This is a genomic window from Thiosocius teredinicola, assembly GCF_002009425.1.
GTDB lineage: Bacteria > Pseudomonadota > Gammaproteobacteria > Chromatiales > Chromatiaceae > Thiosocius > Thiosocius teredinicola.
Genome location: NZ_CP019936.1, coordinates 1,803,725 through 2,034,410, shown reverse-complemented (window position 1 = coordinate 2,034,410; position 230,686 = coordinate 1,803,725). Strand labels below are relative to the sequence as shown.

The window sequence follows — 230,686 nt, the reverse complement described above, 5'->3', positions numbered from 1 at the left end:
GATCGTCGCGTTCGGCACCTCGCTGCCCGAACTCGCGGCATCCGTCATTGCCGCCCGCAAGGGAGAACACGACATTGCGATCGGCAACGTCGTCGGTTCGAACATGTTCAACCTGCTGGCCGTCGTCGGCATCGCCGGCGCCATTGAACCGATGCCTCACATCGCGCCCGAGGTGCTGACACGCGACTGGTTGAGCATGTTCTTGCTCACGGTGGTCCTGCTGGTGATGGCGTACGGGTTTCGCGGCCAGGGCCGGATCAATCGATTCGAAGGTGTGTCGTTGTTGGTCGCATACGTCGCCTACACGGCCTACCTTGTGATACAGACGACCACGCCGGCAGCCTAGTCAGGCACGACTACGCACGAATCAGCGACCAGACGAAGAGAGAAGTTTCATGCGATACAACAGTGAACGAGTGTTCTTCTCGAGATGCTCGTAGGCGCCGCGGGCTGGAGGTCGCTCACCCAAAACACTCCCATCGGCCTTGCACCAACGGTCGACAAACACCCTTCACGTGGCTGGAAATATAATTCGGTCCACACCAAATGCCGTCGGCCAGCTACGGACATAACAAACCCCGCCGAAGCGGGGTCTGTTGCGTCGTACAGCGATGGAAACGTTACGCCATTCTGACCGGCTTGCGTCTATAGCCGATACCGGCAAGACCGAGACCGAAAAGTGCCAGCGTGGCAGGTGCCGGTACTTCCTGACCAAACCGCGAATCGTTATCCGTATCCTGGGTCATCAGGAAAGATGACCCTGTACCGCCGGCTACCAGGCCGGTGAAGTCAACACTCAATACATGGAAGAGGTCACCCACCGGAGCGGCACCGCCGACACTGATCACATTGGAATAGGTCGCGACAACCGCGGCGTCTGCAATAAGGTCAGTGGCGAAATCTTTACCTGCGTCGGAGCCAGGCGTTCCCAATGCTCCACCGAACGTCGTATCGAAGACCGTCAAGCCCGGTGTTCCATCCAGCACGAGCCCGGTAAGCAACCCGGCACCGGAATTGGTGAACGACCAGCTGAGGTCGCCAAAAGTGGTACCGCTCTGGGTCAGGCTCCAACCTGAGCCCGTGACGCCACCGCTACCCAGACCCGTATCAGCCCAGGCCAAAGTCTCGCTAATGCCGCCGGCAAAGGTCGCAGTGACCGACATTCCATCCATCATGTCACCGGTAGTCGAGAAACCCGTGAGACCGGGGACAGACACCGTGGTCGAAGCATCTTTGACTATCGTGGCAGCGTTAGCCTGAGCGACGCCAAATAGCAGTACGGCAGCGCCGGTGGCGAAACCCAGGTTTCTCGCGAAAGTCGTTTGGTCTTTCATAATCAATCAAGCCCTTCCTGCAGATTATCCATTTCAATCTAGATGCCGTTTAAGCAATTTGTACACCAGAATTTTATTCTTAAACTATTACAACACCTTAGAATTCTTGCACTTCGAGATCGAAACTGGTTTGTTAAAATTACTGACAGTGAATGGCACAACACTGTGCTACTCGAAGATCACGGACTCAATATTTATCGATGATTTATTGTGAAGCGGTTCACATTTATAACCGGTTCGCAAACGGGGTGGATGTCTGATAGATACACAGGGTGTGAAACGCTAAACCCGTGAGCCAACCTCGCGGTGATCTAGGTCGCTCTCTCTACTTCACTCTTTTCCCGCAAGCTCTACTTCCAAGCGCTGCTGTATCTGCTTCGGCGAACCCGTACGACGTGCAAACAGCTCGTAAGCCGTCGGCACGACGAACAAGGTGAACAAGGTCGCAGCCAGAACGCCGTAGAGAATCACGGTTCCGATCACGGTGCGTGTTTCCACCCCTGCCCCGCTCGACAACAACAACGGCAGTGAACCCGCCGCGGTGGTGATGCCCGTCATGACGATCGGCCGGAAACGGACACGCGTCGCTTCGATCAAGGCATCGTGCAGTTGCTCTCCCTGGTCGCGCAACTGGTTGGCAAACTCGACGATCAGGATACCGTTCTTGGCGGCCAAGCCGACCAGCATGATCAGGCCGATCTGACTGTAGACGTTCATTGTCAGGTCGGACAGCCACAAACCGAGCAAGGCACCCGCCATCGCCAATGGCACGGTCAACATGATCACGAAGGGATGTATCCAGCTTTCGAATTGAGCCGCCAGCACCAGGTAGACAACGACCACACCGAGTATCAACACGAATACGATCGATTGCGCGGTGGCCTTGAAGTCTTGCGACTGGCCCTTGTAGTCGACGATTACCTTACCCGGCAGGTTTTCCTTTACGAGGTTATCGAGGTAGCTGAGTGCCTCGCCGAGCGACACGCCATCCTTCAAGTTGGCTTCGAGCGTAATGCTGCGAACACGATTGTAGCGGTTCAGCTTGATCGAATCGGCGACCTCTTCCAGACGCACGACGTTGGCCAGCGGGATCAACTGACCGCTGCGCTGTGAACGCACATACAGGTTGTTCAGATCGGTCGGCGTGCGCTGATCGCTACTCTCGCCTTCGAGGATCACGTCGTACTCCTCGCCCTCTTCGATATAGGTCGTCACCCGCCGCGAACCGAGCATGGTCTCGAGCGTGCGACCTATCTCACCGACGGTTACACCGAGATCGGCGGCGCGATCGTAGTCAATCGCGACCTGCAACTGCGGCTTGGTCTCCTTGTAGTCCCAATCGACGCCTTCGAGGCCGGGGTTGGATTCCTCGATCTTGGCGAGCAGGATATCCCGCCACTCGACCAGTTCGGCATAGGTTCCACCGCCGATCACGAACTGCACCGGTTTCTGGATGCGTGCGCCGAAGCCCTGGCGCATCACCGGGAAGGCGCGCACCCCGGACAGATCACCAAGCCTGCCGCGTACGTCGTCCATGATCTCCCATGCGGAGCGGCGTGAGTTCCAGTCGCTGAGCACGTTGATGACGATACCGCTGTTGAAGATCTCGAAGTTGCTGAAGGTGCGCGGTGCGCGCACCAACAGGCGTGTGACCTCGCCGTTCTCCACCAACGGCATCAGGCGCCGCTCGATCTCGTCCATGTATTCCTTCATGTATTCGTACGATGCACCTTCGGGCCCGTTGACCAGCACGAAGAACGCGCCGCGGTCCTCCTTCGGTGCGTATTCACCCGGTATCTGCTCGATCAGCCATTGGGTGGCGAACAACATCGCAACGAACACCAGGCCGACAACCCACTTGGCACGCAATGCGCCTTTGAGTACGGCGAGATAGCCGTCGCGCAACTTGCCGAACACCTTGTCGACGCCGCGGGCGAGACTGGCCTTGCCGGCATCCTGCGGCAGAATCTGCGACGCCAACATCGGCGACAAAGACAGTGCAACGAAACTGGAAAAGCCCACTGCCGCCGCCATGGTCAGCGCGAACTCGGAGAACAGACGGCCGACATCGCCTTGCAGGAACGCGATCGGCACGAAGACGGCCACCAGCACAATCGTCGTCGCAATGACCGCAAACGCGACCTGGCGGGAACCGCGATACGCCGCCACCAAACGCGTCTCGCCATACTGTTCCATGCGGCGGTGGATGTTCTCGAGCACCACGATCGCATCGTCGACGACCAGGCCGATCGCCAGTACCAGCGCCAGCAGCGTCAGGATGTTGATTGAAAAGCCCAGCATCCACAGCACCAGGAAGGTCGCAATCAACGACACCGGTACCGTGACGGCAGGCACCAAGGTCGCGCGCACGCTGCCGAGGAAGATAAAGATCACCAACACCACGAGACCAATCGCGATCGCCAGCGTCTTGTACACCTCGTCGATCGCACCCTTGATGAACACCGAGGTATCGTAGCTCTGCTTGATCTGCATGCCTTGCGGCAGTGAGGGGTTGATGCGCGCCATCTCCGCCTTGGCTGCCTCGGCAACCTCGATGGTGTTGGCCGTCGATTGCTTGATGATGCCGATGCCCACCATCGGCACACCGTTGCCGCGGAAGAAGGTGCGGGTTTCCTCGGCGCCCTTTTCGACCCTGGCGACGTCACCCAGTCTCACCAGGTAGCCGCCGTCGCCGCGCGCGAGCACCAGCTTGGCGAAGTCATCGGCGTCGCGGAACGAGCGCGCGACACGCACCGTAAACTGACGGTCGACCGAATCGAGGCTGCCTGCCGGTAGCTCGAGGTTCTCGGCACGCAGGGCACTCTCCACGTCGCTGACCGACAGCCCACGCGCTGCCAAGGCCTTGCGGTCGATCCAGATACGCATGGCGAAGGTTTGGTCGCCACCGACACGCACCCGGGCAACGCCGTCGAGCACAGAGAAACGATCGACCAGATAACGTCGTGCATAGTCGGAAAGCTCGGGCACACTCATGCGATCGCTGACCAGGTTCAGCCACATGATCACGTCTTCGTTGCTGTCGACTTTCTGTATCTCCGGCGGATCGGCCTCGTCCGGCAGGTCGTCGAGCACGGTCGACACCCGGTCGCGCACATCGTTGGCCGCGCCGTCGATATCGCGAGATACATCGAATTCGATCGTGATTGCCGAACGGCCATCCTCGCTGGTCGACTCGATGAACTGGATGCCCTCGACGCCGGCGATGCGATCTTCGATCACCTGGGTGATGCGACTCTCGACCACGTTGGCAGCGGCGCCCGGATACACCGTTTCGACCGATACCACCGGCGGATCGATATCCGGGTACTCACGCAATGGCAGGCGATCGAAGGCAACCAGGCCGAAAGCGATCAACAGTAACGACATGACCGATGCGAACACCGGCCGGGTGACCGACACATCGGACAGGATCATGGCGTTTGCTCCGCCACTCCTACCTTGGGTTTCGCCCCCAGCATGTCGCCGAGCGACTTCGAGCCATCGTCGACCGCTTTCACTTCAACCAGCTGTCCTGGACGCACACGGATAGTCCCGTGGGTGATCACCAGATCGCCGTCCGCGATGCCGGACAACACCTCGACCTCACCCGGGCGTCGCGAGCCGATCTGGATCTGGCGTCGCTCGACCTTGTGCGTGTCGTCCTGCTGCGTGGCCACGAATACGTACTGCTCACGCCCCACCGGCATCAGAGCGGCCTCGGGAATCACGATGGCCTGGCGGGCGTCTTTGCGCAAATCGACCTGCATCAGCATGCCCGGTTTGAGCAACCGCTGATCGTTCGTCAGCAGCACCCTGACCTGCACCGCACGAGTCACCGGGTCGACGCGGGTGTCGACGCTGTGTACCTCACCGGAAAACTCGCGATCACCGTAGGCCCTGGTCGTGGCGGTAACCGGCAGGCCCGGTTTGAGTGTCGACAGATACACGCTCGGCACCGACAGGTCGAGCTTCATGACACTGTCATCGTCGAGCGTGGTAATGACATCGCCCGGCTCCACCAGCGCACCGACACTGATGTTGCGTAGGCCGACCACACCGGCGAATGGGGCCTTGATCAAACGATCGGTCAGGCGGGATTCGATAGCGACAAGACGCGCCCGCGCCGTCTCCAATTCGCGTGCACGCTCATCGAGCAACGATTTCGCCGCCGTGCCCTGCACCGCCAGCGACTGTACCCGACGGTATTGGCGCGACGCTTCCTGCACCAAGGCCTGGGTCTCCTTGAGCTGCGCATGCTCCTCGGCGCTGGTCATCTCGACCAGTACCTTGCCGGCCACCACGCGATCGCCGTCGTCGAAATGCAGTGCGCTGATCTTTTCAGTGACCGAGGCCGTCAGAGCGACGGATTCGTTGGCACGCAGGGTGCCGAGTGCTTCGATCCGGTCCGCGAAGGGCACGCTGCGTGCCGCGGCGACAATCACCGGCGCCGGCGGCGGCGCACCATCGGCGGCACGACCTGGCCCGACCAAGACACACAGAGCCAGAGCCCCACCCCAAAAACCTGACCTTGATTTCACGTGGCGCCTCGACCAGCTCGTTATTGGTATTGACCAGGCACGGACTATAGCGCACCGGCGGCATTAGAAGATGGGACCGGCAGGGGCTGCGATGGTTCGCCGGCGTCGGAGACAAATGAATCGATCGGGCGCCTTTATGGCCGCACGGTTTGCAAGGTAAAGAGAAGACGAGTGACCCGGATTCGCGGCTTCCCTGCCGCCAGACATATCGTTCAGATGATGACTCAGCTCGGACGACCCGCGGCCGTCGCCTCTGCGACCTCGTTCAACTTGCCGGTCTTGCAGTCGTAAACGTACCCGTAGATTGGAATCTCTTGCGGCACCATCGGACTGTTGCGGATGCGTTTCACGTCGTCGACCACGCTCTGCGCGAGATTGCTGATCGTCAGCCATTGGATAAACTTGCCGTCGGTCGTGCCCTCACCGTTGCCGCTATCGTGCCAGCCGCTGGCGTCGACCGTCGATGTCTTCAGGCTGCTGGCCAGCAGATCGCCCATCACGTCGTTGGTGAAAGTCTCCATGCCACAATCGGTGTGGTGAACCACAAACCACTCCTTGGTACCGAGCAGCTTGTACGAGATCACCAGCGAGCGGATGGCGTCATCGCTGGCGCGTCCCCCGGCATTGCGGATGACGTGCGCATCGCCCTCGGCCAGGCCCGCGTACTTGGCTGGGTCGAGTCGCGCATCCATACAGGTGAGAATGGCGAAATGTCGGGCAGGCGGCATCGCCAGGTTGCCCTTGTCGCCGAAACTCGACACGTATTCGGCATTGGCGGTCATTACTTCGTCTACGATCTTACTCATTACTCTCCTCCGATAATCCACCGCCTGTCGGTTCGATAGAGAAATGGCGGTGGTTATTGAAAGCTAGCAGAGATCGCCGATTGTGCGAGAGCGCGCCGGCGCAACGCCGCCGGGCCGGACGCCGAGTCTACTCGTTGCCGAAACAGTCGAGGCGGCGGAAGAAGTTTTCACTGTCGATGTAATGGCTGCCGTCACACGAGAAGGTCATGCCGATCATGCCATTGATGCGATTGATCGACGCGCTGCGCAGGTAGATCTGTTCGTCCGTCAGGCGCAGGCGCTTGAACTCAGCGAGAACGCGGTCGAGGTCGGCGATTGCGATGCGCGGTTTACGGCCCTCGTACGACAGGCTTGGCAACGAAGGGAGGAAGTGGTCGTCGAACACCTCCTCACGCACATAGACCCGGTAGCTGTAGGGGTCGTCGTAGAACCAGCAGGTCAATTGCGACGACGAGAAGTGCGCCTTGACGTGATAGGCACCCTTGTCGACGAACAACTGGTGCATGATGCCAAACACACTGTCGAGCTGCTCATCGAACAGGCTCTGAGCGCGCGTCTGCTCAAACAGAAACGCCCTGACCGACGGGTCGCCTTTGACTTGTAACCACCGCTCCGGCATGGCCTGCTCTCCGCGTTGTGTGTTGACCGCGACTCTCGCGCGGCCAACCTTATTCTGGCAGAACGAAAGGCAAGCATACCCCGAAAACACCGTCGTAATTGCCGACGTTTAGATACGTGGTCGGCGCGGTACCCGGCCGGCCGGCTAACGACGGTCGCTCGCCGAACGCTCACGCTCGATCAGCAAGCGATGCGAAGGCAGTAACAGCAGGCGGTAGTCGCGAAAATCTTTGTTCAGCACCGACTTCACCGCCCAGATCCCGGCCGGCACGCTGAACAGAAGCATCAGGGTGTTGATGATCGCGCTGATCGGCCATTCACCGCCCACGTAATTCAAATAGGTTGCCGCCATCGATCCGACGGCCAATACCGACAACAGGGTAACCACCACCGTGCGCCAGGCGATGCTCCACCAGATACGCAGGCCGACCGCCCAGCCGATTTCGAGGCCGCCATGCAGTAGCAGGTATTCTAGATCGACGCGGTTTTCGAGTTGGGGCAAACGATCGGCGTGTGCATGCGGGGATTGCCCCCGGCGATCTCGGTAATCCACTGGAACTCCTTTCCGTTTTGCGCGCCAATCCTTTTGGCGCAGACCATCTCGACGGGTCGAAGGATATCGCAGCGCAACCGGGATAGCGACAAGCACAGGCCATGCTAAGGAACGACGCTCCCAAGGTAAAAACATGACATTCAGGGTGGCAATGCAAGAAAGCGTTAAGGTTTGCGCTAGCGTGCGTTATCCATCAAGCCGTAAAGGCGTTGCCACTCGGCCTGCAACGAATTCTCCGGCATCTCCTCGCCGGCGCGCTGGTACCAATATGAGGCGTTTCCCATATCGCCCTCGGCGCGATGCAGGTAGCCGTGCACGAGACATGACGACCGGTCTGACGCCTGTTGCACCAAGCGATGGGCTTCATCCCACTTGCCCACGCGTGCCAGTTCAAGTGCGTGTTTATGATCTATGGACATCCGCTACCCCTGGACCATCAACCGTTGTCGTCCTGCGCCGGCCAATCGGCGCAGCCGGGTTGTTCAACCCGGCCGGTTTGCCAGCGTGTCAATTGTAGCTTCGATTGCGCTCAGTGTGAGGCAGCGAGTTCCGCCAGGTTTTCTTCCAACATCTTGCGGTATTGATCGCAAAGAAAATTCACCGCGCGACTGCGCGTGTCGTTGTCGTCGGTGCCATCCACGGCATTGAAAGCGTTGTAGCGGGCGGCGGCATACATAAAGGCTGCACTAAGCATCGGCACCGCCCAATCCTCGCTGAGTTGATTGGCGAGATTGATGAATTCATCGGCGACTTCGTGAAAGACTTCTTCTTGCATTTGGAACAACCTCAGGCATTGGCACGAACCGGTGTGACATCACCGGCGAAAAGCTCATCGACGATCTGGTCGAGCCAGGTATCGATACGTTCGTCGGTCTTCAGATGCTGCAGGTGCTGATCCAGCACCAGCCCGACAAAGCGCCCGTCGATCACGGCGCGCGATGTTTCGAATTCGTAGTCGCCCGCATCCCATGCACCGATGACGTCGGCGCCGCTCGCGGTAACGACATCGTAAAGATCACGCAGTCCATCGACGAAGTGTTCCGGGTAACTCTCCTGGTCACCCAGGCCGTAGAGCGCCACCGTTCTACCCGACAGGTCGGCGGCGGTCAGTTGCGGCAGGAATTCAAACCAGCTTTCTTCGGTGTTGCGATTCGGCTTGCCCGGCAACACACCTTTGCCGTAGGTCGGCGTGCCCAGGATCAGGCTATCGCAGCCGAGCAGGTCGTCGATACCGACGCGGTTGATGTTGATCGGCTTGGCGACCGCATCGTCACCGAGACGCTTCTTGAGATTCTTGGCGATTTTCTTGGCGATCAGCCGAGTCGTACCCGAGTCCGTTCCGAAAAAGATCCCGACCTGCTTCATGAAGTGCTCCGAGTTGCTTGGTACGAGGAGCCATATGCTCCCTAAGCACGTCGTTGCAATTACCGAACCAGCTCAGAAGCGAGCTGCCAAGCTGTTGATTTCAAATGCTTGCGCGGGTCAGCGATCGGGCACGTGCGGCGACAAAGCAGGCCGACGCCCGGCGATTGTCGCAATCCTTACAATCCCCGTGCGCAGTCAGGCCGGTGTGATATGGCAGCGTCCGTGTTTCTCGATCAGAAAGATGGTGCCGTCGCGCTCGTCGATCTTCAGCGCAGTCAACGACTCGCCGGCGCAGATATCGCTGCGGCACATCCCGGTGTCCGGTTCGTAGATCAGGCCATGCATCGTGCAGCGGATGTACCTGCCCGACTCGTCGAATACATTGCACTGCTCGCAATCGAGTGTTCTGGGCATGTGCACGCACTGATTCAAGTAGGCGTAGGCGACCCCCTGATGGCGGACGACGATCGCTTTGCGTGCCTCACCGCGATACACCACGTCAAAGCCGACGTAGCTGTTATTGGCCAGCGCGCTCGATGCGCACACCGGTTGCGGTTCGCCGCGCATCAGGTGGTCCGCTCCGGCAGTTGGTCGAACAAGCCCTGCTGACGGATCGAGGCCTTGAAACCTTTCATGACCGGTCGTGACAACACGGTCTCGGCCAGCACGCGCTTTTCATAGATCCGGTTGCGCATCTCGTCGTTGAGATTGCCGCGTGCCTCTGCGATCAGCCGATGCATACCATCGTCGAACAATTCGCCGCACAACCCTTTGACCTGGTCGTAGAGCAAGGTCATGACGATCTTCTCTTCGGGATACATCTTGCACTTGCCGTCGAGAATCTTGAGCATCACGGTGGTTGCACAGTCGACATGGATCGGGGTCAAGGGGTGTTCGGCCACCCACCGGCCAACAGTGTCTGGGTTCATCACATTTCCTAGTGCGGCGCACGTTCGGCCCGAACGCGCACCGCAGGCAGCACGGGATTCAATGCCTGAGCACGAAGCAAGCGCTATGCCGATCTCCAAGGTGTTGATTTGGCGGGGATTCGCGTCCGCTCGTCACGCAATAACTGCGACAAGACCCGAGGCCTTGTCGTGAATCGCACAAGTGCTGCCGACGGCTACCAGTTCAGGTGATGCTCGTCGGTATCGTCCAGACGTTCACCAGGATCTTCTACCGGCTCATCGGACAAGGCCGCCTCGACCAGCGCCTGCTGCTGCATACGGTGCAGGGCTGCATTACCGCAGGCCGGCGATGCAGAAGGCGCACGACCGGCATAACCCAGGGTCTGGTCGTCGCGCGTAAGCACACGCAGGTGATGCTGAATCTGATACCAGGCGCCCTGGTTACGTGGCTCTTCCTGGCACCAGACGATCTCCTGCGCCTTGGCGTACTTCGACAGCAACTCGCCGAGACGACGGCGCGGAAACGGGTACAACTGCTCAACCCGCATGATCGCGATGTCGTCCGCGCCGCGTTCGCGCCGTTCGACCAGCAGATCGAAATACACCTTGCCGCTGCACAGCACCACCCGTCGCACCCTGCCCGATTCGAGATCATCGATCTCGGGCTGCACGACGGCCAGCGCTCCATTGCTCAGGGCATCCAGCGACGACTTGGACAGCGGATGACGCAACAGGCTCTTCGGCGTCATAACAACCAACGGTCGGCGAAAACGCCGCTTGATCTGGTCACGCAGCAGATGGAAGAACTGCGCCGGCGTGGTCGGTACCCAGACGCGCATATTGAGTTCGGCGCACAACTGCAGGAAACGTTCGAGGCGCGCCGAAGAATGCTCCGGCCCCTGACCTTCGAAGCCGTGCGGCAGGAACAAGGTCAACTGACACAGGCGCTCCCATTTCAGGTAACCGCTGGCGATGAACTGGTCGATGACCATCTGCGCACCGTTGGCAAAGTCGCCGAACTGCGCCTCCCAGATCACCAGGGTGTTGGGCATCGAGGTCGCGTAGCCGTACTCGAAACCCAGTACCGCAAGTTCAGACAGAATCGAGTTGATGACCTCGAAACGTGGCTGTCCTTCGAACAGCTCGGTTAACGGAATATGCGTCTCGAAGTTGTTTTGATCGTGATAGGCGGCATGGCGGTGGGCGAAGGTTCCGCGGATCGAGTCCTGCCCCGACAGCCGCACCGCATGTCCTTCCTTGAGCAGGGTCGCATAGGCCAGTATCTCGGCCATACCCCAGTCGAGCGGCTGCTCGCCCGCGAGCATGCGATGCCGCTCTTCGACGACCTTCGCCACGCCGCGCTGCAACTCAAATCCATCCGGCACGCGGATGGCACGCTCGCCGAGTTCGCGCAGGCGGTCGATCGGTACCTGGGTATTGACCATGTCGCCCGGTCGGGCGTTGAGGTACTGCTCCCAGTGCGCCTCGTAGCCGGTCCGCGAGCCATGCAGAAACTCCCGCACCACCACCTTGCCGTGCTCCAACGACTGGCGGTACGCCTCGGCCATCTTGTCCGGCTCGGTAGCGGCGATCAGCCCTTCTTCGACCAGGCGCTTGGCGTACAGGGTGCGCGTCGTATCCATGTTGCGGATACGATGGTACATCTGCGGCTGCGTCATCATCGGTTCGTCGGCTTCGTTGTGCCCCTGGCGTCGGTAGCAGACCAGGTCGATGACCACGTCGTTGTGAAAAGTCCGGCGGTAGTCGAGCGCAAGCCGGGTGACGAACAGTACCGCGTCCGGGTCATCGGCGTTGACGTGAAAGATCGGGGCCTGAATCAGCTTGGCGACCTCAGTGCAGTACAGCGTCGAACGCGCCTCCTGCGGATGACTGGTGGTGAAGCCGATTTGGTTGTTGACCACGATGTGCAGCGTACCGCCGGTCCCGTAAGCCGGCGTCTTCGACAGGTTCAGCGTTTCGGTGACCACTCCCTGGCCGATGAACGCCGCATCGCCATGCACGATGACCGGCAGGACCAGATCGGTCGCATCCTCTTCGTGACGGTCCTGGCGCGCACGACAACCGCCCTCGATCACCGGGCCGACGATCTCGAGATGCGAAGGATTGAATGCCAACGACAGGTGCACCGGGCCGCCGGGCGTTTGGATGTTGGAATAGAAACCCTGGTGATACTTCACGTCGCCCGAGCCGCTGCGCTGGTCGCTGCCGTGACTCCCCTCGAACTCGGAGAACAACTCGCTGGGCGCCTTGCCCAGCAGGTTGACCAGCACGTTCAGGCGACCGCGGTGCGCCATGCCGATCACGATATCCGTGATCCCACGTTGACCGCCGCCCTGCACGATCTCGTCGAGCAACGGGATCAGTGAATCGCCGCCTTCGAGCGAGAACCTTTTCTGGCCGACGTAACGACGGTGCAGGAAGCGTTCGAGCCCTTCGGCGGCAGTCAGATCGCGCAACGTATCGATACGCACCGCCGCGCTGTGTTGGTCGGCCCAGTAGCCGCGCGTCGATTCGAGGCGGCGCTCGATCCAGCGGCGTTCATCCGATGCCGAGATATGCATGTGCTCGCTGGCGACGGTACTGCAATAGACACGCTCCAGCGCATCGATCACCTCGGTGACCGGCAATGGCCGCTCGGCATCGATCGAGACGACATCGATCTCCTGCGCCAGGGCCTGCTCGTCGAGGCCGTAGTATTCGGGTGTCAGCTCTTTTGGCCGCGGTCGTTCCGTCAGGCCGAGCGGATCGATATCGGCATGCAGGTGGCCGAGCATGCGATAGGCCATGATCAGGCGTTCGACACCGGTCAGCGGGTCGGCGATGACGCCCGGCTGGGTCGGGACCGTGCCCGGCGCCCCGTTGCTGCCTGCCCCTTGTTCGAAACCGTAGAAAAAGCTGCGCCACTCAGGCGCGACACTCTCCGGTGAATCACGGAAGGCTTCATAGAGTTGATCGATATACTCGGCGTTCGCGCCACTGAACCCGGCATCGCGGCGCAGATTATCCAAGGACTTATTCATGTTCTGGTCGACCGAAATGCAAGCTGGCTACCATGCCGTTGCGGCGGAAGCGGGACGCATGCCCTCGCTGAAAGGATAAAACAAGCGTAGCGGAACTACCGGGCTGCGTACATTGACGCACGTCCGTTTTGCCGCGATTGCCCCTGCAAAGAAAGACCGCCGGGGTTGGCGGTCAAATATCCTCGGAGGTCGCAATGGAGAGGAGAAGATCAGTTCAACCGGCCTTCACCGGCATGCTCTGCGTGGTCGTACGTTTCTGCCAGGGATACAGGGTTTCATCTTCGACCTGTAGGCAGGCGCGGATCATGCCGTACCAGCGGTCGATCACCACGGTCATCTGTGCATAGTACGATTGCGGCTCCGTGCCGTTGCCCGGGTTCTCGATGATTGCGCGCGCATGCAGCAGGGCGTCGCGGGTCAGCGACAATGCCGATGGGTCGGGTACCGTGTCGGCGACGTCTTTCATGATCTGGCCCGCTGCACTACGCGACACCTGCATCGTCTTGATGACGCGCTCTTCGGCTTCGCCGTTGCGTGCCAACAGGTGCAGGCCCCAGGCACGAAGAATGCCCAGGTGCTCCATCAGGCGCGGCCATTCCTTGAGGATCTCGGCCTTCTCAGCGCCGAGCAACTTGGCATTGTCTGTTGCCAGCACCTTGAGGATGCCCACCATGCCGATGATGACGTCGCCATGCACTTCGAGATTGGTGTAGAAATCAAGGTCACGCCAATTGTTGCGCAGCGACTCCCAACGACCGAGCACGATGCGCCACTGCGGGCTGCGAAACACCGGGTGTTTCTCGCCGTAGTGACTGGCCAGGGCATACAGCGAGCGCTGCAACTTGTGTTCAGTGGCATCGAGTTCGCTGTTGAACGCCGATTCGCCGTCGAGCACGGCACCGCTCAGGCCGCGATGCAGTTGCAGATCCTGCATCAGGTTGAGCGCTACGAGACAGATCTCCACGGCACGCTGGCGACGCGTTGCCGATGGATGCGTCCATTCGAAAACCCGCTGCCCCACTTCACTGGCCAGGGCCTTGGTCCGCTCTTTGAAAAACACTTTCGCCATACCCCTTCCTGCATGGGTGACTATTGGGTCGTTGTGCGGCGGGCGACTGTCGCCGCACGCATCAGCACAAGCCCGACCATCGATACCGCTTCGGCTATGCATCAGACATACCACCAGAAAACTTCTCGAAAAAACCGCTACTTGTAGCTCGCGAGGGCGCCCAGCCTGCACCAACTTGGCGGGATATCGATGGTCGACGCACCAGCACTGGGACCGCGACCTGTGCGCCAAGTCGCATCGCCGATTGCCGCTAAGAAACCCTTAATTTGCACTGCCTAGCATCGGCGCGCTTACAACACTCAAGGGAGACAAGGAGAATGACCTACGATTTCAACGCTATCCGCATCGGCGCGATTCTGGCCATGCTGACGCTGATCTTCGGCATCGGTATGGGGGTCGTGTTCGGCGCCAACGAAGATGCGGTCAAGGACTACATCAAAGAAGGCGTGGCACAACATGCAGGCATGCATGACGACCAGAGCGAGTCGAAGATCTGGCGCTACGCCCAGCGGGCGCACTTCCATGCCACCGGTGTCGGCGCCTTCGCGCTCGGCATGATCGTGCTGGCCGGGCTGAGCAACATGTCGCGCACGTTGAAGATGACGACGTCGGTGCTGATCGGCATCGGTAGCTTCTATGCCTTGGCGTGGCTCAGCATGTTTATGTTGTCGCCGTCGATGGGGCGCGGTGCCGCGCACGAGGCGCTGCTGACCAAGGCGGTAACCAGCGTCACGGTCGGAGCCATGTTGCTCGGCGTCGCCCTGTTGTCGCTGCACATGATCTTCGGTTTCGGCAAATCCCGCGACTGAGCGATAGCCCCGGCCCCGCGCAGACGGGGCCGGTGGCATTTCAGTATCTGCCGAAATACCCCGGAAATCGCAACGTGGCAACTCTATGTGGGGTGCTACGCTTTCGCCAACGAGTCCTGGATTCCCTTCCCGGGTTTGCCTCTATGATGGGCGCAATGCGATGCCGAAAACCTTGAAAGACGACCAATCCGGCGAATTGATGGAACGCCTCAGCGCGATGTCGCGTGGCAAGAAGATCGTGTTGGTCGTGTTTATTATCTGGGCGATTCAGGCGATTCCGAAATGGACCGCGGCAATCGTCGCCGACGGCGAGACATCCGCCGACATCATGCGGTTCTTCATTACACCGCGTTAGGTCCCCCCGTTGCCATTCAGGTAGTCGCGGCCAGCGGCTCATCCACCGCCTGGCGCCCGATCGACACCTGGTTTCGTCCCTTCGATTTGGCATGGTACAGATTCTCATCGGCGCGCTTTGTCCAGGCACGCCAATTTTCATCCGGCTGCAGCGTGGCGACACCGATACTCACGGTCACCCGGTGTTCGTCCAAGAACGAGTGGGTCGACACGGCATCGCACAACTCCTTGGCCACCCGACGACCATTCTGCTCATCCGCGCCGTACAACAGCGCCAGAAACTCTTCGCCCCCCAGGCGGAACACGCGGTCGACGCGACGCAGGCGATGCGACAGCAGCTTGCCGACCCCACGCAGCACGGTATCGCCGCCATCGTGTCCGAAGTCATCATTGATTTGCTTGAAATGATCCAGGTCGAGGGCGATCAGCGTCATCGGCGTTTGGGTGCGCCGGCTCTGCAGCACGGCCTGCTCGAGCGTTGAACGCAACAAGGTGCGATTGAACACCCCGGTCAACGGATCGGTGACCGCCAGCATCTGCAGTTTTTCCTGCTGACTGGTGATCACTCGCATGAAGATAATCGAGAAGGTACTGACGACCAGCAGCGTAGCCGCGACACGCGCCGCCAGTGCGTGATCCAACACCATCCAGGCGATCGGCAACATCAACGCCAGCAGCAACAGATTGGCGATCCACGCCTTCTTCTCCGACAGGATGAAGTAGAAGGAGATGACCGCCGGATAACTCCAGAGTGCGCCGACGATGCCGTGTTCATAAAACACCGCCGCCAACAATGCCAGGATGATCGGCACCAGAGCAAAGAACGTCAGGCCGGGATAGTAACGTCCACGCCCGATACTCCAGGCCTTGAACGCCAGGATGGCGACAATCGCCAGTGAGCCGACACCCAACACGATCCTGCCCTCGGCAAAGTTGTGGATCGAAAAAGGGGTCAGCAATATGAGCGTGGTTATCGCGACCCCCTGGGTCGACTTGATCCGGAAATCGGACAACTGCTCAGTGCCATGAGTGGGTAATTCCACGGCGCACGCCTTTTATGATTCTTGATTGTTACGTCAGCACGCGCGTGCTGCCGCACGCTCTTTCCGGTCGTCAGCCGGTTCGCTGAACGGATAATTCTGCCACGAAATATGCGCCGATGTGGGCCCGTGGTGAACGTGTCGACAATTTCCTACACACTCGTCAGGCAACCTCCGAGGCAGAAACTTCCCGCAATGCATCCGCCGACACCGGCGGGCGTTTGTCGATCCAAGGACAGGCATTCTCCATCTGTGCCGCCAGCGCGAACAGCAGGGCGTCGTTGCCGTGCGCGGCGATGAATTGGACGCCATGAGGCAAGCGCGCGTCGTCCCAGAACAACGGTACCGACATCGCCGGCTGCCCAGTCATGTTCGCTATCGGGGTGAACGGCGTTTGGTAAATCGAACTGTCGATCATCGAATCGAGCAAGGCATCATTGACCGACCATCGGGCCAGGCGGGTACTCGACATAAAGCGCATCAACATCCGCTCGAGCGGCTTGGGATCGAGCGCCCCGTGTTTCAACGGCGGCGTCGCCACCGTGGGCGTCAACAGCACATCGAACTGCTCATGCAAGCGCGACATGGCCTGCGCCGCTTCGCGCCATTCACGCAACGCCGCGTCGACCTGCTCTTGGGTCACACCGCGACCGGCCGTGGCCATGAAACGGTTCGCCAGCTCGATATCGAGGCCAGCCGCCGGCACACCGAGTAGTTGCGCCATGGCGTCGAGGTCTTGCGCCGTCGAATGCACAACAACCCGCAGAAAGGCGCGCATCAGCGCCCTGCCGTTGAACGGCCATTCCAATTCTTCGACCTCGTGGCCCAGCGACTCGCAGATCGCCGAGGTCTGTACGGCGGCGGCTGCCGCCTGTGGGGCCACCGGCCTCCCAACCGGCGACTGGATGAGCAGGCCGACCCGCAATTCGCGGTGCAGGCCACGCTCGACGGCATGCAGGTATCCACCTTCGAACGATTGCAATTGGGACCGTCGCACACGCATTGGATTGTCAACAATCAAATCGAGATAGGCGGCACTGTCGCGCACCGAACGCGTCAGCACATGGCTGACCACCGCATCTCCCCATGCGGCCTTGGCATCGGCATAGGCATTGATTCCGCGCGATGGCTTGAAGCCGAACACGCCGCAGTAAGAGGCAGGCAGCCGAATCGATCCACCACCGTCGCTGCCCCAGGCCATCGGCACGATCCCGGCCGCCACAGCCGCGGCGCTGCCGCCGCTCGAACCACCGGCGTTGAGATCGGTATTCCACGGATTGTTGGTTGGACCGAATGCCACCGGCGCGGTCAGCGAGGCGTTGCCGAATTCGGCGGTGTTTGTCTTGCCGAAGGTCACCAGACCGATCCCGCGAAACCGCTGCGCCAGCGGGCAATCGTGTTCCGGTACATAGTGACGCATGGCGCGGCTGCCGTTCGACATCGGTTCACCGGCCATCGGCAGGAAGAGGTCTTTGACGAGAAAGGGCACGCCGGCAAAAGGCGCCTGCCTGTCGACGCCGGCGAGCACGCACTCGGCGTAGTTATCCATCGACGCGATCACGGCATTCAGCGCCGGGTTGACCGCTGCAACCCGTTGTCGTGCTTCATCCACGAGCTCGCCGGGCGCCACGTCGCCGCGACGCACATGTTCGGCCATCGCTACCGCATCCCAGCGGCCATAGTCCTGCATATCTGCCTCCTTGCCTTTTCGGTCGGATATCCCAATCCATCCTCGTGTCCACCACGTGCTACGGCGTCAGCACACGGCAATCAGCACTTGCGATTCTCTCCGCGCCGCGCAGCTTCGAATGCGCGCGCAGCCCAGATCGCCGCCTCTTCCGCATCATCATAGATCAGTGCGGGCGCTTCATAATACGACATCTTGATCGCTCGCCCGGCCTTTACATAGCTGAATGGCGCAAGATCTAGCTGTTCGTAATCGGGACGGTTTACGTCGTCGGTCTTGAGATAAAGCACGTCATCCGCCACCAGACCGAACATCAAGCCGTCGAGGAACACGCCATGTCCGCCGAACATGCGTCGCAGACGAACCTGGCCCATCGATTCGAACAACTCCGGCAGGTATTCGGCGAACTCACTCATACGCCGATTTGCAGGCACCTAGCCATGCGCCTTCTCCATGTGGGCGCCGATAAATGCTGACCAGACCTCGTTCGGCTCCCACACCGAACGCAGCGCGGCAAACGCCTGCTCTTCCGGCATCCTTTGGCGACTAAGCAGATACAGACCGACGAACGCCGTCGCGCGCATATTGGCCGCACAGTGCACAAACACCTTCTGCCCTTCGGCAGAGCGCATCGCTGCGTAGAATTGCTCGAGGTGAGACGCATGCGGCGCGTCGAAAGGCACCGGGATATGCACATAGCGCATGCCCAGGCCGCTCACCAGGCCGGTCTCGTCGGGCAGCGAGTAGCGGGGATCGTCGTGCAGGGCAAGATTGATCACCACGTCGAAGTCGAGCGCTGCGACCTCGCGCAATTGCGCTTCAGTCGGCTGACCGGCAGTCACCAACTGCTCGCTGACGCGGAAGAAGTTGTAGATGTCGTTCAACACAGCGGCTATCCCGATTGGTCTGCACGGTGATGAGACCCGAAGCTAGCACGTCACGCCACTGGGAGCAGTGGTTTTGTCGCCGACACCGCAGCGTCGCAACGCGGGTGAGCTGGCAGGTTAAACGGAGATTGGGGCGGAGAAGAAAGCGCGGCGACCAGTGTGCGGCCACCTGATGGCAAGAAAAGCCGGAAATCGAACGACAAGCGGCCCCGCGCAGGGGCCGCTAATCAAACATCATCAGGATACGCCACAGCGCATATCGCGCATCGATGACGGCGGATGCATACCCAGCATACGCATGACCTTCGCAACGGTGCGCGAGGCGGCCGCGATCAGGGGGCATCCTGCTACGGAGCAGGTTCGCCACATGGGACGGACGATGGAGTGCTTGCCCATGGCCAGATCCAGTCCGACCGACAGGGCCAGACCTAGGATCAGCGAAACGACGGTATGGTCGGTGAGATGACCGATAACCCCGGCATAGATGACGGGTACGGCCCGAATGATGACCCTACCGGTCGCTTCCTTCGTGTCTTCCGGCATTTCGTGGGAATAATGAGAATACTGGTCGTGGTGTTTGCGTGCGTGACGCCCTACTCCCGAAGTACGCTCGGTGCGATGTCGATCTGTTTCATTCTCGGATAGCATGTTGATACTGCCTTCTGCATAACTCTTGATGTGATCTATATCGACCTGTCATTAGAAAGATGAATACCCTTAAGGGAATTCGCGTAATTAATTGTGCTCTGCAGCAAACGTGCCCAATCGCGCCTGATTACCGCATCCTACTGATTACAAATCCATTTTCTTCAGCACAGGACCTTTACTTCCGGTGTCGATCTACCTTGATCGCACCAACTTTGTACAGGTTCCAACAACGTTGGTTGGTGAAACGAGCAACAAATTTCGAGAAACGAAGCCGTCGATCACGCCAAAACCGGCTCAGTTCTCAACTTAGTCGGGTTTCGGTTAAGGGAGTTCCCGGAACATTTGTAAATTCACGTTAGGGATTTCCCTTACCCTTTAGCCCTCAAAGTGGACGCTACACCGGACTGAGGTCATAGCGCAATAACAAAAATCTATGAGGCCAGTGTGGAAATATGCCAGGGGCTACGTCAAGACTCTTGAAGATTTCGCAATTTCAGCGCAAAAAAAACCGCCCCCGATAGGGGGCGGTTCGTTAGCGTAGCTGAGGTTGCGAGGCGGCTTACAGCTTCACGCCCAGCGCATCCAAGGTCTCGATCGTGAGTTGCCCGGACGCCAGGTTTTTCGACTTCTGGAAATTGCGCACGGCGCGCATCGTCATCGGGCCGAGAGAGCCATCGATCGTTCCACCGTAGACGCCTTGCTCTTTCAGAGCCGCCTGGATTTGACCGACCACGTCGCGCGTCATGTTGGTTTCACACAGGATCTGGCGCCACTCCAGGCCACCGTCCTGCACCTTCATGATCTTCTCGACCTCGACCAACTCGGCCGGTACCGGCGCACGCTCGGGCTTGGCCTTCTCGACCAGCTCCTGCACCTTGACGGTGACATACTCGGCCGGGATCTTGGTCACTTTGGTCTCGGCGGCTTTGTCGATAACCCGCTTTTTGACGACCTTGTACTTGGCCGGCTCAACGACGGTTTCGGTGGTCGCCGGCGTGATCAGCTTGCGGCGCTGAATGGTTTTGTACTCTGCCGGCACCTCGACCAGACACATGATCTCGCCGGTACTGGCGTCGATCTTCTCGACCGGGCCACGGCCGGTTTTCCAGGTGGTATAGCCTTCGCGTACCAACACCTTCTCTTCGACTTCATCGAACTGTGCCGGAACGATCTTCAGAACCTCGGTAGCCGGCTTGATTTCGACTTTCTCTTCGACGGTCTTAAAGCTTGCGGGGATCACCTCGATCTTTTCGCTTTCTTCTTTGACCAGCACCTGCTTCTCGACCCACTTGAACTGGGCCGGCATGATCTCGACATGCTCGGTACCGTCCGTAACCACGATCTCTTCGACTTTCGTTTCGTACTGCGGCGGCACGTAGATCCGGGTATAGCACTCACCAGGCTTCGCCCCGGGCGGCAGCAAAGGCACCTCTTGAGCAGACACCTGGCCTGCGGCAAGGAACACAGCTACCGCTGAACTAGTAACAAACGGCACAAAATGGCGAACCAGCATTGAACTCCCTCCAAGGTCACAAAGGCGGTCATGATCATTTAGAGCGACCGCTCGGGCATGCAGGCTAAAGTCGCCCGCCCAGGAACACAAATCCGATCGATCAAACTGAGAAATGGACATCAATTTTGTGATTGAAACCGCATTTTGGCGCGAAACCCAGGCGCCACAAACCGCTGTGGCGATCTACGTCGCCGGTCGCTCAAGTACGGCGAGCTGGTTGCACATCAGCTGAAAATAGCGGTGCGATTTGAGCTTGAGGCCCACCTCGTCGACCAGGATACGGAAACGGTGGCGGTTGTAGAGCACGATGTGATCGTCGACCGCCATCTTCGAAAACAAGCCGACCGACGCGCCCAGGCGGTGTACAAAATCGTTGCCGATCGGCGTCGGCGTGGTGATCACAATCACGCCGCCGGGTTTGAGCAGCTTGGCGACCTGGTCCATCACGAACTGCTGATTGAACAGATGTTCGATCAAGGCGATCATCAGGATGCAGTCGAACTGACGATCGATGTTCAGCTGGTCCTTGTCGAGATCGCGCTGATAGAAGGTTGAGTCGGGGTACAGACCCTTGAGTTTCTCGATCTGCTTGGGCGAGCGCTCAACACCGGAGTAGCTGGTGAGCTTGTCGGCATGCTCGGCCAGCACCTGGGCGTTGCCGCACCCCAGCTCGAGCACGTCACCCCGGATGTGCGGTGCGATCATCGCATAGCGTTGGTTGGCGATGAACTTCGTCAGCAGCGGCATACCTACCTCTTTATTCTGATTCGCCCGGCCTCTGGCATCTGCCGATGCTAACAAAGTTTGCGCTCAGGTGTTCAGCCGGCGCGGACACAAAAAACCCCGGCCAATGGCCGGGGTCTGACAGAGCATGCGAATTACGCCAGAAATCAAATCGCGAGTTTCAGCACGACCTCCTGGCCGCGTTTGGCTGACTCGACGAACTCCGGCATCTGGTCGAAGTTCATGTAGCGGTAGATCTCCGGCGCCATGCTGTCGATCTTGCCCGCGTATTCCATGTATTCGGCCGGCGTCGGCAGCTTGCCGAGTACCGCCGCGATCGCCGCCAGCTCGGCCGAGGCCAGGTACACGTTCGCACCCTGGCCCAAACGGTTCGGGAAGTTACGCGTCGAGGTCGACACCGCCGTCGAGTTGGCCGCGATGCGCGCCTGGTTGCCCATACACAGCGAACAGCCCGGCATCTCGGTGCGCGCGCCGGAGGTGGCGAAGATGTTGTAGTAACCCTCTTCCATCAGCACGTGCTCGTCCATCTTGGTCGGCGGTGCGATCCACAGACGGGTCGGGATCACCTCGCCGGCTGCCTGCAGCAGCTTGCCGGCCGCGCGGAAGTGACCGATGTTGGTCATGCACGAACCGATGAACACCTCGTCGATCTTGTCGCCGGCCACGTCAGACAAGGTCTTGACGTCGTCCGGATCGTTCGGGCAAGCCAACAGCGGCTCTTTGATCTCGGACATGTTGATCTCGATGACCTCGGCGTACTCCGCGTCTTCGTCGGCACGCATCAGCGACGGGTTGGCCAGCCACTCTTCCATCGCACGCGCACGACGCTCGAGAGTACGCTTGTCGTCGTAGCCATTGTCGATCATCCAACGCAGCATGACGATGTTCGAACGCAGGTACTCGGCGACCGAGTCTTCCGAAAGCTCAATCGTACAACCGCCGGCGGAGCGCTCGGCCGAGGCATCCGACAGCTCAAACGCCTGCTCGACGGTCAAATTCGGCAAGCCCTGGATCTCGAGGATACGACCGTTGTAGACGTTCTTCTTGCCCTGCTTCTCAACCGTCAGCAGGCCACGCTTGATCGCCTCGTAAGGAATCGCGTTGACCAGGTCGCGCAGCGTGATACCCGGCTGCATCTCACCGGTGAACTTGACCAGTACCGATTCGGGCATATCCAGCGGCATTACGCCCAAGGCCGCGGCAAACGCCACCAGGCCGGAACCGGCCGGGAACGAGATACCGAGCGGGAAGCGGGTGTGCGAATCGCCGCCGGTGCCGACCTGGTCGGGCAGCAGCATGCGGTTCAGCCAGCTGTGGATGATGCCGTCGCCCGGACGCAGCGATACACCGCCACGCGTCTGGATAAAGTCCGGCAGCGTGTGCTGGGTATTGATGTCGACCGGCTTCGGATAGGCCGCGGTGTGGCAGAACGACTGCATGACCAGATCGGCCGAGAAGCCGAGGCACGCGAGTTCTTTAAGCTCGTCGCGGGTCATTGGGCCGGTGGTGTCCTGGCTGCCGACCGTGCTCATGCGCGGCTCGCAGTAGGTGCCCGGGCGAATACCGTCGACGCCGCAGGCCTGGCCGACCATCTTCTGCGCGAGCGTAAAGCCCTTGCCGCTATCTTCCGGATCGACCGGCGTACGGAATGCATCGCTATGGCCCAGGCCGAGCGAGTCGCGTGCACGGGCTGTCAGGCTGCGGCCGATGATCAGCGGTATGCGGCCACCGGCCTGCACCTCGTCGAGGATCACGTCGGTCTTGAGCGAGAACTCCGAAATCACCTCGCCCGCTTCGTTTTCGATCGTGCCGGCATACGGCTTGATCACGATCACGTCGCCGGTGTTCATCTTCTCGACCGGACATTCGATCGGCAGTGCACCCGAATCTTCAACCGTATTGAAGAAGATCGGCGCGATCTTGCCGCCGAGCACCACGCCACCGGCACGCTTGTTCGGCACAAACGGAATGTCGTGACCCATGTGCCACAGCACCGAGTTGGTGGCCGACTTGCGCGAAGATCCGGTACCCACCACGTCGCCGACATAGGCCAGCGGCAGGCCTTTGGCTTCGAGTTCATCGATGGCCTTGATCGGGCCGACCTTGCCCGGATCATCCGGGACGATGCCTTCGCGCGCGTTCTTCAGCATGGCCAGCGCGTGCAACGGAATGTCGGGACGCGACCAGGCATCCTGTGCCGGCGAAAGGTCGTCGGTATTGGTTTCGCCCGGCACCTTGAACACGGTCAGTTTGATCTCGTCGGCGACCTTGTCTTTACGGGTGAACCACTCGGCATCGGCCCACGATTGGATGACCGCCTTGGCATTGGCATTGCCGGCCTTCGACTTTTCTTCAACATCGTGGAACGCATCGAACATCAGCAGGGTGTACTTCAGCTGTTCGCCGGCGAGCTCGCCCAAGTCGGCATCGTCGAGCAGGTCGATCAGCGGCTGGATGTTGTAGCCACCGAGCATGGTGCCCAGCAGTTCGACCGCCTTGCGCTTGTCGATCAGCGGCGATTCGGCCTCGCCCTTGGCAACGGCAGACAGGAAGCCGGCTTTGACGTAAGCCGCATCATCGACGCCCGGCGGCACACGATTGATCAGCAGATCGAGCAGGGTTTCTTCTTCGCCGGCCGGCGGCGCCTTGAGCATGGTGACCAGTTCGTTCACCTGCTCTGCGTTCAACGGCAGCGGCGGGATACCCTGTTCGGCGCGTTCTTCAACGTGTTTGCGATAGGCTTCGAGCATTGTTCACCTCATGAGCTGTATGGCGGGCAATGTTCCGAGTCTAGTCGGCGCGTGCCCCGCTGGTGGTTAAACCCTGGTTTCTACCGGGCCACGGCGCATTGAGCGCTCAGCCCGGCTAACTGGGCGGGCAAATTAGCAAAGGCAAAAACATACGTAAAATGGATACTTTGCATAAATAACATGATATTTTTGCATGCATGGATCTGGTCTTGCTGCGCTCATTCCTGGCGGTGGCTGAAATCGGCGCAATAACCGAGGCCGCCGAACAGATCGGCATTACCCAACCGGCACTGTCACGCCGTCTGCAACAGCTCGAACAACACCTGGGCGTGGAACTGCTCGTGCGGGGCCGAAAAGGGGCAACGCTGACCGAGATGGGCCGGCTGGTGCAGTCCGAGGCGCTCGGCATCGTGGCGCGCTACGAGCAGATGCGCGAGTTGGTGTCGAGTCATCAGCGACTTGAAGGCGGCACCGTGCGCATCGGTGGCGGTGCGACGGCAGTATCGTTCATCCTGCCTGAAGCGATTGCCGAGTTTCAGGCGGCCTACCCGCAGGTGCGCTTCCAGATGCGCGAGGCCGGTAGTAGCGAGATTGCTGACGACGTGGTGGCCGGCCACCTCGAACTCGGCGTGGTCACCCTGCCCGTGCGTGACCGTGAGCTGGATATCACCATGCTCACTGACGACCGCATCGTGCTGGTTGCACGCCACGATCATCCGCTGGCACAACGCCGACGCGTGCGTATCGTCGATCTTGCCGACCAGGCATTCGTTGCGTTCGAGGCCGGCAGTGCCTTGCGCCAGATCATCGATGCCAAGCTGCGCGATGCCGGCGTCGAGGTGAACGTTGTGATGGAGCTGCGATCGATCCCGGCGATCCTGCGCATGGTGGCCACCACCGGCAACCTCGCCTTCGTCAGCCAGCTGGGCGTCGAACCGCATGGCGATGTGGTGGTGATCCCGGTACAGGGGCTGCGCATCGAGCGTCGCCTCGCAGTGATCGCACGGCGCGGCGTGGCATTGTCACCAGCCGCATCAGCATTTACTGAACGACTGAAATCGCTGCATCATTAATACGCGCAGCGTTGCACGATCACTTTGAACAATTCGATTGTCGACAATAGAAAATATCTTTGCTGCGAGTGCAAAAAGAAGGTCGACAATGCGTGTCGCCCCCCTTATCTTTGCCACTCGGATGAATTGCGCCGCGACGCCAAGAACGTCAAAAATCTGAGAATGTCGCAACGCAAGCAACGATCGCAGAATGCTCATCATCAAGCGAATTAATACAGTGCGACGTTGACAGTCCATTCGCCGAATTCAAAGAATGTCCGACTAACTTCTATAAATCCTACCCGGAGGAGCCATGTCAGAGGTCAAGACCTACCCCGTACCCGCCGAATTCGCAGCACAGGCCAACGTCACCGCAGAACAATACGAGGAGATGTACAAGCGCTCAGTCGAAGACCCGGCAGGATTCTGGGGTGAGCAGGCAGAAAATTACCTGACGTGGTTTAAGAAGTGGGACACCGTACTCGACTGGTCGTATGGCAAGGACGACCTGCATATCAATTGGTTCAAAGGCGGCAAACTCAATGTCGCTTACAACTGCCTTGACCGTCATCTCGAGACCCGCGGCGACCAGGTCGCCATCATCTGGGAAGGTGACGATCCGAACGAAGATCGCAAGATAACCTACAAGGAGTTGCACGAAGAGGTCTGCAAACTGGCCAACGTGCTGAAAGACCGTGGTGTGAAGAAAGGCGACCGCGTATCGCTGTACCTGCCGATGGTCCCTGAAGCCGCTGTCGCCATGCTGGCCTGTACCCGCATCGGCGCCGTGCACTCGATCGTGTTCGGCGGCTTTTCGCCCGACGCGTTGAAAGACCGCATCAACGATTCAGACTGTAAAGTGGTCATCACCTCCGACCAGTCGATGCGTGGTGGCAAGAAGGTTCCGCTGAAGGCCAACGCCGATCGCGCCATCGCCAACTGCCCGCAGGTCGATACCTGCATCGTCGTGAAGCGCGGCGGCGAACCGGTTGAATGGGCCGAAGGTCGCGACGTTTGGTATCACGAAGCGGTTGGCGCCGCGTCGGCCGATTGCCCGGCCGAAGAGATGGACGCAGACGATCCGCTGTTCATCCTGTACACCTCGGGTTCGACCGGCAAGCCGAAAGGCGTACTGCACACCACTGGCGGCTACCTGCTGCAGGCCGCAATGACGCACAAGACCGTGTTCGATTACAAAGACGGCGAAGTCTATTGGTGTACTGCCGACGTGGGCTGGGTCACCGGCCACAGCTATATCGTGTACGGCCCGCTGGCCAATGGCGCGATCACGTTGATGTTCGAAGGTATCCCGACCTACCCGGATATCTCACGCTTCTGGCAGGTGTGCGACAAGCACAACGTCGCCACCTTCTACACCGCGCCGACCGCCATCCGCTCGCTGATGGGCGCCGGCGAAGAGCCGGTCAAGAAAACCAAGCGCACTTCACTGCGCCTGCTCGGCACCGTCGGCGAACCGATCAACCCGGAAGCCTGGGAGTGGTATCACCGTGTGGTCGGCGACGAGCGTTGCCCGATCGTCGACACCTGGTGGCAGACCGAAACCGGCGCACACATGCTTACCCCACTGCCCGGCGCCACCCCGCTCAAGCCCGGCTCGGCCACCAAGCCGTTCTTCGGCGTGCAGCCGGTGCTGCTCGACGATCAGGGCAACGAAATCGACGGCAACCCGGCCGAAGGCAACCTCGCCATCAAGCATCCGTGGCCTTCGCAGATGCGCACCGTATACGGCGACCACAAGCGTTTCTTCGAAACCTACTTTGCGATGTTCCCCGGTTACTACTTCACCGGTGACGGCGCACGTCGCGACGAAGATGGCTACTACTGGATCACCGGCCGTGTCGACGACGTGTTGAACGTATCCGGTCACCGCCTGGGTACTGCCGAGATCGAATCGGCACTGGTGCTGCACGACAAGGTCGCCGAGGCTGCTGTTGTCGGTTACCCGCACGACCTCACCGGTCAGGGCATCTACGCCTACGTCACCCTGATGGCCGGCGAACAAGGCACCGACGAACTCAAAGGCGAACTGGTGAAACTGGTGCGCAACGAGATCGGTCCGATCGCCAAGATCAACCTGATCCAGTGGGCACCGGGCCTGCCAAAAACCCGCTCGGGCAAGATCATGCGCCGCATTCTGCGTAAGATCGCCGCTAACGAGTTGGAGAACCTCGGTGATACCTCTACCCTCGCCGATCCGGGCGTTGTCGATAACCTGATCGACAATCGCGAGAATAAGTGATTCGATAGATCGCGCTGCGGCGACGCGGCAATTGCCAATTGGAAAGCCCGGCCTTGTGCCGGGCTTTTTTATTGCGTGCACGCCTCACTAACTTGCATTGAATAGCATTTGACGCGAATATAATTCTGGTCCGACAGAAAAATCGACCTCGGAAAGGAAACTCAGTGACAGGCGATGGAACCGCAACCTCCTCTTGAACTTCCCGTCACATCGCCTGCCCACTCGCACCCGCAGGCCCGTCTGTCAGCAATTCCCGATTATTTCATTGCTGCAAAAACGCGCTTTCCTTTTCTGGGAATCTGCCTTTCCGGCCTCAAACTGAATAGGGAGAAAAATAGTGAACTTCGCTCCAACCATGCTTCGCGCCATATTTATAGCTATCTGTCTATCGATCGGGTCCATTGGCACCGTTTCGGCTGCATTGATAACTTCCGATTTTGCATTCGGGTCGGGAACTCCGTTCAGCGGTACCACAACGCTTGGCGATGTCGAGGTAACCTTAACGACAAGCAACACCCAACCTTTTGGCGCAACCTCGTTTCGTGACTTGCTAAATACCGACCCCGCATTCGTCGCCTTCTCTTTCGATAAACCAATTAGCGAGTTTTTTCTGAGCATCAGTTTTGTTTTGCCACCAGATGAATTTCTGACCGACTTCAATATCGGAGACCCCACAACGCTTACCGGTGACTTGGTAAACATCGGCGGCCAGATTACTTCTTCCGTACCGGGTGATCGTGGCGACGGCACCCTCAGCTGGACCGGTCTTGACACAATGATCGTAAGCTTTACGATCGGCAATATACCGACCAGCACACGGGCGCCTGCGTTGGCCGTAGACGAGTTTGGTATTGACGCAGCCCCGGAGGTCGAGGTTTCAGTACCCACTGCGCCGACCTCCGCCATGCTCTTGGCCGGTCTCCTATTCGGAATCCCGGCGATACGAAAGCGCATTTGATAGAGGGACAGGATGGCAGACGCAATGAGCTCGACGCAGACCAATGTCCTGACGGTACCAAACCTAATCATGAATCCCGCTTAGCCACAGGCTTTTTCGACAACTTCATTGATTGTCGCCGGCTCGGCAATTGACGCGCCAGGTACCACGACCAAACCCGTAGAAGATGACAGCCCGGCCTTGTGCCGGGCTTTTTGCTGCGTGTCCGACGAAACTTGATCGAATCGACTATCCGAGTGAACATCGCAGGGAACCGCCGTTCTAGCCATCTAACTCGCAAAGGAAGCGGCAACGCCAATGACGGAAACTCCATGTGCCCAGCCGGCTGGGTATCACAACTCAGAATACTGCGTATACGGTAGAACGAACTGCCTGATCGGGTTTGCCATGCAGCCGTACACGTCTCTTCGACGTTACGCGAGCTAATTCGCTGTTATGCCTATGAAGGATTCAATCGCAGCGCCCAACGAATTGGTAGATCGTCTTATTGCGCTATTCCCGAGGTTTTTCGAAGAATGGAATGGCGGAGAGGAGTATGGCTACGAAGATGGGGACTTTTCCTATCATTCGGTGATTAGCACGTTCGCCCCTCTGAGTGCAGAGTATCTGAACGAAAGTCAGCCGAAGAAAACCAAAGCATTTTCGGAGCTTTTGAATTATGCGGTCGAAAACGGTGGTGCGTTAGAAAACGCTGTTTCAACTTGCCTGCTCGAACATGCTTCACAGCTGGGAATACGAGGTACGCTCTTGCCTTATCTCTGTCCCAAGGCGCGTCAAGAGCTTCGATAAGTTATGAGCAAAAAGCACAGCAAGTCGTTCACTAGGTTCTCGCAGGCATCTCGCCCTCCACACCTGCATGTGCCTGCCCTAGTCATTGTGGCGCAACAAGTGCTCCACACTAGCCGTCAATTCGCTGGGCGTTAGGCGGAGACCTATCAACACAAAGTCTACTCAGGATCCCCAGTGCGGGTCGAACAATGCATGAATTACCAATACCACCTGAAAACGATGGCGATGATCAAGCAACTGAAATGGCCAGAGTTTGGCTTGGAAACGGAACCTGTAATATTTCTTTATTGTTAGGAATGTACGAGGATGCCGATGATTGCGATGTCGATGAACTATGGGCGTGGGGAAACATACTAAGCGACATTGCGCAACATATCGCAAATGGCTTAAAGCAAAGTCATGGGTGAGATGAAACAGAGACAGTAGCAAAATTACGTCGGCATTTTAATGACGCCATAAAGCAAAGGACTCCAAATCTACGAGGGCAGTACTTTGACGATTGAACACCTAACAAAGCGTTCAATCCACGCAGCACACCGCACCATTTGCCACGCTGGCGCAAACGGCGTTCCGCACCGTCCACCGCTTACCAAGGAGTGAGGCAAGAAGCAAAATGGAAGTTGTAGTTTATATCGTAATATTTCTGGTTTTCGTGGCGATCTTTACGCGCGAAGTAGTTGCACCGGCTTCGAAGGCAACGTGCGACAACCGATGGCTTATCTTGGCTGCATCGATCAACATTCTCCAGATGTCTGCGGCAATTGGGGCAGGCTACGTTTTCGCGGATGTTTTCGCAGGGAACTCGATCTGGCACCTTGAATCGTCGTTTCACCCCACAATCGCCGGTGCGCTCACATTCCTGGTGGCGAGTCTTGTTGCCTACTGGTGGCACCGTGCCATGCACGCATCAGATCGCCTTTGGCGAATCTTCCATCAACTACATCACAGCCCATCTCGGATTGAAGCGCTGACCGCTTTTTTTGCCCATCCGTTCGATTCCATCGCTGCAACTCTTATTACTAGCTGCGTGGCATACCTGATCTTCGGCTTTTCTGGCTCCGCCGTGGCTTGGGCCATTCTCTATGTAAGCTTGTTTAATCTGTATATTCATTCGGACACGAAATCGCCGCCATGGGTGGGCTATGTCGTTCAACGGCCCGAGATGCACCGGGTACACCATCAATTGAACCATCACGCAAACAACTATGGCCTACCGCTATGGGATTTGGTCTTTGGTACATGGGCGAATCCGGCAACCTACATTGACAGATGCGGTTTCGAGGAAGGTCGGTCAGAACGTGTTTACGAAATGCTGATGGGAAAAGATGTCAACACATGAAAGTTCGGTCAGACCGTTCCGCATGCCGATCCGGGCGTCACGCACTCCGCATCGAGCTTCGCTTGAAACCCGCGGAGGTGAAAACCTTTCTTCCGACAGCGAGGGAGCTTGAACAATAGATTATGTGGCAATAGGCCGCGATACTTTGTTGTGAGATTTCGACGCATCGAGGCTTTCTCAGTGGTGAGCCGCTCAACGAGGTCTTGCTGGTTGAACGGATGGCGCAGACCCTGTGACACACTGCAACACGTTCCAAAATACGCGGGTCGGAATGAGGGCCATGAACCCGGATTCACTGTGCGGAATGGGAGCACTGGTTCGAATGACATGGTGCTGGGATTGTCGGTAGATCGCACGACGTGATAAAAGCCTGGGTCTCAAAACCACGTAACAACCAAAATTTGACATTGCCGCTGGTTTGGGACCAGTTCTAATACAGCGGCGATATCGTGGATGGAAGAGCCGAAACTATCGCAAATCGTGCTGGCAGCATTCTCAGCGCCGAACCTTCGTACTACCGTGGGATTGGACTCAAACAATTCTCTTACTAAGAACACTTAGATATCGCGCAAAAGGACTTGTCATGATTAACGCAGCGATATTGGCGGGCTACTTAGCGGCCCATGCAGTATGGTCAGTTTCTGATGGTGAAACACTCATCCCGATCTATGGCTATCTCTCCGGCAAAGGCGAAAGAGTGGTGGAACGTCTTGCATACCATCGATTAGAACAAGGCGTCGCAGCGCGCCAGGAAAGGTTAAACATCAATCTGAACGGCTATTCGGCGGCAGTATTGGTGTTTGACGGTCGAATCAATTTGGATGCCGGCAAGAAGGACGCACTGATCGTTGAGTTTAGGAGCTACGGCGATACCCCGGGGTTCGTGGTCGTGGCTGTGCCATATACTCCATTGTCCGACCACACAGATTTCGCCGTACACCGACCCAAGGTACTGGATATGTCGGAGCATCTACGATCCGATATTCACAACTTGCTAGACTCATTCTTTACGGGCGTAGATCAACACGCAAAGGCAGCAAAGATTTGGAGTGCGCATCTGGATGAATCGATGTAGAGGATAAACGGTCGGCGCCGTGTTGCCGACAAATTACCTCATGTGAGGCGAATCGTTGATGAGACAAAAATAGCTATTTGCGATCGACTTGGTGAACTGCGGCCTCCACTAGCTCAGCATTAGGCAACTCATGACCCCACGCCCTTCCGCCATCATCGTTCCGCTCAGCAAGCAGAAGATCTTCCTGCTGACGCTCGCAGCGGGCATCTTTGTTGCCGCGGGTGTATGGCTGTATTTGAGTGCGTCATCAGATGTGGGTTGGGAAAACCCCTTGTTTGTGCAAATTGTTGCAGTGATCGGTGTCTTATTCTTTGGATTGTGTACTGCCTACGGTCTTCGCAAAATGTTCGACACCACGCCAGGAATGGTCATCGATGACAAAGGCATCGTCGACAACTCCAGCGGTGTTTCAGCAGGCTTCATCCCGTGGTCCGATGTCATCGGGTTCAAGGTCACTACGATGCACAATCAGAGATTCCTCAGCATCGAGGTTCAAAATCCGGAAAAGTACATTGAGCAAGCATCGGGGTTAAAGCGACGGGTGGTGGCGATGAACGCCAAGTTCTTTGGTGGCCCTATACATATCAGCTCCAACACGTTGAAAATCCGATTCGACGACCTTGTGGAGCGTGTTCTCGAAGCGCATGCCACATACGCTCGGATTGACTTGTCGCATAGCTCCGCCAACCGGTCCAGCAGACCGCTTTGTCGATTGTTCTAGAGAAACGAACCGGTGCGAACAAAAGGCAAAATCGTCGCTTGGCACGACGAAAAAGGGTATGGCTTCGTCACCCCGTTCGCTGGTGGCGATCGCGTATTCATCCATATCAAAGCGTTCGCGAATCGGGCGCGTCGCCCGGCCATCGGGGATATCGTCACTTATTCCCTGTCTACCGATTCGCGCGGCAGACGATGCGCCGAGGCTGCAGCGATTTCGGGCGCACGCAAATCCACAAAAACCCAAAAGCCCTCAGGGGCGCTGTTACCCGTTTTTTTGGCGACAGGTTTTCTAGCGGCGGTCGGCACTGCCGTTGCTTTGGCGGTCGTGCCGGGGTCGGTTTTCGTTGTCTACCTGATGTTCAGCTTGATTACGTTCATCGCTTACGCGCTCGACAAAATGGCGGCACGGCAACGCAGTTGGCGCACCAGCGAAACGACGTTGCACCTGATGGCTCTCGTTGGAGGTTGGCCGGGTGCTTTGCTTGCGCAAAACCGCTTGCGGCACAAGACACGAAAGCAACCATTCCGCGCTGTGTTCTGGACCACAGTGATACTCAACTGCGCGGCGTTTGCCTGGCTACTCAGCCCTGCGGGCACCCGAGCATGGCGCTCGGTCGCCTCCGTGATCACGGGATGATGGGGACAGGCCGCTTAGTCCCTGTGTAGCTCGCCGACGGCGATTCAGCGCGACGGACAGAGCTTAGAGTGATCGATATCGGTTGCGAAATGGGAGTTTTCGCCTGCGAAAGCTAGCAATCCGATCATGCCATTGGATATGCTCATCGACAGGCTCTCAGACGCTGCGGTTTGCGATGACCGAGGAAAAGAGAAATATCTGTTGGCGCTGCGGCTACACACTGAGCACAGCAGGCTATGAGTACGATTCGATCTGCCCTGGCTGCCGCACACCGACCCGCGTCTGCCGGAATTGCCGTTACTTCAGCAGCGGCGCGCCCAAGCAGTGCACCCAGCCTGCCGCCGACAAGATTGCCGACAAGCAGCGAGCCAACAGCTGCCACTATTTCGAGGGCTTGTGAACGTGCAACTGCCCAAGCTCTTACTGTCCCACCTCCTTATCGACCATGCCGCACATACCGGCTGTTCTTTACCCTGCTTACCCAATTGATCGCCCCACCGTGAAAGCGCCCATACAAACACGCGAGCATCTCGAACGCGAAGTTCGCACCGCGTTTGCCGGGGTGACACTCGGCGGAGGCCTCAGCCTGCGGCAGGCTGAGGCGCTTGACGACTACTGCAACAACATCAGCGAGCAGGCATATCGAGAGCTGCCGCTGTCGGAGGTCACGGATGCCTGGAACGCAGTGCCCTGGGCCGAGCTTGAGCGCAACAACATCGCCCACCTCGACCCCGAAGGCTGGCGCTATTACATACCTGCATTGATGCTGTCGGTGCTGCAACAGTATGAGCCGGCATCCATGCGGGTGATCGGCACACTCAGCTCTCTGTATCCCAAACATGAACCGGACTCATACGACCTACTCCGCTACGACCTGCTGAGCGAGCAACAGAAGCAGGTCATTGCCCGCTACCTTCACGCGCTGCCCACCCTCTTGCCGCTAAACTGGCAGGACAGCAAGATCGTCGAACGGGCTTTGAGAAACCACTGGAAGCAGTTCCTGCCTTGAGTCAAGATTGCGGTCAGCCGCTGGTAACACCGAGCGGCGTGCCCAGGGGAGTTCGCGGCCAGTTGCGGTAGGCTGTGACACATCACGGGATGTGCGTTTGGGAGGATAAGAACAATGAACGAGTTGGACGTTTTCGTCAGTGTCGGTGGGACAGCAACCGATAAACAGGAGGCCTTCGTTCGCGCCGTCGAAGACCGGCTTCGCAGCGAAGGGCTGGTACCGCACACCGTCGGACGCAATACCTTCAGCTCCGATGCCCCACTGAAGACCGTCACCGAGCTGATGGATAAGTGCTCCGGCACAGTAGTCATCGCGCTCGAACGCATGTACTTCGCCGAAGGATTCGACAAACGCGGTGGCGAAAAACAAAAAGCGCTCTCCGACGTAAAACTGGCAACCCCTTGGAATCAGATCGAGGCCGCCATGGCCTATTCGCATGATCATCCGCTGCTGATGGTCGTCGAAGAGGGGCTTAAAAGCGAGGGCCTGCTCGAGCGTGGTTACGACTGGTACGTCCAGTGGGTTCAGCTCGATACCGCATCGCTGAACTCGGTCGAGTTCAACGGCGTGCTGGCAAGTTGGAAGTCAAAGATCTCCGAGTCGCACAAGCAGAAACAAGAACGCAAAAGCCCGTCAGCTGAGATCGACCCCACACAGCTCACGATAGGCCAACTCATCAGCGGCCTGAAACCGGCCCAGTTGTGGAGCATCCTGGTAATACTTGGTGGGCTGATCGCAGGATCTTTTGCACTGGGTGCGAAGCTGATTGGGGGGACGTGACCCACAATCGGGTTCCAGTATGGTAGTAGGGTCTTCATCGCCAAAGACCAAATGGCTTCGCGGTCGGGCACTCGTGCACTGCGCTCCAGGCTTCACTACTACCCCCGCCCTCCCGGCTCAAACCGTTCTCTGCCGACAATTAGCCAGTGCTCGAGACTTAGGCGAAAACGCAAGGTTGTAGCACCTTCGCCGACCGATACCCAACGACTCGGCAACTTGACACTCGGGCGAACCGAGTAGAGACTCCCGTCCATTCTCCGTATTACCGCGGCTGCACGCTGGTACAAGTATGGAGAATGAAATGTTCAATAATCGTACGCGGGCATGGCGTAGGCACCAGAATGCGCGATTCGCCCAGAAGAGATCAAAAGCGGTTGGTTGCGGCGACGGCCCCAAGGGCAAGTACGTAAAAACCCGGCCGTTTCCGGTCTACCGACCGATGTGGGCGCAGCATCTACCGAAAAAATGGAAGCACCTTGCCGGCCGCTCAAGCAAGGTTAGACGTGCGTCGCATCTGGGCACGGCCTATCCGAAAAAATACATGGAAGAATATCAATATTCTGTTTGTATGCAGCCGGAATCAATGGCGTAGTCCGACGGCAGAAAAGATTTGGAGAAACCGACCTGGCATTTCTGTCAGGTCGGCCGGCACCAGCCCGTCTGCGCATCGTCGAATCACGTCTGCCGACATTGCATGGGCGGATCTGATCTGCGTAATGGAAGAGAAGCACCGCCAGCGGCTGGTAAGTGCGTTCCCTGATCGCTGCCGTTTTGCACGGATCGTCGTTTTGGATATTCCAGACGACTACCGATTTATGGATCCCGAGCTGGTGGAAATTCTCAACGACGCGGTGGCACCGCTTGTTGAAAGTAGTCGTTGACTAGTCGGTTGCGGCACCGTGCCGGCTCGCGTAGCACCGCAACCGAAGGAATCAGTAGCGATGCCTGCGGGCACTTCTTGCAGGTGTCACCAACATTCCTATACCCAAGCTCAATAGCACGAGGGTTCCCGGCAATGGAACTTCGGACGGCGCCAAAGCTACGAAATAGTTCCAGCGGCCCGACGCAACCTGAGTAGCAGCGTTCAAGTCGGTTGTACTCAACCAAGCGCCTTCCGACCGCGAGCCAATCGCCAGCACCCCGTTCGCCGACAGGTCGATATCCGTAAGGCTGTCGTTCAGCTGCAAGCTATCGATCAATGTACCGTCAGACGCCAAATGAGCCACCAAACCGTCCCAGGTCGCGACGAAAAAATCGCCGAGGCCGTCTACTGCGAGTGCACGGACGTCCCCACCTGCCGCTGCCAACGACACCGAACCCAACAGGTTCAGACCCGTCGGGTCATACGCATAAGCGATACCACCTTCCAGCAGCCACAGGTTTCCATCGAGCCCCAAGTTCAGGTCAATTGCCTGAATACCGGAAGCGAATCCAACACTGGTCCCGAGAGCGGTATCGAAAACAACGCCGCCAGAAGCAGATTTGCCGGCAGTTGACATATTGGTCACGAAAACCCTGTCACCTAACGTCGCGATGCCGCCGTAGCTGATGTTGTTGATCGTACTCCAACCGGTATGAGTTACATGTGTCCAGGTGTCCGCCGCAGAATCGTAAGTAGACAGGTACGGATCGAATGTTCCGTTGAACACATGGACGTTACCGTTGTCCGCGATCACCAGGTCTCTTGGATGCCACAGATCCGACGACGCGGGCGCCGCTACGGGAACAAACGTTTGAAGTGCGCTACCGTCAGCGAGATATTCTGTGACTTCGTAGCTAATTGCTCCGGGTGTCTGGCTTTGAACCAGTAAGTCTCCGGTGATTGGCGCCGCTAACGGAGCGGACGTCATTGCCAAAATCATTAAAGGAAGGGAGATCACCCAACTGATCCGTTGTCGAGTAAAGAGTTTCATCTTTTTCTAGGGTCCACACAGAAAACATTGGCGCATATTGAAACATATTGAATACTCATTATTCCAACAGAATTTCACCGACACCGCCTTCGGAGCAAGCGATTTAACTTCCTGATGAACCACAGCGCATTGCCGATAAGACGAACAGCCATCTATGTGCGTCAATACAACTGAGAAATACTCCCTTTCCGCAAATCTTCGTATCCATGACACAATCTAGCTCTATTGCATTTCAATCGACGAACCCGCACTGCATCCAACGGCGAAACAATGGGAAGCGATACACTGCTCGAAGTTGAGCTTTTCCCGACAATTCTGTATTGCATGAGCCTCAAGTTGGACGAACCCATATGAATTTCTTCTGCACCATCGCTGCGTTGCTGGTTCTTGTTGCCGTCTCAGAAATCCGAGCGCACTTCCGGCTGAAACGGATTGCATCAAATCGGCAGACATCGAACATTTGTTCTTACGCACGGTCGTTTGACTATCGAAACGTCGACACTAGGGTTATGCGAGCGGTGTATCGCAAGATGCAGGCATGGATAGGACCGGTGGATAACAGGCCATTTCCAGTCGAATCGAACGACGGTTTCGACACACTCTACAGCATGGATCCGGGCGACCTTGAGGATATCTATTTTGAAATCGCAGATGAACTTGGCATTAGCACTGACCGGCCTGAAGAGAATCCCTACTTCGATCGAGTTTCAACCGTGAAAGAACTGGTTCTCTTCCTTCATCACCAGCCTAGACTCATCGTTGCCGATTCGCTGCATGCACGATAGTGACATGACAGGTCCATCACGCAAGCACCAGCGTTGCTGCACCATTCGCGCTACTGCGCACGTACCACCCGCTGATTCTGAACACCCGAAAACTTTCTGGGCAGCGCCCATGAGAGCTCTTCTGATTCTCATATTGACTATGGCATCAACTACAACAACTGCATCACCATCTTATCTCGGCAAATGGAAGTCGTCGTCGGCGCTCAGCAGCGAATTTAACGATCCCAATGAGAAAGGAATGAACGAGCAGGAAAAGGCATTTCTCCGGGAGTTCTTCGGGCATTTAATCATTGAATACCGCGAAAAAAGTTACTCGCTGGAACTCGAGGAACACTTCGCAACCGTCAACGGAAAACCAGAGAAAATCGAGCATTCTATAACGGAGTATCAGTACGAGTTCGTCGCCGCCGACGACTCGAAAGTTGTCTTGAGGTCTCAAGACGAAGACGGAAACTGGCGATTGGAGATGCTGCATTTTGAGGACGATGACACGTTTTGGATATACGTCGGATCTCATCCGCAGTTTTGGTACCTGAATATTCGTGAGTATTTCGTCCGCATCGAGTAATTCGCTGCCAAGTTGTTTTCAATTGGCTCCTCAGCAGAGGCTGGCGGAAATCGGTCAGCGCCTTTCTCCTGAAGAGAATCGATAATGAAGAACGGTCAATTGTTTGTTCATATAACGATTCAATGAGTAAATGTCGAAACCTTTCAATCTGGCCACATATGTTTGTCTAGACATCTTTCACGTCACGGAGACGAAGTCCATGGATAGTAACCCGTTCTTCAAATGGGTCTGGCGACTAAATGGCATATTGCTGCTGATTGCGGTATTGGTCGTCACCGCATCGATCGGTTATGAGGCAATTCGCGCTTTCACACAAAACCCGCAGGAATCTGCCGTTGTCACCAATGTGGCAGACGACCCTTCCGGCACAGAAAAATGGGTACTAGGAGGCATGCAGGATCTGCCCGGCACCGAGTTGGCAATGATTTCGCTGGTATCGGAGAACGACCAAGTAGCCATGAAGAGATCGGGCTACCTGGGATCTGGCGGCCGATATTGGGACCCGAGGTCGGGACCAGCAAAAAACATCCTGTTCCTCGACAAGGTATCCAATCGTTCGTATTGGTTATTCCCTGACAATCAGCAAATAATTTATTCCTCGGCCCCGTTCCCCCCCGTCCGCTATGGGGAACAAAAGGAAAGGGCAACCAAAGCCATTTTCTACGAGTTCATCACAGTGGATTCCAACACCGATGGCGTGATGAATGAAGCAGACAAGGTGTCGTTGGCGATCTCTCATCCGGACGGAACGGGATTGTCGGTGATTGCACCACAGTTCGACCATGTCATCGGCAAGAATCTAACCGGAGACAATCAAGCCATCGTGGTGTACCAAATCGACGGGATTGCTCACTCTACACTCGTGGATCTGGCGTCGTTGAAGATCACCCATACAACCGAGCTGCCAAGAGTCAAAGACCCTGATTAATCACCACCCCCCTGGCAGGTTTACAATGCCCGCAACACTGATAACTAAAGAACGGAACTGCTCGTGAACGGCTTTCATCTATTCCTTTTGCTAGCTTCCCTTACAGGCATCATGCTGTTCCTCGCTAAACTGCACCGCGACAAGCAGCTTGCTTACATCGAAGACTACAAGTTTCACCGCTCGCTGCGTGACAAGCTCACCGAAAAGCACCCCACCCTCGATGACGAACAGATCGATCTGGTATTTCGCGCGCTCAGGGACTATTTCTGGATGTGTAACAAAGGCAAGCGACGGATGGTCGCGATGCCCTCGCAGGTAGTCGACGATGCGTGGCACGAGTTCATCCTGTTTACGCGCAGTTACAAATTGTTTTGCAGCAAGGCGCTCGGCCGGTTTCTACATCACACGCCAACCGAGGCGATGAGTTCGCCGACCGTTGCACAGGAAGGCATAAGACGCGCATGGCGGCTGGCCTGCGCAAAAGCCAATATCAATCCACGCACACCCGACCGTCTGCCACTGATCTTCGGCATCGACGCTCTGCTGAACATCCCCAACGGATTCACCTATGTGCTCGATTGCCAAGATCGAAACTCGCCCGCCTATGGCACCGGCTATTGCGCCGGCCACATCGGGTGCACCGGGGGATGTGCCGGCGATTCCGGCGGATCTTCTTGTGGCGGAGATGGTGGGTCGGGTTGCGGCGGTGGTGGCTGCGGCGGCGGAGATTAACGGCACCTGCTGCCGCCACCTTCCGCTATGGCGATTGCCTAGTGCGAACGTAGCGCGAGAGTACGACGTTGAGCGCGAGCAGACCCACCATGGAGATCGACATTATTTGAAAACCGTACGAAGAGGTCATCTGGCCGGCCACGAGCTGGCCGAGCCCGGCACCGACATTCAGAAAGATCATAAAGATGGCAAACATCGAAGCAGCAATCCCGGGATTGCTCAGCGTCATTGCCATCGCCGCGTACAAAGCCATAAAGAAGCCGTACGCAACGCCAATTAAGGCAGCCATGACGTAAACCCAGGCCTCGGCATCGACCACCGCCAGACCGAGGCACCCACTCGCTGCGATGAAGCTAACCACGACAAGGCCATTGCGATAGCCGAGTTTGTTTGCAAAGACGCCGAACAAGGTCGCACCAACCAATCTACCCAGCATGGCGGCGATCAGCACCCAACTCAGCTTGTACAACTCAAATCCCTTGGCGGACGCGAGATTCAAGCTCAGAAAGGTCAAGATGCCATCGAGCGCCAACGCAAACAGCACCCCAATCAGCGCAAGCAGCCAAATCTGGCTATTGTCGAATGACGAGAACGCATGCCAACTAAAGGTCGTCGAATGCGAAGCGGTCGTAAGCTTGCGCAAGCTTATAATCAACAGCATGCCAGGCAGGCAGAATACGGCCACCATTACGAACAACGCAGACCATCCCCACTGTTCGACCAGCAAGGGTCCCATCAGCATCGCGTACAATATGCCAGCTGCGCGGGCACCAACCATCATGCCCTGTACCTGTGAGCGATCATCTTCGGGCGTGATTTCTACCGCGAGCCCATCAGTGCAGGTGTCGTACAAAGCCATACCGACTGCGCCGACCAGAGCAGCGATGAAGAACAGCTGCCAATCCCTGGCATCGGCAATGGACGGCATGAGCAGGAACGCACCGGCCTGGATCAATAGCCCCAGCAAGATATAGGGATGCCGATGGCCAAGTCCGAACAGGCTGAAGCGATCGCTGATCGCCCCGAGAACAATTTTGAGCACGAACGGTAGAATCAGCACCGCTTGAAAGGCGCCGATGTCCTCCGCGTCGTATCCCATTCCTTTCAGAAACACGATGTTGTACGAAAGGAAGTAACTCAGCGCTCCACCCTGCGCGAAATACAGGCTGCCGAACAAAAGCAATCGATACTGCTGAGCAAGTGTCATAAAAAGATTGGCCGACGAGCCGATTCCATAAAGAGCTGAACCTCAGATGCTACATCCACGCCCCGCGCAACTCAGCAACTCTCGCAGCGTTAATCAGACCGCGCCACATTGTCGTCATGCCGTTTTGCCCAGCCAAAGCCGGGTGCGTAGTCGAGCGACGGATCGTGACGCACAATTCGTCTGCTGACAGGCAGCGCTAACTTGAAGCCAAACAGCGTGACGACCGGCGGGAACAGTAACCAAAAGGTCTCAAACTGTTCTTCATCGGTGAAACCGTTATGCGCAGCGTCCGCAATACCGAAGGCCACTCCGATCACGAGCAACACGAAATTGATACTGAGAACGAATCGTCTGAAATACCTGGCAGGCCCTGCAGCCGAATAACACAGGATCAATGCCACAAGATTAAACGCCGGATAGATCGCCGGCACGAGATACGCAAACTCCCTCTCAGGCACCTCGCGAAACAGCGGCAGAGGATTAAATACCAGCCAAATGAAAAATGCCAAGAGCGCCACGTTGAGAAGCACGGCGACGGTTCTTCTGAACATCTGCAGTTTGTGCACGCGCTGGCTCTCCGTTTCCGACTCGCCGACGCACTATAACGCGCCAGCCAGGTCGACGCAGCTGTGGGCGATCGCGCACTTGGTAACGCCGTGGTATTGCGTACAGCAATCGGTGACCTGCTAGCGTTTCAACAAGAAAGCGATCGGCACCTTGATCGGCCAGCTGTCGCGTTGGACATTCGGCGGAAACGGCTTGAACGGTGTCGTACGCCGTAGCGTTTTCAACGCGGCCTCATCGAGTCGTTCGTACCCGGATGATTCAACGATCGCGAGATCGCTCAGTTCGCCGTTGCGTTGGATCACGAAGCTGACGACGACCTGCCCCTGTTCTGCTCGACGGCGCGACGCACGCGGGTAAAACTTGTTGCGGTTGATCGCGGCGACCAATGCGGCAAGATAGTGCTGCCGTTCGGTTGTCGATACCGTCGGGGCAGGCGGGCGTGACTCGGCTGCATCGGCGAGTCTGACCGGTGCCGGATCGACGGAAACAGGCGAGACACGGGCGAGCTGGTTGACGGGTGGTTTGGCCACCTTCGGTGGTCGCGGTGGTTTGTTCACCGGTCGTGGTCTGCGTACCGGCTTTTGCGACACACGGTTCTCGGTCTTAGCCTGCGTTTTCGGCTGGGCTTGGACGACCGGTTCCGGTGGCTCTGCCTTGGGCGGCGGCGGATTCACGACGGCAGGCGGTTCCGGCATCGTATCTGAGACCGGCATGGTTTCAGGTGCAGACACGGGAGGGACCGGCGGCGCAGGCTTCAACATGGTAACGGCCACGGTCACGCGCTCGACCGGCGCCGGCACTGCTTTTTCTTCGATTAGCTTTTCAGGCCACCAAGCGGCGAACAATGCCGTGTGAAATATGCCGGAAACGATGAACGCCAGACGGATCGACACGACGCCTACGCCCTGCTCTTTCGACTCGCAAGGTCCGGCATGCATGCTGAACCTCGACCTGCTGCCGATAGCCTGAAGCATGCGGCACCGGGTTCGTCATTCACGATATCGCTGCGGCAGATCGATCGCACGAAAGACATCACGCTTGTAAACACGCCGCCTTTGCGCCACCGGCCAGGCGTTGCATACGCCGCGCCAGACAAACAGAAACTCATAACCACCCTCTTGATCGAGGAACTATTTAGAACGGTTGGATATAGGTTTCAGGCGATTGGCGGGGCGCGCGTGGCGTAGGCAGAGAAGCGCACCGAGCGGTGTAGTCGGTCGCTGGTATGGTCGATCGCATGCGCTGCAAATAGAACCCGGGAAGGCGGCACAACGGGCTGCGCAAGCTGTACGGCACCCGCCATTTGGAACAGTTTCAGTGCCGGGCAATGATCGTGGTTGTCGAATGCCGGAACAGCATCGGACGCCAGATCGATAGTGACGATCTTGCTGCCGTTCAACGTGCAGACAACCACCTGCTGTCCGCCAAGATCATGGCTGACGACCGGGGTGACAAGATAGGTCAACACCGGCTGCAGCAAAAACCCGGCGATCAGAACCCAGGCGAACGCACGGCTGAGCGACCGGGGAAACCGGCCGTTTCGCAATACCCTTGTGTGTCTGCTGCGCTCCAAACTCGTTTCCATTACCACCGATGCAGATCGGATTGATTGGCGCACGCACTAACGCACCAAACACTCGCAGACGATATTCATCGCTGACAGCGGACAATGCAAGTATCGCAGGCCGCAACGCTCCCCACCGACGCTTGCAATTTAACCTCGATCAGTTTTGGTACAGCGAAACCACCTTTTTGAACTGCTCCGGGCTCAGGATGCGAATCATATTGTCGCGGCAGTCGGCCTTGGTCGAGACCAGATCGGTACGCTCATTCATGATTCTTGATGCCATGACCATGAGTTCTGCCTTGGGCTTGCCGGCAACTGCTGCGTCGAAGAGCGCCTGTTCCAGCTCGTGGATGTGCGCCACCTGATCGTGCATCGGCTTCTGATGAGCATTGCGCCACTCGGCCAGTGCGCTGGCCTGCTCTTCGCTCAGGTCGAGTTGGCCGCCATGCTTGACGACCACCTGCATCAGGTTCGGCATCGGGTTGGCATGCGCCATCATCGCGCCGAAGTTGTGCTGCACACGCCCCTCGGCCAACACGACGCCCGCGATCACTGCCATCACTACCGCAAGTAATTTGAAGATCTTCATCTGCCGATCCCTCCATCAATGGATTTTCGTCGTTCCATTCTGCGCCTGCCCAACTCAGCGACGGTTGCGCCCGGTCAAGCCTTGCTCGTTGGCCAAAAAGGCCATGCACGCAGCAACAAAAAAACCCCGCCGAGGCGGGGTTCTTACGACTGCTGACTTCAATCAGTTGAAGCTGAAGTTGTCGCGCATGATATAGGGTGCGCGACGGGCGTTCTTCTCGAACTCATCACCGACATCGATCGGGTTCGGTATTGAGATCGACGGGGCCTTCCAGCCCGGCGGTACCCGACCCATACGATGCGGTGCATTCATCATGTCGTCCCATGCGCGCGACATGCCTTCTTTCGGATCACCCGGATCGACCCAGGAGGGAGGACCACCACCCCATACGCCCTGGCGCATCGGATTGAAGCTATCCGGACGCGACATGTCGAAACTCTGCATGAAAGGCATGCCACGGAACGGGCTGCCGCCGTTGAAAGGACCACCGCCATACGGTGCGCCACCATAGGGGCCACCAGCATAAGGGCCGCCACGGTACGGACCGCCGCCGTAAGGCACGCCGGCATATGGCGCGGCGCCATAAGGTCCGGCCGCGTAAGGCGCCGCCACCGGGCCGCCGTAGGGCGCCTGCGCAGGCGCTGGAGAATAGCCGTAACCCTGGGGCACGAAAGGCGCTGCACCAGCCTGCGGCGCGGCCTCGTCGGCTGTTGCGGCCTGACCGGCGAACAGCATCAGCGACGCTGCGAAAATTCGGAAACTTGCCATCAAACTCTCCTAAGTTTATATGCATCTCGCGATGCGACGCTTCGCACGCCTGCACCGAAGTATAGAGAACGCGTTTGGCTCAGAGGAAATTCGCGGCATCCAGCGTGCTGTATGAGACCCGCCCGGTCTCACCCTTAGAGCTCCGTTTAAGTTGTATTAGTCTATGCTAATGTACTTAAAGACACAAGACGGACTTTGCGCTCGCAACCTGCGTCAGATCAAGCCGCGCTGCAAATCATCGCGAATATCGCCGACGTCTTCGAGCCCGACGGCCACGCGAATCAGGCCGTCACTGATGCCGGCCGCCGCCCGCTGATCTACCGACAAGCGCCCGTGCGTCGTGGTTGCCGGATGGGTGATCGTGGTTTTCACATCGCCGAGATTGGCGGTGATCGATAGCATACGCGTCGCGTCGATCACCTGCCATGCGGCTTCGCGACCGCCGTCGACCTCGAACGCCACAATGCCGCCCGGCGCCTTCTGCTGCAACTTCGCCAACGCATGCTGCGGATGCTCGCTTAAACCCGGGTAATGCACCTTGCTGACGCGCGGCTGCTGCACCAGCCAATCGGCCAGTTGCTGCGCATTCGCCGAGTGTGCCTGCATGCGCAACGACAGGGTCTCCAATCCCTTGAGAAAGATCCAGGCGGCAAACGGGCTCAACGTAGGTCCGGCCGTGCGCAACACGCCGAACACCTCTTCGCCGACCCGTTTGGCATCGCCGACAACTGCACCGCCGATCGCCCTGCCCTGGCCGTCGAGGTATTTGGTAGCCGAGTGGATGACAATGTCCGCACCCAGCGCCAGCGGTTGTTGCAGCGCCGGCGTACAAAAACAGTTGTCGACGACCAACACGCAATCGTTGGCGTGGGCCAGGTCGGCCAGCGCCCGGATGTCGCCGAGTTCGGTCAGGGGATTCGACGGCGTTTCAACGAACAACAGGCGCGTGTTCGGTTTGATCAGGCGCTCCCAGTCGGCAATGTCGCTGAGCGCTGCGTAGTCGGTCGAGATACCGAAGCGCGCCAGGTACTTGTCGAACAGCACCGTGGTGCTGCCGAAGATGCTGCGCGAGCTGACGATATGGTCGCCGTGCTGCAGCATCGCCATGCAGGTCGCCAGAATCGCCGACATGCCCGATGCAGTCGCCACGCAGGCCTCACCGCCTTCGAGCGCCGCCAGGCGCTGTTCGAACGCGCGCACGGTCGGGTTGGTGAACCGCGAATAGATGTTGCCTTCGCTGTCACCGGAGAAACGTGCTGCGGCTTCCGCCGCACTACCGAACACGAAGCTCGACGTGGCGAAGATCGGTTCGCTATGTTCACCTTCTGCGGTTCGCGCGTGACCGACACGGATACCCAGGGTATCGAATCCCCAATCGAATTCGTCGTTGTTCAAATCCTGATCCTCCACCCCTCCGGGAAAGGGGCACAAAAAAACCCGCCCGGGCTCAGCCGAAAGCAGGTGTCACCTCGCTTTAGCGGTATTTTTAGAGCGCCCGCAATCTGAGCCAAATCGGCGCTTGGGAATAGAGACTAGTCGGCGACGGCCGCAGGGTCAACGTCGTCGGGCAGCTTATGACCCGCTACGCCCCCCGTCACTGGGGGGGACGAGCGGTGGCAGACACTCAACGATCGTTGTGCAGACCGATGACGGTGACCGGCTTGGTTTCGTCGCGCGTGGTCTTGGCGTCGTCGTTGCGGCAGGCTTCGAGGTGCTCGAGGTAGGCGTCGGTAATGTCGCCGGTGACGTACTGGCCGTCGAAAACCGACGTATCGAAACGCTGAACCTGCGTCTTGCCTTTCTTGCCGACGGCATCGATCAGGTCTTCGAGATCCTGGTAGATCAGGCCGTCGGCGCCGATCCAGTCGCACACTTCCTGTTCGGTGCGCCCATGCGCCACCAATTCGCTGGCGGCAGGCATATCGATACCGTAGACATTCGGATAACGCACCGGTGGCGCCGCCGAGGCGAAATACACCTTGTTGGCGCCGGCATCGCGCGCCATCTGCACGATCTGACGCGAGGTGGTGCCACGCACGATCGAGTCGTCGACCAACAATACGTTCTTGCCCTTGAACTCGACATCGATCGGGTTGAGCTTTTGGCGCACCGATTTCTTGCGGACCGTCTGGCCGGGCATGATGAAGGTGCGGCCGATGTAGCGGTTCTTGATGAACCCCTCCGTGTAACGCACGTCGAGTTCATGCGCCAGACTCATCGCCGAGGTGCGACTGGTGTCGGGAATCGGAATCACGACATCGATCTTGCCCTTGCTCATCACGCGCTGAATCTTCTTGGCCAGCTTGCGCCCCATGCGCAAGCGCGCCTTGTGGACGAAGATCTCGTCGATGATCGAGTCGGGTCGTGCAAAGTATACGAACTCGAAGATGCACGGACTGCGTTGCCAGGTCTCAGCGCATTGGCGGGTATGCAATTGGCCGTCTTCGGTGAAGATAATCGCCTCACCGGGGTCGACATCACGCACACGATCGAAGTCGAGCGTGTCGAGTGCCACGCTTTCCGAAGCGACCATCATCTCAGGGCCATTCTCGGTATCGCGCACACCGAACACCAAGGGGCGAATGCCGTTGGGATCGCGAAACGCAATGACACCGAAACCGGGAATCATCGCCACGGCGGCATAGCCACCGCGACAGCGCTGATGTACGCCCGACACCGCGCGAAACACATCATTTTCATCGAACGACAAGTTCTGCGTCTGCGCGGTCAGCTCGTGGGCGAAGACGTTCAACAGAATCTCGGAATCGGAATCGGTATTGATGTGACGACGATCCTCGCGGAACAGGTCGCGCTTGAGATCATCGGCGTTGGTCAGATTGCCGTTGTGTGCCAGGCAGATGCCGTACGGCGAGTTGACATAGAACGGTTGTGCTTCGGCTGACGACGAGCACCCGGCCGTCGGATAGCGCACATGCGCCACACCCATTCGGCCCGGCAGGTTGATCATGTGCTGGTTATCAAAGACATCGCGCGCCAGGCCGTTGTCTTTGCGCAAGTGCAGTCGTCCATGATCGCAGGTCATGATCCCGGCCGCATCCTGGCCGCGATGCTGCAGTACGAGCAAGGCATCGTACAGGGACTGGTTGACCGGCCCCGACCCCACCATTCCGACAACTCCGCACATCTTGAATTTGCCCTCTAGCCGACCAACGGGCTAAGCAGTGTAACGAAAACGATCCGCCAGTTCCGGCGGCAACAGATCGAGTAGCCAGAATGCCAGCTCTTGGAAATAGCCGACCAGACTCGACTGTACCCACCAGCTTTCACCGGGCATCGGTGTCAGGCCGGCGAGAAACACCAGCACGCTGACCAGCAGCACCCCGCGCGCCGCGCCGAACACCATGCCGACCAGCCGATCGGTGCCACTCAATCCGGTCTTTTCGATCAGTTGAACGATGAGGAAGTTTACCAGCCCGCCGACCATCAGGGTGACGATCATCAGGATCGCGAACGCGATGCCCAATCGGGCCGTCGGCGATTCGATCCATGCGCGCAGCGGCACTTCCAGATCGCGGAAAAAACTCCAGCTCACCCAGAAAGCGAGCACCCAGACCGCCAGCGAAAAAGCCTCGCGGACAAAGCCGCGCAGCAGACTGATCATCGCCGAGACCACGATGATCACAATGATGGCGATATCGAGCCATGCCATCAGCCAAGCACCCCAAGCAATGGCACGGCGACCCAAAGCGTCACCGGCCGGTACAACCTAACCAAGCACATCACGGATACTGCTGAACCTTCGGATTGGTTCCGGACAACGCCTTCACTTTGTCCAGCATCCCCTCGGCTTCGCTCTTCTCGATGACCGGACCGACCCGCACCCGGTAGTAGCGCTTGCCACGGATATCGACGAACTCCGGATCCGGAGTCGGCATGCCGGCTTCACGCAGCTTGGAGACCAGTCGCTCGGCATTCTCCTGGCTGGAGAAGCTGCCGACCTGGACCACCCAGGCGGTCAGGCCGGCACGGATCTTCGGTGCCGGCGGCGCCACAGGTCTGGCGACAGGCTCCGGCGGCGTCTGCGCGGTGGCGGTCGGCGTCGGTTCAGCCGGTTCGGGATCGGGCAATGCCAGGTTGCCGCTATCGGCATCGACGACATCGTCGGGCACTTGCGGCTCCGGCGCCGGCTGTAGTGGTGTCACGGCCGGGATCTCGTCGCGCAGCATGTCGGAGGCAAAATCATTGGCCGGAGGTTTCGATGGCAGCGGCGGCAGGGCCGGCGGTTCCGAGGGTGGCTCCTCGAACAACATCGGGACAAATATCACCGCCAGCGACGCCAATACGGCAGCGCCGATCAATCGCTTCTTTAGCCCTTCTTCCATTGCATCTCTGCCGTCGTGAAATAGTGAATTATACCGGGCGAATCACGCGCCAACCTCCCCGTCGGCACGCGTATCCAACCATGCCATGGCGGCACCGACCGTGAGAAACGAGCCGAACACCACCACCATATCGTGTTCGCCGCTGTCAGCAACGATAGCGGACAAGGTCGCGTCGATATCCGCCATTGCGGTCACCGGGGTATCGCCCAGTTCCGGCTGCATCAGCGTGGCCAGTGCCTGCGCCGACAGGCCTCGCGGCTGGGACGACAAATCGAGCAGATACCAGGCATCGAAACGCTTGGCCAATACCCGAGCCACCCCGGCGGCATCCTTGTCGGCCAGCATGCCGCAGACCGCGATCACCTTGCCCTGCGTAAAGTGATCTCCCAGCATGTCGCTCAATACGCCGGCCGCTTCCGGATTGTGGGCCACATCCAGCACCCAGGTCGGTCGACCAGGCCGCACTTCGAAACGACCGGGAATGCGTGCCGCCAACACCCCGGCGCGCGCCGCGCGCTGATCCAGCGGCAGACGATCGGCGACGCAGTTGAGCGCGACCAGCACGCCGGCGGCATTGTCGATCTGAATCCGACCGCGCATACCGGGTATCGGCAACGCGCGTCGCCCGAGGTCCGGTGCTTCGATGTCCCAGCTCTCGCCGCGCCTGACTACCCGGTAGTCTTCCCCGGCAACGATAAGTTTCGCACCGATCCTGTCGGCCTCGCGCCTGATACTCGCCGGCATCGCGTTGGACGAGAACACGCACGGCCTGCCTTGGCGCATGATTCCCGCCTTTTCGCGACCGATCGCGTCGAGATCGTTACCCAACCAATCCTGGTGGTCGAGACTGATGCTGGTGATCACGGCGACGTCGGCGTCGATCATGTTAACCGCGTCCAGGCGCCCGCCAAGCCCGACCTCGAGAATGACGGCGTCCAGGCCGGCCTCGGCAAACAGCCACAGCGCGGCCAGGGTACCGAACTCGAAATAGGTCAACGGCGTGTCACCGCGCGCCTCATCGATCGCCGCGAACGCGCGACACAGGCCGACATCGTCGACCGCTGTCTGATCGATGCAAACTCGTTCGTTGTAGTGAATGAGATGGGGCGAGGTATACACGCCGGTGCGGTAGCCGCCGGCGACCAGGATGGCCTCGGCAAACGCCACGCTGGAACCCTTGCCGTTGGTGCCGGCAACCGAGATGACCGTGGCGTTGAGTGATGGAGCACCGAGCGCGCTCCATACCTTGCGCACCCGGTCCAGGCCCAGATCAATGGCCTTCGGGCTGAGACCGGTCTGCCAATCCAGCCATTCGGCCAGCGATGAGAATCTCATCGGTCAGGTACGCGTTTCACCGCTGAGCATACTGACGACATTGGCGATGCGGTCGCGCATCTCGCGCCGGTCGACGATCATGTCGATCGCGCCATGATCGAGCAGAAACTCGCTGCGCTGAAAGCCTTCGGGAAGCGTCTCGCGCACGGTCTGTTCGATAACGCGTGGTCCGGCAAAACCGATCAACGCACCCGGCTCACCGATGTTGATGTCGCCGAGCATGGCGAAACTCGCCGATACACCGCCCATGGTCGGATCGGTCATCACCGAGATGAACGGCAGGCCGCGACGCGACATGCGCTGCAATGCCGCCGAGGTCTTCGCCATCTGCATCAATGAAAACAGCGACTCCTGCATACGTGCACCGCCACTGGCGGAAAAACACACCATCGGACAACGCCGCTCGATCGCCGCATTCACGCCCTGCACGAAGCGCTCACCGACCACCGAGCCCATCGAGCCGCCCATGAAATCGAATTCGAACGCCGCGGCGATGATGTCGCGCGACTTGAGCTGACCGCGCATCACGACCAGCGCGTCTTTCTCGCCGGTCTTCTTCTGCGCCGCGGTCAGGCGTTCTTTGTATTTCTTGCTGTCTTTGAATTTGAGCGGATCGCCGGATTCGAGATCGCCGGCGATCTCTTCGCGCGGTTCGGCGTCCAGAAACAGATCGAGGCGACGGCGCGCGCCGATGCGATTGTGGTGATCACACTTCGGGCACACCTCCATGTTGCGCTCCATCTCGGCGCGGTACAGCACCGCGTTGCAGCTGGGACACTTAGCCCAAAGACCCTCCGGCACGACCTTTTTGGTGCCGCCTTCCGTCCGGATGCGGCTGGGCATCAGTTTTTCAAACCAGCTCATGCAAATCCCCGTTTGAACGATCGCGCAATTCTACCAGAGTACGCGGCTCAACCCGCATCCATTGCCGATCGCATACCAGCCAACAGAGCCTTGATCTCTTCAATAGCCTGGGACGGATTCTGCAGGTTGGCTTCGATGCGCGACACCAGCGCGCTGCCGACCACGACGGCATCGGCGAACTGCGACATGGCGGCCGCCATCTCGGCGTCCTTGATGCCGAAGCCGACACCGACCGGCAGATCGGTACATGAACGGATCTCGGCGAGCTTTTCGCGCACACTGTCGAGCGACAGATTGGCTGCGCCGGTCACACCCTTGAGGGAGACGTAGTACACGAACCCACTGGCCGCCGAGGTGATGCGCTCGATGCGCGCGCGATGGCTGGTCGGTGCGAGCAGAAAGATCGGGTCGATGCCCTTGGCCTTCATCGTCGGCACAAAGCGCTCGCCCTCTTCCGGCGGAATATCGACCGTCAGCACGCCATCTACCCCTGCAGCCGAGGCCTCCTCGGCGAAGGCCTCATAGCCCATGACTTCGAGCGGATTGAGGTAGCCCATCAACACGACCGGGGTCGCCTCATTAGTCTTGCGGAACTCGCGCACGATATCGAGTACGCCGTGCAACGACATATGGTGCTCAAGGGCGCGCTCGCTGGCGCGTTGAATCACCGGACCATCGGCCATCGGGTCGGAGAACGGCACACCGAGTTCGATGATGTCGGCGCCGGCCTCGACCAGGGCATGCATCATCGGCAGGGTGAAATCGGGCGTGGGATCGCCCGCGGTGACGAACGGAATCAATGCCTGCCGACCCTGTTCCTTCAGCGCGGCAAAAACACCGGCAATACGACTCATATCTTCAAACCCTCCCGGGCTGCCACGGTGTGCATGTCCTTGTCGCCCCGGCCGGACAGATTCACCAACAGGGTCTGATCCTTGCTCATCATCGGTGCGAGCTTCATCGCCTGTGCGATGGCGTGACTGGATTCGAGGGCCGGGATGATGCCTTCAGTGCGCGTCAGGCGATGGAACGCTTCGAGTGCCTCGTCGTCGGTCACGGCGACATAGTTGGCGCGCTGGGTGTCTTTCAGCCAGGCGTGCTCCGGCCCGACACCCGGATAATCCAGGCCGGCCGAGATCGAATGCGTTTCAATGATCTGCCCGTCGCGATCCTCCATCAGGTAGGTGCGGTTGCCGTGCAATACCCCCGGGGTGCCGGCACACAGCGGCGCGGCGTGGTGACCGGTATCCAGGCCGTCGCCGGCCGCCTCGACACCGTAGATGGCGACATCGCTATCGTCGAGGAACGGGTAGAACAGTCCGATGGCGTTGGAGCCGCCGCCGACGCAGGCGACCAGGGCATCGGGCAGACGTCCGGTCATCGTCATCATCTGCTCGCGCGCCTCGCGCCCGATCACCGCCTGGAAGTCGCGCACCATCGCCGGGTACGGATGTGGGCCGGCCACAGTACCGATGATGTAGAAGGTGTCATCGACATTGGTGACCCAGTCGCGCATCGCCTCGTTAAGTGCATCTTTGAGCGTCTTCGAGCCGGACGACACCGAGCGCACCTCGGCGCCGAGCAGGCGCATGCGGTAGACGTTCGCTTCCTGGCGGGCGACATCGACCTCACCCATGTACACCACGCACTCCAGCCCGAGGCGCGCAGCCACGGTAGCCGAAGCCACGCCGTGCTGGCCTGCACCGGTCTCGGCGATGATCCGCGTCTTGCCCATGCGTTTGGCCAGCAGCGCCTGGCCGATGGTGTTGTTGATCTTGTGCGCGCCGGTGTGATTGAGGTCTTCACGCTTGAGATAGACTTGGGCACCGCCGAGCTCGCGGCTGAGCCGCTCGGCATGGTAGATCGGCGAAGGTCGGCCGACATAGTGCTGCAGGTCTGCATCGAGTTCGGCGAGGAACTCGGGATCTTTCAGGTATTTCTCATAGGCGACGCGCAACTCGTTGAGCGGTTCCATCAGGGTTTCCGCGACGAAGATGCCGCCGTAGGGGCCGAAATGGCCGCCGGCATCCGGCAGGTCGGCCCAACGGGTTTCAGATTTGTGCACGTCTTACCTCTTCGATAAAGGCTTTAATCTTTTGCGGGTCTTTGATGCCCTTTTCCGCCTCTACGCCGCCGCTGACATCGACCGCATAGGGCCGCACGCGACGGATGGCATCACCCACGTTGTTCGCATCAAGACCGCCGGCCAGTACGATTTCGCCGGCCAGCTCGGGGGGAATCAGATCCCAGTTGAACGTCTCGCCGGTGCCTCCCGGCACACCCGGCATATAGGCATCGAGCAGCAGGCCGCGGCCTTCACCGTAAGCCTGCCGCTGGGCCACCAGGTCGGTGCCCGGTTTCATTCGGATGGCCCGCATCCACGGGCGGGCGTAGCGCTGGCAGACCTCGGGCGGTTCATCACCGTGAAACTGCAACAGGTCGATCCCAACGGTCTCGACGACCCGGCGGACCAGATCGTCTTCGGCATTGACGAACAAACCGACGGTAGTCAGGTACGGTGGCAGCCGGCGTACGATCTCGGCAGCCCGCTCGATGGCAACGTTGCGCGGGCTGCGCTCGTAGAACACGAAGCCGATCGCATCGGCGCCGTGCTCGACCACCGCCGCGGCATCATCGAATCGCGTTATGCCGCATATCTTAACTCGGGTTCGCATAACGGCACATTATGACGCAAAAAGGCGTCCATTTGCCGTTGCTTCAGTCATTGATTGTCTGCGTCAAACATCGCCCGTCATGCCGACAAACGGCACCGGTGGCGGCAACGGAAGGTCGAACTCCGGCGGGTACCAGACACGCTCGAAGTACAGTCCATCGGGCGGCGCGGTGACCCCGCCCAGGGTGCGATCACGCAGTTCGAGGACCTCGTCCGCCCAGCTCTCGGCCTGTTTGCCGCTGCCGATCGCGATCAGCACCCCGGCGATGTTGCGGATCATGTGGTGCAGAAAGGCATTGGCATGCACGCGCAGCTCGATCAGCTCACCGGCGCGGCGCACGCTCAGCGAATGCAGTGTGCGCACCGGGCTCTTGGCCTGACAGCCGATCGCGCGGTAGCTGGAGAAATCATGCGTACCCACCAGGGCCTGACCGGCGCGGTGCATCAGATCGGCGTCCAGTTCCCCGTGTACCCAGGTGGTACGGCCGCCCAGCAGCGCGCTGCGCGTGGGCCGGTTCAGGATCAGGTAGCGGTAGCTGCGTGCCTGTGCCGAGAATCTCGCATGAAAGTTGTCGTCGACCGGCTGGGCCCAGGTGATGGCGACATCGTCCGGCAGGTTGACGTTGCCACCCAATACCCAGTTGCGCGGCGCGCGCTCGGCCTGGGTGTCGAAGTGCACCACCTGGCCCACCGCATGCACGCCGGTGTCGGTCCGTCCGGCACACACCACGCGCACCGGGTGCGCCGCCACGGTCGACAATGCGGCCTCGAGCTCACCCTGCACGGTGCGCACGGCATGGCGCTGTAGTTGCCAGCCTTTGAAGCGCGAGCCGTCGTATTCGATACCCAGTGCAATTCGCATAAAAAAATACGGGCGCCATCAGGCGCCCGCATACTTCATCACATTTAGGCGATCAGATCAGCCGAGTTCAGCCAACAGCTTCTCCGCATCGTCGCGTTGGTTATCGTTGCCCTCGGCAACGACCTCTTCGAGGATGCTGCGCGCGCCGTCCTGGTCGCCCATGTCGACATAGGCGCGTGCCAGATCGAGCTTGGTGGTGACTTCGTCTTCACCTTCCAGTTCGCCCGGGCCGCTGATCTCGTCGAGTTCGAGCGTGTCGGTCTCCTGATCGGCCGAACTTTCATCGGCATCGAATGCGGTATCCAGGCTGATCGGCTCGTCCAGACCCTGCGGTTTCTCACCCTTGTCTTCCTCGACCAGACCGAGGCCCGCCGGCGGCGGCTCGTCCAGGCCGGAATCCAGCACCGACAGATCGCTGAGCTCGTCGAGTTGTGCCTGCAGTTCGTCTGCACTGAAGTCACTGTCGGCGTTCATCATGCTTTCTTCGCTGTCGATCGCCGCTTCCGCGTCAGCCATCATGCTGTCGAGGTCGAGCGAATCGGTGATGTTGTCTTCGCCGCTTTCCAGCGCAGCGACCGACTCGACACCCTTGTCCGGAGAGAACTTGAGGTCGTCGTCCAACTCATCCAGCGAGATGCTCTCGGGAATCTCGGACGTCGGTGCCTCCATGACCGCCGTAGTGTCGTCCTCGTCGTCGAGGTCGAGCATGATCGAGACTTCGGACGGCGGCTCGAAGGTATCGGTGATATCCGGATCCTGATCGGCGTCGGACGACATGTTCAGATCGAGATCACCCAGCGACAGGGTATCGTCGTCGACACTCTCCGAACGGTGGACAGCGGCGATCGATGCGCTCGCAGCGGCACCCGCCGCAGCGGCGGCCGGAGCGGCGGAGTCGCCACCCTTGTTCGCGAACAAGGGGTTGTTCGGGTCGAGTTCACGCCCCATGTCCTGTGCGCGCATCCAGGCGTGCTCGTCGACGGCATCCTGACCGGCCGCAACCATCTCTTCGGCGAGGGCGCCGAAGGCTGCGGTATTACGCGTCGCATAGTGCACTTCAAGCAGTTTGTGCTTCAGCGCGAGACGCTCCGGTTCGCGGTTCATGGCCTGCTTGAGCAGCTCTTCGGCTTGCTGATAGCGACCATAGGCGATGTACACGTCTGCCTCGGAGACCGGGTCCACTTCACCGGTTTCGTCCTGCAAGGCGTTCATTTCGCTCGGAGAGAACTCGTCGAGGAAGGAGCTGTCGGGCAGTTCGTCCTCGGCATCCTCTTCTTCGAGACCGGTGATATCGGCGTCGGCAACCGGTGCTGCCGCGGTGGCGGCACCTGCCGCAGCGCCCGCTGCCAGCAGTTCCTTGCCGTCGTCTTTCTTGCGACCACGAGCGACCATCCATCCCAGCAGGCCGAGCAGTACGACACCGCCACCGGCGATCGGGATCATGTTGTCCTGCACCATCGCCATGATCGAATCGGAGTCGCCAGCGGCGGCATCCGGCGCGGGGGTCGGTTCAACCGGCACGTCCGCTACCACGACTTCACCCGGGGTCTCGCTGGCGGCAGCCGTCTCTTCGGCCGGCGCCGGCTCACTGCCGGTGTCGATGACCAGTTCTTCGGATGCCGTGGCCGGCGGTTCGTCGCCGATCACGATCTCCTGGCCCATCTCGGTTTCGGCAGGTGCAGCCTCGCCTTCGCCGGCAGCTGCAACAACCGCATCCGGATCAACCTGAGGCGGTACATCCTGGATCGGCGCAGACAGGTCGACTTCCGATGCTACCGGTGCCTCTGCAGGCGCCTCGTCACTGGTGGATTCGACGATCGTGTCCGGATCGACCTGCGGTGCGATGTCTTCAATCTTGACCTCGCTCGGCATGCCATCGGCGACGGTGTCGGCCACGCCTTCGACGGCATCCTTGGCGTCGGCCATGACAGCATCGAGTGCATCACCGGCCTCAGCAGCGGTTTCTTCACCCGGTGCCGCCTCGCCTTCGGCCATGGCCTCGGTAGCCGGCGTCTCTTCGGTTGCCGGCGCAGCACCATCGCCGGTGGTGATCTGATCCTGCAGCTGCGCCAGTTGCTCGTCCTTCAGGCTGAGCAGCTTCTGCATGTCGGACAGACGGTCTTTGAGATCGTCGACCTGACCACGCAGGGACTCGGCCTCTTGGCGCGAGGTCTCGGCGTTTTCACGTGCCGCCAACAGACGTGCGCTCAGCTCGTCGGAGGTGGTCGCCGTAGCGTCGTCATCGCCGGCACCGGCTTCACCTTCGCCTTGCGGGCGGGCGGTGGCGATGCGCAGTTGGTCGCTGGCATCGCTCTCGGATTCGGCTGCTGCCGCTTTGGCATCAGCACCCTCTTCGGTCGCTGCCTCTTTCGCATCGGCTTCGGCCTGCTCTTCAGCCGCGGCTTCCTGCAGTTTTTCGTTGCGTCGCGCCAGCCATTGATCCTGCTGCTCGCGATAGGCGTCGCGCGCCTCCTGGCGGCTCATTTCCTTGATTTCGGCGACCGACGGTACCCGCAGTATGCGACCTTTGCGCAACAGGTTGATGTCGTTGCGCACGAAGGCCTGCGGGTTGGCCTTGTACAAGGCCATCATCATCTGCTCCATGCTGACACCGGCGGGCAAAGTCTTGCGAGCAATGCCCCACACGGTGTCATTCTCCTGCACCGGGCCGTATTCAAAGCCTTCGGTGCTCGCCGGGGACGGGGTTGGAGCCTGACTGGTAGTTGCTGCTGCACTTGGCTTCGCCGGCTTGGCTGCCGGTTTCGGCGCCGGTGCAGCGGCCTTGGACTTGGTGGTCTGGGCAATCGCCGGCGGACGACGCTTGGTCGTGGTCGGCGGATCGAGCAGTACCGTGTACTCGCGCATCAAACGGCCCTTCGGCCAGTTGACCTCGACGAGGAAGTTCAGAAACGGCTCACGAATCGGGAAATCCGAGGTGACCTTGACCACGGCCTTGCCGCGTTTGGTCATCGTCGGCTCGAATCGGAGCAGCGTCAGATAAAACGGACGTTCGATGCCGGCGCGGGCGAAGGCATCTTCGTCCGCTAATCGAACACGGACACCGTCCAACTCTTCGGGGTTGACCGAAAGCAGGCTGATGTCGCCATTGAAATTCTGGTTCAGCGTGGACTTGGAGCTCAGCTCTCCCAATCCAAGAGCATGTACCGGAACACTCAGAGTCCCTAATGCCAGTGAAACCGCTAATGCCAACTTGCGGACCATGAATCCTCCCTCAGGTGCTTCTCCGCCCCGATTTCATCGTTGCGTAACCCACAGATTATGTAGGTGCAATTCAGAACCGATGTAATGATTTTGGCCTAACTATAGCCGAGTCAATATGTTCTACCAACGATAGTAACGGCAGCAGACCTCAAGACTGAAACGACTAATGAGGATTTTTTTGCACGACCGCGATTGCGGCCGTGCTTGGAGTCATCGCGCCAAAAGGATACGCAGCATACGACGCAGCGGCTCGGCCGCGCCCCACAACAGCTGGTCGCCGACAGTGAACGCGTTGAGGTATTCGCTGCCGAGATTCATCTTGCGCAGCCGGCCGACCGGGATGGTCAGCGTGCCGGTGACCTTGGCAGGCGTCAGTTCGCGGATCGTCTGCTCGCGATCGTTGGGGATGACCTTCGACCAGGGGTTGGCCTCATCCAGGATCTGCTCGATCTCGTCGATCGGCACATCGCGCTTGAGTTTGATCGTCAAGCCCTGGCTATGGCAGCGCATAGCACCGATCCGCACGCAGGTGCCGTCAATCGGGATCGGGTTGTCCATCCGGCCGAGGATCTTGTTGGTTTCGGAGATCGCCTTCCATTCTTCCTTGCTCTGCCCGTTGTCGAGCGGCACGTCGATCCACGGGATCAGGCTGCCAGCCAGGGGCACGCCGAAGTTGTCGGTCGGATAGGCCTCGCTGCGCAGGGTTTCGGTGACCGCGCGATCGATATCCAGGATCGCCGACGCAGGGTTGGCCAGCAGATCGGCCACGCTGTCGCGCAACACCCCCATCTGGCTCAACAGCTCACGCATGTTCTTGGCGCCGGCGCCGGACGCGGCCTGGTAGGTCATCGACGTGGCCCACTCGACTAAGTCGGCATTGAACAGGCCGCCCAGGCCCATCAGCATCAGGCTGACCGTGCAATTGCCGCCGATGAAATCCTTCTTGCCGTCGGCCAATGCCTGCTCGACCACCTTCAGGTTGACCGGATCGAGCACGATCACGGTGTCGTCGTTCATGCGCAACGCCGACGCCGCATCGATCCAATAGCCATCCCAGCCGGACTTGCGCAGCTCGGCGAATACCTGCTTGGTGTAGTCGCCACCCTGGCAGGTGACGATCGCGTCCATCTGCTTGAGTTCGTCGATGTTGGTGGCATCTTTGAGCGCCGGCACCGGTTTACCGATATCCGGGCCCGGCTGACCGGCCTGCGAGGTGGTGAAGAATACCGGCTCATCGATCTCGGCGAAGTCGTTCTCTTCGCGCATACGGTCCATCAGGACCGAACCGACCATGCCGCGCCAACCTACAAAACCCACTCTTTTCATGTCACACACCCGACTCGACAGAACTCATACCGATCGACCTGGCCGACCGGCTTGCTCGTTTTAATTCACAATGCGGCGACAACCGCGTCGCCCATTCCTTCACAGTTCACCTCGGTCATGCCCTCGGACATGATGTCCGGCGTGCGCAGGCCCTGATCGAGCACCTGCTCGACGGCCTTCTCGATACGCTCGGCCATCGCCGACTCGCCGAGGCTGTAGCGCAGCATCATCGCCACCGACAGGATGGTCGCCAAGGGGTTGGCAACGCCCTTGCCGGCGATATCCGGCGCCGAGCCGTGGATCGGCTCATACATGCCCTGCCCCTTTTCGTTGAGCGAGGCGGACGGCAGCATGCCGATTGAACCGGTCAGCATGGCCGCCGCGTCCGACAGGATGTCGCCGAACATATTGGTGGTGACCATGACGTCGAACTGCTTCGGCCATTTCACCAGCTGCATGGCGGCATTGTCGACATACATGTGCGACAGCTCGATCTCGGGGTATTCGTTCTTGACGACCCGCTCGGCCACTTCGCGCCACAGCTCGGTGCATTCGAGTACGTTGGCCTTGTCGACCGAGCACAGCCGTTTGCCGCGCTTCATGGCAATGTCGCACGCCGAGCGCACGATGCGTTCGATCTCGTGCTCGGCATACACCAGCGTGTTGAAACCCTGGCGTTCGCCGTTCTCCAGCGTGCGGATGCCGCGCGGCTGGCCGAAATAGATGCCGCCGGTCAGCTCGCGCACGATCATGATGTCCAGGCCGGCGACAATCTCGGCGCGCAGGCTCGAGGCATCGGCGAGCTGCGGATACAGGATCGCCGGACGCAGGTTCGAGAACAGCCCGAGTTCGGCACGCAGGCCCAGCAGGCCCTTTTCCGGGCGCACCGAGATGTCCAGCGGCTCCCACTTCGGACCACCGACCGCGCCGAGCAGAATGGCGTCCGCCTCCCTGGCCATGTCCAGTGTGGCGCTGGGCAAGGGGGTCTCGGCGGCATCGTAGGCCGCGCCGCCGATCAGGCCCTCGTCGAGTTCGACGTCCAGCCCCTCGCCGACCAGCGCATCGAGTACCTTGACCGCCTCGGCCGTAATCTCGGGACCGATACCGTCACCCGGCAATACCAGAATTCTTTTGCTCATAACTCCCCACTCACTCGAGGTGCTGCGCCCCGCGTCGAAACGTCGCTGCGCAGCGCCAGACTCATCAATTTTTTATCGCACCGCCGACAATCAGGCGAACAGCCAGGGCGCCTCGTCGCGCCGACGTGCCTCGTAGGCTTTGATGTCGTCGACGTGCTGCAAGGTCAGGCCGATATCGTCCAGCCCGTTGATCAAACAATGCTTGCGGAACGGATCGACATCGAATCCGATCGCCTCGTCGCCGATGCCATGCAGCTGCTGGTGTTCGAGATCGACGGTCAGCTGCAATGCCGTGTCGCCCATCGCCTGATCGAACAGCCGGTCGACCGTGTCCGGATGCAGATGGATCGGCAACAGGCCGTTCTTGAAGCTGTTGTTGAAGAAGATGTCCGCGAAGCTCGGCGCGATAATCACCTTGAAGCCGTAATCGGCCAGCGCCCAGGGCGCGTGCTCGCGTGACGAACCGCAACCGAAGTTCTCGCGCGCCAACAGGATGCTGGCGCCGGCGTAGCGCGGATCGTTGAGCACGAAGTCCGGATTGACCGGACGCGTGCTGTTGTCCATGCCCGGCTCGCCGTGGTCGAGATAGCGCCAGTCGTCGAACAAGTTCGGACCAAAACCGGTGCGCTTGATCGACTTCAGGAACTGCTTCGGGATGATCGCGTCCGTATCGACATTGGATCGGTCCAACGGACAGACCACACCGGTAAAGGTCTCAAACTTTTGCATGGCTACCTCGTGGCGTCGTCCATCGCTTCACCCGCATTGGTGATATCGCGACCGACACCTTTGACTGTTTCACACCCGGTCGCCATCGACAGCACGGCGAACACGATACATACCCACAGAACCCGTTTCATTCTTGCCCCTCCAGACCTTCGGCCGCAGCGGCGTCAAAGGTCTCTGATATCAACGAAATGCCCGGCAACCGCGGCGGCTGCCGCCATGGCCGGACTGACCAGATGTGTCCGCCCGCCCTGGCCTTGCCGGCCTTCGAAATTGCGGTTGGACGTGGACGCACAGCGCTCCCCCGGCTGCAGACGGTCGGCGTTCATCGCCAGACACATCGAGCACCCCGGCTCGCGCCATTCAAAGCCTGCCTCGATGAAGATCTTGTCCAGGCCTTCGCGCTCCGCCTGCGACTTCACCAGACCGGAACCGGGCACCACCAGCGCCTGCTTCACGTTATCAGCAACCTTGCGTCCTTTGGCTACGCCGGCCGCGGCGCGCAGGTCTTCAATTCGAGAATTGGTGCACGAACCGATAAAAACCTTGTCGACCGCGATCGCGCTGATCGGCGTATCCGCCTCCAGCCCCATGTACTTGAGGGCGCGCCGCATGCCCTCGGCCCTGACCGGATCGCTCTCGTTGGCCGGGTTCGGCACCTTGCCGTCGACGCTCACCACCATCTCGGGCGAGGTGCCCCAGGTGACCTGCGGACGGATCTCGGCGGCCGGGATCACGACCACGTGGTCGAACTCGGCGCCGTCATCGCTGTGCAGCGTGTGCCAGTAGGCAGCAGCCTGGTCCCAATGCTCGGCCGACGGGGCGAACGGCCGGTTGCGGACATACTCGATGGTCTTGTCGTCGACCGCGACGAAACCTGCGCGCGCGCCGGCCTCGATCGCCATATTGCACACCGTCATGCGGCCTTCCATCGACAGATCGCGGATCGCCTGCCCGCTGAACTCGATCGCGTAGCCGGTGCCACCGGCCGTGCCGATGCGGCCGATGATCGCCAGCACGATGTCCTTGGCGGTGACGCCGGCGGGCGCCTCGCCCTCGACGACGACCAGCATCGACTTCGACTTTTTCTGGATCAGACATTGGGTAGCGAGCACGTGTTCGACCTCGGACGTGCCGATGCCGTGCGCCAGCGCGCCGAACGCGCCGTGGGTCGAGGTATGCGAATCGCCGCACACCACCGTCATACCCGGCAGGGTCGCACCCTGCTCCGGGCCGATCACGTGCACGATGCCCTGACGCTGGTCGTTCATACCGAACTCGACGATGTTGAAGTCGGCACAGTTCTGGTCGAGTGTCTCGACCTGCAGCCGCGATACCGGGTCTTCGATACCCTTGCTGCGATCGGTGGTCGGGACGTTATGGTCGGCGGTCGCCAGGTTGGCCGAGGTGCGCCACAGCGGACGACCGGCCAGACGCAGCCCCTCAAACGCTTGCGGCGAGGTCACCTCGTGCACCAGGTGCCGGTCGATGTACAGCAACGCCGTACCGTCGGCCTCTTCGCGGACCACATGCGATTCCCACAACTTGTCGTAGAGCGTTTTCGGTTTCATGGCGACATTCCATTAACTGACGGGAATAACGATAGCGGCTAATATGAATAACACAAATTCATGTTTTTCATTGTTTGAATTCTTTTGAGGAATAATGGAAATCGCCGCACTGCAGGCCTTCGTCGAGGTCGCCGATCACCAGTCGTTCTCCGAGGCTGCCGAGGCCCTGTTCCTGACTCAGCCCGCGGTCAGCAAGCGCGTGGCCCAGCTCGAGAGTGAACTGAACACCAAGCTGTTCGACCGTATCGGGCGACGCGTGTCGCTGACCGCGACCGGTAGCGCCCTGCTGCCACGGGCGCGCCGCCTGATCAACGACGCGCGTGAACTCAAGCGCCTGGTCAGCGACCTGTCCGGTGAGGTGCGCGGTCGGTTGACCATGGGCACCAGTCACCACATCGGGCTGCATCGCCTGCCGACGCCGCTCAAGCGTTTCACCGAGGCGTTCCCCGCGGTTGAACTGGACATCCGCTTCATGGATTCCGAGGCCGCCTGCCGCGCCGTCGAGACCGGCGACCTCGAGCTGGCAATCGTCACCCTGCCGCCGGAACGCCCGCCCAACCTGAACTTGGCGACGATCTGGGACGATCCCCTGGCCTTCATGGTGGCCCCGGATCACCCGCTGGCCGGCAGAACGAAGGTCTCGTTGACGGAGTTGCTCGAATACCCGGCGGTGCTGCCGGGTACGACGACCTATACGCGCGGCGTGCTGGAGCAAGCCGTGCGCAAGGCCGGTGTCGAACTGAAGGTGGGTATGGCGACCAACTACCTGGAAACGCTGCATATGCTGGTCGCCACCGGCCTGGGCTGGAGCCTTCTACCGGCGACCGTGCTCGACGACAAGGTGGTTCCACTGGAAATCGACGGTATGCGACTCACCCGCCAGCTCGGCGCGGTCACCCACCAGAAACGCAGCCTGTCGAACGCCGCCAGCGCGATGATCGAGGTGTGTAACGCTGCCCGTTGAATAGGCACCTGACTGACAACGAAAACCCGCCGGTCACGACCGGCAGAGGCTCGTCATTTGTCGGCGGTTTCCTCGGCCACCGGCGACGCGGCGCGGCCGGCGGTCCACGCGACGATGCGTTGCCGGGTAGTTTCCAGCCCAGCCAATAGCGTCGGCACCAGCAGCAGCACCAGGAACGTCGCGAAGGCCAGACCGAACGAGATCGACACCGCCATCGGGATCAGGAACTGCGCCTGCAACGAGGTCTCGAACAACAGCGGCAGCAGGCCGGCGATCGTGGTCAGCGAGGTCAGCAGCACCGCCCGCAGGCGCTGGCAGGCCGCCTCGATGATGGCCTCCTTGATCTCCATGCCCTTTTCGCGCAGGTGTTTGTAGAACACGACCAAGATGATCGAGTCGTTGACCACGATGCCCGACAGGGCGAACAGGCCGAACATCGACAGGATCGTCGGCGTGATATCCATCACGTAGTGACCGTACAGGGCACCCACGATGCCGAACGGGATGATCGCCATCACCACCAGCGGCCAGCCGTATGAGCCGAACACCCAGGCCAACACGATGTAGATCATCGCCAGCGCGAACAAGGCGCCGCGCTGCATATCGCCGGCGGTTTCCTGCTGGTCTTCGGCGCGGCCGGTGAACGCCCAGTGCAGATCGTAACGAAGCGACAGCTGCGGCAACAGCTCCTCGCGCAGCTGGCTGCGGACCTCGTTCGCATTGGCGATCTTCTTGTCGACGTCGGCATACACGGTCGCCGCCAGCTGGCCCTCGGCATGCCGCAGCGCCTTGAAGCCACGCCGTTCCTCCAGGTCGATCACCGATAACAGCGGCACCGTCTGGCCGTTGGACAGGAACACGCTGAAGTCGTCGAGCGCGGTCAGGCGGTAGCGCTCGGCATCGGGCAGCATCACCCGCACCTCGACCTCTTCGTCGCCCTCGTTATAGATCTGCGCCAGCTGGCCATCGAACGCGGCGCGCAACTGCCGCCCGACATCCTCGACGCTCAGGCCCAGCGACTCGCCGAAGGGATTGAGCTTGTAAACCAGCTGCTGCTGTCCGTAGGGCATGTCGTCCTCGACGCCCTGCACGCCCGGGATCGCGGCGATCGCATCCGACAGCTCGAGCGCCGCGGCCTTGGTGCGATCGGCATCCGGCCCGGTCAGGCGAATCTCCAGGTCGCGCCCCGGGTGGCCGCCCTGGCGGGAGGTGATGGTCAGGTACTCGAGCCCGGGCGGCTTGACCAGGCGGTTTTCCCAGGCCTTGATGAACTCTTCGTTACGCACCTCGCGGTGGTCGGACGGGATCAACTCGACCGTGACCGTGGCGAACTGTTCGCCCTGCTGTTGTTGGCGCCCGTTGGAGAAGAAACCCAGGCCTTCGGCGACATTGGCCAGCCTGACCAGCCCGCCGCCGAGTTCTTTGTCCGTCTGGTATACCGCGGTTTCGACGTCCTTGATGAAACCCACGACCCGCTCTGGCGGCGTGCCGGCAACAAACGTCGCGCTGGCAACGACCACGTTGCCTTCGACATTGGGGAAGAAGCTGAAACCCATGCGCCCACCGCGCAGCACACCAACCAACACGATGACAAAGGCCAGTGCGATCGCCACGATCGCGAAGCGGTTGTTGACCGCCCAGGTGACCATCGCGCGGAAATGCGTATCGCGGATGTGATTGAAGCGCTTGTCCCAGCGTTCGCGGAATGAGCCCGGCTGCGCCGGCTTGATGCCCTTGAAACTGTGGCGCAGGTGGCCAGGCAGGATCAGGAAACTCTCGACCAGCGAGGCGATGATCACGCACACGATCACGAACGGGATGTCGCCGAGAAACTTGCCGATGATACCGGTGATCGCAAATAGTGGGATGAAGGCCGCGATCGTCGTTAGCGACGATGACATGACCGGCGCGAGCATCCGGCGCGCGCCGCCTTCGGCGGCTTCGAGCGAACTCTCGCCGGTCTGATAGTGGGTCAGCGCATCCTCGCCGACCACGATGGCATCGTCGACGATGATCCCGAGCGCCATGATCAGGGCGAACATCGAGATCATGTTGATGCTGCCGCCGGCGACGTAGACGATCGCCAGCGTCGCCATGAACGACACCGGGATACCGACCGTGACCCAGAAAGCGACCCGCCCGTTGAGAAACAGGAACAGGATGATAACGACCAGCACCAGCCCGCTGGCGCCGTTTTTCAGCAGCAGGTTGATGCGGTCCTTGATCAGCGTCCAGCTCTCGTCGTAGGCGGTGATCTCGACCCCCGGCGGAAACCGCTTGGGCGCCTCGGCGAGCCACTCCTGCATGATGCGCGCGGACTCAAGCGAATCGGCGTTGGCCGAGCGCATCAGCTGCAGTTCGACCGCCGGCTCGCCCTGGTAGGTCATCTCGACCTGGTTGGGGCGTGCGCGCCGCTCGACCTCGGCGACATCTCCGATGCGAATCAACCGACCTTCGCGGTCGGCGACCAGGGCCAGTTCCTCGAAACCGGCCTCGCTGCGCCGTTGATTGAGGGTGCGGATCTCGCGCCCGACATCGTCGCGCCCCACCGTACCGGCCGGCAGATCGCGTGACTCCGCCGCCACCCGGTCGGCCACCTGCCGCAGCGACAGCTTGAGGTCTTCGAGCGTCGCCTGCGGAATCTGGATGGCTAGTTCGTCTTCGGGCAGGCCGGTGATGTTGACCTTGGCAATGCCGCGATCGAGCAGCTCGCGTTCGATGCGTCGCGCCAACGGACGCAGCTCGCGGATATCGGCCGGGCCGTGGATCAGCAGGCGCGCGATAGGTTCGTAACGCACCACGTGGCTGACCTCGGTCTCTTCGGCATCCGTGGGTATGTTGCGCACCCCATTGACCAGTTCTTCGACCCGATCGGTCGCCGCGCCCATATCGGTGCCTTCCGGAAACTCGAGCAGGATCGAACTGACGCCCTGGCTCGAGGTCGAGGTCATCTTGTCGAGACCGTCGGTAGAACGCAGCGCCTGTTCCAATGGGATGGTGATCGAGGTTTCGATGTCCTCGGCCGATGCCCCGGTCCACACGGTGCGTACCGAGACCACCTCGACCTCGAAGTTCGGAAAGAACTGCACATTGAGATTGGCGACGCCCCAGACGCCGATCATCAGCATCACGACCATCAGGAGATTGGCCGCCACCTTGTGTTGGGCAAAGATGCCGACGATGTCGCTGCGGTGCTGAAACGGCATGTCAGCGCTCTTCGGCGACGCGCACCAACAGGCCATCGAGGGCGTTGGGAAGTTGCGTGGTCACGACAGTGGTTCCCGGTTCGAGCTGCGGGGCATGGATCAGGACGCGCGCCACCTTGCCTTGCCGGCGGGCCTCGCCGATGCGCTCGACTCGTTTCGGCCGCATGCGACTTTCGCTATCGATAACGTAGATGCGGTCGGTACCGTACACGGCCTCGGGCGGCAGCGCGATCAGGTCATTGCGTGCCGGCAGGTTCAGCTCGACGCGCAAAAAACGCCCCTGGCTTATCTGCGTCGCGCCGCGCGTTACCGTAAACAGGCCGTCAACACCACCAGTACTGCTCGACGCCTCACCGGCCAGGCTGCGCAGCTTACCTTCAACGGCAATGCCGTCGATCGTGCCATGCACCGTCAGTGGCCGACCGGCATCGATCGCCGCGCGCACCTGCGGCAGGTGTCGGCTGGGAATCTGCGCACGGATAACCAACTCATCGGTGTCGTACAGCTGAATCAACGGGTCGCCAACCCTGGCGCGTCGCCCGGGCGACACCTGTACCCGGGCGATCCGGCCGTTGAACGGCGATGCAATCGCGCTGCGTTCCAATTCGAGCTGCGCCTGATCGCGCAACGCCTCGGCGCGCGCTCGCGCCGCTTCGACTTCCGCCAGGCGCGCCTCGTGTTCGTCCACGGCCTGCTCACGCGCCGCCAACGTGATTGCCTGTTTCTCAGACGCCTGGCGCGCGGTGTCCAGTTGCGACTGCGCACCGACCTTCTTCGCGACCAGGTCCTGCAGGCGTTTAACCTCACTGCGCGCCAGGCCGAGCAGCCGGCGTTCACGCGGCAACGATTCGAGATTGGCCTCCTGGCGACGCTTCTCCGAGACGATCCGCGCATCCGCCTGCTTGAGCTCGGCCTCACGCTGCGCCAGTTGCAGACGCGCGTCGCGGTCGTCGAGCCTGATCAGCACCTGACCCTTTTCGACCCGGTCGCCCTCGACGACCAGCACCTCGTTGACGTCGGCGGTGATGCCGGCCGTCAACTGGCTCGACCACAGCGATTCGACCTTGCCGTACAACGTGACGGTGGGGCTGTGGCGCGCCCGCTCGACCTGCTCGACACTGACCAGCCAGGCGCGCTCGCTAACCTGCACGGGGGTGGGCTTTGGCTTGGTGGCGATCAGGGCGGCTGCCGCGCCGGCGGCCACCAATAGAATGACCAGCGGTAACCAGCGTTTTCTGGGCGTACTCTTCCCTGTGTTGGTGTCGGACGTCATTGTTGGCTGGCGGTGTTCTTGTCGTTACGTAAAAGGGGCTATTTTGCCGGTTTGTCTTCTAGGGCTGCGATGCGATCACGCAATGCATCCAGATCACGCTGTTGCTGGCGAAAACTGCGCAGCAGTTCCGGTAGCTTGCCGACGGCAGCGATCTCACGCATCTCGCGCGCCATCGGCTTGGCGGGTGATCCCCAGACCTTTTCTCCAGGCTCGATATCCGTGTTGACGCCGCCCTGGCCGCCGATCTGCACGCCATCGCCGATCGTTACGTGATCGGCGATGCCGACCTGCCCGGCCGCCACCACGCCCTTGCCCAGCTTGCTGCTGCCCGCGATGCCGACCTGCGACACCAGGATCACGTGTTCGCCGATCTGGTTGTTGTGCCCGACCTGGACGAGATTGTCGAATTTACTGCCCCGACCGATGCGCGTTTCGCCCAGCGTAGCCCGGTCGATGCAGGTGTTGGCGCCGATTTCGACATCGTCTTCGACCACAACGTTCCCCAGCTGGGGAATCTTGTGGTGGTGGTCGCTATCCCAGTAATAGCCGTAGCCATCGGCACCGATGACCACGCCCGGGTGCAGGATACAGCGATCGCCGACCCGTGTGTCGTCCATCAGCGACACGTTCGGCCCGATGTCGCACGCCTCGCCGACCGACACGTTCGGCCCGATATAGGCCCCGGCACGAATTCGGCTACCCGCACCGATCGCGGCACCGCTGTCGACCACCACCAACGGGCCGATACCGACACCCTCGCCGATCTGCGCATCGTCGGCGATGACCGCGGTGGGGTGGATGCCGATCACGGCACGTGCCGGCCTGAACAGCTCCATGGCGGCGACAAAAGCCGGCTTGGGGCGCTCGACGCGCAGCAGGCTCTTGCCTGCCGTGGCGGGAAAGTCGGCACCGACAATGATCGCCGCCGCGCCGCTCGATTCGACCTGCTCGCGGTACTTGTCGGATTCGGCATAGGTCAGCATCCCCTCGCCGGCCGCTTCGAGCGCCGCGACTCCGACGATAACCGTAGCGGCATCGCCTTCGAGCGTCGCACCGAGTTTTTGCGCAAGTTCACCAAGTGTGTAGTCGGTCATCGGCCGTTACCTACTGATCAAGCTTGTGTTTAGTAATCATGCTGGGCATCGATCCAGTACCAGGCGGCCAGTGCGCCCAGCACCGCCAGGACGCCGGCACCCGCGAAGGTCATCGCCGGCCCAATCCCGTCCCAGGCATATCCGCTGAGCAGGCTGCCGACGGCACCTCCCGCGCCGAAACTGACGCTACTGTACAGCGCCTGGCCCCGGCCTTGATGACGCCCCTGAAAATAGTGGTGCACTAGGTGGATGCTGGCGGCATGAAAGGTGCCGAACGTAGCGGCATGCATCAATTGCGCGAGCAGCAGTACCCACAGCGAGTCGGCGAGATTGCCGATCAACACCCAGCGAAGCGCGGCGATGACCAGGCTGGCGATCAGCACGCGACGCGCACCGAACCGCCCGAGCAGGTGATGCATGATCAGGAACAGGCCGACCTCGGCCAGCACGCCCAGCGCCCACAGCTGCCCGATCAGCGACTCGCTGTAGCCGTGGTCTTTCATGAAGATCGAGTAGAAGGCGTAGTAAGGCCCGTGGCTGGCCTGCATCAGAAAGACAGCGAGAAAAAAGCCGATGATCGCCGGTTTTTTAAGTACATCAGCAAGCGGCGGCTGGGCCTTCGGATGGGGCTCAGGGTCCGGATCCTTGACCGTCAACGAACTCAGCCATATTGCGACGAACAGCAACAGCAACGTTGGCAGCACGACCTCGGCACTGTGCAGGTCGACCAGCCAACCAAGCACAATCACCGTGACGATGAAACCGATCGACCCCCAAACCCTGATCTGTGCATAGCGTGCCACGCGCTCTTTCAGGTAGATAAAGGTGATCACCTCGAACTGTGGCAACGAGGCGTTCCAGAAGAAGCTGTACAGTGTCATGACCAGCGCGATCGGCCAGAACCCCTGCGCCCAGAACATGCCGGCGAACACCAGGATCGAAACCATCGACGCCAGCCGCACGATCCGCATGCGATGGCCCAGGTGGTCGCCCAACCAACCCCACAGGTTTGGCGCGACGATCTTGGTGGCCATCAAGATTGCCATCAGCTCACCGATGGCTACCGCATCGAATCCGCGCTCACGCAGGAACAGTCCCCAGTAAGGCACCAGGGCGCCCAATACCGAGAAATAGAACAGGTAAAAGGACGACAGTCGCCAGTAAGGCATCAGACTTCGGCGTGATATCGCGCGCGCATCCCTCGCCGGCGCCGCCTCAAGGCTTGCTGCTGCCGGCCGGGATCACCGGGGTATCCGGCGCCACATCTGCATTCTGGCCACGCTGGCGCAGGGCATGATCGAGCAACACGATCGCCAGCATGGCCTCGGCGATCGGGGTCGCGCGGATGCCCACACACGGATCGTGACGCCCCTTGGTAATCACCTCGGTGGAGTGGCCGGCAACATCGACCGTTTGCCCGCCGAGGCGGATGCTCGAGGTCGGTTTGAACGCCACGCGAGCCACGACGTCCTGCCCGCTGGAGATCCCGCCGAGCACGCCGCCGGCGTTGTTCGACAGAAAGCCTTCGGGCGTCATCTGATCGCGGTGTTCGGTGCCTTTCTGCGCGACGCACGCGAAACCGGCGCCGATCTCTACGCCCTTGGCGGCATTGATGCTCATCAGCGCATGCGCGATATCCGCGTCCAGCCGGTCAAAGATGGGTTCTCCCCAACCGGGAGGAACGCCGGTAGCGACAACAGAGACTTCAGCGCCGACCGAATCGCCGGATTTGCGCAACTCGTCCATGTAGTCTTCGAGCTCGCTGACCTGCGCCGCGTCCGGCCAGAAGAACGGATTAGACTCAACCGGGTCCCACGCAAAGCCGTTCGGCCGAATCGGTCCGAGCGCTGAAAGGTAGCCACGCACCTCGATGCCATAGCGTTCGCGCAGGTACTTTTTGGCGATCGCGCCGGCCGCCACCCGCATCGCAGTCTCGCGGGCGGACGAGCGACCACCGCCGCGATGGTCGCGGATGCCGTACTTCTGGATATAGGTGTAATCGGCGTGTCCCGGCCTAAATTTCTGTGCGATGTCGCCGTAATCCTTAGAACGTTGGTCCTGATTGAAGATCACGAGTCCGATCGGTGTGCCGGTGGTTTTGCCCTCGAACACCCCGGAGAGAATCTGGACCTGATCCGGCTCGCGCCGCTGCGTGGTATGGCGTGACGTACCGGGGCGACGGCGGTCGAGGTCGGGCTGGATGTCCGCTTCGCTGAGCGCCATACCCGGCGGACAACCGTCGACGATGCAACCGATTGCGATACCGTGGCTTTCGCCGAAAGACGTCAACGTAAAGAGTTTTCCGATAGTATTGCCGGACATTTTTTGGAAACGGATGTTGGATAAGCAGTTGAATTATTCGGCCAATGATAATGGCTTAGGCACCCTCGTGTCGCCCGCCGTGCCATTCAACGCAAATTGCGCCATGACTGGTCGAAAATGACCCAACGTTCCGCTGCTTCATCTGTTTCGTGCCCTGAACGGATAACCATGGTCGGCACACTCCCGCCGCTGCGCGCCATAAGCAGTTACTGTGAAGGGGTCGCGCTGGCGCTGGCAGAACATACCGAAGTCGAGTTCTTCAGCTTTTCGGCGCTCTATCCAAAGGCACTCTATCCCGGCGCGATCCAAGTCGATGACCAGAGCGAGCCTCCGCGTCATCCGAACCTGTTGATCCATCGCCGACTGGCTTGGTACAACCCCTTGAGCTGGGTTTCTGCCGGCTTGCGGGCGAAGGGCGACGTACTCAACCTGCAATGGTGGTCGTTACCCCTGGCGCCGATCCTTATCGTCATCGCGCTCACGGCGAAGGCCCGCGGCGTACCCGTTGTCGTTACCGTCCACAACGTAACGCCACACAATGGCAACCGCGTGTTGCACCGGATTGCCAGTAGCATTCTCTACGCCCTGGCAAATGCGATTCTGCTGCACTCGCGGCGCAACGAAGAAGTATTTCACCAGGTTTTCCCAGCATTCGAAGATCGCACGGCGGTATTCCCGATGGGTGCCGCAGACTTCAAACACGATCGAGTCGTGGACAAACGGGCCTCCAGACAACATCTGGGAATCGCTCAGCACAAGCGAGTGCTGCTTCTGTTCGGCGCAGTTCGCGAATACAAGGGGTGGGATACTGCATTGAAGGCAGTCGATACGCTACGCAACAACGAGCCAAACACGTTGCTGATCATCGCCGGTCAGGCATGGGATAGCGCAGACGCAATCAACAACACGGTGCGAACGTTGAAACTGGAACCCAACGTGCGTCTAGACCTCGCGTTCGTACAAGAAACCGATATTCACCACTACCTTTCGGCAGCAGACGTTCTGCTCATGCCCTACAAGCACTTCGATGCCCAAAGCGGTGTCGGCACTTCAGCGCTGACCTACGGACTGCCCGTCGTTGTGTCTGACTGTGGTGGACTGCAGGATCTGGTGATCGACGATGAATCCGTCGTCCCACGCGACAATGCGTTGCGGCTGGCCGAGCGTCTCCGCGAGATACTTTCGAACGCAGACCTCTACGCGACACTGTGTTCTCATTCGGAATTTCTCGCACAGCGATTCTCTTGGGCTTCGATTTCACAAAAGATCTGCGCTTTCTTTCAAACTACGATCGAACCACAGCGATAAGAACAGTCCCTCAAGCCCCGAACAATGACCAAAACATCCAGAACGATTTATATCGATTGCACCGCGACCTACTACCTGGGCATCAATACGGGGATTCAACGCGTCGTGCGCAATATCGTAAAACGCGCGGTTGCATTGTCGGATACTGAAGGGCAGAAATTCGTCCCGGTCGTGTCGAACTTTGGACATTTTTGGCGCTCTCCCCGCTTCAACGCCTTGCAGCTCGCCTCGCAGAACATGAGCACGGTGATGCACGGTGGCACCAAGGCCTCGGTGTGGCTGTCGGCACATGAGAAAAAGGCTATTCAAAAGAGCAAAAAATTCTCGCCCTGGCTGGCTTATGCCTATTTCATCTCCGCTATCCGGCGACTGATTCGATACGGCGGTTATGCCTTGTTGCAAACGCCCTTCGTTGTCGGACTGTTGACTGGAAGCATACGTCGAATAAAGCCGAAATCAGGCGATTTCCTGTTGATGCCCGACGCTTTCTGGGCCTATGACGTCGTAACGCCCTTGAACAAGAGACGTAACCAGAAACTGATCGTGGCGCCGATGATCCACGACCTTATTCCCGTGACCCATCCACAATATTGCGACAAGCATTTTGTAAAGACATTTAAACGTCTGCTACCACAGATATGCGCTCATTCCTCAGCATTTGTCTGCATCTCGCATTCAACCCTCAACAGCCTACTCGCTTTTTTCAAAGACCATGACATGCAACGGGAAGCAGCCCTGCCAACGGCAATCTGGTATTCCGGCGCCGACATCGCCAACGAGCCGGATTCCGGCATCGAGGAATTGCCGATTCGCAGCGACGTCCAGACCATGGATTTTGCGACCGATACCTTCCTGATGGTCGGCACAATCGAGCCACGTAAAGGTTACGACGATGCTTTCGCGGTTTTCACCCGGATGTGGGACGCCGGTCGAACAGAACGCCTCGTCATCGTCGGTCGCGTAGGATGGATGTGCGAGGACTTGGTCGAAGCGATGACCAACAGTCCCTACGTCAATCGACATCTCTTCATCTATACCAATGCGAATGACAACGAACTTGATTTTTTCTACGAGCACTCCACAGCACTGATCTTCGCATCGCGGGCGGAAGGATTCGGCCTGCCACTGGTAGAGGCGATGCAAAAGGGATTGGATGTTATCGCGAGCGACATACCGGTTTTCAAAGAGATAGGGGGCGATTCGGCACGATACTTCGTCACCCAGGATCTCGACGATCTAGAACGCACAATTGTCGAATTCGTTGAAAACAAACCGGAACAGCATGATGCGCTCGAATGGCATGACTGGGATCAGGCCACGCGACGCCTCTTGGATACTTGCTCAAAGCTCGCCGATCAGGCTTCGCCCGCAGAAACCTGATATCTCGCACATCGCATGCGTAACTACCGAGTCACCAGGTAGGACACATAGTTTCTCTAGAAGCGTTGTGCGCCTTTGTACGCATAGACGTCACAGTATTCTGTTCGCGCCAACAACTGTTCACGCGTCACCGGCTTTATCGAGCTGTCTTTCATGATCATCGAAAACGAGAATCCCCGGCTCGACAACAGATCCAGCAGATCGGCTCCACGCGACGTACCTGCATAAAAACTCGGCGCGAATTCGAGCACAATCCCAAGATCCGTGCTCTCGGTCAACAACCGATCTGCACCCAACAACACTTCCGGCTCGCTGCCTTCTGCGTCAATCTTCATAAAATTGACGGTACCTTCGCCAACGATGTCGTCAAGCTTTCTCGCCTCGACGTTCACCGTGGTAACCGAATCATTGTATTTTTCCGGATCTCCGTCGGGCACATGAATCGACGATGAACCTTTGTGCTTTTCATAAACCTTGAACTCGAGGGTGGTCTGCTCTTTATACGCTGCACACATCGAGACGGAACTGCGATCGCGAAAACCGTTCACTTCCAGATTGCGATATGCCAGTTCATAAATCTCGGCATTCGCTTCAACCGACCAAACATAGCCTTGTTTACCGACCAATCCGGCCAGGAGAAGAGAAAAATAACCGACGTTGGCACCCACATCCACGGCTCTGTCGCCCGGCCTGACGAGCCGCTGTATCGCTGTGGTCACCCAGTCTTCCCATATGCCATCCTGAATGAGATGAGGGGTGAGACTGATGTCGCGGCTGTCGAGATACATTTTGTACCCTTGTACCGTGTTGGTCAGCACGCGATGGTCACCGAGGTAACAACTTCTCGATTGAACGAACACGCTTGTCTCAGCGATGCGCTCTGCGATGTGCCGTAATATCTTCTTGTACATTTGGTTTCCCGCTTATTGAACCGACCAGGTGAGCATTGGCGCAACAGCTCCGTCGCGGTGGGCAAAGAAGAACTCGCCCGAAGGACAACTGAACGTAACCCCGAAATGCACGCCTTTCTCTTTGCGAACCAGCCAACGAACGCCATGTATAGCCGCCGCTATCGTCAGGTGATAGCTGCCATTGGCCAGAAGGCCCGGAGGAATCTGTGTCGAGATGACTACGCCATCGCGGCCTGCAGCTTCGGAAACGTCGGCCTTTCCGCTCTCGCCAACGAATGATTGAAACACCAGGCTACCGTCGCCCGCGTAGAGTTCAAATCCAACCAGCAAGCCTGTCACCGGTCGCGTCAGCTCTATCTCTATCGATACGGTGATCGCTTCCGTGCTGTCAAAGGTGACACGTGAATTGCCGTCGGCGTCACTGACCTTTAGAGAATGGAAGACCACAGTCCGTTCGCTATCCGTTAACTGAGGGTCATATCTGACTACTGAGCACGCATCACCGCTTTCCCTGATTGACGTGCCATAGGCATGGACGACATCGCCCACATCGCCGTCACCGACGATGCGTCCGTGATCGAGCCAGATTGCCCGATCACAAAACGCGCGAATCGCCGACATATTGTGACTAACCAGTACCACCGTTCGTCCGCTGCTATGCATGTCTTCCATCTTGGACATGCATTTCTTCTGAAACCACGCATCCCCCACTGCCAGCACCTCATCAACCAGCAGAATCTCAGATTCCAGGTGCGCAGCCACTGCGAAAGCCAATCGCGTGTACATTCCCGACGAATAGCGTTTAACCGGTGTATCGAGAAATTGCTCGACTCCCGAGAAGGCTACGATTTCGTCGAATCGTTGCACGACTTCCTTTTTGCGCATCCCGAGTATCGACCCGTTCAGAAAGATGTTCTCTCTGCCCGTCAACTCGGGATGAAAGCCGGTGCCCACCTCCAGCAGACTGGCCACTCGGCCATTGAGTGCCAAACGGCCTTCGGACGGGGCCGTTATTCGGCTCAAGAGCTTCAACAACGTGGATTTGCCCGCACCGTTCGCGCCGACAAGCCCCAGTTTTTCTCCCCGATCTACCTGGAGATCTATCTCTCTCAACGCCCAATAATCTTCGCGGACAATCTGTCGAATCGGTCGGAAACCCCTCCGGAATCGAGCCGCGAGCCAATCGCGCAGCGTGTCGTATGGGGGCGATTGGTTATGACTCAACTGATAGCACTTGCCGAGCCTTTGTGTTTCTATCGCCGCACCCATCGCTCAGATCTCGTCTGCGAAGGTACGTTCTACCTTCCGAAAGAAGTGCAAAGAAGCGAACATGATCAATACCGTACATGCAACGCTGACGGCAACTGCGAACGTTGGAACCGGGTACGAGTCGCCAAATAACGACCAACGAAACCCTTCAACAATGCCGACCATCGGATTGAGGCTGTACAGCACGCGCCACTGCTCGGGGATCTCGTAAACGCTGAAGCCCACCGGGGACACGTAGAGGCCAATCTGTACGATGAACGGCACGATAAACCTGACATCCCTGAACCGGACGTTGAGTGCCGCAAAGCCGATCCCGATGCTCAGGGTGAACAAGATCAACAGCAAAAGGAACAGCGGAAACAGCAAGATCTCAAGCCCCGGAAACACGCCGAACCAGATCATGAACGGTACAAGGATCAGCACAGTGACCATAAAGTCGACCGCGCCGGCCAGCGAGGAGCTCAGTGGAATCAATACGCGCGGAAAGTAAACCTTTGAAATCATTTGAGAATTAGCGACCAGACTGTTTGCAGACTCGGCAAACACGGTCGAAAAGAAATGCCACGGAAGCAGACCGGCGATGACCAACATCTGGTACGGCACATCGAGATTCTTGCCCAACCCCGCGACGCGCTGAAACACGAATGTGAGGATGACCATCGTGATCAATGGACGCAGGATGACCCAAGCAACCCCGATAGCCGTCTGTTTGTAGCGAACCTTGAGATCCCGCCAAGCAAGAAACAGCAAGAGTTCGTGGTACTGCCAGACCTCGCGCCAATAGCCACGACGTCGACCTTCGGCGGCCACCTCAACGGTGTTCGCGTTGTTGTCCATCATCGTGAACCGAGCAACTTTTTTGGGTGTGAAGCCGAGAGCATTTTCGTTTTAATAGCCAATTACATGATTATCGGCGACATTTAATGTCACTTGATACCAAGAGTTCGAGGTTACCTGGCGTGAGCGCTCAGTCCCTTCCTGTCAATGTTCCAGATCCTGAGCACCGGCATCCTAAGACCTTGCTTGACCGCTCAGGGCAACCCCAATCCGAACCAGACACCGCCCTACTCACCTCAGGACAGAGTCCCACATGTTCGTCGACAAAATCCTACGGCTACTCGCTGCCAAACAGCGCTCACGACATCCGGTATTCGTGTTCGTCGGTCCACTCTATAGCCGCTAGCTGTTGTCCAATTACGCAAATTTCCGGCAGATCGGCCGCTAGTCTGCGTACAGCAGCACGTGTGGCCCGCCACGGCCCTGTGCTGACTAGCAGTCGACTTTGAGCCACATCGGGCACAAGCTGCATTTCAATTGGATTCGGCGACCATCTGAAACTGTGACGCGCAAAACAGAATGCAATACAAATTACTTCTTGCACTATCAGCGATAGTTGCCGCCAGCCTGGCAATCTACACGCCGGGCTTGAACGGCCCGTTTTTGTTTGACGACAACATCCACATCGTCCAGAACCAGTGGGTCAAGATCAACTCCCTAGCCGCAAGCGAATTGCTTCGCGCCTGGAATTCGTCGTTCAACGATTTCCCTGCCAGTCGCCCCCTTGCCCAGCTGTCATTCGGCATCAACCATGCTATCGCCGGATTAGACCCCTGGGCCTTCAAGGCGACCAATCTTGCGATCCATATCCTGACGGGCGTGGCCGTCTTCCTGTTCACCCGCCTTGCCTACCGAGCCATCGCGCGAAATACGTACGACGCGAAATACGAACTCGGCTGGGCGCTGGCCACGATGGCCGTCTGGTTGCTGCATCCCATCAATGTCAGCACCGTCCTGTACGCCGTGCAACGTATGACCCAGATCTCAGCCTTGTTCACCTTGCTGTCGCTGAGCGCCTATCTGTGGGGGCGGCTGCAACTGGCGGAGAATCGCTCGGGCTTCGGCTGGCTGTTGCTGGTTCCGGTTCTTGCTGCAATCGGCTTCCTCGGCAAGGAAAACGCCGCCCTACTTCCATTGTTGCTGCTCGCCTGTGAGCTCACCCTCCTGAACAAGGTATCACTTGGCCGCAGACCAGGGGCGCTCAGAGCGCTGCAGGTCACCTACATCGTGGTTCCGCTCATTTTGGGCGCAGCGTATTTCATGACCCACCCCGGGCTCGTCTACTACGACGAACGGCCGTTCACACTCGAAGAGCGAGTGCTGACGCAGCCGCGGATACTGTGGTTCTACCTACGCTTGTTATTTATCCCCGACATCTCGCAGTTCGGCCTGTTTCATGACGATATCGCATTGTCGACCAGCTTGTTCTCACCACCGATCACGATACTGGCGGTTATGGGCATCTCAGCCTTGTTGCTTACCGCGTGGATAACGCGCCGCAAGCACCCGGTTTTCGCCTTCGCGGTGCTCTTCTACTTCGCCGGTCACGCGTTGGAATCAACGGTGCTGGCGCTCGAAATGGTGTTCGAACACCGCAATTATCTGCCGGGGCTCGGGCCTCTCATGGCACTGAGCTATGCGGTTGTCGTCGGTTCACGCCGTCTGAAACAGCACAAACTCGTGGTCGCCGTCGGTGTCGCGCTGTTGGCTGCCTACGCGGCCACCACCTTCGTCCGCGTGAACAACTGGTCCAGTTTCCAGACTTTCGTCATGAGCAGTGCCAACAACCACCCGGCGTCGGCACGGGCCAATTTCGCAGCGGCTCAGTTTCTTATCTCTGCCGTCGAACATGCCGACGAGTCCAGACCGCAGATTGCTCAAGCTGCCGCCGATTATCTGCTAAAAGGGTTGGAGGCAGACTCGCGCTGCCTCAACTGCTTGTTTGGTTTGGTCGTACTCGACCTCCACCTCAATCAGCGGCCCTCGGATGCCACCGTGAACATGCTGAGCGACGCCCTCAAAGATGGAGACGTTGGCCCAACCCGGGTATCCGTGAGCCAGTTCAGTTTTCTCGTCGATTGGCAGAAGGCCGGGGGCAGTTCCATGGGCAACGAGCAACTCGAGTCGATACTGGATGCTGCGCTCGCCAATCCGAAATGGGGATACACCGGCCGCTCGGGCATCGAAAGCGCATACCGCGAATATCACGAGTTCGTCACCAAAAACCTGAACGCAGCCCTGCAACATGGGATTGCCGCCGCCGATGCTTGGCGCTCCCAATGGAAGCCCCGCATGCGCGTCGCGCGCTTGTTGCTAAAGCTCGGTCGCCGGCAGGAAGCGCTGCAGCACCTTGACGTAGCGGCTTCAGTGGCTCGTAATCGCGAACAGACAGACGAGACCGAACAAGTACGCCAGCACATCGAAAGTGCGCTCGGCAAATAAGGATCTATGGACGCAAAGACCAACCCGCCTTTACTCAGCATCGTGCTGCCTGCGCTGAACGAAGCCAAGAGTCTTGACAACCTGCTGCCGAAACTCAGGTCGGCTCTTCCCGAAGCCGAGATCATTGTGGTTAACGATGGATCGGATGACGATACGGCGGCAACCGTCGAACGCCACGGATGCCGGGTTGTGTCAAACCCCTACCGCATGGGCAACGGCGCCGCGATCAAGCGCGGTGTACGCGCCGCGCACGGCACCAACCTCGCGATGATGGACGCCGACGGCCAACATACCCCGGAACACCTGATGTCGCTTTGGAATCGGTTCGAGCGCGAAGATCTCGACATGATCATCGGCGCTCGAAAACAGGGTGATCACGCCAGCCTGTTCAGGCGGTTTGGCAACTTCGTGTTCAACCGGGTGGCGACCTGGATGACAGGCCAGCAGATCATGGACCTGACCAGCGGTATCCGCATCTGCAAAGCGCGGCGTTTTCGCGAGTTCATCCACCTGCTGCCCAACGGATTTTCCTATCCGACGACCAGCACGATGGCATTCTTCCGTTCGGGCTACACGGTGGCTTATGAACCGATTGACGTGCTGCAACGTGAAGGCCGAAGCCACTTGAAGATCTGGCGCGAAGGCGCGCGCTTCATGATCATCATCTTCAAGATCGGCGCGCTATATTCACCGATGAAATTATTCCTGCCAATCAGCGGGGTCTTGTTCGGCCTGGCCTCGGCGCTCTACGTCTACACCTACATCACCGAGGCGCGCTTCACCAACATGAGCGCCCTGCTCTACATGACATCGCTGCTGACGTTCCTGATCGGCATCGTCTCCGAGCAGATCACCAGCCTGATGTTCGCGCGGCGCGAGCGCCAATAGAAAGCGTCGACTAGGGCTGTTGTTCCAGCCAGCCGTTCACCGTCGTGACATCTTCCATGTTCAGAGTGCCGGCCGCCTGCAGCAGTGACAGCGTATTGATGATGTAGTCGTAGCGTGACTGGGCAAGGTCGCGCTTGGCACGGTACAGGTCGCGCTGGCTGTCGAGCACGTCGACCAGGGTCCGGGTACCGACTTCGAAACCCGCCTCGGTGGCCTCCAGGGCGCTCTGTGCCGACACCTGGGCGGCCTCGAGTGCCTTGACACGGCTGATGCTCGATTCGACGCCTCGGTAGGCGTTGCGCACCTGGGTCTGCACCGAACGGCGCCGCTGCTCCAGCACCTCTTGCGCCGCTTCGTACTGGTAGCGTGCCTGGCGGGTCGCCGCCGAAACACCGCCGCCGGTATACAAGGGCCAATTGAGCTGGACGCCGATCGTCGCCGTGTTCTGATCGGTACCGAAGTCGGAACCCGAGCGCCCCATGGCATAAGAACCCACCAGGTCAACCGCCGGCGAGTCGCCCGCGCCCTGCAAACGGATCTGTTTGCGGGCGATGTCGGCATCGTACCGGGCCGAGACGATGCCCGGGTTGGTGCTGGTCGCCGTCTTGCTCCATTCTTCGAGACTGGCCGGCTCAGGCGACAACATCGGCACATTGCGCCGCAGGTCGGCCAGAGGTAGCGCGTTCTGCTCGGTGATCTCCAACAGCGCCTCGACGGCGTTATCGAGATTGTTCTGCGCCAGGATTTCATCGGCGCGGGACTGGTCGTAGCGCGCCTGCGCTTCGTGCACGCCGGTGATAGCGATCAGGCCAACCTCAAATCGCTGCTTGGCCTGGTCGAGCTGGCGGGCGATCGCCTTCTTTTCGGTTTCGGCGAAGGTCAGCGTGTCTTTGGCCGACAGCACCCCGAAATAGGCGTTGGCGGCACGTAGAATCAGGTCTTGTTCTGCGGCGTTGTAGTCGATGCCGGCTTTGGCCACCTGGTCTTCAGCCTGCTCGAGCTGAATCAAGCGGTCCTTGCGATACAGCGGCTGGACCACCTGGAGGGCCGCGTCGGCGGTACCGTAGTCTTCGTCGTAGGCACCGCGAACCGAGTCCTTGATGTCCTGGTTCAGGTAGTTGGCATCACCGGTCAAGGCCACGTTCGGCCGCAACTGGGCCTCGGCCAGCGGTTTGGCCTCAAGATTCGCGTCTCGCGTGGCCCGCGCTGCGCGCAGCCCCGGATCGTTCTCGGTTGCCATCCGGTAGACCTCGGCGAGATCTGCCGCTGAAACCACAGAAGTGCCGAGCACCAGGCCAATCGCCCATGCGATCCGCTTCATCTTATTCGTTTCCCCAAAATATTAGATAATCCAAATATAACAGGTTTTTATGACCTGTTTACACCGCGGGTAACGGTGGAAATCGCCGCCGATTGTGGCAAATCAAAGCCTGCGGCTGGCGCGCACGCCGGCACTGGTCATGTAAGGCAGACAAAATACCTCATATAAGTGGTCTGGGTAACCGCAATCCTCACTTGGCACTCAGATTCGGCATCGGCGGCACAAGCAATTCCGGATCGATGCGCCGGTCGCGCAGATTCATCCGCCAATCCAAGTGGGCCCCGGTTACGCGACCGGTGGCGCCGACCTCGGCGACAACCTGCCCTTGCTCCACCCGGTCACCAACCTTCGCGTGCAGTTTATGCAGATGCAGGAAACTCGATGTCAGCTTGTGACCATGGTCGATGATCATGGTCCCTCCGGAGAAAAACATATCGGGCACGGCCAACGTAACAATCCCGGGTGCCGGCGCTCGCACCGGGGTGCCGACAGGCGCTGCGACATCGACGCCAAAGTGTGGGCGCCGGGGCTCACCATTGAGCACACGTTGGCTGCCGTAGACACCCGTAATCGGGCCTTCCAGCGGCCATTGAAAACCACCCAGGAAATCCTGGCGGTCGTCGTCACGCGTCCGGGCGCGCTTGACCGCCACAACGTCGTCGCGGATGCGCTTGAGGTCTGCCTCGCTGCGCGGTGTCACCTTGCGCTTGGGCAGACCGTCGATGCGTTGAATCTTGTAGTCACGCCGCGCCACTTGCAGCGTCTCTTTGATCACAGTGCCGTCGGCGCTGCGTATCTCCAAGGCGGAAGTCTCCGGTGCGTCGCGCGTGAACCCCAGCAGAAACACGCCGTCCTTGCTGATCCGCACTGCTTGGCCGTCCTGGGTCACCTTGCTGCCCGGCTGGGCACGCCCAACGACCATGCCGCCCTGAACGAGTTTTCCATCCAGGGAATACCCGGCCGACGGTTCGTCAGCCGCCGACGCGACCGTCCATTGCAGCAAAATGCAGAAAATGATTGTCAACCGTTTCAAGAAACACTCCTTTTGGCCGGCGTCGTCGCGATGTCGCAACAGCAAGCAAGCGGGCCTTTGATAGACTTTCGCCATGGCTGAACCCCGCGATCAACATCCCGTCTTGCGCTCGCAAGTCTACACGTGGCCCGAAGTAATCCAAATGATTGCGCGCCACCGGCGTGAACTGGTCATCGCCAATATTATCGCCGTGCTCGGCGCGCTGACTGCAGTACCGGTTCCGCTGCTGATCCCACTGCTGGTCGACGAAGTACTGCTCGACCAGCCGGGACCGGCGGTCGCTTCGATGAACGCCATGTTTCCCGAGTCCTGGCACGGCCCTGTGCTGTATATCACCGCGGTGTTGGTGCTCACCCTGATCCTGCGTCTGTTCACGCTGGTGTTCAACGTCTGGCAGACCCGCGAATTCACAATCATCTCGAAAGACGTCATCTACAGTATCCGTCGCACCCTGCTCAACCGCCTCGAACGGTTTTCGATGGCCGAGTACGAAACGCTGGGCAGCAGTACCGTCGCCTCGCATCTGGTGACCGACCTCGACGCCATCGACCAGTTTGTCAGCCAGACCACCAGCAAGTTCATTGTCGCGGTGTTCAGCGTGGTCGGCACGGCCTTCGTGCTGTTGTGGATGCATTGGCAACTCGCCCTGTTCATCCTGCTGCTCAACCCGGTGGTGATCTACCTGACCACCATCTTCGGTCGCCGGGTGAAGCGGCTGAAGTCGCGCGAAAACAGCGCCTACCAGACCTTTCAGGAGTCGCTGGCAGAGACCCTCGATGCCATCCAGCAGATTCGTGCGAGCAACCGCGAGCGTCACTACGTACAGCGTGTCATCGATGCGGCGGCAACGATCCGTGACCGCTCGACTGCGTTCACCTGGAAGAGCGATGCGGCCAACCGGCTGTCGTTCATGGTCTTCCTGTTCGGCTTCGACCTGTTCCGCGCCCTGTCCATGTTCATGGTGCTGTTCTCCGACCTGTCGATCGGCGAGATGCTCGCGGTGTATGCCTATCTGTGGTTCATGATGACGCCTGTGCAGGAGATCTTGAACATCCAGTACGCCTACCTTGCCGCCAAGGCCGCACTCAGCCGCATCAACCAACTGATGGACGTCGGCCTCGAGCCGCACTACCCGGCCAAACAGAACCCGTTCGACAACAAGCGCACCACCAGCATCGATGTGCGCAACGTGAGCTTTCGCTACGGTGACGGCCCCGATGTGCTCGACTCGCTCAACCTGCATATCGACGCCGGTGAAAAGGTCGCACTGGTCGGCGCCAGCGGCGGCGGCAAGACGACCCTGGTACAGATACTCCTTGGACTCTACCTGCCGCACCGCGGCGACGTCTGTTTCGACGGCGTGCCGGTCAGCGAGATCGGGCTCGACGTGGTGCGCGACAATGTCGCCACCGTGTTGCAGCATCCTGCGCTGTTCAACGACACGGTGCGCAACAACCTGACCTTGGGCCGACCCACCAGCGACGAACGCCTGTGGAACGCGCTCGACATCGCCCAACTCTCCCAGGTTGTACGCGATCTGCCGAACGGGCTGGAGACACTGATCGGGCGCGATGGCATCCGGCTGTCCGGCGGGCAACGCCAACGTCTGGCGGTTGCACGCATGGTGCTCAGCGATCCGAAGATCGTCATCCTCGACGAAGCCACCTCGGCGCTCGATACGACCACCGAAAAGCACCTGCACGAGGCGCTGCAATCGTTTCTTCGCGGTCGCACGACGCTGATCATCGCGCACCGCTTGAGCGCGGTCCGCCAGGCGGATCGCGCGTTGGTCTTCGAAAACGGCAGGATTGTCGAGGACGGCAGCCACGACGACCTGCTACGCAACGATGGTCTGTACGCCAGCCTGTACCGCCACTCCGAGGTCAAAGAAACCCTCTGATGCCGATCATCGACAGTGCCTTTCGTCCAGCATGGTGGCTGCTGGGGGCGCACGCCCAGACGCTGTGGCCGGCGCTGTTTCGCCGCCGCATCCGATTGAACATCGATTGGGAGCGTCTTGAACTCGACGATGGCGACTTTCTCGACCTCGCATGGTCGGGGCCGCACGACGCACCGACCGTGCTGCTGTTTCATGGCCTGCAAGGTGGGCTGGGTTCGCACTACATCCCTGCCCTCAAGCTGGCGCTGCAGCAACGCGGCTACCGCACCTGCCTGATGTTGTTTCGTGGTCGCGGCCGCGAGCCGAATCGACTGCCGATCAGTTACCACAGCGGCAAGACCGACGATGCCCAACGCGTACTCGAACACATCATCGAGGCGAGTGGTCGCCCACCGTTTGCTGCGGTCGGCGTCTCACTCGGCGGCAACATGCTGCTCAAGTGGCTGGGTGAACAGGGCGACGACTCACCGCTCGAACGCGCGGTCGCCGCGTCGATCCCGTTTCGCTTGGACCGCGCCGCCAAGCGCCTCGACTCAGGTCTTTCGCGTCTCTACCAGAAACACCTCATCGACAGCCTGGTCGCCGACTATCGCGCCAAGTTTTCGCGCATCGTTTCGCCGCTGGATATCGACCCTGCCTCGCTGACCGATTTCTATCGATTTGACGACCAGGTTACCGCGCCATTGCACGGCTTTGCCGGTGCGGACGACTACTATCGACAATGCAGCAGCCGCCAGTTCATCCCGAGAATCCGCGTGCCGACCCTGATCGTGCACGCACGCAACGATCCGTTCGTGTTTCCGGACACGCCGCCGGAGGCCGACGAACTGCCGGAGAACGTCTGGCTCGAGATACCACAACGCGGTGGCCACGTCGGTTTCGTAGGGGGCCGTTGGCCGGGGTTGGCCGAGTACTATCTGGAACAGCGCGTGGCACAGTGGATAGCCAGTGAGCTACCGGCCCGGTAGAACCGTTATCGCGCTAAGACGCTCACATCAGGGGATAGGCGGTGTCCTGCTCAAGCCCCAGCATCTGGCCGCCCATTTCCAGCGCCTGATCGGCAAACTCGCCGACATTGCCCCATCGGTTAGCCGTGTCCATGGTCTCGTCCATTACCGCGTTGATCACGCGCAAGGCATGGCTGCCCTGGTCTCGCTGACCTGGCGGTAATCGCTCCGACACGATATACAGCTGCGGCTGCCTTTCGCCTTCTTTGACGAATGCCGCAACGAAATGATAGTTACGCTGGTCGCCACTCTCGATGTCACCGAGCACGGTCACGTTGTAATCGCCAAACTGATAGCGGCGTTGGGGAATGGCGGTGAGGATTTTGGGAAACTCTGGCATCGTACGCCCCGGTCAGGATTATTTTTCGATCGGATCGCGTTCGTTGAAACGCGAACTTCCGATACGCAGCACGAGCACGGCCACGGCGAGTATCAAGATCGCAGCGGTCACAGCAATCAGATGCCGATCTTCCATGGTCTTGGCATCGACAGCGAGTACTCGCGTGAGCGCCGTGATCGCGATATAGATCAGGTAGCGTGTCGGCAGCCGCTTGGTCTGAAAATAGATGCCGACCATGGCGCCGAGTTCGAGATAAATGAACAGCAACAGCACGTCTTTGATACTGGGGCCGCCATGCTCGATGATCGCCAACACCTCGACCCACGACGCCCATACGATCGAGGCGCCGATGACAAACAGGCCAAGGAAATGAAAATACTCAAAAACCTGGTTACCCCAACGGATGATCTTCCGCTCAGTGGTGCTTTCCGACATTCAACGTACCCCAGGGCAAACCCCTTTTCGACAAGACTAACCAAGGCGTTGAGGTCGCGCAAAGCCTTGATTGCACTTGCGGTGTGCGCCTTGCTGGCGACGAGCGCGCCCGCGGCACCGCCGGCGAACAAAACCCAGTCGCTGCGAGACTGTATCAACACCGCCCCCGGTCCAGGCGGCATTGCGCGCTGCGAGAAGTTGGAGCAAACCCGACTGCAGCAGCGCATAGAAGATCTCGCGCGTGCTATCCGCACCCGGCTCGACAACCGTCAGCGGCTGGCATTCGACCGCAGCCAACAGGCCTGGCAGACGTTCTTCGACAGTGAACTGGCCATGCTCGACATCAGCGGCGCGGCGCGGCGTGACGGCCTGGGCAAGAGCCTCAAGATCGGTGCGGTGACCGCGCTCTACGAATCTCGCGAGCAGCAACTGCGGGCGCACCTGCACAACCTCTCGCAAGGTGCCGCCAGCGAGCGGCCGAGCGAGTGAAGTCGCGATCATCCCCGCAGATGGCCGGGTTTCACCGATTCGGCTTGCGCGACGCGCTGGGGTAAACTCCGGTCCCTATCGAATCCAAGCATGAACGGTTAGCGAAATGCCCTACTTCGTGTACTACATCACGCAGCACGCCGACAGTCCCAAAAAGTTGCTCGAACATATCGAGACCTTCGACAACTACAAAGAAGCGCGCAAGCTGGCACGCGACAAACGCAGTGAGCTCAGCGACGAGCCCAATCGCGACTGCCGCCTGATCTTTGCGAAAAATCAGGTGGAAGCGGAAAAGCTGTTGAGTGCGCCACGCGATGAACGCGTCGTCGGCGAAGACTGAACCGAGGCGCGGCTAGCCCGAACATTTCACCAGTATTCACAGAGCCTGCGCGTTTCGCAGCCGTTGAGGTACCGGCTTGGAGCGAAAGTCATAGCCGTCGCTATGACTTGAGTGAAAGCCAAGCCGCAGCGAGCGAGAAACCGCTGGAATCCGAATAGAACGACGCCGGGTACAAACTGTACATGTGGCGTTCGCATCACGATTCAAGGATATCCTCGCCGCTCCAGATACTTAAAACAAAGGCGGTGTTCGACTGGTGAAATGTTCGGGCTAGTCAGTCGGCTATCCAAAGGCGGGTACGCAACCCGATCTCCGACGAATAGCCCATCCCCGCGTGCCGGATGATCCCTTCCTGATCGACAATGAAGGTCGCCGGCACGCCCTGCACCCCCCAGGCGCGCCCGATGTCGCCGCCCTCGTCCAGCAATACCGGCATCGACAGTTCATGCTCGGCAAGATAGGCGGACACCTCGTCGGCCGTACCTGACGTGGTTGCGATCGTGATCACCGGATGATCTTCGGCAATGCTGTCGATGCTGTCCTGCTCGAGTTTGCAGATCGGGCACCAGGTCGCCCAGAAATGCACCAGCACCGGCCCATTGCGCACATCGAGCTGATACGGACTGCCGTCAACCAGGTGTCCGACAAGCGACGGGGCTTCGCCCTCGACCAGATTGCGCGCCTGCCACCATTGGATCAGTACGAACACGACAAGCAGCAGCACCGCATCACGCAGCCATCTCACCCATCGGCGCCGCGGGCGTTTGTCGGGATTGTTGGACGTTTCGGAAGGTTCTTGCGCCATGCGGCAACCTGCTCTGCCGTGAACCGGGTAAATCGATGGGCAGCAGGTTACGAACGCAGACAGGCTGCGTCAAAGCCGGAAAGTGAGGTTTTGCCGAGAGAGTCGCTGCTGCCTAGCGCAGTGCGACGCGATCACCGTCGTCGAGCGACTCGTAAAACGCCATGACCTTGCGCACGTAATTCTGGGTCTCGCGGTATGGCGGTATCTTGTTGCCGTATTTCATAACGGCATTCTCGCCGGCATTGTAGGCGGCGACCGCCAGTTCGAGATCGCCTTCGAACATCAGCAGCAGATCACGCAGGTAGGTGGTGCCGCCACGGATGTTCTGTGCCGGGTCATAACGATCGGTAACGCCGTAGCGCTCTGCGGTGCCCGGCATCAGCTGCATCAGGCCAACTGCCCCTTTCGACGATACGGCGTCCTGTCGATAGGCGGATTCAGCGCGGATCACCGCGTGGATCAATGCAGGGCGAAGATTGGTGTCGGCGGCGGCCTTTTCGATCAGGTGAGCGACCGCATCGCGGCGCTTCTTCAGCACCTTGGCCCAGTTGCCCGTGTTGCTCTTGAGGCGCGGCAGTTCGTTGATACGGCCGGTCGAGATGCTGTAGCGCTTGACCAGCTTCATGCCACGCATCGGCTTGTCGGTGAGGTGTACCCGGCCGAAGGCATCGCGATACTGGAAGACTTCCGCCGAGGCTGTGGCACACAAAACCATCCCACAGGCCAGAGCGGCCAACACTGTCTTAATCGCGAATTTCATTCAGACTCCCTGCGGCACAAAGTAACTTCGCGTTCCTTCCCTGAATTCAGAAGGTGTCGCGGGCAAGATTAAAAGGCTTAGCGGCCCGAACTTGCCGATACTTTAGCGATCATCGTTGTTGTCGCCGGTCATCCGACGGTTTTTGTCCATACCAGCGTGCGATTGTTCGCCGGCATTTCCAGATCCTCCCGGAAACGCAGGCCGCTGTCCATAGCCAGCTCGTTCAGCCAGGCCATATCGCGGATACCCATACGCGGGTCACGCTGCTTCAGCCAGGCATCGAAACGGGCGTTGCTTTCTGAGGTGAATCTGCCGTCGACATTGAACGGTCCGTACAGCAGAAACGAGCCAGCGTCGCGCAATAAGGCACCGACGCCACGAAACATCGCAACCACGGCATCGGTAGGCATGATATGCGCGGTGTTTGCGCTGAACACAGCGTCGAACGGGCCCGTCGGCCACTCGTCTTCGAGCACGTCGAGCGCCATCGGTCGTTCAACGTTCGGCAACCCGGCTTCGTCGAGCCAGGCACGGATGCCGGCATGATTGACGCGGCAATCGCTGGTTTGCCAGGTGAGATGCGGCAGATCGGCGGCGAAATACACCGCGTGTTGACCGGTGCCACTGCCGATCTCCAGCAAATGCTCGCAATCGCGCACACGCGGCTCGAGCACCGCGAAGATCGGCGCTCGATTCTGTTCACACGACTCCGAATAAGGCTTGTCGTTCACGCAGCCCCGCAACACTTCTTGTACTTCTTGCCGCTGCCGCACGGGCATGGGTCGTTGCGACCGACCTTGGGCGTTGCGTTGCGTTTGGTTTCCGGTTTCGGCAGCTCGCCATCGACGTAATACCAACGGCCATCCTTCGATTCGAAGCGACTGCGTTCGTGATGGCGCTTGAGATTGCCGCCCTCTTTATAGGTGGCGATGAACTCGACCCAGCCCTCGGCATCGCCCGCTTGTCCGGCGTCGGTATCGACGATCTGCAAACCCAGCCATTCGGCACCTTCGGCCCAACGCTGGGTGGCGTCGCGATCCCAATCGGCACGATGCTCGGGATGCAAGGTATCGCCCAGGTAATCGACCGCCCGCTCGACATACCCGCTGTAGCGCGAGCGCATCAAGGCCTCTGCGGTGGGAGGTATCTCGGTGCCGTTGATGAAAGGCGCACAACATTCAGCGAAAGGTCGGTCCGACCCGCAATGGCATGGCTGCATTCGAAAGAGTCCCGTCTCGGTTTAAAATCGGCGGGATTTTAACGGTTATTCGGCGGGTATGCCTCTGTTGCGGTGACCACCGCAACGGCAGGAATCAAGAAAAGCGGGAGTATTGAGTCGCGGCCGTAGCCAGCCGCGACCTGTTCATTGCCAGTCTGCCACGCACATCGAGCGGGTTGGCGGTCAAAGGAATACCGTCAACAGAACAGCGATTGCTACCATAGCGACCGCTTCAACCATCACGCCGGACAAAGACACCCGGGGCGGAGGCGACTGCAATTCCGATTTTGCAATTTGATAGTCCATGTCGTCATCTCATCTGCTAAAATTAATCACATTGTGTATACAACATATATACCCAATCCCACATAAATTCAATGCCGAAAGAAAAAATCATCAATTTCCGCATCGACGCTGACCTCAAGACCAAAGCGAAAAAAATCGCCGAAGCAGACGGTCGCAGCCTTTCGAACTGGATCACCCAGCTGATCGAGAAAGAGGTCAAAAAAAGCAAGAAGAAAGACTGAGGCAGCCGAGCCGAACCGCTCTCAACCGGCGAACTCGGCTACAGCCCCAACGCTTCCCAACGCTTGCTGATACGTTTGATCGACACCGGAGCCGGTGTCTTTAATTCCTGTGCAAACAACGAAACCCGCAGCTCTTCGAGCATCCAGCGGATCTCGTCGAGCCGCGCGTCGAACACCTCGGCCTGCTCTGCCTGCTGCCATCGCAGCAACCATCGATTGTGCAGCTCCGTCATCTCCGCCATACGCTGGCCATCGCGGGCGGCCCCACCGGCGTGTAGTTTCTCCAACCGCAGGCGAAGGCCTTTCAGGTAACGGGGAAGATGCAGCAACCGCTCGGCCGGGGTCGCATGAACGAAACCGCGGTACACCAGCCGGTCGAGTTGCGCCTGCATGTCGGCGACCGATGCCTGCCAGTTGGCCTGGGTGGTCTTGGCCAGCTGCGAACGCACCGCATGCGCCTCGGCGAGAATGTCGCCGATCAGCCCGGAGATCTCGAGCAGCGCCGGCCCCAGCTTTGGCCTACCCTGCTCGCGGCAATGTTCGAATGCCTTCACGTCACGAATGTCCCAGGCACCGTTGGGTAGAAATGCCCGATCGAATGCCACCTCGACCAACTGATCGACCAGGTCGGCGTCATCCGCCGCCTCGCGGTTTGGTGCCTGGGCGGCCTTGGCGTACTGCAGCCGCATATCCTTCACACCGCGGATGTTCTTCTTCAAAGCCCTGACGGCCTTGTTCTCACGTAGCATCAACAGGCGGCGCACACCGAAGTGATGCTGCCGCTGCGCCCCCGGCAGGCTGTCGACCGCCTTGACGCGCACGTGATCGCCACCGTCCACCAGCGCCGGGAAGCCCTTGACCTGCATCTTGCCTGATTGCTGGACGACCTCTTGCGGCAACGCGCCGCAGGTCCATTCGGTCATCGCCTCGTCGGCCTTGCCCAAGCCCGCGCACTTCTCCGGCGATAGCTTGCGCGCTGCGCCCGCATAGCGTTTTTGCAGATCGTGCAGATTGCGCGACATCGCCAGCGTCGAGCGACCGTCGTCGTCGAGCACGCGCAGTTGCAGGTTCAGGTGCGCCGGCAGCTGATCCGGCTGCCAGGAATCCTCGGGCACGTGGATACCGGCGAGCTGTTTCAGCGTGCTGCCGAGCGTCTGTACCAGCGGCGCGTCGGACATCGGCAACGCCTGCAGGCAGCGCTCGGCATACTCGGGGATCGGCACCAGTTGGCGGCGGATCGCCTTGGGCAGACTCTTGAGCAACAGGGTGATCTTTTCCAGCAGCAGGCCGGGCACCACCCTGTCGACCACACCCGGCGTCAACTGACCAAGCACCGCGGCCGGCACCGTCAAGGTCACCCCGTCGTTGCTCTCGCCCGGCGCGAAGTGGTAACGCAGCGGCAGGCGCGAACCGTTCAGATCGAGACTGTCCGGGTATTGCGCGACCCAGTCGGCATCCATATCCGCGCGCTGCAGGTCTTCCATGCGCATGTGCAGCACCTTGGCCCGATCGCGCGGCAGCTCGCGCAGCCAGCTTTCGAGTTGCGCAATGCTATAGATACCCTCGGGCACCCGATTGGTATAGAAACCGTAGATCACCTCTTCGTCGACCAGCAGATCGCGACGCCGCGATTTGGCCTCGATATCGCGCAGCCCGGCGATCAGCTCGCGGTTGTGCCGCCAGAACGGCGCGCGCGTATTCATATCGCCCTCGGTCAGGCCGAAGCGGATGAAGATCTCGCGCGACACAACCGGATCGATCGGGCCGTAGTTGACCACGCGCCTGGGCACGATGGGCATGCCGTACAACGTCACCTTCTCATCGGCCGCCACTTGGCCGCGCCGTGCCTGCCAGCGCGGCGATGAGTAGCTGTGTTTGATCAGGTGCTTGGCCAGCGGCTCGATCCAATCCGGCTCGATAGCCGCCACGCTGCGCGCGTACAGACGCGTGGTCTCGACCATCTCCGCCGCCATGACCCACTTCGGCTGTTTGGCGAACAGGCCCGACCCCGGAAAGATAAAGAAGTGGCGATTGCGTGCGCCGAGGTAATCGCGATTGTTGCCCTGGGTGCGCAGGCCGACATGACTGAGCAGCCCGGTCAGCAACGCGCGATGCAAGGTCGCATAGTCGGCATCCTGCTCGTTGTCGCGATAACCCAGCTCGTGCAGCTGCACGCGCAACTGCACCTGCACGTCGTGCCATTCGCGCACGCGCGTCGGCGACAGGAAATGCAGCTTGCACAGACGTTCGAACTTGCGGCGTGTCAGGTGCTTGCGGTTTTCCTCGAGGAACTGCCACAGCTTCAGAAATGCCATGAAGTCGGAGCGTTCGTCGGCGAACTGGGCATGCGCCTCGTCCGCATCCTGGCGTTTTTCGGCAGGACGTTCACGCGGATCCTGCACCGACAAGGCCGCGGCGATGATCACCACCTCGCGCAGACAGCCCTGCTGCGCCGCGGCCAGCAGCATGCGGCCGATGCGTGGATCGACCGGCAGGCGCGCCAGCCGGTTGCCGAGCTTGGTCACCTTGTGGCGCTGATCGACCGCGGCCAGTTCTTCGAGCAGCTTGTAACCGTCTTTGACCAGCCGCGCGTCCGGCGGGTCGACGAACGGGAACGACGCCACGTCGCCGAAACCCAGTGTCGCCATCTGCAGGATGACCGCCGCCAGGTTGGTGCGCTGAATCTCCGGCTCGGTGTAATCGGCGCGCGCGGCATAGTCGTCTTCGCTGTACAGGCGGATGCAGATACCCTCGGCGACGCGCCCGCAACGCCCCTTGCGTTGTTCGGCGCTCGCCTTGGAGATGCGTTCGACCGGCAGGCGCTGAATCTTGCTGCGTGCGCTGTAACGGCTGATGCGTGCAAAGCCGGCATCGATCACATAGCGGATGCCCGGCACGGTCAGCGAGGTCTCGGCCACGTTGGTCGACAACACGATATGCCGCCGGCCGCTCGGCGCGAACACCCGCGCCTGCTCGGATGGACTCAACCGCGCATACAGCGGGATCACCTCGCTGTGCAGCATCTTGTGCTTGTGCAAGGTCTCCGCAGTTTCGCGGATCTCGCGCTCGCCCGACAGGAACACCAGGATGTCGCCCGTGCCCTCCAGGCTCAGTTCATCGATCGCATCGACGATCGACTGCTGCATGGCCTCGTCGCGCTCACCGGCGCCTGCCTCTTCGGGTTCGCGGTAACGCACGTCCACCGGAAACGTCCGGCCCGATACCTCGATCACCGGTGCATCGTTGAAGTGCCGCGAAAAGCGTCCCGGATCGATCGTCGCCGAGGTGATGATCAGCTTCAGGTCCGGCCGGCGCGGCAACAGCTTGTGCAGATAACCGAGCAGGAAATCGATGTTGAGGCTGCGCTCGTGCGCCTCGTCGATGATCAGCGTGTCGTATTCGAGCAGGTCGCGGTCGTGGCGGATCTCGGCCAGCAACATACCGTCGGTCAGCAGTTTGACCTGGGTGTTGTCGCCGACATGGTCGCGGAAGCGTACCTTGTACCCGATGGCATCGCCGACCTCCTGGCCGGCTTCGGCGGCTATCCGCGTCGCCAGGCTGCGGGCCGCGATCCGGCGCGGTTGGGTATGCCCGATGCGACCGAAGACGCCGCGGCCCAGGTCGAGGCAGACCTTCGGCAACTGGGTCGACTTGCCCGAACCGGTCTCACCACACAGCACAATGACCTGGTGTGCGGCGATCAGCGAACGGATTTCATCGAGGCGCTCGCAGATCGGCAGTTCGGCGGGAAAGGTAATTGCCGGACGCTGCTCGGCGCGCTGCCGCGCGACTGCTGCCGAAGCGGCAAGCTGCTGGTCGAACTCGAGCCACGCCGCATCCTCGCCGGATGACGCGCGCAACTGTATTGCCAGGCGACGCAAACGTGGGCGGTCGCGCAGTAGGCAGGTATCGATGTTGTGTTGCAGCTCGGACACGCGGCAGGAGATCGCGAAAAATTCGCCATTTTAGCAGGCGCAGACCCATCCGCGCCGAATCAATCACCCAAGCGCCTTTGTCCGTCTCGCTCCGTCAGGGCGAGGACAACAGCAAACCGAAGTCGTCCGGCATCGCGCTGGGACAAACACCCTGCGCGGTCGCCATGCCCTACCAACGCGCGGCTTCGGCGGGGTCTTGCGGCACGCCGACACCCAGTTCATACATCAGGCCCAACTCGTATAGCGCGGATGGATCGCCCTGCAACCCGGCCCGCTTGAACCAGATCCCCGCCTGCTCGGCGTCGCGCAGCTCGATCGGACCACGCCGGTAAACCGCGGCAAGCCGCAACGCCGCCTGCATATCGCCACTGCGCGCTGCCTGCTGCCAGGATTCCAACGCTGCGGCGTGCTCGCCGGCCCTCCAATGCTGTTCTCCGCTATCGGCCAGACAGGCAGCAGTGCTCGCTGCGATCAGGCAGATCCCGCTGACGCAGCTGGCCAAGGCCGAGAGTTTTTCTTGTTTTTTGGGCATAGGCTATTGTTTGAAAAGGATTAAAGAATTCGAATCGTGAGCCAATAACGGGTTTAGGCGAACGGAGAATCGCTGTTTCAGCCCGGTACCTTGGGCCCCGCAACGATCACTATTGGGACGACGTGCAACAGACACCTCCCACTGCCGACAGCAATCCGCTCGTTCGTCGCTACGACGTGCGCACTATGACCGCTCTCGGCTTCGGCCTGGTCATTGCCCTGTTTCTCGTCTCCGTGGTCGCCGGTTTCCACACCAAAAACCAACATCACGCGTCGCTCTCGCAGCTCGTGCGAGAAACAGGCATGAAGACCGTGCTCGCCTACACCATGCGCGAAGCCATCCGCGAACGCGTCGACAGCCTGCGGACGATGGTCCGCCAGTACGACGTCTTCGCACGCGACGAAGAAAAGATGCGCTACTTCGGCTACGCCAGTAAATATAGCCGCGCCCGTGCATCGCTGCTGTCGCATGTCCGGACCGACGCAGAGCAAGGCATCATGGACGGTCTCGACGCCGATGCACGCAGCGTCGGGCCTGCCAATTCCCGCGCACTGTCCGCCCTGTTTAACGACCAGGCAACGCCAAGGGAGCGCCGGATCGCCGTCCAGGCGGCAATCGATGGGCACTTGGCGCTGCTGCAGCACGTCGACGAGTTGGTGCGCACCATTCATCAAGGCACTCAACAGCACATTCGAACGGCCAACAACGACTTCGAAGATGCACTGTTGATGAGCACGCTGCTAGGCATCATTGCGGTAATCATGGCGATTGCGACCGCGGCGTTCGTCGTGATCAACGCCGGCTCGCGCCAGAGTAAGCTGTCGTACCAGGCGTCGCACGATCCGCTCACCGGTCTGTTGAATCGGCAGGCTTTCGAAGCCACGCTACGCACGGTGCTCGAGCAGAGCGAGGTCGAACTCGAACACCACGCGTTGCTGATGCTGGACCTCGATCGCTTCAAGCTGGTCAATGACACCTGTGGCCACGCCGCCGGCGATGCGCTGTTACGCGAGGTGGCCGACCGGTTGGCCAAACTACTGCGCCACGCCGACGTGCTGGCGCGCATCGGTGGTGACGAATTTGCGGTTCTGCTGCGTTTCACGGATACGCGCGACGCCGAGCAGGTTGCGGAAAAGATGCGGCGCTCTATCGAAGAGTACACCTTTGGTTGGGACAACCAGGTGTTCAAAATCGGGGCGAGCATTGGCCTGGTGCCTTTCGGTACCCTGCCGATCACGCTGACTCAGTTGATGAACACCGCCGACGCCTGTTGCTATACGGCAAAAGAGGAAGGTCGCAACCGCGTGCATCGTGCCACCGGCGATCTCGAGGCGCTCACCAAACGCTCAAGCGAGATACGCTGGGTTTCGCGCATCAGCGACGCAGTGCAACACGATCGCTTCGTGTTGTACGGGCAGATAATCAAGGCGCTCAATCCGAGCAAAGACGACGGCTACCTGTCGCTCGAAATCCTGGTGCGCATGAAAGACGAACAAGGATTGGGCTTGATCACGCCGGGGCAGTTCATGCCCGCAGCCGAAAGGCACGACATGGTGCCGGAGATCGATCGCTGGGTGGTTCGCCATACGCTGGACTGGCTCGCCGATCTTGGCGATACGGCCGAACAACTGCGGGTAAGCATCAACATCAGTGGTGCATCTGCCCTCGACGCCCACTTTCATCGATTCGTGCGTCAATGCATCAAAGAGACCGACGTACCACCGGCATCCTTGTGCTTCGAGATCAGCGAATCGACGGCTGTGCGCAGTCTCAGCAGCGTTGCGGCCATCATCGATGCATTGGGCGATCTGGGTTGCCGGTTCGCACTCGATGACTTCGGCAGCGGTCTGGCCGCGTTCAACCAGCTACGCAACGTTGACATCGACTACCTGAAGATCGACGGCGCCCTGGTTCACAACCTCGACCGCGATCCGATCAACCGTGCGCTGGTCGAATCCATCAGCAGGATCAGTAAGAAACTCGGCAAACGTACGATTGCCGAGTTCGTCGAGAACCATCGGGTGAAGAAGATCCTGCAATCGATGGACATCGATCATGCGCAGGGCTTCGCCATTCACCGCCCCGAGCCACTCAGCAACATCCAGGCGCAGATCGTCGCAGCGCAGGATCACCTGTCGGATCTGAGTATCGTCGCCTGAGCGGTGGACGGCACTTCAACGTGCCGCCGAGTCTGCTCGAACTCAGTGTCCACCGCCCTTCAGCGTGGCGACCATGCCCTCGATCGTGTCTTTTGCATCGCCGAATATCAGCGAGGTGTTGTCCTGGTAGAACAGCAGGTTGTCGACGCCCGAATAGCCCGGGTTCATCGAGCGTTTGAGGAAATAGACCTGCTTTGACCTGCCGGCCTCGAGGATCGGCATGCCGTAGATCGGGCTTGAGGCGTCGTTTTTGGCCGCCGGGTTGACGACGTCGTTGGCGCCGACGACCAGGGTGACATCGGTCGAGGCGAAGTCTGGGTTGATCTCGTCCATCTCGAGGACGTGATCGTAGGGAATGTCGGCCTCGGCCAGCAGTACGTTCATGTGACCGGGCATACGACCGGCCACCGGGTGCACGCCGAATTTGACCTCGACACCGCGCGCTTCGAGCAACTCCATCATCTCTTTCAGGGCGTGCTGAGCCTGCGCCACGGCCATGCCGTAACCCGGCACGATGATCACGCGGTTGGCGTCTTCCATCCAATACACGGCATCTTCGACCGACGCCGACTTGATGCCCTTCTCCATCGCGGTTGCACCGGCACTCGGTGCGCCACTGCTCTCGCTGCCGAAGCCGCCGAACACCACGTTGATGATCGAACGGTTCATCGCCTTACACATGATGTAAGACAGGATCGCACCCGAGAAACCGACCAGCGCGCCGACGATGATCAGCAGGTTGTTGTGCAGCGTGAAACCGGTCGCCGCCGCGGCCCAACCCGAATAGCTGTTGAGCATCGAGATGATCACCGGCATGTCGGCGCCGCCGATCGGGATGATCAAGGTCACGCCGAGGACCATGGCAAGAATCGTCATCACGGCGAGCGACACCACGCTGCCGGTCATCGCAAAGTGCACGCCGAGCCCTATGGTGACCAAAGCGATCAACGCATTGAGCTGATGCTGCCCACCGAACTTGACCGGTTTGCCGGATATCAGGCCCTGCAGCTTGCCGAAGGCGATGACCGAACCGGTGAAGGTGATCGCGCCGATGATCGCACCGGCCGACAGCTCACCCATCAACACCGCGTTGAGCAGACCTTCGTCTCGCTTGTTGAGGAAGGTACCGATCGCGACCAATACCGCGGCAAGACCAACGAAACTGTGCAGCGCCGCGACCAGCTGCGGCATCGCCGTCATCTGGATACGCATCGCCAGCACGGCACCGATCAGGCCACCAACCAGCACGCCGGCAATGATGAAACCGTACGACTGCACCTCGCTGCCGAGCAGCGTTGCGACGATCGCGATCGCCATGCCGGCCATGCCGAGGAAGTTGCCGCGCCGCGCGGTGGCCGGATGCGTGAGTCCCTTCAGCGACAGGATAAACAACACGGCCGACGCCAGGTACGCCAGGGCCTGGAGGTTGGCGGAAATCTGCATGCCTCAGGACCTCACTTCTTTTTGCGGAACATCGACAGCATCCGGTTGGTCACCAGGAAGCCGCCGAAGACGTTGATCGATGCCAACAGCACCGCGAAGAAACCGGTGATCTCGGCGAACGAGCCGGCCGACTCGAGTCCGGTCACCAGCAAGGCGCCGACGATCACGATGCCGGAGATCGCGTTGGTCAACGCGACCAGCGGGGTATGCAACGACGGCGTGACTCCCCAGATTACCCAGTAACCGATGAAGCAGGCCAAAACGAATACGTATAGCGCGACCAGTGTGTCTGGCATCAGCGTTTCCTCTGTTCGATTCTTTTATTCAGCGATGGCCACGTGCTCAGGCCGTCGGCTTGAGCTGGGCTGCCTGTGTGATTTCGTCTTCGTCGAGATCTTTCAATGCGATCGTATCGCCGCTCTTGTCGAGCATGATCTCGATGAGATTGGCGACGTTCTTAGCGTAGAACGCGCTCGCATCGGACGGCATCATCGCCGGGTAATTGGTATGACCGACGAGGATCACACCGTGCTTGTTGACGACCTTGTCCTTCTCGGTCAACGGGCAGTTGCCGCCGGTCGCCGCAGCGAGATCGATAATCACCGATCCCTCGCGCATGCGCTTGACGACATCTTCGGTGACCAGCACCGGCGCCGGCTTGCACGGGATCAACGCCGTCGACACGATGATGTGCGCCTTGGCGAGTTCGTCGGCCAGCAACGCCTGTTGTTTCGCTTTGCCCTCGTCCGACAGCTCACGCGCATAACCGCCCTCGCCGGCACCACCTTCGCCGATATCCAGCTCGATCACCTTGGCGCCGAGCGACGCGATCTGTTCCTGGGTCTCGGGACGCACGTCATAGGCGTACACGTCGCCACCCAAACGTCGTGCCGTGGCGATCGCCTGCAGGCCGGCGACACCGGCGCCGAGGATCACGACGCGCGCCGGCTTTGCCGAACCGGCCGACGTCATCATCAGCGGAACGAAGCGACCGAAGTGCTGGGCGGCTTCGATGACCGCGCGGTAGCCGGCGATGTTGCTCTGTGACGACAAGGCATCCATCGACTGGGCGCGCGAGATCCGTGGAATCCGTTCCATGGCGAGGAACGTGATATTGCGCGCGTGCAGCGCGGCGATCACCGGGTCTTCGTCGCAAGTCTCGGCATAGCCGATCAGGATGGCGCCTTCGTTGATCATCGCCGCTTCGTCCAGGGTTGGCTTGCGCACCTTGGTGACGATGTCGCAGGCAAACGCGCCGGTCCGATCGGTCAACTCGACACCCACCTCCTGGTAGGCGCTATCCGGAAAATGCGAGCCTTCGCCGGCGCCTTTCTCCATCAATACGGTCAAGCCGCCTGTGACCAGCTTCTTGGCGACGTCGGGGGTCGTTGCGACCCGAGTTTCTCCATCGAGCGATTCTTTTGGAATCCCGATTTTCATAGTTTTAATCAATTTCCAGCGGGCAGTTTACGAACAGCGCGGCATTATCAGACGAACCCCTAGGGTGGGTCAAAATCAATACTCACCCTAAAACCGGGTCTATTTCAGAAAACGCTGATTGGAAAGCCAACGACAGCAGAGCCGCGCTGCCGAAACCGAATTGCTAGGAAAAGGACAGCTATCCGGTCACCGCCGGCCGAAAAAGCGATCTGCGGCGCGACGAATAAGATTCATGAATATTGTCAGCTTGCTTTACACGACTATTGCAGTCGCGTGAAACCTGCCTCGTAACAACATGATTATAAACGTCTTTTTACTATTGGCCCGTTACCTGCTTTGTATAGAGCGATAACAAATTGTGCCGATTTAACAACAAGAACGACCCAGGTCGCTACTGCCGTGGCGGTCACTGTAAAGCCGGCTTCAGCCGGCTTTAGTTTTTGTGCCGAAGGTTTCAGGGCACGCGTCTCGCCAACGATCCAGCAGCGCCGTCAGGCTCTCGCAATCCCAGTCCGGCTCAAGCCCCGAAGGCAGTTTCTCACCGCGCCCGAAGCGCCCCGTTCTGACCAGCGCCGTCGCCATCTGCAAGGCCGCTGCCCCGGCGATGTCGGTATCCGGCCGGTCGCCCACCATCACGCAATCGGGCGCCGCGACACCCAGACGCTGCATCGCCATTTCGTACAGCAGCGGATGCGGCTTGCCGATGAATACCGGTGTCTGACCGGTGGCCACGGCGAATGGGGCTACCAGCGCACCTCCGCCAGGCAACACCCGATGCAGGCCATCGATCGAGGCATCGACATTGTGGTCGGGGTTGGTGCATACCAAGCGAGCCCCCTGTTTGAGAATCAGATTGATGCCGATCGTGAGCGTATCGAAATCAAGACCCTCGCCCTCGCCCACCACCACGAAATCGGCCGTCTCCGGGTCGTAGTTGCCGTACTGCGACAAGGTCTGGTGCAGACCGGCTGCACCGACCGCGTAAAAACCAAAGTCCGGTTGCTGCCGGGCCAGCCACTCGCCCGTCGCCTGCCCGCTCGTTACGAAGCGTGATTCGTCGACGCGCGGCAGACCCAGGCGCACGAAATGCTCAACCAACATCGCGGGCGAGCGTATCGGGTTGTTGGTTATGAAGCAATACGGCAGATGACTGATGGCCTGCAGAAACTCATCCGCACCAGGCAATGCACGGTCGCCATGAAACAAGACCCCGTCCATATCCAACAACAGCGCCTTGAAGGTCGACATCCCGCTTTCCCGTCAACTGAGATCCAATGAAGTAACAACATATACTTCGGGTTACGCCCCACCGGTGCAGCTTGCACACCACAGGCGAAACGTAAACTTTAGGTAAACACGCGCACCAACTGTTTACCTATTTCGGTGGTCAATCATTCGCCTCGTGCACATAGAGTGAGAACACACTTCAATGCCAGGAGAACCACCATGTTCAAGCCGTTTCTTTCATCGCCCGTCACCCGCGCTGTTCGCGAAACCGCGTCCGCCATGCTGTTGGCAGTGTGTCTGGGCGCTGCACCCGCTTTCTCTGCACCAGGTGCTCAGCCCAACGCTGCATCCGAGATCGCGGCAAAGGCGCCCCAGATCCAGCTCGCAATCCTGCTGGATACATCCAACAGCATGGACGGCCTGATCAACCAGACACGCGAACAACTATGGCAGATGGTCGACGAACTGGGCAAAGCCAAACGCAACGGCGTGACCCCTACGCTGCAGGTTGCCGTGTTTGAGTACGGCAACGACGGCCTACCCTCTCAATCGGGTCATCTACGCCAAGTGGTCGGATTGACGACCGAACTCGACCGCGTTTCCGAAGCATTGTTTTCGCTGACGACGAACGGCGGCAACGAATATTGCGGCTACGCCATCGACAAGGCGGTCACACAGTTGCAGTGGAGCAGCAACCCGCAAGACATGCGGCTGATCTTTATCGCCGGCAACGAACCCTTCACCCAAGGACCGGTGGACTATACCAAGGCGGTAGAGCGGGCCGGTGGGCGCGACATCACTGTCAGCACGATTTTCGCCGGTGAGCGACGCGAAGGTATCGCGACCGGCTGGATGCAGGGTGCACAGCTTTCCGGCGGCAGTTTCATGAGCATCGATCACAACCAGCAGATCGCCCACGTCGACGCCCCCCAAGACGCGGCGATCGCTCGCCTCAACCAACAACTCAACGACACCTATATCGCGTTTGGCAAACAAGGCAAATCGGCCCAGGAACGGCAACGCGTTCAGGACTCGAAGTCAGCGGATGTATCCCAAGCCTATCTGGCGAAACGCGCCAAGGCGAAAGCCTCTTCCGTATACCGCAATACCGGTTGGGATCTCGTCGATGCAATGGAAAGCGGTTCAGTGGATCTCGACGACGTCGAGACCGAGGCACTGCCGGAACCCATGCAGTCCATGTCAAAACCACAACGCGAAGCATTTGTCGCAGAGAAGAAGGCCGAACGCGAGTCGCTGCAGCGTGAGATCCTGAAACTCAGCGAGGAACGCGAGGCGTTTGTCGAGGCGCAGCGCAAGTCCAGTCAGCACAACGACAAAAAGACATTCAACGACGCGATCAAAGACACCGTCGGCAAACTCGCTGAGAAAAAAGAATACACCTTTGCCAAGTAGCCCAGGCCCAGCATTGCCCGATAACCCCGTCAACGGCGGTTATCGGGCGACTTGGCGCTTGCGAAACGGCACTTTCAACGCATTTCATGATGGATCACACACCTGCAACCCTGCGTCTCGGCAACAATCTTCAGAGGTGATTCATGCCCGTCGTCCACCTGCCGGACTGAGATGTAAAGACGCGCCTGTCGGGCATCCAAGAATGCGAATCGCGCGCCTCGGAACTGTTCAAGAATTGCGCTGACATACCGAAAAAACAGGTGCAGCAAATCCATGTTCAGAAAGACCCTAGTTCCCTCTTCAATGGCCATCTCGAATTCAAACAGTCATGCCTGGCGCGCTATCGGCGCGCGCCGATCGCCGCGCGAGGAAGGCGGCTGTTTCGTCGACGCTGCGCTGACAGCGGTAGTGTTCTTCGGCATCTGCAAAGCCGGCACAGGGAATCCTACTTAACGTGAAGATTCTGCTCGTCGAAGACAGCGCCACCCTGCGCCACGCCTTGTGCTCGTACATCGAACAGGCACAACACAAGGCCGTGGTGGCAAAGACCGGCGAAGAGGCGCTGCAGCTGATCGAAAACGACAGCTTCGATCTGATCATCATGGATGTCGAGATGCCGGGACTGAACGGTTTCGAGACCACGCGCTTGATGCGCGAATGGTTCGGCGACCATTGGGTACCGATCATCTTCGTGACCGGCAAGTCCGACGACAACAGCGTCTGTGAAGGCATCGAGGCCGGCGGCGACGATTACCTGACCAAACCGATCAGCCAGGTGATCCTCAACGCCAAGATTCGCGCAATGGAACGCATCGTGACGATGCGCAACCAAATGAACGCGCTCAACGCCGAGCTCGAAGCACTGAGTCAGCGCGACAGCCTGACCCAGCTGTACAACCGCCGTACCTTCGATGAGCTGGCCGCCAAACAATGGTCGTCGGTCAACCGCTACAACCGCCCCACCTCGGTCTTGATGATGGATGTCGATCATTTCAAGAAGTTCAATGATCGATACGGCCACCCGGCGGGTGACGACTGCCTGCAGCGCGTCGCACAGGCGATCAAATCGCGCGTGCATCGACCCGACGATATCGTCGCGCGATACGGCGGTGAGGAGTTCATCGTGTTGCTGCCCGACACCGACTTCGATGGCGCGATCACGGTGGGCAACGCAGTTCGCGAAGCCGTACAAGATTTGAAAATCCCACACGAATCCTCCAGCACCGGACAATTCGTCACCACCAGCGTCGGCGTGGCCTGTAGCGATTCAATCAACGGCGCCGATCTCGAGACCTTGGTCGCAACCGCCGACAAGGCGCTTTATCAGGCAAAACAACAAGGTCGCAATCGCGTCTATGCGCGCAAAGAGCAACCGCACAAAACCGTGTTGATCGTCGACGACGATCAAAACCACCTGCAGCAGATGAGTGAGTCGCTACGCAATCACTGCAATATCGTGACACTGGAGACCGGACACGAGTGTGTCGACATCGCACACAGCCTGCGCCCCGACCTGATTCTTCTGGACATCGACATGCCCGGCATGGATGGCGTGCAGGTATGCGAGCAACTCAAAGCCGACACCAAAACACAACGCATCCCGGTGATTCTGATATCGGCCAACGATCGCGAGAAGCAACTGGCGAAGGCAAACACCGCCGGCGCCGACGAGTACATGCACAGGCCGATCGACGAAGAGTTGTTGTTGTCGAAGGTAAGTGGGTTTCTTCAATAGGCCTTCGGCCGTTCTGCGGACCTCCAGTCCTTGTCGAACCAGCCATTTTGATGTCGGAGGTTCGAATCTTGGCTTCTTCTGGACAATAAAAAAGCCGCCCTTCGGCAGCTTCTTTTAGATTTGGTCGGAGCGAGAGGATTATCGGCCTTCGGCCGTTCTGCGGACCTCCGGTCCTTGTCGAACCAGCCATTTTGATGTCGGAGGTTCGAATCGTGGCTTCTTCTGGACAATAAAAAAGCCGCCCTTCGGCAGCTTCTTTTAGATTTGGTCGGAGCGAGAGGATTCGAACCTCCGACCCCCACAACCCCATTGTGGTGCGCTACCAGCCTGCGCTACGCTCCGAAATGCGAGCGCTGCATCCTATGGATGCGGCGCTTTTTTGTCAATGAAGCAATTCCTGGTCAGCTTTTCAGGATTTCGAGGAGTTCTTCGAGGTCGCTGCGCAGCTTTTTGATGGAATCCGGACTCGCCTGAACCTGCGCTGTCGGCGCCTCGTGCTTGTGACCTTCTCCGGACAACTGCTGACGGGCGCCACCGATGGTGAAACCCTGTTCGTACAGCAGGCTACGGATGTTGCGGATCATCTCGACGTCATGGCGCTGATAGTAACGTCGGTTGCCGCGCCGCTTGACCGGCTTGAGCTGTGGGAACTCCTGCTCCCAGTAACGCAAGACGTGCGGCTTCACCTGGCAGAGTTCGCTGACCTCACCGATCGTGAAGTAGCGCTTGCCCGGTATCGGGGGTAGTTCAATGTTGCTGCTGTTGGGATCCAGCATATGCCTCTACTCGAGCCTTCAGTTTCTGGCCGGGACGGAACGTGACCACGCGACGCGCCGAAATCGGGATCTCTTCACCGGTTTTCGGATTCCGGCCGGGGCGCTGCTTCTTCTCACGCAGGTCGAAATTTCCGAAACCGGAAAGTTTCACCTGCCGACCGTTCTCCAACGACAGGCGGATCTCTTCAAAAAACATCTCCACCATGTCCTTGGCTTCGCGCTTGTTCAGCCCCAACTCTTCAAACAGGTGTTCTGCCATTTCTGCTTTGGTGAGTGCCATTGCTTCAATCTCTCAGTTTCGCCGACAAACGCGCTTCGAGTGCCTTCAGAACGACACCTGTGGCGTCTTCTACCTCAGCATCCGTAAGCGTGTGGGAAGATTCCTGTAAAATCAAGCTCAAAGCAAGGCTTTTTAGACCGGAATCTAATTTCTCTCCAGTATAGACATCAAACAACTGGATGTCTCTGACGACCGGCGGGGCAACGTCACGGATCACGTCGAGAACGGCCTGGTACGACACCTCACGGGCCAGGGCCAGGGCAAAATCGCGCCGAATCGCCGGGAACTTCGACAACGGCTCGAACTTTGGAATGCCGCCGGTGCGCAGCGGCAACAGGTCGATTTCGAACAGATAGACGCCTGCCGGCACATCCAGCGCCTTCTGTGCCGCTGGGTGCAGCGCCCCGATCCAACCGACGAACTCGCCATTGCGCGTAATCCGGGCAGCTTGCCCGGGATGCAGCACTGGATGCTCGCAAATCTCGAAACTAAATTCAGTATCTTCGCTAACTTGTTGTAACACAGACTGTAAATCTGCTTTGATGTCGAAGAAATCGACATTTCGCGGCGGAGTACCCCACTGCGGTACCTGGGCCGGGCCGAAGATCAGCCCCGCCAGTTTGGGATGCTGCTCTAGCTCACCTTCGCGCCGGATGAAGGTCAGTCCGCTCTCGAACAGGCGCACGCGGCTCTGCTGACGGGCCAGGTTGTGCTTGAGCGTTTGTACCAATCCGGGCCAGATACTGGCGCGCATGTTCGCCATGTCGGCCGAAATCGGATTGGCCAGCACAATTGGCTCGACGTCGGGTGTGATCACCTCGGCCAACTCCGGCGAGATAAAACTGTAGGTGATCGCTTCCTGGTAACCGCGATGTACCAGCATCTGCTTCGCGGCCGCGAGGTTGAACTCAGCCTCGGGGCGGACAGCGACACTGACCGGCGCCGAGCTCAGGCTGGCCGGGATGTTCGCATAACCATAGATTCGACCGACCTCTTCGATCAGGTCCGCCTCGATCGAGATATCGAAACGCGCACTCGGCGCAGTGACCTTCCAACCGCCATCAGTCGACGCCACCGCCATGCCGAGACGTTTGAGGATGTCCTCAACGGTTGCATCGTCGACCTGCACGCCGAGAAGACGGACGATACGCTCACTGCGCAAAGCGATCGCCTGCTGTTTCGGCAGATCATCGACCGACGCCGCCTCGGTGATCGGTCCGGCCTGACCACCGACAATATCTGTCAGCAAGGCTGTCGCGCGCTCAATCGCCGTACGTTGCAGCTCATAGTCCACGCCGCGCTCGAAGCGATGCGACGAATCGGTGTGCAGGCCGTAGCTGCGCGCCTTGCCGGCGATCGCCAGCGGGGCGAAGAACGCCGATTCGAGCAGCACGTCTTTGGTCGCGTCGGTCACACCCGAGCCTTCGCCACCCATGATGCCGGCCATCGCCAATGGCTTTTCATGGTCAGCGATCACCAGCGTGTCGCTGCGCAACTCGGCCTCGCTGCCATCGAGCAGCGTGAGCTTCTCACCCGGCTCTGCCATGCGCACCTTGATGCCGCCGGCGAGTGTTCCCAGGTCAAAGCCGTGCATCGGCTGCCCCAACTCCAACATCACATAGTTTGTGACATCGACCACCGGCGAGATCGCACGCACGCCGCCGCGCCGCAGCTTCTCGACCATCCAATCCGGCGTCGCTGCCGCGGCATCGATACCACGCACGATGCGGCACAGGTAACGCGGACATGCTGCGGGGGCGTCGACCATTACCGCGAACTGATCGTCGATCGAAGGCGACACGGGCGTAATGTCAGGCGCGGTCAACGCCGCCTGGTTCAGTACACCCACCTCGCGCGCGATACCGGCAACGCTGAGGCAATCGGCACGATCAGGCGTAAGGTCGACATCGATGCAGGCATCATCGAGCGACAGATAATCGCGGAAGTCCTTGCCCACCGGCGCATCGGCCGGCAGCGGCAGGATGCCGTCGGACGTCTCTGCAAGGCCGAGTTCAGATGCCGAGCAGATCATGCCGAGCGATTCGACACCGCGCAGCTTCGCCTTCTTAATCTTGAAGTCATTGAGCAGGCGCGCACCTACCGTCGCAACCGGCACCTTCATGCCAGCGGCCACGTTGCGCGCACCGCACACGATCTGTGACGGCGCATCGGCGCCAATGTTGACCGAGCAGACGCTGAGCTTGTCCGCATCCGGATGTTGCTCACGGCTCAAGACCTCGCCGACCACGACACCGGTAAACGCTGGCGCCGCCGGTTCAACCGAGTCGACCTCGAGGCCGGCCATGCTCAACTGATCGGCCAGTTGGTCCGTGGAGATGTCGGGATTAACCCATTCGCGCAGCCATGCTTCGCTGAATTTCATTGTTCTTTCCTAACTCAATTCGATATCGATGAACGCACAGCGGATGCTCAGGCAAACTGCTTGAGGAATCGCAGGTCGTTCTCGAAAAACAATCGCAGGTCGTTGACGCCGTAACGCAACATGGCCAGGCGTTCGACACCCATGCCGAAGGCATAGCCGAGGTACTTCTCACTATCGATACCGACGTGACGGAATACCTCCGGATGAATCATTCCGCAGCCCAACACCTCGAGCCAGCCGGTGTGACTGCACACGCGGCAACCTTCGCCGCTACACATCACACACTGGATATCCACTTCGGCCGACGGCTCGGTGAACGGGAAGTACGACGGGCGAAAACGCACTTCGAGATCGTCACGTTCAAAGAAGCTGTGCAGGAAGGCATTCAGAATGCCTTTGAGATCGGCAAAGCTGACCTGTTCATCGACCAGAAAGCCTTCGACCTGGTGGAACATTGGCGTATGCGTCAGATCAGAATCGCAGCGATACACGCGGCCGGGCGCGATCACCTTCATCGGTGGCTGCGCGTCTTTCATATGACGGATCTGCACCGGCGAGGTATGGGTGCGCAGCAGCAGATGCTCGTCGAAATAGAAGGTGTCGTGCATCGCGCGTGCCGGATGATGCGCGGGGATATTCAACGCCTCGAAGTTGTGAAAGTCGTCTTCGATCTCCGGGCCTTCGGCTACCTCGAAGCCCGCACTGGCGAAGAACGCCTGGATGCGCTGCATGGTGCGCGTGACCGGATGCAAACCACCGGATGCCACATCGCGGCCCGGCAAGGTCACGTCAATCGTTTCAGAGGCAAGGCGCTGTGCCAACACCTCGTCTTCAATCGCCTGCTTGCGCGATTCCAACTCGGCCTGAAACGCCTGCTTGGCCTTGTTGATTTCCTGGCCGGCACTCTTGCGCTCTTCCGGTGGCAGCTTGCCCAGCTGCTTCAGGCGTTCGGTAAACAAACCGCTTTTGCCAAGATACTGAACCCGCACTTCATCGAGTGCGCGCAGGTCTTTTGCTGCGGCCAACGCGGCCAGCGCACTTTCCAACAACGTCGCTAGATTTTCGCTCATATCACATTCGCCACGCGCACACGCAGCGTTTCCCCTGGTGTTGTTCTGTCGTAACCCGGCGGCGCCACACCGCGAGGCAACAAAAAGGGGGAAGACCGGCCCGGCCTTCCCCCTTCTCTATCGATCACGCATACACCGGACGCAACGCCCGGCGCCGTCATCAGCTCGCGAGGGCAGCCTTGGCCTTCTCAGCGAGTTGCTCAAACGCCGGCATGTCGTGAACGGCGATATCGGCCAGCATTTTGCGGTCGACTTCGATGCCGGCTTTATTCAAGCCGTCGATGAAGCGGCTGTACGACATGTCGCACAGTCGCGCAGCGGCGTTGATACGCTGGATCCACAACGCACGGAACTCACGCTTCTTAACGCGACGGTCGCGATACGCGTATTGACCGGCTTTGATAACAGCCTGCTTGGCTACACGGTAAACCTTGCGGCGTGCGCCGTAATAACCTTTTGCAGCATCTAAAACTTTCTTGTGCTTGGCGTGCGCCTGTACACCACGTTTAACTCTTGGCATTACTCAGTCTCCTTATCGATCAGGCGTACGGAATCATGCGACGCGCTGCTGCCACATCACTCTTGTGCAACATCGACGGCGAACGCAGCTGACGCTTACGCTTGGTCGATTTCTTGGTCAGGATGTGACGACGGTGAGACTGGTTACGCTTGACGCCACCAGCAGTGATCCGGAAACGCTTTGCAGCGCCACGGTTGGTTTTGATTTTCGGCATTTTCGACTCCTTAAAACTCTCAAGGGTTGTGTAAAAGGCGGCCAAGGCAATGCCTGTTGGCCCGACCGCCCAACCGCCTTCAATCTGAAGACGGTCTGTTATTCATGTCATTTGCAGCGCTATTTACTGCGTTTAGGGCCGAGCACCATCACCATCTGGCGCCCTTCCATCATCGGTCGCTGCTCAACCTGCGAGATCTCCTCGAGGTCTTTCTCAATACGCTCCAGCAGTTCCAGACCGCGTTCACGGTGTGCATGCTCGCGACCGCGGAAGCGCATCGTTACCTTCGCCTTGTCGCCTTCTTCGAGGAAGCGATGGAGGTTACGCAGCTTCACCTGGTAGTCGCCGATATCGGTGCCCGGGCGAAACTTCACTTCCTTAACCTGAACCTGTTTTTGCTTCTTGCGCGCTTCCTGCTTCTGCTTCTTTTGTTCGAAGATGAACTTGCCGTAGTCCATGATGCGGCATACCGGCGGCTCGGCGTTCGGAACAATCTCGACAAGATCGAGCGACGATTCATCGGCAGAAGCCTGCGCCTCTGTAATCGGCACGATACCGACCTGTTCACCTTCTGCGTCAATCAGTCGCACTTCACGCGCGGTTATCTCTCCGTTCAGGCGATTCCGCTTCTCGGGTTGTCTGGCGATAGCCGTTGTCCTCTAGTCAATTAACGTTGGCCCGACAAGCAAGAAAGCACCGGCAAACGCCAGTGCTTTCTGGGATTCAGGCCCGATTCATCCCGGCTTGCAGCCCTAAGCGGGCAAACACCGGGGCTTCACATCAAGCGCGCTTCGCGACCTCGCCTTCGAACCGTTGGATGAGTTCATCCAACGGTATGGACCCGAGATCTTCACCGCTACGGGTACGTACCGCCACGCTGCGATTCTCCATCTCGCGGTCGCCGACGACCAAGAGGTACGGCGTGCGCTGCAAGGTGTGCTCGCGAATTTTAAAACCGATCTTCTCGTTTCTCAAGTCTAATTCGGCTCTAAAGCCTTTATCTTGCAGGCTTTTCACCACTTCCCGGCAGAATTCGGCCTGGCGGTCGGTAATGTTCATGACGACGGCCTGAACCGGTGCAAGCCAAAGCGGGAACGCACCGGCATGGTGCTCGATCAGAATGCCGATAAAACGCTCGATCGAGCCCAGGATCGCCCGGTGCAGCATGACTGGCACCTGTTTACTGTTGTCTTCGGCGATGTAGGTCGCCCCAAGACGCGCCGGCATCGAGAAATCGAGCTGAATCGTGCCCAGCTGCCAGACCCGGTTTAGACAGTCGCGCAGCGAGTATTCGATCTTCGGCCCGTAGAAGGCGCCTTCACCCGGCTGCAGTTCCCATTCGAGCCCGCGCTCGTTCAACGCATTCTCAAGTGATTTCTCAGCTTTATCCCATAACTCGTCTGATCCTACACGTTTTTCTGGACGCGTTGAGAGTTTGACGAGGACCTCTTCGAAGCCGAAATCCTTGTACACCTCGAACAGCAGATCATTAAAAGAGAGCACTTCCGACAGGATCTGTTCTTCGGTGCAGAAGATGTGCGCATCGTCCTGCACGAAGTTTCGCACCCGCATCAGGCCGTGCAGCGTGCCCGATGGCTCGTTGCGGTGACAGGAACCAAATTCAGCCAAGCGCAGCGGCAGATCGCGATAGCTTTTCAGCCCGTGGTTGTAGATCTGGATGTGCGCCGGGCAGTTCATCGGCTTGATCGCGTAGTCGCGATTCTCCGAATGCGTGGTGAAAATCATGTCACCGAACTTGTCCCAGTGACCGGATTTCTCCCACAGGGTGCGGTCGATCACCTGCGGCGTGTGCACCTCCTGGTAACCGTGGTCGCGCAGCTTGTCGCGGATGTACTGCTGTACCGCCAGGTAGATCGTCCAGCCGCGGTTGTGCCAGAACACCATGCCCGGGGCCTCATCCTGCGCATGGAACAGGTCGAGCGCCTTGCCGATCTTGCGATGGTCACGCTTTTCGGCCTCTTCCAACCGATGCAGGTATTCCTTGAGCTCTTTCTTGTCGCGCCAGGCCGTGCCGTAGATACGCTGCAGCATCGGGTTGTTCGAGTCGCCGCGCCAGTAGGCGCCGGCCAGCTTCATTAATTTGAAGGCCTTGGGCAGTTTGCCGGTGCTCGGCAGATGCGGACCGCGACACACGTCGAACCACTCGCCCTGGCGATACACCGAGACCTCTTCACCTTCGGGGATGATGTCTTCGATGATCTCGACCTTGTAGGCCTCGCCGATGTCGCCGAAAGTCTTCTTAGCCTGTTCGCGATCCCATACCTCGCGCTCGATCGGCAGGTCACGACCGACGATCTCACGCATGCGGTCTTCGATCTTCTGCAGGTCGGCCGGGCCGAAAGGCTCTTCGCGTGCGAAGTCGTAGTAGAAACCATCTTCGATCGCCGGGCCTATCGTGACCTGGGTGCCGGGATACAGCTCCTGCACGGCCTGCGCCATCACGTGCGCGGCATCGTGCCGAATCAACTCGAGCGCTTCTTCGTTCTTGGCGGTGATGATCGCCAGATCGGTATCGCTGTCGATCAGGTACGAGGTGTCGACCATACGGCCGCCCACACTGCCGGCCAACGCGGCCTTGGCGAGACCGGGTCCAATATCGGCGGCAACGTCTGCCACGGTTACGGGATTGTCAAAGCTCCGGCTGGAGCCATCGGGAAGGGTTACAACAGGCATGCTGCAGCATCTCCATAGTTCAGTGGTGGCCCCTACCAAAGGCCACGTGAAGAGACCGTGCACTAAAGCGGTGATCTCCAAGTAAAAAGCCGACCTGCGATCGGCTCCGTCTCCTAAACCCCGGAGCGTACCCGGGGTGCTCCAGTATAGCGGTTAGTCCATCACCTTCGCATGACCAATTGACGGCATTGCCCTAGCGCGTTTCAAAGCCTGTGCAATACTGACTGAAAACGAGTATCGCGCTTCCCACCCGCCGCTCGAGAGACCCGCCGAGATCGCGCTTTGCTCAGCCTTCGCATTTGCGAGCTCGCGTGCCGTATTCACTCGCAAGGCCAACAGCGTTCAAGAATAAGCAGCCACGAACCCCGTGCGACAGGAGCACAGCGATGGCCATAAGACGCAAGCAGGGTGAAACGCGGACCACGACACTCAGGCGAGCCATTCGTAATGCCACGACACGCACCGTCGTAGCCGGCGCATCCGACGCGATCACGGTCATCAACAACGACATCACCGCCGAGTTGGTGACCGACATCTTCAAACCGCCGCTGTTCCAGTTCGATCACATCGGCAACCTGTTCGAAAAGAATCGCCCCGGCAACGCCGTGGTGCGCAGCGACGATCTGCTGGCGCTGCGCGTCGAGGCCCGCAACCTGGATATCGTCTCGGGCGATCCGCCCCGCTTGGTCAAGACGTCGAACCGGACCAGCTACCTGATCCTGCACTTTCCGCCGCAGGCGATCATCGAGCAGACCTTCTACGAAGCCGAGCCGCCCGGAACCGACCTGCCGCCGGACGACCCGGATGCCGGCGGTAGTGGCGAGACCCCGCCCGACCCGCCGGTGCGTGCACGCATCGCCGATGAATCGCGCATCGTGTTTCGCGTACCCAACGACTTCGACATCCCGTACACACTCGAAGGCGTGCTCGAGGCCTGCGAATCACTCGCTTTGAGTGTTACCAACAACAGCCGGCCTCCCCCGTCGACCGGGCCGACGATCGAGTTCGGCAGCCTGTTCGACAAGGCCGCGATTCAGAAACTCTCGCCGGCGCAGCGCGGAGCATTGGCGGGCTTTGCGGTGCGCTCGCTACGCCTCGCTGCAGTCCAGCGTGACGACGCCACGCTCAGGTTGCGTCAATTCGGTGCAGCCGAGGCCTTGAAACCCGTGCCTGCCGACAAGGCGATACGGATTCCGGATCTGTCGGTGCGGCCCAACCCGCCCAAACCGGCGCTGCCGAGCGCCACGCGCACCGCGATCGAGCTGCCCTGGCGGCTGGTGATCTCGCCGCATGCAAACGAACGCTGGCGGCATGCCGCGGCTCCCGTCACCTCCGAAGCCACCGGCCATACCGAGCTGTGGCACACGCGCCTGGTCGCACCCGGTACGAACGGCAGTTTCATCGAACCGCCGTATGCCGACCCGCAGCGGACCATCCGTGCTGTCTGGGCCAAGACCGGCGAGTCATCGACGGTGACGATGAACGGCGACTTTCCCAGCACCAGCAACCCGCTGCCCGCGCCGCACAATGCGCCGTTCCGCATGCCGATGAACGATTTCGATCGCTTCCAGATCGCGCATCTGTCATCGAACTTTTCGCGCCGCGGGTTCACGCCGCAACCCGTCGATACCCATCTGTTGATGCTGAGTGCACTCGGCGGTTGGCTGGATTCGCGCGGCGCGTGGGAGCCCCCGACCGGCATGTCGGTGGAAGAGTGGGTGCACCGCGCAAGCATGGCGCGCGATCACTATGTGCGGATCGTCTACAAAGGTTTCCTGCTGCCGTTCGGCCACCGCGTATCGCTGGTCAAGGTGAGCGAGCGCAAGTTTCACAACGGGGCCTTGATCCCGGACGACGACAACCCCGGTCAGTTCAAACCCGGCATCGAATACCGCGCTGACAACGCCGCGTTCCTGCGTCAACGGCTGTTCATCGTGGTGCGGGAGCGAGAGCGCACCTATGGCGGTTCGCTGCACGAAAGCCTGCGCGACATCGCCGACACCAAGCGTTATCTGTACCAGCTGCCGTTTTCCAAGGTGCGCATCCTTACCCAGGTAACTCCCAACCTGGATGATCCGACGACCAACCCATCCGATATCAACGGCCAGGGCCAACTGTTGTTCTGGCCACATGTGGCCGACCAGGCATTTCGCTTCCAATGTACGGCGACCGATCTCGACGGTCGCACCGTCGCATTCGATATGCCGATGATCTTCATCGAGAACACACTGGCCGCGCCCGGCGATTTTCCGTCGGCCGATTTCAACATGTCGCAGGCGCAGGCCGAGTATCGAAACAAGACCAGTTTCAACACGGTACCGTTCAAGGGCCAGCGGGTTGCGCTCGCCGCGAGCAACAAGGCGGGCGACACCACGGTCGAAACAGAAGAGGTGCAGTTCGATATCGAAGCCGAAGTCGGCAACGCAACACTGCACAACGCCAGCGAGGGCTTCACGCGTCCGGTGTGCTTTCCAGGAGTCAAACTCGTCACCGCGCGGGTCGGCGCACTCGCCCACCTCGGGGGCACCGATGCGAACAACGAGCTGACCTGGAATGCGCACTATGTGAGACACGGGTTCGGCGCAAATGCGGGGCAGATATTCGCCGACGTCGCCAACAAGCCCGGCATGGCGTTGCTCGATTTTTCCAGCCAAGGCGACCGCTCGGGCGGCTATGTACAGCCCAATCTCAAACCCAAGGCCTTGTCACGATTGACCGGCCCGATGATGGGCGACGTCGGCAGTTTCATATCCGGCTCGGTGCCGGATGGCGCCGGCTTCCCGACCTCACCGGACGACTTGCCGTTACCGCTGCTGTTCGGCTGCATACCGCTGGCCGAGATCATCAAGGCGGTGGCCAATCTCGCCGACAACACCGATCAGGTACCGAAGTTCATCAGCGAGGCCAGCACCCAACTGGAATCGTTCATCACCGGGCTTGGCCGTACATACGCCTTGGTCGCCAACCTCGCTTCGCAGCCCGCCGACATCGCGTCCGCCGCGATTTCAGTATTCAACGGCACACTGAACGATATCCTGGCGCAGGCTACAGGCTACGCAGCGGCTCAGGTTGCGCCGCTGCAAAACGCCGCAACGCAGCTCACCGCAGCCGTCGATGACGTGGCCGGTGACCTGCAGTCGTTGCAAGGCAAGTCGATCAACGACGCTACGCTCGCCGCGCCGCTGGGTGACGTCGCCGGACACATCGCCACGGCGCGCAATCGCATCACGGACTTGGTCAATGCCGTCAATACGCCGATCAACGGTATCTCTCTGGCTGCCGGCCTTCGTCAACAGGCGCTGTCGTTCGCCAACAAGCTCGACGCCTTTCTCGCCGATCTCAACAAGCTCGCCAACCTGGTCAACCAGGGGTTGGCGCTGTACACGGCGTTGGACGACATCGTCGGCGACCCTGGCCAGCTCGGCGATCTGTTCTCGAACGCCGCCGAACTGAAGACCCGCATCGAGGCGGTCGGCAACGCCTTCGGTGGATTCAAACCCGCGATCAGCGACTTCAATCTGTTGTCGGGCGCACCGCGCAAGATTGTGCTCGACGCGCTGAGCATCATCGAACAACTGACCGACGGCGCCGACTTGCTGCAGTTGGTCGAGCTGCTGACCGGCGATGAGCTGACGATCCGCTTCGACTGGAACCCGCGCATCAGCAGCTGGTGGCTGCCCGGTGCCAACCCCAACAGCGACGATCCCATCTTCCGCGCCAACGACGAACGCGGATTCATCGTCGCGGTCGAGGCCAAGGTCAAGAAGAACGGCGGCGGCACCCCCAAGATCGGCGTGGTGTGCAGTCTGAAACATTTCGACTTGGTGTTGATTGCGCCCGCCAGCTTCCTCGAACTCAACTTCGAGAAGATCGAGTTTGCGGTCGACAGTTCGTCGAAGATGGATGTCGATGTGCTGCTGTCGGACATCAAGTTCGTCGGCCCCTTGAGTTTCGTCGAGACCCTGCGCGACCTGATCCCGCTCGACGGCTTCTCCGACCCACCCTACCTTGACATCACACCGCAAGGCATCGATGCCGGCTTCGATATCTCTCTGCCCGGCATCTCCGTTGGTGTACTCAACATCAACAACCTGAGTCTCGGTGCCGGCTTCTGCGTACCCTTCATCGGTCAGCCACTGAGCGTGCGCTTCAACTTCTGCACGCGCGAACAACCGTTCCTGCTTACGGTGTACATGTTCGGCGGCGGCGGATTCTTCGGTGTGACCATCGACCCGCACGGTGTGCAGATCCTCGAGGCCTCGTTCGAATTCGGCGCCAGCATCTCGGTCGATTTCGGTGTTGCCTCCGGCGGCGTGCATGTGATGGCCGGCCTTTACTACCGCATGGAGATGGACGAGTCGTCGTTGACCGGTTACTTCCGCCTCGGCGGACACGTCGATGTACTCGGCTTGATCAGCGCCTCGCTCGAACTGTATCTGGAGCTGCGCTACGAATTCGAAAGCGGCAAGTGCGTCGGCAAGGCCGAGCTGACCATCGAGGTACAGGTACTGGTGTTCTCAGGCAGCGTGACGATCACCTGCGAGCGCAAGTTTGCCGGCTCGAACGGCGACCCGACATTGCGCCAGATGCTTGGCTTCGACCCATCGCTACCGTTGCCGGACGAACTCGCCCTGATCAACGACCAAACAGATTACGCCTGGCGCGAGTACTGCGAGGCGTTCGCCTGAGAGGCATCAGCCGGAGATCCATAGGTCATGGCCAAACAACATATTCTCTGGACGGTACTGCCCTACGGTCGCATCACTGACGAACAAGGCCGCGACACGCATCGTATATCGATCGTGGTATCGCCGCGCCTGACCCCGGAGGCGGCCGATCAGCAAAAGCTCGAGGCTTTTCCCGACTTCCTCGACTGGCCCGCGGCACTCGGTCGACGCCGACTGAGCCTGCGCATCAACAATCAAGACGTCGGCCTGCGCCTGCTCAGTCAACCCAACTCGCAGCTATGGCAAACCCTGCTGACGCCGACCACGCCGGTCGCCGGTTTCGTCTACCAAGACATGAGCAAGGTCAACCTGCGCTCGTTCGCCGTACGCAACGTGCTGGGCTTTATGCGCCGCCACTATGGCCAACTCGCGGTGGATGCGCGCAAAGACCACCCGACCCTGTTGCCGTGGGACAACGCCGATTCTTCATTGAAGGGCATGCTCGACGACCTGGGCACGCGTACGATAACGCGCGACTTCGGCAATGAGTCGCGCACCTTCGTGCTGCCGGGATTCTCGCGCTTCCTCGATCGCGGCAACCCCGAATCGACCGACGCCTATCTCGACAACACGGTGTTCTCGGGCAAGAGCCCCTATCAAGGCACGAGCACCGGTAACAAGTTGGACAGCAATGGGCTGCCATTGCCCGAATCGGGTTTTCCGCTACGGGTATTACCTGCGGACTGGCGCAACCCAGCTCTTCCCGGCCCCGGCGCGAACGTGATGAACCAGTTCAACAGCGCCGACGAATACGCCTTCTATCAGGCCGATCGTTTCTATCGGCGCACCACGCCTACCGATAAACAACGTCGGACGCGCCGCCCGTCGTTCGACGACATTCCCGAGCCGCCCGAGGTACCGGAATTCGACTTCCATCGGATCATCGCCTCGTATGCCGACTATCCGGAGCTGATGCGCCGCCTTGGGCTGGTGATCGACTGTGCGATCACCGACAACCGCGTGTTCCGCCAACTGGTCAGCAGTGGTGGCGGTCAGGCAGTCGGTCAGATGCAGTTGCTGATCGATGGCAGCGGCGCACCCGGCACCACGGATGGTCGGCCGATCACCGCCTGGTATGCCGACCAAGAACGCTTCGTTACCCGTGAGCGCAGTCACGACCACAGGCGCGGCCTGCTGCGCCTCGAGGGCGCCGACGACGGCTGGGGCGTGGCCGACAAAGACGAGCCCGATTCACCGTTCGATGTCTACCAGGTCGATCCCGATGGCGCCGCATTAAAGACGGTCGGCTTCACCGTCACCAGCCAGAACCTGCTGACCCGCAGCCTGAACTCGCTGCAGAGCGACGGCGAGGTCACCTACACCACCGGTGATCGTCAACCGGTCGCCGCGCTGCGGTCAGGGGGCATTGGCGTATCGCGTCACGGACGTGCCGAGCAGGTTGCCGAGACGGCCGCATCGGCAACCCTGAAGAACGCCGCCATCGAGAACAACAATGCCGACACAGTCGTGCTGTTTGCCGAAGATCTGTTGCGCGGTTACCGCGTCGATGTCGCGCCGGTCAAAGACGAGATGTCACCCGGACACTGGATGAGCCTTTGCGCCCGCGAAGGTCGCTACCGCGTCGTCGCCAACGATCAAGAGCTGCCACTGCCGCCCGACGAAGGCTATGTGAAGGGCGCATCCACTTCCAAGAGCCCTGATGACAGTGCGAACCCCGACGATCACTATCTGCACGAATCGATGTTTCGTTGGACCGGCTGGAGCCTGTGTACGCCGCGCCCGGGTCTGACCCTGCGCGCGCAGCAGGCAGACGACAGCCAGGTGCAGGGCGAGGTGCCGACCACCGTCACCGACGAGGCCAGCAACGGCAACGGCATCGTCGCCGAGTTCAAGGCCTTGAAAGGCACGCTGCCACGCTTGCGTTTCGGACAGCGTTACCGCCTGCGTGCACGTATTGTCGACTTGGCGGGTAACAGTCTCGCTGTCGACGATCCCTCGCTCGGCGAGCTCGAACACGCGACCGCAGCGGTCGGCTACTGGCGCTTCGAGCCGGTCGACCCACCGGCGCTGGTGCACCGCCATCGCGTCAGCGAGGGTGAATCGCTCGAACGCATGGTCATCCGCAGCAACTTCGATCTGAGCAGCGGCGAATACCTCAAGTCGCAACCGTTCAAAGATGCCGTCCAGCTACCGGCGTCGGCTGACTTCGAGTACCTCGAACAAAATGAGCGCCATGTCGTACCGCCGAAGGCATCGCAGCAACAGTGCGAGCACCACGGCCTGTTCGACTCCTTCTTTGCCGACCCGACAAGCATCAAACAGGGTTATGCAATTGCCGCACGCGAGGCCGGCACGCTGTACGACCCGATACCCGGCGCACAGATCGAACTCGTAACTCCGCAGGCATTGAGCACGGTCGCGACAACGACCAGCGTACCGCCTGCTCTGCCGACGCCGGAGAACCCGGTCGGCGATCGCATGGCCGGCGGACAATACATCGTTCACCGTGAAGCCCAGCTCGAAACGCCCTACCTGCCGGACGATGCCGCCGGTGGCGTCGCGATCTACGCCCGTCCCGGCCACCAGATTCCCGGCGTCAGCGGGCCGACCGTGCTCGGGCCGGGTTGCATGGTGCTCGAAGACCCGGACAAGCGTTTGGTGCTCGTCGTCGGCTACGACCAGCCGTGGCCAAACAACCTCGGCTGCCGCATCGTTTTGCAAGAACGCGATACCGAGTACGATGAATTGCCGTGCAGCGTGAACCACAAGGATGCGGGCATGCCGAAGTGGGATGCCGAAACGCGCGAACTGACGCTGTTCATCGCCAAGGGCGAGATCGTACGGCTTGCGTATGCGAGCTTCGTCCATACCAAGCATCTGCCCAGCTTCGGCCTGCCACACTGGATCAAGAGCGGCGCCAAGCACGACATCATGGTGATGGCACAACTCGGTACCCACTGGATGCTGTCGCCCTACCGCAAGCTGACGATGGTGCACGCCACGCAGCAGCCGGTCTGCCTGCCGGAGCTGATCAAGATGAGCATCCACCGGCCGAGCGGTGCAAGCTATGCCAACCTCGTTTGCCGGACGGTCGTGTTGCACGGTCCGAGTACTGGCAAGTTCGAGATCGAGGCCGACTGGGAAGAGTGGATCGACGATCTCGAAAAGGATGGCCCGGAACGTATCAGCGGCCACGGCCAATTGGGCGAGATCCCGCTGCATGAGAATCACATCAACAAGTTCGATCTTGCGAGTGCGGTCAAGAATGCCCAGGTCGACCCGAACCGTGATCGCGCGCGCGCCGACCGTCACGAACTGGGCGACAGCAAGTTCCGCCTGATTCGCTACCGGGTGCGTGCCACGACGCGCTTTCGCGAGTACCTGCCGCCGTCGCTGTATGCCGACACCGAGCAGATAACGCGACTTGGCCCTATCGCGTTGGGCGACCATGTGTTGGTCGCCGACCCGACAGATGCCGGCGCAACGATCCTGGTCGATCCGAACGGTTCGGAACAGAACACCCGTGTGCTGGCCAGCGAACCGCCGGACGACCCGCGCGTGTTGTACGTGGTACCGACCTTCCGCTGGCAACAGCAAGAGATTGCCGGCGGCAAACAGCAACAGGTTATCCGCTACGGCAACGGATTGCGGGTGTGGATAGACCGCCCGTGGTTCAGTTCAGGCGACGGCGAACTGTTGGGCGTGATGCTGTTCGGCGACGACAAACCATTCAAGAACATGCCGGATGCGATGCAACCTTTCGTCACACAATGGGGACTCGATCCGCTGTGGGAGACCGGCTCGCCCAAGGCGAGCATCAAGGTCAGCGACTTCCCCGCTCGCGTTCATGACGAGCCGGTCGCGCTGCAGGAAAAACCCAACGAACCACCGGCGCACGTCGTCGGTCATCGCGTGCATTGGGACGAACAACGCAAGCTCTGGTACTGCGATATCGAACTCGAGCCGGGCCGCAGCTATATGCCGTTCATCCGGCTGGCGCTGGTGCGCTACCAACCCAACGCGCTGCCCAACGCGAGAATCTCCAAGGTCGTGCTCAGCGAGTTCGTTCAGGTGTTGCCGCGGCGCCGCGCTGTGTATGGCCGCACTGGAGATAGCGTCGACCTGACCCTGTTCGGCACAGTACCGCATGCCGGGCCGATGAAATACACCGTCGATTCAGATTACCTATTCGTGTCGTTCGCCAATGGCCCGTTCGAGACCGGCCGCAACCGCGTCGAACTCGTACTGCAGACGCGTGACAAGAACATCGACAGCGATCTCGCATGGACCGATCACTCCACCCTGGCAACATCGCAGACCGCCGAACCGGGCAGCAGTGTGTTCGATGGACTGCCGATACTCGACACCGGCAAGTTCGGCGTCGAGACAACCGTGCAAGCAGCAGACCAAGCTCGCAAGGTCGATCTGCGTAGCGGCGCATCATTGATGCTCGACGCCGCGATCGAACTCGCCCCCGGTGCGCGCGATCAGTTCGAGCTCGCCGAAAAGATGCCGGATTTTCTGCAGTTCATCGATCCGCAGATCTGGAAGACGAGCGCAGCATTACCCGATACCGGCGACCTGCCGCGCCGATTGATGCTGCGCGAGTTCGAACGCTACTACACCGACCATACGGTGCCGCATCGGCGTGACGGTACGGTTTTCCAACGGCGGGTGATCGAAGAACGCCTGGTGTATTCGACGGTCTTCGATCTCGACAGCTAGGTAGGTCAAGCGGTCGCTGCGGTCGTGCAGCGATCGCCCTCGATCTGCAGGCGACCGACAACCTTGACCACCGCTGCGGTCAGCGTCGCCAGGTCATTTGCCGACATGACGAACGGCGGCATCAGGTAGACCAGCTTGCCGAACGGACGCACCCACACGCCAGCCTCGACGAAGAGCGGCTGAACGGTCGGCATGTCAACAGGCGCAGCCAGCTCGACCACGCCGATTGCGCCCAGTACGCGCACATCCGCCACATGCGGCATCGATGCACACGGCGCAAGCCCCTCGGCCAACCCGCTCTGGATCGCAGCGATGCGCGACTGCCAGGGCGATTCGAGCAACAGATCGATGCTCGCCAGCGACACCGCACACGCCAACGGATTGGCCATGAAGGTCGGACCGTGCATGAACACGCCCGGCTCACCCGCAGATATCGCCTCACCGATCGTGCGGCGGGTTAGCGTTGCCGCCAATGTCATGTAGCCGCCGGTCAGTGACTTGCCCAGGCACAGGATGTCCGGCGTGATATCGGCATGCTCGCAGGCGAACAGCTTGCCGGTTCGACCAAAGCCGGTCGCGATCTCGTCGGCGATCAGCAACACCTCGAACTCATCGCACAGCGCACGTACGTGGCGCAGATAATCCGCCGAGTAAAAACGCATCCCGCCTGCGCCCTGCACGATCGGTTCGAGGATCACCGCCGCAACCTCGTGCGCATGTTTGTGCAGCATTGTGCGCATCGCCTCGATGTCGACCGGATCCGCCGGGGCATCGATCGGACCGCCCGGCGGCGGCACGAACAATTGTTGCGGCAGCACGTCGTTGAACAGGGTATGCATGCCGGTTACCGGATCGCACACCGACATCGCGTGCAGCGTGTCGCCGTGATAGCCGTTGCGCAGCGCAATGAAACGCGATTTCGCCGACAGGTCCCGGCTGCGCCAGTATTGGATCGCCATCTTCAAGGCCACCTCGACCGCTACCGAACCGGAATCGGCGAAGAACACCAGGTCAAGCCCGGCGGGGGTGATGTCGACCAACCGCTCGGCAAGTGCGACCGCCGGCGGATGGGTGATGCCGCCGAACATCACATGCGCCATGGCATCGAGCTGTTGCGATATCGCCGCGTTCAGGCGCGGGTGGTTGTAGCCATGGATCACGCACCACCACGACGCCATGCCATCGATCAGCTCGCGCCCGTCGGCGAGGCGCAGTTTCACGCCGCTGGCGGAAACCACGGGCACGGCAGTGGCGCCGGCACCGACCGCGCTGTAGGGATGCCAGATGAATTCGCTGTCGCGCTGCTGCAAGGTGTCGGCGTGCGGTGTCGCTTTCATGTTCGATCGATTGCTTACAAGTCAGCTGGCCATGATAGCAATCAACAGGCAAGGACTCGCCACCCGACCGATCGATTTCCGACCGTCACGCGAACCACCAACCCGTCGAACAAAACACGTCATGCTTTTTGACGTTGGTAATCGCCAGTCCATTTTCAACGCCATTGGTCGACGCATTGAGACGCATTGAACTGAGGTGCCGACACGCGTCTTGGCGTCAATCACAACATGCACGAACGCCATGCTTTCGAATTTCGGCGATCGCCGGATTCTTACCTGTGGATACGGCGCACGAATCCCGCCCCTTCATTGGCGGCGGCCGAAACCATTGCCGGCACAATCCGTAGTTTTTATGTCGCAGCGCAACAACACGGCATGAAGCTTGCGTTATCGTTTGTGCCTATGGATCCCCACGGAGCCCGCGCAGCAAACTCTATCGATCAGGATCAAGCGTTCATCAGTTTGAAACCCAAGGCGGACACTGTTGTGCAAAGATGTCAGCAGCATGACCGCCCGCTCACCGACCGGATCACAACAAGCTAACAAGATGTATCGACAGCTTCGACATTCCTTACTGACGTTCTTCGTGGTTTTTGGGTTCTGGCTGCTGCTGGTCGGAACATTGGCCCGACAGGAACTGATTGCAGGCGTGCTGGTCGCGGCCGCCGTTGCCGTGCTCGCAGCCAACCGGGCGCCAGTGTTTGCCGGCATCCGCCTCACCCCGATGGCGCCGCTCGCCTTCGCGCGCTATGTACTCGCATTGGCCTGGTCGTTGGTTCGGGCAAACATCGACATGGCGCGTCGTGTGTTGTCGCCATCGCTACCGATCCGCCCTGCAATAGTGCACATCAAGACCTCGTTACGCTCGGATTTGGGGCGGTTGGTGCTGGCCAACAGCATCACCCTGACCCCCGGCACGCTGACGGTCGACGTCGAAGACGACACATTGACGATCCACTGGATCGACTGCCCGCCCGGCACCGATCTGCAGTCGGCGACACAGACGATCGCCGGTGACTTCGAGCGCCACCTGAGAGGCTTTCTGGAATGACACTTAACCTGGTTAATGTTGTCGTGGTGGCGCTGCTCAGTGCTGCCGCAGTGCTCGCCCTGGTGCGAATGTGGATCGGACCCTATACCCCGGACCGCATCGTCGCGACAGATACTCTGGCGGTAATCGCCACGGCGGCAATCGTCGTTTGCGCGATGCTGTTCGATTCGCCGTTCTACCTCGACGTCGCCCTGCTGTACGGCGTGCTCGCCTTTGTCGGGGTCGTCGCGCTGGCCCGCGTGATCGAGGCCAAACAGTCATGAGCATCATCGGTGACGTGTTTCTGATCATCGGCGCTGTGTTCTGCTTTCTCGGCGCACTCGGCTTGCTGCGTATGCCCGATGTGTACAACCGCATCCAGGCCGGCACCAAGGCGGTCACGCTCGGTTCGCTTTCTTTGCTGATCGGTGTCGGACTGCATCACCCGGATTGGTGGGCCAAGCTGCTGATCGTCGGCATCTTCATCCTGCTGACCAACCCGATCGGTTCGTCATCGCTGGCACGCGCCTTCCAGCACGCCGGCGTGATTGCCTGGAAGAAAGAACGGAGTGAGTCATGATCTGGATCGCCGCATCGGTCGTCGTGCTTACGCTGTCTGCCGCGATTGCCGTAATGGTGTTGCGCAACCTGCTGGCCGCGGTCGCTGCCGCCTCCGTCGTGTCACTCGGCGTCGCGATCGTGTTCGTCATGATGCGCGCACCCGATGTGGCGATGACCGAGGCCGCGGTCGGTGCCGGCCTGAGCGGGCTGATCCTGGTGCTGGCGTTGCGCCGCCTGGGTCTGGTTTCGCTGCAGATGCCGACGCTGTCCGAATCATCCAACCCCGCCACGCCCGACCCGGAGTCACATGATGCGTAGCGTTGCGACCGTATTGTTCCTCGGCGGGCTCACGTTTCTGCTGCTGGTGATCACCAACAGCCTGAACTTCGGTCAGCCGCCGATGCTGATCGGTGAGGCCATTCGCTATGCCGCGCCCGAGAATGTCGGCGCGGGCAATCTGGTTACCGCCGTGGTGCTCGGCTATCGCGGACTCGATACCCTGGGCGAGCTATCGATCCTGTTTGCCGCCGCGACTGCCGGCGGACTGGTGCTCGGCACTGCACATAGCCGGGCGAAGCAGGCATCCGGATTCATTCTGCGCACCGGGGCCGACCTGATGTTTCCGCTGCTTTTGGTGGTCGGTCTGTATATCGTGATCCACGGCCACCTGACACCGGGTGGCGGCTTCCAGGGCGGTGTCGTGCTGGCGGCCGCGTTCTTCCTGCCGTTGCTGGCCCGGCCCGGCGAGTCGTTGAATCATTCGCTGTTGTCGGTCGTCGAAGGCCTGGCCGGCGCCGCCTTCATCGGCATCGGCGTGTATGCCCTGGCGCAGGGCGAAGCATTTCTGACACCGCTGTTCGACAAAGGCGTGCTCGGTGAACTGGTGTCGAGCGGCAGTCTGCCGCTGCTGTACCTCGCCGTCGGGCTCAAAGTGGGTTCGGAACTGGCAAGCCTGTTGATGCGACTGGCCGGCGACGACGAGGTGACATCATGAGCCTCTCCATCGGCATGGTCTTTTTCATCGGCGCGATAGGCCTGGTCACCATCGGTATCGCCGGTATCGTGCTGTCCAACCATATGTTCCGCATGGTGCTCGCACTGGCGATCACCGAGGCCGGCGCCAACATGCTGCTGATACTCGCCGGCTACCGCTGGGACGCAGTGGCGCCGATCGTCACCGGCATGCCATCGACCCAAAGCATGGTCGACCCGGTGCCGCAGGCCATGGTGTTGACCGCGATCGTGATCGGCGTCGGCGTGCAGGCGTTGGCGCTGACATTGGTAATTCGCATCAAGCAACGCTACGGCACGCTCGACATGCGCGAGGCGCGCCGCATGATGCAGCAGGAACTCGATGCGCAGGCCGGTGTGAAACCGTCGGCCAGCGACGAACGACCGGTCGGTGAGCGCCCGTTGCCGCCACCAGTCGGTGTTAATGCAGGAGTGGCGCATGACTGACATCACGCTGGCAGTTGCACTGCCGCTGCTCGGTGCCTTCCTGTTGCCGCTGCTCAAAGAACCCGCGCTGCGTTGGCTCGGCCGTCTGCTCGGCCCGGTGCTGTTGGCGCTCACGGCGGTCATTATCGCGTTCAACTGGACCGCGCTTGAGACACCCTATGTTGTTGCGCTCGGCAACTTCGCCCCGCCGCTCGGCATCGCGTTTTATATCGACACCATGGCCCTGCTGTTCGCGTTGGCCGTGCCGATCACCACGCTGTTGTTGTGGCCCGGCATCAATGATGAACAAGCCGTCAGACGCGAATCGTTGACCCTGCTGCTGGTCGCCTCACTGGTCGGCTTGGCGTTGTCGGGCGATCTGTTCAATATGTACGTATTCTATGAACTCGCCGCGGTCGCATCTTATGGCCTCGCCGCGGGCAGCGGCAGCTCGGCAGGCTTCGTTGCGGCCTTCCGCTACCTGCTGATCAGCGCGCTCGGCTCGGTTGTCGCGCTGCTGGGTATCGGTCTGATCTACTTCACGACCGGCACCCTGAACCTCGCCCATCTCGCAAGCCTGAGCGACCAACTCGCCAACCCGCAGGGGCTCGCCGCGTTCGCCATGCTGGTGATCGGCTTCGGCGTCAAGGCCGAGCTGTTCCCGGTCAACGGCTGGGTACCCGATCTGTATGCTGCAGCCAGTAAGCGCGTCTCTGCGCTGCTCGCCGGGCTGGCATCCAAGCTGGCCGTGTTGGTGATCGTGCGTGTGTTGCTGCTGGTCTTTCCGTACGAGGAAACGCGCCAGCTGTTGTTGATCCTCGGCATTCTCGGCGTGATCAGTGGCGAACTGGCCGCGCTGCAGGCGCGTGATGTCACACGCATGCTGGCCTGGTCGTCGATCGGCCAACTCGGCGTCGTGTTCATCGCCTTCTCGCTGCCCGGTGAGGCCGGTGTGGTGGCGGGCATCGTGGTCGCCCTGCATCACCTGGTGGTCAAATCGGCGCTGTTCCTGCTCGCCGACAAATGGGGCGGTGCTATCGCGGCGCTGCGCGGCGCCGGCGTCCGCTCCAAGTTGGCGGCTGGTCTGTTCGTGTTGTTCGCCTTGTCCCTGCTGGGCTTTCCGCCGCTGCCGGGCTTCTGGTCGAAGTTTCTCGTACTTTCCGGCTTGGCTGCGGCAGGCGATCCGCTGCAGCTGATGGCGATGGCGGCCGTTCTGATCGGCACGGTGATCGAAGGCGCCTACCTGCTGAGGGTGGTCGTCACCCTGTACTCGAAGCCCGACAGCGAAGCGCCGCCGATGAAACACTCCCTCGCCAACCTGGCCTCGACCGGCGTGTTCGCTCTGGCCTTGATCGGTGCCGCGCTGTTCGTCATGCCGCTGTGGCCGCCGCTGAGTGACATGGGCAAGACCGCGGCAAACACCGATGCCTATATCGAAACGGTCCTGGCCGATCCGGAGGTCAAGCAACCATGAGTGACCTGGACCTGCTGCTCTCGGTCGCGGCGATCGCGATCGTTCTGAACGGCCTCTTGGCTGGTCAGCAACTCGGGCGCTGGGTGCTGACCGCCCTCTACGCCCTGCAGTTCGCGTTATTGTTCTCAATTGCGCCGGGTACCGACGGTGCACAGAGCGCCGTTGCCTTCCACCTGCTCGACAACCCCGTCGGCTGGCAGCTCAGCGCCTTCGGCTGGTTCTTCGCAATGATCACGATCGGCATAGCCGGCTTTTGCGCCGCCTACGCCGCCGGCGAATGGGGTGCGACCAATGCCGGCTCCGGCTTGAGCATGCGTTGGCTGTACGCAGGCCTGCAGATCAACGTCACGGCGATGTTGCTGTTGCTGTCGGCCGGCGATCTGATCTCGCTTTTCATCGGTTGGGAGCTGACCAGTTGGGCCGGCTTGATCCTGATGCTGCTCGGCGGTGGCCAGGCATTGCTCGCAGCACGCCGTTACATCATCTATGCGATCGCCGGCGGCATGGCGATCTTCGCCGGCCTGGTCATGACGGCGGGCGCGACCGGCTCGCTGCAGTATGCCGAGGTCGCTGCGGCCATCGCGTCTGTGTCGACCGGCACCTTGTGGGCAATCACGCTGCTGTTCGTCGTTGGCTTCGCGGTCAAAATGGCCATCCTGCCGTTCCACTTGTGGCAACCGCCCGCCTACGCCTTCAGCCCGGGACCTGCCTCGGCGTTTCTCGGTGCCATCTCGGCACGTATGGGGCTGTTCGCGATCGGGCTGGTGGTGTTGAAGCTGATCGGCCTCGACGGTTTCGCCTCGCTCTCGCTGTGGCGCGATGTCATCAACCTGCGCGATATCCTTTTGTGGGCCGCTGCGTTCACTGCGATCCTGCCGACCTACGTTGCCATGCGGCAGAACGATGCACGCCTGCTGCTGAGCTGGCACGGCGTCGGCCAGGGCGGTTACATGCTGCTCGGCCTGATGATCACCGACAGCCTCGGCAGTGCCGGCGGCCTGTTGCACGTGTTCAACTACGCGACCTACCAGGCGATCTTGCTGATGGCCGTGTTTGCCGTGATCCATCGTACCGGCACTGCCGATCTGAACCGCCTTGGCGGCCTGGTCGCACGCATGCCGCTGACCTTCCTCGCGATGCTGATCGGCATCATCGGACTCGCCGGTCTGCCACCGATGAACGGCTTCGTCTCCAAGTGGATGGTCTACCGCTCGCTGGTGACCGAGGGTATGCCTCTGCTGTTCGTCGCCAGTGTGATCAGCACGCTCGGCACCGTACTGAGTGTGTACAAGCTGCTGCACAACACCTTCCTCGGCCAGCTGCGCCTGGAACACGAATACGTCAAAGAGGCGCCGTGGAGCATGACGGTACCGATGATGCTGCTGTGCACCGTGGTGTTCGTGACCGGCGTGATGCCGGGACTGGTGCTCGGCTACATCGCCGACGCGCAGGCAGCCATCGGGCTGACGCCGGTAGCGTTCGTGCTCGGCGGTATCGAATCGAAGGCCGGCAGCCTCGACATGATCTGGATCACCGGCGTGTTGTTCGCCGGCTTCGGTATCGGCGCAATCCTGTTCTACCTGATGGGTGGCCGGACCAAGCGCGTGCACCAGTTGGACAACTATGCCGGCGGCCACTTCCTGACCGCTGACGTGCGCTACCAGTACAGCGACAACTTCTACGCCGGGCTGATGCACCGCATCCGCCCCTGGTATCGCGGCACGTTCGAGTGGGCCGAATCGGCCCTGGTTTCAGCGGTCGGCGCCGCCAGTAGCGCGGCGCGCGGATTCTTCGAACAGGCCAACCCGGCGCTTTGGGTGCTGGTCGGTACAACGCTTATCGTGACATGGGTGATGTGGCATGCATTGGGCTGAACTGATCGCAGAACTCGTGCTGATGCCGCTGGTGGCATTCATCGTCGGCCTGTTCATGGTGCTGATGATGCGCAAGATCGCCGCCAAGCTGCAGCGACGCGTCGGCCCGCCGGTGCTGCAACCGCTGTACGACATCGTCAAGCTGTTTGGTAAGAAGACGCAGACCTCGCATGGCCTGCTGCACGACTTCGGTATCGTCATGGCCGTCGGCGGCTACGTGGCCGCCGAAACCCTGTTGCCGGTGCCGGGCATGAACGGCATCGCCGAGAAAGGCGGCATGATCACCCTGCTGTACCTGACGATGATCCCGTCGCTCGGCCTGGCGCTGGGCGTCGGTCAGTGCGCCAACCCGAACGGCTCGATCGGCATCTCGCGCGCGCTGACCGCGATGCTCGCCTACGACATTCCTTTCGTGATCGTCATCGCAGGCGTCGCGATGCACTTCGGCACCACCAACCTGGTCGACGTGGTCGCGCAACAGCAGGCCGGCGGCTTCGAGAGTTGGGGTGCGGTGCAGATGCCGCTGCTGGCGCTCGCAGGCCTGTTCGCCCTGCAGGGCATGCTCGGCAAGCAACCGTTCGAGATCTATGTTGCGCCTGCCGAGATCGCCACCGGTCCGATGGTCGAGATGGGCGGCAAGTTTCTCGGCGGCCTGTTCGTGATGCAGTGCTTCCAGTTGTACACCGCCAGCGTGTTGTACGTGACGCTGTTCTTAGGTGGCGGCGAAAACTGGATCACCTTCCTGGCCAAATCGTTCGCCGTGCTGGTCGTGCCGATGTCACTGGCGTTTCTGTTCCCCCGCTACCGCACCGAAGACATGTTGGCGATGCTGTGGAAATGGCCGGTGATTTTGGGCCTGATCGGTCTTGTGTTCGTGACCAACTGATTTCGACGAGGAATAAGCAGGTATGTCCGACAACGAATTGGTCAATCAACAGTTCCCGGTCAAGGTCGAACAACCCGGCGGGAGCGGCAACATCTTTGCGCGCGTGTTCGACGAGCTGACCGCGTTCTGTCGTTCGCGCTCGCTGTTCATCCTGCACTATTGCACCGGCTGCGGCGCGATCGAGCTGCCGCCGGCGATGACCTCGCGCTTCGACATGGAGCGTCTGGGCATCTCGCCGATGGTCTCGCCACGCCAGGCCGACATCCTGCTGATCACCGGCTACGTGTCGGTCAAAACGCTCAAGCGCGTGATCCTGACCTACGAACAGATGGGCTCGCCCAAGTACGTGATCGGCATCTGCTCGTGCACCGTCAACGGCGGCATGTATTGGCAGTCGTATGCCACGGCGAAGAAGCTCAATGACTATATGCCGGTCGACCTGTATATCGCCGGCTGCATGCCGCGTCCCGAGGCGGTGATCACCGGGCTGCGCCAACTGATGGAGAACATCCGCCGCGGCGAGGCCAATGGCTGGCAGGACTACTACCAACGCTACGATCACTACCTCGGTCATCAGCAGCGGTTGTTCGGCGAGACCTGGCAGACACCGACCGACGTGATCGCCGAAGCGAAACACTACGGTCTGTTCAGCAACGAGACTTTGGGTGAACACACCAAGCTGTTGCAGCAACATCAAAAGCCGCTCGAGGCATTGGAGATGCGTCTCGGTCTCGATAGCAAGGACAAGGTGGAACCATGAGCGAAACCCACCTGCCGGTCGAACGCCTGAGCATCATCCTCGGCGAGTTCAAGGATGTGCGCGTGCGCAAGCGCGGCGATCGCCGCACGCGGGTGGATGTCGAACCCGATGCCCTGCCCGCCCTGCTCGAATTGCTCAAAGGTCGCTCGGGCTTCGTCCATCTGTCGGCGATCAGCTGCGTCGATTGGCCGGACGACGACCAGTTCGAGCTGGTCTATCACCTGTGGTCGTACGAGTTGCAACTGCTGGTGTCGGTGCATACGCGCATCGCACGCGATCCCGGTGTCTATGTATCGGTCTACGACATCTACCACCCGGCCGGTTTCTTCGAGCGCGACATCCACGAGATGTACGGCGTGTTTTTCGAAGGCGCACCGGACATGGAAAAGTTCATCCTGACCGAATGGGACGGCCCACCACCGATGCGCAAGGAGTTCGACAGCGAGGCCTGGGTCAACGACCACTTCGACTGGCAGAACTACCGGCCGGACTGGCTGATCGAACTCGAACAGCAGGGCGGCGGCATCGTGATCCCGCCCGACGAACAACGCTTCAGCCGTCGCGGCATGCAGGAGCCAGACGATGAGAGCTGAGAACTACGAGGCGCGCAATCACCCGCCGAGCAACGAGTTCGAGATCAACTTCGGCCCGAACCATCCGGGTATCGAGGGCAACTACGCGCTCAAGGTGAAAGTGCATGGCGATGAGATCGTCGCGGCACGCGCCGATGGCGGCTACCTGCACCGTGGCTTCGAAAAGCTCATGGAGCAGCGCCTTTGGATTCAAAACATCGCGCTGGTACCACGCATCTGTGTGCCCGACCCGGCGCCGATGGAAGTTGCCTACTCGATGGCGGTCGAACAGCTGTGTGGCCTGGATGTACCGGAGCGTGCGCAGTGGCTGCGCGTGCTGCAACTCGAACTCTCGCGTGTCGCCGCACACCTGTTCACGTTTGGCGGACACGCCGCGACCACCGGTATGTACAGCCCGATGTTCTGGGGTGTGGCCGATCGCGACCTGATCCTCGACCTGTTCGAAGAGCTGACCGGCGGTCGTGTCTACAGCATCTACAACATTCCCGGCGGTGTGCGCCGCGATGTGCCGGACGGCTTCCTGCAACGCTTGAGCGACACGCTCGACTATCTCGACTCGCGTCTGCCCGACTACGACAACCTGTTGTTCACCAACCGCGTGTTCGTTACCCGCGCCAAGGGCACCGGGCCGATCAGCCAGACGCAGGCGTTGGAATGGAGCGTGACCGGGCCGAACCTGCGCGCCACGGGCCTTAAGTTCGACGTACGGCGCGACGACCCCTACCTGGTCTACGACCAGCTCGATTTCGACATCCCGACCGAAGAGCCGGGCGACGCCTGGGCGCGCACTCTTGTGCGGCGCGGCGAACTGCAACAGAGCGTGCGCATCCTGCGCCAGGTGGTCGAACGCCTGCCCGGTGTGGCAGGCCCGATCCGCGCACCGATCCCCAACCCGCTGGCGTGGAAGGTGCCGGCCGGCGAGACCTACGTGCGCATCGAGTCGTCCAAGGGTGAACTCGGTTGGTATGTTGTTTCCGACGGCAGCGAAAAACCCTATCGCGTGCACGTGCGCGGCCCATCATCGATGCATGCGGTACAGGTGCTCGAACACCTGGTGACCGGCGCACGCATCGAAGACGTCGCGCAAATCATGTTCAGTCTTGATGCCTGCCCACCGGAGGTCGATCGCTGATGTCCGACATCGACTACAAAAAGGCCGGCAGCGTGCTCAATCCGCTGAAGAGCCTGTCGTTCTTCGGCCGACCTGCCGTCACCGAGCCGCTCGAACCCCGGCTGGCCTCGCTACGCTACCGAGGCTTCCATATCAATGATTGGGAAAAGTGCGTTGGCTGCTCGACCTGCCAGAAGGTCTGCGACAACGCGGCGATCACGATGGTCAAAGTGCCGTCGCTGCCGGAAGACCCACTTCAAGGTGTGCGCAATCTGCGCCCCGCAATCGACTATGGCCGCTGCTGCTGGTGTGCACTGTGTGTCGACCTGTGCCCGACCGGTTCGATCAGTCTGTCGCGCGAATACGTACACACCTGCACCGACGATCAGCTGTCGAGCTACTTCATCCTGCCCGATCCCAACGGTATCCATAACGCGCACTACGGCGAGGGCTGGAACAAGACGCTGGAGAACGACCTGGTCGACCCGGTGCGCCAGGACATGGACGAAAAGCCAGCCGAAGAGCGCATCGACAACTTCACCGAGATCGTCGCCGGCTACAGCAAACAGCAGGCGATCGTCGAGGCCTCGCGTTGCGTGCAGTGCGGCATGTGCCATGAGGCCTGCCCAACGCACATGGACGCCCCCGAATACATCCGTGCGATCTGGCAGGACGACCTCGAAGAAGCGGTGCGCCAGATCTACAACACCAACCCGTTCGCCCATACCTGCGGACGCGTGTGCACCCACCGCTGCGAAACGGCCTGTTCGATCGGCAAGCGCGGCGAACCGATCGCGATCCGTTGGCTCAAGCGCTATGCGATGGATGCCTTCACCCCCGAACAGGTACGCGACATCGTCGGCAAGCCCGACGTGGCATCCACTGGATACAAGGTCGCGATCATCGGCTCGGGGCCGGCCGGCCTGACTGCCGCTTATGACTTGGCGCGCCTTGGTCACTCGGTGACCGTGTTCGAGGGCCTGGACAAACCGGGCGGCATGCCGCGCTACGGCATCCCCGAATACCGCCTGCCCTACGACCGGCTCGATGCCGACATCGATGTGATCCAGGCCATGGGCGTCGAGATCCGCTGCAACACCTGGGTCGGGCGCGACGTGACGATGGAGCAGTTGCGCAACGACCATGACGCGGTGATGCTCGCGCTCGGTCTGCAACTGGGTCGCTCCACACGCATACCCGGCTCTGATCATCCGAACGTATTGAAGGCGGTCGACGTACTGCGCCGTGTGACCAATCTCGATACCTTCGACCTGCCGAAGCAGGCCGTCGTGATCGGTGGCGGCAACGTCGCCATGGATGCCGCACGCACCCTCGCCCGCCTGCAGAAGAAGCAGTACGGCGAGGTCAAGATCACGGTCAGCGCACTGGAAGATTTCGAGCACTTCCTCGCCGATCCGGCCGAAGTTTCCGAATCGCTCGAAGAAGGCATCGAGATTCTCGACAGCCGCGGGCCACAGGCCTGCGTAGTCGAGAACGGCAACTTGGTCGGTCTGCGCACGCTGCGGGTACTATCGATCTTCGACGAACAACACCGCTTCGCGCCGAAGTACGACGAGAACGACGAGCAACTGCACCACGGCGAGATGGTCATCGAGGCCATCGGCCAGATGACCGATACCGATCTGCTCGGCGAAGCACTGACCGAGGCGCTGGAATGGAATCGCGGCCGACTCAAGGTCGGCGACGATTGCCGCACCTCCGAGTCCTGGTTGTGGGCTGCCGGCGACATGGTGCATGGTCCGGACGTGGTGCATGCGGTTGCCGACGGCCATCGCACGGCACGCAGCATCCATCAATTTCTTGGCGCGAGCGCCGCGAAGGAGACCGCCTGATGAGCGAACCCGCAGAAGGCCACATTCACGGCAAAGACCGGTTGCGTGCCAGCACGACAGTCGGCGAGGTGTTGGAAACCGCAATCTCGTTCGAACGCACAGCGCGCGATTTCTACAGCGGCCTGGCCCCCAAAGTCAGCAAGCGTATCCGCTGGCTGGTCGATGAACTCGCCGTCGAAGAGCAGCGTCACGTCGACCTGTTTACCGACCTGATGAAACGCGACGACATCAACGAGATGGTCCAGGCCAACATCGCCGTACCGGCGTCGGATCCCAAATTCTCCGATTGCATCCACCTGCCCGACCTCGGAGACAATCCCGACGACCAATCGGTGCTGCAATACGCCCTGGGTCGTGAGCATGCCGCGATGGAGCAGTATCGGGAGCTGTCGGAAACCACTGAGCCCGGCCCGATCCGCAACCTGTTTGCATTTCTTGCAGATGAAGAAACGGAACACAAAGCCGAACTGGAAAAACTGTACTACGAGATCGTCCACAGCGGCGGCGTCTGATCTCGGGAAACTACTGCTCGCCCGAATGTGACACAGACCGCAATCCGTTCAGTCGCGCATCAGCCATACTTATCAGCGCTTAACACTGCTGGCTTTGCTTGAGTCTGCAGACCATACTCTTATCAACGAACCCCTGAAGTATCTGCGGTATCGCTAGCAACGGAATCTGCGGAGATCCCATGATCTATCTACTGTTCGCAATCGCCGGCCTGGCTCTGTTGGTGCTCGGTTGGTTTTTGTTACAGCGGGCGCAACACGGCAAAGAAGTGCTGCCTGCGATGCAGGAAAAGGTCATACGCCTGTCACCCACCGCACAATTGCAGAAGCTGCAGAAGATGCAACGCTTCTGGGGGGTGCGCGTGGAGTCGCATTGCCGGGCGTCTTCACAACTCGTGGGCCGACAGTATCCCTTCGGTTCAATCCCCCACCTTCCGGTTTCCGGCTGCGATTCAGGGGCGTGCGAGTGTTGCTATGTCGGTCTGCCCGAGCGGCGCCATCAGCGCGACCGGCGGGCCGGCGAAGATCGCCGCCGTGCACTGCGCATGGATGCCTCAGAGCGGCGTGCCAGTTTTCCGCGGCGCGAGGCGGACAAGAATTCCTGGGAGGCGTACGGTCATCTTTGACCGGACCGGTCCCGATCGCTTATTGAACGTTCGCGCGATACCAATCGGGCAGCTCGACCACCGAAGGCAACACTGCGTCGGGTTGTATGCCGAGTGACAGATCGTCTTCCCGGAACTTGCCGGTACGCACGAGCACACCGCGCAAACCCGCCTTTTGCGCACCCTCGACATCGCCACGAATATCGTCGCCGACCATGACGATCTGCGAGGCTTGGGTTTCGAGCATGGCGATCGCCGTTCGATAGAAATCCACCGCCGGCTTGCCCAACACCACGGGCGTGGCGCCCGATGCATACGACAGCGCCTGAACGAAAGGCGCGACATCGAGGCGCAATCCATCCGCCGCCTGCCAATAGCGGGTCATGCCCAGCGCAATCAGCTGTGGCCTGGACGATTGCATCAGCAGCCTGAACGCGCGGTTGAGCACTTCGAACGTCCACTGTTCGCCGAGGTCGCCAACGACGATCGCGCCGACCTCACTACCTTCTTCGTCAACGCTGAGTTCGTCGAATTCCACCCGCGTCTGCTGCGGCACGAACAGGGCGACCGGTCGATCGCCGATGTGCTGCCGACACCAGTTCACTGCCGCGACCGGTGGCGTCAGGATGTGGTCGACGTCGGTGTGGATGCCGAATCCGGCAAGCTTTTCCAGCAACGCTGTGCGTGGCCGCGACGTCGTGTTGGTGAGAAACAGGTGGGGAATGTTTTCGTCACGCGCCCATGCCGCAACGGATGCCGCATGCGGGATCGCCTTTTCGCCCTGATAAAAAACACCATCGAGATCGAACAGGATCGCCATAGCACCAACCGCCGAGTGACCGTGTCTCTTTCGATGATAGGGGCAATCCGCATCGATTTCAGCGGACCGTTCCCGTGACGATTCAGGGGATTCAGCACTGTGCCGCAGACAACGGCGTCGCTACCGGCAGGCCAGCTGCCGGTTGTTCGGAGTCGGTCAGTCCTCCTTTACCACGATGCGGTTCCTCCCGCGCCGCTTTGCTTCGTACAAGGCCGTATCCGATGCGCCGAGCAGGTCCGCCGGCGTTTCAATCCCTGGCTGGTCCGAACAGGCGATTCCATAACTCAGTGTGACCTGGTCCGAATCCGGCGAGGCCGCGTGCGGCAACTTCAACGCCAACACCCGCTCGCGTACCTGTTCAGCAACGGACTGGGCCCCGTTTAATGTGGTTCGCGGCAGAACGAAGGCGAATTCTTCGCCGCCGATACGCGCCACGATATCGCCCGGTCGCGACAATGCCTGCTGCATCGTCTGCGCGACGCTGACCAAACACCTGTCGCCGGCTGGGTGGCCGTAGTGATCGTTGTACTCTTTGAAATGGTCGATATCGGCCGTGATCACCGACAGCGTGTCGCCTTGGCGTCTCGAGCGCCGCCATTCCTTGTCGAGCTCCTCTTCGAACAGGCGCCGGTTGGCGATGCCGGTCAGCACGTCGAGACGCAGCATCTGTTCGAGTTCGATGGCGGCTTCGGCCGACTGCCACAGCTCGCGGCGCAGTCGATCGGACTCGTCGAAAAGACGCTTGACCAACACCGACGACGTCAACATCGCCACGAAGTAGATCAGCATCATCGCGCCCATGATCAGGTGAATCCGATCGCCCACGGCGAGCATCTGCAGGCTGATCGGTAGCGCTGCCGGTATCGCAAAACAGCGATAGGCGTGGCCAATGGCGGATAGCAGAGGGATCGCGCCGGCGATCATGCCGCCGACGACAAACGCGAGAAAAACCTGGTAGGGAAACTGTCCGTGCGGAAACAGCAGCACCCCGGCGACACCCCAGGCAACACCGGCACCGCACGCACCATAGACGAACCGCTGCGTCCAGCGGTCCAAGGCAAACAAGGCATCGCGTCCGGCCTTTCTGAACTCGTGCAGCAGCCTGTAGCGTGCGCCACTCACCAAGACCATGAGCACCAACCAGGCAATGACGCGCGTACTGCCGACGACGCCCCACAGAACGGCAGCGATTATCGCCGCATTGATGAGGTTGACGGCCAGAGAGATCGGGAGTTGCCGAAAACACTGTTCCACTTGAACGAAGACGGCGCTTCGTTCCGAGAAATCTGATTGGTGTTGGGCTTTACCTTCCAAGCAGCACCTTCCTTTGCGCTTCCTTGCGACTCCCTGCGGTCTGTTTATTCCGGCCAACTCCAACGAAGTGTAGGTCAAAAGCGTCTCGTACACGCTTCGCAGAACCCCAGGCACATCAACTAAAACGGCCAAAAACCCCCAGCCGAGCCGCCTCGGGGCATGCTCGCGACGGTGTCGAAGGCGAAAGACGTCTACGCACCGCCAGGCCCGCAGCACGCCGGACCCGCGCGACCCGTATTCGCCCACGCGGCGGGATTTGCCGATCACCGACGGTAAGCATTGGCGTAAGCCACGACTGGGCTACTGGCCGCTGTCGCGCGCCTGCACCCATAATGCGCGCTGGGCCCGAGTTACTGTTACTACCCGCAACACCACCTGTTTCATCCGCCGATCCCTTGGACGCATTGATCTCCAACCTGCTGTTCGCATTTGCCGTGACCGGCCCAATCATGCTGGTGCTGGCGCTCGGCGTGGTACTCGCGCGTGCCGGCATTATCACCGACGGTTTCATCGACGCCGGCTCCAAACTGGTATTCACGGTCACGCTGCCGGCCTTGTTGTTCATTACCATCAGCCAGACGGATTTCCATCAGACGGCCAACCTGCCGCTGGTGATTCTCGGCCTGGTCGGTACGCTCACCGTCTTCCTGTTGGCAGAGGTTGCCGCGGCATACCTGGTCGAGCCCGCCCGCGACCGCGGCGTAGTGGTACAAGGGAGTTTCAGGTCCAATATGGGCATCGTCGGCCTGGCCTATTGCGTCAACGCCTACGGCGACGTGGGTTTGGCAACCGCTTCGCTGTACCTCGGTGTGGTGACCATCTTCTACAACATCCTGGCTGTGGTAACGCTGAACCGCTCATTGAACAGTCACCGCTCGATCCGCCCGGTGTTGCTGGATATCGCCAAGAACCCCTTGATCATCGGCATACTGGCGGCGTTGCCGTTCGCCTATTTCGATATACCGTTGCCCAAGCTCATCCTGCAGACCGGCGAGTACTTCGCTCAGATGACGTTGCCGCTGGCGTTGTTGTGTACCGGTGGATCGCTGAGCGTTGCGGCACTCAACCTGGAATCGCGCAATGCGATGATCGCGACGGCCGGCAAGGCGATTGTTTCGCCATTGTTGATGACAGCGGTGGCCTACCTGGCTGGTTTTCGCGGCATGGAACTCGGCATCGTCTTCCTGATGGCGTCGGCGCCAACGGCAGCTGCGAGCTATGTGATGTCACGGGCGATGGGCGGCAACGCCACGCTGGCCGCCAACATCATTGTCCTGACCACGATCGGTTCGGTACTCATCACGAGCCTCGGGATTACCTGGCTGGGCACGCTCAAGCTGATCTGAGCGACCCCCGGTTCCGCCTCGCGTCACTCAAGACATAGGGGCATTTCAGGCAGCCACTTCCCAACCTGCAGGTTCGAGCACGGCCCGCCGGGCGCTTCCGCTCTTCACCCGCCGACAGATTTGCTTCAGATATCCCATTCGCGGTCGCTAAATCTTCAGAATTTGGATGATTTCTCTGTAAAAAGCAGAAACTTACAGAGATTTCCTAACGTGAACTAGTAATTTCCCCAATGTTTTGGGAATTGTGATCGTGTTCTCTTTCCAGTCGGCGGAAGTGGTATCTCAGTGAAACGGATTTGGTGGTCAGCGGTATTGTTGTTGAGCCTGTCGACATGGGTCGGCAGCGCCGGCGCGTCGTTGTCGCACCGCGATTGGACAGTACGCCTGCTCAATAATACGCACTCCGTCTCCGCGGCCGAGCCGATCCGTCTCGAACTGCCGCAGTCCTTGCCCACCCCGGTGCGCGCCGCGCTGCATTTCGAACTCGACGATGTCAGCATCACCGACGCCATCGTCTTCGACGCCGGTGTCGCCACCTACCGCCCCATCCAACCACTTGCCGAAGGCAGCCATCGCCTGCGCCTGGTGTACGCACCCGACCGTGGCCGTTGGCGTGAACTCGGCGTGTGGCAGTTTGCCGTCAAACAGGACAGCGATACCGGCGGCGATGCAACCGCGGTAACGTCGAAGCGCGCCGTGACGCCGTTCGGCGCGTTCGCCGAACTCGAACTCGAAGTGGCTGACGACGAGGTCAAAGAAAGTGACCGCGAAGACTCGCCGGAGAAGTTTCTGGCCACGCTGCGTGCCGGTCAGATGCAGGCGCGCGTCGGGCCGCAGAAACTCGCCTACAACAGCCTGATTCATAAAGACCTCGACCGCCCCGGTGCCGTCGCCGAATGGGATCTTGGCGAACAGATCCAGATCCGCGGATTCGGCGTCAGCTCGCAGGCCGACAGCGGTTACAAGCGCCTGGTCGGTACGGACGATGCGCGCTATCAGCTCAACGGCGTGCTCGTTGAACAGCAACTGCCTTCATACGGCGACAATCAGTTCAGCATCGTCAGCGGCTGGGTTAGCGGCACGGCACGCTCGAAAGGCTCCGAGCAGCACGGCGGCAGCGCGTGGTCGGTGGCCGGCAACGCCTCGATGCTGTCGAACCAACTGCGCCTGCACGCCGAGTACGCCGGCTCGGAATTCGAATGGGATCGCTCGGCGGCTGATACCAAAGAAGTCGATGCCGGTCAGGCCTACGCGATGAGCATGGAGTATCACGCCGCGGAAGATGCTCCGCACAAGTGGCACGTCGGCACCCAATACAGCGAAGTCACTCCCTGGTTCGGCAGCCTGGGCAACCCCACGCTGTCGACCGACCGGATCAACCTGCGCACCTACGGCGGCATCACCGTCGACGAATGGCAGTTCGATGCCGCTGTCGATCGCCGGCGCAACAATCTCGAAGAAGACCCGTCGCGCCCGGTGATCATCACCGACAAGCTGCAGCTGGCGACGATCTGGTCACCGACCGAGGCGCCCTTCTTCGATGTGCTCGGCAAGCCGTCGTACAAGGTGGCCAGCGAATTCGGCAAAAGTCACTATGTCGCCACCAGCGACAACAGCGCCGCACAAGACCCGCTGCAGCGTTCGATCGACCTGTCGCTACAGAGCGAGTTCGCTCACGACGAGTGGCTGTGGGGCATGCGCGCCAAGGGTGGACGCGCCCCCGGCAAGATCGACGCAGCCACCAGTGCCGGTATCCGCACCATGGGTTTCGACGTTTATGGCGACATATCTGCCGGCCTGCCGATGTCGGTAAAGCCGGCCCTGTCGTGGCAGCGCAAGCGCGATGCGGCCACCGGCACGACGGCCGATAAATGGCGCGCCGGCATCTCCTCTTCGGCGATTACCTTGCGCCACGATCTGCAGGCCAACTTCGACGTCGCCTATCAAAGCCGCTCACGTTCCGACGATGTCGACAACGACAGCGTCGCAGACCTGGGCGCCAACCTGGTGTGGACGCTGCAACAGCCCTCTTCCACCCGCCGCGGCCTGGCCCTGGCCTTCTCCGGCAACGTGCTGCACGGCAACCCGGCGGTAAGAGGCAGCGAAGACGAACCCGGCTATTCGTTCATGGTGTCGCTGTCTACCGACAACCCGCTCGGCTCCTGGTAGCCACAGTCTGCCGTTGCCTTTAACGCTGTCCGACGCGCGACAGCGCCAACTACCGCTGCCTTTGTCGGCTTGTCTGCCCGCTGCCCGCGGTTTACCGTCGGCGCTATCGAACAACCGGTAACGAAAGGTCTGCGTGCACCATGAAGCCGTATAAGCAGAGCAGATTCCTTGTCTTGGGGATTGATCGTCGCCAAGACGTGTGTCCGAACACACGAACACACCCATGACACCGGTCGGCTGGTACATCCTGGTCGGGCTGGTACTGATCTCGATGGGGCTGCTTGCCTCGCGTATCCGCCGCATGCCGATGACCACGGCGGTGTTCTACCTTTTCGTCGGCGTCCTGATTGGCCCCTCAGAACGCCAGAGGTGTTCAACAAGGTCAGAGGATTCCCGATGGGTCGCCGGCGCTGCCGACCACCCACCGGGATGGAATAAAAAAAAGCCTGCACCGCCAAGCCAACTCGATCGGGCAGGCAAAGACCCGATAGCCACGGGTCGCTTCAGGGAGACCCAGACGTAGACACGCACCCAATGTGTGTATGGACGACCATCGCGTGCCGCCGTGTCTGTCTGCTTTTACGAACGAAACGCACCGGGGGGATTCAGCGGAGTTGCCACCGGTCGCGAGATCCGGTCGCAGCGGTGCCGCGCCCAAAGGCTGGTAACGAGATTCCCGGCGTGTAAACTAGCCGGGCGACGAAGGCGGCAGTAGCGGTCGAACCAGGGGTGCGGCCATAGCCCTTCGCGGAAAACAAACTGAACCGTCTACAAGGTCAAACGGTACGGCATCGACAAACCCATCGGCAGCAGTGGCCAGCGGCAGGGTTTGCCCCGGAACCGACCGCTGCCAACGCCACGTTGATCACCGCGCATGACAAGCCGCTCCATCGCATCGCAGGACCAGACCCAGCTAGCCACGCTGATCGGCCGCTGTGCCCTGCGCGATCAAAAAGCCTTTCTTTCCCTGTATGACGCAACGTCGGCGAAACTTTTCGGCGTCGTACTTCGTATAGTTAATCGAGAGCACTGGGCAGAAGAGGTCGTACAAGACGTCTACCTGAAGGTATGGAACGCGGCAGACAGCTACAACGCATCGCGCGGGCAGCCGATGACATGGCTGATCAATATTGCCCGCAACCGTGCGATCGATTTCCTGCGCAGCGCCGAACACGCGGCCGCGCAGCGCAGCGATCTGCTCGACGAGACACTGCCGTCCGCCCTGGATCCACTAAAGACCACGGAAACCGGCAGTGAGATGGAACGGCTACGCCGATGCCTGGAGGAACTGAATGAAAGTCAGCGGCTGTGTATTCTGAAGATTTATCACCACGGATACACGCCCACAGAGGTCTCAAGGAACGATAACCGGCCGATAGGCACGGTCAAGACCTGGGTACGCAGGGGACTCGAACAGATTCGGAAATGTATGCGCCGATGAAATACGACGATCCTTTATTGCGCGAACAATTGGCCGGTGAGTACGCCTTGGGCTCACTGCACGGCGCCGCGCGTGCCCGCTTTGAACGCCTGATGGCAGACGATCCCGCGCTGCGCCGGCTGGTCGTCGAATACCAGGAAGACCTCACGCCGCTGTCACTGTCGGCGCCCGATGTCATACCACCGTCGCGACTGCGCGCAGCCCTGGAACAGGCCACCAAGCCGACGACGCGGGCCGACACTGCACCACAGAAATGGTGGCAGCACCTGGGATTCTGGCGCAGCCTGGCGACCGCCAACGGCCTGATCGCGGCGGCCCTGATAGCGGTTGTCGCCGTGGGCGTACTGCCCCAGGAAGATGCTGAATCCGAGTTGGTCTATGTCGGTGTACTGTCGGACGCGCAATCCAAGCCCGGCGTCGCCGTAATGGCCTACAACCGCCCCAACCGCCTGGAGATCGCGGCGAAAACGCCGCTGCCGGCCGAATCCGGCAAGGAATTGCGTCTGTGGATACGCGACCGTGACACCGATCAGCCGGTGTTCCTTGCCGCGATCCCTGCCGACCAGACCACGTTCGAGATTCCCGACGGACCCTGGAAGCTGTTGCGACGTGCCAAGGCATTGATCGTCTCGCTCAACGACATGAGCGAAGCGCAGACGGCTCCCGGATCGCAGGTGCTGTACGAAGGCGTGTGCGTCAATCTGAAGAAATGGTCAGAGACGCCCTAGCCGCTCGGCACCACGCACAACGCATGCCGATGGTGCTCGAGCTGATTGTCGGACTGGCGACAAAGCGACGCTGATTGGCACAAACCACCCGCGCCGATGCTCCCTCCCCTGGCCATCGGCGTGCTGTACAGCTCGCACTCACGATCTACCGAATGCACACGCTTAAGCGGCTCCAAGACGGATCCCACCCTAACCTCACGCTACAAAATGCACGGCTTGGCGCACTAATTGCCTCAACACAGCAACGTTAGTTCGCAGCGAGACGAAACGATGAGCCTGTTTATCAGCGTAAAGAAACCGACCGCGGATCTGGACAAGAGCCCGATCGACAAAGCCATCATCTACTACGCGACGGGAATCGCGACGCAGAAGCGAGGGGGTCACCTGCCCGGTGGACCGAAACTTGACCTGACCTTCATGCTATCCACTGCTCAGGATGCGCCGCCGTTTGAAGGGATGCGCATGGGTGCATACAACGATCGCGACAACACCTTATACGTGCACGTGGCGGTGCCGGAAAAGATTTCGCAATCACGTATCGCGCCTCAGTATGTTCAGGCCATACTGCTCGACACGATCGACAATGCGCAGGTTTACTTCAGTGATATGTCGATCGCCTTCGACGCCAACAAGTGGCGGCAGGCAATCGATCAGCTCGGTATGCCGGCGGCCAACGACTAAGGTGCGTCAACGGGCAGCCCGGGTTGCCCCGTAGGCAACAGGTTACCAATCACTCGGCCTGACCGGCTGCGTCCACCTTGGCAACAGCCAACACATCAAGTGCGGCCTGGAGACTGGCCTCATCCATCACCTTGGTGCTGCACAACGCCTCGACGATCGGCACCTCGGCGGATGCCTCGGTCATGATCTCGATAACATCGTCCCAACCGGCGCCGAGCAGTGCGCAGATCCGGTCGTGCAATGTAGGCACTGCCTCGGGTTGATCGGCCGACATCCACGCGTCCGCCATCAGGCCCGACGCCATCACCGCACCGTCAAAATCGCCGGCCTTGCCCTCGGCCTGCCAGCGCGAGTAGTCGTTACTCACGGCCACCGCATCAACGAGGTTTTCCGGAAACTCCCAGCGCTTCAATAGCCACGCACCGATCGTGGCGTGGTCCTCGCCGAGCACTTCGCGTTCACGCGCCACGGCGCCTTTGTGATCGAACGTTTCGCAGGCCTGGCCCTGGTATACGGCGTTCGGCAATTGCGCGATGGCCAGCATCCCGACATCCTGCAGCAACGCCGCGAGCGACACAGACTCGACATCACGTGGGAACAGCCGACGGGCAATCGCGCGCGAACACGACGCTGCCAGCAAGGCGCGACGCCAATACGGGGTGTAACAAAAGGGCTGCTCCCTGTCCCCCGCCAAAGCCGGAACCAAGGTGGCCGACAAGGCGATCATCCGAGAAGGCTCAAACCCCAGATAGCTGGTCGCGAGTGTCAATGTGTCGGCGGGGGTCACTCGCCGATAGGCCGCGGAGTTGGCCAGCCGCAGCAGCGTGGAAGACAACGCCGGATCACGAATTACGATGTCGACCAGCTGGGTGACATCCGCATGCTCCGATTGACCCAATCCGATCAGTTGCACGGCTACTGCCGGCAAGGTCGGTAATTGCGCGCCCAGCAATGCCTGCTGCAGCGATTCATCCATACGAATTTCCACGACTGTACCCTTCTTCCGTCAGACGAGTTTTTCGCTGGGCACCCACAGATGAGTGAGCGCTCAGGCTCCAATAATCAGCGGCACAAGTCGTTATTTCTTTTGCTGACGACAAAACTGCGACGCCCAGGCGGCGGGGGTCTGCGAGTCGGTCGTCATGCCATAGCATAGCGCGATTGCCGAATCGGGCATCCTCTCGCCGCATCCGACGCCTTGCCGGCGTGCGGCAGCCGAACAGCGGCGTGCAACAACATGCGCCGCGCCACAATTACAAAGGAACAAAACGGCGGATGGGTCACAATGCGGTGATTGGCCAACCGTAGAATCACGAGATTCCCAATGTAAGGCGGCACGGCAAAGCTGGCGGCTATTTTGGCGCTCATCGGCGAGCCAAACACCTGCCCGGCGCGCCGGGCGACACGAACTGCAGACCGACCGGCATACCCATGTCGAAGTCGCACGGCCCCATTCGTCGTATTCAAACACAACGGCAAACCAATCCACCGAGAGATCTGAACAATATGAAACACCACGGAAGCTGCCACTGCGGCAAGATAGCCTTCGACGTCGAAGGCGATGTGACATCGCTGCTGGCATGCAACTGCTCAATATGCGCGCGCAGAGGCTCTTTGCTTTGGTTCGTACCACGCCCTGCGCTGCACCTGACCACCGACGAAAGCGCGATCGGCAACTACACCTTCGGCGAGGCGACCATCGAGCACCGCTTCTGCCCGGAATGCGGTATCCATGTGTTTGGTCAGGGTATCGACCCGGCAACCGGAGAAGCGATGGTCGCGGTCAATGCCCGCTGCCTGGAAGACGTCGACCTCGCCGGCATCGAGGTGCAGCATTTCGATGGCAAGTCGCTGTGATTGCCCCTTACTGAAACCGGGTTTGAGCAAGATCTCATCTAAACGCGCGCGATATTGAAACTATTGATGCAATCGCCTCGTATTTGCAGACAAGACACAATGCGGCGTGCGAAGATGGATCGCGAGCCGATGAATCGTAGCGTCGTGCTCACACCCCCGACGATACCGACCGGTCCCTTAATTGAGATCGCTGCGCGCGATTTCTATGGCCGGTGGACTCGGAGGGCGTTACAGCCAGCTACCGGGCGCTCGCGGTCATCAGACAGTCACATGTAGCCAGCCAAATTTGCGATCCTATCGGCCCATCCGTTGTCGAATGATTTAACGGGCAGGCATGAATTGAACGAAACGACCGGAACCGATGAATGACTCCCCGGAGTGACACCAAATGATTTCCAAGTTGTACCGATCTTCGAGGCTCGCCGGCCTGGTGGTGTCATTGATTACCTTGCCGTTGCTCGGCTGCGAGCAGAGCGAGTCGCAATCGGCCGAGCCCTCGATGCCGCCGCAGGCCGTGACTGTTCTCGAGCTGCAGCCGAAAGACCTGACGGCGCGCTTCGAATATATCGGCCGACTCGAGGCATCGCGCGAGATCGAGGTCCGGCCGCGCATCACCGGCCTCATAGAACAGCGCCTGTTCGACGAAGGCGGTCATGTCGACGCAGGTGATGTGTTGTTCCGCATAGACCGCGCGCCTTTCGAAGCCAGGCTCGAGGCGGCGCAGGCAGCACTTGCCGAAACCCAGGCGCGTCTCACCCAGACCCAGCGCGAGGTCGCGCGGGTAACGCCTTTGAACAAGGCCAAGGCGATCAGCAAACGCGAGTACGACGATGCGCTGTCGAATCGCGATCTGGCGCGCGCCGCAGTCGCCGCCACCAAGGCCGAGGTCACCCAGGCGCAACTCGATCTGGACTACACGCAGGTCGATGCCCCTATCGCCGGCCGCATCGGTCGTGCACTGCAGGTCGAAGGCGCCTTGGTCTCGCCCACGTCGGGCGCGCTGACACGCATAGCCCAGACCGATCCGATCTACGTGCAGTTCTCGATATCGGAAAAGGACCGCCTGGCGATCGAGCAACAACAGGCCGATGGCAGTCTGACCCTGCCCGCACCTGAAAACACACCGATCACGGTGCGCCTGGCGGATGGCTCATCGTACGCCCAGAGCGGTCAATTGGATTTCACCGACTACCGAACCGATACGCAGACCGGAGCGTTTGCACTGCGTGCGACGCTGCCGAATGCCGACAACAAGCTGAGTCCCGGCCAGTTCGTGCGCGTGCTGGTCGGTGGCGGCGTGTTGCCCGGCGCACTCGCGGTGCCGCAACGTGCGGTGCAGGAAGATGCCAACGGCAAGTTCGTCTATGTCGCCTCGGAAGGCGAAGGTGGCGGCCATGTCGCCATGCCCAAACCGGTCGAGGTCGGCCAATGGGTGGAACAGGACAATAACGGCAAGACCGAGCGCCTGTGGGTGATCCGCTCGGGCGTGGCCGCCGGCGACCGCATCGTGATCGACGGCACCGCCCGCATCCACTTCCCGGGCATGCCGATCCAACCACAGACTGAGGCCGAAGCAGCCGCTGCCGCCGAACAGGCCAACACCGCACAAACCGGAGCGCATTGATGGTCGTATCGCGCTTCTTCATCGACCGTCCGGTGTTCGCGACGGTCATGTCTCTGTTCCTGGTGCTGGCCGGCCTGCTGGCGATGCGCATTCTGCCGATCGCTCAATACCCGGAGATCGCCCCGCCGGTGGTCACGGTGCGCGCGCTGTATCCCGGCGCCTCGGCACAGACGATCGAACAAACGGTGGCTGCGCCACTCGAGAACGCGATCAACGGCGTCGAAGCGTTGATGTACATGAGTTCGACATCGGCCTCCAACGGCGTGCTCGAAATCCAGGTGACGTTCGAGATCGGCGCCGACGTAGACCAGGCCGCACTCGACGTGAACAACCGCGTCAAGCAGGCCGAATCGCGCCTGCCCGAAGAGGTGCGGCGCCAGGGCGTGACGGTCGAAAAGAGTTCGTCGGCGTTTCTGCAGGTCATCGCCTTCCTGTCGCCGGACGGCAGCTACGACGACATCTACACGAGCAACTATGTAACGCTCAATGTGCTAGACCGCCTCAAGCGCATACCCGGCACGACCAACGTGCAGATCTTCGGCGCCAAAGACTACGCCATGCGCATCTGGCTGAAACCCGACCGCATGGCCGAATTGGGGGTAACCGCCGCCGAGATCGTGCGTGCAGTGCAGGAGCAGAATGCACAGTTCGCCGCCGGCAAGATCGGCCAGCCGCCGATCGTCACCGACCAGGAGTTGGTCTACACGGTCAATGCGCGCGGCCGCATGAGCACGCCGGACGAGTTCGAAGAGATTATCATCCGCACCGGTGAGGGCACCTCGCTGTTGCAGCTCAAAGATGTCGCCAAGGTTGAACTGGGTTCGAAGGACTACGACTTCACCGGCCTGTATAACGGCAAGCCGGCGACACTGGTGGGTATCTTTCTGCAGCCCGGTGCCAACGCGCTGGCGGTCGGCGACGAAGTCAAGGCCACGGTCGCCGAACTTGCCGAGCAGTTTCCGAAAGGGCTGACCTATTCCATACCTTATGACACCACGCGCTTTGTCGAGGTGTCGATTCGCGAGGTATTGAAGACCCTGGGCGAGGCCATCCTGCTGGTTGTGCTGGTCGTCTACCTGTTCCTGCAGAACTGGCGCGCCACGCTGATACCGGTGATCGCCGTGCCGGTTTCACTGCTCGGCACGTTCGTTGGCCTGCACCTGTTGGGCTACACCATCAATACCCTGACCCTGTTCGGCATGGTGCTGTCGATCGGTATCGTCGTCGACGACGCCATCGTCGTACTCGAAAACATCGAGCGCATCATGCACGAAGAGCGGCGCGACGCTCGCGAGGCGGCAATCAAGGCGATGCACGAGGTCACCGGGCCGGTCATCGCGATCGTGCTGGTGCTGTGCGCGGTGTTCATCCCGATCGCGTTTCTCGGCGGCCTGACCGGTGAGTTGTACCGCCAGTTCGCGGTAACGATTGCAATCGCCGTCGTGCTCTCCGGCTTCGTCGCGTTGACGCTGACGCCGGCGCTGTCGGTCATCATCCTGCGTAACCAGAACCGGCGCGAGAGCCGATTCTTCAACGCCTTCAACCGCGGCTTCCATCACATGACCCGCGGTTATCTCGGCGGCGTCGGCTTTCTGCTCAAGCGCACCGGCCTGGGCATCGGCCTGTACCTGGTCATGGTCGCGGCCGCGGTCTACCTGTGGCAGATCACGCCGGGCGCCCTCGTCCCCGACGAAGACCAGGGTTACTACATCGGCGCGGTCTATCTGCCGGACGGCTCGACCCTGGCGCGCACCGAAGAGATCACCCAACAGGTGATCGACATCATGCGTTCCGATGAAGATGCGGAACACGTCGTCGCGTTCGCCGGGCTGGACTTTCTCGGCGGCGGTTTCCGCAACAGTGCCGCGACCATCTTCGTCGCCGCCAAGCATTGGGATCAGCGCAAGCGTTCGATCAACGACATGGTCGGTCAATTGATGGGCAGCAGCGCCGGGATCCGCGAGGCCATGGTGATCGCGTTCGGCCCACCGCCGATCTTCGGCCTGGGCAACGCCGGCGGCTTCGAGTTGTACGTGCAGAACCGCGGCGACAATGATCCGAAGGCACTGGCCGCGGCCAGCGAGACCCTGCTGACCGAGCTGCGCAAGGACGAACGCATCGTGCAGCCGCTCTCCTTATGGCGCTCACGCGTGCCGCAGTTGTACGTCGACGTCGATCGCGCCAAGGCCAAGCTGCTGGGCGTCGATATCGATTCGTTATTCACCACGGTCGCGGCCACGCTCGGTACCTATTACATCAACGACTTCAACCGCTTCGGGCGTACCTGGCAGGTGTTGATGTCGGCCGAACCTGATTACCGTTCACGCCCTGAGGACATCAGTGCGCTGTTCGTACCGGGACGCGACGGCGCGCAGGTGCCGTTGTCCGCGCTGGCGGACATCCAGTACACGTCGGGCCCCGAGACCATCGACCGCTACAACAACCTGCAGGCGGTCAAGATCTTCGGCAACGCAGCACCCGGCATCAGTTCGGGTCAGGCGCTCGAGATCGTCGAAGAGATCGCCGACCGTGCCCTGCCCCCCGGGTTCAGCTACGAATGGACCGGGGCATCGTTCCAGGAAAAGCGCTCCAGCGGCACCTCGGCACTGGCGCTGATCCTGGCCGTGGTCATGGTATTCCTGATACTGGCAGCGCAGTACGAGCGCTGGTCACTGCCGCTGGCGGTACAACTCGCATTGCCTTTCGGTACCTTCGGCGCCCTCGCCGCGGTGTGGCTGCGCGATCTGAACAACGATGTGTATTTTCAAATCGGCCTGGTGACCCTGCTCGGCCTGGCGGCCAAGAACGCGATCCTGATCGTCGAGTACGCGGTGTTGAAGAAAGACGAAGGCTATTCGGCGACCGCTGCCGCTGTCGAGGCCGCCCGCCTGCGTTTCCGGCCGATCCTGATGACCTCGCTGGCGTTCATTCTCGGCGTGCTGCCGCTGGCCATCTCGACCGGTGCCGGCGCCGGCGCACGTCACGCGGTCGGCACCGGCGTTGCCGGCGGCATGCTGGCCGCCACGTTCCTCGCGATCTTCTTCATCCCGCTGTTCTATCGCCTGGTGGCCGACCACCGTTTGAAGACCAATGATGCCGAGTTCGACAAGGCGCCACACGTCAAACCGAACACGGCGCCACACACACCGAGTCATCATCCGGCCGAGCCCTGACAGCCGCGGCTCCGGCAGCGTCTTTGCCGGAGCCCCTCTCCCCTTCGCACGAACAAAAGCTGTCGACCCTTGTCGATTCGACACGCCGCCAATCGTCGCTTGTTCAGCAATTCCGCAAAAACTCAGCGAGGGTCGCCATGACAAGCTATGAGTTTGACGGTATACCCGTCGAAAAGACGCCAACGACAACCGGAGGACACCAATCCATGGCCTATCTGCTCCTTATTCTTGAACCCCACGGCCAGCGTGCGGCGCGAACACCGGACGAAGGCAAAAAAGCCTATGCACAGATGGAAAAGTTCGCCGAAGGCCTCGCCGAAAAAGGGCTGTTGCGTGCCAGCCAATCGTTGTCGGCAGACCGCGAAGGTGTGCGCGTGACGGTACATGACGGCGAGAAGCGCCTGATCGACGGCCCCTTCACCGAGTCAAAAGAGATGATCGGTGGTTTCTTTCTGCTGGACAACGTCTCAAAAGAACAAGCGGTCGAGATCGCTGTGCAATGTCCCGCGGCGGCGTGGGCTACGGTCGAGGTCCGCGAACTGGCGCCCTGCTATCGATGACACCGATGCGCAACGTTGTCGATTTACGCTTGCGTGAGTCGTCGTATCCAAGAGTTTCACGGCGAACCGTCGCCCTAACCGCATTGACCGCAACATGAACGAGGAGAATCCGATGCAATCCAACCCTGCCGTATGGTTCGAGATCTATGTCGACGACATGGAGCGCGCCAAGACGTTTTACACCACGGTGTTGAACACCGAACTGCAGAAGCACGACAGCCCCGAACTGGAGATGTGGACATTTCCGATGGAGGGATGCAGCCCCACAAGCTATGGCGCCAACGGTGCACTGGCGAAGATGGAAGGCGTCAAAGCAGGCAACAACAGCACCGTCGTGTATTTCGCTTGCGAAGACTGCGCCATCGAGGCCGGCCGCGTCGAAGCGGCCGGCGGCAAGGTTCATCGGGAGAAATTCTCGATAGGCGAATACGGCTTTATCGCGCTGGCCACCGATACCGAAGGCAATATGTTCGGACTGCACTCGATGGCTTGACGGCGTTCAGCCACACAAATTTGGTAACGAGGTAAAGCATGCGATTTATGATCATCGTAAAAGCCACCGTAGATTCGGAAGCCGGCGTGATGCCCAGTGCCGGATTGATTGCCGAAATGGCCGATTACCACGAGCAACTGGCCAAGGCCGGCGTGCTGCTGGACGGCTCTGGGTTGAAACCGAGTAGCACCGGCTGGCGCATCGACTATGACGGAGACGAACACAGCATCACCCAGGGCCCATTCGCAGCCACCAAAGAACTCATCGCCGGCTATACGATGATCCAGGTGTCGTCGCGCGAGGAGGCGATCGAATGGAGTCGACGCTACCCCAACCCCGCGGTCGATCATGGCGTCGGGCAGATAGAGGTCCGCCAGCTATTCGAGCTCGATGACTTTGAGCCCAGCGAGGGACTTGAGCGCATGCGCTCGATGAATGAACAGCCAGGCTGAATACCGGCAGATGGCTTTGGCCTCGTTTCGAGCCGCGGTCATCATCGGTTACTACCAGTAATTGTGTATGTCGCAGCAATCATCACATCGCGCTATCGAAGCCGTTTGGCGAATAGAGGCCTCGAAGGTGATCGCAGCAGTCGCACGGCTGACGCATGACATCGGGCTGGCGGAGGATTTTGCCCAGGATGCGCTGATCGCAGCACTGGAACGCTGGGCCAAGGAAGGCATCCCCAACAACCCCGGCGCCTGGCTGACGACGGCCGCCAAGCACCGCGCGCTCGATCACCTGCGGCGTGCACCGATGCTCGATCGAAAACACCAGGAGCTGGCCCTTGGCACCGAGTCGTCGCACAGCGATGACCGTCTCATCGATGCTCTCGACCAAACGGTCGAAGACGACGTATTGCGCCTGATCTTCACCGCCTGCCATCCGGTATTGTCGGCCGAGGCTCGTGTCGCGCTGACGCTCAAGGTGGTCGGCGGCCTGTCGACGAAGGAGATCGCACGCGCCTACCTCAAATCGGAAACCACGATGGCGCAACGGATTGTGCGCGCCAAGCGGACACTGTCTGAGGCCAAGGTGGCTTTCGCTTTGCCCGCACAGCAAGAACTCGACGAACGCCTCGCCTCCGTGCTCGAAGTGATCTACCTGATCTTCAACGAAGGCTATGCGGCCAGCAGCGGCGAGCACTGGATTCGCCAGTCGCTATGCGACGAGGCCTTGCGCCTGAGTCGGATCTTGGCCGAATTGATGCCACAGATGCCCGAGGTGCACGGCCTGTCGGCCCTGCTCGAACTGCAAGCATCCCGCAGCAAGGCCCGCGTCGGCAAAGATGGCGAACCAATTCTGCTGCTCGACCAGGACCGCACGCGCTGGGACCAGTTGCTGATCAAACGCGGGTTCGCGGCTATCCGACGTGCCGAATACGCGGCGCAGGAAAACAACGGCGCCTTTGGCCCCTATTGCCTGCAGGCCGCGATTGCCGCCTGCCATGCGCAGGCTTCCATCGCCGACAACACCGATTGGCAACGCATCACCGCACTGTACGACGCGCTGGCGCAGATCACCTCGTCACCGGTTGTCGAGCTGAACCGTGCAGTGGCAGTCGGTATGGCCTTCGGACCGCAAAGCGGTTTGGAGATTGTCGACGTGCTCATGCAGGAGCCGATGCTGAAGGACTATCCACACTTCTACAGCGTGCGCGGCGACCTGCTGTTCAAGTTGGAGCGGATGGCAGAAGCCAAGGCGGCGTTCGAACGTGCCGCCGAGCTCACCAATAACGAACGGGAACTGGGCGTTCTCCAACGTCGCATCGCCGACTGCCGTTCGTAACGAACACAAGACCGTCCGCACCCTACTCTCAACGCCCGCACCGCCGCCCCTCGGCCTGGATGGTCGTGAGCCAGGTCGAACTTTTCGGCTTTGGACCACGGCATCAATTGGAGGACTTGCGTAGGCGCGTTAGGATCCGGATGCATTTTTTGGCTCAGCAAGTCCGACCATGCGTAGTCGACGCGTTTGATTGGTCCGCAAACCATTCAAGCCTGGATGGCCACGTCGTTCTCCAAGCAAGACCGTGCAAGGACTGCTCTATCAAGGTTGCTTTGGAATTAGCGTGAAAACTTTCTTGTATGGCACAGCAATACTCCTGGCCGCTTTCTTGGCAGCGGGCGTGCTTTTTTACGTTTGGCTGTTTTATCTGGCCGTGCCGGATCGATACGAAGTCGCCGCCGAGATCGAACGCGCCGAACCCGAACTCGACGTAATCGACATCACCTTGCGACATCGTCCCCGGGGACGCCCCGGCGATCCGCTGCGGAGTTACCTGACCAGCTTCACCGGCACCACAACACTGCGTGAAGACATGATCAGGTCGGCGCGGACGGATGTCGAAATCAGCGAACTGTGCGGCCATAGCGTTTCGCGCAGCGGTCACCGGCCTTCGATTTATCGGGTCTCGGTGCCTGCAGGAACACGCCTGCGGATCACAGGGGACGTCAACGTACGCTACCGCGACGGCGGCTGGGATTGGGGATCGATGGGCGTTTCTCGCACGGATGTCGATAGCGGCGAACTCGTTCTCGGACAGACGCGAAGCTGGGCCGACGATCAAGATAGCGTGCTGGTAGCCGGCGATCCGGACTTCACTGCGTTCTGCGAGAAGTCCGCCGGCTAGTCGATTGGTCTTGCAAACCTTGGCACGCAGCGGTGCCTTCAAGGCCCCACGTTTGGTGCAGCAACGGCCGCAGTCACCCGGTGCGCATTCTCCCGCTGCGTGAAGTAGCAAGACGCCGATCGGCAGTCAAAAGCGCTGCAAGCAGCAACTCGGATCAGAGACACTCGCACACCCAGCATTTTGTTCCTATTCTCGTGACTGGGCTATCTAAAGAAGATCCCCGGGTTGCCGCTGCCTGTTGATGGCAGATGGGCCCGACGCGGCCCCACTTCGACACCAGCCAGGGATAAAGGCCGCGATGCAACAATCCATGTCATGACCGGGCAGGCAGCATTCTCTTCCTCGGATGAACGCAGCCGCGTCTTGTGCAAAGAACACACGGACCTGCTGTTCGCGCACCTGAAGAGTGCCTTGGTAGCCAATATCCTGGTTGCAGGCGTCACTGCCGCTGCACTGGGTCTGAATCAAGGTCATACCGGCATCTGGCTGTCGAGCCACGTGTTGCTCACGGTGTTTCGCCTGGTGCTGGCGCAACAATACCACCGTGCCCAACCGGGTCCGGATAACCTTCGGCCCTGGCTGACCACCTATGCTGTAGCCGCCGTTCTCACCGGACTGACATGGGGATTGCTGCCATTCACGCAACCGAACATCCATGAAAGCAACAGCGGCTTGTTCATGGGCGTTGTACTGGCCGGCGTGTCCGCCGGCGCCTTCGGTTCGATGTCGGCAATCAGGCTGATGTATGCCGTTTATGCGGCAACCCTGTTGGGTACCTTTGCGTGCTGGTCTGCGTTCTTTGCGTCACCCACGCAGCCCGAGATTTCCGTGTTGTCGCTCGTCTTCTTCGCAACGCTGATGGTTGCTGCGAAACGCTACAACGCCCAGCTGGTCAAGGCCTTCGACCTCGGTCATCGCAATCAGGATCTGCTCGACAAACTGCGGAGCGACCACGCTGAACTACGAACAGCGCAAAACATGATATTGCGCGAACAGCAAGTGGCTTCACACGTCATGGAGAGCATCATCGATCCGCACGTCTGTGCCCAAAGTGGGGTTCGCCACTATCAACGATCTCTGCAGAATTTTGTCGGTGATGTGGTGCTCCTGGACAAAGTCGGTGACAGGTGTGTTCGAATCTTGCTGGGAGATGCGACGGGACACGGACTGTCGGCGGCGCTTGCCGCGATCCCGGTCGCCCAAACGTTCAGCACGATGAACCAAAAGAATCTGCCGCTTTCCTCTCTTCTCGACGAGCTGAACCGCAATCTCCACCGCCTGCTGCCGACCGGCATGTTCATGGCGGCAGCAGTGATCGAGATCAGTGCCCTTGATGGTGAGCGGTGTCGCGCGCGCATCTGGAACGGCGGTCTGGAAAATCTGCTGATCGTTGGTGGCTCCGGCGAAGTGGTGGAACTGCCATCGGACAACCTGGCACTCGGCATCCTCGCTCCCAAAGACTGTTCGACGCGGTTCGTCGATTTGACACTGGAAGCCGACGACCGCGTGTATGTCTACACCGACGGAATCACCGAGGCAGTGGACGCCACCGGCATTCCCTTTGGGCGTGCCCGACTCGCCAACGCAGCGCGACTAGCGCGACACGATGCGAATTCATTTGATGAGGTGATGTCCATCTTCAACAATTTCATCAGCGACACGCCGATCGGTGATGACATCACGCTCCTCGAGATTCATGCCGGTCAGTTGGCTAAAAACCTGGGCATAGATCCCGCCCTCGCAACGACGAACGGAACCAAAGCCACTGCGCGCGACGCAAACGGATGACATGCCGGCAAACGCCATTCCGTATCGCGTTGCGAGCACGGTTCGCCTCGCAAGCGAAGCGCCGAGAACAAATCGCTATCGACGGGAGAACATCCCTGCGCAGCGGTTGACCTTGTTGATCTCGCGCTCAATTACCGAGCCATTGGTCCACGTGTAATCCCCGTCTTCGACGTCGCTACCCAGCAACCAACCGATACGAAAGAAATGCCCGCCGAGCTACAACGGTTTGTGCTGCTCTCGAGTAGCGCGAAACGCGAGTGCAATGTCATCGTGGCGCACCTGTATTCGGTCCAGCTGCCATCCCCAGCGAAGGACTTTCTACATCAGCGTTCGAAAAGCAAAGATTGATTGACGCATGTCAGTGAGCCCAATTTAGACTTAGGCTAAAAATAACCTCACTCCAAGCCTGGGAAGTCACTCGCGGATTGCGAGCGGCATGCCGCACGAACAAGCCGCACATCCAAAGCCGTGTTGTTTGTAGGCCGGAGGATACACTTCTGACACTCGAGGGATAACCATGAAACCTTTGAAGCGCGCTATAGCGGGCGTCCTGGTCGGTGCCGCGACCTTTGGCACCGGCGCTACCATGGCCGAAGAACCGATTACCCCTATTCGTCCGGCGCAGGAAATCAACCTCGCCCAAGCCGAGCTGGGGAAGAAACTGTATTTCGACCCACGATTGTCGAAGTCCGGCTTTATCTCGTGCAACTCTTGCCACAACCTGAGCATGGGCGGCACCGACAACCTCAAGACCTCGATCGGCGACCACTGGCAGCAGGGTCCCATCAACGCACCGACGGTGCTCAACTCCAGCCTCAACGTCGCGCAGTTTTGGGACGGTCGTGCGGCCGACCTCAAAGCGCAGGCCGGCGGACCGATCGCCAACCCTGGTGAAATGGCATTCACCCACACCCTGGCTGTCGACCTGCTCAAATCCATCCCGGGCTACGTCAAGGAGTTCAAGCTGGTGTTCGGTAGTGATGACATCGACATCGACATGATCACCGACGCCATTGCCGAGTTCGAGAAGACTCTGGTCACCCCGAACTCTCCCTTCGACCAGTGGCTGCTGGGCGATGAGGACGCGCTGACCGCAGACGAAAAGACCGGCTACAAGTTGTTCAAGGACAGTGGCTGCACCGCTTGCCACAACGGCTCTGCCGCGGGTGGCAACACGTTCCAGAAAATGGGTATCGTCGAGCCCTACGTGAGCACCAGCAAAGCTGAAGGCTTGGTGGCTGTGACTGGCAAAGATGCAGACCGCTTCAAGTTCAAGGTGCCAACCTTGCGTAACGTTGAAATGACCTACCCTTATTTCCACGATGGCGAAGCCGAGACCCTGACCGAAGCGGTCGACATCATGGGCCGCTTGCAGCTCGGTAAGAAATTCACCGACGAAGAGAATGCGCAGATCGTGGCATTTCTCAAGTCTATGACGGGTGATCAGCCGAACTTCGCGCTGCCGATTTTGCCGCCGTCTTCCGAGAAGACCCCGCTGCCGAATCCCTGGGCGAAGTAAGCTACGACCAAGTCAGAGCAAGGGCCGGTGAAAACCGGCCCTTTTTTTATTTGCCTTCCGAGTCACCCGTCGGAGGTGGATTACTCGCGTAAAATTCAGCCAGCGCCAACAGCTCCTTGTCGGAGAGCTTTTCCAATCGTTCCTGCATGATGGGTGGCCTCGGCAGATCTTTCGACGACTCCCTGTAATCGATCATCTGGTAGTAGAGGTAGCCCTTCGCCTGCCCGGCGATCGGTGGCGTATCCCGGTCCTGAAAATGGCCGTTCTGCTCGTGACACTTCTCGCAATATTCTTCGTGCAGCAGCTTTCCTTGTTGTGCCAGCTCCTCGTCGAACTCGCCCTGCACGCCGGCCCAAGGCTTGCTGCCGTAGTGCAACGCCATCATCTGCAGCTGACTGCTTTTATAACCCTTGGCGATCCGCCCCATGACGGTTGAAGGACGACGGTCTTTCCTGAAGTCCTGCATGGAGGCATAGAAGTATTGGAAGTTCAGACCTTGAATGGTCGGAATGTGTGTCGACTGGTTGACCCCATCGGTGCCATGACAACCGGCACACGATGAATAGAGAGAGTCAGAATACACAGTACCGGGAAGCAACAAACTCACATTCAACAGGAAACAGAAAGCCTGTTTGCGGCTCTTTCCGAACGACATCATTCCCCCTGTCTGGACTGAACAAATCGGGTTGGCGACTGCCAAATCTAAGAATACCGCTATTGCCCCTTTTGATTAAGCGAACGCAGAGCTGCGGCGCAAGATTCTTCTAAATCTTCCCAAACAAAATAACGGACCCTTGTGGGGTCCGTCTTATGTGCCTGCCAACCAAGCAAAGTTTTGGTAAGCGCGAGTGGTCTCGAACCATCGCCACCCACCATGTCAAGGTGACGCCGGTTACCCACCAACCTCGTATTAAAGCGAACAGCAAGACATTGCTGTCTCACTGCGACTCAAAGTACGCCACCGTGACTCAATAACCTACGTGACTTTTTCCCAAAAAACGTTCCCCGCGCATGGCCGTGCCAACCGCTACCGCGTGCCTATTATTCTCCTCCCCCCTCCCCTTTCTCACTTTGCCATACTCGGCCGAGGAGTTGCGAAAGAGGCGGCTGTGAGCACACACGAAGACAATAGACTCGTCAAACACTTCAACGAGTTCATCGACCGGCTTGATCGATTCGGCGCGGGCGGTGCGGTGGAAGCTGCATTATTCAGTGGTCACGAAATGTTGAGGCGAGCCGTCGATCCATAGCTGCTCTGCCTCAATGTCAGCATAGCGTTCGCAGCTTCGCATCATGTGCTTCACTTGCGAGGCTTCGACTCCGACGGCGCCAACTTTTCCATCATTCGAACGAGGTCGGGTAAAGTCCGAACATTCATCTTGCTCATGATGTTATGCCGGTGCACCTTGATTGTCGTTTCAGAAATACCAAGCTCTGCGGCAACCTGCTTGTTAAGGTAGCCTTGCACTATATACGCGACAACCTCCTTCTCTCGGCCCGTGAGTTGCTCGAATCTTTGTCGAACCCTGGCAATCTCCTGCGCTTCATGCTGGTCGTCATGTGCGCGAGCCAAGGCTGACCTGATTGCTGAAATCAGATCCTCATCCCGGAACGGCTTAGCGAGAAACTCGATAGCACCGTGTTTGATCGCGCGCACCGCCATGGGAATATCCCCGTGCCCAGTGATAAAAACTATCGGAATACAGATACCTGCGCGAGTGAGCAGCGCCTGCAATTCGAGACCGCTGAGATCAGGCATGCGCACGTCTAGTATGAGGCACGCTGGACTTGATTTCCTGGGCACGGCAAGAAAGGCAGCCGCACTGGAAAACGTTTCGACATTTAAACCAACTGAACGAATGAGACTGCTGAGCGCCTCTCGAACAGAGAGATCATCATCCACCACATATACCCATTCAGCAACTTCGTCAGTGCTGGGAGACTTTGTCGTATCCATGTTTACATGAGAATACTCAAATGAGCGCGTGCGCTTCGCCAATAGAACAGTTGGAACTTTGCCTCATGAGACCCTTCAATATCTGTGATGTGCTGCTACCGCAATTCCAGGCCAGGAATATGACCTATCGCCTCCGCCAGGTTCTTTCCAGTGATGCAATCGAGGTAGTGCTTACTGATCTGGGATAGTGAACGAAAAACAACCTCCAGATCCGTTCCCCTGCTCCAACCACAAACGCCCACCATGGTTCTCAACAATTCCCCGGCTAATGGCGAGCCCCATGCCCAAACCCTTCTGTTTGGTAGAAAAAAAGGCTTCGAATAGCTTCCCCTCGGAACCTTGTTCAACGCCGGGCCCGCTGTCTTGTACGGTGAATCTCACACCACCGGAAGAGAGCGGCACCGCAGCAATGCTAACACTGCGATCGCCTTCACTTTGCTCACACATCGCGTCTATCGCGTTTACAATTAGATTCAGGAGCACTTGCTGGAGTTGCACTTGATCGGCCATGACAAATAGGGTCGATTGTGCTGGCACCACAGTCACTCGGACGCTTGCATCGGCAAGCGTCATCCTCAACATCTGAAGCAGCTCGTCCAGCATGAGCGAGACATCGACAGGCTCTCGGTGAATCTCATTCGCTCTAAGAAAAGAGCGAATCCGCGAGATCACAGAACTGGCCATCGAGGCATCGCGGTTGACTCGCTGCAGAGCGGCCACCACTTCATCGCGGTTGAACGATTCAGGCGAAATCCAGCGTAGCGCTGCCTCACTATTGGTGATTACGGCAGACAAAGGCTGGTTGATCTCATGTGCGATAGAAGCAACGAGCTCCCCCATGGCTGTATAGCGTCCCACTCGCGCAAGCTCACTACGGGTAGTTGCAAGCGAGCGCTCCGCCTGCATACGCAGCGTAGTGTCTTCGACAAGCACAGCCAGCATCGGGCCATCTTCTTCCACAGCAGGGATACGCGACACGCAGACGTTCGCCCACAAGAAACTCCCGTCAGTTCTTTCGTAGCGCTTTTCGCTCTTGTAACTGGGAAAATCTCCTTTAAACAAACCATCCACATTACTCTGCGTCTTCGCTCGTTCTGCGGGCTCGGTGACCTCGATCAGTGAGACGCCGATCATCGAGTCCTCTTCGTAACCAAGCATACGCTGCAGTGCTGGATTCGCCGACAGCACCCGCCCGTCTCTGTCGGCCAGCGCAATGCCGACAGCGGTGTTCTCGTAGAGCCCTAGCCAGCGACGATCGAGCACCCGCAATGCCGTCAAACTGCGTTGCAGAGAGTTACGGCTATCGACCAAGTTCGCTGCGAGGTCCAGGATGTCTGAGGCTTGCGAATTGAGCTCTCTCTGCAGGACATTCACGGTTCGCTTAATTGCTACCAGGTTCCGCGCGCGAGCTCGCAGCTCCTGTGCCGAGAATGGCTTGACGAGGAAATCCTGAACGAAATTTTCTAGAAGATTTTCTCGCAGCTCATCATCGGACCGGGCAGACAAAACCAGAATCGGCACATTCGGGAAGCTCGCCTGCGCCCGCAAAGCCTTGATAAAGCGCTCGCCATCCCATGACGGCATCATCAAGTCAGTGATTATGAGATCTGGCGGATCAGAAACAGCACTCTGAAATGCCGATTTTCCATCCTCGAGTAGCGTTACGTTGTACTCGTCGGACAGTACGTCGTAAAGAAACAGGCGGAGGTCGGCGTTATCTTCTGCGACCAACACCGCCGGCCTGCTTCCTTCCATCGCAACTCGTTTGGGTAGTGGCAGCTCTCGCTCAAGTGGAGCGGAGGGATCCATCGAGGCTGGGACCTCCTTGCCAATACTCTTGCGTACGAACGTACCCTTGGGCGCTCGCGCGGGAATCTCAACTTGGAACATCGCACCTCCTCCGGGGGCATCGAGTACCGCCACAGCCCCCCTATGCAACTCCACAAACTCTGTGACGATGCTCAGCCCGAGCCCGCTACCAGTACTAACAGTTCCGTCGCCGCCTTGTGCGAATCGATCGAAGATATGCTTTTTCATTGCAGCAGGGATGCCCGGACCATTGTCTTGGACAGTTATTAGTATTCGCCCTCGAGCAACACTCTCTGCTGTACACACGATCTGCCCACCCACCGGGGAAAACTTAAACGCATTTGATACGAGGTTGCTTAGAACCCGAACAAACTTTGCACGGTCTAAATCTGCGTATAACTCCCGGTCCCCGAGTACGGTAAGCGTAACCCCACGATCCTGTGCCGCAGCTTCGAAGCCTGCGGCTACCTCTCTCAACATTGCGGACACATTCGCATGTACATAGGCCATTGGCATTCGATCTGAATCGATCCGCGCCAAATCCAGCAAATTGTTCACTTGCTGCAACAAAGAGCGTGCGTTGCGTTGTATCGCTGCAAGCCGAAACCGTTCCCTGTCGCTCAGGTCTCCGCCTTCCTTGAGCATTTGATCTACTGGACCGAGGATCAGCGTCAGCGGCGTACGCAGTTCGTGACTCACGTTTGCGAAGAAACGGGTCTTGTAGCCATCGAGCTCTTTGAGTCGCTCTAGTGCCGCCTGCAACTCCCCATTCTTACGTGACAATTCGGCGCTTTGCGCGATCTTTTCGGAAATGTTTCGACCTTCAGGAAGCAGAAAGGCGACCTTGCCGTCATCGTCCAGAATCGGGGTTAGAGAAAAATCAATTGCGATGGTCCTACTTCCCCGGTGATCCCCAAAGACCTCGAAGTCGCAGCGTACAAATTGTCCGCATCGAGCTTCTCCGATCATTGCACGGACCCGCTCTCGAACATCGTCGGACACCGCCCACCACCGAGCTTCCCAAAACGGCTTGCCGACGACGTCGCAAAGACCCAGCCCTGCGCCATCAAGCGCAGCTTGGTTGATCTCCAACACTGTGCCATCCACATCCAGCAAACCAAGAAACTGATACATGGAGTCGAGGATGATCCGCGCCATCTTCTGCCGGCGTACTTCTTGCTCATCATCGGCGTGGATCACAACGCCTCGAACCGAGGTCCCCCGTTTCCGCTGGCAAGCGCCCTCGTCAGGTTTCATTTTTTGACCATCCCATCCAGCTCCGCTGAGCACCGCGTCCATACATGGTCGCGAACCAGAATCATGCACAGATCCCTATGATTCCAATCACAAGCAATCACAGTGTCGTCTTAGAATCGGTAGGAATATACAAGCGTTACATTGTCCTGAGAATGATTCACGCGGATAGGTGCGGAGGTATTCGGCGTTCCTTCGTTGTCCATTTGCTCTTCAAAAGCGTGCGACCAAGCAAAATCAAGACTTGCACGCTCTGAGAACGCGTAGCCCGCCCCAAGTGACACGTGCTTTTTCGGAACTGCCGGAACGACTGCAAAAAGCGTTGAACCGCGCAACGCCTGCTGCGCGATACGAAACCCGCCGCGCAGCGTCCACTTGTCGCTGGCCCGATAAGCAGCTCCTACGGCAAGTACGGTCTGGTCGCGATAGTCTTGGGGTAGCAGAATGTTGATATCGCCACCACTATCCGACACAAATCCAACCTTGATGTCCTTCATGACATCTGACCAATAAACCCGAGAAACATCGACTGCCACATCAAGCTTATCCGACACACGTTGGCTCAAGCCCAGGTTTAAGACCGCAGGCATCTGGAAGTCGCGGATAGTGATGTCTCCGGGCAAGGCAATCTGGCCCGCAACACCGTCGATTGCCGTAAGGGTTGCCCTACCCTCCATATCTGCGACTCGACTCTTGGCCGTGTATGCGACGCCCACACGAGTGTCTTCAGAGAAAGCATAAGTCATTCCGACCCGAGCCGTATGGCCCCATGCGCTCACCCCGCTCTTGATAGGGGAATTGCGGGTCAGACTGAAATGGGCACCACGCAGATCAGGCAACCCCCCAAGCACCGGCACAAGCGAGCCCGACACCCGGCCTGCACCCATTAGACTTCCCACCTGATCTGCACCTAGAAGCAGGTCAAGGTTCAGACCTTGCCAGGTTGCATCGACTCCCGCCCCCAGCGTTAGCGACTCGGAAACCTTGTAACTGGCGGCCAACGGTATATTGAGGACGAGCAGTCGGCTCGAATTGCCTAGTTCCGTATCTAGATTCCCGCTTGCTCGCGACAGGAAACTGTCGCGCCCGTACTCGGTTCCAAGTCCGCCTTGTGCGAATACACCTGCGCCGAGCGTCAATGAACCGATCTGTCGTCCGTACGCGATCTGTGGCGCAAAATAGGGGTGACGGTTATTGCCATGAGAATCCGACGATACGTGTTCTCCGGTCGCTTTGTTTTTGACCTCGATATCCGTGCTGACGAAGTCGAATCCCAACTGAATCTCGCTACCAGTCTCCATCAGCGAAAGCGTCGCTGGGTTCGTCATCATTCCGGACAGACCAGTATCGTAAGCGGTCGCGACTCCCCCCATACCTCTGGAGATCGCACCAAATCCTTCAAAACGAAAAACATCGGTAGCGTTGGCCGGTTTAGCGCAAGCTGCCAGCGCCAGGATGCCGGCAATGAGCCGGAAGTTGCGGCCAATAGTGTGAGGCGATTGGTGCTGCTTTATTGTCATTTTGGCTCCATTGCCCAACAAGGGGACTAAAAGAATCGATCGAAGTGGATTTGGTCGAACGGCACTTTGTGTTCAACCATCAATAGCTCCTGCAACGCCTGAGTCATCGCAGCGGGACCAGCGAAATAGAACTCGTAGCTCGATAGCTCGTTGGGTAAATTCTTTGCGACTTCTTCGTGCACGTATCCCGTAGCCCCTGTCCAATGAGCAGCGTCTGGTGAGGACACCACAGGGCAATAAACGATCCGATCAGAAAATCCGGGTAACGCTGTCAACATCGTGTCACCACATACATCTCGCGGCTCACGTGCTCCGTAGAAGAAGAACAAGCGTTGACTCTCGAAGAGCCCTGCCGCCGATGCTCCACGGGCAATTGAGATCATCGGCGCCAACCCCGAACCTCCAGCTACGCAAACAAGATCGCGAGGCGATTCGGGTCGCAAGTACCCCATGCCGTAGGGCCCATCAATACCGATCTCCAGGCCGAGGGGGAGTGAATCGAAGAGTAGACTCGTCGCTTTCCCATGTGGGACGCGTCGAATGTGAAACTCCCAGATGCCAGCGCTGTTCGGGAGGTTTGCCATGGAGTAGGCTCGTGCAGCATGAACTCCTGGCAGATCTAACATCGCGAACTGTCCGGCGAGAAACTCCGCCGGACTATCAGATTGGAAACGAAACGACCTAATGTCGTGGGTGATAGCGGCGGTCTCGGTGAGTACCGCCTTGTTTCGCCTCGGCAGAATCGGAGGGATATACTCTGGCGCCGTCGCCGCCTTTATCGACACATCCCCGATTGCCCTGCACTGGCAGGCCAGCCGTCGACCCCGCTTCTTGTCCCGCTCCCCGAGCCCCGGAGCATCTGGCCACAGCGACTCAACCTCCCCGCTGAGTAGTTCGAACTTGCACCCACCACACCCTCCGGAATTGCACTCGTAAGACATTCCGACCCCAGAACGCAACGCGGCTCTAAGAATGGTGTCACCGGGGATCTGTTCGAATCGGCTACCGTCCTTGTCGTTCTCAATCACGGGATTGGTCACACGAAAATTCCCGCAGACCGCAGACTCTCGCTCACAACCCAAGACTGCGGCGCAAATCATGAGTTGCGGCACGCGCTGCTTCTGCCGCCCCGGGCGCGTTCGGCAAAGCACCACAATAAGCGTCGATGGCAGCATCTGCGAGGGGCTCCCAACGCGCTAGCCAAGATTTTATGGGCTCTTGATTTCCCGCGGTTTCAAGCGCCATGGAAACGAAAGCTGCGGTCCACCGACGATGGCGGTCGGCGTCAATGAGTTGGGCGTCGGTGAGCAAACCGAGCAAAGTGTCGCCGTTATGCCGCGCTGATGCCCCCAGCTGCCTTAGTACCGCCTCTTCAACCGCAGGCTTGACGACAAGGCTCAGAACCACAATCGCCTCGCCCCAATCCCACACTGTGAGAGCCATTTCCATGAGCTCACGGAACCCCTGCCATGCAAGATCGTCTTCCCAGTATCTGCGTTCTTCGACGCCGAATCCTTTATCGGGAAAGGCCAATGCCAACTCTTTGGTTCGGTACGCCGTATGGCTCAGCCAACGCAGGCTGTCGGCCATCTGAAAGTAATTGCAATTCGTAAGCGTACTGGCGGGCGACACCTGACCTACGTAGGCAGAGGCCATTTGCAGCGCGTGAAACAGAAAACGCGCTGGGGAATAGAGTCGAACGAGCGAACCTGCCCAGCAGGGATCGAGAGCTTTATCGTGTTCACGCTCGTTAAACTGATCAAACAGACCGAAAACGTACGTCTCTTGTCCGTCCTGCATTAGGTTGTAGGTGCGGTACACAACCTCGTCAGGATCACGAAATGCATTCCAATCAGCGTGCTTGAGCGCCGTATCAAAGGTGTTCTTCTTGTACCATGTGTTCATGAACATGTTTGGATCGAGTTCGTACGGCGAGTCAGGATCGCGATCGTTGTAGTGCAAATTGGTACTGACGATCTCGTACTCACTCGGCTTACGGCGCCGCGCAGCCAAGTGACTCCACGTTTTCTGAGGCTTAAGGATTTGGGCGTCTGACATGTATGTCTCCTTGATTCTTCGTTTTAGGCGAGATTGCACGAGCTCTCTCCCGCTGGAGGCGCCGGCGCAGTGCCCGAGTTCGAGTGTGTTATTGGTGGCACACCCATAGCTAGACGTTGGCATCCAGGCAGATCAGAGTGTCTTGACGAAGTAGAAGCGGATCGAATCATCGCCGCTCTCAATCTGACCGGCAAAAGAGCTCAGATCGACTTCGAGGTCATTCATCTGAAATGGGCGTCCAAGTTCCTCCTCAATAGTCGCTTGGCGCAGAATCATTTCTTGTTCCGTATGGATTCGGATGTACGCCCGCTTGTCGTCTACGAAGATTTCTTTGCCCGGGTTGTCCAACCGCGCAGCTTCTACGACGGCTTGAGCCAGATCTCCTGCTCTCATGACTGGCCCTACAAGGTTGTTGTGATAAGCCTTGCCCGAAACTGACGTATTCATGTTTGCCTCTTTTCTATATTCCTCACAGCCAGCGACTCGCGAGGATAAACCGTTGGCTGACCCACTATCGTCGAGCAAGCCCGACTGAATGGATCAGATATGGAACCTGCTAGCTGTGTGCAAAGAGAGGTTCGACACCCTCCGTTTCCACAAGAATGTCTTCACCATCGATGCGGATCGGATATACCGCCAGGGCACAGTCGTCTGGATTAATGCCTTTCCCGGTTCCGGCGTCGAATTGCCACAGATGAGCACGGCAGATGAGCTTCTTACCGTCGAACGTGCCTTCACTTAACGCAATGTCTTGGTGAGGACAGACGCCTTGGAATGCACTTATTTCTCCACCTTCGGCACAGACCAACACAATTTCATGGCCGTTGACTGTGAAAGGCTCCATCTCGCCTTCCCATACATCATCAAGCGTGCATACTTTCGTGAAACTCATTCCCCGCCCCTTGTACGACCACGCATCAGCCGGCTGACGCCTGCCAGATGATCTCGACGGTCTCTGTAGGCAAAAAGCCCGCCTCGACTACCGTCATATTACGAGGTAGAAACTCCTTACTACCTTGTCGCCGGACACGCAGAATATGACCGGGGCGAGCACGTACTCGGCGACCAACCGAGTGGACGGCCGCTGCTGCAGCGACTTCGTCCATGGTGTTTTCGGTATCAACTGGAACCAGCTGTAAAACGAAATCTCCCTCGAAATTTGAGGTCAACGGGAATAGGGACATTTATGAAATCTCCTCGCGTGAAGCACCTTGAAACGGCTTGCTGGGCGACGTGGATCGGTACGCGGCTGCCTCGCGTTGATCTCGCATAGCTCGATAAACCTCGGCCCACGCGTAGTTGTGAGCATCGTCACCACACTCACCGGGTGCGATGTTCATGTAAGCCAGAGCACCTTCCAGGTTCATTGGCTGGATCATCCCGGCAAGGAATCGATCCACGAGCGAGAGGTGGCCGGCGTAGCGTTCAGGCTCTTGCTGGAATATCCAGCGATCTACTTCCGAACCAAAATGATAAAGTCGGCCTTTGTACTCGAGGGGATAGTCAACGACATTCCACTTCTTCCCCGGCGTGCCGAGGATCGGTAGTTGGCACATGTTGCAAACATAGGGCAACGTTTCTGGATATGCCTTATCCATGTTTCCATCGACCACGTTATCGATGATCACGTCCCAGCACTCGCCCCAAGTGTCATTCCACCCCGGATACTTTTCCTCAAGCCAGCTTCGTTCTTCCGGTGTGATACCGGCGGCGGGGTTCCACCAAACAGTCGGGCGCCAGTAATAAGAACCGAGATGCATTCCGTGATGGGTCTCGCTCAGATCATTGAGGAAGATGTCCCAGTACCAAGGCAGATCCAGACCCATATCCGTGAGGGCACGCTCGAACTGAGCAACGATCCACTCTTCCATGAACTCTTTAAAAGACTGCTTTCGGTGTTCAAGCGGCGTGTAGTAGTCCATGATCGGCCCAGTCAGCACCGAAAACAGCTTCCACGCCCCCACAACGCGATATCCACGCGCTGCTGAGCCTCTTCTTTATGGCCATTTTCGATGAGCAGCTTGAGTGCTGGTCCGCCAATTTGTGCGTGGCGTGATTCATCCGTCTGAATACTCGAAATCAGGTTGGCAAAAGTGTGGTCACCTGCCTCTGCAGCGTCGGCAGCGAGGCCGAGGAACTGCATATTGGTAAACCCGGTCTCGAAGCTGAACGTAAGCATGATGGAAACGCTGATTGCATCGCGCGTCATCATGATGTCGTCGAAGAAGTGGCGCGCCGCGATCATCGCCCATTCATTGGTATCGTAGGCCTTAAAGGCCCAGTCCATCTGACGGTCCTTTGTCACATGCTCATGGGGAAAGTAGAGCTGCATCTGCCCATGGCGAATCTCATCCATGCAGCCGAGCGTTGCCATGTTGCGCATCCCAGGTGCTTTGGAGAAACGCATCATCCTTGCCTCGGCGCTCGCTGCAGCGTACTCGCCTCGAGCAATGGCCCCGTAGTGGGCTTTCATCACCGACTTCCAACCTTCGTCGGCGTTCTCGTAAATTCGGCTACGCTCCAAAGCAGCCTTGACCGAATAAGCGCCCGCATCCTTTTCCCGCTGCACCTTCACATACTCCGGATAGGTCTGCTTGTAAGGTTCGTCATAACCCTCCCAAGCAGAAAGCGGCAATCTGAAGTCTCCGGAAAGTCTTGGTGGGAACAATTCATCCTCACTGACGTATCTGGGTGTCCAGTTCGTGGAGCGCGCTAAGTCATACCAGTCCATGCGATTGAGTACGGCCATCGATGTCTCCTTTGCATTTTGGGTTAGTAGTCTCGCTGACGCCCTTTCCGAAGCAACCCACAAAGTTCTGGATAGCACGCGGTTTTCTTCGAACGCCGAACTGAACCTTATGCCGAGCGATCGAAGCGCGGTATTAGACGATGGTTTAGTTGCATCGCAACAACGACGCTATTTCTTGAAGCTATATGAACGTCGGATACGGTTAGGTAGGAAAACGCATCAGATTGGAGATTGAGCTCGACGGGTAGCTTCGGGAGTGCTCCTGAGCTTCGAAGGCAGCTGTGAACGTTGATGCTTGCCGGCTTGTTTGGATCCGCTTCGCTTGTCCATTAATGGGCAGCTACAGCGCATAAGACGCAGGCACTGAGACGCAAGACGGTGTCCACACCCCAACTATTGAGGCAATGGCAAGTTAGAGTATTTCCGTTTTCGTCGGAATACGCCGGGCGGTAGGCCGCCCAGATTTTCGTGCTTAAGCTCGTGGTTGCAATGCAGCCACCAGGGCCACGCCGTCCCGCGGAGCGTAATTCAACCCTTCGATCAGGTAAGCGTAGACAAGCTCTCGTTCCATCGGTCGGTTGAATTGCTCGCGAAACCATCGGCATCTGGTGCAACCATTACAACCACATCGGGCCGCATCGATCACCGGGGAAGACACCACCCGCCGCGTTCGCCCAAGAAGTGGCCTGACACGCGCGGACGCCCACATCAAACGCGGTTCACTTCCAGGGGTACGATCACTGACATATTTTCCGTTTTGATGATTTCCCGCTATCTGGGCCAATAGCAGCTTAACAACTCACCTCAGCTGCTGCCGGGTCGTTTGTTGCGCGACAGCTTCGGCCGAACTACAGACCGTGACTGCAACCACCGCCAGACTTCAGAAGTTGGCTGAAAGTGGAACAAAGACCAATGTAACGAGCTTTAGCGAAGGATCTTGAGCTGAAAACATCCGAGCAGGTTTTCCCCAAACAAAAAACGGACCCTTGCGGGGTCCGTCTTATGTGCCTGCCAACCAAGCAGAATGCTGGTAGGCGCGAGTGGACTCGAACCACCGACCCCCACCATGTCAAGGTGGTGCTCTAACCAACTGAGCTACGCGCCTAAAGAGGCGGCAATCATACACATCCTTTTTGGTGTGTACAAGCCGTTGCGATTCACAATTTGCCACCCCGCCCCATGCCGCATTCAAGCCGGTGGGGCGGATGCTAGGCCGCGGTGTCTCGGACCGGCCGAATGGGGGTCAGAGCGTCCTTGCTCTCGACCTTGATCGGTACAGGCGTGGCGCTTTCGACAGTCCGCCCGAGCGAAATGCGGTTCCAGATACGCTCGTGGCCGTAGTACAACGCCATCTTGGTGATCACCTCGGTCAACCCGATCGCCGCTGCCACCCGGATGTCGCTGGTGAATAACCAGGACAAAAAGATCGTGTCGAGCGAACCGGTCACCCGCCACGATATGGCCTTGGCCAGACTGCGGATCGGTCGGTCCGCGGTGGTTGCCGCGGTGCTCTCTACCTCGGCGTCGATCTTCTTACTGAACAGCAGCATGATCGGTCGTGGGCCTCCGGCCTCACGCCTCCTGTTGAATCGGCTCGTAGCCGGCACGCAGCACATCGACCTCGTGCAGATAGGCGAGCAACTGGTTGACCGCCTCGGCGACCGTCACGTCACCGGCCCGGATGTGTACCTCGGCGTTTTCCGGCTCTTCATACGGGCTGTCGATGCCGGTGAACTGTTTGATCTCACCGGCATCCGCCTTCGCGTACAGCCCCTTGGGGTCGCGATCGCGGCAGGTGTCCAGCGGCGCATCGACGAACACCTCGACGAACTGGTGCTCGGGCAGGATCTCGCGCACCAGGCGGCGGTCGGCGCGGAACGGTGAAATGAATGCAGCCAGGGTGATCAGACCGGCATCGGCCATCAGCTTGGCGACCTCGCCGACCCGTCGGATGTTCTCCTTGCGGTCGGCGTCGCTGAAGTGCAGATCGCTGCACAGGCCGTGACGCACATTGTCACCGTCGAGCAGGTAGGTGTGATAACCCTGGTGCGTCAGGATCTGTTCCAGCGCACCGGCTATGGTGGATTTACCGGACGCACTCAGCCCGGTAAACCAGATCACCAGCGGGCGCTGGGATTTCTGCTCGGCGCGAACCTCCTGGTCCACGACATGTTTGTGCCATACAACGTTATTGCTCATATTTTTCGCTTCCTGTTTATTTCACTCGATGGTCGCCGGGCATCGCCTTGAACCACGTCAATCAAACTCAATCGTGAATACCGCATTCCCTTTTCAGGCCGAAAAAGCGGGTGTCTTCCGGGCGCATGCCGGGCTGCAGGGGCTGACTGGTGTGCCAATCGCCGACCGATTCATAACCGGCTTCCCACAGCGGGTGATACGGCAGGCCGTGCTTGCGCAGATAGCGATAGAGATCGCGGTTATTCCAATCGATCACCGGGTGCACCTTGAAGCGCGCTTCCTGTGCACGCAGCACCGGCAACTGTTCGCGACTGTCGGCCTGCACGCGTCGCAGTCCGGCGAACCATGTCTGAACGTCGAGGTCGTGCAGCGCCTGCTTTAGAGGTTCGACCTTGTTGATTCGGTTGTAGTGTTCGAGACCGGCCGTGCCCTGTTCCCACAATCTGCCGTAGCGGGTTTCCTGCCACGCAGGCGAGACCGGCGCGCGGTAGATGTGCAGGTTGAGCTGTAGTCGCTCGGTAAGCTCATCGACGAAACGATAGGTCTCAGGAAACAGATAACCGGTATCGACCAGAACCACCGGGATGTTCGGCGCGACCCGGGTGACCATGTGCAGCATCAACGCCGCCTGGATACCGAAACTCGACGTCAATACATGATTGCCGGGTAGCCGCTGCATCGCCCATTCAATACGCTGTTGGGCATTGAGCTTCTCCAGGTGGCCGTTCAATTCATCCAGGCGGCGCGCGTCGCCGAGCAGTTCACGATGGGGGATTTCAAGCAGGTTCATGAAAGCCCTCCGCCGGATTGTGCAACGGCTGCACAATCCCGGCTCTGACCGTGAAGTCACCAAACCGCTCTTCGGGCGAGCCTTCGGCTGCGTACCGCTCGAACAGCTCGCCGATCGTGTTCAGCAATTCAGCTTCATTCAAATTCTTACGGTACAAGCGGGCTATGCGCATGCCGACGCCATCACCGCCGATCAGCAGGTTGTAGCGCCCCGGGCCTTTGCCGACCAGGCCGATCTCGGCGACATAGGGCCGCGCACAACCGTTCGGGCAACCGGTCATGCGGATCACGATCGGCTGCCGTTCAATCCCTTTGCGCCGTGCCATCTCGTCGATCGCATCGATAAACGCGGGGAAGTAACGCTCGCCTTCCGCCATTGCCTGCGGACAAGTCGGCAAGGCCACGCAGGCGATGCTCTCCAATCGCGTTGGGCTGGGTCCATCCGTGAGCAGACCATGCTCGCGCGCCAGGGTACTGATAGCCACCTTGTCGGCAGCATCTACGCCGGCAATGATCAGGTTCTGGCTGGGCGTGATACGAAACTCGCCCGTGTGTACCTGGGCAATCTTGCGCAGACCGCTCATCAACTGCGATTGCTCTGCATCGACCACCCGGCCATTCTCGATAAACAGCGTGAGGTACCAGCTTCCGTCGGCGTCGGCAGCCCAACCGAAACGATCGCCCTGGCTGGTAAAGGTCACAGGGCGTGACGGCCTGAAGCGAACACCGCTGCGCATTTCCACCTGCGCCACGAAGTCATCAAGCCCCATGCGATCGATGGTGTATTTCAAGCGCGCATGACGTCGACTCACCCGGTTACCGAAATCACGCTGGGTTGTTACGACCGCCTCGGCAACGGCAATCACGTCTTCGGGACTGACAAAACCGAGTTCGTCTGCCAGACGCGGATAGGTGCTGGGATCGTCGTGCGTAACACCCATTCCACCGCCGGCGACAACATTGAAGCCGACCAGCTCGTCGCCCTCGGCGATGGCGATAAAACCGAGATCATTGGTGTACACATCGACATCGTTGTGCGGCGGTACCGCAACAGCCGTCTTGAACTTGCGTGGCAGATAGGTGTTCCCGTAGATCGATTCGTCTTCACCGCCCGACTGGATTTCGCCGTCCAGCCAGATCTCGTGATAGGCCCGCGTTCTCGGCAAGAGATGCTCGCTGATCCGGCGCGCCCAACCGTACACCGTCTGGTGCAACGCCGACTGCTCCGGGTTCGGGTTGCACAGCACGTTGCGATTAATGTCGCCGCAGCCACCGATCGAATCGATCATCGCCTGGTTGATACGTTTTATCAGCGGCTTGAGATTCTTTTTGAGAATCCCGTGGTACTGGAAGGTCTGTCGCGTGGTCAGACGGATACTGCCGTTGCCCAGCTCGCGACCGACTTCGTCGATCGCCAGCCACTGCTGCGCCGAGCAGACACCGCCGGGCAAACGCGCGCGCAACATGAAACTGTAGTAAGGCTCGAGGAACTGAACCTGACGCTCGCGTCGCACGTCGCGGTCGTCCTGCTCGTAGAAACCGTGAAACTTGCTGATCTGTGCGTCCGCCGGTGCCAGCGCACCGCTCACTTCATCGGCCAGACTCTCTTTGAGCGTGCCGCGCAGACCGCGACTGTTGGTCTTGATGATCTCGTTGGGGTTCACTTCGATATCCATCAGTACACGTCCTTCAGGTATCGGCCCTGAACCCGCAGCTCATCGACAAAGGCATGCGCTGCATCGTCGCCCAATCCACCGTGGGTCTGCGCGATCTCGGCAAGACTTGCCTGCACGGCCTTTTCCATGGCCAAACCGCCACACACGTAGATGCGCGCACCATCGTCCAACCAGCGATAGACCTCTTTGCCCTCATCCAGCAGCCGCCGTTGCACATAGGGTCGATCGTCGCTGTCGCGTGAAAACGCCAGGCTGATGCGATCCAGACGTCCAGCCTTGCGATGGGCCAACCAGTCGGTTTGGTACAGGAAGTCGCGATGAAAATGCCGGTTACCGAACACCAGCCATTGTCGGCCGTTCACTCCGTTCGCCTCGCGTTGCTGAAGAAACGCGCGAAATGGCGCGATGCCGGTTCCGGCGCCGATCATGATGACCGGCACATCGGGATCGTCCGGCAGGCGAAACGCCGTGTTCTGCGCAACATAGACAGGCAAGGCTTCGCCCGTCGACAGACGTTCGGTCAGGTAGCCCGAGGCACCGCCCAGTCGCGGTTCGCCACCGATCTCGTAGCTGAGTTTCGCCACCGTCAGATGCACCTCGTCCGGGTACAGATCCTGACTCGATGCGATGGAATAGAGTCGTGGCTGCAGCGCCTGCAAGGCATCGACGAGCTGCTGTGCATCGATCCCCGCAGGGTGTTCGGTCAACAAGTCGATGACCTGGTGGCTTGCAGCATAGTCGCGTAGGCCTTGCCCATCGGCACACAACCGCTGCAAAGATTCCCCACCGGCCAGAGCCGCCCATGCCTTGATGACCGAAGGATGCAGTTGCGTGAGTTCGAGATGCCGGTACAACGCATCTTCGATCGGCATCGTGGCGTCATCGACCTGTACCGCATGGCTGGCGGTCAGACCACCTGCCGCAATAACCCGCTCAACCAGCGCCGGCGCATTGTTGAAGTACACCCCGAGCGCATCGCCGGGCTGGTAACTCACCGCCGATGCATCGATATCGAGGGCGATATGGTGTACCGACGACAGCGCATCGTGCGTGGTGATGCGGCGGTTCTCGACCACCTCGGCAACATAGGGGTGACCGCGATCATGGCGCGGCGTTGTGCGCACGGCCTGCAACGGCACGACCCTCGCATCGGCAGTGGGCACCTGGCGTTCGGCCTCCTGCAACACCTGCGTTCGCCAGCTCTGCGCCGCGTTGTCGTAGTCGACATCGGCATCGACGCGCTCTGCGACCGCCGTCGCCCCCAGCGCAGCGAAGCGCTCGTCGAGGTCCTTTGCAGCCTGGCAGAAAAACTCGTAGCTCGAATCGCCGAGGCCGAAGATCGCGTATTGCAGACCGCTCAGGTCCGGCGCCTTGCCCACGTTGAGATAACGGAACAGTTCGAACGCGCTCTCCGGTGGCTCGCCCTCGCCCTGCGTACTGATCACGACATACAGCAACTGCTCCTTGAGCAGCTCGCGCGGGCGGTAGTCTTCGACCGATACCAGCCGCGCCTGCAGACCGCGTTCGGCTGCGCCGTCCGCCAGGCGTTCAGCAACGCCTCGGGCGTTGCCGGTCTGCGATGCATACAGAATCGTCAGGCGAGACTGCGCTATCGGTTGGGCGACGTTCGCGGGATTGCTCAATGCCGCCAGGTAACCGCTGGCCCACAGCAATTGCTCGCTGCTCAGGTCGGCAATCGCCTGTGCCAGACGTGACAGTTGCGGCTCATCGAGAAGCCCAATCGGTTGGCTGGCTTGTACTTGTACCGCAGTTGACATGCTTACCCCATAACGTTTGTCGTGCTTACTTGCTGGCAAGACTGCGGCAAGGGGTTTATCTTTTGAAGTTATGAATTTTGATGCTCTATCACTTTTGGCGATATGGAACTGAGGCAACTTGCCTCACTGGTCGCGGTCGTCGAGGCAAACTTCAACGTGACCGAGGCAGCAGAGCGCCTGCACATCGTGCAGTCGGCGGTTTCACAGCAACTGGCACGTCTTGAAGGCGAGCTGGGAACCGAGATCTTCACCCGCAAGGGCAAGCGCCTGGTAAGCCTGACTGCCAGCGGCGAGAAAGTATTGAACTATGCCCGCCAGTCGTTGGCGCTGCGCGAAAACATCCTCGCGGTCGGTCGCGACCATGTCGATGAAGACAAAGGCATTCTGCGCATCGGCACCACGCACACCCAGGCGCGCTACGTACTGCCGCGTGTCATCCAGGAGTTCCGCAAGGTGTTTCCCGATGTTTCGCTGCAGATCCATCAGGGCACGCCGCAGCAGCTGGTCGAGATGGCATTGGCCGACAAGGTCGACTTCTCAATCTGCACCGAGGAACTCGGCGAGCACCCCACCCTGACCGCATTGCCGATCTACCGCTGGAACCGCGTGCTGATTGCACCCAAGCGACACGCAGTGCTGCGTTGCAAGCCACTCGGTCTGGAGTGCATCTGCAAATACCCCTTGATCACCTACACCTTCGGTCTCAACGGCTCGACGCACCTGAAGTCGACGTTTGCACGCAGCGGCCTGCGCCCCAACATCGTGTTGAGCGCGGTGGATACCGATGTGATCAAGACCTATGTGCGCGAAGGACTGGGCGTGGGGCTGATCGCGCAGACGGCGTATTCACCGACCATCGACAAGGACCTGTCGATGCGTGAACTGAAGCACCTGTTGCCGTGGGAAACGACCTGGGTTGCCTATCATCGCGAAAAATATCTGCGGCGCTACCAGCAGTCGTTCATCGACCTGCTCAACCGCATGACCGTGGAGAATGGCCGGATTGTCGAACCCGGCAATGCCGGCCGCAAAGATCGCCGCTGACCGATCGCCGCTAGGCGACCAGGCCCTTGCCTTGCAGCGACTTCAACTGGTCGCGAATCCTGGCGGCCTCTTCGAACTCGAGATTCTTGGCGTGCTTGTGCATCGTCTTTTCGAGTTCCTTGATCTTCTTCATCATCTGCGCCGGGGTCAGCGACGCGTACTCCGAGGTCTCTTCGGCCACCTTGGCGAAACGCCTCGGCGCCGGCGGCGCACCCGGGTAGGCGGCCTCCATGATGTCGGCGATGTTCTTCTCGACCGTCCTCGGCGTGATGTTGTGTTCCTTGTTGAAATCCATCTGCTTGGTGCGGCGACGTTCGGTTTCGTCGATCGCGCGCTGCATCGAGCCGGTGATCCGGTCACCGTAGAGGATCGCCTTGCCGCGGGCATTACGTGCCGCACGGCCGATGGTCTGGATCAACGAACCCTCGGAACGCAGAAAGCCCTCCTTGTCGGCATCGAGAATGGCGACCAGCGACACCTCGGGCATGTCCAGGCCTTCGCGCAGCAGGTTGATGCCGACCAGCACATCGAACTCACCCAAGCGCAGGTCGCGGATGATCTCCACCCGCTCCACCGTATCGATATCCGAGTGCAGATAGCGCACACGCACGCCGTGCTCGATCAGGTAGTCGGTCAGGTCCTCGGCCATGCGCTTGGTCAGCGTCGTGACCAGCACCCGGTCGCCCATCTCGGTGCGCGCATTGATCTCGGACAGCAGGTCGTCGACCTGGGTCGAGGCTGGCCGCACCTCGACCTCGGGATCGACCAGGCCGGTCGGCCGCACCACCTGTTCGACAATTACGCCCGAGTGCTCGCGCTCGTAATCGCGCGGCGTCGCCGATACATAGATGGTCTGCGGGGCGCGCGCCTCGAACTCCTCGAAGCGCAGCGGCCGGTTGTCCAGCGCCGACGGCAGGCGGAAACCGTATTCCACCAGCGTCTCTTTACGTGACCGGTCGCCGCGGTACATGGCACCGAGCTGCGGCACCGTCACGTGCGACTCGTCGATTACCAGCAGCGAGTCTTCGGGCAGGTAGTCGAACAGGGTCGGCGGCCCCTCGCCCGGCGCACGACCAGACAAGTAGCGAGAATAGTTCTCGATCCCCGAGCAATAGCCGAGTTCAACCATCATCTCGAGGTCGAACTGGGTGCGCTGCTGCAGGCGCTGGTGTTCGACCAGTTTCTGCACGCCGTACAGCTGTTCGAGGCGCTCCTTGAGTTCGACCTTGATCCCGTCGACCGCCTCGAGGATGGTGTCGCGTGGCGTGACGTAGTGGGTCTTGGGGTAGACGGTGTAGCGCGGCACTTTGCGCAACACCTCGCCGGTCAATGGGTCGAAAATGGACAGCGTCTCGACCTCGTCATCGAACAGCTCGACACGCACCGCCTCGTCGTCCGATTCGGCCGGGTGGATGTCGATCAACTCGCCACGCACCCGGTAGGTGCCGCGCGCCAGTTCCATGTCGTTACGCTTGTACTGCAGCTCGGCCAGGCGCCGCAGGATGGCGCGCTGATCAATGCGCTCACCGCGCGACAGGTGCAGCATCATGCGCAGGTACTGGCGCGGATCGCCCAGGCCGTAGATCGACGACACCGTGGCGACAACGATAACGTCGCGCCGCTCCAGCAGCGCCTTGGTCGCCGACAGGCGCATCTGCTCGACGTGCTCGTTCACCGAGGCGTCCTTTTCAATGAAGGTGTCGGACGACGGCACATAGGCCTCGGGCTGGTAGTAATCGTAATAGGAGACGAAGTACTCGACCGAGTTGTTGGGGAAGAAATCGCGGAATTCGCCGTACAGCTGGGCCGCCAGCGTCTTGTTCGGCGCCAGGATCATGGTCGGGCGCTGCACCTCGTCGATCACGTTGGCGATCGTGAAGGTCTTGCCCGAGCCGGTCACGCCGAGCAGGGTCATGCCGGCCTCGCCATCGCGCAGACCCTCGGTCAATTGCCGAATCGCAGCCGGCTGATCACCCGCCGGGGCAAAGCGCGACTGCAGATCGAAGATTTTTTTTGCCATAAAGGTGGTGATCGGCCCTGAACCAATCCGTTATGATACCAACCAATCCGTCCGCGACGAGTTCAAGCCCGAGAGACCCATTCGAACGCCATGAGCATCAAGCTTTCCAGCCGAGTACAGGCCGTCAAGCCCTCACCCACCCTGGCCATCACGGCACGCGCCGCAGCGCTACGCGCCGAGGGTAAAGACGTTATCGGCCTGGGGGCCGGTGAACCGGATTTCGACACGCCCGAGCACATCAAAGAGGCCGCTCGCCAGGCGCTTGCCGCCGGCAAGACCAAATACACACCGGTCGACGGCACGCCGGGTTTGAAACAGGCGATCATCGAAAAGTTCCGACGCGACAACAGTTTCGACTACACGCCGGAGCAGATCCTGGTTTCGTGCGGCGGCAAGCAGAGTTTCTACAACCTGGCCCAGGCGATCCTCGACCCGGGCGACGAAGTGATCATTCCGGCACCCTTCTGGGTCTCGTATCCGGACATGTCGATCCTGGCCGGCGGCGTGCCGGTGTTGGTGCATGCCGGCGCCGACCAGCACTTCAAGATCACCCCTGCCCAACTGCGCGGCGCGCTGACCGACAAGACGCGCCTGTTCGTCATCAACAGCCCGTCGAACCCGACCGGCATGGCCTACACCGGCGAAGAGCTGGCGGCGCTGGGCGAGGTACTGCGCGACTACCCGAAGGTCGCCATTGCCACCGATGATATGTACGAGCACATCCGCTGGAACCAGGATGAGCCGTTCGTCAACATCCTGAACGTGTGTCCGGACCTGGCCAATCGCACGCTGGTGCTGAACGGCGTGTCCAAGGCTTATTCGATGACCGGCTGGCGCATCGGCTATGCCGCCGGCCCAGCGGACATCATCAAGGCGATGAAGAAGATCCAGTCGCAGAGCACGTCGAACCCGACGTCGATCTCGCAGTACGCCGCCGAAGCCGCGCTGAACGGCCCGCAGGAATGCATCGGCGAGATGCTGGTGCAGTTCAAGAAACGTCACGACCATGTCGTCGAGCGCCTCAACGCGATGCCGGGCATCGAGTGCCTGCCGACCGATGGCACCTTCTACGTGTTTCCCTCGGTCAAGGGCCTGATCGATGCCATCGACGAGGTGCACGACGACCTGCAACTGGCCGAGCACCTGATCGTCAATGCCGGCGTTGCGCTGGTTCCAGGCACCGCATTCGGGTTATCCGGCCACGTGCGCATCTCGATTGCGACCAGCATGGAAAACCTCGACAATGCACTCGACCGTATCGCGAAGGTGGTTGCCTGAACGGTCGTTCTTTTCGAAACACGAAAATTCAACGTACGCCCCACGGATCGGGGCGTCGCATAACAAGCACGGAGGCTTTACGACATGGATGTCGAGAAAAACCTACCGCCGCATGCACGCGGCCTCACCCTCGTTGAACTCACTGCAACGATAGCTGTAATCAGCGTTGCGCTGGCGATTACCATCCCCAGTTGGGCGGCATTCGCCGAACGCTCTGCGGTATCCACCACCGCCAACCAGTTTCTGACCAGCCTGCGCTACGCCCGCAACGAGGCCGTTTCACGGCAGCGGCATGTCTCGCTCTGCCCCAGCGACGACGGTAGCACCTGTTCCGGCGACTTCCGCGGCTGGTCGCAGGGTTACCTGATCTTCGTCGACAACGACAGCAATAAACAGCGCGGCAGCCACGAGGAACTTTTGCGCCACGAGACGCTGCAGTATCCCGCCACGCAGGTAGCCACCACCAGCGGCCGGCCGGCGATTCGATTCCGCCGCGACGGTGCCGCATGGAGCACCAACGCCACGTTCAACATCTGCGCCGGTCCGGGTTCGAAACGCGCCGTCATCCTGTACGGCAGTGGACGGGCGCGCGTCGACGACACCGGCCCGAGCAACCGTCCGATCATCTGCAACCCGCTTTGAATGCCGCATGGCACGACGACTTGGACAGGCCGCGGGTGCGGTGTTGACCCCACCCGCGGCGGCAAGTAAACTTCGCGCTCGCTGTTATTCCCCTGTGGCGCAGCGGTAGCGCAGCGGACTGTTAATCCGTTGGTCGTTGGTTCGAATCCAACCGGGGGAGCCACACATTAAAAAGGCCTGGAACATTCATTGTTCCAGGCCTTTTTCGTTTCCGCCTGCGGCGGCGTTCAGTCGTTCATCGCCAGGTGATAACGCCGCACCAGGCTGGCCGTCGACGAATCCACACCCGGTGAACAGGCGATCTGGCTGAAGTCGGCGAGGATGTGTCCAGCCAACTGCTTGCCGAGTTCGACACCCCACTGGTCGAACGAGTCGACACCCCACACCACGCCCTGCACAAACACCTTGTGTTCGTACAGTGCGATCAGGGCGCCCAACACGCGCGGCGTGACCTGCTCGACCACCAGCATGTTGCTCGGTCGATTGCCGGGAAACACACGGTGCGGCACCAGCTTTTCGACCATTTCCGACGGCATATTGGCGGCTACCAGTTCGGCCCGTGCCTCGTGCTCGGTGCGCCCACGCATCAACGCCTGGGCCTGCGCCAGGCAGTTGGCGACCAGCTTGTCGTGGTGTCCATCGAGCGGCTTGTGGCTGCGCATCGGCAGGATGAAATCGGTCGGGATCAGGCGCGTGCCCTGGTGAATCAACTGGAAGAAACTGTGCTGCGCATCGGTGCCGGGCTGACCCCAGATAACCGCCCCGGTCTGGTAGTCGACCGCCTCGCCGTCGCGCGTCACCCGCTTGCCGTTGCTCTCCATGTCGACCTGCTGCAGATAGGTCGCGAAGTGCTCGAGATAGTGATCGTAGGGAATGATCGCCTGGGTGTCGGCACCGCCGAAGTTGTTGTACCAGATACCCAGCAAAGCGAGGATGATCGGCATGTTCTGCTCGGGCGGGGCTTCGACGAAGTGCTCGTCCATGTCGTGCGCGCCGGCCAGCAGTTCCTCGAAACGCTCCATGCCCACCGCCAGCGCGATCGGCAGGCCGATTGCCGACCATAGCGAATAGCGCCCGCCGACCCACTCCCAGAACTCGAACATATTGTGCGGATCGATACCGAACTCGACGACCGCATCGCGATTGGTGGATACGGCAACGAAGTGCCGCGCGATGGCGGCCTCGTTATGCAGGCTGGCGAGGCACCATTCACGCGCCGAACAGGCGTTGGCGAGCGTGTCCTGCGTGGTGAAGGTCTTGGACGCGACGACGAACAAGGTGGTCGCCGGGTTCAGGTTGGTCAGCGTCTGCGCGAGCTGCGCACCGTCCAGGTTGGACACGAAATGCACGCGCAACCACGGGTTCTGGTAAGGCTTGAGCGCCTCGCACACCATCTTGGGGCCGAGGCTCGAACCGCCGATGCCGATGCTGACGATATCGGTGATCGCCTGCCCGGTGTAACCCAGCCAACGGCGCTCGCGGACATCTTCCGAGAATGCCCGCATGCGTGCCAAGACCGAGCGAATGCCGGGCATCACGTCGACGCCGTCGACCTGGTAGTCACGGTAACCCAGGTTGCGCAAGGCCATGTGCAACACGGCGCGCCCTTCGGTATTGTTGACCTTGTCGCCACGCAACAGGCTGTTGCCCCAGAACGACAGATCGGCGGTCTCAGCCAAGGCCATCAGACGGCGCACGGTCTCTTCGGTGATCAGGTTCTTGGAATAATCGAGGTAGATACCGCATTGTTCGAGGCTGAAGCGTTCGCAGCGTTCGGGGTCTGCCTCGAACAGATCGCGCATTCTCAGGCGACCGATTTCTTTCCAGTGTGTTTCCAGTGACTTCCAGGCAGGCGTTTGACTTATCAGCGGCATATACGAGGTATTCAGGCGTGGCGGGTGTTTCAGAATTTTCCTGCGGCAAACTTGCCGCAAATTTGCGAAAGTATACCAGTGACGGAAGACACGACAGTGACATGGTCGTCGCTGCCGACGATGCAGTACCAACCAGCGAGTAACGTCCAGTGAGCGATCTGTTTATCGATGCCTGTGTAAAACATGACAAGTCCTTGCGTGGACGCGTCAAACTCCTCGGGCGTCTGTTGGGCGACGTCATCGCCAGCCAGGCCGGCGGCGACGTATTGCGCTCGGTCGAACGCCTGCGCAAGGGCTTCATCCAGATGCGCGACGAGCCGGACCCGGTGCGACTCGCGCGACTGAAAAAGTTCATCAGCACGCTGTCACCGGACGCGCTGCGCCCCGTGATCCGCGCGTTCAGTATCTATTTTCAATTGGCCAACACCGCCGAGGAAAGCTTTCAGCACCGCCAGCGCCGGCGAATCGCCGCCAAGGGCGGCGTGCTGTGGAAAGGGTCGTTCGATGCCTGTCTGCGCGACCTGCGCAACATGGGCGTGAGCCCGGACGAGCTGCAGGACCTGTTCGAAGAGATCCGCTACATGCCGGTCTTCACGGCACACCCGACCGAATCCAAGCGCCGCTCGATCATGCTGCAGATGCGCCGGATCTTCGAAAGCAACGAGGCGCTCGACGCCCCGCCGACCTCGATCGACTACAAAGAGCATCACACCCGCAACCTGCGCACGCACATCCAGACCCTGTGGAAAACCAACGAGGTACGGCCGTCGCGGCCGGATGTGCGCCACGAGATCCGCATGGGCATGCATCACTTCCGTGAAGCCTTGTTCGATGCGATTCCCGTCGTCTATCAGCGTCTCGAAGGCGCGATCAGACGCGCCTACCAGGATCACCCCGACTATCACGGCATCGATGTACCGGCCATGATCCGTTTCGGCAGCTGGATCGGTGGCGACCGCGACGGCAACCCGAACGTTACGGCATCGACGACGCGCGAAGCGATCCTGACCCAGCACGTTACGATCCTGCGCACCTATATCGAACGCGTCGACAAGCTGATCGGCATCCTTACCCAATCGCTGGAATTCTGCACGCCCTCGCCCGCCTTCATGGCAAGCCTGACGGAAGATGAGAGCTACCGCGCGAGCTACGACCAGGAATGGCCGGCACGTTTCTCTCAAGAGCCCTACCGGCAAAAGCTGTATGTGATCTCGCTGCGCCTGCGCAAGACCGAGACGCGAGCGCGCGCCTGGTTGGATCCGCATACCGACTTCATTCCCGATCCCGGTTATGCGAATGAGATCGACCTGCTGCGCGACCTTGAATTGATTCGCGACTCGCTGATCAGCCACGGCGACAGCAACGCAGCGAATGCCGAACTGCTCGATCTCATTCGCCTGGTGCGCACCTTCGGTTTCTACCTCGCCCGCCTGGATGTCAGGCAGGAATCGACGGTACATACCGAGGCGGTCGCCGATGTTCTGGCCAAACTCGGCATCAACAACGACTACCAACAACTCGACGAGAGCCAACGCCTGCAATTGCTCGGCGAACTGATCGAGAACCCGCCGGTGATCACCGATCGCAGCGTGCTCGATGAAATGACACAGGAAGTGCTGCGGGTGTTCGACGTTATCGGCGAGATGCAGGACGCCATCAGCGAGCGGGTTATCGGTCGCTACGTGATATCGATGGCGCATCACGCATCCGATGTGATGCATGTGATGTTCCTCGGCAGCCTCGCCGGGCTGGTCGGCCAGCAGGGCGAGATCTTCCAATGCCGCATCGGCGTTTCACCGCTGTTCGAGACGATCAACGACCTGTCGCGTATCGAACCGGTCGTATCCGAACTGCTCGACCATCCGGTTTACCGCCGCCTGCTGAGCAAGCACAGCCGGCTGCAAGAGGTCATGCTCGGCTATTCGGATTCGGCGAAAGACGGCGGTATCGTTGCGTCCGCCTGGATGCTGTATCGCGCGCAACAACGTGTGATCGCATTGGGCGAAGAGCGCGGAGTGCGCATCCGGCTGTTTCACGGCCGCGGCGGTACCATCGGCCGCGGCGGCGGCCCAACCCACGAGGCGATCCGCTCGCAGCCGGCCGGCACGCTGCTCGGCCAGATCAAGTTCACCGAACAAGGTGAGGTGCTGTCGAACAAGTACAGCAACCGCGAGACCGCGATCTACGAGCTGACCATGGGCCTGACCGGTGTGGTCAGCGCGAGCACCGGCCTGATCCGCAAGGTCGAGCCCGACAACCCGGTGTTTCACAACAACATGGACATCCTGGTGCATAAGGGCGAGCAGGCGTATCGCCAACTCACCGAGCAGACCCCGGGGTTCCTCGACTACTTCTACGAGGCCACCCCGGTATCCGAGATCGGCATGCTGAATATCGGCTCACGCCCCTCGCACCGGGCCAAAGGCGATCGTTCCAAGTCTTCGGTGCGCGCCATCGCCTGGGTTTTCGGCTGGGCGCAAGCACGGCAGACGCTGCCCGCATGGTACGGCCTGGGCACGGCGTTGGAGGCTTGCTGCAGCAATGAGAAAAAACGCCTGAAGTCGCTACGCAAGATGTACCAGGAATGGCCCTTCTTCCGCGCCCTGCTCAGCAATACGCAGATGGCACTGAGTAAATCGCGCATGGACATCGCGCGCGAATATGCCGACCTGTGCAGCGACACGGCGGCAAGCAAGCAGGTTTTCGAGATGATCGAAGAGGAGTACTGGCGCGCGGTCAAGTGGGTACGCAAGGTCGCCGAGATCGATGAGCTGCTCGACGAGAACCCCTTGCTCAAGACGTCATTGAAACGACGCGATCCGTATCTCGATCCCCTCAACCACATCCAGCTCGAACTGCTGCGTCGCTACCGCGATCCGTCCACCCGCGAAGTGGACCGCGAGGCAAGCCTCGACCCCCTGCTACGTTCGATCAACGCGATCGCCGGCGGTATGCGCAACACGGGTTAGTTGTTCGATATGCGTCAGCCAAGGCCTTGGGTTCGCCCAAGGCCCGGACACCTGGCGGTATAATCCCGGCATCAGCAATCGATCGTCGACCATGTCGGAACCGAGCCGGCAGACGCCCACGGATAAGGAGGATAGATGGCCGTGATCCGTGCGTTGGTGTGCCTGGTACTCGCCTGTGTATTCTTCACCTCCGGCCAGGCAGCCGAACCGCAAAACAACAACGATGCCGAACTCGACGCACTGATGCAGATGCTCGAGCAACAGACAGAGATCGCTACCAAGACCGGCCTGAACAAGGATTTCGTCCCCGGCCTGGTTTCCCTGCTCGACGGCCGCGACCTGGAACGGCGTGGGATGCGCACGGTCGCCGAGGCGCTGACCTTGGTGCCGGGACTCAACATCACCTCGAATGGCCACGGCGCCAGCCAAATCCTGGTTCGCGGCATGACCCCCGCCTTCGCGTCGAGCACGGTAAAAGTCATGCTCAATGGAGTTAGCCTCAGCTCGCCGGTATTGCGCGGCAATGCGGCATTCCTGGAGGTACCCATCAGCCAGGTCGAACGGATAGAGATCGTTCGCGGGCCGGGTTCGGCCGTGCATGGCGAGTTCGCCTTGATGGGTATCGTCAACATCATTACCCGTAACCAAGGCAAACGCCTGAGCGGAGAGATCGACGAAGATGCGACTTGGTCGGGAGGCGGCGTCTACAGTTGGCAGTCGGAAGACCGCGACTGGGATTTCGCGCTGAACGCAGCAGCCGCCGCACACCAGGGTGGCGACCTCGATGCGCAGAGTGATGCGCTGTATCAGTTCGGCTTCGGCGCTTTTTCCAATGCCCCAGGGCCGGCCAACTCCAAGAAACACTACCGTTCCATACTGTTCAACGCAGACAGCGACGACTACAGCTTCAAGGCGCAGTGGCTGCAATTGGGCGCCGGCGACTTCTTCGGTATCAACGAATACCTGCCGCCCGACAGCCAGAAGATCATTTCGACCAATGATTACTTCAACCTGCAAGGCGAGCGCCATCTGCGAAGCAGCGAGCTGGGCGAGTTGGACGTGCGTTTCGGCTGGACACGCATCAATCGCGATGTCGACAGACGTTATGTCGGCCCGCCCGAGCTCTTCGGCGGCCCGCCCGGTGACGATATCGTGGCCGACGTCGACCTGGTGGAAGACCATACCTATGCCGAGTTCGATCTGCGCCGCCGTTACGGCGATCACGGGCTCTTGTTGAGCGGCGGCGTGGCCTATACCGACGTCGCAAAATCGCGACTGCTCATCAATCTCGACCCGGCGAGCTTCCTGCCCACCGTGCAAAAGAATGCGTTCTTCCCGGTGGTCGAGAAAGACGACGACCGCTGGAATTACCACCTGCTCGCACAGGACGAATGGCGCATCGATGACCGCCTGTCACTGACCTACGGCGCACGCTTCGACGACTACGACGATGTCGGTAGCGCATTCACACCGCGCTTGGCCGCAGTCTATCGGGCGAGCCGCGACCTGACGCTCAAAGCGCAATTCGCGCACGCCTTCCGTCCGCCGACCCTGTACGAGATCGGCGGCAGCCTGGAAGACCTCGAGCCGGTCGAATCCGACAATTTCGAGATCGCCGCAATCTACGGCCAGCAGGGCAACCGCGTCGCCGTCACCCTGTTTCACCACGACATTCGCGACCTGATCGTGTTCAACTTCACGCCCACCGGCGCAGGCTATCTCAACCTCGACGGCGCCCACAGCAGCGGGGTGGAGATCGAAGCCGAGCGCCGTCTGAATCGCTTCGTGTCGATCGACGGCAACATCAGCTACACGCGACCACGCGATGAATCGGTCGACGAAGACATCATGGATTCCACCCGCTGGCTGGCCAACGCGGGGGTCCGCTTCACGCCCACGCATGATCTGAGCTTTCACCTGCAGGCGAATTATGTCGGCGAACGGGTTCGCGCATGGTACGACCCGCGCGATCCGATCGACGATTCGATTACCGTCGACGTCAGCGCCGATTGGCAGGCCGCGCCGGATCTCATCGTGCGTTCGGGCATTCGCAACGTCGGTGATGTCGATCGCACCTATCCCGCTCGTGCATTTACCTATGCCGATGACTTTCCCACGCAGGGGCGCACCTTTTGGCTGGGCCTGATCTATCAGCCCGGGATCTGACGGACAAGATTGAACGCCGCAGGATTTACCACCTTGTCCGATTCGAAGCACGCAGCGCCGCACAAGCCTATACGCAGACGATGGATCTGGGCGTTGCTGCTGTTGGTGTGTTTCGGTTCACTGCAGGCCAACTCGGTAATCGGCCCCCGGTTGCGGGTCGGCATCAACCTGTTTCCGGCGTTCCTTGCGGCGCGCATGCAGTCCGAGCAGCGCCCCGATCACGCGGTCGTGGTGTTCGTCGAGATGAATCGCGAAATCGAGCAGATCGTCGATCTGCTGGAAGATCGTCTGCGCAGATCGATGCCCGACACCACGCTCAGCTTGGCGAAGGCAGGCACGCTGGCGGCCGTACACCGCAACCGACCGATCACCGCACTGTTCATCGCGCAACACCTCAGCGAGGTCGAGATCGCCGAACTCACCCGATTTGCTGATTCTATGCAGATCATCAGCTTTTCGCCCTTCGCTGGCGACGTCGAACGTGGCATTCTCGGCGGTATTGCTGTTTCCGACAGGATTTTACCGGAGATCAACCTGGGCACGCTTCGCCGCAGCGGCATTTCACTGAAACCTTTTTTCCTGAGAGTTGCCAGGCACTATGGATCCGGTGCTGCGGAATAAACACCGGCCACGCAGCCCAGTGGCGACCGTCTTCCTGGTGCTGATGCTCACCCTGGCGACGTTGGGCGCGCTCGACTGGCTGTTGGTGCTCGAACCGCGTCTGCGCAGCGAGGCACAGACAACGGCCCGCGCGCTGGCGCACGCCGAGGCGCGCAGCCTGCAGCCGCTGATCGGCAGTCGCTCCCATCAACCCAAGATCCAGATGATTCGCGACGCGGTCAGCGAGATGTTGATCCTGACCGACGCCAACACCGAGAGACCCTTCTTCTCGGCAATCAGCATAGAGTTCGCACCACCCTGGGTGAGCGCTTCGTTCGCCATGGGCGACGACTCCTGTACCGATTGTTTCGCCAACGAGATCCCGCTGTTCGATCCGAACTCGGGTGATCTGATGGCGATATTGCGCATCAAGAGCAGCCCGGTGTTCTACCAGGCGATGCGCGACGATATGCGGGCGAGCTTCCTGATCTGGACCGCCGGCCTGCTCGCCTTGATGAGTCTCGGCTGGTGGGCCTTGAGCCTGTTTCAGACCCACTCGGATGAAAGCGATGTGCGTGCCGCGGCCATCTTCAACACCTCGCCCATCCCTCTGCTGCTGATCAGTCGTCCGCACGGCACCATCATCGACACCAACGGTGCCGCGACGCATCTGTTCGATGCGGTCCCGCTCAGCTATTCGCGCATCAGCGATCTGCTCGACCGACACTCGTTCGAGCAACTGCTGCTGGTCGAGCCGGGCACACGACTGGCATTCGAAACCGAGCTCCACCTCACCGGTCGCGATCTGCCGGTGAAGGCAACGGCGACCGCGCTGACCCTCGACGGACGCGAACTGCTGGTAGTCGGATTGATCGATATCACCGAAGAAAAGGCGTTCGAAAAACGCCTCGCAGCCGAGAAGGAAAAGGCCGACGCCGCCAGCCGCGCCAAGAGCACCTTCCTCGCCACGATGAGTCACGAGATCCGAACGCCTTTGAACGGCATCCTCGGGTTCACCCAGGTGCTCGCTAATGGCGACCTGAGCCGCGACCAACGCGAACACCTCGAACTGATCGACCTTTCCGCCCGCAACCTGCTGGGCGTAATCGAAGAGGTACTGGATTTCTCGCGCATCGAGGCCGGCAAGTTTTCGGTTCGTGAATCGAGCGTCGACCTGCCGCTGCTGCTCGACGACACGGTGCGGCTGTTTCGTGCCAAGGCTGAAAGCAAGGGACTGGAGCTGGTGTACCGCGAAGCGACCGAACTGCCGGCAACGATCAATACCGACGGTCTGCGCCTGCGGCAGTTGCTCGGCATTCTCGTCGACAACGCCATCAAGTTCACACCGCGCGGCGGCCTGGAAGTCGAAGTCGAGATACGCGAGAGCGAGCAAGAACCGCTGCTGATCTTCAAGGTGATCGACACGGGTATCGGTATTGCCGAATCCGAACTGCCGAAGTTGTTCGAACCCTTCTACCAGGTCGACCAAACCAGTCGTCGCCCGTTCGGCGGCACCGGCCTGGGCCTGGTCATCGCACGCAACATCGCCGAGTCCCTGGGCGGTACGATCGCGGTGACCAGCGAGGAAGGCCACGGCTCGTGCTTTACCGTGAGCCTGCCATTGCTGATCAGCGATCAGCCGGCGACGCTACCCTCGCCGTTGAGCAAGCGCCGCGTCAGCGCATCGACCACCAACAACCGCGCACTGGTCGTCGACGACGATCCGATCAACGGCAAACTGCTGGTTTATCTGCTGCAGGCACGCAATGTGATCGCCGAGCGCGTCGAATCGGGCTCGATGGCGCTACGCCAGATCGAACACGCCACCTACGATATGGTGTTTCTCGATCTGCATATGCCCGGACTCACCGGCTGGGACGTGCTCGAGGAACTGCAGAAACGCCAATTGAACGGCAAACGCAATTATCCGCCATTGATCGCCACCACCGCCGACGTGCAGAAAGACAGCCGCGAGCGATTGCTGGCCGACGGCATGGACGATTTTCTGGCGAAACCCGTGGAGGCCGGTGCGCTCGACGAGATCATCGAGCGCTGGAGTCCGGTTACCTGATCACGTCGCCTGGCCAGGCGACCTGAATACGCCCGAGTGCGACGTTATCGAAGCCTGAGTTAGCGGCTCACCTCGAGGTTGTCGATCAGCCGCGCCTTGCCCAGGTAGGCTGCCGCCAGGATCACCAGATCGCGATCGTCATCGTTCGGCTCCGCCAGATCACGGGCGCGCCTGATGGCGACGTAATCGGGCCTGAGCCCGCTGTCCAACAACTCCTGCGCAGCGGTCGACTGCAGCCCGGCAAGGTTGGTGTCGCCTTCCTTGAGCTTTGTCGCGATACCGGTCAAAACCCGGTACAACACCGGCGCGATGGCGCGCTCGTCGGAGGTCAGATAGCCATTGCGCGAACTCATCGCCAGGCCGTCACTCTCACGCAAGGTCTCGGCGCCGACGATGCGTACCGGCATCGCCAGGTCTTCGACCATCCGCCGAATCACCATCAGCTGTTGAAAGTCTTTCTTGCCGAACACGGCGACATCCGGTTGCACCATGTTGAACAGCTTGCATACCACGGTCGCCACGCCGACAAAGTGCCCCGGCCGGCACACGCCGCACAGCACGTCCGAGATACCCGGCACCTCGACCCGCGTCTGCTCGGCCTGCGGTTTGGGATACATCACGTCAACGCTGGGGGCGAAAAGAAGATCGGTGCCCTCGCCTTCGAGCATCTCGCTATCGCGCTCGAGCGTGCGCGGGTATTTGTCGAAATCCTCACCCTCGGCGAACTGCATCGGGTTGACGAAGATGCTGACAACCACCCGGTCGGCCAACTTGCGCGCCTCGCGCACCAGCGAGAGATGCCCTGCGTGCAGGTTGCCCATGGTCGGAACGAAAGCGACATTGCCGCCACGCCGCCAGATATCGACCTGCGCGCGCAGCTCGCTTGTTGCATTGATGGTTATCACGAAAAGCTGTGCTCCTTGCCGGGGAAGGTAGCGTCCTTCACCGCTTTCACATACGCGGCAAGTGCACCTTGAACGCTGCCGGTGTCGGCGAGGAAATCGTGCACGAAGCTCGGCTTGCCGTGCATCGTGATCCCGAGCATGTCGTACAGCACCAATACCTGACCGTCTGTTTCGACGCCGGCACCGATGCCGATCACCGGGATATCGAGGGCGCGGGTGATCTCTTCGGCCAGCACGGCAGGAACACACTCGAGCACCAGCATCTGCGCACCGGCCTCCTGCAACGCCACTGCATCTTTGAGAATGCGTTCGCCTTCGTGTTCGCCACGCCCCTGCACCCGGTAGGCGCCGAGCTGGTGAATCGACTGCGGCATCAGGCCGAGGTGCCCGCATACCGGTACCGCGCGCGCGGTGAGGTGATGTACCGTTTCCAGTTGTGGCGCGCCACCCTCGATCTTGACCATGTGCGCGCCGCCCTCTTTCATCAGGCGACCGGCGGTATCCAGTGCCTGCTTCGGCGTGCCGTGGCTCATGAACGGCATGTCGGCAATGACCATGGTTCGCCGGCTGACCCGCATGACGTTGGCGGTGTGGTACACCATGTCGTCGACCGTTACCGGCAGGGTGCTTTCGTGCCCCTGGATGACGTTGCCCAGCGAGTCGCCGATCAGGATCACATCCATGCCGGCGGCTTCGATCTGCTGCGTGAAGCTTGCATCGTAGCTGGTCATGACGGCGATCTTCTCACCGTCCGCTTTCATGCGGTTGAGCGTGCTTATCGTGATTTTGCCCACCTGGCCTCCTCCGGATGCGAAACCGTCTCTGTGGCGATGAATGTCAGTTTATCGCCAGCGGTGAAGGGTTGAAATAGCGCTTACCGTGGTGTCGCTGACAAATCTGCTCGAACAGCGATTGGTAGTCGGCCTCGCTGTCGACAGGATTAATCTCGCCGGCATTGACGATCAGCACCGGCGCTTGCTCGTAATAGTAAAAGAACTCGGTGTAGGCGTCGGACAACCGTTCGAGATAGTCGGGTGTGAGCGTCTTTTCCTGAGCACGATCGCGCTTTCGGATACGCTCCATCAGCACCTCGACCGGGGCCTGCAGATAGACCACCAGGTCGGGTAGCGGCGCATCCATGGCCAGGCGGCCGTAGACCTCGTTGTACAGCGCCAGCTCATCGGGGTGCAGGTTCAGCTCGGCGAACAGACGGTCCTTGTCGAACATGAAGTCGGACACCAGCCGGCGATCGAACAGGTCGCGTTGTTTCAACTGATCCAACTGGCGGCTACGTTGAAACAGAAAGTGCAACTGGGTGGGAAATGCCGCTGCCTGCGCATCGCGATAGAAACGCTCCAGAAAGGGATTTTCCTCGGCGCGCTCGAGCAGGCTGGGACAGGCCAGGCTCTCGGCCAGGCGGTTGACCAGGCTGGTCTTGCCGACACCGATCGGGCCCTCGACCACGATGAATTCGGGCGCTTCCTTGGCTGCCGTTTCATCCATCGGTACAAGCACCCAACCGCTGCAGATCGTCGGTATCCACTGCCTGCAGTACATCGACAAGTCGTCCGACGCTGGGGATGTCGAGGTCCTGAACGACCTCGGCCAACGGCACCAGCACGAACGCCCGGGTGTGCATGTGCGCATGCGGCACCTGCAGGCGCTCCGATTCAATCGTGCGATCACCGAACAGCAGGATATCCAGATCGAGAGTCCGCGGACCCCAGTGCTGCCGCCGGACCCTTGCATGCGCTGCCTCGATCGACTGCAGGCCGTCGAGCAGGTCGAGCGGCGCCAAGCTGGTTTGCAGTTGAGCGACCGCGTTCACGTAATCCGGTTGATCGGCCGGGCCTAGTGGCGGCGAACCGTACAGCGCCGAATGCGCCGACAAGCGGGTGCGCGGCAAGGCATCGAGTTCTTCGAACGCACGGCAGACCTGCCGGGCGGGATTGTCGAGGTTGCTACCGAGTCCAACGTAGACAACCGTTGTGAGATCGCTCATTCCTCGGCGACGGATGCCGGTTTGCGCCGCCGACGACGCCCCCGTCGCGGTCGTCGCCTGCCGCCTTCCCCTTCCTCGCTGGCCGGCGGGGTCGATGCATTGCCCTGCTGAAAATCAGTCCACCAGGCCGCGAGCTCCGAATCGGCCTCGCCGGCGGATGCCCGTAGCAGCAGAAAATCGTAGGCAGCGCGGAATCGGGGATGGGCCAGCAGGCGGGTCGGACGTTTGCCGCGGGTCTGGTTGAAGCGCGTCTGCAGTGTCCAGATCTCCTGCATCGGCGTGCTGAAGCGCCGCGGAATCGCAACCCGCGCGACCTGCCGCGAAACGATCTCGCCCCCGGCCCGCTGGATCGCCTGAAACATCGGGACGTCATCCGACTGCAAGGCTTCGGCGCGCTGCCGTACCGGCTCCCACAACAACACGGCGAACAGAAATGCCGGCGTAACCGGCTTGTCTTCGCGAATCCGGTTGTCGGTGTTTTCCAGGCCCTTGAGTACCAGGGTCAACGGGAATTCGTGATCGAGCCGCTCCAGGCTGTGCTCGGTATCCGGGAACAGCTGGCCGAACAGGCCATACTGGCGCAGCTTCTCGAAGGTGCCGGCCGCGGTGCCGGCCAGGAACAGCTTGAGCGTTTCCTCGAACAGACGCGCCGGCGGCACGTCGGCAAGCAGCGATGAGAGCTCTGCAATCGGCGATTCGGTGTCTTCGGCGATACGGAAACCCAGCTTGGCGGCGAACCGGATGGCCCGCAGCATCCGCACCGGGTCTTCGCGGTAGCGCGTCTCCGGATCGCCCAACAGGCGCAACACGCCCTGGTTGAGATCCTCGACCCCGCCGACATAATCGATGATCGAGAAATCCTCGATGTTGTAGTACAGCGCGTTGACCGAAAAGTCGCGGCGCAGCGCATCCTCTTCGATCGTGCCGTAAATATTGTCGCGCAACACCCTGCCTTCGTCGGTCTGATGCTGATCCTCGGTCTGGTCCTGACCGGCGCGGAACGTGGCCACCTCGATGATCTCGCGGCCGAATTGTACGTGCGCCAGCCGGAATCGACGGCCGACCAGGCGGCAGTTGCGGAACACCTCGCGCACCTGCTCTGGGCTGGCATCCGTCGCCACATCGAAATCCTTGGGTTCGCGCCCAAGCAGCAGATCACGCACACCGCCACCGACCAGATGGGCCTGATAGCCGGCGGATTTCAGGCGATACAACACCTTGAGCGCGTTCGGCGAGATGGCCGAGCGCGACACGCAATGGTTGTCACGCGAGATTACGACTGGATTGACGATGGGCGGTTACCGGTACTTGTTGCGATTATTTGCGCCCAAATAATACACGGGTGTACGCACGCATTCACCGTAAAGCGTGCGACACACCCGCAGAACCGGTTATCCGGCTGTCCCGATCAGTAGTGAGAGGCCTCGGTGAGCATCGACATCACCTCGGTCAGATTGCTGTCGCCGTTCTCCACCGTGCACACCACATTGGCGACGCTACAAACCGACATCGCTTTGCCGCGCACGATCCAGCCGCCGGGCGGCGTCCAGCCCTTGATCTGGGTGAACATCGACAACTGGTCGGCATTACCCTGCACGATGCGCTTGTAGTCGTGAGCGAAATGCGCCAGAGCCTGCAGCTCACTCTCGGTCATCAGCCCGTAGCCTTCGACAAAGGCGCCGTCGTCGCGAAACTGACAAACCGCCGTTACTCCATCGACGGCAAGCAGCTGTTTGATCATCAGGCACCTCCCTGCTGTGCCAGAGCCTGGTAAGCCGCCTCGTAGTCCGCCTGCTTGTTGTCGACGACGACACCGAGGTTGCCGTCGGTAATGGCCGACCACTCCATGCCGATCAGCGTGAAGCCGTTGATCGGATAAAATCCTTTCGATTCCGAACTCGTCTCCCAGCCGCGCGCCTGCATCGTGGCGATCGCGTTGTTGGCGACGCACATATGGGCCAGCAGATCGAGGGCGGTTTCGCTCAATGCGGATCCCTCTGCGATCACATGCTCCTGCAGCTCGCCGCGATCGTTCATCACGAAGGCCGCCTGCGCGCCTTGCAAGGTCATGAGTTGATTCAAATCTGTCATTTTGGTCACTTCCCCTCGATTTATTCTTTTGCGTTCATCCGCACCACTTACACCAAGTCGTGCGATGCCCCGGCAAGACGCTTCTGCATCAGGGCGACGATCGTATTCAGCGAGGCCCCCTGGTTGTCGATGAAACAGAAAACGTTGGCGATATTGCAGACCGTATAGGCCGGTCCTCTTACGATCCATCCCTGCGGCGGGCTGCTGCCGCACTCCGGGCAGTGTTGTTCGAGCATGCCGACCTGCATGTGCTCGCTCATTGTGGTCGCACGACACATGATTGCCGCCATGCGCGCCATGTCGTCGTTCATCTGACCTTTATAGGAAAACCTGTCACCGCGGTACGAGTACTCCCCCGCAGCGATAACCCCCGGCATGTTCGCCAGTTCGGCTGCCACAGACATTTGCCACTCCTCTTGCTTGGGCCACGCTTTTTTAATTGTTGTCGTTGATTTCGCCTTGCTCGGCTAAGCCGAGATTAGCACCTGAACATCATTAGCCATACCCTTGTTGCAACAGCAATTTTCGACGTCCCACATTACTATTTTTTATGTGATCCACTTCTGATGAACGGCGAAACGACTAAAGGCATGCCTTTCCCAGCCGATAGCTCGGAGCAATTGTCACACTCCGTTTCCACGTGCGGTTAATGAAGCGTTTGATGCTGGATAATCTTTCGCTGCGTACGAAACTGTGGAGCGGCACGCTGGTCTTTGTGCTCGTTCTCGCGGTCGTTGCAGTTTTCGCGGTCAACAACCAACAGCGCACCAGTGCGGACGTTTCAAAAATGATCGATCAAGAACTGCCGGAGTTGCAAGCGGTGATGCGCTTGCGCAATCTCCTGCAGAGCGAGATCGCCACGCTGGGGCTGTTTCTGCTCAGCGAAGACGACGAGTACCTCGCCACCCATGAGGTCAACGAACACCAGATCGAAGAGACCATCGCCGAACTCAACGTCATGTTGGAGAAGGCAGGCGATGCCAAGCAGCGCGCAACGCTGACCGACCTGCGCAACATCTGGCACGAGATCGAAACGGTCGAAACCCGTTTGATCGAACTGGCGAACACCCCGCTGCAACGCATCCCGGCGTTGGGTCTTGCTCAGCGCGACATGGCACCGACCAACGCCGAAGCCATTGGCGAGATCCGCGGCGTTATCGAGATCCTGGATCTGAGTGGTGAAACGCCCGAGCACTTCGCACTTTACGATCATCTTTACGATCTTTTGCACTATTGGGGGCGGATCAACGCCGAGGTCCGCGGTTTTCTCGCCTATCGCAATGAAGACGCGGCCGACAACGTTCGCAACTACCTTGCGGCGATCGAAGACAAGCAGGCAGAGATCGCCCGACTGCCGAACCTGCCCTTCGAACTGGAAAGCATCCTTGGCTCGCTCGACCGATACATCGACGAACAAGCCGCCTCCTTCGAGAAAGTCGCCGAGCTGCATAGTGGACCGCGCTGGCGCCAGGACGCCTACGAAGCCCGCACCCACATCACACCGTTGCAGAAACGCGCGGGTGCCCTGATCAACGGCCTTGCCGACAGCATCACCGCCAAGGTCGATGCGCGCTCGCGCGCCCTGCTCGACGAAACCGAGCAGCAGACCTACCTCACCTTGTGGGGCGTGCCTGCCGCAGTGTTTATCGGCCTGGCTTTGATGTGGAGCATCATTCGCATCGTGACCTCCCGCATATCCAACGCCGTCGATGCGCTGCGCGACGTCGCTGAAAGTGGCAACCTGACCCATAGACTCGACGAGATCGGCAAGGACGAAATCGCCGACCTGGCCCGCTACTTCAACCGCTTCGTCAGCAAGATCAAGGGCGTCGTCGACCTCGTAGTTTTGTCGTCCAGCTCGCTGGCCGGCGAGTCGACCCGCATGAGCGAGGCCACGGAGATCAGCCAATCTTATGCCTCTCGCCAACAGGCGGATGTCGAAGAAATTGCGGTGTCGATCACGCAGATGGAAGGGTCGGCGCTGCAGGTGAAAGAGAACGCCCAGGCGGCCGCCGATGCCGCGGCGACCGCCAACGATCATGCGCAGGCTGGCCAACAAGCGGTGGGCGCGGTAACCGGCGCAATCGAGTCGCTGGTCAACGAGGTGGACGCGGTGTCCGGCATCATCGCTCAACTCGAGACCGACAGCAGCCAGATCGGCGTGGTGCTCTCGGTCATTCGGACCATCTCGGAGCAAACCAACCTGCTTGCACTGAACGCGGCGATCGAGGCGGCGCGGGCCGGAGAAGCCGGCCGCGGGTTCGCGGTGGTCGCCGACGAGGTGCGTAAGCTGTCGAAGAAGATCCACTCGGAGACCGACCACATCGAGTCGATCATCCAGACCCTGCAGCAAAATGCCCAATCGGCGGTGGCGGCTATCGGCCGCAGCGATCAACAGGCCGAAGAGGTCGCCGCGAAGACCGCCAACGCCACGGCTGCGCTGGCGGCTATCACCGATTCCGTCGCCAGCATCACCCAGCTCAACGCGGGCATTGCCGAGCACACCGGCATGCAGAGCGCCGGTGTTGTCGACGTGCACCACAAAGTCGACTCGATCCGCGAAACCTCCACCCAGGCCGCGGCCACCGCCCAATCGGCCAACATGTCGAGCAAGGAATTCACCATCATGGCCGGCCAGCTGCAGGACCTGGTGAAGCAATTTCTGCTCGACCATAAAGAACTGCGAAACCAACCCGCTGCGGCAACCGCCTCGGCGGCCGGGTCGTCTCCGGCTGTCGCCGACAACGTTGACGACGGCGATATCGAACTGTTCTGACACGCCTTTTCCGACACCACGCCGACGGTGCCGTCGCGCGGTGCGAACCGGTATACTTTGCTTTTGTATTGGAAGCACTGGCCGGATCCCGACTCGATGGAAAAAACCTATAACCCACACGCAATCGAACAGCACTGGTACGAGATCTGGGAGAAGAACGGCTGGTTCCAGCCGGTAAGCGATCAGGCCGACGGACGCGCAGCCGAAGGCGCGCCTTACTGCATCATGATCCCGCCGCCGAACGTGACCGGCAGCCTGCATATGGGCCACGGTTTCAACAACACCGTGATGGACACGCTGATCCGCTACAACCGCATGCGCGGCCGCCCCACCCTGTGGCAGCCCGGCACCGACCATGCCGGCATCGCGACCCAGATGGTCGTCGAACGTCAGCTCGAGGCCGACGGCAAGACCCGCCACGACCTCGGCCGCGACAAGTTCATCGAACGCGTATGGGAGTGGAAGGGCGAATCCGGCGGCAACATCACCCGCCAGCTGCGTCGCCTGGGCTCATCGCTCGACTGGCAGCACGAACGCTTCACGATGGACGACGGCCTGTCCGATGCGGTGCAGGAAGTCTTCATCCGCCTGTACGAAGAAGGCCTGATCTACCGCGGCAAACGCCTGGTGAACTGGGACCCGAAGCTGCACACCGCCGTGTCCGACCTCGAAGTGATCTCCGAGGAAGAAAGCGGCCACATGTGGCACATGCGCTATCCGCTGACCAACGGCCAGGGCCACCTGGTGGTGTCGACCACCCGGCCTGAGACGATGCTCGGCGACTGCGCGGTCGCCGTGAACCCGGAAGACGAACGCTACAAACACCTGATCGGCGAGCTGGTCGAACTGCCGCTGACCGGGCGCAAGATCCCGATCATCGCCGACGAGCATGCCGACCCCGAATTCGGCACCGGCTGCGTGAAGATCACGCCGGCGCACGACTTCAACGACTACGCGGTCTGGCAGCGTCATCGCGACGAGAACCCGATCAGCAGCCAGATCCATGGTGGCCTGATCAACATCTTCACCATCGATGCGGCGATCCGCGACAACCTCGCCGAAGAAGATACTCTGATCCCGAGTGCCTACATCGGCATGGATCGCTACGACGCGCGCAAACAGATCGTCGCCGATCTCGATGCGCAAGGGCTGCTCGAAAAGGTCGTCGACCACAAGCTGATGGTGCCACGCGGCGATCGTTCCAGCGCCGTTATCGAACCCTTCCTGACCGACCAGTGGTATGTGAAGGTCGGCCCGCTGGCCAAGCCGGCGATCGAGGCCGTCGAGACCGGCAAGATCCGCTTCGTGCCAGACAACTGGAAGAACACCTACTACGAGTGGATGCGCAACATCCAGGACTGGTGCATCAGCCGCCAGATCTGGTGGGGCCATCGCATCCCGGCCTGGTACGACGACAACGGTAACGTCTACGTGGCGCGCGACGAACAGGCGGTGCGCGAAAAGCACAAGCTGCCGGCCGACTATCCGCTGACCCAGGATGAAGACGTGCTCGACACCTGGTTCAGCTCGGCGCTATGGCCGATCTCGACCCTCGGCTGGCCCGAGCAGACCCAGCGCCTGGAGATGTTCTACCCGACCAGCGTGCTGGTGACCGGTTTCGACATCATCTTCTTCTGGGTCGCACGCATGATCATGATGGGCATGAAGTTCATGGACGACGTGCCGTTTCATGAAGTCTACGTGCACGGCCTGGTGCGTGACTCGCAGGGCCAGAAGATGTCGAAGTCGAAGGGCAACGTGCTCGATCCGATCGACTTGATCGACGGCATCGACCTCGAAGCGCTGGTCGACAAGCGCACGCGCGGCATGATGCAGCCGCAGCTGGCGAAGAAAATCGAGAAACAGACGCGCAAGGAGTTCCCCGACGGCATCCCGAGCTTCGGCACCGACGCCCTGCGTTTCACGTTCGCCGCACTCGCTGCCACCGGTCGCGACATCAAGTTCGACATGGGGCGTATCGAAGGCTACCGCAACTTCTGCAACAAGCTGTGGAACGCCGCGCGCTACGTGCTGAGCAATACCGAAGGCGAGGACTGCGGCGCAAACAACGAAGAGCTGGAACGCTCGCTGGCAGACCGCTGGATCCTGTCACGCCTGCAGAAGACCAAGCAGTCGGTTGCCGATGCGATCGAAGGTTACCGCTTCGATCAGGCCGCACAGGCGATCTACGAATTCACCTGGAACGAGTTCTGCGACTGGTACCTTGAACTGTGCAAACCGGTACTGACCAACGACGATGCGTCCGCGGCCGCCAAGCGCGGAACACGGCGCACCCTGGTCAGGGTACTTGAATCGCTGCTGCGTTTGACCCACCCCATCATGCCGTTCATCACCGAAGAGATCTGGCAGCGGGTTGCACCGCTCGCCGACAAGATCGATGCGTCGGCACAGCACACGATCATGAACCAGCCCTACCCCAGCTATCGCGCACCGTTGGTCGACGATGCCGCCGAGGCCGAGATGCAGTGGGTTATGCAGTTCATTCTCGGGGTGCGCAAGATCAAGGGCGAGATGGATATCGCGCCGAGCAAGCGCGTTCCTGTGCTGCTCGCCGACGCCAACGAGAAAGACCGGGAGAACGCGCAGAAACACCGTGCCTTCCTCGACTTTCTCGCACGTATCGCATCGATCGACGTGCTCGCACCGGGCGATGCCGGCCCCGAATCGGCGACCGCGCTGGTCGGCAACATGAAGATCCTGATCCCGCTGGCCGGCCTGATCGACAAAGATGCCGAACTCGCCCGTCTCGAAAAGGAAATGGGGCGGCTCGAACAAAACATAGATCGCACCGAGAAAAAACTGCAGAACCCGAACTTCGTCGACAAGGCACCGGAGGCAGTGGTGCAGAAAGAGCGTGACAAGCTCGAAGCAGACAAAGCGGCACTCGCCGACCTCAAGGCCCAGGCCGATAAGATCAGGAAGCTGTGATGTGCATGGCGGAGGTAACGCAATCCGGGTAGGCCGGAGACGAATGGCCAGACGCGCCAATGGCTTCAATCATTCTTTCATCAACAAGCCCAATATATCTCTAGGTCTGCTTAATTATTGTGATTCTCGACCTATTATCCTAACCTTTTTATTCTCCCGCCTCAGCTTCACTATTTCTTTTCGATCTACTCTAACCCCCAATACACTCAATTCACGAAGAGCACGACAGCCCGTCAGCGCTGCAACACTCTCTACATTTGTGTTCATCAAATTCAATGTTGTTAATTGTTCCTTATCTCCCAAAACCTCTATATCAGAGACAAGAGTCAACGCCAAATTGAGATCCTCAACTAAACTCAACTCGCGCAACGCAGAGATATCATCAACTTTCGTACCTTCGAGATTCAGAATACGCAACGACTTCAAACTTTGTAAAGCATCAATATTATTTATTGTTGTATATGCTAAGTTCAGAACCTCCAAATTCACAAACTTCTCCAAAAATGCAAAATTATCCATCGGGATTGTCGACAAATCCAACTCCTTAACGTGCTGAGGATTCTTCCAATCCTTGCAAACCCTGGATACAGTCCGCGCTTGTGAATCCCTAAGCGACAAACTAATCTGCTTATGAATCTCGGGCCGGCGATCCGCCGTCCATCCAATAAGACAATAAGTAGCAGTTTCAGTCCCGATAATCGACAAAGACCGAATTGATGCGCATGAGCTCTCCACATCCCAATCTTCATTGTAGCGAAGTAAGGAAACAACTAAATCACCACTTTTCGCTAGTTCATTCGCTCCCGATATACTCTTCGGTGGCACAATCTTTTCCAAGCGCTTTTCGACTAGCGTCTGAACCCGCCTTATGTGAGGTAAATGAACCACGCTCTCAAGAGACGCGGCAGCGACAATATACAATATCTCCCGATGCCACCCTTTGTCTCCCTTCTCCAGAAGCAGCAGAATGAACTTCTCCGCCTTCTTCACATCTGCTATAAGTGCTGCAGCTATTATTACCACCTCCCTCCATTGTGGATCGTGCGCATTACTAATTAACGAGCCAAGATCATTCTCTGTAACCGCAGCATATGCTGCCAAGTATTCTTGAAAAGTCCTGTGTGGAAAATCGATATTCGTCGGCGAAAGCTCTCTGAGAATACCGACCCGCTCAACAAACAATTTACACAATTGTTTGCCATCTGCATCAATTGGACATTCAGCCAAAGACAACATCGTTCTATTGAATCTATCCTCGACTTCCAACCGTGTGGCTGTTGTTTTCGCATTACGAATCATCCACCAGGCAAGATCCTGTAGCAAGAAAAGCAACTGCCTATCTGTCAATTCAACATAGTCCTCCATGTTCACTTTTCGTTCACGATTTCTTCGGAAGAACATGTCCACGCAAGCTCTATAAAGCTCAATTCTGTCGCTAGGCAAATTTTCCACGCGCTCGCGATGCAGCGCACATATAATGGCATTCAGCAATGGATTGCTAACCAAACGATAAAGCGAGACATCATTAGTGATCTTCACCTTCAATGCATGGGAGAATTTCTCTATATCTTTTTTTTCTCTATCGTCTTGGCAATTCAGAAGGATCGCCTTGTGCCAATGGTCGATAAACTGGACAATATCATCACGCCCCATTTCCTTAACTTCAGCCACTGTAAATCCTGCACGTTCTAACCACTGGGCCGGGACAGCATGAGGCCTCGCAGTAACTACAAAATAGTTGCGTGGATAAAGACTCGTTAGATGATCTATCCAATCCAACACGCGCCCTCGGTTGTACTCCGATACTTCGTCGACTCCGTCTATCAAAATTATCGCTCTACCGTCACTCACAATCCCGTGAACCCAATCAGAAGGCTTACCACTGAGTGCGTCTGTGACTTTATATGGCCAATCTTCCAAACTCGGAAAACTATCCGACCGAAGGTCCCTCAGCTTGATCAAAAAGGGGACAGAGCCATTGAACTCCGCAAGCGTTCCATTAAGTTCACGACCAGCTGCTTTAGTCGCGAACCACTGCAGCAAAGTCGTTTTTCCTGATCCTGCGGCTCCCCGCAAAAACAGTCGAGTTGTGGCGCTGAGAGCTTGCTCCATTCGCATACGCTTCGACAGCTCCACTTCCAGCGCAACGTAAGCAACGCTCAGTTGATAACGCCTATGTGAGTTCTGCACATCCACACCGAATAGCTGAAGGCGATCGTACTTTCGAATGCACGCTATCCTGTAGTCAGATTCAAACCTCTTGTGCGCGATACTTTCACCTTCTTGACTTTTGAGAATCTTATCTATTCCAGACACCACTTCATTCGCTTTATCAATCAATACTGTCTGTCGAGACAAGATTTCAGAAAATACAGCCTCCTGAAACCTAGGTAGCTGAGAAGATATATCTACAATTAACTGCGATGCGTGATGAAGAATCCTGGAGTATATTTGAGATTCTTCGTCTGAGAATTCTTTTCCCGGATTACCCCCCTCACTACCTTTCTTGTTCAGAAAATACCTAAGCAATCTATCGGGGCTAAGGCTTTCACTAGCTGCAAGTTCCGCAGTAATATTGGTTGTCAAAATAGTAGCCCCTGCTGCGCTTATAACTATATCCAGCCTTTCATCGCTGATATCTTTGCCTTCTTTTTCGAGCATTTGCAGAACACTTTCCGCCGCTCTGTCGGCAATCTGTTCAAACTGTCGCTGGGTAGACCTACGTTTCCGAATATCGGGAATTGCTTCTTTCAATACGTCTGTAAATTCCTCACCCACACCAAGCAACAACGCTTGATCTTTCAACCAAACACGAAAAACCCCTTTCGCTACTCCACTTCCAACACCCGTTATTAAAGATTCGAGAAACACTCGCACCCCCAAGCTCATGCGTTATTCAGCGTGACCATAAAAACGTGCTTGCCGTCTGAAATTGTCCAATATCTCGCTAAATGGCTTCCATCTATGTAGCAACCGATGTTTATCGACTATTCTAGTGAAACGTATACTTTAGTACGAAAACCAGCACAGATGCGACTAGGGAAATCAGACTAAAATGACACAAGCCACTTAAGCCATAAAGTCTATGCGACACTCGGGCCAATTCTCCTATCTCATGAAGACAGAAAGATCATCGTCATGAAAGCTCAAAAAACACCCTTTTTGCTAAGCCTGTACTGTAGAAACAATAGCCTGATCGCTCAACATCAGATTCGTAAAAGTCCTTTGGCAGCTGGCTCTTTACTCAGCAACGATTTCACGCAATTTAAGCATGGTCTGCAAATCAAACAATAGTATTTCTCGATACACCGCCGTGCTCCATTTCTATTTTGTTTGCTGAACCCAAGGCAACCGATGTTTAGCGACGCCCAATTTGTTGGTCGAATTCTTCAACATTAACGCACTGTCACCCGACGCTGACGTCAGCACTAAAGATCGAACGTGCTTCTTCGGGAGAACAAACGTTCCTTGTTTACTCTCTAGTTCTGCTACAGACGCAGTTCTGCTACAGAGTTCAAGCTCCCCTAATCGCTGTTTGCGGTTCAGCGAGGAAGCGTGCTAGCGTCTTGGGCGTTGGCGGCGCAATCCTCCCTATCACAATGTACCAGGGGGTCATTAAGTGAAAAATATCTTCAAAAAGTTCATCGCCATGCTGCTGATCGTGACAACCAGCCTGCTCGGTCTGCCGGTCGTGAGTCTGGCGGCACCGATCGGCACCGATACGCTGGTACAGCTCGATCAACGGGGCGAGTTGTTGAACCGCATCCAGGGCCAACTGGCGCGTGACGATATTCGTGCGCAGTTTCTGCAGCAGGGTGTTTCACCGGCCGAGGTCGATGCACGTATTGCGGCACTGAGTACCGAAGAATTGCAGATGCTGTCGGCACAGTTGGATGAACTGCCGGCCGGTGGCAGCGTGCTCGCGGTGATCGGCGTGGTCTTTGTCGTGTTGTTGATCCTCGAACTGGTCGGGGTCACCAATATCTTCACCAAAGTCTGAATACGCGTCGCATCAAAAGCAGCCTCCGCTGCTGTGCTGTAGTCGCGTGCCTCGTCACATTGGCGGCCTGCGCAAGCCGGCCGCCAGTGCTCCCTGAATTGGCACCGCCTCTGAGCCAGCCTATCGAGCTCAGTGATACCCCCTTCTATCCACAGCAGGACTACCAATGTGGTCCGGCGGCCCTGGCGACCGTACTCGATGCGAGCGGTGTCGGTGTATCGCCCGATGACCTTGTTGGCCAGGTGTATGTCCCGGCCAAGAAGGGTTCACTGCAAGTCGAGATGCTCGCCGCCACACGTCGCGCCGGCCGCATTCCCTATGTCATCGAACCGTCGCTGTCTGCGCTGCGCGCGGAAATCGACGCCGGGCACCCGGTTCTCGTCATGCAGAATCTGGGACTCGGCTTTTGGCCGGTTTGGCACTATGCGGTAGTCGTCGGACTTAACCCGATCGACGACACTGTTGTGCTGCGCTCCGGGACGCAAAGAAGGGAGCTGATGTCGGCACACAAGTTCTTACGTAGCTGGCGCCTGGCAGAACGATGGGGCGTTGTCGCTTTGCGTCCGGGTAGTTTGCCGGCACAACCAGCGCTGGACCGTATGCTCAGTGCGACCGCCGTCGCAGAGCCGCTGTTGACGCCGCGTGCAAGACAGGCTGCTTATCGGGTGATGCTTGAACGCTGGCCGTCGAACCCAACCGCCAGATTCGGCTATGCACATGCACTCTATGCTTCCGGCGGATTCACCGAGGCAGAACGAGAGTATCGCCTGATCATCGAACAGCAACCGCGGCACGCGGCCGCGCTGAACAACCTGGCTGAGGTACAAGCCGCGCTCGGTTGTCACACACAGGCCATTGCCACCGCGCAACGCGCGCTGGCTATCGCAGAAACCGATCAGCCTGCCCTGCTCGGGCCAATCCAGGCCACGCTCGATGAGTTGCAGGCTAAAAAGCCAGTACGCACCCGCTGCAGATCGTCGGGCACGCGAATCGGAACGCCCTGACATCGACGGGGCTCGGCTTGTTACTATCGGCCGGTGCAACTCGCCGTCATGCCGTCAGCATCACCTTCCGCCAACATTTGCACCGGTTGGCCTCGATCTATGCGCGGCAGCACGAGCAGCTGTAAACGCAGCCCACCCCCTGGAGAGAACCGCGATGTCTACTCTGCAACTCTACGACTTCCCCCGCTCAGGTAATTGCTACAAGGTTCGACTGTTGCTGTCGATGCTGGGCGTCGACTACCAACGCATCGCCGTCGACAGCACCAAGGGCGAAACCCAGACCGATGAGTTCAAACGCCTGAACCCGCGTGGGCAGATCCCGGTGTTGGCCGATGGCGAAATACTGCTGTGGGATTCAATGGCGATTCTTGTCTACTTGGCGCGACGGCATGGCGACGGCCAATGGCTGCCGGCCGACGCGCTCGGCGAAGCGCGGGTGATGCAATGGCTTGCGGTTTCTGAAAACGAACTACAGTACGGACTCGCACGCGCACGCGTCGCCGTTCTGTTCAGCAAGCCTTTCGATGTGGACCAGTGTCACCGCGAGGCCAAGCCCGGATTGGAGGCAATGGAGCACCAGCTCAGTGACGCGCCCTGGCTGGCCACCGATCGCCCCACGATCGCCGACCTCGCCTGCTATCCCTACGTTGCCCTTGCCGGCGACGGCAATTTCTCACTGCAACCCTACCCTGCGGTGCAGGCCTGGCTGACACGCGTCGAAGAGCTGCCGGGGTGGCTGGCACTCACCGATTAAACCGACGACCGCGCCCCACCCATCGATGCGGTGATCACCGCATCACGACCAGGCGCACCGCATCGAGCCGAACCCGAGTCAGGGCGAGGTGGTCGAGCAATGCTTGGTGACGCACCTCCAGACGTTCGATCTCGTCTTCGCGCACATTGGGGTTGACCTTGGCCAAGGCGGTAAGACGCTGACGTTCCGCCGACAGCTCAGCATCGACCTGTGCGACGGCCGCGTTCACCACGTCGCCAACGGTCCCTTCGGCAAGTCCCGTCGCAAACTGCAGCAGCGCCTTCGCCCGCTCTGTCTGCGACGCGATCACCGTCTCTGCCAGTTTGCGATTCTGCGACAGGCACAATCCACTGAGCTGTTCATGCGCCAGTTCGCCGGCACGATCGCGGCCTTGCGCGTCGAGTAGAAAGCGCAGACAAGTGGGCGGCAGATAACGCTGCATCTCCAAACCGGTCGGGGCGAGGCATTCGATCAGGTACAACGCCTCGAGAAACACCGTGCCGGTTTTGAAATCCGGATGGCTGCACACCGTGACCGACGCAGCGCCAAGCTCGCCGCTGGTCAGCATCTCCATACAGCCCTGCACCATCGGGTGTTCCCAGGTGAGAAATTGGCGATCCTCGTGCGCCAGTGCATGGCCGCGGTTAAAAGTGACCGTCGAAGCTTCGTGACTCAATGTCGGAAAGTGATCCGACAACATGTGCGCACCCGGCCGCAAAACCGTCGAGCCACCCGGGCCGGGCTCGTGTTCGATGCCGAAAGCATCCCAATAGGCCGCCATGTAATCCGGCAAGGGAGTAACTTCGCTGCAGTGACGCATCGCCTCTACCAGCGCTTTCGCCTGTTCAGGCTGGTGCGAGTGCAGTTCCAGCAAGCGGTCGCGTCCATTTTCGAGTTCGGCATTGATCTGTTGGGTGAGCGCTGCTGCTTCACGGACCAATGCGCTGCTGTCGCCCGGCTCGGCCAGCGCCGCCTTGAGTGCATCGCCGAGTTGGTCATACACCGCGCTCGCTGCCGGACAGGTCGCTTCGAAACTGGACAGGCCGTTGCGATACCAGCGCAGCAGTACCTCGTTGGCCGTACCCTCGATATAGGGGACATGGATCTCGATGGTCTCACGCTGTCCGATACGATCGAGGCGACCGATACGCTGTTCGAGCAGGTCCGGCTCGAGCGGCAGATCGAACAACACCAGGTGATGGGCAAACTGAAAGTTGCGCCCCTCGCTGCCGATTTCTGAGCAGATCAATACCTGCGAACCTTCATCCATATCGGCGAAGAAGGCAGCGGCGCGATCGCGCGCCACGATCTCCATATGCTCGTGGAACATCGCCGCATGGATCGCACAGCGCTCCAGCAGAAAATCGCGCAACGCCACCACCGATTGCGCCTGCGCGCAGATCACCAGGACCTTTGCCGGCGCCAACTGGGTCAGCAGACCGCGCAGCCAGTTGACGCGCGGATCGATCGCCGTCCAGTCGTCACCGAACAAGGCTTCGGGCTGGATGGCCGAGCTGAGGTCGGTGTAGGCCTCGGGCTGCGGCAAGGCATAGCTGTTCAAATGGCGCGCGGGAAAGCCCTTGATTGCCTGGCGGGTGTTGCGAAACAACACGCGCCCGGTGCCGTGCCGGTCGATCAGACGCTCGATGATCTGTTGGGTCGGCAGGTCCGCCTCGTCACCGAGCAAGCTGTGCAACAGCCGTTGCTGAGCTTGGGTGAGCGGCTTGCCGTCGAGCAGGTTCGCCGCCAGCTCTGCGACCGGCGCGTATGCCTCTTCCTCGGCGACGAAGCTCGGGTAGTCGTGAAAACGCTGTGGATCCAGCAGGCGCAGCCGTCCGAAGTGACCGGCACGACCGAGCTGCTCGGGCGTAGCGGTCAACAGCAACACATCGGGCGTCGTCAGCGCGAGTTCTTCGACCAATTGGTAGGCGAGACTGGTCTCGTGCTCACTCCAAGCGAGGTGATGGGCCTCGTCGACGATCAACATATCCCACTCGCCGGCGAGCGCCGCGCGAGCCACCTCGGGTGACGAGGTGAGAAAAGACAGGCTGCACAATACGCGCTGCTCGCCTTGGAAAGGGTTGGTGTGATCCGACGCTTCGAAACGTTCCTGATCGAACACCGCAAACGTCAGGTTGAATCGGCGCAGCATCTCGATCAGCCACTGGTTGACCAGCGCATCGGGCACGATCACCAATACACGCTGTACGCGCTGAGTAAGCACCAGGCGATGCAGAATCAGGCCGGCTTCGATGGTCTTTCCCAGGCCGACTTCGTCGGCCAACAGCACGCGCGGCGCCGCACGCGAGGCGACTTCCGCCGCAATGAAAAGCTGGTGAGCGATCAGGTCGATACGCGCGCCTTGCAGACCATAAACGGGCGAAGACCACAGCGTGGCTTGCTGTAGCCACGATTGATAACGCAGGGTGAACCAGATGTCCGGATCGATACGCCTGGCCAACAGTTTGTCTTGCGGCCGATTCAGGCGAAGGCGGTCGCTCAGGCCCTGCTCGGGCAGACTGATCTCGTCGCCATCGGGCGTCACGGCATGGTAGACCAAGGTGCCGTCCCGCTCTTCGACGGAAACAACCTGCAACTCCATGCCCGCCTGGTCCTGGATGTGATCGTCCGCGGCAAACCGCACCCGGCTCAACGGTGCGTTGCGTGCCGCGTAGTTGCGGGTCTCACCGCTCGCCGCGAAACGGATCAGCACATGCCGCGCGTCGGCCTCCTCGACGATACCCAGGCCGAGGTCGGGTTCCGCCTCACTGAGCCAGCGTTGTCCGGCCACAAATTCCGTCTGCACGTCGTCGATCCAAATCTGCGAAAGGGTCGGCATTGTAGCGGCTGCGACCGCAACGAAGTAGTCACCATCATCCGCTGCGAGATTGGCAATGTGTGGTGCGCTTCGCCATAATCGCGGCCCTTTGACAGCGGGGTACTTGCCGGCATGTGGTTTCGAAATCTGCAGTTGTATCGATTGAGCGAGCCGTTCGGGCTCGACCCCGAAGCCCTCCACGAGACCCTGCAGCAGCACGCCTTCAAGCCATGCGCCGGCCTTGATACCCATCGTGTGGGTTGGGTGCCGCCGGCCGGTCGCGATGCGACCCAGCTGGTACACGCCACTGCCGGGCGGCTGATGATCTGCCTGCGCCGTGAGGACCGCATCCTGCCGGCGGCGGTGATCCGCGAACACGTCGAAGAGAAGGCCGAAGCAATCGCAGAAGCCGAAGCACGCCCGGTCGGCCGCAAGGAAAAGCAGCGCATCAAGGAAGAGGTCATCGTCGACCTGCTGCCACGCGCTTTCACCCGCTCAAGCCATCTCTACGCCTATATCGACCCCAAGGACGGCTGGATCGTGATCGACAGCGGTACGGCCAAGAAAGCCGAAGAACTGTTGAGCACCCTGCGCGAAACGCTCGGCAGCCTGCGCGCCAAGCCGCTGGCGGTACAACGCTCCCCGGCAAAGACCTTGACCCAATGGCTGGAGAAAAAGCCGGCGCGCGAGTTCGTGCTGGGCGATGAATGCGAACTCAAAGAGCCGGTCGACAACGGCGGGGTCATGCGCGGCAAACGCATCGATGTGGCCAGCGCCGAGGTCAAATCGCATCTCGATACCGGCATGATGGTCGCCAAGCTCGCCGTGGATTGGCAGGAACGGATCAGCTGCCTGCTGTGCGACGACCTGGGCATTCGTCGCCTGCGGTTTCTCGATCTGGTCATGGAGCAGGCCGCAGAGGTCGATGCCGACGACGCCCTCGCCCGCTTCGACGCCGACTTCGCCCTGATGAGCATGGAATTGGCGAACTTTCTCCCTGCGGTGGTCGACGCTTTCGGCGGGCTCGACGAGGACTGACTTACAGCGATTGCTCAGCCTTCGTCTTGTGCGCCGCCTTGCACCAGGCGGTCAACCACCAGGGCGGCCGCTGCCATGCCGAAACTCGCCGTTACCGGCATGCAGGCGCCAAAGCCGGCGCAGTTGAGCGACCCTTCCACCGCTGTCTCGCATGCGCTTTCCGGCGCATGCTGCGGCTCGTCGGACCAGACGCAGGGAATGCCGAAACGCCGCTTGGGATTCGACGGAAAACCATACGCCTGGCGCAGTAGCTTGCGCGTTTTCGCCAACAGTGGATCTTGTTCGGTCTTGCGCAGATCTCCGACACGGATTCGCGTCGGGTCACGCTGACCGCCCGCCCCACCCGTGGTGACAATCGCCTGGCGGCGTCGTTTACAGGCGGCGATCAACGCCGCCTTGACCCGAAAATTGTCGATGCAGTCGATCACCCAATCGTGATCGGCACTGACCACACTGTCGATGTTGTCGGGCGTAACGAAATCCTCGATGCAGGTCACCCGGCAGTCCGGGTTGATCGTACGAATACGTTCGGCGAGCACCGCGACCTTGGCCTTGCCGAAATCCGGTTCGGTCGCCGGTAATTGACGATTGACGTTCGATTCGGCGACATGATCCATGTCGACCAACGTCAATGACCCTACCGCGCTGCGTGCCAGCGCCTCGACCACCCACGAGCCGACACCGCCGACACCGATCACGCAGACACGCGCACCGCTCAGCCTGTCCAGTGCCGCTTGACCGTAGAGCCTGGTGATACCGCCGAACCGTCGCTCGAAATCCAACGCCCATTTCCCCTGCAAAGTGCTTTACACGTTATATTAACGGCCTGACGGTCGTACCGGCGCATTTCTCATCTGGCCCTGGTCATCGCTGATGTCGATCGACCGTGATGCACTTTTTACGGCAGGCTCGACCTGCACCAACCGCTGCCAGCTAGATGCCCGCTAACCTCCAGCAAATCGACGATCTCTACCATCTGTTTCTAAACGACGTGCCACTGCTGGATGTTCGCGCGCCGGTGGAGTTTGCCGAAGGTGCTTTCCCGCTGGCGGTCAATCACCCTTTGATCGACGATGAAGAGCGGCACCGCATCGGCATCGAGTACAAGCACGCCGGCCAGGACAAGGCGATCGAGCTGGGCGAGCAGTTGGTCAGCGGCACGATCAAGCAACAACGCATCGCGCGCTGGAAGGCCTTCCTCGACGCGCATCCAAACGCCGTGCTGTACTGTTTTCGCGGTGGCATGCGGTCGAAGATATCCCAGCACTGGCTGGCCGAAGAGACCGGGATCGAATGCCCGCGCGTGCACGGCGGCTATAAGGCGATGCGGCGCTTTCTGCTGCAGCAAGTCGAAACCGACAGCGCCGAGTGTCGACCGGTGGTGATTGGCGGCAGAACGGGCGTCGGTAAAACGCGTTTGCTGCAGCAATGTGCATTCAATATCGACCTGGAAGGCCTGGCCAACCACCGGGGGTCGGCATTCGGCCACCATGCCCGACCGCAGCCTACACAGATCGACTTTGAAAACGCCGTCGCCATCGCCTTGATGAAGCATGTCGCCGCCGGCAATCGACACTTCGTTGCCGAGGACGAAGGCCGCAACATCGGCAGCCGGCATATACCGCCCTGTTTCTTTGCGCGCCTGCAATCCGCGCCCGTCGTGATCCTCGAGGCCAGCGACGCGCAGCGCGTCGAGATCACCCTGCAGGAGTATGTCCATGATGCCCTGGCCGAATTCAATACCGAGTACGGTGACGCTGAAGGATTCCAGCACTGGGCGGACTATTTGCAGAACAGTCTGGATCGGATCAGCAAGCGCCTCGGCGGAGAACGCCATGCAACCGCCCGCGGGCTGCTTGTCGAGGCCATCGAGAGGCACGCCGCCAGCGGTGACACGGCCGCGCACGCCGCCTGGATCGAGTATCTTCTGAATGAGTACTACGATGGAATGTATGAATATCAGCTCAGCAAAAAGGCCGAGCGCGTCGTTTTTCGCGGCGACAAGACGGCTGTGGCCGAGTTTATTCAGCACGAGTTTGCTATCCGAACCCACCCCTGAAACACCCGCCAACCGCGGCACAAGGGTGCAACACTGTGTGCCGTTGAAAGCGCGTCACAGCGCGAGCCTGACTGCTTGGTTCAAACGGATCGGTACTGCGACGCTATTAATGATCGCCGGCACACCGCTATGTGCGAATGCGTTGAATTCTCAAGCCGTCTTCGAGAACAGCGAAGATGCGGTGTACCAGGTCAGGGTCATCAACAGACAGACCGGTAAGAAGAACACCATCGGCTCCGGCTTCATCTACCAGTACAACAACCGGCTCGCCACCAACTACCACGTCGTCAGCACCTTCATCGACAAGCCCGACGATTTTGAGTTGCGTTACCTGGCGTCGAACGGCAGCGAGGGTGCGCTGCGGCTGGTCGCCGTCGACGCGGTGCACGACCTTGCGCTGGTCGAGGCCGACCATCCACTCGGTACACCCTTCACCGTCGGTGAACCGCCGCCTAAAGGCGCGACGCTGTTCGCCATGGGTAATCCGCTCGATCTCGGCCTGTCGATCGCCGCCGGCACCAACGGCGGCGTGCTCAGCCAGACCGATGAGAGTCGAATCCTGTTTTCCGGCAGCCTGAACCCGGGCATGAGCGGCGGACCAACGTTCGATGAACAGGGCGTGGTCGTCGGTATCAATGTGTCGACTGCAAGCAACGACATCAGTTTCATCGTGCCTGCGCGCTACCTCGAACGCATCCCGGTGATTGATGAGGCGTCGCCGAAGACCTTTCTCAAGGTGATCGGCAATCAAATCCACGACTATCAGGTCGGCTACATCGATCGCATCAACAACGCTGCGTGGCCGCCGACCGACATTCGACATATCCGTGCGCCCGGCTCCGTATCGCCGACGATCCGCTGTTGGGACGGCAGCCCCAAGCAAGATCCGGAAGACCTCTATCGCCGCTACAGCATCCGTTGTCAGAACGAGAATGATATCTACCTGACGGACCGCCTGAACGTAGGCCGCATCATCTACGAGTACCTGTGGCTCGAATCGGATCAGCTTGAACCGATGCGCTTCTATCGGCTGTACAGCTCGCTGAACAACAGCCAGTTCAGTGCGGGCGCGAAGAAAGACGATGTGACACGGTTCCGCTGCACGACCCGCTTTGTCGACGTCAACGGTCACGATTTCAAAACCACAATTTGTAAAAGGGATTATAAAAATTATCCGGGCTTGAGCGATGTGTTATTCACCGCCGCCATGCTCGGCGAAGAGCGCACCGGATTTATATTCAATATTGATTTATCCGGCACCGACTATAACGCGGCGGTTCGCCTGATCGCCCGGTTTCTCAAGGAAATCCGATGGCAGCCCTGATCATCGAAATTCAGAATCGCCACGACCATCGATTTTATAAGGTCACCAAGTCGACCCTACGAGTCGGTCGGGCGCTAGACAACGACATTATCATCGCCGACCCCTCGGTTTCGCCCTATCACTTCAACCTGCAGCAGCGTGAGGATGGCCGCTACGAGTTGCGTTCACTGGCCGACGAAAACGGTATTCGCGTTCGCGGTAAACAGGTCAATGACACGATCAGCCTCGAACGACTGCCATTGAGCTTCGAGGCCGGGCGCACCCGTGTGCGCATTCTTGAACAATCGCACCCGGTCGCACCGACCCGCCTGATCAGCTGTCGTAACGGCAGCGCCTGTATCTTTGGCCATTGGGGATGGGCGGTGCTGTTGTTTGCGGCATTCATGGTAGTCAGCAGCCTCGAAACCTACCTTTCCACGCCTTTCATGCTGACTTGGGAATCTTTCGGCGAGACCTTGCTCACCAATACGGTCGGCGTGATCGTGCTCGCGGCGGGACTGTTCGTGGTCAACAGGCTGGCGTCTCATCATTGGGATTTCCCGGCTTCACTGAGCCTGGTGAGTTTGATCCTTATCGCGAGTATCCTGATTGAAGGTGTAATCCCCTACGTAAATTACATCTTTACAACTGACCTGCCCGGCTACGCAATCACGCTGGCGTGGAGCATCGTGCTCATGCCGTGGATCATTGGATGGTTTCTAATTCGCTTAAATCACGCCAATGTTCTTGCTGGAGCCGTCGTGGTGATCGCCGTATTGGTACCGAACGCGTTTCTCAACATCAAAGCTGTCGCAGATCGCTACAACCTACTCAATGACTTCAGTCCGGCTGCTTTTTATAGCGACGATCTGGTGCCGTGGGATCATCGTTTACAGGACACTATTTCGATCGATGATTTCGCTGAAACGAGTTTGCAGAACCTTAAATCATCGACAAAAAGATAAAACTAATACTGCATAGCCTTACCAATTCACATTTTAAGAACCTTAGAAGTTGCAAGCGCTACTATCGGTCGCTATATTTTGCCGCCGTAGAGTTTTCTACATTTGCCTCTTTTAAGTTTTAAGAGGCTGCTGGCAAACATGAACTGGAGTCCGTGAATGGCGAGAAAAAGTCTTTCAGACCTGAGTGCTGAAGAACTGTACGAAATGGCACGCCTGCGTGAAGAACAAGAGGAAGCAGAAGCAAAGGAAGCTACCCGTGCTCAAATCGATGAACTGAAAGCGAAGCGGCGCGACGTCGTGGCGCGCCAACGCAAAGAGCTGGCCGCTATCGATGCCGAGATCCGTAGCCTGGGTGGCCGTGCACCGCGCCGTAAAAGCCGCAGCAGCGGTGGCAGTGTGACCGATCAGGTGATGGAGATCGTCGGTAAGAGCAAGAAGATCACTACCAAGCAAATCAAAGCCGAACTCGATAAACGTGGCGTTATCGCCAACAACCTTGCTCAAACCCTGGCCTATCTGAAACGTCAGGGAAAAGTCACGTCACCTGCCCGCTCGGTTTACTCCGCAGCGTGAAGCAAGTACGTACTTGAAAAAGAACCGCCCTGAAGGGCGGTTTTTTTTGCGCGCCGCTGGTGCGAACCGGTCATCCACCAGGGTTTATTGCCCTGAACCCAAGGCTGGGTTAGCGTGTCTACCAATCCATCATCGAACTCTTCTTCGATCCGAATCGACCCGCAATGAGCGACAAGCTGCCTCGTAGCATTCGAACCCTGATCGCGCTCGCGGTCCTCGTGCTTTCCCTGCTGGCGTTGTTGCTCGTTCTAACCATCAGCGAGTCGACGCTGACGGTTCAGTCGCACCTGGAAAACAGCTCGCCCTGGCTGCGCTACGGCTGGTGGGGGTTGATGATGCTCGGCGGCCTGTTGAGCGGCTGGCTGGTTTGGCGCGTACTCAATCCACGCAAGCGCACCAAACCGGCAGAGAACAAAGAGCCTGCAGGTCCCAGCGAAGCCGATGTGCATGCCGCGATCGAACAGGCAGAGGCCTTGGGCGCAGATACCAGCGAGATCCGCAACGAACTGGCCGAGCTTCGCCGACGCAAGCAGACCGGCCAGGTACACGTCGCATTGTTCGGCGAGATATCCACGGGCAAATCGTCACTGATCAATGCCTTGCTACCCGACGTCGAAATCGAAAGCGGTGTTCGCGGCGGCACTACCCGCGAACTGACGCAGTATCGGTGGCAAAGCCCCGCCGGCGACCAGTTGCTGATAACCGACATGCCGGGTACCGAAGAGGCGGATGGCACCCTCGACCGCCTCGCAGCCGACGAAGCAAAGCGTGCACATATCGTCATCTATGTGACCGACAGCGACATCAATCGTGCCCAGGATGCAGCGCTACGTGAGTTGATGGCGCTGAACAAACCCCTGGTATTGGTGCTGAACAAGACCGATCGGTACAGCGAAGCCGATGCGCAGGCCTTGTCCGACAAACTGCAACGTGTGATCGCCGGCCATCCGCACGGCCATTTCGTTCGGGTATCGGCGGCCACTCAACGCCAGCTCGTTCGCCTGTTACCGGATGGCGGCGAGCAGATCGAAACGCGCAACATCGCCCCCCAGGTCACACCCTTGGGGCTCACGCTGCAACGCATCCTCGACAGCGACCAACACATCCTCGACGAACTGCGCGACAGCGCCACCTTCGTGCTCGCCTCGCAACAGCTCGACGAGGCGCTCGCGGTCTCGCGCAAAGCCAGGGCAGAAAAGCTTGTCGATCAATATTCCGTCAAAGCCGTGGTCGGCGCATTGGCCGCGCTGACGCCTGGCTCGGATATCCTGATCCAAGGATGGTTGGGAACGCAGATGATCAAGGAGCTCTCTGCGCTCTACGACATCAAGGTTCGCAAGGTGGATACCGATCTGCTGTTGGAGCTGGTGCAAAAGCACGTCGGGCGCGCCCATACGCTGCTGTTGGCGGTCGCCGGTAATGCGCTCAAGGCCTTTCCCGGCGTCGGTACGCTGGCCGGCGGTGCGTTGCATGCGGTGGCCTACGGCATCATCTTTCGAACCCTCGGACGCGCGTTGACCACGACATTGGCGACCCGTGGCGAGCTCCACCCCAGACAGACCGCCCAGTTGTTCAAGGATACGCTCGGTGAAAATATGGAAACGTCTGCGCGTGGCGTGGCCAAGCTGGTTGTCCAGCAAGCCCGCGACGCCCGACAACAACCCTGATACCGCGGGCGACAGCCACCTTGCGCTCGCTCGCGAAAGCCTGCGCGAGCTGTTGGCCGACGAGCGCGTACCCGAAGAGGTACGGTCATCGCTGGCCGACGACTACCGCGAAGTGCAAACGATGCTCGACAAGCTGGAGCACGGCCATATTCACATCGCCGTGTTCGGCCGCGTCAGCGTGGGCAAGTCCGCATTGGTCAATGCCCTGCTCGGCCAGGCCGTTTTTTCCACCAGCCCCTTGCATGGCGAAACCCGTACCGTGCAACAGGGACAATGGCACGAGTTTCAGGACGGCAACGTCTTTCTGATCGATACTCCCGGCATCAACGAGGTAGATGGCGAAGGCCGCGAACAACTCGCCAAGGACGTCGCCAACCGTTCGGACCTGGTGTTATTCGTGGTCGACGGCGACCTGACCCACATCGAGCTGCAGGCACTGCGCGCGCTGGCCAAGCAGGAACGCCCGCTGATCCTGGTGCTCAACAAGATCGACCGCTACAACCAACATGAACGCGAGGTACTGGGCAACGTCTTGCTGGAACGCACCCGCGGCCTGATCAATCCGGCCAACCTGGTGTTCGCCGCGGCACAACCGGTACCGCAGTGGGTAATCAGGGTCGACGAGGCGGGCAACGAGGTGGAGCAACAACGCCAGTCGCCGCCGGATATCGCCGAACTCAAGGCGCGTCTATGGAAGGTTATCGAGGCGGAGGGCAAGACGCTGGCGGCACTCAATGCCTCACTGTTCGCCGGCGAACTCAGCGACCAGGTTGCCGATCGCGTACTCGACGCACGACGCACGCTGGGGGATCGCGTGATTCGCACTTGGTGTATCGCCAAGGGTGTGGCGGTTGCAATCAACCCGGTGCCGGTCGCCGACCTGGTTGCGGCCGCGGTGGTCGACGTCACGATGGTGGTCCATCTCTCGAAGGCCTACGGGCTGCCGCTGAGTCGCAACGAGGCCGGCAGCCTGGTGAAGACGATCGGCGCGCAGATGCTGCTGCTGATGGGCACGGTGTGGGCGGTGCATCTGGTTTCCACGGCGTTGAAGCTGGGCACCGGCGGCCTGTCTGCCGCAGTCACCGGCGCTGCGCAGGGCGCAGTTGCGTACTACAGCACCTACGTGGTCGGACGTGCCGCCGAGCGTTACCTCGCCAACGGCAAATCGTGGGGCGATGCAGGCCCCAAACTCGCAGTGCGCGAGATACTCGACAGCCTGGATCGCGACTCGATCATCGACCAGGCCAAGAAAGACATCCGCCAGCGCTTGCGCCCCGGCGAACAGGCAGGTTGAGCCGGTATCGACGACGCTGGCCGTCGACACCGGTCTAGTCAAGAAGGATCAACGCAGAAACTTGCTCGCCATACCGAGTACATCGTCGATGACCGATCCGTCCTTATCGGCATCGAGAAAGCTCGCCAACATGCCGCCGATCCCGCTGTCCTGACCGCCCGCGAGTTGGTTGACCGATCCCGCACCGACCGCCGAACCGAATCCGTTCTTCGACATCGCCCCCATGGCCACGCTGGCCAGCACCGGCAACATCTGCTTCAGGATGCCACTGTCGATACCGGTGCTCTCTGAGGCCTTGGCCGCGACTTGACGGCTGACGTCCTTGCTACCGAACACGTGGCCGAGAATGCCGTTACCTTCGTCAACCGTCGACGGATCACCGAGTTTCTGTGGCTGCTCCAGATACTGACTGTGATTGCCGTTGGCCAGCGCACCGATCAGGTCGTCTAAGCCCTGCGGTTCGCTGGCGTTGCGACTTATCCCGCGCGACAAGGCCGGGATCAATGCCCCCATGGCCGACCTGGCCTGCCCCTCGTCAAGCTGAAAGCGATTTGCCACCTGGCTGACGACATCGCCGCCCTGCGCACCCATCACCATTTCCAACAGATTCATGGCTCGTCCTCCCCTCGGATCAACCCGAAAACGATACGGGGCAGCCACCTCGGCACAGCCCCATGCTCTACCAATCCCGCCGCCACGGCAGACAGCGGGGCTCACGTCGGAGCGGCAACCTTCATCACCAACTGGACAACGCCCCAAACCACAAGAATGAATGCGACAGTAAGAAAAATGCCGACGAAGATGAAGTCACGCGCCCGCCCGTGTTTGAAGTCGCGTTCGCGGGTGGCGTTCTTCTGCACCCCGAAGAATGATGAGGCCACGCTGGCAAGCACCTGAAAAAACGACAGTTTATCTTTCTGCTCGGCCACGTCGCTGACACCTCGACCAAATTCAGTTCGTTATAGCTGCGCAGTTTGCCAGAATTTCCCTGTACCGTCTGAGGTTTCCCAGCGTTTTTAAAGACATAGGTCAAGCCGCCGATAAAGTTTCAGCGCAACACTGCACCGAGGAAAGGGATGGCGGAAATCAGTCTGACGGAATTGGCTGTTCTCGTGGTGGAACCGTCATCCACCCAACGTCGAATCATCAACCGGGCACTGGAAAACAACGGCATCTGTTCGATCATCGAAGCCGATTCCGGGGAACAGGCACTGACCCTGTTGGACCAGGAAGAACCCGACCTGGTGATCAGCTCCTTATATCTGCCTGATATGACCGGTACCGACCTGGTCCACAGGATTCGTGAATCAAAGTCGCACCCGGACACACCGTTCATGCTGATCTCCAGCGAGACGCGTTTTCGCTATCTCGACCCGATCCGCCAGGCCGGCGTTGTGGGCATTCTGCCTAAACCCTTTACCGACGCCGAGCTCAACACCGCGTTGAGCACCACGTTGGACCTGTTGGACGAAAACCCGATGGAGATGGGCGAACTGGACGCCGATGCCCTGCAGGTGCTGGTGGTTGACGATAGCCCGTTCGCGCGCAAACACATCGCGCGCATTCTTGGTTCCTTGGGTATCCAGCGCATCGATCAGGCCGAGAACGGTCTGCATGCTTTGGAGATGCTCAACCAGAACTTCTATGACTTCGTCGTTACCGACTACAACATGCCGCACATGGATGGCAAAGAACTGGTGGACCACATCCGCCAACAGTCGACCCAGTCTTCGCTACCCGTACTGATGGTAACCAGCGAAGAAAACGAAAACCGCCTCGCCGCGGTGCACGAGAGCGGTGTTTCGGCGATCTGTGACAAACCGTTTGAACCGTCGACGGTGCGCCAGCTGATCCGACAGATGGTGGCAACGACCGACTGAGCCGGCTTCAGCCGTCGCGCATCCGACGCTTGGTAAACCGCGTGGCCTGCGCGTCGGCAGGATTATCGGGCCAGTAGTGCTTGGGGTAACGACCCCGCATCTCCTTTTTGACCTCGTTGTAGGCGCCCGCCCAAAAGGCGGATAGATCCGACGTGACCTGCAGCGGCCGTCCCGCCGGCGATAGCAAATGCAATACGAGCGGTACCTTGCCATGAGCCAACTGCGGGCTTTCGTGCATCCCCAACACCTCCTGCAGCGGGACAGCCAGCACTGCACCATCGTCCACCGCATAGTCGATGCTGCGCCGGGTACCGGCCGGGGTGTCGAGATGCGTCGGCAACAGCGCATCCAGTTGTTGCATGCGCTCCCAGCCCAGAAAGGCGGTCAGCATGTCGGCTAGTGACAGCTTGCGCAGTTGAGCTACCCCCACGCCCGACTTCAACCAGGGCGCCAGCCATTCGTCGAGATTGTCCAGCAAGGCTTTTTCCGAGACGTCGGGCCAGTCCTTGTCGGGATCGACGCTGCGCATCCACATCATTCGCGCACGCAGTTGCGCCGGATCCTTGAACACACTGAACAGACCCTGCCTGCGCAACTGCTCGAACAGTACCTGATCGACCGGATCATCAGGTCCAAGCGCATCGGCTTTTTCGCTGAGCGTGATTGCATCGAGCCGGCGCACGCGCCGTGCGATCACGTCCTGTTGTTTTGCATCCCAGCGCACCTCTCTACGCGACACGATCGCATCGGCGAACAGCTCATCGAACTCAAGCTCCGACAATGGCGCTGCGAGCCGAATCACGCCATCTCGCCGACCGGCGTCGACCTCGCCGACCGCCAGGTAGCGTGCCCCCGCCAGGGCATCGGATTCGCGCAACAGCGCGGCACGACCGTTGCGCATCAGGTAGCGTCGACCGTCTGCCGACGTGCACATCGCGACGCGATCCGGATACGCCAGCGCAAGCGCCCTGCCCGGCGACATCACGGTCGCACCGTCGTCGCCTCGGTCGCCCAGCAGGCGCATCAATTGCTGCGCCGTCTGGTCGATCCGACGCAGACCGATGGCGTTGCGCACCCCCGCCTTGTCGGAGCGCCAATTGGCGAGTGCATCCAGTCGCGAGCTAATGTCGGCACCGCCGTCGATACGCCGGTCGGCGCGTAGCGGATCGCGTTCCGACAACAGGGCGGCGATATCCGCCGCCAGCCGGCGCGCCTTGTGAGCACCCGCACCGGCCAGAAGGTGCGCCAGGCGCGGGTGCACCGGCAGCCGGGCCATGTCGCGACCCACGGCGTTGATCCGCCCTTCTGCATCTACCGCACCGAGCTGATGCAACAGGTCGGCCGCCTGCGTCCAATGCGCTTTGCTGGGTGGATCGAGCCAGCGCAGCTGATCGGCCGAATCGACGCCCCAGTTCGCAAGTTCCAAGACGAGAGGCGCCAGATCCGCCTCACTGATCTCGGCGGGTGTCCAATCGGTCAAGCGTTGCTGGCGGGCGGTCGACCATGCCCTGAAACAGCTTCCAGGCCCCAAGCGCCCGGCACGCCCGCTGCGCTGCAACGCCGAGGCCTTGCTGATCCAGCGAGTTTCCAATCGGGTCAGGCCGGTATTTGGATCGAACAGCGGCTTGCGCGCCAGGCCGCTGTCGACGACCGCACCGATGCCTTCGATCGTCAGGCTGGTTTCGGCGATGTCGGTCGACAAGATGACGCGACGCTGTTGGCCGTGACCGTACAGCACCCTGTCCTGCTCTTCGGCGCTCATGTCGCCGTATAACGACTCAACGCGCAGTGTCTGGCCCCAGCGTTCGATTGCTTGTTCGCGCAGCAAATCGATCTCACGCCGGCCAGGCAGGAAGACCAGCACATCGCCGCTCGTTTCGTCGATTGCCTGAGCCAAGGCGCGCAGACAGGCAGGCACGGGGTCGCGGAGTTCGGCATCCTGGTCGGCATGCCGGATCGACACCGGAAAGGTACGGCCTTCGACGGACAACACCGCCGCCGGCAGCAGTCTGGCCAGCGGCGCGGCATCGATCGATGCCGACATCACGAGCAATCGCAGGTCTTGCCGCAGGCTGTCGACAACATCGAGCGCCAAGGCCAGCGACAGGTCGGTCTGCAGGTTGCGTTCGTGAAACTCATCGAAGATCAGCAGACCGACATCGCTGAGCTCGGGATCGGCCTGCAGGCGACGCAGCAGGAGCCCCTCGGTCAACACCTCGATCCGGGTGTCGGCCGATACCTTACGGTCGAAGCGCACCTGGTAGCCGACGGTTCCACCGACGGGTTCGTTCAGCAATGCCGCCATGCGTCGTGCCGCCATCCGCGCCGCCGGTCGTCGCGGCTCGAGCATCACGATCTTGCGCCCGGCAAGCCAGGTCTCGTCCAGCAGCAGCAACGGCGCCAAGGTCGTCTTTCCGGAGCCCGGCTCCGCACTGAGTATCAGGTGGCCATCACGCAAAGCCGCGCACAATTCGGCCGCCCTAGCCTTGACTGGCAGATCCGGCAGCTCGTCGATGGTGGCTTTTTGTCGTTTCACTGGCTATCTTCCGAAAACGGTGACGTCTGCCTCGATCTGCGTGACACGTCTGCCGAGGTGGGAACCTTTCGCCAGCCCCCGCGGACGAAGTGACGTGCCGGGCGCCGGAATGGCGATCCGCAAAGGCCAAGACTTGCGCCGCGAAACACGGCAGATGCGGGTTCAGTTTCTCCCGGATCGATCGAAAAACTAACCAGTGCCGACAGCGATATGGAACTTTTCACTGTGCCGATTCTACCTGTAGCCGCCGCGCGCGGATAACACCCCACCCAGCCATGCAACGCACCGCACGCGAAGCCCGGTTTGCCGCCATCGTCATGGCCGCCACGCTGTTGTTCTGTGGCGTGGCCGCGCTGTTCCTGATGTATCGGCACGGCAGCAGCACCGAGCTCGAACGCGTGCAACAGCGCGGCGAACTGGTCGTGGCTACCCGCCACGCGCCCACCGTGTACCACCAGGGGGCCGAAGGCCCGGATGGCTTCGAAGTAGCCTTGATCCGCGCATTCGCCAAGCACCTCGGGGTCAAACCCAAGTTCGTGTTTCCCGAAACCCTGGATGACCTGTTGGGGGCGACCTCGAGCGGCAAGGTCAACATGGCCGCCGCCGGCCTGACCGCGACGGCACAACGAAGAGAACGTGTGAGCTTTTCGTTTCCCTACGAATATGTCACCGAGCAGGTGGTTTACCGGCGCGGTACTAAGCGGCCGAAAAGCCTGGATGAGATTGCTGAAGGCGAGCTGCATGTCGTTGCCGACTCAAGTCACGAGGAAACGCTCAACCGGCTGAAGTCCAATGACCGTCCCAACCTGACGTGGCAAAGGTACGTCGGTATCGGCACCGAGACGCTGCTGTCACAACTCGACGAAGGTAAACTACGCCTGACCGTGGTCGACTCCAACGAAGTCGAGCTGAGCCGGCGGGTGTACAAGCATGCAGCCACTGCATTCGAGCTTGGCGACCCGCAACCCATCGCCTGGGCCTTTCCGCGACGCGGAGACGGCACGCTGCTCAGCGCAGCCAATGATTTCTTGCGCCAAGCGCAGAAGACCGGTCATCTGCAGCGTCTGCAGGCACGCTATTTCGGCCACTCGGGCCGCATGAACTTCGTCGACACGCGCGATTTCTGGCGCCACGTGCGCGATCGCCTGCCCGACTATCAACACCTTTTTGAAGAAGCCGCCGACATCACCGGGATCGACTGGCGCCTGCTGGCGGCCATCGGTTATCAGGAGTCACATTGGCAAGCAGATGCTGTCTCGCCCACCGGTGTACGCGGCATCATGATGCTGACCCAGGGTACCGCCCGCCAGGTCGGCGTGACCGATCGTAACGATCCGCAGCAGAGCATTATCGGTGGCGCCAAATATCTCAAGGTCGTCGGCCGCAAGATTCCGACCAGGATCAAGGAACCGCATCACCTGTGGTTGACCCTTGCCGGCTATAACGTGGGTTTCGGTCACCTCGAAGATGCCCGCATCCTGACCGAGCGCGACGGCGGCAATCCGGACCTGTGGTTGGAAGTGAAACAGCGTCTGCCGTTGCTGACGAAAAAGGAATACTACTCGACTGTTAAGAACGGCTTCGCACGCGGTAATGAGCCGGTTAACTATGTCGACAACATCCGTAACTACTACGACCTGCTCGTGTGGTACACCACGACCACCGATGTCGCGACGCGCGACCGCCTGTTGGCCGCCGAAGAAGAGCAGAAGCCGGATCTGTAGACGCCACCAGGCGTTGCAGCCGGAAGCCATACCGACTGCAACGCAAAGGGACTACTTCAAGATAGGACGAGCGTTGGCGTGTTGCGCCGGACGATTGTTCGGATGGCATACGGCTTCGACGAAACGCTCGATCTGTTCAAGCGATGGCGTAACCGGGTTCTTCATCCTGCACCAAGGCAGGCGCATCGAAGGGGTATGGCACCTACATTTCGTCGCTCGTGCGACCGGCCGGGCGACACTGCATTCGTCAGAGGTCGTACCAGGGAACATCCAGCAACGCACGGGCTACCCCGACCACCGCACACACGAGACCGCAGGCAATCACGGTCACGCCCCACGCGTGCTCTACGCGCGTTGCAAAGGCACGCATGGTGTCGCTGTCGAGCAGCGATGGGTCGAGCGAACCGGCCATGATCATGAACAGCAGCCCGGTCATCGCACCGACACCGACGCCCACCAATGCGCCGTCGCCGGTGGGCGGTAAGACACCCCGGCATCGCCTGACAAACCAATGCGCAGCGGTCACGTAGACCAGGGCGGACGTCGGGGCAATGACCCAAGCCGCTCTCGACGCCGCCCAATCGGGCGATACCAGCCCGATCACGAACACCAGCAAACCGCCAACGGCGCCGGCAAAGGCGCCGGCGATGATCTTGGCGTCGGCACAGAACACGCGCGAAAGCTTGTCGGTGCGACCATATAGCGCGCCGACCGGCAATCCGACGAGGGCACCGGCCAGCACCAGCATATTGAGGCTGACCTGTCCGCCGCTCTGCCAGGTCACCAGCAGCATCGCGACGAACGTGAGATTGGCGACCATCACGGTCAGGCGCATGCTGCCGTAGAACAGCGCAGTCAGCGCCGATGCCCCCACGGCACCCACCAGGATGGCGGCCATGAACGGTAGATGATCTCGCAGGAACTCAACCAGAACGACAAAGATAAAGCCGAAGATGACACCCACGAGCGCCCAGATCGCCGCCCGCAGTAAGGTCGATTCAAGCCGCTGAGGCCACGGCGTCGACTGCATTGCACTGCCCTCCCCGATACAACTGAATGGGGCAGTTTCAATAAGAGCACATGCGTGCCTTAAATGCGAACCACCGGGCCGGGCACGTCATCGGATTCGTCAATAGCCTGTATTTCGCTGACGGGATAGACGGGCACGCGGCCCTGTGCGAAGACGCTCAGGATGTTCGGATAGGCGCTTCGCACCGACGATCGATCGGCATATTTCGGCGGGCAGTCAGAGCCCGAGCGACTCGGCTTCCATCGACAAGAACACCTGATAGGCGTTGCGCCGGTTGGCCTCATCGAACGCCGGCATATCTTCGAAGCGGCTCCAGTCGGCGCCTTCGTACGCGCTGGCAAAATCCTGGAAGTCTTCGACCGCTGCGCCCATGATCTCGCGCAGATAGGCCAGGTAGTCGCGCGTGCTGGCGACCGCCTTCACAGGATCGGTCGCGGCCGGCCCATGCCCGGGCACCAATGCAACCAGCTCGTTGGTTTCGAGCATCTGCAGCGTCTCAAGCCAGTGCTTGGTGTCGGCATCGCCGACGAATGGAACTCGCCCTTCGAAGATGATGTCGCCCGAGAACAGCACCCTGTCCTGCTTGACGTACAGAGTCAGGTCGCCGTCGGAATGGGCGCTGCCAAGATAGTTGAGCTGAAAATCGATGCCACCGAGTGAAAACGCGTACGCGCCTTCGATTAACTGGTCCGGCCTGACGAGCCGCGTCTCCTCATTTACCCAAGGGTAGAGTGACACGCGGCGTTCATCCAGGCGCTGCGTCGCTGTCGGCGCATCGAGGTATTCGTAGGCACCACGCGGCGCCAGTATCTCCGCGCCTTCGTCTTTGAACACCTGCAGCCCATAGATGTGGTCGGCGTGATAGTGGCTGAGCACCACCTTGACCACGGGTTTGTCCGTCAGTTCGCGAATACGCTGACGTAACGTCCAGGCCAACGACGGTGAGCCCAAGGCATCGAACACAACGACGCCTTCGTCAGTCACGACAAAGCCCGCGTTCGAAATAAACCCTTCGTTGTCGGTCGCCGCACCCGCCGCCCCTTCGGCGTAATAGGCATGCTCGGAGACCTGATGGATCGGCACATCCACCGTGACCGGCGGATATTCAATCGCGAACACAGACGACGACCACGCCATCGCCAGCCAGATCAACAAACGCATCGCGTCACCCAGATGTTTGGTTGCAAGTCAGCGCCGCGCGCGGAAGAAATCTCGCAACAGCATGGCGCTCTGTTCCGCCAACACGCCACCTTCACACTGCGTGTAGTGGTTAAACCGTTGATCGGAGGGTAACAGATCAAACATGCTGCCTGCCGCGCCTGAACGCGGATCGGTGGTCGCGAAAACCACGCGATCGACGCGGGCATGCACGATAGCGCCGGCGCACATCGGGCAAGGCTCGAGGGTGACGTACAAGGTGGTACCGGGCAAACGGTAGTTCTGCAGCGTCTGCGCAGCGGCGCGCAGTGCGACGATCTCCGCATGCGCCGTCGGATCGTGCCGCCCTATGGGTTGATTCCAACCCTCCCCGATGATTCGCCCCTCGGCCACCACGACGGCACCCACCGGCACCTCGCCATGGTCTGCAGCACGCTCGGCCAATGCCAATGCATGCTGCATGAAGCCCTCATCGTTAGACGGACTCACGCGTGGCTTATTCCCACTCGATCGTCGCCGGCGGTTTGCTCGAGATATCGAAGGCCACACGCGATACGCCGTTCACCTCGTTGATGATCCGGCTCGAAACGCATTCGAGGAACTCGTATGGCAGGTGCGCAAAGCTCGCCGTCATGAAATCGATGGTCTTTACCGCACGCAGCGTTATGACGTATTCGTAGCGGCGTGCGTCACCGACCACGCCGACCGACTTGACCGGCAGGAACACCGCAAATGCCTGGCTGACCTCGTCATACAGATCGGCCTTGCGCATTTCGTCGATATAGATCGCATCGGCGCGGCGCAGGATATCGGCGTATTCTTTCTTCACCTCACCGAGAATACGTACGCCCAGCCCCGGCCCCGGGAACGGATGACGATAGATCATCTCGGAAGGCAGTCCGAGTTCGACACCGACGCGGCGCACTTCATCCTTGAACAACTCGCGCAGCGGCTCGATCAGCTGCAGCTTCATGTAGTCCGGCAGGCCACCGACATTGTGGTGCGACTTGATCACATGCGCCTTGCCCGAGGCCGCGCCGGCCGACTCGATGACGTCGGGATAGATAGTTCCCTGAGCAAGGAACGAGACGTCTTCGAGCTTGGCCGCCTCTTCCTCGAAGATGTCGATGAACAGGTTGCCGATGATCTTGCGTTTCTGTTCCGGGTCGGAGACGCCCTTGAGACCCTTGAGGAACCGTTCCTCGGCATCCACGCGGATGACGTTGACGCCCATGTGCTCGGCGAAGGTCGCCATGACCTGATCACCCTCGTCGAGGCGCAACAAACCGTTGTCGACGAAGATACACACCAGGCGATCACCGATCGCACGATGCAACATGGCCGCGACGACGGACGAATCGACACCGCCCGACAGGCCGAGCACAACGCGACCATCGCCGACCTGTTCACGCATGCTGTGAATGCCGTCTTCGATGATGCTGTTCGGATTCCACAAGGCCTCGCACTCGCAGATCTCGAACAGGAATCGTTCGAGAATGCGGCCGCCCTGACGGGTATGGGTAACCTCAGGGTGAAACTGCAGGCCGTAGAAGTTGCGTGTCTCGTCGCACATGCCGGCCAATGGGGCGTTGTCGGTCGAACAGATGACCTTGAACGCCGGCGGCAACTCTTCAACGCGATCGCCGTGACTCATCCACACATCGAGCAGGCCCCAGCCTTCCGCACTGGTGTGGTCTTCGATGTTGGTCAGCAGGCGTGAATGTCCACGCGCCCTGACCTGCGCATAGCCGTACTCATGCTTGTCGGATGAGGCGACGCGACCGCCCAGTTGCGCGGCCATGGTCTGCATGCCGTAGCAGATACCGAGAACCGGCACGCCCATCTCGAACACCATCTGCGGCGCACGTGGCGTGTCTTCACCGGTGACCGTCTCCGGGCCGCCGGACAGGATGACGCCGCGCGGCTTCTGCGTCGCGAGCGCCTCTTCGCAATTGTCATACGGCCAGATTTCGCAATACACGCCGGCTTCACGCACACGGCGCGCGATCAGTTGGGTGTACTGTGAGCCGAAATCGACGATCAGAATTCGGTGAGCATGGATATCAGTGGTCATACGCTCGTTCCATCAACAACTTCTGGTTAGACGAACTTCAATGAATCGACGTTCGTGCACGCTGCCTGGCAACGCCGTCACATCCGGCCGGATTCACCGCCTGAAAATAAACGAAGCGAGAAACACCGTTCCTCGCTTTTCTTAAATACATTGTCGCCGTCGCGTGTCGCTACCGATGCCTGCGAGCCGTGCGGCGAAACGCAAGAGGCGCAAGGAACGCGGGCAGCTATAGCCTGCCCTGAACGCTCATTGCGCCCCTGTTGCTACCGCCGTGACTCAGTCGCGTCGGTAATTCGGTGCTTCTTTGGTGATCTGCACATCATGCACGTGCGATTCACGCATGCCGGCATTGGTCACGCGGACGAACTCCGGCTTGGTACGCATCTCGTCGAGCGTGGCACAACCGGTATAGCCCATGCTCGATCGGATGCCGCCGATCAACTGGGTGATCACATTGACCAACGGGCCCTTGTAGGGCACACGGCCCTCGATACCTTCGGGCACCAGCTTGTCTTTGCGGGTGTCTTCCTGGAAGTAGCGATCACTCGAACCCTGCGAGCCGCCCATGGCGCCCAGCGAGCCCATGCCGCGATAAGACTTGTACGAGCGTCCCTGGTAGATCTCGACCTCGCCCGGGGATTCGTCGGTGCCGGCGAACAGGCCGCCGATCATGACCGAATGCGCACCGGCGACGATGACCTTGGCGATGTCACCCGAATAACGCAGACCGCCGTCGGCAATCACCGGAACGCCGCTGCCTTCGAGTGCGGTGACGACATTGTCGACCGCCGTCACCTGCGGCACCCCGACCCCGGCAACGATGCGGGTGGTGCAGATCGAGCCTGGGCCGATACCGACTTTGACCGCGTCCGCACCCGCCTCGACCAGCGCCTTGGCCGCCGCGCCAGTGGCGATGTTGCCGCCGATCACCTGCACCTGCGGGAAGTGCTTTTTGATCCAGGCGACGCGGTTGAGCACACCGATCGAATGACCGTGAGCAGTGTCGACCGTGATGACGTCGACGCCGGCGTCCACCAACAGCTCGACACGCTCTTCAGTGCCTTCGCCGGTACCGACGGCAGCACCAACGCGCAGACGCTCCTGCGAATCGCGGCAGGCATCCGGAAAATCGGTGGCTTTTTGAATGTCCTTTACCGTAATCAGGCCGCGCAGCTCGAAGTTGTC

At 59.8% G+C, this 230,686-nt stretch carries 204 protein-coding genes and 3 tRNA genes (2 of these 207 cut by a window edge); 89 read left to right on the top strand and 118 right to left on the bottom strand.

What is annotated here, in order from left to right:
* Positions 1 to 346 carry the 3' portion of a calcium/sodium antiporter gene (locus B1781_RS09780; protein WP_078119494.1) on the top strand. It extends 635 nt beyond the left edge of the window, so 346 of the gene's 981 nt are visible here — the last part of the coding sequence; its start codon lies beyond the left edge, outside the window; its stop codon occupies positions 344 to 346.
* Between the two features lie 274 nt (positions 347 to 620).
* Here B1781_RS09780 and B1781_RS09775 read toward each other — a convergent pair whose 3' ends face one another.
* From B1781_RS09775 to B1781_RS09715, 13 genes are all read right to left on the bottom strand, one after another.
* Entirely contained in the window at positions 621 to 1,334 is a 714-nt protein-coding gene (locus B1781_RS09775; protein WP_078119493.1) for a PEP-CTERM sorting domain-containing protein, read from the bottom strand.
* A gap of 330 nt (positions 1,335 to 1,664) precedes the next feature.
* Entirely contained in the window at positions 1,665 to 4,769 is a 3,105-nt protein-coding gene (locus tag B1781_RS09770; protein ID WP_078119492.1) for an efflux RND transporter permease subunit, read from the bottom strand.
* Entirely contained in the window at positions 4,766 to 5,824 is a 1,059-nt protein-coding gene (locus B1781_RS09765; RefSeq protein WP_334223944.1) for an efflux RND transporter periplasmic adaptor subunit, read from the bottom strand. The genes B1781_RS09770 and B1781_RS09765 overlap by 4 nt, the downstream gene beginning before the upstream one ends.
* A 272-nt stretch (positions 5,825 to 6,096) precedes the next feature.
* Positions 6,097 to 6,678 (bottom strand): beta-class carbonic anhydrase, encoded by a 582-nt coding sequence (locus B1781_RS09760; RefSeq protein ID WP_078119490.1) that lies wholly within the window; start codon positions 6,676 to 6,678, stop codon positions 6,097 to 6,099.
* A 127-nt stretch (positions 6,679 to 6,805) separates the two neighbouring features.
* Positions 6,806 to 7,297 carry a hypothetical protein gene (locus tag B1781_RS09755; protein WP_078119489.1) on the bottom strand — a complete coding sequence of 164 codons (492 nt, stop codon included), beginning with the start codon at positions 7,295 to 7,297 and terminating at the stop codon, positions 6,806 to 6,808.
* A 144-nt stretch (positions 7,298 to 7,441) separates the two neighbouring features.
* A complete protein-coding gene (locus B1781_RS09750; protein ID WP_125931998.1) occupies positions 7,442 to 7,849 on the bottom strand; it encodes a hypothetical protein in 408 nt (135 codons plus the stop codon).
* A 176-nt stretch (positions 7,850 to 8,025) separates the two neighbouring features.
* On the bottom strand, positions 8,026 to 8,268 hold the full coding sequence (locus B1781_RS09745) for a hypothetical protein (RefSeq protein WP_078119487.1): 243 nt from the start codon (positions 8,266 to 8,268) through the stop codon (positions 8,026 to 8,028).
* Between the two features lie 110 nt (positions 8,269 to 8,378).
* Positions 8,379 to 8,624, bottom strand: coding sequence for a DUF3144 domain-containing protein (locus tag B1781_RS09740; protein WP_078119486.1), 246 nt, complete (start codon positions 8,622 to 8,624; stop codon positions 8,379 to 8,381).
* Between the two features lie 11 nt (positions 8,625 to 8,635).
* Positions 8,636 to 9,214, bottom strand: a complete 579-nt coding sequence (locus B1781_RS09735) for a flavodoxin (RefSeq protein ID WP_078119485.1) — start codon at positions 9,212 to 9,214, stop codon at positions 8,636 to 8,638.
* 195 nt (positions 9,215 to 9,409) lie between these two features.
* A complete protein-coding gene (locus tag B1781_RS09730; protein WP_078119484.1) occupies positions 9,410 to 9,781 on the bottom strand; it encodes a Rieske (2Fe-2S) protein in 372 nt (123 codons plus the stop codon).
* Positions 9,781 to 10,143, bottom strand: coding sequence for a hypothetical protein (locus B1781_RS09725; protein ID WP_078119483.1), 363 nt, complete (start codon positions 10,141 to 10,143; stop codon positions 9,781 to 9,783). The genes B1781_RS09730 and B1781_RS09725 overlap by 1 nt, the downstream gene beginning before the upstream one ends.
* Before the next feature lie 194 nt (positions 10,144 to 10,337).
* Complete coding sequence (locus tag B1781_RS09720; RefSeq protein ID WP_078119482.1) at positions 10,338 to 13,163, bottom strand: 2-oxoglutarate dehydrogenase E1 component; 2,826 nt, start codon at positions 13,161 to 13,163, stop codon at positions 10,338 to 10,340.
* A gap of 214 nt (positions 13,164 to 13,377) precedes the next feature.
* The gene (locus B1781_RS09715; RefSeq protein ID WP_078119481.1) at positions 13,378 to 14,232 is read right to left on the bottom strand and encodes a nitrate- and nitrite sensing domain-containing protein; all 855 of its coding nucleotides are present in this window, start codon (positions 14,230 to 14,232) and stop codon (positions 13,378 to 13,380) included.
* A gap of 317 nt (positions 14,233 to 14,549) precedes the next feature.
* Here B1781_RS09715 and B1781_RS09710 point away from each other — a divergent pair, with 317 nt between their 5' ends.
* Together B1781_RS09710 and B1781_RS09705 are read left to right on the top strand one after the other, a co-directional pair.
* Positions 14,550 to 15,041, top strand: coding sequence for a hypothetical protein (locus B1781_RS09710; protein WP_078119480.1), 492 nt, complete (start codon positions 14,550 to 14,552; stop codon positions 15,039 to 15,041).
* Between the two features lie 160 nt (positions 15,042 to 15,201).
* Positions 15,202 to 15,396, top strand: a complete 195-nt coding sequence (locus B1781_RS09705; protein ID WP_078119479.1) for a hypothetical protein — start codon at positions 15,202 to 15,204, stop codon at positions 15,394 to 15,396.
* Positions 15,397 to 15,412: 16 nt separating this feature from the next.
* On the opposite strand, the gene B1781_RS09700 is transcribed toward B1781_RS09705, so the two are convergent.
* From B1781_RS09700 to acnB, 8 genes are all read right to left on the bottom strand, one after another.
* Positions 15,413 to 16,438 (bottom strand): GGDEF domain-containing protein, encoded by a 1,026-nt coding sequence (locus B1781_RS09700; protein WP_125931997.1) that lies wholly within the window; start codon positions 16,436 to 16,438, stop codon positions 15,413 to 15,415.
* Positions 16,439 to 16,598: 160 nt separating this feature from the next.
* Entirely contained in the window at positions 16,599 to 18,125 is a 1,527-nt protein-coding gene (locus tag B1781_RS09695; RefSeq protein ID WP_078119477.1) for an amidase, read from the bottom strand.
* Positions 18,126 to 18,205: 80 nt separating this feature from the next.
* Positions 18,206 to 18,538: a TfoX/Sxy family protein gene (locus tag B1781_RS09690; RefSeq protein ID WP_078119476.1), complete on the bottom strand. Its 333-nt coding sequence runs from the start codon at positions 18,536 to 18,538 to the stop codon at positions 18,206 to 18,208.
* An 18-nt stretch (positions 18,539 to 18,556) separates the two neighbouring features.
* A complete protein-coding gene (locus tag B1781_RS09685) occupies positions 18,557 to 19,009 on the bottom strand; it encodes a protein tyrosine phosphatase family protein (protein ID WP_078119475.1) in 453 nt (150 codons plus the stop codon).
* 237 nt (positions 19,010 to 19,246) lie between these two features.
* A complete protein-coding gene (locus B1781_RS09680) occupies positions 19,247 to 19,552 on the bottom strand; it encodes a hypothetical protein (protein WP_078119474.1) in 306 nt (101 codons plus the stop codon).
* A gap of 664 nt (positions 19,553 to 20,216) precedes the next feature.
* Positions 20,217 to 21,101 carry a peptidoglycan-binding domain-containing protein gene (locus tag B1781_RS09675; protein ID WP_164513324.1) on the bottom strand — a complete coding sequence of 295 codons (885 nt, stop codon included), beginning with the start codon at positions 21,099 to 21,101 and terminating at the stop codon, positions 20,217 to 20,219.
* Between the two features lie 252 nt (positions 21,102 to 21,353).
* On the bottom strand, positions 21,354 to 21,917 hold the full coding sequence (locus B1781_RS09670) for a class I SAM-dependent methyltransferase (protein ID WP_078119472.1): 564 nt from the start codon (positions 21,915 to 21,917) through the stop codon (positions 21,354 to 21,356).
* A 143-nt stretch (positions 21,918 to 22,060) separates the two neighbouring features.
* On the bottom strand, positions 22,061 to 24,664 hold the full coding sequence (gene acnB, locus B1781_RS09665; protein ID WP_078119471.1) for a bifunctional aconitate hydratase 2/2-methylisocitrate dehydratase: 2,604 nt from the start codon (positions 24,662 to 24,664) through the stop codon (positions 22,061 to 22,063).
* A 197-nt stretch (positions 24,665 to 24,861) separates the two neighbouring features.
* Here acnB and B1781_RS09660 point away from each other — a divergent pair, with 197 nt between their 5' ends.
* The 13 genes from B1781_RS09660 to B1781_RS23430 all read left to right on the top strand — a co-directional run bounded on the left by B1781_RS09660 (position 24,862) and on the right by B1781_RS23430 (position 36,164).
* Positions 24,862 to 25,737, top strand: a complete 876-nt coding sequence (locus B1781_RS09660) for a LysR family transcriptional regulator (protein WP_078119470.1) — start codon at positions 24,862 to 24,864, stop codon at positions 25,735 to 25,737.
* Positions 25,738 to 26,029: 292 nt separating this feature from the next.
* On the top strand, positions 26,030 to 27,976 hold the full coding sequence (acs, locus tag B1781_RS09655) for an acetate--CoA ligase (protein ID WP_078119469.1): 1,947 nt from the start codon (positions 26,030 to 26,032) through the stop codon (positions 27,974 to 27,976).
* Between the two features lie 337 nt (positions 27,977 to 28,313).
* Positions 28,314 to 28,934, top strand: a complete 621-nt coding sequence (locus B1781_RS09650) for a hypothetical protein (RefSeq protein ID WP_125931996.1) — start codon at positions 28,314 to 28,316, stop codon at positions 28,932 to 28,934.
* Positions 28,935 to 29,375: 441 nt separating this feature from the next.
* Positions 29,376 to 29,723 (top strand): DUF7674 family protein, encoded by a 348-nt coding sequence (locus B1781_RS09645; protein ID WP_078119467.1) that lies wholly within the window; start codon positions 29,376 to 29,378, stop codon positions 29,721 to 29,723.
* A gap of 188 nt (positions 29,724 to 29,911) precedes the next feature.
* Complete coding sequence (locus B1781_RS09640) at positions 29,912 to 30,130, top strand: DUF5076 domain-containing protein (RefSeq protein WP_078119466.1); 219 nt, start codon at positions 29,912 to 29,914, stop codon at positions 30,128 to 30,130.
* Between the two features lie 206 nt (positions 30,131 to 30,336).
* Positions 30,337 to 31,062, top strand: coding sequence for a sterol desaturase family protein (locus B1781_RS09635; RefSeq protein ID WP_078119465.1), 726 nt, complete (start codon positions 30,337 to 30,339; stop codon positions 31,060 to 31,062).
* A gap of 583 nt (positions 31,063 to 31,645) precedes the next feature.
* Positions 31,646 to 32,137 (top strand): hypothetical protein, encoded by a 492-nt coding sequence (locus B1781_RS09630; protein ID WP_078119464.1) that lies wholly within the window; start codon positions 31,646 to 31,648, stop codon positions 32,135 to 32,137.
* Between the two features lie 130 nt (positions 32,138 to 32,267).
* Positions 32,268 to 32,858, top strand: a complete 591-nt coding sequence (locus B1781_RS09625) for an STM3941 family protein (protein ID WP_078119463.1) — start codon at positions 32,268 to 32,270, stop codon at positions 32,856 to 32,858.
* A gap of 12 nt (positions 32,859 to 32,870) precedes the next feature.
* Positions 32,871 to 33,494 (top strand): DUF1294 domain-containing protein, encoded by a 624-nt coding sequence (locus B1781_RS09620; RefSeq protein ID WP_078119462.1) that lies wholly within the window; start codon positions 32,871 to 32,873, stop codon positions 33,492 to 33,494.
* A gap of 499 nt (positions 33,495 to 33,993) precedes the next feature.
* The gene (locus B1781_RS09610; RefSeq protein WP_078119460.1) at positions 33,994 to 34,503 is read left to right on the top strand and encodes a DUF6714 family protein; all 510 of its coding nucleotides are present in this window, start codon (positions 33,994 to 33,996) and stop codon (positions 34,501 to 34,503) included.
* A gap of 114 nt (positions 34,504 to 34,617) precedes the next feature.
* On the top strand, positions 34,618 to 35,283 hold the full coding sequence (locus B1781_RS09605) for a hypothetical protein (RefSeq protein WP_078119459.1): 666 nt from the start codon (positions 34,618 to 34,620) through the stop codon (positions 35,281 to 35,283).
* 301 nt (positions 35,284 to 35,584) lie between these two features.
* Positions 35,585 to 35,875 carry a hypothetical protein gene (locus B1781_RS22925; protein ID WP_125931995.1) on the top strand — a complete coding sequence of 97 codons (291 nt, stop codon included), beginning with the start codon at positions 35,585 to 35,587 and terminating at the stop codon, positions 35,873 to 35,875.
* Between the two features lie 124 nt (positions 35,876 to 35,999).
* Complete coding sequence (locus tag B1781_RS23430; protein WP_334223943.1) at positions 36,000 to 36,164, top strand: hypothetical protein; 165 nt, start codon at positions 36,000 to 36,002, stop codon at positions 36,162 to 36,164.
* 51 nt (positions 36,165 to 36,215) lie between these two features.
* On the opposite strand, the gene B1781_RS09595 is transcribed toward B1781_RS23430, so the two are convergent.
* Positions 36,216 to 37,196: a hypothetical protein gene (locus tag B1781_RS09595; RefSeq protein WP_125931994.1), complete on the bottom strand. Its 981-nt coding sequence runs from the start codon at positions 37,194 to 37,196 to the stop codon at positions 36,216 to 36,218.
* 350 nt (positions 37,197 to 37,546) lie between these two features.
* Here B1781_RS09595 and B1781_RS09590 point away from each other — a divergent pair, with 350 nt between their 5' ends.
* The 4 genes from B1781_RS09590 (at position 37,547) to B1781_RS09575 (ending at position 40,209) form a co-directional block, all read left to right on the top strand.
* Positions 37,547 to 37,981, top strand: a complete 435-nt coding sequence (locus tag B1781_RS09590; protein WP_078119457.1) for a hypothetical protein — start codon at positions 37,547 to 37,549, stop codon at positions 37,979 to 37,981.
* The gene (locus tag B1781_RS22920) at positions 37,971 to 38,549 is read left to right on the top strand and encodes a hypothetical protein (protein WP_125931993.1); all 579 of its coding nucleotides are present in this window, start codon (positions 37,971 to 37,973) and stop codon (positions 38,547 to 38,549) included. Before B1781_RS09590 ends, B1781_RS22920 begins: the two co-directional genes overlap by 11 nt.
* 199 nt (positions 38,550 to 38,748) lie before the next feature.
* Entirely contained in the window at positions 38,749 to 39,477 is a 729-nt protein-coding gene (locus tag B1781_RS09580) for a hypothetical protein (protein WP_125931992.1), read from the top strand.
* 111 nt (positions 39,478 to 39,588) lie between these two features.
* Complete coding sequence (locus tag B1781_RS09575) at positions 39,589 to 40,209, top strand: glycine-rich domain-containing protein (RefSeq protein WP_078119454.1); 621 nt, start codon at positions 39,589 to 39,591, stop codon at positions 40,207 to 40,209.
* A gap of 25 nt (positions 40,210 to 40,234) precedes the next feature.
* Here the strand turns inward: B1781_RS09575 and B1781_RS09570 are convergent, their stop codons facing one another.
* The 22 genes from B1781_RS09570 to leuC form a co-directional block, all read right to left on the bottom strand.
* Positions 40,235 to 41,416 carry an MFS transporter gene (locus B1781_RS09570; RefSeq protein ID WP_078119453.1) on the bottom strand — a complete coding sequence of 394 codons (1,182 nt, stop codon included), beginning with the start codon at positions 41,414 to 41,416 and terminating at the stop codon, positions 40,235 to 40,237.
* An 89-nt stretch (positions 41,417 to 41,505) separates the two neighbouring features.
* Positions 41,506 to 41,982 carry a hypothetical protein gene (locus B1781_RS09565; protein ID WP_078119452.1) on the bottom strand — a complete coding sequence of 159 codons (477 nt, stop codon included), beginning with the start codon at positions 41,980 to 41,982 and terminating at the stop codon, positions 41,506 to 41,508.
* Positions 41,983 to 42,102: 120 nt separating this feature from the next.
* A complete protein-coding gene (locus B1781_RS09560) occupies positions 42,103 to 42,921 on the bottom strand; it encodes an energy transducer TonB (protein ID WP_164513323.1) in 819 nt (272 codons plus the stop codon).
* Between the two features lie 218 nt (positions 42,922 to 43,139).
* Positions 43,140 to 43,568 carry a DUF2946 family protein gene (locus B1781_RS09555; protein WP_164513322.1) on the bottom strand — a complete coding sequence of 143 codons (429 nt, stop codon included), beginning with the start codon at positions 43,566 to 43,568 and terminating at the stop codon, positions 43,140 to 43,142.
* A gap of 139 nt (positions 43,569 to 43,707) precedes the next feature.
* Positions 43,708 to 44,139, bottom strand: coding sequence for a Spy/CpxP family protein refolding chaperone (locus B1781_RS09550; RefSeq protein ID WP_078119449.1), 432 nt, complete (start codon positions 44,137 to 44,139; stop codon positions 43,708 to 43,710).
* A gap of 162 nt (positions 44,140 to 44,301) precedes the next feature.
* Entirely contained in the window at positions 44,302 to 44,907 is a 606-nt protein-coding gene (locus B1781_RS09545; protein ID WP_125931990.1) for a hypothetical protein, read from the bottom strand.
* 213 nt (positions 44,908 to 45,120) lie between these two features.
* Positions 45,121 to 46,302, bottom strand: a complete 1,182-nt coding sequence (locus tag B1781_RS09540; RefSeq protein WP_125931989.1) for an O-succinylhomoserine sulfhydrylase — start codon at positions 46,300 to 46,302, stop codon at positions 45,121 to 45,123.
* A 229-nt stretch (positions 46,303 to 46,531) separates the two neighbouring features.
* The gene (purF, locus tag B1781_RS09535) at positions 46,532 to 48,052 is read right to left on the bottom strand and encodes an amidophosphoribosyltransferase (protein WP_078119445.1); all 1,521 of its coding nucleotides are present in this window, start codon (positions 48,050 to 48,052) and stop codon (positions 46,532 to 46,534) included.
* 30 nt (positions 48,053 to 48,082) lie between these two features.
* Entirely contained in the window at positions 48,083 to 48,577 is a 495-nt protein-coding gene (locus B1781_RS09530) for a CvpA family protein (RefSeq protein WP_078119444.1), read from the bottom strand.
* 70 nt (positions 48,578 to 48,647) lie between these two features.
* Positions 48,648 to 49,250 carry an SPOR domain-containing protein gene (locus tag B1781_RS09525; protein WP_078119442.1) on the bottom strand — a complete coding sequence of 201 codons (603 nt, stop codon included), beginning with the start codon at positions 49,248 to 49,250 and terminating at the stop codon, positions 48,648 to 48,650.
* Between the two features lie 42 nt (positions 49,251 to 49,292).
* Entirely contained in the window at positions 49,293 to 50,585 is a 1,293-nt protein-coding gene (gene folC, locus B1781_RS09520) for a bifunctional tetrahydrofolate synthase/dihydrofolate synthase (RefSeq protein ID WP_078119441.1), read from the bottom strand.
* A 3-nt stretch (positions 50,586 to 50,588) separates the two neighbouring features.
* The gene (gene accD / locus B1781_RS09515) at positions 50,589 to 51,449 is read right to left on the bottom strand and encodes an acetyl-CoA carboxylase, carboxyltransferase subunit beta (RefSeq protein ID WP_078119439.1); all 861 of its coding nucleotides are present in this window, start codon (positions 51,447 to 51,449) and stop codon (positions 50,589 to 50,591) included.
* A gap of 47 nt (positions 51,450 to 51,496) precedes the next feature.
* Entirely contained in the window at positions 51,497 to 52,303 is an 807-nt protein-coding gene (gene trpA, locus B1781_RS09510) for a tryptophan synthase subunit alpha (protein ID WP_078119438.1), read from the bottom strand.
* On the bottom strand, positions 52,300 to 53,514 hold the full coding sequence (gene trpB / locus B1781_RS09505) for a tryptophan synthase subunit beta (RefSeq protein WP_078119437.1): 1,215 nt from the start codon (positions 53,512 to 53,514) through the stop codon (positions 52,300 to 52,302). The genes trpA and trpB overlap by 4 nt, the downstream gene beginning before the upstream one ends.
* A complete protein-coding gene (locus B1781_RS09500) occupies positions 53,501 to 54,124 on the bottom strand; it encodes a phosphoribosylanthranilate isomerase (RefSeq protein ID WP_078119436.1) in 624 nt (207 codons plus the stop codon). Before B1781_RS09500 ends, trpB begins: the two co-directional genes overlap by 14 nt.
* A gap of 63 nt (positions 54,125 to 54,187) precedes the next feature.
* On the bottom strand, positions 54,188 to 54,985 hold the full coding sequence (truA, locus tag B1781_RS09495) for a tRNA pseudouridine(38-40) synthase TruA (protein ID WP_078119435.1): 798 nt from the start codon (positions 54,983 to 54,985) through the stop codon (positions 54,188 to 54,190).
* A 57-nt stretch (positions 54,986 to 55,042) separates the two neighbouring features.
* The gene (locus B1781_RS09490; protein WP_078119434.1) at positions 55,043 to 58,207 is read right to left on the bottom strand and encodes a FimV/HubP family polar landmark protein; all 3,165 of its coding nucleotides are present in this window, start codon (positions 58,205 to 58,207) and stop codon (positions 55,043 to 55,045) included.
* Positions 58,208 to 58,417: 210 nt separating this feature from the next.
* A complete protein-coding gene (gene asd, locus B1781_RS09485) occupies positions 58,418 to 59,533 on the bottom strand; it encodes an aspartate-semialdehyde dehydrogenase (protein WP_078119432.1) in 1,116 nt (371 codons plus the stop codon).
* Between the two features lie 65 nt (positions 59,534 to 59,598).
* Positions 59,599 to 60,672 carry a 3-isopropylmalate dehydrogenase gene (gene leuB / locus B1781_RS09480; protein WP_078119431.1) on the bottom strand — a complete coding sequence of 358 codons (1,074 nt, stop codon included), beginning with the start codon at positions 60,670 to 60,672 and terminating at the stop codon, positions 59,599 to 59,601.
* A gap of 90 nt (positions 60,673 to 60,762) precedes the next feature.
* Entirely contained in the window at positions 60,763 to 61,401 is a 639-nt protein-coding gene (gene leuD, locus B1781_RS09475) for a 3-isopropylmalate dehydratase small subunit (protein WP_078119429.1), read from the bottom strand.
* A gap of 2 nt (positions 61,402 to 61,403) precedes the next feature.
* Positions 61,404 to 61,532 carry an entericidin A/B family lipoprotein gene (locus tag B1781_RS09470; RefSeq protein ID WP_078119428.1) on the bottom strand — a complete coding sequence of 43 codons (129 nt, stop codon included), beginning with the start codon at positions 61,530 to 61,532 and terminating at the stop codon, positions 61,404 to 61,406.
* Positions 61,533 to 61,565: 33 nt separating this feature from the next.
* The gene (leuC, locus tag B1781_RS09465; protein ID WP_078119426.1) at positions 61,566 to 62,969 is read right to left on the bottom strand and encodes a 3-isopropylmalate dehydratase large subunit; all 1,404 of its coding nucleotides are present in this window, start codon (positions 62,967 to 62,969) and stop codon (positions 61,566 to 61,568) included.
* A gap of 94 nt (positions 62,970 to 63,063) precedes the next feature.
* Here leuC and B1781_RS09460 point away from each other — a divergent pair, with 94 nt between their 5' ends.
* Positions 63,064 to 63,933 (top strand): LysR family transcriptional regulator, encoded by an 870-nt coding sequence (locus B1781_RS09460; protein WP_078119425.1) that lies wholly within the window; start codon positions 63,064 to 63,066, stop codon positions 63,931 to 63,933.
* A gap of 53 nt (positions 63,934 to 63,986) precedes the next feature.
* On the opposite strand, the gene B1781_RS09455 is transcribed toward B1781_RS09460, so the two are convergent.
* Genes B1781_RS09455 through aroC form a run of 5 tightly spaced genes read right to left on the bottom strand, consistent with a single transcriptional unit; the run spans position 63,987 to position 71,828 of the window.
* Positions 63,987 to 67,139: an efflux RND transporter permease subunit gene (locus B1781_RS09455; RefSeq protein WP_078119423.1), complete on the bottom strand. Its 3,153-nt coding sequence runs from the start codon at positions 67,137 to 67,139 to the stop codon at positions 63,987 to 63,989.
* 1 nt (position 67,140) lies between these two features.
* Positions 67,141 to 68,412, bottom strand: a complete 1,272-nt coding sequence (locus tag B1781_RS09450) for an efflux RND transporter periplasmic adaptor subunit (protein ID WP_078119421.1) — start codon at positions 68,410 to 68,412, stop codon at positions 67,141 to 67,143.
* Positions 68,413 to 68,450: 38 nt separating this feature from the next.
* Positions 68,451 to 69,506, bottom strand: a complete 1,056-nt coding sequence (gene lpxD / locus B1781_RS09445) for a UDP-3-O-(3-hydroxymyristoyl)glucosamine N-acyltransferase (RefSeq protein ID WP_078119420.1) — start codon at positions 69,504 to 69,506, stop codon at positions 68,451 to 68,453.
* A 29-nt stretch (positions 69,507 to 69,535) separates the two neighbouring features.
* Positions 69,536 to 70,675: an MFS transporter gene (locus B1781_RS09440; protein WP_078119419.1), complete on the bottom strand. Its 1,140-nt coding sequence runs from the start codon at positions 70,673 to 70,675 to the stop codon at positions 69,536 to 69,538.
* Positions 70,676 to 70,721: 46 nt separating this feature from the next.
* Complete coding sequence (aroC, locus tag B1781_RS09435) at positions 70,722 to 71,828, bottom strand: chorismate synthase (RefSeq protein WP_078119418.1); 1,107 nt, start codon at positions 71,826 to 71,828, stop codon at positions 70,722 to 70,724.
* A 168-nt stretch (positions 71,829 to 71,996) separates the two neighbouring features.
* Here aroC and B1781_RS09430 point away from each other — a divergent pair, with 168 nt between their 5' ends.
* Both B1781_RS09430 and B1781_RS09425 read left to right on the top strand, forming a co-directional pair.
* A complete protein-coding gene (locus B1781_RS09430; protein WP_164513321.1) occupies positions 71,997 to 73,136 on the top strand; it encodes a glycosyltransferase family 4 protein in 1,140 nt (379 codons plus the stop codon).
* A 24-nt stretch (positions 73,137 to 73,160) separates the two neighbouring features.
* Positions 73,161 to 74,516 carry a glycosyltransferase family 4 protein gene (locus tag B1781_RS09425; RefSeq protein WP_078119416.1) on the top strand — a complete coding sequence of 452 codons (1,356 nt, stop codon included), beginning with the start codon at positions 73,161 to 73,163 and terminating at the stop codon, positions 74,514 to 74,516.
* A 56-nt stretch (positions 74,517 to 74,572) separates the two neighbouring features.
* On the opposite strand, the gene B1781_RS09420 is transcribed toward B1781_RS09425, so the two are convergent.
* From B1781_RS09420 to B1781_RS09410, 3 genes are read right to left on the bottom strand one after another with little or no spacing between them, the layout of a single operon-like run.
* Positions 74,573 to 75,427: an FkbM family methyltransferase gene (locus tag B1781_RS09420; RefSeq protein ID WP_078119415.1), complete on the bottom strand. Its 855-nt coding sequence runs from the start codon at positions 75,425 to 75,427 to the stop codon at positions 74,573 to 74,575.
* A 12-nt stretch (positions 75,428 to 75,439) separates the two neighbouring features.
* Positions 75,440 to 76,696 carry an ABC transporter ATP-binding protein gene (locus tag B1781_RS23150; protein ID WP_078119414.1) on the bottom strand — a complete coding sequence of 419 codons (1,257 nt, stop codon included), beginning with the start codon at positions 76,694 to 76,696 and terminating at the stop codon, positions 75,440 to 75,442.
* Between the two features lie 3 nt (positions 76,697 to 76,699).
* Entirely contained in the window at positions 76,700 to 77,536 is an 837-nt protein-coding gene (locus B1781_RS09410; RefSeq protein WP_334223942.1) for an ABC transporter permease, read from the bottom strand.
* Positions 77,537 to 78,052: 516 nt separating this feature from the next.
* Here B1781_RS09410 and B1781_RS09405 point away from each other — a divergent pair.
* Positions 78,053 to 79,975 carry a hypothetical protein gene (locus B1781_RS09405; RefSeq protein ID WP_078119412.1) on the top strand — a complete coding sequence of 641 codons (1,923 nt, stop codon included), beginning with the start codon at positions 78,053 to 78,055 and terminating at the stop codon, positions 79,973 to 79,975.
* A 6-nt stretch (positions 79,976 to 79,981) separates the two neighbouring features.
* Positions 79,982 to 80,863 carry a glycosyltransferase family 2 protein gene (locus tag B1781_RS09400; protein WP_078119411.1) on the top strand — a complete coding sequence of 294 codons (882 nt, stop codon included), beginning with the start codon at positions 79,982 to 79,984 and terminating at the stop codon, positions 80,861 to 80,863.
* Between the two features lie 10 nt (positions 80,864 to 80,873).
* Here the strand turns inward: B1781_RS09400 and B1781_RS09395 are convergent, their stop codons facing one another.
* Positions 80,874 to 82,184 (bottom strand): TolC family outer membrane protein, encoded by a 1,311-nt coding sequence (locus B1781_RS09395; RefSeq protein WP_078119410.1) that lies wholly within the window; start codon positions 82,182 to 82,184, stop codon positions 80,874 to 80,876.
* 190 nt (positions 82,185 to 82,374) lie between these two features.
* On the bottom strand, positions 82,375 to 83,217 hold the full coding sequence (locus tag B1781_RS09390) for a M23 family metallopeptidase (RefSeq protein ID WP_334223941.1): 843 nt from the start codon (positions 83,215 to 83,217) through the stop codon (positions 82,375 to 82,377).
* A 142-nt stretch (positions 83,218 to 83,359) separates the two neighbouring features.
* Between B1781_RS09390 and B1781_RS09385 the strand changes: the two genes are divergently transcribed.
* Positions 83,360 to 85,117, top strand: a complete 1,758-nt coding sequence (locus B1781_RS09385; RefSeq protein WP_078121998.1) for an ABC transporter ATP-binding protein — start codon at positions 83,360 to 83,362, stop codon at positions 85,115 to 85,117.
* On the top strand, positions 85,117 to 86,085 hold the full coding sequence (locus B1781_RS09380; protein ID WP_078119408.1) for a hydrolase: 969 nt from the start codon (positions 85,117 to 85,119) through the stop codon (positions 86,083 to 86,085). The genes B1781_RS09385 and B1781_RS09380 overlap by 1 nt, the downstream gene beginning before the upstream one ends.
* 22 nt (positions 86,086 to 86,107) lie before the next feature.
* Here the strand turns inward: B1781_RS09380 and B1781_RS09375 are convergent, their stop codons facing one another.
* Both B1781_RS09375 and B1781_RS09370 read right to left on the bottom strand, forming a co-directional pair.
* Complete coding sequence (locus tag B1781_RS09375; RefSeq protein WP_078119407.1) at positions 86,108 to 86,464, bottom strand: hypothetical protein; 357 nt, start codon at positions 86,462 to 86,464, stop codon at positions 86,108 to 86,110.
* Between the two features lie 18 nt (positions 86,465 to 86,482).
* A complete protein-coding gene (locus B1781_RS09370) occupies positions 86,483 to 86,899 on the bottom strand; it encodes a phosphate-starvation-inducible protein PsiE (protein WP_078119406.1) in 417 nt (138 codons plus the stop codon).
* Positions 86,900 to 86,947: 48 nt separating this feature from the next.
* On the opposite strand from B1781_RS09370, the gene B1781_RS09365 reads away from it, so the two are divergent.
* Together B1781_RS09365 and B1781_RS09360 are read left to right on the top strand one after the other, a co-directional pair.
* Positions 86,948 to 87,388, top strand: coding sequence for a hypothetical protein (locus B1781_RS09365; RefSeq protein WP_078119405.1), 441 nt, complete (start codon positions 86,948 to 86,950; stop codon positions 87,386 to 87,388).
* 106 nt (positions 87,389 to 87,494) lie between these two features.
* A complete protein-coding gene (locus B1781_RS09360; RefSeq protein WP_078119404.1) occupies positions 87,495 to 87,728 on the top strand; it encodes a hypothetical protein in 234 nt (77 codons plus the stop codon).
* 274 nt (positions 87,729 to 88,002) lie between these two features.
* Here the strand turns inward: B1781_RS09360 and B1781_RS09355 are convergent, their stop codons facing one another.
* The 4 genes from B1781_RS09355 to B1781_RS09340 form a co-directional block, all read right to left on the bottom strand.
* Positions 88,003 to 88,533, bottom strand: coding sequence for a protein disulfide oxidoreductase (locus B1781_RS09355; RefSeq protein WP_078119403.1), 531 nt, complete (start codon positions 88,531 to 88,533; stop codon positions 88,003 to 88,005).
* Positions 88,534 to 88,645: 112 nt separating this feature from the next.
* Positions 88,646 to 89,293 carry a transglycosylase SLT domain-containing protein gene (locus tag B1781_RS09350; RefSeq protein WP_078119402.1) on the bottom strand — a complete coding sequence of 216 codons (648 nt, stop codon included), beginning with the start codon at positions 89,291 to 89,293 and terminating at the stop codon, positions 88,646 to 88,648.
* Positions 89,294 to 89,421: 128 nt separating this feature from the next.
* A complete protein-coding gene (locus tag B1781_RS09345; RefSeq protein WP_334223940.1) occupies positions 89,422 to 90,024 on the bottom strand; it encodes a DUF938 domain-containing protein in 603 nt (200 codons plus the stop codon).
* Positions 90,021 to 90,512, bottom strand: coding sequence for a YchJ family protein (locus tag B1781_RS09340; protein WP_078119400.1), 492 nt, complete (start codon positions 90,510 to 90,512; stop codon positions 90,021 to 90,023). Before B1781_RS09340 ends, B1781_RS09345 begins: the two co-directional genes overlap by 4 nt.
* Positions 90,513 to 90,889: 377 nt before the next feature.
* Between B1781_RS09340 and B1781_RS23145 the strand changes: the two genes are divergently transcribed.
* On the top strand, positions 90,890 to 91,039 hold the full coding sequence (locus B1781_RS23145; RefSeq protein WP_164513320.1) for a hypothetical protein: 150 nt from the start codon (positions 90,890 to 90,892) through the stop codon (positions 91,037 to 91,039).
* Between the two features lie 38 nt (positions 91,040 to 91,077).
* Here the strand turns inward: B1781_RS23145 and hrpA are convergent, their stop codons facing one another.
* Together hrpA and B1781_RS09330 are read right to left on the bottom strand one after the other, a co-directional pair.
* Positions 91,078 to 94,974: an ATP-dependent RNA helicase HrpA gene (gene hrpA, locus B1781_RS09335; RefSeq protein WP_078119399.1), complete on the bottom strand. Its 3,897-nt coding sequence runs from the start codon at positions 94,972 to 94,974 to the stop codon at positions 91,078 to 91,080.
* A 169-nt stretch (positions 94,975 to 95,143) separates the two neighbouring features.
* The gene (locus tag B1781_RS09330) at positions 95,144 to 95,506 is read right to left on the bottom strand and encodes a tetratricopeptide repeat protein (RefSeq protein ID WP_078119398.1); all 363 of its coding nucleotides are present in this window, start codon (positions 95,504 to 95,506) and stop codon (positions 95,144 to 95,146) included.
* Positions 95,507 to 95,628: 122 nt separating this feature from the next.
* Between B1781_RS09330 and B1781_RS09325 the strand changes: the two genes are divergently transcribed.
* Positions 95,629 to 97,665, top strand: coding sequence for a putative bifunctional diguanylate cyclase/phosphodiesterase (locus tag B1781_RS09325; RefSeq protein ID WP_125931988.1), 2,037 nt, complete (start codon positions 95,629 to 95,631; stop codon positions 97,663 to 97,665).
* A 42-nt stretch (positions 97,666 to 97,707) separates the two neighbouring features.
* On the opposite strand, the gene B1781_RS09320 is transcribed toward B1781_RS09325, so the two are convergent.
* From B1781_RS09320 to B1781_RS09305, 4 genes are all read right to left on the bottom strand, one after another.
* A complete protein-coding gene (locus tag B1781_RS09320; protein WP_078119396.1) occupies positions 97,708 to 99,108 on the bottom strand; it encodes an NAD(P)(+) transhydrogenase (Re/Si-specific) subunit beta in 1,401 nt (466 codons plus the stop codon).
* 11 nt (positions 99,109 to 99,119) lie between these two features.
* On the bottom strand, positions 99,120 to 99,404 hold the full coding sequence (locus B1781_RS09315; protein ID WP_078119395.1) for a proton-translocating transhydrogenase family protein: 285 nt from the start codon (positions 99,402 to 99,404) through the stop codon (positions 99,120 to 99,122).
* A 46-nt stretch (positions 99,405 to 99,450) separates the two neighbouring features.
* Positions 99,451 to 100,548, bottom strand: a complete 1,098-nt coding sequence (locus B1781_RS09310; RefSeq protein WP_078119394.1) for a Re/Si-specific NAD(P)(+) transhydrogenase subunit alpha — start codon at positions 100,546 to 100,548, stop codon at positions 99,451 to 99,453.
* A gap of 423 nt (positions 100,549 to 100,971) precedes the next feature.
* On the bottom strand, positions 100,972 to 101,796 hold the full coding sequence (locus B1781_RS09305; RefSeq protein WP_078119393.1) for an HAD-IIA family hydrolase: 825 nt from the start codon (positions 101,794 to 101,796) through the stop codon (positions 100,972 to 100,974).
* A 198-nt stretch (positions 101,797 to 101,994) separates the two neighbouring features.
* Here B1781_RS09305 and B1781_RS09300 point away from each other — a divergent pair, with 198 nt between their 5' ends.
* Both B1781_RS09300 and B1781_RS09290 read left to right on the top strand, forming a co-directional pair.
* On the top strand, positions 101,995 to 103,188 hold the full coding sequence (locus B1781_RS09300) for a vWA domain-containing protein (protein WP_078119392.1): 1,194 nt from the start codon (positions 101,995 to 101,997) through the stop codon (positions 103,186 to 103,188).
* A gap of 454 nt (positions 103,189 to 103,642) precedes the next feature.
* Positions 103,643 to 104,923, top strand: a complete 1,281-nt coding sequence (locus tag B1781_RS09290) for a diguanylate cyclase (protein WP_078119390.1) — start codon at positions 103,643 to 103,645, stop codon at positions 104,921 to 104,923.
* Between the two features lie 265 nt (positions 104,924 to 105,188).
* On the opposite strand, the gene B1781_RS09285 is transcribed toward B1781_RS09290, so the two are convergent.
* From B1781_RS09285 to thrS, 9 genes are all read right to left on the bottom strand, one after another.
* Positions 105,189 to 105,265 (bottom strand) — tRNA-Pro (locus tag B1781_RS09285).
* A 59-nt stretch (positions 105,266 to 105,324) separates the two neighbouring features.
* Entirely contained in the window at positions 105,325 to 105,699 is a 375-nt protein-coding gene (locus tag B1781_RS09280; protein WP_078119389.1) for a MerR family transcriptional regulator, read from the bottom strand.
* Positions 105,671 to 105,979, bottom strand: a complete 309-nt coding sequence (locus tag B1781_RS09275) for an integration host factor subunit alpha (protein WP_078119388.1) — start codon at positions 105,977 to 105,979, stop codon at positions 105,671 to 105,673. Before B1781_RS09275 ends, B1781_RS09280 begins: the two co-directional genes overlap by 29 nt.
* Before the next feature lie 4 nt (positions 105,980 to 105,983).
* Positions 105,984 to 108,362, bottom strand: coding sequence for a phenylalanine--tRNA ligase subunit beta (gene pheT, locus B1781_RS09270; protein ID WP_078119387.1), 2,379 nt, complete (start codon positions 108,360 to 108,362; stop codon positions 105,984 to 105,986).
* Positions 108,363 to 108,409: 47 nt separating this feature from the next.
* The gene (pheS, locus tag B1781_RS09265; RefSeq protein ID WP_078119386.1) at positions 108,410 to 109,432 is read right to left on the bottom strand and encodes a phenylalanine--tRNA ligase subunit alpha; all 1,023 of its coding nucleotides are present in this window, start codon (positions 109,430 to 109,432) and stop codon (positions 108,410 to 108,412) included.
* Between the two features lie 160 nt (positions 109,433 to 109,592).
* The gene (gene rplT, locus B1781_RS09260; protein ID WP_078119385.1) at positions 109,593 to 109,952 is read right to left on the bottom strand and encodes a 50S ribosomal protein L20; all 360 of its coding nucleotides are present in this window, start codon (positions 109,950 to 109,952) and stop codon (positions 109,593 to 109,595) included.
* 19 nt (positions 109,953 to 109,971) lie between these two features.
* Entirely contained in the window at positions 109,972 to 110,166 is a 195-nt protein-coding gene (gene rpmI, locus B1781_RS09255; protein ID WP_078119384.1) for a 50S ribosomal protein L35, read from the bottom strand.
* Between the two features lie 119 nt (positions 110,167 to 110,285).
* Positions 110,286 to 110,813 carry a translation initiation factor IF-3 gene (infC, locus tag B1781_RS09250; protein ID WP_078119383.1) on the bottom strand — a complete coding sequence of 176 codons (528 nt, stop codon included), beginning with the start codon at positions 110,811 to 110,813 and terminating at the stop codon, positions 110,286 to 110,288.
* Between the two features lie 133 nt (positions 110,814 to 110,946).
* Complete coding sequence (gene thrS / locus B1781_RS09245; RefSeq protein WP_078119382.1) at positions 110,947 to 112,860, bottom strand: threonine--tRNA ligase; 1,914 nt, start codon at positions 112,858 to 112,860, stop codon at positions 110,947 to 110,949.
* Positions 112,861 to 113,246: 386 nt separating this feature from the next.
* Here thrS and B1781_RS09240 point away from each other — a divergent pair, with 386 nt between their 5' ends.
* Both B1781_RS09240 and B1781_RS09235 read left to right on the top strand, forming a co-directional pair.
* Complete coding sequence (locus B1781_RS09240; protein WP_334223939.1) at positions 113,247 to 117,548, top strand: hypothetical protein; 4,302 nt, start codon at positions 113,247 to 113,249, stop codon at positions 117,546 to 117,548.
* Positions 117,549 to 117,575: 27 nt separating this feature from the next.
* Positions 117,576 to 122,273: a hypothetical protein gene (locus tag B1781_RS09235; RefSeq protein ID WP_078119381.1), complete on the top strand. Its 4,698-nt coding sequence runs from the start codon at positions 117,576 to 117,578 to the stop codon at positions 122,271 to 122,273.
* Between the two features lie 5 nt (positions 122,274 to 122,278).
* Here B1781_RS09235 and bioA read toward each other — a convergent pair whose 3' ends face one another.
* A complete protein-coding gene (gene bioA, locus B1781_RS09230) occupies positions 122,279 to 123,610 on the bottom strand; it encodes an adenosylmethionine--8-amino-7-oxononanoate transaminase (RefSeq protein WP_078119380.1) in 1,332 nt (443 codons plus the stop codon).
* A 228-nt stretch (positions 123,611 to 123,838) separates the two neighbouring features.
* Between bioA and B1781_RS22910 the strand changes: the two genes are divergently transcribed.
* From B1781_RS22910 to B1781_RS09155, 16 genes are all read left to right on the top strand, one after another.
* Positions 123,839 to 124,153: a hypothetical protein gene (locus B1781_RS22910; RefSeq protein ID WP_125931987.1), complete on the top strand. Its 315-nt coding sequence runs from the start codon at positions 123,839 to 123,841 to the stop codon at positions 124,151 to 124,153.
* A gap of 4 nt (positions 124,154 to 124,157) precedes the next feature.
* Positions 124,158 to 124,661 carry a Na+/H+ antiporter subunit E gene (locus tag B1781_RS09225; protein ID WP_078121996.1) on the top strand — a complete coding sequence of 168 codons (504 nt, stop codon included), beginning with the start codon at positions 124,158 to 124,160 and terminating at the stop codon, positions 124,659 to 124,661.
* Positions 124,658 to 124,924, top strand: a complete 267-nt coding sequence (locus tag B1781_RS09220; RefSeq protein ID WP_078119379.1) for a monovalent cation/H+ antiporter complex subunit F — start codon at positions 124,658 to 124,660, stop codon at positions 124,922 to 124,924. Before B1781_RS09225 ends, B1781_RS09220 begins: the two co-directional genes overlap by 4 nt.
* Complete coding sequence (gene mnhG, locus B1781_RS09215; protein ID WP_078119378.1) at positions 124,921 to 125,220, top strand: monovalent cation/H(+) antiporter subunit G; 300 nt, start codon at positions 124,921 to 124,923, stop codon at positions 125,218 to 125,220. Before B1781_RS09220 ends, mnhG begins: the two co-directional genes overlap by 4 nt.
* A complete protein-coding gene (locus B1781_RS09210) occupies positions 125,217 to 125,519 on the top strand; it encodes a hydrogenase subunit MbhD domain-containing protein (RefSeq protein WP_078119377.1) in 303 nt (100 codons plus the stop codon). The genes mnhG and B1781_RS09210 overlap by 4 nt, the downstream gene beginning before the upstream one ends.
* Complete coding sequence (locus B1781_RS09205) at positions 125,509 to 126,195, top strand: MnhB domain-containing protein (protein ID WP_078119376.1); 687 nt, start codon at positions 125,509 to 125,511, stop codon at positions 126,193 to 126,195. Before B1781_RS09210 ends, B1781_RS09205 begins: the two co-directional genes overlap by 11 nt.
* Positions 126,192 to 126,659 (top strand): sodium:proton antiporter, encoded by a 468-nt coding sequence (locus B1781_RS09200; RefSeq protein ID WP_334223938.1) that lies wholly within the window; start codon positions 126,192 to 126,194, stop codon positions 126,657 to 126,659. Before B1781_RS09205 ends, B1781_RS09200 begins: the two co-directional genes overlap by 4 nt.
* A complete protein-coding gene (locus tag B1781_RS09195) occupies positions 126,652 to 128,112 on the top strand; it encodes a complex I subunit 5 family protein (RefSeq protein ID WP_334223937.1) in 1,461 nt (486 codons plus the stop codon). Before B1781_RS09200 ends, B1781_RS09195 begins: the two co-directional genes overlap by 8 nt.
* Positions 128,109 to 129,986, top strand: a complete 1,878-nt coding sequence (locus B1781_RS09190) for a proton-conducting transporter transmembrane domain-containing protein (protein WP_078119373.1) — start codon at positions 128,109 to 128,111, stop codon at positions 129,984 to 129,986. The genes B1781_RS09195 and B1781_RS09190 overlap by 4 nt, the downstream gene beginning before the upstream one ends.
* Complete coding sequence (locus tag B1781_RS09185; protein WP_078119372.1) at positions 129,973 to 130,872, top strand: respiratory chain complex I subunit 1 family protein; 900 nt, start codon at positions 129,973 to 129,975, stop codon at positions 130,870 to 130,872. The genes B1781_RS09190 and B1781_RS09185 overlap by 14 nt, the downstream gene beginning before the upstream one ends.
* A 22-nt stretch (positions 130,873 to 130,894) precedes the next feature.
* Positions 130,895 to 131,632 carry an NADH-quinone oxidoreductase subunit B gene (locus B1781_RS09180; protein WP_078119371.1) on the top strand — a complete coding sequence of 246 codons (738 nt, stop codon included), beginning with the start codon at positions 130,895 to 130,897 and terminating at the stop codon, positions 131,630 to 131,632.
* Positions 131,629 to 132,225, top strand: a complete 597-nt coding sequence (locus tag B1781_RS09175) for an NADH-quinone oxidoreductase subunit C (RefSeq protein ID WP_078119370.1) — start codon at positions 131,629 to 131,631, stop codon at positions 132,223 to 132,225. The genes B1781_RS09180 and B1781_RS09175 overlap by 4 nt, the downstream gene beginning before the upstream one ends.
* Complete coding sequence (locus tag B1781_RS09170; RefSeq protein WP_078119369.1) at positions 132,215 to 133,357, top strand: NADH-quinone oxidoreductase subunit D; 1,143 nt, start codon at positions 132,215 to 132,217, stop codon at positions 133,355 to 133,357. Before B1781_RS09175 ends, B1781_RS09170 begins: the two co-directional genes overlap by 11 nt.
* The gene (locus B1781_RS09165) at positions 133,357 to 135,189 is read left to right on the top strand and encodes an FAD-dependent oxidoreductase (protein WP_078119368.1); all 1,833 of its coding nucleotides are present in this window, start codon (positions 133,357 to 133,359) and stop codon (positions 135,187 to 135,189) included. Before B1781_RS09170 ends, B1781_RS09165 begins: the two co-directional genes overlap by 1 nt.
* A complete protein-coding gene (locus tag B1781_RS09160; protein WP_078119367.1) occupies positions 135,189 to 135,701 on the top strand; it encodes a ferritin family protein in 513 nt (170 codons plus the stop codon). Before B1781_RS09165 ends, B1781_RS09160 begins: the two co-directional genes overlap by 1 nt.
* 179 nt (positions 135,702 to 135,880) lie before the next feature.
* A complete protein-coding gene (locus B1781_RS09155; protein ID WP_078119366.1) occupies positions 135,881 to 136,324 on the top strand; it encodes a hypothetical protein in 444 nt (147 codons plus the stop codon).
* A 19-nt stretch (positions 136,325 to 136,343) separates the two neighbouring features.
* Here B1781_RS09155 and B1781_RS09150 read toward each other — a convergent pair whose 3' ends face one another.
* Both B1781_RS09150 and B1781_RS09145 read right to left on the bottom strand, forming a co-directional pair.
* On the bottom strand, positions 136,344 to 137,123 hold the full coding sequence (locus B1781_RS09150; RefSeq protein ID WP_078119365.1) for a TIGR01458 family HAD-type hydrolase: 780 nt from the start codon (positions 137,121 to 137,123) through the stop codon (positions 136,344 to 136,346).
* A 156-nt stretch (positions 137,124 to 137,279) separates the two neighbouring features.
* A complete protein-coding gene (locus B1781_RS09145) occupies positions 137,280 to 138,377 on the bottom strand; it encodes a GGDEF domain-containing protein (RefSeq protein WP_334223936.1) in 1,098 nt (365 codons plus the stop codon).
* A 455-nt stretch (positions 138,378 to 138,832) separates the two neighbouring features.
* Between B1781_RS09145 and B1781_RS09140 the strand changes: the two genes are divergently transcribed.
* The 6 genes from B1781_RS09140 (at position 138,833) to B1781_RS09115 (ending at position 144,802) form a co-directional block, all read left to right on the top strand.
* Positions 138,833 to 139,783, top strand: coding sequence for an AEC family transporter (locus B1781_RS09140; protein WP_125931986.1), 951 nt, complete (start codon positions 138,833 to 138,835; stop codon positions 139,781 to 139,783).
* Positions 139,784 to 140,068: 285 nt separating this feature from the next.
* Complete coding sequence (locus tag B1781_RS09135) at positions 140,069 to 141,952, top strand: hypothetical protein (RefSeq protein ID WP_125931985.1); 1,884 nt, start codon at positions 140,069 to 140,071, stop codon at positions 141,950 to 141,952.
* 223 nt (positions 141,953 to 142,175) lie between these two features.
* Entirely contained in the window at positions 142,176 to 142,475 is a 300-nt protein-coding gene (locus B1781_RS23330; protein ID WP_078119361.1) for a hypothetical protein, read from the top strand.
* 351 nt (positions 142,476 to 142,826) lie between these two features.
* Entirely contained in the window at positions 142,827 to 143,393 is a 567-nt protein-coding gene (locus B1781_RS09125; RefSeq protein WP_078119360.1) for a sigma-70 family RNA polymerase sigma factor, read from the top strand.
* On the top strand, positions 143,390 to 144,121 hold the full coding sequence (locus B1781_RS09120; RefSeq protein ID WP_164513319.1) for an anti-sigma factor: 732 nt from the start codon (positions 143,390 to 143,392) through the stop codon (positions 144,119 to 144,121). The genes B1781_RS09125 and B1781_RS09120 overlap by 4 nt, the downstream gene beginning before the upstream one ends.
* Before the next feature lie 270 nt (positions 144,122 to 144,391).
* Positions 144,392 to 144,802 carry a hypothetical protein gene (locus tag B1781_RS09115; protein WP_078119358.1) on the top strand — a complete coding sequence of 137 codons (411 nt, stop codon included), beginning with the start codon at positions 144,392 to 144,394 and terminating at the stop codon, positions 144,800 to 144,802.
* A 49-nt stretch (positions 144,803 to 144,851) separates the two neighbouring features.
* On the opposite strand, the gene B1781_RS09110 is transcribed toward B1781_RS09115, so the two are convergent.
* Positions 144,852 to 145,778, bottom strand: coding sequence for an HDOD domain-containing protein (locus B1781_RS09110; RefSeq protein ID WP_078119357.1), 927 nt, complete (start codon positions 145,776 to 145,778; stop codon positions 144,852 to 144,854).
* Between the two features lie 455 nt (positions 145,779 to 146,233).
* On the opposite strand from B1781_RS09110, the gene B1781_RS09105 reads away from it, so the two are divergent.
* The 10 genes from B1781_RS09105 (at position 146,234) to B1781_RS09060 (ending at position 158,448) form a co-directional block, all read left to right on the top strand.
* Positions 146,234 to 146,659: a GFA family protein gene (locus tag B1781_RS09105; protein WP_334223935.1), complete on the top strand. Its 426-nt coding sequence runs from the start codon at positions 146,234 to 146,236 to the stop codon at positions 146,657 to 146,659.
* 388 nt (positions 146,660 to 147,047) lie between these two features.
* Complete coding sequence (locus B1781_RS09100; RefSeq protein ID WP_078119355.1) at positions 147,048 to 148,283, top strand: efflux RND transporter periplasmic adaptor subunit; 1,236 nt, start codon at positions 147,048 to 147,050, stop codon at positions 148,281 to 148,283.
* Positions 148,283 to 151,456, top strand: coding sequence for an efflux RND transporter permease subunit (locus B1781_RS09095; protein ID WP_078119354.1), 3,174 nt, complete (start codon positions 148,283 to 148,285; stop codon positions 151,454 to 151,456). The genes B1781_RS09100 and B1781_RS09095 overlap by 1 nt, the downstream gene beginning before the upstream one ends.
* 206 nt (positions 151,457 to 151,662) lie before the next feature.
* Complete coding sequence (locus tag B1781_RS09090; protein WP_078119353.1) at positions 151,663 to 152,016, top strand: YciI family protein; 354 nt, start codon at positions 151,663 to 151,665, stop codon at positions 152,014 to 152,016.
* Positions 152,017 to 152,128: 112 nt separating this feature from the next.
* On the top strand, positions 152,129 to 152,509 hold the full coding sequence (locus B1781_RS09085; protein ID WP_078121995.1) for a VOC family protein: 381 nt from the start codon (positions 152,129 to 152,131) through the stop codon (positions 152,507 to 152,509).
* Between the two features lie 38 nt (positions 152,510 to 152,547).
* Positions 152,548 to 152,961, top strand: a complete 414-nt coding sequence (locus tag B1781_RS09080) for a YciI family protein (protein WP_078119352.1) — start codon at positions 152,548 to 152,550, stop codon at positions 152,959 to 152,961.
* 127 nt (positions 152,962 to 153,088) lie between these two features.
* Positions 153,089 to 154,297, top strand: a complete 1,209-nt coding sequence (locus B1781_RS09075) for an RNA polymerase sigma factor (protein ID WP_334223934.1) — start codon at positions 153,089 to 153,091, stop codon at positions 154,295 to 154,297.
* A 244-nt stretch (positions 154,298 to 154,541) separates the two neighbouring features.
* A complete protein-coding gene (locus B1781_RS09070; RefSeq protein ID WP_125931984.1) occupies positions 154,542 to 155,141 on the top strand; it encodes a hypothetical protein in 600 nt (199 codons plus the stop codon).
* Between the two features lie 225 nt (positions 155,142 to 155,366).
* Entirely contained in the window at positions 155,367 to 156,929 is a 1,563-nt protein-coding gene (locus B1781_RS09065; RefSeq protein WP_125931983.1) for a PP2C family protein-serine/threonine phosphatase, read from the top strand.
* A gap of 517 nt (positions 156,930 to 157,446) precedes the next feature.
* A complete protein-coding gene (locus tag B1781_RS09060; protein ID WP_078119348.1) occupies positions 157,447 to 158,448 on the top strand; it encodes a cytochrome-c peroxidase in 1,002 nt (333 codons plus the stop codon).
* A 46-nt stretch (positions 158,449 to 158,494) separates the two neighbouring features.
* Here the strand turns inward: B1781_RS09060 and B1781_RS09055 are convergent, their stop codons facing one another.
* From B1781_RS09055 to B1781_RS08980, 17 genes are all read right to left on the bottom strand, one after another.
* The gene (locus B1781_RS09055) at positions 158,495 to 159,148 is read right to left on the bottom strand and encodes a c-type cytochrome (RefSeq protein ID WP_125931982.1); all 654 of its coding nucleotides are present in this window, start codon (positions 159,146 to 159,148) and stop codon (positions 158,495 to 158,497) included.
* Positions 159,149 to 159,748: 600 nt separating this feature from the next.
* Positions 159,749 to 160,405: a response regulator transcription factor gene (locus B1781_RS09050; RefSeq protein ID WP_078119346.1), complete on the bottom strand. Its 657-nt coding sequence runs from the start codon at positions 160,403 to 160,405 to the stop codon at positions 159,749 to 159,751.
* A gap of 171 nt (positions 160,406 to 160,576) precedes the next feature.
* Positions 160,577 to 163,513 carry an ATP-binding protein gene (locus tag B1781_RS09045; RefSeq protein ID WP_334223933.1) on the bottom strand — a complete coding sequence of 979 codons (2,937 nt, stop codon included), beginning with the start codon at positions 163,511 to 163,513 and terminating at the stop codon, positions 160,577 to 160,579.
* A gap of 68 nt (positions 163,514 to 163,581) precedes the next feature.
* Positions 163,582 to 164,988 carry an OmpP1/FadL family transporter gene (locus tag B1781_RS09040; RefSeq protein ID WP_078121993.1) on the bottom strand — a complete coding sequence of 469 codons (1,407 nt, stop codon included), beginning with the start codon at positions 164,986 to 164,988 and terminating at the stop codon, positions 163,582 to 163,584.
* A gap of 26 nt (positions 164,989 to 165,014) precedes the next feature.
* A complete protein-coding gene (locus B1781_RS23610) occupies positions 165,015 to 166,088 on the bottom strand; it encodes an FAD-binding oxidoreductase (protein WP_078119345.1) in 1,074 nt (357 codons plus the stop codon).
* Positions 166,060 to 167,046 carry an aromatic/alkene monooxygenase hydroxylase subunit beta gene (locus B1781_RS09030; RefSeq protein ID WP_078119344.1) on the bottom strand — a complete coding sequence of 329 codons (987 nt, stop codon included), beginning with the start codon at positions 167,044 to 167,046 and terminating at the stop codon, positions 166,060 to 166,062. The genes B1781_RS23610 and B1781_RS09030 overlap by 29 nt, the downstream gene beginning before the upstream one ends.
* Before the next feature lie 132 nt (positions 167,047 to 167,178).
* Entirely contained in the window at positions 167,179 to 167,493 is a 315-nt protein-coding gene (locus B1781_RS09025; RefSeq protein ID WP_078119343.1) for an MmoB/DmpM family protein, read from the bottom strand.
* A 109-nt stretch (positions 167,494 to 167,602) separates the two neighbouring features.
* Positions 167,603 to 167,938: a Rieske 2Fe-2S domain-containing protein gene (locus B1781_RS09020; protein ID WP_078119342.1), complete on the bottom strand. Its 336-nt coding sequence runs from the start codon at positions 167,936 to 167,938 to the stop codon at positions 167,603 to 167,605.
* A 25-nt stretch (positions 167,939 to 167,963) separates the two neighbouring features.
* The gene (locus B1781_RS23605; RefSeq protein WP_078119341.1) at positions 167,964 to 168,230 is read right to left on the bottom strand and encodes a toluene-4-monooxygenase system B family protein; all 267 of its coding nucleotides are present in this window, start codon (positions 168,228 to 168,230) and stop codon (positions 167,964 to 167,966) included.
* Complete coding sequence (locus B1781_RS23420) at positions 168,231 to 168,968, bottom strand: YHS domain-containing protein (protein ID WP_334223932.1); 738 nt, start codon at positions 168,966 to 168,968, stop codon at positions 168,231 to 168,233. It lies immediately after the preceding gene.
* Between the two features lie 11 nt (positions 168,969 to 168,979).
* A complete protein-coding gene (locus B1781_RS23415; RefSeq protein ID WP_334223931.1) occupies positions 168,980 to 169,795 on the bottom strand; it encodes a ferritin family protein in 816 nt (271 codons plus the stop codon).
* A 1,028-nt stretch (positions 169,796 to 170,823) separates the two neighbouring features.
* Positions 170,824 to 170,900 (bottom strand) — tRNA-Val (locus B1781_RS09005).
* Positions 170,901 to 171,003: 103 nt separating this feature from the next.
* Positions 171,004 to 171,345, bottom strand: coding sequence for a DUF2061 domain-containing protein (locus B1781_RS09000; protein ID WP_078119340.1), 342 nt, complete (start codon positions 171,343 to 171,345; stop codon positions 171,004 to 171,006).
* A gap of 22 nt (positions 171,346 to 171,367) precedes the next feature.
* Positions 171,368 to 171,994 carry an adenylyl-sulfate kinase gene (cysC, locus tag B1781_RS08995; RefSeq protein ID WP_078119339.1) on the bottom strand — a complete coding sequence of 209 codons (627 nt, stop codon included), beginning with the start codon at positions 171,992 to 171,994 and terminating at the stop codon, positions 171,368 to 171,370.
* Positions 171,995 to 172,061: 67 nt separating this feature from the next.
* The gene (locus tag B1781_RS08990) at positions 172,062 to 172,784 is read right to left on the bottom strand and encodes a phosphoadenylyl-sulfate reductase (RefSeq protein ID WP_078119338.1); all 723 of its coding nucleotides are present in this window, start codon (positions 172,782 to 172,784) and stop codon (positions 172,062 to 172,064) included.
* Positions 172,771 to 174,459, bottom strand: coding sequence for an assimilatory sulfite reductase (NADPH) hemoprotein subunit (gene cysI, locus B1781_RS08985; protein WP_125931981.1), 1,689 nt, complete (start codon positions 174,457 to 174,459; stop codon positions 172,771 to 172,773). The genes B1781_RS08990 and cysI overlap by 14 nt, the downstream gene beginning before the upstream one ends.
* Complete coding sequence (locus B1781_RS08980; RefSeq protein ID WP_078119336.1) at positions 174,459 to 176,237, bottom strand: assimilatory sulfite reductase (NADPH) flavoprotein subunit; 1,779 nt, start codon at positions 176,235 to 176,237, stop codon at positions 174,459 to 174,461. Before B1781_RS08980 ends, cysI begins: the two co-directional genes overlap by 1 nt.
* Positions 176,238 to 176,339: 102 nt before the next feature.
* On the opposite strand from B1781_RS08980, the gene B1781_RS08975 reads away from it, so the two are divergent.
* Positions 176,340 to 177,281, top strand: a complete 942-nt coding sequence (locus B1781_RS08975; protein WP_078119335.1) for a LysR substrate-binding domain-containing protein — start codon at positions 176,340 to 176,342, stop codon at positions 177,279 to 177,281.
* A gap of 10 nt (positions 177,282 to 177,291) precedes the next feature.
* On the opposite strand, the gene uvrB is transcribed toward B1781_RS08975, so the two are convergent.
* Positions 177,292 to 179,301, bottom strand: a complete 2,010-nt coding sequence (gene uvrB, locus B1781_RS08970) for an excinuclease ABC subunit UvrB (RefSeq protein WP_078119334.1) — start codon at positions 179,299 to 179,301, stop codon at positions 177,292 to 177,294.
* Positions 179,302 to 179,391: 90 nt separating this feature from the next.
* On the opposite strand from uvrB, the gene B1781_RS08965 reads away from it, so the two are divergent.
* From B1781_RS08965 to B1781_RS08955, 3 genes are all read left to right on the top strand, one after another.
* The gene (locus tag B1781_RS08965; RefSeq protein ID WP_078119333.1) at positions 179,392 to 180,579 is read left to right on the top strand and encodes a pyridoxal phosphate-dependent aminotransferase; all 1,188 of its coding nucleotides are present in this window, start codon (positions 179,392 to 179,394) and stop codon (positions 180,577 to 180,579) included.
* An 84-nt stretch (positions 180,580 to 180,663) separates the two neighbouring features.
* A complete protein-coding gene (locus B1781_RS08960) occupies positions 180,664 to 181,221 on the top strand; it encodes a GspH/FimT family pseudopilin (protein ID WP_078119332.1) in 558 nt (185 codons plus the stop codon).
* Positions 181,222 to 181,309: 88 nt separating this feature from the next.
* Positions 181,310 to 181,384: transfer RNA gene (locus tag B1781_RS08955), tRNA-Asn, on the top strand.
* Positions 181,385 to 181,448: 64 nt separating this feature from the next.
* Here B1781_RS08955 and pgi read toward each other — a convergent pair.
* Positions 181,449 to 183,095, bottom strand: a complete 1,647-nt coding sequence (pgi, locus tag B1781_RS08950) for a glucose-6-phosphate isomerase (protein WP_078119331.1) — start codon at positions 183,093 to 183,095, stop codon at positions 181,449 to 181,451.
* Between the two features lie 149 nt (positions 183,096 to 183,244).
* On the opposite strand from pgi, the gene ppc reads away from it, so the two are divergent.
* Entirely contained in the window at positions 183,245 to 186,064 is a 2,820-nt protein-coding gene (gene ppc / locus B1781_RS08945) for a phosphoenolpyruvate carboxylase (RefSeq protein WP_078119330.1), read from the top strand.
* Between the two features lie 135 nt (positions 186,065 to 186,199).
* On the top strand, positions 186,200 to 188,230 hold the full coding sequence (locus B1781_RS08940; RefSeq protein WP_078119329.1) for a TonB-dependent receptor plug domain-containing protein: 2,031 nt from the start codon (positions 186,200 to 186,202) through the stop codon (positions 188,228 to 188,230).
* On the opposite strand, the gene B1781_RS22900 is transcribed toward B1781_RS08940, so the two are convergent.
* Positions 188,215 to 188,394, bottom strand: coding sequence for a hypothetical protein (locus B1781_RS22900; protein WP_125931980.1), 180 nt, complete (start codon positions 188,392 to 188,394; stop codon positions 188,215 to 188,217). The genes B1781_RS08940 and B1781_RS22900 overlap by 16 nt on opposite strands.
* A 31-nt stretch (positions 188,395 to 188,425) precedes the next feature.
* Here B1781_RS22900 and B1781_RS08935 point away from each other — a divergent pair, with 31 nt between their 5' ends.
* Positions 188,426 to 188,851: a hypothetical protein gene (locus tag B1781_RS08935; protein WP_125931979.1), complete on the top strand. Its 426-nt coding sequence runs from the start codon at positions 188,426 to 188,428 to the stop codon at positions 188,849 to 188,851.
* A 19-nt stretch (positions 188,852 to 188,870) separates the two neighbouring features.
* Positions 188,871 to 190,901: an ATP-binding protein gene (locus B1781_RS08930; RefSeq protein ID WP_164513318.1), complete on the top strand. Its 2,031-nt coding sequence runs from the start codon at positions 188,871 to 188,873 to the stop codon at positions 190,899 to 190,901.
* A 59-nt stretch (positions 190,902 to 190,960) separates the two neighbouring features.
* On the opposite strand, the gene panC is transcribed toward B1781_RS08930, so the two are convergent.
* From panC to B1781_RS08890, 8 genes are all read right to left on the bottom strand, one after another.
* A complete protein-coding gene (gene panC, locus B1781_RS08925) occupies positions 190,961 to 191,806 on the bottom strand; it encodes a pantoate--beta-alanine ligase (protein WP_334223930.1) in 846 nt (281 codons plus the stop codon).
* Entirely contained in the window at positions 191,803 to 192,600 is a 798-nt protein-coding gene (gene panB / locus B1781_RS23410; RefSeq protein WP_334223929.1) for a 3-methyl-2-oxobutanoate hydroxymethyltransferase, read from the bottom strand. Before panB ends, panC begins: the two co-directional genes overlap by 4 nt.
* A 43-nt stretch (positions 192,601 to 192,643) precedes the next feature.
* Positions 192,644 to 193,309 carry a deoxynucleoside kinase gene (locus B1781_RS08915; RefSeq protein WP_078119324.1) on the bottom strand — a complete coding sequence of 222 codons (666 nt, stop codon included), beginning with the start codon at positions 193,307 to 193,309 and terminating at the stop codon, positions 192,644 to 192,646.
* Entirely contained in the window at positions 193,302 to 193,808 is a 507-nt protein-coding gene (gene folK / locus B1781_RS08910) for a 2-amino-4-hydroxy-6-hydroxymethyldihydropteridine diphosphokinase (protein WP_078119323.1), read from the bottom strand. The genes B1781_RS08915 and folK overlap by 8 nt, the downstream gene beginning before the upstream one ends.
* Positions 193,805 to 195,061 carry a polynucleotide adenylyltransferase PcnB gene (gene pcnB, locus B1781_RS08905; protein WP_408646359.1) on the bottom strand — a complete coding sequence of 419 codons (1,257 nt, stop codon included), beginning with the start codon at positions 195,059 to 195,061 and terminating at the stop codon, positions 193,805 to 193,807. The genes folK and pcnB overlap by 4 nt, the downstream gene beginning before the upstream one ends.
* A 155-nt stretch (positions 195,062 to 195,216) precedes the next feature.
* Positions 195,217 to 195,549 carry a DUF2173 family protein gene (locus B1781_RS08900; RefSeq protein ID WP_078119321.1) on the bottom strand — a complete coding sequence of 111 codons (333 nt, stop codon included), beginning with the start codon at positions 195,547 to 195,549 and terminating at the stop codon, positions 195,217 to 195,219.
* A complete protein-coding gene (locus tag B1781_RS08895; RefSeq protein ID WP_334223928.1) occupies positions 195,549 to 195,899 on the bottom strand; it encodes a DUF2173 family protein in 351 nt (116 codons plus the stop codon). The genes B1781_RS08900 and B1781_RS08895 overlap by 1 nt, the downstream gene beginning before the upstream one ends.
* Positions 195,900 to 195,946: 47 nt before the next feature.
* Complete coding sequence (locus tag B1781_RS08890) at positions 195,947 to 196,303, bottom strand: DUF2173 family protein (protein WP_078119320.1); 357 nt, start codon at positions 196,301 to 196,303, stop codon at positions 195,947 to 195,949.
* 257 nt (positions 196,304 to 196,560) lie between these two features.
* Here B1781_RS08890 and B1781_RS08885 point away from each other — a divergent pair, with 257 nt between their 5' ends.
* A complete protein-coding gene (locus B1781_RS08885) occupies positions 196,561 to 198,675 on the top strand; it encodes a methyl-accepting chemotaxis protein (protein WP_164513317.1) in 2,115 nt (704 codons plus the stop codon).
* A gap of 96 nt (positions 198,676 to 198,771) precedes the next feature.
* The gene (locus B1781_RS08880; RefSeq protein WP_078119318.1) at positions 198,772 to 201,624 is read left to right on the top strand and encodes a valine--tRNA ligase; all 2,853 of its coding nucleotides are present in this window, start codon (positions 198,772 to 198,774) and stop codon (positions 201,622 to 201,624) included.
* A 114-nt stretch (positions 201,625 to 201,738) separates the two neighbouring features.
* On the opposite strand, the gene B1781_RS08875 is transcribed toward B1781_RS08880, so the two are convergent.
* The gene (locus tag B1781_RS08875; RefSeq protein WP_078119317.1) at positions 201,739 to 204,513 is read right to left on the bottom strand and encodes an NACHT domain-containing protein; all 2,775 of its coding nucleotides are present in this window, start codon (positions 204,511 to 204,513) and stop codon (positions 201,739 to 201,741) included.
* Positions 204,514 to 205,243: 730 nt separating this feature from the next.
* On the opposite strand from B1781_RS08875, the gene B1781_RS08870 reads away from it, so the two are divergent.
* The 3 genes from B1781_RS08870 to B1781_RS08860 all read left to right on the top strand — a co-directional run bounded on the left by B1781_RS08870 (position 205,244) and on the right by B1781_RS08860 (position 207,382).
* Positions 205,244 to 205,624, top strand: a complete 381-nt coding sequence (locus B1781_RS08870) for a PA2779 family protein (RefSeq protein WP_078119316.1) — start codon at positions 205,244 to 205,246, stop codon at positions 205,622 to 205,624.
* A gap of 98 nt (positions 205,625 to 205,722) precedes the next feature.
* Positions 205,723 to 206,628: a PA2778 family cysteine peptidase gene (locus tag B1781_RS08865; protein ID WP_164513316.1), complete on the top strand. Its 906-nt coding sequence runs from the start codon at positions 205,723 to 205,725 to the stop codon at positions 206,626 to 206,628.
* Positions 206,629 to 206,782: 154 nt separating this feature from the next.
* The gene (locus B1781_RS08860) at positions 206,783 to 207,382 is read left to right on the top strand and encodes a glutathione S-transferase family protein (protein WP_078119314.1); all 600 of its coding nucleotides are present in this window, start codon (positions 206,783 to 206,785) and stop codon (positions 207,380 to 207,382) included.
* A 34-nt stretch (positions 207,383 to 207,416) separates the two neighbouring features.
* Here the strand turns inward: B1781_RS08860 and rapA are convergent, their stop codons facing one another.
* Positions 207,417 to 210,221 (bottom strand): RNA polymerase-associated protein RapA, encoded by a 2,805-nt coding sequence (gene rapA, locus B1781_RS08855; RefSeq protein ID WP_078119313.1) that lies wholly within the window; start codon positions 210,219 to 210,221, stop codon positions 207,417 to 207,419.
* A gap of 111 nt (positions 210,222 to 210,332) precedes the next feature.
* Here rapA and rdgC point away from each other — a divergent pair, with 111 nt between their 5' ends.
* Positions 210,333 to 211,238, top strand: a complete 906-nt coding sequence (gene rdgC / locus B1781_RS08850) for a recombination-associated protein RdgC (RefSeq protein ID WP_078119312.1) — start codon at positions 210,333 to 210,335, stop codon at positions 211,236 to 211,238.
* A 14-nt stretch (positions 211,239 to 211,252) separates the two neighbouring features.
* Here the strand turns inward: rdgC and B1781_RS08845 are convergent, their stop codons facing one another.
* Positions 211,253 to 212,020 carry a tRNA threonylcarbamoyladenosine dehydratase gene (locus B1781_RS08845; RefSeq protein WP_078119311.1) on the bottom strand — a complete coding sequence of 256 codons (768 nt, stop codon included), beginning with the start codon at positions 212,018 to 212,020 and terminating at the stop codon, positions 211,253 to 211,255.
* 155 nt (positions 212,021 to 212,175) lie between these two features.
* Between B1781_RS08845 and mnmH the strand changes: the two genes are divergently transcribed.
* The 6 genes from mnmH to B1781_RS08815 all read left to right on the top strand — a co-directional run bounded on the left by mnmH (position 212,176) and on the right by B1781_RS08815 (position 219,099).
* Positions 212,176 to 213,297 carry a tRNA 2-selenouridine(34) synthase MnmH gene (gene mnmH / locus B1781_RS08840; protein ID WP_078119310.1) on the top strand — a complete coding sequence of 374 codons (1,122 nt, stop codon included), beginning with the start codon at positions 212,176 to 212,178 and terminating at the stop codon, positions 213,295 to 213,297.
* A 37-nt stretch (positions 213,298 to 213,334) separates the two neighbouring features.
* Positions 213,335 to 214,621 (top strand): S1 family peptidase, encoded by a 1,287-nt coding sequence (locus B1781_RS08835; RefSeq protein WP_164513315.1) that lies wholly within the window; start codon positions 213,335 to 213,337, stop codon positions 214,619 to 214,621.
* A complete protein-coding gene (locus B1781_RS08830; protein ID WP_078119308.1) occupies positions 214,609 to 215,565 on the top strand; it encodes an FHA domain-containing protein in 957 nt (318 codons plus the stop codon). Before B1781_RS08835 ends, B1781_RS08830 begins: the two co-directional genes overlap by 13 nt.
* A gap of 156 nt (positions 215,566 to 215,721) precedes the next feature.
* Positions 215,722 to 216,138, top strand: coding sequence for a hypothetical protein (locus B1781_RS08825; RefSeq protein WP_078119307.1), 417 nt, complete (start codon positions 215,722 to 215,724; stop codon positions 216,136 to 216,138).
* Positions 216,139 to 216,302: 164 nt separating this feature from the next.
* Positions 216,303 to 217,805, top strand: coding sequence for a GTPase (locus tag B1781_RS08820; protein ID WP_078119306.1), 1,503 nt, complete (start codon positions 216,303 to 216,305; stop codon positions 217,803 to 217,805).
* Positions 217,726 to 219,099 (top strand): DUF697 domain-containing protein, encoded by a 1,374-nt coding sequence (locus tag B1781_RS08815; RefSeq protein WP_125931977.1) that lies wholly within the window; start codon positions 217,726 to 217,728, stop codon positions 219,097 to 219,099. The genes B1781_RS08820 and B1781_RS08815 overlap by 80 nt, the downstream gene beginning before the upstream one ends.
* Before the next feature lie 48 nt (positions 219,100 to 219,147).
* Here B1781_RS08815 and B1781_RS08810 read toward each other — a convergent pair whose 3' ends face one another.
* The gene (locus tag B1781_RS08810; protein WP_078119305.1) at positions 219,148 to 219,711 is read right to left on the bottom strand and encodes a DUF937 domain-containing protein; all 564 of its coding nucleotides are present in this window, start codon (positions 219,709 to 219,711) and stop codon (positions 219,148 to 219,150) included.
* Positions 219,712 to 219,812: 101 nt separating this feature from the next.
* On the bottom strand, positions 219,813 to 220,028 hold the full coding sequence (locus tag B1781_RS08805; RefSeq protein WP_078119304.1) for a DUF2970 domain-containing protein: 216 nt from the start codon (positions 220,026 to 220,028) through the stop codon (positions 219,813 to 219,815).
* A 147-nt stretch (positions 220,029 to 220,175) separates the two neighbouring features.
* Here B1781_RS08805 and B1781_RS08800 point away from each other — a divergent pair, with 147 nt between their 5' ends.
* Positions 220,176 to 220,979, top strand: coding sequence for a response regulator (locus tag B1781_RS08800; RefSeq protein ID WP_078119303.1), 804 nt, complete (start codon positions 220,176 to 220,178; stop codon positions 220,977 to 220,979).
* A gap of 7 nt (positions 220,980 to 220,986) precedes the next feature.
* Here B1781_RS08800 and hrpB read toward each other — a convergent pair whose 3' ends face one another.
* A complete protein-coding gene (gene hrpB, locus B1781_RS08795) occupies positions 220,987 to 223,515 on the bottom strand; it encodes an ATP-dependent helicase HrpB (protein WP_334223927.1) in 2,529 nt (842 codons plus the stop codon).
* Between the two features lie 275 nt (positions 223,516 to 223,790).
* Between hrpB and mltF the strand changes: the two genes are divergently transcribed.
* On the top strand, positions 223,791 to 225,239 hold the full coding sequence (mltF, locus tag B1781_RS08790; protein WP_078119302.1) for a membrane-bound lytic murein transglycosylase MltF: 1,449 nt from the start codon (positions 223,791 to 223,793) through the stop codon (positions 225,237 to 225,239).
* A 247-nt stretch (positions 225,240 to 225,486) separates the two neighbouring features.
* Here the strand turns inward: mltF and B1781_RS08785 are convergent, their stop codons facing one another.
* The 5 genes from B1781_RS08785 to guaB form a co-directional block, all read right to left on the bottom strand.
* On the bottom strand, positions 225,487 to 226,269 hold the full coding sequence (locus B1781_RS08785) for a hypothetical protein (RefSeq protein WP_078119301.1): 783 nt from the start codon (positions 226,267 to 226,269) through the stop codon (positions 225,487 to 225,489).
* Between the two features lie 216 nt (positions 226,270 to 226,485).
* A complete protein-coding gene (locus B1781_RS08780; RefSeq protein WP_334223926.1) occupies positions 226,486 to 227,430 on the bottom strand; it encodes an MBL fold metallo-hydrolase in 945 nt (314 codons plus the stop codon).
* A 27-nt stretch (positions 227,431 to 227,457) separates the two neighbouring features.
* Complete coding sequence (tadA, locus tag B1781_RS08775; protein WP_078119300.1) at positions 227,458 to 227,916, bottom strand: tRNA adenosine(34) deaminase TadA; 459 nt, start codon at positions 227,914 to 227,916, stop codon at positions 227,458 to 227,460.
* Positions 227,917 to 227,923: 7 nt separating this feature from the next.
* On the bottom strand, positions 227,924 to 229,501 hold the full coding sequence (guaA, locus tag B1781_RS08770; RefSeq protein WP_078119299.1) for a glutamine-hydrolyzing GMP synthase: 1,578 nt from the start codon (positions 229,499 to 229,501) through the stop codon (positions 227,924 to 227,926).
* Positions 229,502 to 229,777: 276 nt separating this feature from the next.
* On the bottom strand, positions 229,778 to 230,686 hold the 3' portion of the coding sequence (guaB, locus tag B1781_RS08765; RefSeq protein ID WP_078119298.1) for an IMP dehydrogenase. Its footprint extends 561 nt past the window's final position; only the last 909 of its 1,470 coding nucleotides appear in the window; its start codon lies off the right edge, out of view; the stop codon is at positions 229,778 to 229,780.

What these genes read in the sequence shown, in the direction of transcription:
- B1781_RS09775 (WP_078119493.1), bottom strand. Translation starts at nt 1,334, where the DNA reads ATGAAAGACCAAACGACTTTCGCGAGAAACCTGGGTTTCGCCACCGGC.
- B1781_RS09770 (WP_078119492.1), bottom strand. Translation starts at nt 4,769, where the DNA reads ATGATCCTGTCCGATGTGTCGGTCACCCGGCCGGTGTTCGCATCGGTC.
- B1781_RS09760 (WP_078119490.1), bottom strand. Translation starts at nt 6,678, where the DNA reads ATGAGTAAGATCGTAGACGAAGTAATGACCGCCAATGCCGAATACGTG.
- B1781_RS09755 (WP_078119489.1), bottom strand. Translation starts at nt 7,297, where the DNA reads ATGCCGGAGCGGTGGTTACAAGTCAAAGGCGACCCGTCGGTCAGGGCG.
- B1781_RS09745 (WP_078119487.1), bottom strand. Translation starts at nt 8,268, where the DNA reads ATGTCCATAGATCATAAACACGCACTTGAACTGGCACGCGTGGGCAAG.
- B1781_RS09740 (WP_078119486.1), bottom strand. Translation starts at nt 8,624, where the DNA reads ATGCAAGAAGAAGTCTTTCACGAAGTCGCCGATGAATTCATCAATCTC.
- B1781_RS09735 (WP_078119485.1), bottom strand. Translation starts at nt 9,214, where the DNA reads ATGAAGCAGGTCGGGATCTTTTTCGGAACGGACTCGGGTACGACTCGG.
- B1781_RS09730 (WP_078119484.1), bottom strand. Translation starts at nt 9,781, where the DNA reads ATGCGCGGCGAACCGCAACCGGTGTGCGCATCGAGCGCGCTGGCCAAT.
- B1781_RS09725 (WP_078119483.1), bottom strand. Translation starts at nt 10,143, where the DNA reads ATGAACCCAGACACTGTTGGCCGGTGGGTGGCCGAACACCCCTTGACC.
- B1781_RS09720 (WP_078119482.1), bottom strand. Translation starts at nt 13,163, where the DNA reads ATGAATAAGTCCTTGGATAATCTGCGCCGCGATGCCGGGTTCAGTGGC.
- B1781_RS09715 (WP_078119481.1), bottom strand. Translation starts at nt 14,232, where the DNA reads ATGGCGAAAGTGTTTTTCAAAGAGCGGACCAAGGCCCTGGCCAGTGAA.
- B1781_RS09710 (WP_078119480.1), top strand. Translation starts at nt 14,550, where the DNA reads ATGACCTACGATTTCAACGCTATCCGCATCGGCGCGATTCTGGCCATG.
- B1781_RS09705 (WP_078119479.1), top strand. Translation starts at nt 15,202, where the DNA reads ATGCCGAAAACCTTGAAAGACGACCAATCCGGCGAATTGATGGAACGC.
- B1781_RS09695 (WP_078119477.1), bottom strand. Translation starts at nt 18,125, where the DNA reads ATGCAGGACTATGGCCGCTGGGATGCGGTAGCGATGGCCGAACATGTG.
- B1781_RS09690 (WP_078119476.1), bottom strand. Translation starts at nt 18,538, where the DNA reads ATGAGTGAGTTCGCCGAATACCTGCCGGAGTTGTTCGAATCGATGGGC.
- B1781_RS09680 (WP_078119474.1), bottom strand. Translation starts at nt 19,552, where the DNA reads ATGCCGGAAGACACGAAGGAAGCGACCGGTAGGGTCATCATTCGGGCC.
- B1781_RS09670 (WP_078119472.1), bottom strand. Translation starts at nt 21,917, where the DNA reads ATGCCGCTGCTGACGAAGTTCATCGCCAACCAACGCTATGCGATGATC.
- acnB (WP_078119471.1), bottom strand. Translation starts at nt 24,664, where the DNA reads ATGCTCGAAGCCTATCGCAAACACGTTGAAGAACGCGCCGAACAGGGT.
- B1781_RS09660 (WP_078119470.1), top strand. Translation starts at nt 24,862, where the DNA reads ATGGATCTGGTCTTGCTGCGCTCATTCCTGGCGGTGGCTGAAATCGGC.
- acs (WP_078119469.1), top strand. Translation starts at nt 26,030, where the DNA reads ATGTCAGAGGTCAAGACCTACCCCGTACCCGCCGAATTCGCAGCACAG.
- B1781_RS09645 (WP_078119467.1), top strand. Translation starts at nt 29,376, where the DNA reads ATGAAGGATTCAATCGCAGCGCCCAACGAATTGGTAGATCGTCTTATT.
- B1781_RS09640 (WP_078119466.1), top strand. Translation starts at nt 29,912, where the DNA reads ATGCATGAATTACCAATACCACCTGAAAACGATGGCGATGATCAAGCA.
- B1781_RS09635 (WP_078119465.1), top strand. Translation starts at nt 30,337, where the DNA reads ATGGAAGTTGTAGTTTATATCGTAATATTTCTGGTTTTCGTGGCGATC.
- B1781_RS09630 (WP_078119464.1), top strand. Translation starts at nt 31,646, where the DNA reads ATGATTAACGCAGCGATATTGGCGGGCTACTTAGCGGCCCATGCAGTA.
- B1781_RS09625 (WP_078119463.1), top strand. Translation starts at nt 32,268, where the DNA reads ATGACCCCACGCCCTTCCGCCATCATCGTTCCGCTCAGCAAGCAGAAG.
- B1781_RS09605 (WP_078119459.1), top strand. Translation starts at nt 34,618, where the DNA reads ATGAACGAGTTGGACGTTTTCGTCAGTGTCGGTGGGACAGCAACCGAT.
- B1781_RS22925 (WP_125931995.1), top strand. Translation starts at nt 35,585, where the DNA reads ATGTTCAATAATCGTACGCGGGCATGGCGTAGGCACCAGAATGCGCGA.
- B1781_RS23430 (WP_334223943.1), top strand. Translation starts at nt 36,000, where the DNA reads ATGGAAGAGAAGCACCGCCAGCGGCTGGTAAGTGCGTTCCCTGATCGC.
- B1781_RS09595 (WP_125931994.1), bottom strand. Translation starts at nt 37,196, where the DNA reads ATGAAACTCTTTACTCGACAACGGATCAGTTGGGTGATCTCCCTTCCT.
- B1781_RS09590 (WP_078119457.1), top strand. Translation starts at nt 37,547, where the DNA reads ATGAATTTCTTCTGCACCATCGCTGCGTTGCTGGTTCTTGTTGCCGTC.
- B1781_RS22920 (WP_125931993.1), top strand. Translation starts at nt 37,971, where the DNA reads ATGCACGATAGTGACATGACAGGTCCATCACGCAAGCACCAGCGTTGC.
- B1781_RS09580 (WP_125931992.1), top strand. Translation starts at nt 38,749, where the DNA reads ATGGATAGTAACCCGTTCTTCAAATGGGTCTGGCGACTAAATGGCATA.
- B1781_RS09575 (WP_078119454.1), top strand. Translation starts at nt 39,589, where the DNA reads ATGCTGTTCCTCGCTAAACTGCACCGCGACAAGCAGCTTGCTTACATC.
- B1781_RS09570 (WP_078119453.1), bottom strand. Translation starts at nt 41,416, where the DNA reads ATGACACTTGCTCAGCAGTATCGATTGCTTTTGTTCGGCAGCCTGTAT.
- B1781_RS09560 (WP_164513323.1), bottom strand. Translation starts at nt 42,921, where the DNA reads ATGCATGCCGGACCTTGCGAGTCGAAAGAGCAGGGCGTAGGCGTCGTG.
- B1781_RS09555 (WP_164513322.1), bottom strand. Translation starts at nt 43,568, where the DNA reads ATGGAAACGAGTTTGGAGCGCAGCAGACACACAAGGGTATTGCGAAAC.
- B1781_RS09550 (WP_078119449.1), bottom strand. Translation starts at nt 44,139, where the DNA reads ATGAAGATCTTCAAATTACTTGCGGTAGTGATGGCAGTGATCGCGGGC.
- B1781_RS09545 (WP_125931990.1), bottom strand. Translation starts at nt 44,907, where the DNA reads ATGGCAAGTTTCCGAATTTTCGCAGCGTCGCTGATGCTGTTCGCCGGT.
- purF (WP_078119445.1), bottom strand. Translation starts at nt 48,052, where the DNA reads ATGTGCGGAGTTGTCGGAATGGTGGGGTCGGGGCCGGTCAACCAGTCC.
- B1781_RS09530 (WP_078119444.1), bottom strand. Translation starts at nt 48,577, where the DNA reads ATGGCATGGCTCGATATCGCCATCATTGTGATCATCGTGGTCTCGGCG.
- B1781_RS09525 (WP_078119442.1), bottom strand. Translation starts at nt 49,250, where the DNA reads ATGGAAGAAGGGCTAAAGAAGCGATTGATCGGCGCTGCCGTATTGGCG.
- folC (WP_078119441.1), bottom strand. Translation starts at nt 50,585, where the DNA reads ATGAGATTCTCATCGCTGGCCGAATGGCTGGATTGGCAGACCGGTCTC.
- accD (WP_078119439.1), bottom strand. Translation starts at nt 51,449, where the DNA reads ATGAGCTGGTTTGAAAAACTGATGCCCAGCCGCATCCGGACGGAAGGC.
- trpA (WP_078119438.1), bottom strand. Translation starts at nt 52,303, where the DNA reads ATGAGTCGTATTGCCGGTGTTTTTGCCGCGCTGAAGGAACAGGGTCGG.
- B1781_RS09500 (WP_078119436.1), bottom strand. Translation starts at nt 54,124, where the DNA reads ATGCGAACCCGAGTTAAGATATGCGGCATAACGCGATTCGATGATGCC.
- truA (WP_078119435.1), bottom strand. Translation starts at nt 54,985, where the DNA reads ATGCGAATTGCACTGGGTATCGAATACGACGGCTCGCGCTTCAAAGGC.
- B1781_RS09490 (WP_078119434.1), bottom strand. Translation starts at nt 58,207, where the DNA reads ATGGTCCGCAAGTTGGCATTAGCGGTTTCACTGGCATTAGGGACTCTG.
- asd (WP_078119432.1), bottom strand. Translation starts at nt 59,533, where the DNA reads ATGAAAAGAGTGGGTTTTGTAGGTTGGCGCGGCATGGTCGGTTCGGTC.
- leuB (WP_078119431.1), bottom strand. Translation starts at nt 60,672, where the DNA reads ATGAGCAAAAGAATTCTGGTATTGCCGGGTGACGGTATCGGTCCCGAG.
- leuD (WP_078119429.1), bottom strand. Translation starts at nt 61,401, where the DNA reads ATGCAAAAGTTTGAGACCTTTACCGGTGTGGTCTGTCCGTTGGACCGA.
- B1781_RS09470 (WP_078119428.1), bottom strand. Translation starts at nt 61,532, where the DNA reads ATGAAACGGGTTCTGTGGGTATGTATCGTGTTCGCCGTGCTGTCGATG.
- leuC (WP_078119426.1), bottom strand. Translation starts at nt 62,969, where the DNA reads ATGAAACCGAAAACGCTCTACGACAAGTTGTGGGAATCGCATGTGGTC.
- B1781_RS09460 (WP_078119425.1), top strand. Translation starts at nt 63,064, where the DNA reads ATGGAAATCGCCGCACTGCAGGCCTTCGTCGAGGTCGCCGATCACCAG.
- B1781_RS09455 (WP_078119423.1), bottom strand. Translation starts at nt 67,139, where the DNA reads ATGCCGTTTCAGCACCGCAGCGACATCGTCGGCATCTTTGCCCAACAC.
- B1781_RS09450 (WP_078119421.1), bottom strand. Translation starts at nt 68,412, where the DNA reads ATGACGTCCGACACCAACACAGGGAAGAGTACGCCCAGAAAACGCTGG.
- lpxD (WP_078119420.1), bottom strand. Translation starts at nt 69,506, where the DNA reads ATGACCGACTACACACTTGGTGAACTTGCGCAAAAACTCGGTGCGACG.
- B1781_RS09440 (WP_078119419.1), bottom strand. Translation starts at nt 70,675, where the DNA reads ATGCCTTACTGGCGACTGTCGTCCTTTTACCTGTTCTATTTCTCGGTA.
- aroC (WP_078119418.1), bottom strand. Translation starts at nt 71,828, where the DNA reads ATGTCCGGCAATACTATCGGAAAACTCTTTACGTTGACGTCTTTCGGC.
- B1781_RS09430 (WP_164513321.1), top strand. Translation starts at nt 71,997, where the DNA reads ATGGTCGGCACACTCCCGCCGCTGCGCGCCATAAGCAGTTACTGTGAA.
- B1781_RS09425 (WP_078119416.1), top strand. Translation starts at nt 73,161, where the DNA reads ATGACCAAAACATCCAGAACGATTTATATCGATTGCACCGCGACCTAC.
- B1781_RS09420 (WP_078119415.1), bottom strand. Translation starts at nt 75,427, where the DNA reads ATGTACAAGAAGATATTACGGCACATCGCAGAGCGCATCGCTGAGACA.
- B1781_RS23150 (WP_078119414.1), bottom strand. Translation starts at nt 76,696, where the DNA reads ATGGGTGCGGCGATAGAAACACAAAGGCTCGGCAAGTGCTATCAGTTG.
- B1781_RS09410 (WP_334223942.1), bottom strand. Translation starts at nt 77,536, where the DNA reads ATGATGGACAACAACGCGAACACCGTTGAGGTGGCCGCCGAAGGTCGA.
- B1781_RS09405 (WP_078119412.1), top strand. Translation starts at nt 78,053, where the DNA reads ATGCAATACAAATTACTTCTTGCACTATCAGCGATAGTTGCCGCCAGC.
- B1781_RS09400 (WP_078119411.1), top strand. Translation starts at nt 79,982, where the DNA reads ATGGACGCAAAGACCAACCCGCCTTTACTCAGCATCGTGCTGCCTGCG.
- B1781_RS09395 (WP_078119410.1), bottom strand. Translation starts at nt 82,184, where the DNA reads ATGAAGCGGATCGCATGGGCGATTGGCCTGGTGCTCGGCACTTCTGTG.
- B1781_RS09385 (WP_078121998.1), top strand. Translation starts at nt 83,360, where the DNA reads ATGATTGCGCGCCACCGGCGTGAACTGGTCATCGCCAATATTATCGCC.
- B1781_RS09380 (WP_078119408.1), top strand. Translation starts at nt 85,117, where the DNA reads ATGCCGATCATCGACAGTGCCTTTCGTCCAGCATGGTGGCTGCTGGGG.
- B1781_RS09375 (WP_078119407.1), bottom strand. Translation starts at nt 86,464, where the DNA reads ATGCCAGAGTTTCCCAAAATCCTCACCGCCATTCCCCAACGCCGCTAT.
- B1781_RS09370 (WP_078119406.1), bottom strand. Translation starts at nt 86,899, where the DNA reads ATGTCGGAAAGCACCACTGAGCGGAAGATCATCCGTTGGGGTAACCAG.
- B1781_RS09360 (WP_078119404.1), top strand. Translation starts at nt 87,495, where the DNA reads ATGCCCTACTTCGTGTACTACATCACGCAGCACGCCGACAGTCCCAAA.
- B1781_RS09355 (WP_078119403.1), bottom strand. Translation starts at nt 88,533, where the DNA reads ATGGCGCAAGAACCTTCCGAAACGTCCAACAATCCCGACAAACGCCCG.
- B1781_RS09350 (WP_078119402.1), bottom strand. Translation starts at nt 89,293, where the DNA reads ATGAAATTCGCGATTAAGACAGTGTTGGCCGCTCTGGCCTGTGGGATG.
- B1781_RS09340 (WP_078119400.1), bottom strand. Translation starts at nt 90,512, where the DNA reads ATGCAGCCATGCCATTGCGGGTCGGACCGACCTTTCGCTGAATGTTGT.
- B1781_RS23145 (WP_164513320.1), top strand. Translation starts at nt 90,890, where the DNA reads ATGCCGAAAGAAAAAATCATCAATTTCCGCATCGACGCTGACCTCAAG.
- B1781_RS09330 (WP_078119398.1), bottom strand. Translation starts at nt 95,506, where the DNA reads ATGCCCAAAAAACAAGAAAAACTCTCGGCCTTGGCCAGCTGCGTCAGC.
- B1781_RS09320 (WP_078119396.1), bottom strand. Translation starts at nt 99,108, where the DNA reads ATGCAGATTTCCGCCAACCTCCAGGCCCTGGCGTACCTGGCGTCGGCC.
- B1781_RS09315 (WP_078119395.1), bottom strand. Translation starts at nt 99,404, where the DNA reads ATGCCAGACACACTGGTCGCGCTATACGTATTCGTTTTGGCCTGCTTC.
- B1781_RS09310 (WP_078119394.1), bottom strand. Translation starts at nt 100,548, where the DNA reads ATGAAAATCGGGATTCCAAAAGAATCGCTCGATGGAGAAACTCGGGTC.
- B1781_RS09305 (WP_078119393.1), bottom strand. Translation starts at nt 101,796, where the DNA reads ATGTCGACCTTCAAGGCGCTGTTGTTGGATATGGACGGGGTCTTGTTT.
- B1781_RS09300 (WP_078119392.1), top strand. Translation starts at nt 101,995, where the DNA reads ATGTTCAAGCCGTTTCTTTCATCGCCCGTCACCCGCGCTGTTCGCGAA.
- B1781_RS09280 (WP_078119389.1), bottom strand. Translation starts at nt 105,699, where the DNA reads ATGCTGGATCCCAACAGCAGCAACATTGAACTACCCCCGATACCGGGC.
- B1781_RS09275 (WP_078119388.1), bottom strand. Translation starts at nt 105,979, where the DNA reads ATGGCACTCACCAAAGCAGAAATGGCAGAACACCTGTTTGAAGAGTTG.
- pheT (WP_078119387.1), bottom strand. Translation starts at nt 108,362, where the DNA reads ATGAAATTCAGCGAAGCATGGCTGCGCGAATGGGTTAATCCCGACATC.
- pheS (WP_078119386.1), bottom strand. Translation starts at nt 109,432, where the DNA reads ATGAGCGAAAATCTAGCGACGTTGTTGGAAAGTGCGCTGGCCGCGTTG.
- rplT (WP_078119385.1), bottom strand. Translation starts at nt 109,952, where the DNA reads ATGCCAAGAGTTAAACGTGGTGTACAGGCGCACGCCAAGCACAAGAAA.
- rpmI (WP_078119384.1), bottom strand. Translation starts at nt 110,166, where the DNA reads ATGCCGAAAATCAAAACCAACCGTGGCGCTGCAAAGCGTTTCCGGATC.
- thrS (WP_078119382.1), bottom strand. Translation starts at nt 112,860, where the DNA reads ATGCCTGTTGTAACCCTTCCCGATGGCTCCAGCCGGAGCTTTGACAAT.
- B1781_RS09240 (WP_334223939.1), top strand. Translation starts at nt 113,247, where the DNA reads ATGGCCATAAGACGCAAGCAGGGTGAAACGCGGACCACGACACTCAGG.
- B1781_RS09235 (WP_078119381.1), top strand. Translation starts at nt 117,576, where the DNA reads ATGGCCAAACAACATATTCTCTGGACGGTACTGCCCTACGGTCGCATC.
- bioA (WP_078119380.1), bottom strand. Translation starts at nt 123,610, where the DNA reads ATGAAAGCGACACCGCACGCCGACACCTTGCAGCAGCGCGACAGCGAA.
- B1781_RS22910 (WP_125931987.1), top strand. Translation starts at nt 123,839, where the DNA reads ATGCACGAACGCCATGCTTTCGAATTTCGGCGATCGCCGGATTCTTAC.
- B1781_RS09225 (WP_078121996.1), top strand. Translation starts at nt 124,158, where the DNA reads ATGTATCGACAGCTTCGACATTCCTTACTGACGTTCTTCGTGGTTTTT.
- B1781_RS09220 (WP_078119379.1), top strand. Translation starts at nt 124,658, where the DNA reads ATGACACTTAACCTGGTTAATGTTGTCGTGGTGGCGCTGCTCAGTGCT.
- mnhG (WP_078119378.1), top strand. Translation starts at nt 124,921, where the DNA reads ATGAGCATCATCGGTGACGTGTTTCTGATCATCGGCGCTGTGTTCTGC.
- B1781_RS09210 (WP_078119377.1), top strand. Translation starts at nt 125,217, where the DNA reads ATGATCTGGATCGCCGCATCGGTCGTCGTGCTTACGCTGTCTGCCGCG.
- B1781_RS09205 (WP_078119376.1), top strand. Translation starts at nt 125,509, where the DNA reads ATGATGCGTAGCGTTGCGACCGTATTGTTCCTCGGCGGGCTCACGTTT.
- B1781_RS09200 (WP_334223938.1), top strand. Translation starts at nt 126,192, where the DNA reads ATGAGCCTCTCCATCGGCATGGTCTTTTTCATCGGCGCGATAGGCCTG.
- B1781_RS09195 (WP_334223937.1), top strand. Translation starts at nt 126,652, where the DNA reads ATGACTGACATCACGCTGGCAGTTGCACTGCCGCTGCTCGGTGCCTTC.
- B1781_RS09190 (WP_078119373.1), top strand. Translation starts at nt 128,109, where the DNA reads ATGAGTGACCTGGACCTGCTGCTCTCGGTCGCGGCGATCGCGATCGTT.
- B1781_RS09185 (WP_078119372.1), top strand. Translation starts at nt 129,973, where the DNA reads ATGCATTGGGCTGAACTGATCGCAGAACTCGTGCTGATGCCGCTGGTG.
- B1781_RS09180 (WP_078119371.1), top strand. Translation starts at nt 130,895, where the DNA reads ATGTCCGACAACGAATTGGTCAATCAACAGTTCCCGGTCAAGGTCGAA.
- B1781_RS09175 (WP_078119370.1), top strand. Translation starts at nt 131,629, where the DNA reads ATGAGCGAAACCCACCTGCCGGTCGAACGCCTGAGCATCATCCTCGGC.
- B1781_RS09170 (WP_078119369.1), top strand. Translation starts at nt 132,215, where the DNA reads ATGAGAGCTGAGAACTACGAGGCGCGCAATCACCCGCCGAGCAACGAG.
- B1781_RS09165 (WP_078119368.1), top strand. Translation starts at nt 133,357, where the DNA reads ATGTCCGACATCGACTACAAAAAGGCCGGCAGCGTGCTCAATCCGCTG.
- B1781_RS09160 (WP_078119367.1), top strand. Translation starts at nt 135,189, where the DNA reads ATGAGCGAACCCGCAGAAGGCCACATTCACGGCAAAGACCGGTTGCGT.
- B1781_RS09155 (WP_078119366.1), top strand. Translation starts at nt 135,881, where the DNA reads ATGATCTATCTACTGTTCGCAATCGCCGGCCTGGCTCTGTTGGTGCTC.
- B1781_RS09150 (WP_078119365.1), bottom strand. Translation starts at nt 137,123, where the DNA reads ATGGCGATCCTGTTCGATCTCGATGGTGTTTTTTATCAGGGCGAAAAG.
- B1781_RS23330 (WP_078119361.1), top strand. Translation starts at nt 142,176, where the DNA reads ATGACACCGGTCGGCTGGTACATCCTGGTCGGGCTGGTACTGATCTCG.
- B1781_RS09125 (WP_078119360.1), top strand. Translation starts at nt 142,827, where the DNA reads ATGACAAGCCGCTCCATCGCATCGCAGGACCAGACCCAGCTAGCCACG.
- B1781_RS09120 (WP_164513319.1), top strand. Translation starts at nt 143,390, where the DNA reads ATGAAATACGACGATCCTTTATTGCGCGAACAATTGGCCGGTGAGTAC.
- B1781_RS09115 (WP_078119358.1), top strand. Translation starts at nt 144,392, where the DNA reads ATGAGCCTGTTTATCAGCGTAAAGAAACCGACCGCGGATCTGGACAAG.
- B1781_RS09110 (WP_078119357.1), bottom strand. Translation starts at nt 145,778, where the DNA reads ATGGATGAATCGCTGCAGCAGGCATTGCTGGGCGCGCAATTACCGACC.
- B1781_RS09105 (WP_334223935.1), top strand. Translation starts at nt 146,234, where the DNA reads ATGTCGAAGTCGCACGGCCCCATTCGTCGTATTCAAACACAACGGCAA.
- B1781_RS09100 (WP_078119355.1), top strand. Translation starts at nt 147,048, where the DNA reads ATGATTTCCAAGTTGTACCGATCTTCGAGGCTCGCCGGCCTGGTGGTG.
- B1781_RS09095 (WP_078119354.1), top strand. Translation starts at nt 148,283, where the DNA reads ATGGTCGTATCGCGCTTCTTCATCGACCGTCCGGTGTTCGCGACGGTC.
- B1781_RS09090 (WP_078119353.1), top strand. Translation starts at nt 151,663, where the DNA reads ATGGCCTATCTGCTCCTTATTCTTGAACCCCACGGCCAGCGTGCGGCG.
- B1781_RS09085 (WP_078121995.1), top strand. Translation starts at nt 152,129, where the DNA reads ATGCAATCCAACCCTGCCGTATGGTTCGAGATCTATGTCGACGACATG.
- B1781_RS09080 (WP_078119352.1), top strand. Translation starts at nt 152,548, where the DNA reads ATGCGATTTATGATCATCGTAAAAGCCACCGTAGATTCGGAAGCCGGC.
- B1781_RS09060 (WP_078119348.1), top strand. Translation starts at nt 157,447, where the DNA reads ATGAAACCTTTGAAGCGCGCTATAGCGGGCGTCCTGGTCGGTGCCGCG.
- B1781_RS09050 (WP_078119346.1), bottom strand. Translation starts at nt 160,405, where the DNA reads ATGGATACGACAAAGTCTCCCAGCACTGACGAAGTTGCTGAATGGGTA.
- B1781_RS09045 (WP_334223933.1), bottom strand. Translation starts at nt 163,513, where the DNA reads ATGGACGCGGTGCTCAGCGGAGCTGGATGGGATGGTCAAAAAATGAAA.
- B1781_RS09040 (WP_078121993.1), bottom strand. Translation starts at nt 164,988, where the DNA reads ATGACAATAAAGCAGCACCAATCGCCTCACACTATTGGCCGCAACTTC.
- B1781_RS23610 (WP_078119345.1), bottom strand. Translation starts at nt 166,088, where the DNA reads ATGATTTGCGCCGCAGTCTTGGGTTGTGAGCGAGAGTCTGCGGTCTGC.
- B1781_RS09030 (WP_078119344.1), bottom strand. Translation starts at nt 167,046, where the DNA reads ATGTCAGACGCCCAAATCCTTAAGCCTCAGAAAACGTGGAGTCACTTG.
- B1781_RS09025 (WP_078119343.1), bottom strand. Translation starts at nt 167,493, where the DNA reads ATGAATACGTCAGTTTCGGGCAAGGCTTATCACAACAACCTTGTAGGG.
- B1781_RS09020 (WP_078119342.1), bottom strand. Translation starts at nt 167,938, where the DNA reads ATGAGTTTCACGAAAGTATGCACGCTTGATGATGTATGGGAAGGCGAG.
- B1781_RS23605 (WP_078119341.1), bottom strand. Translation starts at nt 168,230, where the DNA reads ATGTCCCTATTCCCGTTGACCTCAAATTTCGAGGGAGATTTCGTTTTA.
- B1781_RS23420 (WP_334223932.1), bottom strand. Translation starts at nt 168,968, where the DNA reads ATGGACTACTACACGCCGCTTGAACACCGAAAGCAGTCTTTTAAAGAG.
- B1781_RS23415 (WP_334223931.1), bottom strand. Translation starts at nt 169,795, where the DNA reads ATGGCCGTACTCAATCGCATGGACTGGTATGACTTAGCGCGCTCCACG.
- B1781_RS09000 (WP_078119340.1), bottom strand. Translation starts at nt 171,345, where the DNA reads ATGCTGCTGTTCAGTAAGAAGATCGACGCCGAGGTAGAGAGCACCGCG.
- cysC (WP_078119339.1), bottom strand. Translation starts at nt 171,994, where the DNA reads ATGAGCAATAACGTTGTATGGCACAAACATGTCGTGGACCAGGAGGTT.
- B1781_RS08990 (WP_078119338.1), bottom strand. Translation starts at nt 172,784, where the DNA reads ATGAACCTGCTTGAAATCCCCCATCGTGAACTGCTCGGCGACGCGCGC.
- cysI (WP_125931981.1), bottom strand. Translation starts at nt 174,459, where the DNA reads ATGGATATCGAAGTGAACCCCAACGAGATCATCAAGACCAACAGTCGC.
- B1781_RS08980 (WP_078119336.1), bottom strand. Translation starts at nt 176,237, where the DNA reads ATGTCAACTGCGGTACAAGTACAAGCCAGCCAACCGATTGGGCTTCTC.
- B1781_RS08975 (WP_078119335.1), top strand. Translation starts at nt 176,340, where the DNA reads ATGGAACTGAGGCAACTTGCCTCACTGGTCGCGGTCGTCGAGGCAAAC.
- uvrB (WP_078119334.1), bottom strand. Translation starts at nt 179,301, where the DNA reads ATGGCAAAAAAAATCTTCGATCTGCAGTCGCGCTTTGCCCCGGCGGGT.
- B1781_RS08965 (WP_078119333.1), top strand. Translation starts at nt 179,392, where the DNA reads ATGAGCATCAAGCTTTCCAGCCGAGTACAGGCCGTCAAGCCCTCACCC.
- B1781_RS08960 (WP_078119332.1), top strand. Translation starts at nt 180,664, where the DNA reads ATGGATGTCGAGAAAAACCTACCGCCGCATGCACGCGGCCTCACCCTC.
- pgi (WP_078119331.1), bottom strand. Translation starts at nt 183,095, where the DNA reads ATGCCGCTGATAAGTCAAACGCCTGCCTGGAAGTCACTGGAAACACAC.
- B1781_RS08940 (WP_078119329.1), top strand. Translation starts at nt 186,200, where the DNA reads ATGGCCGTGATCCGTGCGTTGGTGTGCCTGGTACTCGCCTGTGTATTC.
- B1781_RS22900 (WP_125931980.1), bottom strand. Translation starts at nt 188,394, where the DNA reads ATGCCGACCCGCAACCGGGGGCCGATTACCGAGTTGGCCTGCAGTGAA.
- B1781_RS08935 (WP_125931979.1), top strand. Translation starts at nt 188,426, where the DNA reads ATGCAGTCCGAGCAGCGCCCCGATCACGCGGTCGTGGTGTTCGTCGAG.
- B1781_RS08915 (WP_078119324.1), bottom strand. Translation starts at nt 193,309, where the DNA reads ATGGATGAAACGGCAGCCAAGGAAGCGCCCGAATTCATCGTGGTCGAG.
- folK (WP_078119323.1), bottom strand. Translation starts at nt 193,808, where the DNA reads ATGAGCGATCTCACAACGGTTGTCTACGTTGGACTCGGTAGCAACCTC.
- B1781_RS08900 (WP_078119321.1), bottom strand. Translation starts at nt 195,549, where the DNA reads ATGATCAAACAGCTGCTTGCCGTCGATGGAGTAACGGCGGTTTGTCAG.
- B1781_RS08895 (WP_334223928.1), bottom strand. Translation starts at nt 195,899, where the DNA reads ATGACAGATTTGAATCAACTCATGACCTTGCAAGGCGCGCAGGCGGCC.
- B1781_RS08890 (WP_078119320.1), bottom strand. Translation starts at nt 196,303, where the DNA reads ATGTCTGTGGCAGCCGAACTGGCGAACATGCCGGGGGTTATCGCTGCG.
- B1781_RS08885 (WP_164513317.1), top strand. Translation starts at nt 196,561, where the DNA reads ATGCTGGATAATCTTTCGCTGCGTACGAAACTGTGGAGCGGCACGCTG.
- B1781_RS08880 (WP_078119318.1), top strand. Translation starts at nt 198,772, where the DNA reads ATGGAAAAAACCTATAACCCACACGCAATCGAACAGCACTGGTACGAG.
- B1781_RS08875 (WP_078119317.1), bottom strand. Translation starts at nt 204,513, where the DNA reads ATGAGCTTGGGGGTGCGAGTGTTTCTCGAATCTTTAATAACGGGTGTT.
- B1781_RS08860 (WP_078119314.1), top strand. Translation starts at nt 206,783, where the DNA reads ATGTCTACTCTGCAACTCTACGACTTCCCCCGCTCAGGTAATTGCTAC.
- rapA (WP_078119313.1), bottom strand. Translation starts at nt 210,221, where the DNA reads ATGCCGACCCTTTCGCAGATTTGGATCGACGACGTGCAGACGGAATTT.
- rdgC (WP_078119312.1), top strand. Translation starts at nt 210,333, where the DNA reads ATGTGGTTTCGAAATCTGCAGTTGTATCGATTGAGCGAGCCGTTCGGG.
- mnmH (WP_078119310.1), top strand. Translation starts at nt 212,176, where the DNA reads ATGCCCGCTAACCTCCAGCAAATCGACGATCTCTACCATCTGTTTCTA.
- B1781_RS08830 (WP_078119308.1), top strand. Translation starts at nt 214,609, where the DNA reads ATGGCAGCCCTGATCATCGAAATTCAGAATCGCCACGACCATCGATTT.
- B1781_RS08825 (WP_078119307.1), top strand. Translation starts at nt 215,722, where the DNA reads ATGGCGAGAAAAAGTCTTTCAGACCTGAGTGCTGAAGAACTGTACGAA.
- B1781_RS08820 (WP_078119306.1), top strand. Translation starts at nt 216,303, where the DNA reads ATGAGCGACAAGCTGCCTCGTAGCATTCGAACCCTGATCGCGCTCGCG.
- B1781_RS08810 (WP_078119305.1), bottom strand. Translation starts at nt 219,711, where the DNA reads ATGAATCTGTTGGAAATGGTGATGGGTGCGCAGGGCGGCGATGTCGTC.
- B1781_RS08800 (WP_078119303.1), top strand. Translation starts at nt 220,176, where the DNA reads ATGGCGGAAATCAGTCTGACGGAATTGGCTGTTCTCGTGGTGGAACCG.
- mltF (WP_078119302.1), top strand. Translation starts at nt 223,791, where the DNA reads ATGCAACGCACCGCACGCGAAGCCCGGTTTGCCGCCATCGTCATGGCC.
- B1781_RS08785 (WP_078119301.1), bottom strand. Translation starts at nt 226,269, where the DNA reads ATGCAGTCGACGCCGTGGCCTCAGCGGCTTGAATCGACCTTACTGCGG.
- B1781_RS08780 (WP_334223926.1), bottom strand. Translation starts at nt 227,430, where the DNA reads ATGCGTTTGTTGATCTGGCTGGCGATGGCGTGGTCGTCGTCTGTGTTC.
- guaA (WP_078119299.1), bottom strand. Translation starts at nt 229,501, where the DNA reads ATGACCACTGATATCCATGCTCACCGAATTCTGATCGTCGATTTCGGC.